Below are 229,806 nucleotides of genomic sequence, written 5' to 3'. Positions count from 1 at the left end.
TCCAAGCGCGAAGAGAGAACAGCATGAGCCAGTCCGATACCATTGTAGCCCTCGCCACGCCGCCGGGACGCGGCGGGGTAGGCATCGTGCGGATTTCCGGCCGCTTGGCCGCCGAGGCGGCGCGCCGGCTGCTGGGCAAACTACCCAAACCCCGCTACGCCGATTATCTGCCGTTTCGCGACGAGGACGGCGCTGTGCTTGATCAAGGCATAGCCCTATGGTTTCCCGGCCCGAATTCCTTTACCGGCGAGGACGTGCTGGAACTGCACGGCCACGGTGGCACGGTGATATTGGATATGTTGATAAAACGCGTCCTGGGGCTGCCAGGCGTGCGTATCGCCCGTCCGGGAGAGTTCTCTGAACGGGCGTTCCTCAACGATAAGCTTGATTTGGCCCAGGCCGAGGCCATCGCCGACCTGATTGACGCCAGTTCGCAGCAGGCCGCCCGTTCGGCGGTGAATTCGCTCCAGGGCGTTTTTTCCCAACGCATACAGCATTTGGTGGAAGCACTCACTAACCTTCGCATCTATGTAGAAGCCGCCATCGACTTCCCTGACGAGGAAATCGACTTTCTCTCCGACGGCAGGATTGAACGCCGGCTCAACGAGGTCATGGACGAGCTTAAAACGGTACGCTCCGAAGCCCGCCAGGGCAGCCTGCTGCGAGAAGGCATGAAGGTCGTGATAGCCGGTCGCCCCAACGCCGGTAAATCCAGCCTGCTCAATGCCTTGGCCGGTCGGGAAGCAGCCATTGTTACCGATATCGCCGGCACCACCCGCGACGTTCTGCGGGAACATATCCTGCTGAACGGCATGCCGCTGCATATTATCGACACCGCCGGCCTGCGGGAAGCGGGTGATGAAGTGGAACGCATCGGCATCCAACGCGCCTGGCAGGAGATAGAACAGGCAGACCATGTGCTGCTGATGGTGGACGGCACCACCACCGCGGTAAACGACCCCAATACCCTGTGGCCGGAGTTTGTCGCCAGGGTTCCCGCCGCGTTGCCCATAACCGTTATCCGTAACAAAGCCGATCTGACCGGTGAAGCCGAAACCGTAAGCGAAGTGAATGGCCACTCACTTATTACCCTTTCCGCCCATTCCGGCGCCGGCATCGACCTGCTGCGGGACCATTTACTGCAAAGCATCGGCTTCAACGGCAACCTGGAGGGGGGCTTCCTTGCCCGGCGGCGTCATCTGCAGGCCCTGGATACGGCGGCGGAACATCTGATAATGGGCAAAGAACAGTTAGTAAGTGCTTACGCTGGTGAGCTACTGGCGGAGGAATTACGGCTGGCGCAGCAGGCATTAAGCGAAATTACCGGTGAATTCACTTCGGATGATTTGCTGGGACGGATATTTTCGAGTTTTTGTATCGGGAAGTGATGTTGGTTAGATAGGACAATTAAAATGGACACCGATTATCCTGGCTTTGATAGGTCCAAACAATAATCATCTTCTCAAGTATTGCCCTTACCCTATCCACACATGAAACTGGTAACAGGTAACACCTTATACTCCATAAGAGGCCAGCTTCATGTCAACATCAAGCACCACACTCAAGATCGACGACAGACTCAAAGAGCGTGTCAAAAAACTGGCGGATTCACGCGATCGCAGCCCACACTATCTGATGATTGCCGCTATCACACAATATATTGAACACGAAGAGGCACGCGAGAGTTTTAAGCAGGAAGCCATCGACTCTTGGCGTGAGTATCAGGAAACCGGCCTGCATCTGACGGGTGATGAAGTCAAAACCTGGCTGCGTGGCTGGGGAACAGAAGCGGAAACGGATATTCCTGAATGCCACAAGTAATCATCACACAACGAACTGCAACCGGGTTAACGCGCTGTCGTGAGTTCCTGACCAGCAAAAATCCGCTGGCAGCCATTAGGGCGGGTCAGGTTCTCGAAGCGCATTTTGAGCAACGGGGAAACAACCCCGAAATGGGCCGCCCTTTTACTGAGCTGCCGGTATTACGCGAACTGATGATTGAATTCGGCGATTCCGGCTATGTGGCGTTGTACCGCTACGAGAAAATAAAAGACCGTGTTTATGTGCTGGCCTTTCGGCATCAGAAAGAAGCAGGGTATTAACCCGCGAGAAATTAAAGTGTTATAAACGACTACCGTTTTGTGTCCAAGATTGTGCCCACCGCACAAAAACACGACAATAAATACAATGGTAAATCAACCGGATATCCACGTTTTCCAGCTTTTGTATCGTATCTGCGTAGGTTCATAGCGGACTAACCAGAAATAGACTCGCATTCGTATAATGTCACAGCAAGCCTAAAAATATTAGAAAGCGAATAACCAGCGGCGGCGTGTATTAATGCTCAGGCGTCACTTCGGCCGTTTTTCCCGAATTCTGATCTTACGATCTATCAACCCCCCCACACCATCATAATAGCGACTCGGCCAAATCTCAGCAGGATGAATACTCAGTGCCTCGGCAATAAGCCATTCACCTTTCGGCCAAGGACGCGTCAGCGCATTTGCCAGTGTCGATGAGCCAAGGCCGGCGGAGCGTGAAAGCCCAGCCAATGTGGTGCCCTGTTTTCGCAAGGCAGCGATTATATCCGCCGGATGCCAGTCGTTTTTCATGTAAACCTTAACTCTTTGCCATTAAGAGAATATAGGCTCCCAATACTACGTTATTCGTAGTATCGATTTCAAGCCATAACTACGATTATCGTAGTTATGAAATCTAAACCAAACTACCATGAAGTTTTTTACCAGCGACTCAAGCAGGCACGGCTTGCTAAGGGTTTATCACAGAAGAAGCTCGGCATTGCCGCCGGGATTGACGAGTTTGTCGCAAGTGCCCGTATCAATCGTTATGAGAAAGGCGTCCATGAGGCCAGCATCAAGACCGCCCAGCAGTTAGCCGATGTGCTGGAGGTGCCGTTAGCTTATTTTTATACCGACGATGATATGTTAGCCGAATTGATGCTGGCATTCCTGACGCTATCGCCGGAAGAGAAAACAGAGATTTTTACATTGATAAAAAGGCGGGCTGAAAGGAAGCATTGATGGTTTGGTTCCCCTACAAGTCAGATTTATACTGAATGCCCCAACAGTGCAATGATGAAAAATTCACCAAAAATATTAGAAAAATTCACAATAATTAAACACTGTTCATTTCATATAATCCCACCTTGGTATTTTATTTGTGGAAATTCATTATTGATAATTAGTATCTGAAAACAGCGAGCGTGTTGCATTAAATTGCAAAGCACCTTGAAAATTTATACCGCACTCACTTCGGTCAAAATAACGTTTATATTCGGTAGATATTCACACCGTTACCGAACAGTGAAATTAAAACCCATGGCAAAGCAGCATTGCTTGAGTATGTGCAAAAACATATCAGAGCAAGGGATATCAACCTACGGCTGCCGGATATTGCTTTTTTAATGGATTTGGCGCAACTCAGCGAAGACCAGGGGAAATCGCTGCTGCGCTACCTCGCCCAGGAGACAAACACTCTTGACTCGAAAACCTTTTTACGTATTCTTGTGGAAAATACGCCACGTTACAGGGATGAAATGATGACTCTAGCAGAACATCTGAAACTGGAAGGAAGGGATGAAGGAAGGAATGAAGGACGTAGTGAGCAAGCCCGGGAAATCGCCCGTAATTTATTGTCTATGGGTCTGGATCACACAACGATAGAGCGGGCCACGGGATTGAGTAATATAGAGCTTGATGCGTTGATGGATTTAGCGGTAAGAATGAAGGGCTAATCATACAGGCTTTCAAGAATCATACTCACCGGTAGAAAGATTTGTGTATGGTTATTTTTCGGCCGATGAGTCCAAACAAATAAAATATGATTTTTCAATTATTAAAATTTAATTTGATAATTTTCAACAGCATTTTCTGTTATGCAAACCCCCTATTATAGATTGAATTTATTAAGGTAATTTGGCCTATGAGCCGGAGTCCTGTGAGTTATTTCGGAAAACGAGCAGCGCCCGAACAACCAGCATAATGCGTTCAACGCGCGCACCGGGCCTGATTCGGCCTGAACGTTCAAGCTCGGCCAGTCCATGCAAGGCCGCCCAAAAAGTCTCGGTCACAAGCTCCTCGTCGTCGCAAAACGGCGTTATGACCGTAGCAATAGCGTCGAAAGCCGCCCGCAGTTCCGGTCTGGTTTCTGCTTCAGCGAACCGCAGATCCGTCGGCAGGATAAACATGGCCTCGTAGAGTGCTGACTGGCCCAATGCGAAGTCGAAATAAGCCATGGCGACATTCTCGAGGGCGTTTCGTGGTCCGGTGGCTTCACGCGCCGCTTCCTGAATTGCGACGGTAAGCTCCTGGAAACCCTCGATGGCGACGGCTGCAACAATCGCATCCCGGTTCTCGAAATGTGAATAGAGAACCGGCTGACTATATTCAATCTCTTCGGCCAGGCGGCGGATCGTTACGGCATTCCATCCTTCTCGCTCCGCGATCGCACGCGCTGCCGCGATGATGCGGAATTCGCGTTCAGCGCGTTGTCTGCCTTTCCGCTCGGCGATACTCATCGTTCGATCTCCCAGACACAGATGTGCGATATGCCTTGTTATTATACGGAGGCTTGATTATCTAGCAATGATAGATTATATTTCATTGCTATATTTAACCATTAAGGATACTACCGCCATGCATTGGCTTGTGATGGGAATGGCGCTGTTACTGGCGCTGGCGATTATCGCGATCGGCACCCAATATGTTTTGAAACCGATGACCGCGACACGCAGTTTCGGCCTGCCGTTGCCTGAAAGCGGCGCCAACATCCCTTGGTGGCTCCGCCTCAAGGGGGTGCGGGACATTGCATCGGGAGTGCTGATACTGGCGTTCATGGCCTGGGGCGCCCCCCAAGGGATCGGCATCATCCTGCTGGTGGAAGCCATCGTCCCTGTCGGCGACATGCTGCTGATTCTGGCTGCGAAAGGCTCCGCCAAAAGCGCCTTCGGCATTCATGCCCCTACGGCCGTGCTTATGATCTTAACGGCTATTCCTTTACTGATGGGGGTACGCTGAGATGGTCCATGCTGTTTCGGTTTGGCTCCTGGCCTCCGGCTTCCTTGGAGCAGGCCTTGTTAACGCCATCGGCACGGCCGCGACGCGACGCGATTTTGCCCGATGGGGTTACCCGCGCTGGTGGGGCCGTTTTACCGGCGGCCTGGAAATATTAAGCGCCTTGCTGATTGCGCTGCCCGCCAGTCGAATGGTTGGTCTGGCGCTTGGGACAGCAATTATTGCGGCCGCGGTGGTGACCGTTTTGCGCCACCGCGACTTAACGCACCTTGTACCACTGAGTGTTTTTATCGTCGTGATCGCGCTCGCAGAGATATCGTCTTGAGTGTGTGGCACGGAAATAATCATACGTCGTTCGAATGTATCCCACAGGGAATCTTGCCACTAAATAGCTTTGCAAAATAGGAGATCTCTTTGATGGAATTCAGTCCGAATTGAGCATCGGATCAATCGGCAGAGAAAAGAGCAAAGTCAGATACTCTTTACCATCAGCGCCAGTTGTAAACTTCTGGTTTACAACCGCCTCCTCAGCCAGCCCCCCCTTAGTGATCACGCTTTTCAAGTGTTTGCCGAAATTTTGTTCACTGGTCTGGTACAACTCGGCCATTTCCAACTGAGTAAGCCAAACCTGACCACTCATTTCACGCAGTACAAACCGGCTCTATCAGTGCAAAGATTAAAAATCCACCAAAAATAGTTAAAAAACACCTTAATAAATAAACTCTTCTCAATTAATATAATCCGAACGTAGTATTTTATTTGTGGAAATTCATTGATAAAAATAAGTAACCGATAAGAAATACAGTATTGCATTAAAGTGCGAAGCACCTAGAAAATTTATACCTTGCTCAATCCGGTCAAAATGCCGTTTATATTGTGTAGATATTCACACCGCTACAGTGAACCGATGAAAACTATCCCTATACCTCATGATTCGTTGTTCAAGAAATTCTTTAGCGATGCCAGCGTCGTCAATGATTTCCTGCAAATACACCTGCCGCCAGCTTTGCGGGAAATATGCGACTTTGGCACGCTGGCCATTACTTCAGGCTCCTTTGTCGAAGATAACTTTAGCACCCAGTACACCGACATGCTCTACAGCATGCACACCTCGGAGGGAGAAGGTTATGTCTATTGCCTGATTGAACACCAGTCCAGCGCGGACGAGATGATGGCGTTTCGGCTGCTGCGCTACAGCATAGCGGCAATGCATCGCCACCTTGAGCAAGGTCATAAAAAACTGCCGCTGGTGATACCGTTGTTGTTTTACCATGGTAGACAAAGTCCCTACCCGTACAGCACCCTTTGGCTGGACTGCTTCCACAACCCAGACGTGGCACAAATGCTGTATTGCCAAGCGTTTCCCCTGGTAGATATAACGGTTATCCCAGACAATGAAATCAAAACCCATCGTAAAGTCGCGCTGCTGGAATTTGTACAAAAGCATATCAGGGCAAGGGATATTAATGTTTGGCTACCGGATATTGTCTTTTTGCTGAAATTTGAAAATCCCAGCAAAGAGCAGGTGAAATCGCTTTTGAGCTATCTTACGCAGGAGGGAAATAATCTTGACTTAGAAACCCTTTTACGTATTCTTATGGAAAATACGCCACGTTACAGGGAGGAAATGATGACTCTTGCAGAAAACCTGAAACTTGAAGGACGGAGCGAGCAAGCCCGAGAAATCGCTCTTAATTTATTATCCATGGGTTTAGATCGCGCCACGATAGAACGTGCCACCGGATTGAGCTCTAATGAACTTGATGCCCTGATGGAGCAAGCAGCGTAAATCAAGGGCCAAACAACGACGCTTCAATGGATCAAGCTTCTCGGTGGGGAAGTTTGTAGTTAAATGCTTTTTCGGTCGCAAAGTGTAAGGAATACAAGATTTGCTCATTATCGAAATTGAGTCAGCATATATTATTTAATCAATTTAATATTGAGCTATTAAATTACTTTATCATCGAAGAGAAACGGACTCCCGAGTTTGATAAAAATATAAGTAAGCACATCGTTGGTCGGGCCCGAAGGAGCGAGGCTCATGGATGAGCCGAGTTTTACCAACGCCCCTGCAACTTAAAATATGAAGAGCTTAATGATTTCCTAACGGCAAATATATTCCCTAAAAAAATGTTCATGACTCGCTTTAGGTCATGACGTAAAAAAACACGGGTTTCCCCTGATGGATGTGATCGTTATACCGAGCGACAAAATCAAAACCCATCGTAAAGTCGCGCTGCTGGAATTTGTACAAAAGCATATCAGGGCAAGGGATATCAATATTTGGCCACCGCATTGAGTTCAAGCAGAACTTGGCGGACTGATGAACGCTGAACTTAAAAATCTGACCCGCTAAGACACATATCGGATTGTGGACAACGGTTTTTTTAGCAACCTGTACGGGCACAAGGTCTACACCGCGACAATAATCCACTTTTCCAGCTCTGGAACACCCATACCATTGATCAACCTTGCAGCAGCCAGCTCATCAATCCCTTCCCTCATAACTTCAGTAATGTAATATTTTATCACAATAATTTAACAAGAGTCATTCTCTTTAAACTTGAGGGAAATCGTGTTGTTGCGACCATAGCCTCTACAAAACATGAGGTTATTCAATCAAATGATTTTTAGCATGCTTGACAGCCGGAACCGCAATACCTAGATTGAAAATGGTTTTTATTAAAATCCGTCACGCATTTTGTTAAATACTCATTAACAATAGCGGTAGCTGGCTGGACCTTCTCTGCGAAAAATCTCGCTTATGTGAATATCAGCTGAACACACCATCGCATTCAATCCAAACTGAGTTTACCCATGAATTCGTCAAATGAAGGAAGTGTAAAACATTCGCGCCTAAGATATTTTGGCATGGTGGTATTTGGGATAGTGCTCATCATCGCCGGCGCTATCCTCGCTGTGCTCGGTTTCAAACTCCTTAGGCTACATGGCAGTCCTTATTACCTTACCATCGGCCTGGTATGGGTGATTGCCGGATTACTGACGCTATTTAGACGCGGCGCCGGTCTTTATCTGTATGCAATCAGTTTCATCGCCACCCTGATCTGGTCGCTTTGGGAATCAGGACTCAACGGCTGGGCCTTGGTGCCCCGTCTTGATTTGCCGCTGCTTTTTTTGATCTTTGCCGTGCTGTTGATGCCGGCACGACGCGCCAACGGGGAGAAGGGCTATCGTCCCTATGGTATCGCCTTACTGGTGGTAACCGTGGTGGGATTGGGCATCGCCGTGCCTATGGCGCAAAAACCCTATCCGGTCGCGGCCGTCACCACCAAGCCGGGCAATTATTTTGACGATGTCACCGCGCCCGCCTCCCAGGATTGGCCTACCTATGGCGGCGGTTATGGCGCACAGCGTTTCTCGGCGCTATCGCAAATAAACCCAAGTAACGTCAGCGGGTTACAGCGCGCATGGGTATACCGGACGGGTGAGCCGCATATGGCGAACTACGGTAATGAACTGACGCCGATTAAAATCGGCGATACGGTGTATGGCTGTACTATCCGCCATAAGGTGTTTGCCGTGGACGCGGCGACGGGGAAACAAAAGTGGATGTTTGATCCCAAAACCCCGCCGGAATCTTCCGCGCCTAACTCGGCCTGCCGCGGCGTGTCGTATTATGCCAATCCGCAAGCGCAACCAGGGCAAGCCTGTTCTACGCGCATTATCGCCGGCACCATGGACGCCAAACTGGTGGCGGTAGATGCTCAAACCGGCCAGGCCTGTGAGGATTTTGGCTCGCACGGCTTCGTTGATTTGATGCAAGGCCTGGGCAAATGGCCGCCAAGCATTGTCTCCGAGACCTCGGCGCCCACCATCGTTCGCGGCGTGGTGGTGGCGGGGCAGCAGGTGATGGATGGCCAACTGAGGTCCGCTCCTTCCGGCGTAGTCCGCGGTTATGACGCCGTTACCGGTCAACTGCGCTTCGCCTGGGATATGGAACAACCGGATATCACCACCCTTCCCGCCGCCGGCAATACCTATTCTTTGGGTACGCCGAATATGTGGTCCACGGCGGTGGGGGATGAAAAACTCGGCCTGGTTTATCTGCCGATGGCAAGTTCCGCGGGCGACTATTACAGCTCCACCCGTAATGATGAAGAGAGAAAATATGACTCAGGGATTACCGCGCTGGACGTCGCCACCGGTAAACCGCGCTGGGTCTATCAATTCGTCAAGAATGATGTTTGGGATTACGATACGCCGGCACAGCCCAGCCTGGTGGACTTTCCCACCGATAAAGGCAATGTTCCGGCATTGATCGTCACCACCAAGCAGGGGGACCTGTGGGTACTGGACAGGCGTACGGGGCAGCCTCTGCACCAGGTAGAGGAACAAAAAGTGCCCCAGGGCGGCGTTGAGCCGGCCGAACGGGCGCCGGTGCAAAAACGTTCGCTTTACAGCCGCACCCAGAAGCCTGACCTGACCGAGAAAATGATGTGGGGCATATCGCCCATTGACCAGTTGGTCTGCCGGATACAATACCGGTCTGCCAGCTATCAGGGCATATTTACCGCGCCCACTGCCGATAAACCCTGGATTGAATACCCGGGAAATAACGGCGGCTCCGACTGGGGCAGCGTTTCGGTGGATGTGCACAATGGTCTGATTATCGAAAATTACAATGACCTTCCCAGTTACTCCAAGCTGGTGCCGCGCGCCGTTGACGATGCCATGAACGTGTTCTGGCTGGGGGATCCGCGCTACAAAAATCCGCCGCCGGGACGTAACCGTCCGCAGGCCGGTTTGCCTTACGGTCAGGACGTGAACACCGGCTGGGTCTCCAATATCGGCGTTATTTGCAAACAGCCGCCGTTCGGCATGATCAAGGGGATAGACCTTGCCACCGGTAAAACCCTCTGGGATCGCCCGCTGGGTACCGCCGAGCGCAATGGCCCGTGGGGTCTGCATTCCATGTTGCCATTCCAGATAGGATTGCCGAACAATGGCGGGGTATTGACCACCACCAGTGGTTTGGCCTTTGTCGGCGCCACCACGGACGACTACCTGCGCGCCATCGATGTGCATACGGGCAAAACGCTGTGGAAGGACCAGCTGCCTGCGGGGGGCCAAGCGACGCCGATGACCTATGAGGTCAACGGGCGGCAATTTGTCATCATCATGGCCGGCGGCCATCACGGGATGATGACCCCGGAAGGGGATTACGTTATCGCCTACGCGTTACCTGAACAGAAATAAGCTGCGCTTACCTGCACGGACGGTACTTTGGCTGCCGTCCGTGCCTTATCTAAAGACAACGCTTCGTTTACCTTTGCCCGCCCTATTGCTCCAGCAAGCTAATATCTTCCGGTGACAGCCGCACGTCGGCCGCCGCCAGGTTTTCTCTCAAATGCGTGAGAGATGACGTACCGGGAATCAGCAAAATATTCGGCGAGCGCTGCAACAGCCAGGCCAGGGCCACTTGCATGGGTGTGGCGTCCAATTTGCGCGCGACATCGTTAAGCACCTCGGATTGAAGAGGTGAAAAACCGCCCAGCGGGAAAAACGGCACAAAGGGGATGCCTTGAGCGGCAAGCTCATCGATTAGTCTATCGTCATCACGTAAAGCCAGATTATAAAGATTCTGCACGCAGGCGATGGGGGTAATTTTTTGGGCGTCAGCTATTTGCGCGGACGTCACATGACTCAGACCGATATGCCGGATCAGACCTCGTTCCTTTAATTCGGCCAAGGCCGTCAGTTGGGCTTCAAGGGGGCCGTCTTCAGGGTGATGCTCACCATACATGCTGCGCAGATTGACGACATCAAGCACATCTAGCCCAAGATGACGCAGGTTGTCTTCCACCGCCTTGATGAGTTCCGCCGGCGAGAAGGCCGGAAGCCAAGCGCCCTTCTCATCCCTGCGTGCGCCCACCTTGGTGACAATGCAAAGATCGTCCGCATAGGGATGCAGCGCTTCTTTGATAAGTTTATTGGTGATGTGCGGTCCGTAGAAGTCGGATGTATCGATATGGTCTACGCCGGCGGCAACCGCTTCCTGGAGAACACGCAGGCACATAGCGGGATCTTTGGGCGGGCCAAATACTCCCGGCCCCGCCAGTTGCATCGCCCCGTAGCCAATACGTTTGACCTGACGATGGCCAAGCTGATAACTACCGGATGTGTTGCGGCTTCCCATAATGTCTCTCCTCTGCAATGTGTGACTTATTGTATGGGGTAAATGCCTGTGCGACTATACCGTTAAGTTGAAACAGGCTGTACGGAAATCTGGACAATGCAAATCGATCTCGGACTGTTGAATGCAGTCATCGCCGTTGCCAAAGCGGGTGGCTTTCGGGAGGCGGCACGGGCCACCAGCAGCAATCCATCGCGCCTTAGCGATGCCGTCCGGCGCGCCGAGCAGCAATTGGGGGTACGATTATTCCATCGAACCACCCGCACCGTTGTCCTGACGGAGGCCGGGGAAATCCTTTTGCAACGGCTGCTGCCCGCCATGAGCGAAGTGGAATCAGCCCTTGATGCGGTTAACGGATTTCGTAAAACCCCCGCCGGCACATTGCGGCTGAACGTGCCCGTCAGCGCGGCGCGCCTGGTGTTGCCAGGCATTGTTCCCGCGTTCTTGGCCAGGTATCCAGACATACAGCTGGAAATCACGGCGGAAAGCAACGTGATCGATATTTTCAGCGCCGGAAGCGACGCGGGGATACGTTACGACGAGAATCTGGAACAGGATATGATTGCCGTGCCCATCGGTCCCCGCAGGCAGCGTTACGCCATTGCCGCATCGCCCAGCTACCTTGACCGCAGGGGCCGGCCGGAGCATCCGCGAGAGCTGCTGCGCCACGCTTGCCTTCGCGGCAAGTTTGCCAGCGGCGTCTTGCCGGAATGGGTATTTGAAAAAAACGGCGAGGTTGTCAAGCTAAAACCGTCAGGGCCGCTTATCGTCAATATTGGCGCGGGGGTCGATTTGGCGGTGGAAACGGCAATGGCGGGAATCGGGATCATCCAGCTGTTTGAAGAGTGGCTCAGACCCCACTTCGCCAGCGGCGCGCTGGAGCCCATACTGGAACCCTGGTGGAAAGATTTTCCCGGCCCTTATCTTTATTACCCCGACAGACGGCTGGTGCCGACGCCGCTGCGCGCCTTTATCGATTTTATTCGCGAATATCAACAGTACTCTCTTAAATAAAAAAAAGGATAATTGCCGACCATAGCGCGGATCACAACGGTTTTTTTCCACGCGGCTTATTCGCCTTATGTTCCAGATACAATTCAAGTACCGCCTCGGCAAGTTTGTCATCAACGGTATAAAAATAGGCTTCGGGTAAATCTAAAACGCGAGCAAATGCGCAGACGATTTCAAAAGAAGGACGGTGAGTGCCATTTTCATAATGTGACATGCGGGAATATGCCGTTGCTTCCTCAATACCCGCCAGAATACCCAACTCCACCTGAGTAAGATTTGCCCTTATCCGTGCTGACTTCAAGCGCTTAGGAACCATCGAGTTTTCGCCAACGTCAATGTAAAAACATCTTTAGCATTCCTTAACATCGATGAAACAGACAAGCAATGCACCAGCAGATCCATACCAGTAATAATTGATAATCTCATAATAAGCATAGGCTGTTTTAAATAATAAATGGCCGGCCCACCATCATATTGGGCCAATAACCCTGGCCGCTGCAGAAAACAGCATCTTTTCACGCCTGCGGATGAGAGATTAAGAAAATCTGTAGCGTCAGGGGTTTTGCCGGCCGGGAGGGAACACCCTCAGTGAGATGCGGTAGCTCTGATGAAAGCCGAAAGATCGCCGTTAAACCGCACCGTTTCTTCGATAAAAGGCGAGTGACCGGAATTTGCATATAATTTGCTTGTAACGGCGGGATTAATGGCTTTCGCCCTGGCGATGGTCGGGTTAGGCTGCACCAGGGCGTCTTTCGCGCCAAAGAGCAGCAATACCGGCACCTTGGTTTTACCTAACCCTTGAACGGCAAAGACGGATACTGAAAATATATTATCTTGCATATCCCAGGAGGCCATGGCGGCACTGGCATACAACAGCTCAAACGTGGACTGAGGAGGCCTGGTATAAAAACACAGGTTCAGGAAATCACGTATGGCATTGAGGTGTGTCAGGAGATCGGGTGAAACCAGGTTCGCGTAGACATCGGGATGAGGTGTAATCAGATCGGCGGTCAGTTCTATCACGCCATCCACATACATCACGCTGGAAATATTACCGTCGCCATACTTCGCCAAGTAGTTGGAGAGGGTAATACCGCCTAGGGACCACCCCACCAATACCGGTTTGCGGGCGTGCGCCCCATTGATGACTGCGGCGAGGTCGTCAGCCCAGCGGTATCCATCGGTATAGGCAATGGCAGCCGTGGGTTTGCCGGACAGACCGTGGCCGCGCAGATCGTAGGTGATCAGGCGATAGCGTGCGAGCTGGGCGCTGTTAACCTGCCCCGCCCAATCCAGATGGCTGCCGAGCAGTCCGTGAATCAATACCACAGGGATACCGTTAGGGTTTCCTGATTCCTGAACAGCGATGACAACGCCGTCAGAAGAAGTGACCGTATAGTTTTTGGGCTGCGCGAAAGCAAAGGGCGTCCCAAAGAACAACGCAACGATAACCGCCATTACTGACAGGATGCGACTGAGATTAAATTTAACCATTTTAGGGTACTCTCTTTAACGAACAAGAGATTACAGTTACCCTTACGCCGAGGTCAGGGTCAATCGTCTAATTTGGCAGCCTTTTACTCAAAAAAAATCACTGGGCCGGTAAGAGCTCAGCGCAAGCGGTTACTCTCAATAGAACGTCAGATAGCCGATCTCGAGCGCCGCCGCGCGCGTTTGCTCAAGACGCTGGCGTAAGGCGTGGTCCCGCCGTTGGACTGATACGCACAACGCGTTATGTCAGCGGCGTTGCGGCCGCTTGCCGTTTTTGCACGAACGCAAACAGCCCGATCCGTGATTTCAGGCCATTAATGATTTGGTCAGCGTAACCAGCGTAAGATCGCCGCGCAGCGGGACGCCTACGCCGGGATCGTCATAGGGAAAGGGCTCAATATGTCCGGTTTTCGCAAAACCGCGCCGCTCATACCATTCAATCAGCTTTTCACGCACATTGATGACCGAGATTTTCAGACTGTGGGCGCCGGCGTCGCGGGCGAATTTCTCCGCCCCCATCATTAGAGAGCGGCCCAGACCGGAGGATTGCACCTGAGGACTCACGGCCAGCATCGAGAGGTACCATTCGCCGCTGTCCATCGGAGTAAGGGCGACACAGCCGGCCAATTTGCCGGAAGCGTTACCACGCGCCACAAGAATGATCGATGCGCCGTTCTCAATCATCTCTTCCAGCGAATGCCTGTTGGTACGTGGCCCTTCGATCAATCCGACTTCGGTCGTCCAATCCGGCGCTGAAATACCTCGATAGGCCTGGTTAACCAGTTCGGCGACTTTATCGAGGTCTTTGACCTCCGCGATGCAAAGCTCCATCTATTATCCTCATTTGATAAAATTTAAATTTTCTGCAATGCAACATTTACTCCTAAGCCGATGAAAATCGCGCCGCCGATCTTTTGCATGGCATTTTGCATGCGATTTGACTTCTTCAGCCGGGATAAAATGACTTCGGCCAAAAGCACGCAAACAATATCAGCAGAAGAAAATGTCAGATTAACGATGCTTCCCAGCGCGATAAATTGCAGCCAAACCGGAAGAGTTCCGGAAACATCAATAAACTGCGGCAAAAATGCCAGATAAAAAATGGCTGTTTTAGGATTCAGAATCTCAACCGTAACACTCTCAAAAAAAGCCTGCTTTGCAGATTTAACCCTTCTCACGTCGGATGTCGCAACCTCGCCAGAGGGTCGGATACGGAACATCTGTATACCCAGCCAGACTAAATAGGCCGCACCCAGCAGCTTTACCGCCAAATAAAGAATGGGAACGACATGAAACAGCAAGGTAAGTCCCGCCGCTGCCGCGATAACATGGGCATAACCACCTAAATGGATACCTAGCGCGGCCATCAATCCCGCGCGCCGACCCTTGGCAATGGTCTGGGCGGCGGTATAAAGCATCGCAGGGCCGGGAATATAGGCGAATATGATAGTGGTAAAAAAGAAAGGGATAAACAAATCGTATGACAGCATCATTTTTCCTGTATAAAATGTCATATAACACTTTGATAAATAATTAAAAATACAAAAAATCACCCCGGCGTTACGGCTATATAAGCAACAATGTTACAGCCACGTTCAGGGTCTTCTTACCATTCATGCATTCTCTATTTTTATTCATGAGTAACCTGGAAATGCGTCATACGGCGCTCATGCTCAATAAGCCACTTCTTTCGCCAGAGACCGCCGCCATAGCCGGTCAACGAGCCGTCAGCGCCAATGACCCGATGGCAAGGGATAACAATGGCGATTTGATTGGCGCCATTCGCTCTCGCAACGGCGCGGGTTGCTTTGCCATTGCCTAGTTGCCTGGCTATGTCCGAATAGCTGCGCACCTGTCCCATGGGGATGGTTCTCAACGCATCCCAGACGGTATTGGTAAAAGGCGTGCCGAATTTCGCCAGCGGCGTGGTGAAGTCGGAAATCTTTCCCGCAAAATATAAACCAAGTTCCTCTTCAATCAAATCGATGGGCTCTTCCCGCCCCATGACTATTTCGGAACCGGTGGCCTTTTTGATAGATACTATTTCGCCGGGCAATGCCTTGCGATCAAGAAATTCCAATAAATAAAGCGCCCGCTTATCCCCAATGGCGATCATTGTGCCGATGGGGGTTTCTATCCAATCTGCTTTAAGATAAGAAAGGTGATTGACGTTCTTGGGCGCAACGCCTATCAATTTGGCGATCGCATTGCGAAAGCCGCTGCCTGAATCATAGTTGGCATTTACCTGCGCCTCAATGACTTTGGCGCCATGAGCTAACGAATCAATGCTCCGTCCGATTCTCCTCAATCGGGCAATCTCTAAAAAGGTGATGCCAAACTGCCGCCGGAAAGCCCGTCTGACGGCGGACGGATCATATCCCATATCGATTATTTCTTTTTCCGACCACTTTTGATTGGGGTCATGCTCCAATGCGTCGAGCAATCGATCGATGGCCGGCTCACGGGTCAGCCCGGCGTTCATGGGTCGGCAACGCTTGCAGGGCCGGAATCCCGCTTCCAGCGCGGCGGCTATAGAGGAATGAAACAGGACGTTTTCCCGTTTCGGTTTGCGCGCCGGGCAGGTTAGCTTACAGAAAACGCCGGTGCTTTTCACACCCACATAAGCGAACCCCTCATAGGACGGATCCCGTTCCATCAACGCTTGGTAAAGAATGTCATCATCCGGCAGATCAAATAACATTACGGTCACCTTCATCCGAGCAAGTCATGACGATGCTAATACAAACAATCATCGCCGGCGACGTAAATCGGGTAAGGATTTTTTCTTGCTTAATATTGAAATTATATGCTTACAAAATCAATTATTAAGAATTAAATATCTATTAATTGTATAAATTAAAGACTTTCCCGCTACCCATCCAAGACTCACTTACCGTTGGCCATGACGGCAATATTATTTGCCCGGTGCGTTTCGTTCTTCATATATCAGGCTTAACACAAATTAACCAAATTTCATCTTGCACCTTATTCTTAAAATATTAGCAAAGTGCTTTAAGAATATTTTATTTTCTTTATACTGGCCAGATATTTTTTATTTTACGAGAGGGCGCTATGAGCTCAAATGATATAAAAGACGATCAGGGAAACACAGCGGAATTATCGTTGATTGCATTGGGACAAAAACTGCAGGCAATGGCGCAAACCGGTCTGACCTTTACCAAAGATCGCTATGATATTGAGCGTTACACGGAGCTGCGTGATATCGCCGCGCAATTTATGGCTCAACAGTTTTCGGCGGACAAGCTGCACTTTGCGGAAGAATTTATCAAACAGCAGGGTTACGCCACACCCAAGGTTGATACCAGGGCCGTGGTGCTAAGGGAGGGTAAGATACTGATGGTAAAGGAAGCTGATGATAAATTATGGAGCTTGCCCGGCGGCTGGGCCGATGTGGGAGACAGTCCCTCCGACGCCGTGTGCCGGGAAGTTGTCGAGGAAACCGGCCTGGTAGTCAGGGTTGAGCGTTTATTAGGAGTATGGGACAGAAATCTGCATGGACATCCCCCTTATCCCTGGCATGTCTATAAGCTGATATTCTTCTGTAAAGAACTGGGGGGCACGTTGCAATTAAGCGAGGATTCTCTTGATATTGATTTTTTCGATCCGCAAAAGCTGCCGCCATTATCCTTAACGCGGATCGTTCCCATTGAAATTGAAAGCAGCCTGGACATTATAAAAAACAATAAAGAGACTTGGTTCGATTAAGCTAAAGCAGGAGGAAATGGCGTGAATAATAATTTTCGTCAACGCGTACAATCTGCGCCAGAGATAATAATCTTTACCAAAAAATATCATCCACGCTAAAGATACAATGTTCTCCATCACAAGCCGGGGAGCAATCGCTCGAATGTCCCCGCCTTCAGCGGTGCACCGAACGGCTCTGGGAATAAGCCTTCCGCCGCTTTCGTAAATAGCCGGGCAGCATAAAGCTGCACACGGCAACAATGCCCAACACCGCCCCCGCCTGCAACAACGCTTTTGGGCCGTAATGCACCATCCACAATCCGCCCGACATCGCGCCGGCGCCAATGCCGATATTGCACGTCATCACATACAGCGCCGATGCCGCCTCGGCCTGACCCGGCGCCAGCTCTATGACCCAGCTCTGCAAGCCGATAAACAGCATGGCGATGCCCGCGCCCCAAACCGCCATCACCAGCCAGGGGATACCGGGCTGCGGGGCGAGATAAAGCATTAGCACTTGGCTGATAACGATACCGCTGGCGGAGAGTACCGCCAAACGCGCGGGGTTTGCCCCGAGCCAGCCGGCCAATAATGTTCCCGCCGCGCCGGACAGGCCGAATACCAGTAACGCCAGCGGCAGGCGGGGGCCCCGCATCCCCAGGGTATCTGTTACCAGCGGGGTGATATAGGTGTAACCATTGAAGTGGGCGGTAATAATCAGCAGCGTCACCGCCACCGCGCCATACAGCGGCCAGTTGCGGCGTGGGAAGCTGCCCCCGGAATCCGGGATCGCGACGGCCACCGACGGTAGCCAAAAATACCCCAGGATAAAAATGATCAGTCCGAACGCGCCGAATATGGCAAATCCCACTTGCCAGTCAAAGGCCTGTCCCAGGGCGGTGGATAAAGGTACGCCGCCGACAATGGAAAGGGAGATGCCGGAATAGGCCCAGGCGGTCGCCCGGCCCGGCGGCATGCGCGGCGCGATTTTAACCGCGTAGGAGGCCAGAATGGACCAGAATACCCCATGCCCCAAGGCGGCAACGATCCTTAACAGCATCAGAAACCAATAGGAATGAGCTACCAGCGCCAGTCCGTTGCATAGGGTGATAATAGCCAGCAGGGCGAGAAACAGGGGGCGGCGGTTTATCCGGTTGGTCAAAAGCGTGATGGGAATGACCGTCAGGGTAATGATCCAGGCATAGCCTGTCACCAGCGCGCCAACGGCGGCCTGGGACACCTGGAGGTCCTCAGCGATACGAGGCAGCAGTCCTATGGGTAAATACTCGGTGGTTTGGGAAACAAAGGCGCCTAACATCAATACCAATAAAGCACGAATCATCGTTATTTATCCGGTTGTCACAATCGCCGTCGTGTAGACCGATGTCTGGCCCCCACAATAATCTTTAAACGATTAAAGAAAAATAAGGTAGCATTCAATTCTCTGATGACAACTATGTCATGAATGGATAGGTCATGAATGATTAAGTCATGAATGGATAGGTCATGAATGGAGCGCGCCTGGATCATTTGTGATGGCCAAAAAGCTGGCGGTATTCAGTTCAAAGGTGGACGCCTCGCCCGATAATCTCGCCAAAGCCGGAACGCCTGAAAACCCGGGTATTTATCGATTATCTGTCCACCTGTTTCGCGGCGTGAAACATCCCGCCCGCCATCAATGATTACCTAACGGGGGGTAGGCGCCCAACTGCTGGAACAGGCCGAACCAGTCCTCCAGATGCCAAGTCCTTTTGATATGCTCTCCTTCGAATTCATGGAACTCATGGATACTGAAGCTGACCTTTTTTCCGGTGGCCGGAATACCGAACAGCGGGCCAAGATGTGTGCCGGTAATTTCCGCACGCACGGCGGCGCGGCCGGCGACCTGGATCAGATCATGGACGATGATATTGACATCGGGCATGGCCTGTAAAAAAAGGCCGATGATCGGCTTTAGTCCTTCCGGGCCGGGTCCCTGGCCGGGCGCCAGCGGAATGTCTTCCCAATCGGCGGTGACGGCGATATCCATCAGATCCGGGTTTTTGTCGTTGAACGCCCGATACAGCGTTTCCACCGCCTGACGTTCAATTTTCAGTCGTTCGGTATCGGCCAGCGTGTTGGTGTCGGTCATATGCCTCTCATCCTCGTTGAATTTTTAAGAACCCATGGCCAATTCTGTATAACCCGTTAAAATTTGTCTAACAAATATCCAATATGAATGATTATTTGAAATATGGATTTTCATGGTATCGATTTAAATTTGCTGGCGGCGTTTGATGCGCTGATGATTGAACGTAACGTGACCCGCGCGGCGGCGCGCGTTGGGGTCAGTCAGCCGGCAATGAGCGCGGCGCTGTCGCGCCTGCGCCAGCTGTTTGACGATCGGCTGTTCCTGCGCAGCGCGGACGGCTTGCTGCCCACCCCCCTCGCCAGGGATATCGCCAACCCTATTTCCCAGGCGCTAAGGCAGATAGAGGCGGCCCTGGTGGAAAAACCGGAGTTTGTACCCGAACGGATGTCGCTTACCTTTACCCTCGGGATGTCCGAATATGCGGCCATTGTGTTGCTACCGGCGCTGGCGCGGGCGCTGGAAAAGCGGGCCCCCGGCGTCACATTAAACGTGCATGCGTTCAACGGCCGGGATAGCGCAGTGGACCTGCTGGATGCGGGGACCATCGATCTGGCGGTAGGGGTACCCCCGCGACGCCCAGAGAGCCGCATATTAACCAAGTCCATTTTCCGGGATGAATTCGTGACCATTGTTCGCCGCGACAGCGCCGCGGCGAAGAGGGAAATGAGTATGGATGCCTTCCTGGCCTTGTCCCATGTGTTGGTGTCGCCGGAAGGGGATCGCTACGGCCTGGTGGACCAGGCGCTGGCGCAGATGGGCAAGCAGCGCACCTTGGCATTGACCCTGCCGCAGATGCTCGCGGTTCCCGCGGTCATTGCTCAAACCGACATGACGGCAACGGTAATGAAGCGGGTCGTGCTCCATTCGTCCGTTCAACGGGATCTGGTCCTGTTTCCGCCGCCGATTGTGCTGCCGTCCATTGATTTTCACCTGATCTGGCACCGGCGCAGCGATCCGCATCCGGCTCAGCAGTGGTTCAGGGGGCTTATCGCGACGCTTGGCGCTTCGTTAGATTGATGGGCATGGAAACCTCCGTTATCCGATTATTATAACGGGTAAAGCGGACTGAATTTACGGGGGATTTTATTAATCATGATTTCCGGTTCAATCCCCAGCAATTTAGACAAATGAACAGACTCAACGATATCCAATCGTCTTTCACCGTTTTCCACTTTTGCAATAAATGATTGCGGGCGACCCAAAGCGTCGGCAAGTTGTCCCTGGGTAATCCCCCTTTGAAATACGGGTAGTTTTGAACAATGTTATAACTAATTGATATTCCTGAGCGTATATCGAGACCATAAAAGAGTATCTGAGTAAAAGATCCCGAATTTGAATGTCCGCATTTTACCTAACGATTCCCAATTGGATAATAACATTCTCGTTGTCAGTAAGTGCCATCCTCTTTTTTAAACAAATTTAGGAAAGCATAGGATCTTCTTTTCAGGCATGATGAAATAAGAAAATGTGATGTGTATCCCGATTATCATTGGAAAGCTATCTATATCCTTCTCAATAATAGAATTTGAAAATTCATCGAAATATCAACAAGTAAAAACAGCATAGATTCCATTGCTATAAATTGGTTAAATTAAGCACAATAATATCGTTGATTATGTTGCCAAGACGTAATCACCACAGATGTGTACCCGATTACTGGTTCTAAATATTTTATAAATCGGTTTACCGCAGCATGAATCCCTATCCCTATCCCGTTTTTTACCGCTTTTTCCCTCTGGCGCCATATTGACAAGAAATCGATTACTCATATTCTGATGGCGTGCAGCAACGTCTTTTCAAGAGAAATTCGCCATCAATGAGAAATCGATTTCTAGACATTGGAAATTCGTTTTTACTTACCAGCAAGTGAGGTAGCGAGTGACTGCAAAACCCCTATCCCAGTATGCGGGAAAACCCGAGCCCTATCTTTCGGGCAAGCCCAGGATTCCAGGCCGAAGCAAACGCCTGCTGATTACCGCGCTGGTTAGCGTTCTCCTGGTGTTGCTCATCGTACGCATTGCCATCAGCGGAGCGATTGACTGGTCGGTCATGGCCAGCTTTTTCTTCCATCGGGCCATCCTTGACGGGCTGGTCATGACGCTGCAACTCACGGTACTCTCCATGCTATCGGGCATTATTCTCGGTACCCTGCTGGCCGTGATGTCCCTCTCCCGCTATCCCATCGTAAACGCCGCCGCAATGCTCTATATCTGGCTGTTTCGCGGCACGCCGTTACTGGTGCAGCTTATTTTCTGGTTCAATATCGCCCTGGTATTTCCGGTTATCGGCACCGGCGACTGGCAGATATCGGTGAATGTGCTGATAACCCCCTTTGTCGCCGCGGTATTGGGGCTGGGGCTGAATGAAGGCGCCTATATGGCGGAGATCGTGCGGGCCGGCCTGAACGCCGTGGACAGCGGGCAGACCGAAGCGGCTCACAGCATCGGCCTGAGCAGAACCAAGGTCATGACCCTTATCGTCTTTCCCCAGGCGTTGAAAATAATCACCCCGCCTACCGCCAATCAAATCATCGGCATGTTGAAAAACACCTCTCTGGTCTCAGTCATCGGGGCGCAGGAGCTGTTAACCAAATCCGAAGATATATATGCGCGGAATTTTCATGTTATCGAGCTGCTGGTGGTGGCCTCCATCTGGTATCTGATTCTCACCACGGTAGCCTCGGGCCTGCAGTACTGGCTCGAGCGCCACCTTGACGGCAAAAACACACGTAATTTGCTCTCCGAGACGGGGGTTTAACCATGATGACCGCCATGCTGCCACAAGATAATCCGATACTGCGGCCCGTGTCCTGGCATCGCCCCATGCTCTGCGCGCGCGATATCTGCAAAAGCTTCGGCGCCAACCAAGTGCTCACCAATGTCTCATTGGATGTGGAGCGCGGCGAAGTGGTATGCATCATCGGTCCGTCCGGGTCGGGCAAAAGCACGTTTTTACGCTGCCTGAATTTTTTGGAGATGCCGGACAGCGGCGGCGTATGGCTGGATGGCGAACGTTTCGGCTGCCGGGAAACAAATGGAGTGCTGTGGGAGCTGCCGGCACCGGACTTCGCGCGTCAACGGGCGGCCATGAGCATGGTCTTTCAGCGATTCAATCTTTTCCCTCACCTTAGCGCGCTGGAAAACGTTGCCCTGGCGCTGCGCCACGTGCTGCATATCCCAAAGGCTCAGGCGCGGGAAAATGCCATGGCGGTGCTGGCATCGGTGGGCATGGACAGCTATGCCCACCGGCGGCCGACGCAGATGTCGGGGGGACAGCAGCAGCGGGTCGCCATTGCCCGCGCGGTGGCGATGAAACCCAAGGTTTTGTTGTTTGACGAGCCGACCTCCGCGCTGGATCCGGAACTGGTGCATGAGGTGCTGTCGGTGATGACCCTGCTTGCCCGGCAGGGAATGACCATGGTGGTGGTAACGCATGAAATGGGGTTTGCGCGCGAGGTGAGCCATCGGGTGGTGTTTATGGATCGCGGATGCATTGTGGAAGAAGGCCCCAGCGCCCAGGTGATCAACACGCCGACGCATACGCGAACGCGGGCGTTCCTGTCAAAAATCAAATAGCGCGGCTTGCGTCATCCTATACGTCACCACAGTTCTTTTTTACAGGAGATTCATCATGTCATCGCAAACAGTCGCGGTCGTCGGCGTCGGCGCCATGGGCAGCATGTCGCTCTGGCAGTTGGCTCAACGCGGGTATCAGGTTACCGGCTTCGATCGCATGGGCGTACCCCATGATACCAGCGCCCACGGCGCTGAATCGCGGATATTCCGCCTCGCCTACAAGGAAGGCGCGGAATATATTCCCTTACTGAAACGCTCCCTGGCGCTGTGGCGCGAGCTTCAGTCCACCTCCGAACGCCAATTCCATTTCCCCATCGGCTGCCTGTACATCGGTGAAAAGGGTGCGGAGTGGCTCACCGGCACCTTGGAAGGGGCGCGGGAACATAATGTGCGCCATGAAGTGCTGGACGAGCAGGCGCTGCGCGCCCGTTTTCCCCAGCACCGTTTAAGCGGCGGCGAATTTGCCCTGCTTGATCTCGACGGCGGCCTGCTGCGGCCTGAGCTGGGAGTAAGAGCCGCGGTAAAGGCCGCGCTGGCGGCCGGGGCGACGCTGCATCAAGGCTGCGAGGTAACCCGTATTCATCCCCATGCCGACGGGGTCGATGTCACCTGTGACGGCAATACCCGGCGCTTTGACCGCGTGGTGGTCACCAGCGGCGCCTGGGGAACGCGCATGATTGACGTTCCTTCTCCTCATTTCATCGCCCGCCGTCTGGTAGGGACCTGGTTTGGTATCGATGATAAGCAGGCTTATCTGCCGTCCCGCTTTCCGGTCTGTATCAGGCGCACGTCAGAAATCGATTACTCAGGTTTTCCGTGCATGGATGGCTGGACCATTAAAATCATGCCGCCGGTGAATTATCTCAGCGATATTGATCCCTCTGCGGTGGACAGAACGGTCTCTTACGCCGACACCGCCATTATGCGGCGCGTTGCAGGCACCCTGCTGGAGGGGGTAGATCATCAACCGGTGCGCAGCGGCGTTTATCTGGACGGTTTTACCGGCGACGATCGCCCGGTAATCGATTACCACCCGGAAACCAAACGCATCGTTATCGCCACAGGTTTCTCTGGGCACGGCTACAAAATGTCACCCGCCGTCGGGGTGGCGGTGGCCGACCTTATCGAACGCGACGGCGACCCCTATATCAATGAGCATTTTTCACTAGGATGCGCAGCCCGCCGGGCCGGCTGAATCCGTTTTCTCAACAACCGGCCGGGGATGGCCGGCTAATCCACCGCGGCATGCGGTCCATAAGAGGTTTACACCATGAGCTTATTCGTCAATACCTGGCGGACAACGCTGGTCGTCGCGACATTCTGGTGCGCTCACGCCGCTTACGCCGCGGAGTTGAGCATCGGTCCCAAAGGAGAGCCGTTAAGCGTCAACGCCTCACCCGATCTGGCCGGCAAAGTGCCCCATGCCGGCGGGACCTTTACCATCGGCACCGATCCCGGCACGCCGCCCTACTCCTATTATCGCGAGGACGGGCTGACCCTGGTGGGCCTGGATATCGATTTAGGCAACGCCATCGCCGCCAAACTGGGACTGCACGCCAAATGGCAGACGCTGAAATTCCCCGGCATCCTGGCGGCGATAAAAGCGGGCAGGATTGATACAGCCCTCAGCGCCATGGGGGATACGCCTGCGCGGGAAAAAGAGGTGGATTTTGTTGATTATTCCACCGACGGCAACGCCATCGTGGTGGCCAAAGGCAATCCCTCCGGCATCAAGAAAATCGGCGATTTGTGCGGTAAACACGTTGCCCTGCTGCAAGGCAGCGTTATGCAGGGATTGGTGGAGGCACAAAATAAAAAGTGCGACGCCAAAATCGACATTCAGGTTTTCCAGGATATCAACCAGGCCTTGCTACAGGTTCGTACCCGCCGGGCGGATGCCACCATGTATCAATACGGCGTGGCCGCTTACGTGATCAAAACCTCCCCTGACGCCGCCGGTCTGGAAGTGCTGGCGTTTGAGCAGTACGGCACCGGCTATAACGCCATGCCGTTCCGCCGCGCCGATACCGCCATGCGCGATGCCGTACAGGCCGCGCTGGGCGAGATGCAAAAAGACGGCAGCTATCAAAAAATCCTCAGCGCGTGGGGCATGCAGCCCAACGGACTGGAAAAATTCACCGTCAATGACGGCCTTCGCTTCAATCAGCCAGGGGGCTGATATTTACCGACGCTTAACGCTAATTCCCTATACAGGAGAGAAAAATGTCCATTCGTGTTTTATATTGCGGCGATACCCAAACGGAAACGTTAATATCCGCCAAAGGCATTGATACTTTTATTCTTAATTACTATCGCGATTCCGCCAAGGTATTGCGCGATGCGCTCTCGCCCCGTCCCGGTATTGCGCTGACCCATATGTCCGCCGACCGTATCCGCGCGGAATTTCCCATGACGGAAGAGGATTTCTCCCAGTGGGACGTCATTATTCTCAGCGATACCGGTTACAATAATTTCGCGCTGCTACCCGGCAACCGCGAGCGTATAGTCCCTATGGGGCCGGACCGCATCGGTAATTTCCGCAAATGGGTGGAAAACGGCGGCGGACTGATCATGGCCGGCGGATATACCACCTATTCCGGTATCGAGGGTAAGGGATTATGGGGAGGCACGCCGATAGAGGCTGTATTGCCGGTCACCTGCGAACGCGGTATCGATGACCGCATCGAAGTGCCCGACGGCGCCAAGCTGGATGTCCTGGTGCCTGAGCATCCCATCTTAAAGGGCGTTACTTTTGATAAAGATCGCATCATTCTCGGTTATAATCGGGTGTTTTTGAAATCCGACTCGACGCTTTTGATGGAAACGCGCGGCGATGTGTTTATGGCCGTCGCGGAACCCGGTAAAGGCCGCTCCGTCACCTATACCACCGATCCTGTCTATCACTGGTGTGGTAATCTTCACGAGTGGGAAAATTACGGATTGATGTGGGAGCGCATGGTGAAATGGGCCGCGCGCGAAATATAACAACGCCGATTTAATGCAGTCTGGCCGGCCCGGCTTTTTATGCCGGGCCCCGCACGCGATGAATAAAACCACTAATGACTATTGATCATCGAGCTGTAACTATCTACGACGTAGCCCGACACGCCCATGTCTCCGTGGCAACGGTTTCGCGGGTGACGAACGGTCAAAAAGTGCGTGAGGATTTGGCTAAACGCGTACTGGCGTCCGTTGCCATTCTTGGCTTTCGGCCGAACCGTACGGCCCAGCGCCTGCGGCTGACCACGTCGCATCTGTGGGCACTGATTGTCCCGGACTTCGAAAACTCCTTTTTTACCCGTTTAGCCCGCGGGCTGGAACAGATTTGCCTGCCGCGCAATACCTGCGTGTTTGTCGGCAGTTCCGATGACGATCCGCAAAAAGAGCGGCATTATCTGGATGTCGCCATCGCCGAACGGGTGGGCGGCGTGGTGATCGCCCCGGCCTCGGACGCCACCGATCTCTCGGGACTCACCGAGGCCGGTATTCCAGTGGTGATTGTCGACCGCTCCCTGCCGGACAATCGCTACGATACGGTGCTGACGGATAACTTCGCCGGCGGGGCGCTGGCGGCCAATTACCTCACCTCCGCCGGCTACCGGAAAACCGTCTGTATCGCCGGTTCGCCGAACCCTACCAGCGAAAAACGCCTGGAAGGGTTCGCCGCCACGGTGAATAAAACCGGCCTGCTGGATATCGCCAAGGTCAAATACGGCAATAATCGAATCGAAGGCGGCTATACGGCGATTCGCCAGCTGCTGGAAGAGGGCATCGTCTTTGACTCCGTTTTTGTCACCAACAACCTGATGACCATCGGCGTTATTAAAGCGTTGGACGACTGGGCCGCCCTGTCCCGGGATAATATCGGTTTTGTGGGCTTTGACCTGAATGAAATTCCGCTGCTGGCGGGTAAACGCATCGCCTCCATCGACCAAAATCCTCATGAAATGGGGCGCCTGGCCGGAGAACGGATTATCTTTCAGCAGCAGCAGTCCGATGCCGCCGCCGAGCTGTTTGAATTCGCCCCCAAGCTGGGCGGTCTGAGCTGGAAGCTGTAGACTCAGAGCTTGGCCGAAAGGAAGCTGGGCTTGTCTGTCAAACGCAATTAAATCAGGTGCCGTACCAGCTGATTAATTGCCCCGCCGCCGATAATCAGCCAGATAAACAGCAGGGTGGCGAGCAGGATAGGTTTTAGTCCCGCCTGCCGAATAGCGCCGGCATGGGTTGTCAGGCCCAGCGCCGCCATGGCCATGGCCAGCATGGCCGTATCCAGGGTAATGAGTTGATTCACCAGCGCCGCCGGCAGCAGGTGAAAGGAATTGAATGCCGCCACGAGAATAAAGACCACCGCGAACCAGGGAATGGTAATGGCCGATTTTCCAGCGGTGTCGGTAATGCCGTGGTGACGGCGGCTGAGGTAGCCGGAAACCAGTACTAAAAAGGGCGCCAGCATCATTACGCGAATCATTTTGGTAATCACGGCGGCATTTTCCGCCTCGGGGCTGATGGAATGGGCGGCGGCGACCACTTGCGCCACTTCATGAATGGTGGAACCGGCGTAAATACCGAAAGAGAGCTCGCTGAACGACAGCCAATGATAGTGTAGGTTGAGGCGGTACAGCCAGGGGTAAACAAAAATGGCCAAGGTACCGAACACCACCACCGTGGCCACGGCGACCGTGACTTTACTGGCTTCGGCCTTTAGTACCGGTTCGGTGGCCATTACCGCCGCCGCGCCGCAGATACTGCTGCCAGCCCCGATAAGCATAACGGTCTGGCTATCCATGCCAAACACCTTTCGGCCCAGCCAGCAGGCCAGCAAAAAGGTACTGCTCAGGGTTAAAAGATCAATGACGACACCGGTGGCGCCCACATCGGCGATTTGCTGAAAGGTTAACCGAAAGCCATACAGAATGATGCCGATACGCAGCAGCCGCTGCTTGGCGAAAAGCACGCCGCTATGGCTTGCCGGCTGTAGCCAGGGATAAATCGTGTTACCGGCGATAATGCCAAAAATAATCGCCAGCGTCAGCGCACCCAGGCCCAAATGCGTGATCAAGGGAATATTGCCGGTCCAGATGGCCGCCGCCGTCAGTACGCCGGCTAAGATCAGCCCCGGTAGCAGACCCAGAGGTTCACGAGGTAAAAGAAAACGTTTGGGTAATGAATGCAATAAGTGAACGGACATGAAACCTCCTGCTCCAGTAGTGACCGGGCCTTAGATTATCAGCGGACCATTCAAAAGATAAATTCATTATATACTTATAACCTACCAGTATAAGTGGTAAAGAGGGGGACATGGGTAAGGAGAATGTCAGCTGGTCACTTCGACCGTTATCCTTCAAACCAGTCAGGATGTTGTGCGGCAATAGGATCAATGGATAGAATCATGTGCCCAAGATGGCGCCGGAGCGCCTGCTCCGCGGCATCGGCATCCCGTTTTTTCAGACCGTCGAAAATGCGATAATGCTCCGCGATAAGGTCCCGGGGCGGCGAGACAACGCTCAGACTCAGATACCGCACCCGGTCCATGGTGGACTTGATGGATTCTATGGTCTTCCAGGCGAGTTGGCATTCGGCGATATCGGCCAGCGCCTGATGGTAACTATCGTCAAGGTCAAAAAATTCCCTGAACTTATCATTGTCCGCCGCCAGCGCCTGACGGCGAAGATTATGTTCCAGCGACAGCACCTGTTCGTCGGTAATACATGCACAGGCGCGCCGCACCACGGCACACTCTATGACCTGCCGTATATAACGCGCTTCGGCGACGCGCTTAGCGGAAATACGCCGCACAAACGTACCGCGCTGAGGAAGGATTTGGACCAGACCGGCTTCAGCCAGTTTGATAAAGGCCTCTCTGATCAGCTGACGCGACACGCCTATATAGAGTGAAATCTCTTTTTCCGATAACACACTGCCGGGAGCAATAGAGCACGAGATTATTTCATTACGTAAAAAACGGTAAACTTGCAGATTAATTAGTTCATGGTTGTTGAAATCAAATGCTTTTGGCATGACGGTCTGGATGGCTTATTTCGATACATGAAGAGTCATCCTACTATGTATATTGACGGTATGACAATTGCCTTATCGGCGCTAACCAGATTGAACGCTCTCCTCAGCAAGATAACGAAACGGTGGGCACGCCATGCGGAGGTTCGCGGCGCACCCGGCCCGTTTGGTTATCTTTGCTATTTTCACGATAATATAAGCAATCTCATTGCGGCGGTATCAGAAATCGTACCATGCACGGATGATATTTGTACCATAATCCTGACCAGTGGCGTTGGTAATGACGTGTTCATAGTCAACACGGAAGCCATATTTCAATTGGAACGAGATACCTACGCCATTATCTCGTTTTTCATAATTGCGATCATCTATATATTCCAGACGGTCACCCATAACATAAGGTTTTATTGTTTTAACCGCGTAGCTATCAATTGGGAAGGTGTAGCCGGCAAAATATTCAATACCATAAGCATTACCGGCAAAGTAATCATTGGTATTTTTGATTTTGGTGGTTAAGAAGTTTTGATATAAGCCACCGGTGGCGGACAGCATCCAATGACCGGGCGTCCAGCTTAAGCCGGTACCGGTAATGCTTTGATTATAATCATTAGACTTGTGGCTGACCGGATCTTTAATTTCCGCGCTGGTGTAGTTGTATGCCAATCCCCAACTCAGTGTGGGCGTTAAATGATAGTTGATGCCTAACGAACCGCCGCCTTTACGTTTGTAGTGGAAATTATCCGGAGTCAAATAGTCTTCATCAGAAAACAAATAGGCGGCATACAGATCGGCGTTGCCGGCGCTGACTTTGTATTTCAACTGCTTGCGAGAACGGTAAGAACCGTCATAGTCGCCGTTGACGCCGTTGCCCGGCGCCTGGGCGAGCATATCATCATCCCATACGTCGGTTTTAGCCCCAACCACATCATAATAAACGCTAAGCTGCTGGCCGAAGGTTAACTGGCCGAAGGTTTTGCTTTTGAAACCGGTATAAAGCTGGCGGCGGATAGTATTATTTGCTCCATCGGCATGATGGTTATCCCAATCCAGGACCGCGGGGATATTCACACCCAATTCGTAATAATTGATCCAGCTGACGTCATCGAACAAATAATAATCAGAAGAAAAACGAAAACGAGTCCCGCCGTCAAAACCATTATCCTTATAGGATCTTTGACCGGTTACCTGGTTCATTTGCGGACGGATGCTTCCCCCCACCTGGAAGGTGAGACGGCTCAATAAGTCATAAGGCTGTGGATCTTGCTTTAGCAAGGTAATTTCTGCATTCGAGATAAAAGAAAAACCACTCAACACCAGGCCAATAGAAATCCCTAATATGGATTTTTTCATTTTTAATAATCGTTCCGTGTGAAAGAAATTTTAAATAGCATTGCTTTATAATGACCTTACCAAGCATGCCAGTGCCTGAATATCCGGGCCAACCCTGTCCAAACCATATAATCGCTTAGGCTTAAAGCACGACTATCTCAACGAAAGTCATCGCTTTTACCTATAAAAATTTTTAGGTTGTAATTATGTTATCGTTAGCTTTTCTTTTTACATTTTCATAAAATTTCCCTCATCTTTTTATGGGAAAGCTGCGAATTTCATGACATTGCCAAAAATGACATAAGTACATCGCTTAATGATGATTAATTAATGATTGATGCTAATGATTAATGAGGCAGCGCAAATATACGCACTTGTCCATCTACCATACAAGACTGATAAGAAGATTTTGTTGGCAAGATCACAGATTAATCTGAGATAAAACCATAGCCGCCAGGGATGGCGGAGTATGCCACCGTTTTATATCGGCCTTAAACACATGCTTTTTGAAGATGATTGACCAATACTGGCATATGCATGTATCTTTTCCCTAACGCCCTTGGCGCGACCCTGGCAACGGCTTTGCTTTCGTGTCATGAGGGCCCTCATCCGGAGGTGGAACATGCCTTATCTTCAACTTGACGTAAACGGTCATTACCCGGTGGCGGACAAAAAACGTCTTGCGGCGAAAATCAGCGAAACCTATGCCCAAATGATGTCGGTGGATATTCGCCGCATCAGCGTTGCCATTCGTGAACTGGGCGAAGGCGGGGTATGGCGGGTACCGGATATCGGGGGCGAGCCGACTCCGGTTTCCGTAATGATGCTGGATATTAGAAAAGGCAGAACTCCTGAACTGCGAATGGAAGTGGCAAAAGCGCTCTGTGCCCATTGCATCGAAATTTTGGGCCTGCGCGCCGACCGCCTCAATGTCGAGTTTACCCAACATTCCGGCGACGAAATGTATCACCCGGCGCTAGGGGGCTATAGCCCCGAGTGGGAACAAGGAGAGGGGTCGCGGTAAATCTGAGATCATATTAAATGGCGAATCTTTTCCCGCCGGGGCGGGATGGGCACAGTCTTAGGGTGCATAGTTGAAATAGATGACCGGCTGAATCAGGACATGCTCTTGTTTAATGAAGCCAATGCGCAATAAACGCATTGGCATCACGCCCTCAGGCCCCGGCGGGTTTAATGCCGATGCGGGCCGAGATGCGGGCCAACAGGGCATCGTCCGACACTCCCTGGAAATCTTCACGCGGCGTGTAAGGGGTTTCCAAGGCGGCGATTTCTTCCTCGGTCAGGACGATGTCCAGCGACGCCACCGCATCGGCAATATGGGAGGGCTTGCCGGCGCCCACCAGCGGAGCCGCCACCACCGGGTTACGCCGCAGCCAGGCCAGGGCAATCTGCGCCCGGCAAACGCCCCGTGCACGGGCAACGGCCGCAACGGCATCGACGATGGCGCCATCGCTTTTTTCCTGGGTATAGAGCATATCGGCAAAGGGGTCGCTGCCTGAACGGCCGGTGGCGGCGCCACTCTCACGGGCAAGGCGACCGCGGGCCAGCGGGCTCCAGACAATGATGCCGATGCCCTCATCTTTGCAAAGAGGCAGCATTTCACGCTCTTCTTCCCGCGCCAGCAGATTGTAATGATCCTGCATGGAGACAAATCGCGCCCAGCCGTGCTGGCGCTGCAGATGTAATATCTTGCTGAATTGCCAGGCATGCATTGACGATGCGCCGAGATAACGCACCTTACCGGATTTCACCACATCGTTTAGCGCTTCAAGGGTTTCCTCCAGCGGCGTCGCGTTGTCCAATCGATGAATCTGGTAAAGATCGATATAGTCGGTCCCCAGCCGGCGAAGGCTATGGTCGATTTCTGTGAAAATCGCCTTACGCGACAGTCCGGCGCCGTTGGGACCAGGGCGCATGGGATGGCGCACTTTGGTGGCGATAACCACGTTATCCCGATCGGCGTAATCCCGCAAAGCCCGGCCGAGGATCTCCTCGCTGGAACCTTGGGAGTACATATTGGCGGTATCGAAGAAATTGATCCCTGCTTCGAGCGCCTGTTTAATCAAAGGGCGGCTGGCGTCTTCATCCAGTGACCATACCGGATGGCCGCGGTTCGGTTCGCCATAGGTCATGCAGCCAAGGGCGATGGGTGAAACATCCAATCCGGTATTGCCGAGTTTTATATATCGCATAGCGGTTTCCTGTTGATGTCATCCAGGAAAACCGGATGCCGCCTACGGCGGTAACAATCATCCGGCTCCCCCGAAAGGGTGTTGCAGTACACGTCAACAGGTTATCCGGCATGGCGGAAACCTTTAATACTTCATCGTCCGGATAACTTACGCGAGCGTTCAAATTTAAAAGTGCCCGCCAGAACGACCGTTAAATTGTTTTCTCGAGCTTCACACTGGTCAGGCAGGTTTGGCTATCGTTTCCTGTGGCGAAAGGAGTCACGGCGGAAAGACCGTTGTAGGTCACGTTTATGGTTCCGGTAATATTTCTCGGCAGCCAGACGCCGATAAAACCGTTTTGATAACTGGTCATGTTATTGCTAGCAATGACCTTACCCTGTTGATCGATGATTTTTACCTTGAACGCGGTATTTTTTAATTCTCCGGTACAGGATGACAGGTTATGGTTATAACAAGGATGGGTGTAGGTAATATAAGGGGCGAATGACAGATAAAACTTATCGCCGAGAGGGTAGGAATGCGCTTCTTTACCATCCGATACGGTAAGTTCGGTACTGGTGACGGCGGCGGAAAAATTCAATGGCCGATCCTGCTGCAGGCGATTGATATATTCCACCATTTGTGGCGTTGTTTTATTTTCCAGACCATTTTTTGCCAGAAAAGATTGATCTTGAGCATAAGAGAACTGGCTGAACGCAGCCAGGGCTGAGCCCAGTATTATTGTGTTTATGGCGTAAGCCGATAAATTTTTCATGTTCAAATATCCTCGCAATGAAAAGAATGCACAGCCGATTCAAGCCGCTTTCTTTGCAAAAGAAAGTGTTAAAAAAGAATTTACACCTTCCCCTAAGGGCAGGGTCAAAAGCTGATTTGAATAGAAGTGTAAATTTCTTTTGATTGACCGACGCTTAAAGACAATATGGGCCGTTCTTTGCATCAGGCCTTGGACACCCTGGCGGAGTGAATCACAGACCCGCGGGAAACGCGCTGGCGGATTCATCGCGCCAGCACTGTGTAAGAAAACCTATGATCAGGATCACACCATAACCAAACGATGAAAACGCCTAAACAAATCGTAGTTTTCTTGGTTTTATTGGCCCCCGTATACGGTTGGGCGGCGGATATCGCTCTGGGTATCGGCGGTTTTCTGACCACCTCACCCTATAAGGTGGACAGAGACGATCATTCGGTTTGGCCGGTAATCAACTATGACGATGATACCTGGTATATCCAAGGGGATGATGCCGGGCGCTATCTTATGAACGATGACGCCAATGAGCTGAAATTAAAAGCGTTTTTCCAGGATCAGGAGTATAAGTCCAGCCGGGGGAGCAATACGGCGATGCGCAGGCTGAACGATCGCCGGTCCACGGTGATGTCCGGTATAAGCTATCAGCGCACCACCCCGATAGGGGCTGTGCATGTCCAGCTGGCGGGGGATATTCTGAATAACAGCCAGGGTGTGCTGGCTAATATCTCCTATCTGAATCAGGTGCGATTGGGCATGCTGACGGTCATACCGGAGTTCGGCGTGGATGGGGCCAACGGCCAGCAAACCCGCTACTATTACGGCGTATCGTCCATGGAGGCCCGCCGCAGCGGCTTGAGCGAATACCGCCCTTCGGCGAATATTACGCCTTATGTTTCCCTGACCGCCGACTATAAGCTCTCCGAGCGGTGGGATACGTATGCCAGCGCAAGGGGCAATTTCCTGCCTTCAACGGTTCGTGACAGTCCGATGGTCGATGGGGATGAAATTTATGCATTCTCTTTGGGGATAAATTACAATTTCTAGCGTTTTTTTTAGAAAAGAGTCATTTAATAAAAATAAAATTATTTAAAATCAACACACTAGTACTATAAAGTAATATTAAGCCTAATATTACTTCTCCAATCACTTCGTTTATAAACTATTTATTATTGTTAAGGTAAAATACCCGGCATCCGCTGAATTCAATGAATGCAAGCTCCTCATTGCTCCCGGGGCTGAGTAGCTCTTTTATCACCGTCTCCCTTTCAGAGCTAATAGCTGTATATATGGCAACAAGATCCATTCAATCAATCCCGCGATTACCGTCATGGACGGTGTTGTGCGACTTCGACGGAACCATCAGTTTCAAAGACGTCACCGATACCTTATTGGATGCGTTTGGCATGCCGGGCTGGCAGGCGCTGGAGCAGCGATGGGAAAACGGCGAGATAGGCTCGCGGGAATGCATGGCAGGGCAAATTGCCCTGTTAAATACCTCCCGCCTTGAGCTGAACGAATGCCTTTCCACCCTGGCCATCGATCCGTGGTTTGCCGAATTCGCCGCTTATGCCCGCCGGCAAAACATACCGTTGCATATCGTCAGCGACGGACTGGACTACGCGATTAATCATATTTTGCAAACCCACGGCATAAGCGGCATACCGGTGATGGCCAACCGTTTGCGGCAGGTGAGCGAACGGCGCTGGGCGCTGGAGTTCCCCTACCATAACGCCAATTGCCTGAAGGCGAGCGGCGTATGTAAATGCGGCATAGCAAAAACCGTGGCGCCGGATAAATTTTTGATGATTGGCGACGGGCGCTCGGATTTCTGTGTCTCGCAAATCGCCGATCATGTCTTCGCCAAAGGCAGCCTGGTAGCCGAATGCCGGCGGATGGGCGTTCCCTTTACCGCCATGAAGGACTTTTCCCAGGCCCCCGCCGAGCTGGAGCGGCTTTTGCAGCAGCGGGAGAGCGCCTATCTGGCGCCCATGGAGCAGTTGATAATCCGGGGGATGTGTGATCAACCATCATGATTTTATGCTGGAAGGCGGCAACATCGGCGTTCTGTTGATCCATGGTCTGACCGGTACGCCCACCGAAATGCGGGGAGTGGGGCGGGAATTCAATCGGGCCGGTTTTACCGTCTACGGCATGCAGCTGGCCGGCCATTGCGGCGATGTGGACGATCTCATCGCCACCAATTGGAAAGACTGGTACCAAAGCGTTATCGACGCCGCGGAGAAACTGCGCTCGCAGGTTGATTATCTGTATGTCGGCGGCCTGTCGATGGGGGCGGTACTTGCGCTGAAATATGCATCCGATTTTCCAGAGCGCACCCGCGGCGTGCTGGTGTACGGCGCGACGTTCCGCTTCGACGGCTGGACGGTTCCGCTCATTACGCGAATACTGGCGCCGGGGTTCCTGATAATGACGGATATACTCCATCTCGGCCGCCGCCGTATCTTCAACGAAGAGCCGCCCTACGGCATACGCAACGAGCAGCTGCGCCGTAAAATTTCCCAAAGCATGTTAAGCGGCGACAGCGGCGCGGCCGGTTTGGCGGGCAACCCCTGGCCTTCCTTGAGCCAGCTGGTTTACCTGACGCGGAACGTGCGCCGCTCGCTGCACCGGATAACCTCGCCCTGCTTGATTATGCATGCGGAAAATGACGATATCGCCCATCGCCGCAACGGCGAGCTGGTACGTGATAATGTTCGCGGGCCGGTGAAGATGGTACTGCTGAAAAACAGCTACCATATGATTACTATTGATAACGACCGGCGGGAGCTGGTATCCCGTTCCATAACCTTCATTCAGCAAAACGTTCCGCAGACGGATCGTAACGGCGGCAGCCAGCTTAGCGTCCCGGGCCTGCAGGCAGGGCTGAATTCGACGATGCAGAGCGCATGACAAAGGGATACAAGACCAGGTCATGAGCAAATTAACCATTCTTCTATGGGTGATGAACGTGCTGGTGGATACGCTGGGCCAGCTGGCTTTCAAAGCCGCCGCATTGTCCGGTACAGCCTATTCCGGCCTGGCCCATTGGCGCCATATGCTGTCCCATAAATGGATTTGGGTCGGTATTTTCAGCTATGTATTCGAATTCCTGTTGTGGCTGGCCTTCTTGTCGCTGGTGCCATTGTCGGTTGGGGTCATGCTGGGCTCAATCAATATTGTAGCCATCATGGTAGTCGGCCGCATTTGGTTCAAGGAAAGCCTGAGCAAATGGCGGCTGATAGGCATTTTGCTTATCGCCTGCGGTGTTTTGGTTGTGGGTATCGAATGATGAAACGCTTTTATGTGTTCGGCTTCCTGGCGCTGATGCTGTTTGATACCCTGGCCCAGGTGAGCTTTAAATACGCCTCGCTGCACGCCGCGCCGCTGATGATGGATGTCCAATGGCTGGTTCGCGTGTTCGGCCATCCGTGGATTTATGGCGCCTTTATCGGTTACATCGGCGCTTTTTTTACCTGGATGACCCTGTTGAAATATGCCCCGGTGGGGCCGGCCTTTGCCGCGTCGCATCTTGAAATTATCAGCGTCACCCTGGTGTCCGTCTGGCTATTTGACGATCAGCTCAATCCGGTAAAGGTCATCGGCGGCCTGCTGATATTATCGGGCATCCTCTGCCTGGCCAAAGGCGAGACCGCCGATTCGTGACGCGCTTCCCTCCCTTGGTGGAAATTCCTCCCACCGCCGGCCTACCCGCGCAATGGAGCGATCTTCTGGCTTTATCCGGCAATCTGGCCGCCGGCCTGGCGCAACAGCTGTCAATTCCCCTCCCCGCACTGACCTGTTCCGGGACTGCCGCCCTGATCGTGGCGCTGCGGGTATTGCAGCAGCGCTTGCCCGGACGGACCGCCTTGATAGTTCCGGCATATACCTGTCCCCTGGTGGCGCTGGCCGTTCATTTCTGTCCGCCTTTGCGCGTTGTTCCCTGCGATCTTGCGCCTGGCGGCATCAGTCTGGACGTCGGGCAGCTGGCGTCGCTGTGCGATGAACAAACGCTGGCGGTGGTGGTAACGCACCTTGCCGGCCGGGTGGCCGATGTGGACAACGTACGGTCCATAACGGCGAAGGCCGGGGCCGCGATTATCGAGGATGCCGCCCAGGCGATGGGGGCCCTGGATGAAGGACGCAGCGTAGGCCTCAAAGGCGACATCGCTTTTTTCAGTATGGCCCTGGGGAAAGGATTGACCACCGCGGAAGGCGGCGTGCTTTTTAGCAGCAATCCCGAGCTGAACCTGGCCTTGCAGCGGCAATGCCGGCAGGATTTGGCGTTCAGCATCGGCTGGGAGCTCAAGCGGATCGCCGAGCTATGGGGATATACGGTGTTTTACCGGCCCCACGGCCTCTATTATGTCTATGGTAAACCGCTGCGACGCGCCCTGGCTAATGGCGATAGGGTGGCGGCGGTGGGGGATGATTTTTCAGCGCAGGCAATCCCATTGCACACCCTCGGGCGTTACCGGCAGCGGGTCGCCGCCGCTGCGCTGGCGCGATTGCCCGCTTTTCTCCGCCAGGGGCGAGAACGCGCCCTGCGTCGGGTCGATTTGTTAAGGCAATTACCGGGTGTCGGCGTCGTGGCGGATTCGCCGGACAAGCAGGGCACCTGGCCGTTTATTCTGTTGCTGATGCCGGATAATAAAACGCGTGATGCGGCAATGGAGAGCCTTTGGACCTCGGGATTGGGCGTGACCCGCTTGTTTATTCACACCCTGGCGGGCTACCCGGCGGTAACGCCTTTTTTACAGCCGAAGCTGTTGTCTCCCAACGCGCAAGCCCTTGCGACCCGCGGCCTGTCCATCACTAACAGCCCATGGCTCTCCGACGACATGTTCGGCCGGGTACTGGCGCAATTGCGGGCTGCGCTGGGTTAATTCCAGCAGCCGTTTATCCGCTCAAGCAGCCGCTGGTTCAGCTGATTTTGCCGTTGCTGCCAGGCCAGCGCCTCGGCAATGGAGGGTTCTTGCTGTCCGTCCGCGGCGCTGAGCCAACGCTTGAAGCGGCTCAGATAACGGTAAACCGACACTTCCCCGGTAATATCAGCACCTATAAGCCGTCCCCGGCAGGCATCAATCAATTCATTCAGATGCCGTTCCTGAAACGATCCCTGATCCCAGTTGGTATTCACCACCTGAGGACTCAGCACATCCTTATCGATGGAGAGGTAAACCGATTGCCGGCTGCCGGAGCGAAAGCGCGATAAAAAATCCGTCATCAATCCATCGGCATCGTTATAACGACGACTGCTGTCCTTTGCTCCCAGCCAATTAAGCCAGCCGGTGTCCACATTGATATTCCAATAGGAGAGTTTTTTTCTCATCAATGGCCGCCAGTGATTCTCCCAGGCATGGCCGAGAGCGATATCCGATGAACCGATACCCAGAACATGAATATGTTCAACCTGCGGCAGCAAGCTGGCCCAATATACCCAAGATCCACAATGGATACCGAAAGGATATCGCATATTATCCGGATGGTTATCACAAATCACGAGCTGGAACGGCGGCTGTTTAACCTGGCGCTGCAATAACAGATGCGTCAGGTGATGGTAATCGCCGCTGCCGGTGAATACACAGCCATAATCAACGGCAAGCTGTGGTTCCAGCGCGGCGACCAGCTGTTGGAACCGCGGCCAGCGGCAGCCGAAACGGATGCTTTCCTGCCAGTCTTGCAAAGGAATGTGCACAGCGCTGTCGATATTTTCCAGCGTCACTGAATCATCAAAATTCAGAATCAACGGCGGTCGAGACTGGGTCATGATTGTCTATCCTGATGCCAGCGCGTATCGCTTTCAAAATAGTGCCGAAACCGGTTTAAAACCCGGCGCAACAGAGGATTACGCACCCACGCCAGATGAACGGTAAAGGTGAATTGGGCGCCGAGATCGGCTTTTACCTGGGGGTCGGTCCAGCCCGCCACATAATAACGCAATCTGTTTTCAAGGGCATATTCCAAATTGGCAAACCAGCTCACAACGTAAAGATTAGACTCTAATGCCAAGGGATAATTTAAACCAATATATTTATCGATCAGCTTATCATCCCATTGATAGCACAGATTATATCCCACTAATTCCTGCCCCATCCAGTAGCAGAATACCCGCCCGCCGCTGTCGGCATCCAGCAGCAGCCCGGCAAAAAAATCCGCGCTGAGCAAATCAAAATGAATATCGCTTTGGTCATAGACCGCCTGATAAAGTGTATAAAGCCGTTGCCGCCAAAGCGCATCGTGAAAGCGATTATCGCCGGTGTGCAATACTTCCAGCCGTAAATCCCGCCTGCTGCGCAGCTTACGGCGTATATTGCGCCGACGGCTATGGGATAAGCGCGACAAATAGTCGTTTACATCCTTAAAATCAATGGGCACATAGGCTAACGACTGCCCCTCCACCTTTATAAATCCACGGCCGGTACATTCAGCTATCAACGCTTGGGAATACTGATTATCCCGGTCTTGCAGCAACGGTGAATTCTGCGGTACATCTTTAATGATGGTGATTTTTTTTTCCCCGGCGCAATGGCGTTGGATCCATCCGGATAATGCCTGCGGCGTAACATCGGCCGGGAAAGGCGAATATTCATTGACGGTGGTGCCGATAAAATTGGTATCGACACTGAGCCACCGGCGCCATAAACCAGATCCGGGCCAGCGAAGCAATTTTATAAGCACGTCTTTATCCATCGTGGTCAGTAAATCAAACCGGGTGGAAAAATACGGCAGTCCACTTTCTGACATCCGGACGTTAAAACCGACCGGTGGATACCGGTGAAAATTCAAGATGAGCGCCTGGGGTTCTATATTGTTTACATAAAGAACCCCCGGGCGACTATGGCCAGTCATAAGTCGCGTCCGAAATCAACATTCAAAAAAAAAGCGCACCGATGTGCGCTTTTTACCACGTACGCTTACAGTTCGCGTTTCGCACGACTAATTAATTGATCCAGCAGTTCCATAGCCTGATCGATTTCGCACCTGCTGATTTCCAACGACGGCGCGAAAGTGATGACATTCTTGTAATAACCGCCCACATCCAATACCAGGCCCATTTTCTGGCCTTTATAATCCAGGGTGCCGGACAGGCCGATGTCCACCATTTTGTCCAACAGCGCTTTGTTCGGCGTAAAACCGTCGGCTTCGCAAAGTTCAGCGTGCAGAGCCAGGCCCAGCCCGTCCACATCGCCAATTTCCGGATGGCGGAGTTGCAGCGCTTTCAGCCCTTCGAGGAAATAGGCGCCGCTGTTCATAACCTGGGTTTCGTAATCTTTTTCCGCCAGCATGTGCATGACTTCAAGACCGACGGCGGTACCCAGCGGGTTAGAAGCAAAAGTGGAATGGGTAGAACCTACCGGGAAGGTCACCGGATTGATCATTTCTTCACGAGCCCAAATACCTGCCAGCGGATTCAAGCCGTTGGTCAGCGCTTTACCGAATACCAGCACGTCCGGGGTAATACCAAAGTGTTCTATGGACCACAATTTACCGGTGCGGTAAAAGCCCATCTGAATTTCATCCACCACCAGCAGAATACCGTGATCGTCCAGTACCTTTTTCAAGCCCTTATAGAAGTTGCGCGGCGGGATAATATAGCCGCCGGTACCCTGGATGGGTTCGATATAAAATGCGGCAAACTCGGCTTGCCGCACTTTCGGATCCCACACGCCGTGATACTCGTTTTCAAACAGACGGGCAAAATCAGCGATCAATTTGTCCGCATACTCTTCCGGCGACAAGCCTTTCTGGCGCCGGAAGGGGTAAGGGAAGGGGATAAACTGCGCTCTTTCGCCGAAGTGGCCGAACCGGCGGCGATAACGGTAGCTGGAAGTAATGGCGGAAGCACCCAGCGTCCGTCCGTGATAGCCGCCTTCAAAGGCGAACATCCGGCTCTTGCCGTTGCAAAAGTTACGCACCAGTTTCAGCGAGTCATCGATGGATTGTGAACCGCCTACATTGTAATGGACACGTCCCGGCAGGCCGAATTTCTTTTCCATGTCCTGGGCAATGATTTTACTGAGTTCAATTTTCGTCGGATGCAGATATTGGCTGGCGATTTGCGGTAGCACATCGATCTGATTTTTTAAGGCATTGTCCAGCCGCGGATTAGCATAGCCAAAGTTGACCGCGGAGTACCACATTTGCAGATCAAGGTAAGGTATGTCTTGTCCATCAAATATATAGCTGCCCTGACATCTTTGGAAAATCTTAGGCGGATTCACATAATGGACTGTGTCTCCAAATGAACAGTACTTTGCTTCATCTTCCAACATCTGTGCTTCAGAAAGCGTCATAACATTACATCTCCGGCCAAGGATTAACTTGGCAATATGGCTAATTATGTTTAGTGGAAGTTATTATATCGAGCAAATAAAACCGGAGTGGCTGAATCCAACATCATGTTGTAGTGCCGTTTATAATTCGCTTCTCTAATGACATTTCAACGATTTCCGGCAGGGTAGCAAAATACGCATAAAACCAATAAATAACAATAAGATACATCACACTCCTTTTATTAACCTTAAGGATTTAAAAAAATTAAAACTGTGAGTATTTATTACATTTTGGCGAGAAATGACAAGCTTTCGCTCCTTCGCCGCCGCTACCGTCTGTCGGTAAAGAAACGGGTTTTCTTCTCAACCCGGCTATTCCATGGCGCAACCAGTTCTGAAACAGGCAACGTGTCGGGCCTCACATGATGTCTCTTTCTTTCCTCATGGCATGGAACGCCTATATGCTATGCGAATTAATTAAAAAAGGGTAAACAGGCTGAGGAAAAAGATAAGTATTTGGTTTGTACTTGTCTCACCCTGCCAAGCATTTGAAGACATATGTTCTGTCCTGTTAATCAAGTTGTGAACAATTATTGAATGTATACTGAATTTATCATTAACTTTTTATTCTTTTACGAAGGAGTAATAAGGTTATTTAGCGTTACTTGTCGTTGTTAACTTTTATTTTTATAGCAGGAGGTCGTATGAAAGCATTGAGCATGGTTGCATTGGTATTATTGATTATTGGCGGGTTGAACTGGCTGCTGGTGGGGTTGTTCAGATTTGATCTGGTGGGCGCCATTTTTGGCGGACAAGAAGCCACCCTGGCGCGCGTGGTCTATACCATCGTCGGCATTTGCGCCTTATATGCGTTAACGTTTATCCCTCGCGTCGGCTTACTTCAGCATCATCACCAGAGCCATTAACGGCGAGCCGGCTAGGCGTGCTCTCAAGCGCCGGCGTATTTTCGTTCCCGCCATTGTTCAATCCTCAGGGGTGTAAAAGCGGTCCGAAATCGTCGGCGGCTTTGTCCAGGGCGATCTGCGCCGGCGCCAGTTTGCTGTACCGCGCTTTTAAATCGCTCAATGGCGCGTAATATCCCAGACTTAAGGCGGCCAGCTGCCGATGGCTGCCGGTTTCCACAGCCTCTATTTCCACCGCGGCGCCGCCCCGTTCCAGAGGCGCGGCAAACATGGCGGTACTCAGCACATTCAACGACGGAGAGACGGTAGAAACATCGGTAATGGCGGCACGCACCTCGGCGGGCCGGCCATCAGGCGACTGGGGTAAAAGCTCAAGCTGATGCTGTAGATCGGTCCGTAACGCAGCCAGCAAGGCGGTGCGTTCCTGCGGCGATAAACCATCGTTTTTAACGCGCCATTCCACCGCCGTAATAGCGGTACGGGCCGGATTCAACGCAACCGGCGTCTTAAGCGAACGTTCTCCTTTCGCGGATACCGGCGACAGGCGCTGGTAATCGGTTAGAAAACCGCTCTGCCTGGTGGTCATGGTAGTCCCGCAGGCGGACAAAAACAGCACGGCAACGCCCAACCACAGTCCGGAGGTGGAAAACGGGGGCCTATCCGTACAAAATCGACTCATCTGCAAGCTCCACGCTTTATCAACACGGTTACCGATTCATTATCGACTATACATGCTCATTAAACACCCTGGAAATATCCTTTAACCGGCGGATAAATCATCATTATTGGCGTTTGTTCATGCCATCAATGCGGGCTGCGTTGAATCACTGAAGAAGCCCAACACTAAGGAGCCGGGCGCTGAGCGATAATGATCGACCATAATATTTCCAGAGCGTGAACGGCCTGTTGGTGCTGTGCACTTTGGTTATCCGTCTTATACCGTTCGCCGAAATTTCCCGCTTGGGACAATAACAGGCTTTCAAAAAACCCTTCCCCAACCCGATTCTTATACAGATACATCAACATTGCCAGACCGGGAAATTTTTGGCCATCGAGAAATTTCGCCTCCCGTTTAGCGCGGCTTACAGAACGTTCATTACGGGAGGAGGTCGCCAGACGGTTCAGAGCTATACCGATACGACAGATGAGTTTTTCAATGCTGCCGGTCATGCCGTTTTTTCTTTCCCACTCCGATGCCAATGGAATCGCGAATTCCTCAATAATCTTTTCGGCAATCTCCCGGTCCCGTTTATCCAAAGCAAACAAGGGCGGCTCCACGGACGGTGCAAGCACTGGCCGGCTTGACGTTTTATCAAAAGCATCCGGGAGATAATTGCCAACGGCGTTCAGGGTATTCAACATTATCGCCGGTACCGAATTTTTAATACGGAGCAAAGTATCCCGGCCCGTTAAGAAAAAGCGGCACGCCAGTGCCGCTAATGTCTGTCCGATCCGGCGTAGTCTGGCGATAAACGAACCCTTCTCCGCGGCCACAGCGTTGTCGGATGAAGTAATATGAAGAGAGGGCTTCGGAAGATTCAGATTAGACGCTTTCATTGATCAATCCTTTGCTGGTTAACGCCCGAAAGGAGAAGGGTAATAAACACCATACTTCTCGGGAAGTAGCTATTTTTTATCGGCTTGTGGCTAAACGCTCGTTAAACAGCAAAACATTAATCTTTCATATACTTATTAAAGGACCGCCAGGCTATCGTATTTTCTCCAGCGGAAATTTAGGACCGAAATAATCCAGAAGCAGATAAAGAGCCCGATCACCCAATAACCGACATTGCCCATATTGTCGTTGAGATAAGCGATGAGATCCCAGAAACCACCATGCAAATCAAACTGGCCGGCAATCAGTCCCAGCGTTTCCAGGCCGCCGATAAACAGCGCGATAATGACCGAGGTGGCGGTAATGGTCATATTGTAATAAAGCTTGCGTACCGGTTTGGTGAAAGCCCAGCCATACGCGCCCACCATCACGAAATTATCCAGCGAGTCGATGAGCGCCATGCCGCTGGCGAACAGTACCGGAAACACCATTATCGACCAGAGGGACATTCCCGACGTCGCGCCGGCAGCGGATATTCCCAGCAGTCCCACTTCAGTGGCGGTATCAAATCCCAATCCGAACAGAAAGCCCACCAGGTACATTTGCCAGCTTTTATTAACGAATCTAAAGGCGAAACGAAATATCCGCGTCATCAGGCCACCGTTTGTTGCCGCCAGCGTATCAATATCCAGACCGCTGACAGCCTCACCTTTTTTGATGCGCTGGAAGGTTTTATAAACGGTACGCAGGATCGCTAAATTTATCAAGGCGACAGTCAGCAGAAAAAAAGCCGAAACCAGGGTGCCGATAATACCGCCATAGTCATGTATCCACCCCATCTGTCCCTGAAATGCCAAGGACGTCGCCGCGATGGCGGCGCAGGCAATGAGCACAATAGTGGAATGGCCTAACGAAAAATAGGCGCCGACGGACACCGGTTGCTGGCCCTGTTGCATCAGCTTGCGTGTAACGTTATCTATAGCGGCAATATGGTCCGCATCCACCGCATGGCGTAAACCATAACTGTATGCCAGCAGCGCTGCGCCTATCAGGGCGGCGTTATGCTTAAAAACCAGCAAGGCCCACGCCCAGGCGATGATATTGGCCGCCAGCAACAGCGCCAGCAGGGAAAGTGCCCTCTTTTTAGCGCCGGTTTGTTTAACGTTAGTCATTATGTAGCCTATTGATAAAGGTCACCCAGCAAAATGGATAACATAAAATACGCTATTCATAATAATTATTTTTTGATCTTACATGGCTAAAGTATAGGAACGAGGCAATTTTACCGAGGCAGCGCGGCGGCGTACCGGTCAGAAAACAGGGTTTGAACAGCTCATCAAGGCCTGTTCTTTTTCGGCTTGGGGGAGATCATTTCCACCTGGGCGGCGGGATCCATGGCCTCAACGGCTTTTTGCAATTCAGCCAGCGCGAATTTGAGTGACGCTATTTCCTGATGCAGTGCCTGTACTTCCAGTGAGGCGCGATTGGCTTTGGGAAAGGCGTCAAGCACGTCGTTTTCTTCAAACATCCGTACCTGACGGTTATCCAGCTGCACCAACTGATATTTCAACCGCCCACTGTTGATAGCGTTATAGATAGTCTTGCGACTGACCATCGCGATTTCAATCACTTGGCTTATTCTTAACATCGCATATCTCTGACGTCGCTATCCGGTCGAGTGAGGTCCCATATGGTCATTCTACCGGGTACTGATGGCTTCAGTGAACAACTTTGCGTTTTCCTGCGGCGAGTTTCGAGCGATTTTGTTAACCTGCTCAATATCCGACAGCAGCGCAAAAAGCGACTGAATGACCGCCACTTTTTCGCAGCTGGGATCGATAGCCATCAATACCACCACCGTTGGCTTCACTACGCTGTCCGGCTCATCGCTGCGGTGAAATTCCACCCCGGCGTGATTGATGGCGACGGCAAAGCCGGTTTTATTAACGTGCTCGAATTCGGTATGCGGAATGGCGATACTGTGGGTTTCCATATCGATTCCGGTAGGGTACTCCGCTTCCCTGTCCAGCACCCCCTGCAAGAAGCTTTCCTTGACGAAACCATCTTCATGCAGGCTTTTCGCCATCTGGGTAAGCAGGTCGGTACGGCTTATCGGCCGGTTAATAGTGAATATACGATTTACGCTGAACATGCCGGTTATTCCCCTATGCTCGCCTGAGTCGACTCGGATTGCATCAGCTCCTGGTCCTCAAGCCTGATTTTTTTACGGTTCCACAGCGCCAACAGCAGGGCGCAGATTATCAGCACGGCGATGCCGATGGTTTTGAAATAGAAACCCTTGATGATCACCCAGGGCAGCATGGCGCCGGCGTAATCGACGCTGCTGATGCTGGTGGCGCCGTGGGGCAACGAGAAACCGGTACTGATGGCTGTACTGGTCACCAACGGCGCCAGGGCGGTACCAATCAGCAGCGCCAGGCTCAAGGTAATCAGCCCGGTAAGCAGGGTACGGAACATATCGCCGCGGCACACGGCGGTAACCAGCACGAAAGCGAACGGCAGCCCGGTAAGGGAGGCGAAGGGCAGAAATTCATTGCCCGGTATAATAGCCGCCAGGATCAGCATGATGGGAATCATCAACATGGAAACCGACAAGGTTACCGGATGGCCTACGCTTACCGCGGAATCAAGACCGATGGAAATCCGGCCGAACGAGCCTGCCCGGGATTGCGCGATTTCCTGAATACGTTCACTGATTGGATAGACTCCCTCCATCAGCATCTTGGCCATGCGGGGGATGATGGTCATTACCGCCGCCATGGTAATGGCGGTTTGCAAAACAGACTTCACATCGACACCGGCGATAATGGCCAGGATAGCGCCGATAATCGCCCCCAGGCAGGCGGGATCGCCCAAAATGGACAGTCGTTTCTGGATAACGTCGGTGTCGATTTTAATATCGCGCACGCCGGGAATTCGATCAACGATGGCGTTCACCAACCAGGCCGCGGGAACAAAAGAGGCTGAAAAACCATGCGGCACCGAAATGCCGGGTAAATTCAGGTACTTTTCCACATCGGCGGTAGTCCGGTCGGCAATCACCATGGTAACGATGCAGTTGAGGCCGGCGGCCAATACCCCCAGCCAGAGATTGCCGGTGATAATCGCCACCAGCGAACCGGTAAAGGCATGATGCCACAAATTCCAGATATCCACGTTCAGGATGCGGGTGGTTTTGGTATAAAGCATTAAAACGTTAATGGCCACGCAGACGGGTATCACCAGCGCGCCCACCCGGGTTCCCATGGCGACGGCCGCGGCGGCGGGCCAGCCCATATCCAATACGGTGAGATGCAGACCGAAGCGCTGGACGATGGCGTTACTCACCGGTGTTAAGGAATCGATCATCAGATTAACGGTAATGCTCAATCCAATAAAACCAATCCCCACCATCAAACCGGCTTTTATGGATTTCGATATGGATAACCGCAATATCAGGCCGAGTATGATAAAAATCAGCGGCATCATTACCGATGCGCCCATGCCGACAATGTAATCAATGATAAACATGGCTTAACCCTCAGCGAGAATCAACGCTTTAACGCTGGTGAAGACTTTATCGGCGCCCATGCCGGTCAGCAGGGGCAAGGCATTTATTACCGGAACGGAGACTTTTACCGGCGAGGTGGAAACGATAAAGTCCAGATCGCTATGGGTAATGGCTTCCGCCACCGTGCCCTGAGAGATGCGCACTTTGTCCAACAGGTTCTCGCTTTTCAGATAGGCTTCCAGTTTTTTTAACGCCACGGTACTGGTTGCCACGCCCGCGCCACAGCAGATCATCATATGTTTCATGTTAATTCCCGGCTTGAAGAGGTGGAATGATTAAAACATGTTAAGTGAATAGTAAATGTGATCAGTGTGTAATTTTACACACATAAAACACATAAAATGGATCATGAGTCATAGATGATTAATTTATATATTGATTTATAAGAATTTATTATTTTAAATGGCTATTATTATCATAATAACAGTGTGTAGAATTACCCTTAAGGCACATCATCGGCTCCGCCAAAGCGGTCCCTTCCGCCCGCTGTTCTTATTGCCGGCCCTGGCCGTGGCGCGCCGGCCGGCCCGCGGTTATTAACGATCCTTTCCGCGGCGCAATGAGGTAAAGTATTATTCAGAGCGATGAATGCTGATAAAAGGCCAGGGGTAATGACGGATATTTCATGCGTATTGTTTGATTGCGACGGCACGCTGGTGGACAGCGAGATTCTCTGCTGCGAAGCCTATGTCATTTTGTTCGCCAGATACGGTATTCACATCACTCTGGAACAGGTCGTCAAAGAATTCAAAGGGATAAAACTCTACGAAATCATCGATCGCGTTAAACAGCGGTACCCGCTGTATCAGCGTGTGGACATACTGGAAACCGAGTATCGTGCCGAAGTGGCGCGTCTGTTTGATGAGCGCCTGGCGCCTATCGAGGGAATCCGAGAACTGTTGCAGCAGATAATCGTACCGCTGGCGGTGGTATCCAACGGACCGGTGAGCAAAATGCAGCACTCCCTTGGGCTGACGGAATTACTACCCTTTTTCAAAAACCGGCTGTACAGCGGCTACGATCTGCAACGGTGGAAACCGGACCCGGCCATTATTTACCATGCCGCCGCCCAATTACAGGTGCCGGTGAATCAATGCCTGTTGGTGGAGGATTCCGCCGCCGGAACCCAGGCCGGTATTGCCGCCGGTATTCCGGTGTTCTATTACTGCGCCGATCCACTTAATCCGCCGATTGACCATCCGCTGGTGACCCGCTTCGATGCCATGGGCCAATTGCCGGCGCTGTGGCATGAGCGGGGCTGGATATTGACGCGGACGCCGTCGGCATTGATATGATCGGGCCGTTTAATTCGCCAGGAAGATGGGGCAATTGAACTCAATACGGGCAGAGCGGCTATCGCTGGTTATCACATTTGATAACCAGCGGATGTAAAACGCTGCCTTTATTCCGTCGGCGGAATGGGATTCTCATCCGGCGCCTGCGCCGCCAGATCGTTGGACACATCCCTACCGGTGCCGGTCAGCAATGTTTCCAACGCATCGCCGCCCACATGGCGAAAATCCTGTCCTTTGACGAAGTAAAAGATATATTCGCAAATATTCTGGCAGCGGTCGCCGATACGCTCAATGGATCGGGCGCAAAAGAGGGCGGTGAGTACGCTCGGTATGGTGCGCGGATCTTCCATCATATAGGTCATCAGCTGACGGACAATGCCCTCGTATTCCTGATCCACCTTTTTATCTTCCCGATAAATCCGGATGGCTTCATCCAAATCCATGCGGGCAAACGCATCCAAAACATCATGCAGCATTTGAATGGTATGACGGCCCAGCGACTCCAGGCTCACCAGCATCTGCAGGTGCTGCTGGGAATATTTTTCCAGGGCGGTACGGCAAATCTTGTCAGCCCCGTCGCCGATACGCTCCAGTTCGGAGATGGTTTTGATGATGGAAATCACCAGCCGCAAATCGCTGGCGGTGGGCTGGCGTTTGGCAATGATGCGCACGCAGGCCTCATCAATGGACACTTCCATCATATTCACTTTAACGTCGCCGGCCACGACCCGTTTGGCCAACTCCTCATCCTGACTGTGCATGGCGCTGATGGCGTCGGTGAGCTGTTGCTCCACCAGGCCGCCCATGGCCATGACCTGAGTGCGGATGTGCTCCAGTTCAGCGTTAAACTGGCCGGAGATATGTTTATTAAGATTCAGATTTTCCATGATATATCCCGTGATTAACCATAGCGGCCAGTAATATAATCTTCGGTTTGTTTATTCTTTGGAGCGGTAAAGATACTGTCAGTATCGCTGTATTCGATTAACTCGCCGAGATACATAAATGCCGTGTGATCCGAGCAACGCGCTGCCTGTTGCATATTATGAGTAACAATCACCACGGTGTAGTCCGTTTTCAATTCTGAAATCAGCTCTTCAATGCGCCCGGTGGAGATAGGATCCAACGCGGAACAGGGCTCATCCAACAACAAAACATCCGGCCGGATGGCAATGCCCCGCGCAATACATAAACGTTGCTGCTGACCGCCGGACAGGCTGTAGCCGCTTTGGTGCAGCTTGTCTTTGGTCTCGTTCCACAGCGCCGCCTTTGTCAGCGACCACTGTACCCGTTCTTCCATTTCCGTTCTGGACAGCTTCTCAAATAAACGCACCCCGAAGGCGATATTGTCATAAATTGACATAGGGAAAGGCGTCGGTTTCTGAAAAACCATACCGACGCGGGCGCGCAATAAAGACACGTCGCGCTTATCGGTAAGAATATTCTCCCCATCCAGCAGAATTTCCCCTTCCGCACGCTGATCGGGATAAAGCTGGTACATTTTATTGAAGGTGCGCAACAGGGTGGATTTGCCACAACCGGATGGACCGATAAATGCTGTCACCTGATTACGGGCAATATCAAGACTGATATTTTTAAGCGCATGGAATTTGCCGTAATAAAAATTCAGATCGCGGACCTGTATTTTGCTGTCGGTGGCGTTGTTTATCCTGCTCATGCACACTCTCTCTTTCAAAGACGCGTCGGCGCCTGACTCTTAGTTGGTTTTTTTGGCAAAAATGATCCGTGCGATGATATTCAATAGCAAAACGCACAGGGTAATCAGCAATACCCCTACCCAAGCCAGCTGTTGCCATTCGGGAAACGGACTCATGGCGAACTTGAATATGGTGACCGGAAGGTTGGCGATGGGCTGCATCAGGTCAGTGCTCCAGAACTGGTTGGAGAGCGACGTAAACAGCAGCGGCGCCGTCTCGCCGGCGATACGCGCCACCGCAAGCAGCACGCCGGTGATAACACCCGAAATAGACGCCTTGAACGTAATGGCGGAGATCATCTTCCATTTCGGCGTGCCGAGGGCATAAGCGGCTTCACGCATGGTATCGGGCACCAGCCGCATCATATTTTCCGTGGTGCGGATAACGATGGGCACCTGTAAAAGCGCCAGGGCAATCACGCCGGCCCAGCCGGAGAAATGCTCCATTTTCGCCACCACCAGGGTGTAAACAAACAGACCGATAACAATGGAAGGTGCGGACAGCAGGATATCGTTGATAAACCGAATCACCTCCGCCAGAAAGGATTTACGTCCGTATTCCGCCAGGTAAATCCCGGCCATTATGCCCAGCGGCGTGCCGCCGATAGTCGCCCAGAGGATCAATAAGCCGCTGCCCGCCAGGGCATTGGCCAGACCGCCGCCGGCGGTATTGGGCGGCGGGGTCATTTCGGTGAACAAAGACCACGACAATCCCTCGAAGCCGCGGCTTACCGTAGTCAATAAAATCCAGCAGAGCCAAAACAGGCCGAACGCCATGGTGATGAGCGATAAAAACAGCGCCAACCGGTTTTTCTGGCGGCGCCAGGCCTGTCTTTTACGCCGGGCTTCCATTTGCGAGGGGGTATGGGTCATCTGATGTTCGACAGTGGCCATTATTTCACGCCCTCATTTTTCGCCAAACGCATGATCATGAACTTGGAGCAGGCCAGGACGATAAAGGTGATAACAAAAAGAATCAGCCCCAGTTCCATCAGCGCCGCGGTATGCAGGCCTGCCGACGCTTCCGCGAATTCATTCGCCAGCGCCGAGGTGATGCTGTTGCCGGGCATAAACAGGGAAATACTGGTTAACTGGTTGGTATTGCCGATGATAAACGTCACCGCCATGGTCTCGCCCAACGCACGCCCCAGGCCCAGCATAACGCCGCCGATAACGCCGTTTTTGGTGAAAGGCAGCACGATGCGCCAGATAACTTCCCAAGTGGTGCAGCCGATCCCGTAGGCCGACTCTTTCATCATTACCGGCGTTTGCTCGAACACATCGCGCATCACGGCGGCAATATAGGGAATGATCATAATGGCCAGAATAATGCCCGCCGCCAGAATACCTATGCCGAACGCCGGTCCCTGAAACAATACTCCGACAAAGGGAATATTGGACAATACGTCGCCCAGGGGTTGTTGGAAATATTGAGCGAAGAGCGGTGCGAAGACAAACAGGCCCCACATGCCGTAAACAATGCTCGGGATGGCAGCCAATAATTCAATGGCCACGCCAAGCGGTCTTTTTAACCAGGCAGGCGCCAATTCTGTCAGAAACAGCGCGATGCCGAAACTCACCGGCACGGCTATCAGCAAAGCAATGAAAGAGGTTACCAGCGTACCGTAAATGGGCACCAGCGCGCCAAACTGCTCGCCGGGTGGATCCCACTCCTTGGTCCAGAGAAATGCAAAACCGAACTTTTCGATGCTCGGCCATGAGGCAACAATCAGCGAGACGATAATGCCGCCCAACATTAACAGCGTAATGAGGGCGGCAAGTCTGACCAACGTACCGAAAATCAGGTCGCCTTTTTTACCGGGGGCATGCTGTACCGGCATATTGTCAGCCATAGGATACTCTTTCAGTGGGTTCGTATTCCCTTCCCATCAAGGAAGGGAAGAAACACATTTGCTTAGTACAGCGCATTACCGTTGGTGTCTTTGATATTCGCTTTCCATGCGGCGCGAATCTGGGCAACTACTTCTGTCGGCAGGGTAGCATAGTCAAGGGCATTGGCCTGCTCACCGCCCTTGTTATAAGCCCAGTCGAAGAATTTGAAGACTTCCTTCGCCTGTTCCGGCTTGGTCTGCGCGGTATGAAGCATTATGAAGGTTGTGGAGGTGATAGGCCAAGCATTATCGCCTTTCTGATTAGTCAGGTCTTGAGCGAACGACTCCTTCCAGTTAGCGCCCTTGGCCGCGTTGCTGAAGTTATCCTGATTCGGCTCGACCGGCTTGCCGTCGGCGGAGATAAGCTTGGTATAAGGTAGGTTGTTTTGCTTGGCGTAAGCATATTCAACATAACCGATGGCGCCGGGTAAACGCTGAACGAACGCGGCTACGCCATCATTGCCTTTACCGCCCAAGCCCACCGGCCAGTTAACCGTGGTGCCCGCGCCAATCTTCTGTTTCCAGGAGTCATTGACTTTGGACAGATAGCTGGTGAAGACATAAGAGGTGCCCGAACCGTCAGCGCGGCGGACCACGGCGATATTCTGATCGGGCAGCTTAACGCCCGGGTTAAGTTTGGTGATGGCCGGGTCGTTCCATTTTTTGATATTACCCAGATAGATTTCACCCAGGGTATGGCCGTCCAGGGTCAGCTGGCCGGTTTTGATGCCGGGGATATTCACCGCCATCACGACCCCGCCGATAACGGTGGGAAACTGGAACAGGCCGTTTGATTTTAGATCAGCATCGCTTAAAGGGGCGTCGGATGCGCCGAAATCAACGGTATTCGCTTCAATTTGTTTAATGCCGCCAGAGGAACCGATACCTTGATAGTTGACTTTGGTGCCGGTTTCTTTTTGGTACGTGTCGGCCCATTTAGCATAAACCGGGGCAGGGAAAGTACCGCCGGCGCCGGTCAGACTGGCAGCAGCAAACGAAGAAAAACTCGCCAAGGCGAATGTAGCTGCAACAAGGCTGGCAACGGCTGTATGCATCTGTTTCATAATCCCTCCTGTGGGATATTAAAATCGGCCAGAGGCCGCTTTCTTTAATTATAGAGCTGCAGGAAGGAAAATAGGACAATTAGGTGACAGTCACATGTCAGTAATGTGACATTTTTATGACTGGATTCATTCTAAAATACGCGATTCAAATATAGTTAGGATTGGCTGCGGTGCCAAGCGAATTATGAATATAGGATGTCATTGCTCATGATGTTTGGAATGCACAACCACCAACATAGAACGGCAATTCTCATTTACTTGTTAAGATGAAAGCACCTTGATTCCTTTAATGTCGGGGCAATGTGGGAAGCCTGGTTCTGATAAACAACGAAAAAAACGGCCCTAAGTATCGGTGGTTACGATAAATCCGTTAGATAACGATTTTAGCCTGAAAAAAACCGGTATGCTTTTTGAAGAGCATACCGGATCTATTCAGCTACAGATTATAAAAGCAGCCCTCAGATAGGCTGCGGATGTTAGATTATCATTCGACAGTAACTGATTTCGCCAAATTACGCGGTTGATCAACATCAGTGCCTTTGATCAAAGCTACGTGATAGGCTAATAGCTGCAAGGGGACACTGTAATAAATCGGCGCAACGATATCCTCAACGTGGGGCAACGGAATTATCGTCATGGCGTCGTCATCGATAAAACCGGCGTCCTGATCGGCAAAGACATAGAGTTGGCCGCCCCGGGCGCGGACTTCCTCAATATTTGATTTCAGTTTTTCCAGTAATTCGTTATTCGGCGCCACCACCACAACCGGCATTTCGCTATCAATAAGCGCCAGCGGACCGTGTTTTAATTCACCCGCGGCATAGGCTTCGGCATGGATATAAGATATTTCCTTCAGCTTCAGCGCTCCTTCCATGGCGATAGGATATAAAGCTCCCCGTCCCAGGAACAGGGCGTGATGTTTATCCATAAATCCTTCCGCCAGCGCTTCGATGGTCTTATCCAGCGCCAGCATTTGCTCAATGCGCGCCGGCAGGGCCTGTAGGGCATGAACAATCTGCCGCTCAACTTCCCCGTCAATGCCCCGCAGTCGGCCGATACGGGCCACCAGCATCAGCAGTACCGTGAGCTGGGTCGTGAAGGCCTTGGTGGACGCCACGCCGATTTCGGTGCCGGCTTTGGTCATCAGCGCTAAATCGGACTCCCGCACCAGTGACGAACCTGGCACGTTACATACCGCAAGCGAACCCAGATAACCGAGGCCTTTGGTCAGACGCAACGCCGCCAGGGTATCGGCGGTTTCGCCCGACTGGGAAAGGGTAATAAGCAGACTGCCGGGCCGCACGGCGGATTTTCGATAACGGAATTCAGAAGCGATTTCCACATCGCAGGGCATGCCGGCCAGCGCTTCAAACCAATAGCGCGCCACCATGGCGGAATGGAAGGAGGTTCCGCAGGCGATAATCTGAACATATTTCACCTGCGATAACAGCTTGTTCCCCTCTTCGCCCAACTCCGGCAGGGTCACTTCGCCGTGAGTGAACCGGCCTTCCAGGGCATTTTTGATGGCCTGCGGCTGTTCAAAAATCTCTTTTTGCATGTAATGGCGATAGAGGCCTTTATCACCGGCATCGTATTTCACCTGGGATTCAATCTCTTCCCGTTCCACCGGATTGCCCTGGATGTCCCACACCCGCACGGTACGGCGAGTGACTTCGGCAACGTCCCCTTCCTCCAAAAAGATAAAGCGCCGGGTGACCGGCAACAGGGCCAACTGATCGGAAGCCAGGAAATTCTCACCCACGCCGCGACCTATCACCAGCGGACTGCCCGAACGTGCGGCCACCAGCACGCTGGGGTCTTTACTGTCCATGATAACCGTGCCGTAAGCGCCGCGTAGTTGCGGGATAACCCGCAATACCACTTCCGCCAGCGTACCGCCGTGCTGCGACTGTTCCCAATGGACCAGATGGGCGATCACTTCGGTATCGGTTTCGGAAGCGAAACGGTATCCCCGTTCTATCAAGCCACTGCGCAGGGATTCAAAATTTTCAATGATACCGTTATGCACCACCACGATATGACCCGAGACATGGGGGTGAGCATTGGATTCCGACGGCTCGCCGTGGGTGGCCCAACGTGTATGGGCTATCCCGGTGCCTCCGGCCAGGGGATGTTCCTCCACCGCCCGGGACAGCGCGCTGACCTTGCCTACCCGGCGCAGACGCTGCAACTGTCCCTGATTATCCACCACCGCCAAACCCGCGGAATCATAGCCGCGATATTCCAGCCGGCGTAACCCCTCCAACAGTATTTCAGCAATATCACGTTGGGCTACTGCACCTACTATTCCACACATCTGTGTTATTCCTAATGAACGGCCCTGACGAGCCGTTTCGATATCGTTGATCCGACCGATTCCGGTTATCCGGTTTCCCCGAGCCTGTAGAGCGGGGTATTGTTATGCCTGTCATACTTCACGTTGCAGGCGCGTTGGCTTTCCTGCAACTCGAACTATTTAGGATGTATGTATTATTGTTTTTTCTTGACCGGCCGCAGCCAGCCGCTGATATGCGTTTGCTTCACCCGGCTAAGCACCAGCTCGTTTTCACCCACATCGCAGGTTATGGTGGTGCCGGCGGCGATGGTCGCCCCCTTGGCTACGGTAACCGGCGCCACCAGTTGAGTATCCGAACCGACAAAAACGTCATCGCCGATGATAGTCTGATGCTTATTAGCGCCGTCATAATTACAAGTGATGGTGCCTGCGCCGATATTCACCGCGGCGCCAATCTCGGCATCACCGAGATAACTCAAATGTCCGGCTTTCGAGCCTTTGCCGAGCCGGGCTTTTTTCATTTCGACAAAGTTGCCCACATGGGCGCCTTCTCCCAGTTCCGAACCGGGACGCAGCCGGGCAAACGGTCCGACGGAGGCATTGGCGCTTAATATGGCGCCATCTATTACCGAATAGGGGCTGATGACCACGTTATCGCCGATATCGCAATCCTTCAGGACACAGCCTGTGCCGATGACCACGTTATTGCCCAGCGCCACGCGGCCTTCGATAATCACATTGGTATCAATGGTCACATCGCGTCCGTGCCTGAGTTCACCGCGCAGATCAAAGCGGGCCGGGTCGCAAATCATGACGCCGGCCAGCAACAGCTCCTCCGCCAGTTGCTGCTGATAGGCCCGCTCCAGCACCGCCAGCTGGCGGCGGTTATTCACACCGTCCACTTCCCACAGCCGCCCTGGCTGCACGGTATTGATTTGCCGTCCTTCATGCCAGGCCATGGCGATGATGTCGGTGAGGTAATACTCGCCCTGCACATTATTATTGTTCAGCGAACCTAACCAGCGCTTCAGATCCACGCCCGCCGCCACCATGATGCCGGTATTGATTTCGTTAATCCGGCGCTGCTCTTCCGAGGCATCCTTTTGCTCCACGATGCCGATAACCTGCCCGTTTTCACGCATGATGCGCCCATAGCCGGAAGGATCGTCCAGCGTCACGGTCAACAGGCCGATACCGCCGTCCGGTTTGGCCGCCAGCAAACGCTTGAGGGTCTCGGGAGCGATAAGCGGAACATCGGCATACAGGATCAGCACATCTTCATCATCAAGCAAATAGGGCAGCGCCTGCTGTACCGCGTGTCCCGTGCCACGCTGCTCGGATTGCAGCACCCAGTTCAATCGGGAACCGTCGTCCGCCAGCCTTTCCCGTAATAATTCGCCGCCATGACCGTAAACCAGATGGATATGTTCGGTGTTTAGCGTACTAACGGCATCGATAACATGGCTAATCAGCGGTTTTCCCGCCAAGGGGTGCAACACCTTAGGCAGATCAGAATACATGCGGGTGCCTTTACCCGCGGCAAGTATCACCACGCTCATTGCTCGATTCGACATAACTATCCTGATGAATCAAATTCAATAGACGAAAGTAAACCCGTTCATAACAGGGATTACTACATATTTTGGTCAGAAAAATGCAATATGGCCGCAGAATACCCGTACCAGCTAAAATATTAACCTTAACCGGGCCTGCTGGACAATCCGTGGGCAAAAGAAGGGAAATTAAAGGCTATTTTGACAGCAATGGCGGCCCCATAGGGAGATTCGGAGGCCGTACTTATTTTGCGGCTGAAATTAAGAACCTTACCTGACGGCAAAGGTGACTGAGATTCGCTATCCAGGACATTTTCTGGCTCCTTAATAAAAAAGGCCGGTCATGTTGACCGGCCTTTTATGGATGATGACTTGATCACATGGACCGTTTGGTTAATTCAATAACCCGCAATTTAGCCATAGCCCGCGACAATTCAGCCGAGGCTTGAGCATAATCCACGTCGCCGTGGGAATTATTGATATGCTCTTCCGCCATGCGCTTGGATTCCATCGCTCTCGCTTCATCCAGATCTTTGCCTCGAATAGCGGTATCGGCAAGCACGGTAACGATGCTGGGTTGCACCTCGAGCACACCACCGGACAGGTAAATGTACTCTTCTTCGCTGTGCTCTTTAACGATACGCACCATACCGGGCTTAATGGCAGTGAGCAGCGGGGCATGACCGGGATAAATACCCAGCTCGCCTTCGCTCCCCGTCACCTGGATTTTTTCCACCAGCCCGGAGAACATTTTCTGTTCCGCGCTGACGACATCCAGATGGTAAGTATTTGCAGCCATATCACCCTCCTCTCACAGCGTTACAGTTTCTTGCCTTTTTCCACTGCTTCATCAATGGAACCCACCATATAGAACGCCTGCTCAGGCAGGTGATCATATTCCCCGTCCATGATGCCTTTAAAGCCACGAATCGTGTCTTTCAGGGAAACATATTTACCCGGCGAACCGGTAAATACTTCGGCAACGAAGAACGGTTGAGACAGGAAGCGCTGGATCTTACGAGCGCGGGATACCACCAGCTTGTCGTCTTCCGACAGCTCGTCCATACCCAGGATGGCAATGATATCTTTCAGCTCCTGATAACGCTGAAGAGTGGATTGCACGCCGCGAGCAACGTCGTAATGTTCCTGTCCCACCACCAGCGGGTCCAACTGACGGCTGGTGGAGTCGAGGGGGTCAACCGCCGGGTAGATACCCAGGGAAGCGATTTGACGGCTCAATACCACGGTGGCGTCAAGGTGGGCGAAGGTCGTTGCCGGAGACGGGTCGGTCAAGTCATCCGCCGGGACGTAAACGGCCTGCACGGAGGTAATAGAACCGGTTTTGGTGGAGGTGATGCGTTCTTGCAGCACGCCCATTTCTTCCGCCAGCGTCGGCTGATAACCTACCGCCGACGGCATACGGCCCAGCAGTGCGGACACTTCCGTCCCGGCCAGGGTATAACGATAGATATTATCGATAAACAGCAGGACGTCGCGGCCTTCATCACGGAATTTTTCCGCCATGGTCAGCCCGGTCAACGCCACGCGCAGGCGGTTTCCCGGCGGCTCGTTCATCTGGCCGTAGACCAACGATACTTTGTCGATAACGTTGGATTCGGTCATTTCGTGGTAGAAGTCGTTCCCTTCACGGGTACGTTCGCCCACGCCGGCAAACACTGAATAACCCGAATGCTCGATGGCGATATTACGGATGAGTTCCATCATGTTAACGGTTTTACCGACACCGGCGCCGCCGAACAGACCCACTTTACCGCCCTTCGCAAACGGGCACATCAGGTCGATTACCTTGATGCCGGTTTCCAGCAATTCCTGGGAACTCGACAAATCTTCATAGCTCGGCGCCGGACGATGGATTGACCAACGTTCTTCCTCGCCGATATCGCCTTTCATATCAACAGGCTGACCCAGCACATTCATGATGCGTCCCAGTGTGGCTTTACCCACGGGGACTTCAATCGAACGTTCCAGGTTGGTCACTTTAAGGCCCCGGCGCAAACCGTCGGATGTGCCCATGGCGATGCAACGTACGACGCCGCCGCCTAATTGCTGTTCAACTTCCAGCACCAGTTTGGTGGCACCGTTTTCCACTTCAAGCGCGTTGTACACCTTAGGTACGGCATCTTGCGGGAACTCGACGTCAACCACGGCGCCGATAACCTGGATAACATTTCCAGTAGCCATCTTGAATCCTCTACGTAATTCGTAACCCTAACCTAAACTGCGGCGGCTCCCGAAACGATCTCGGTGATTTCCTGAGTGATGCTGAATTGACGAGCCTTATTGTAAACCAGCTGCAGTTCTTTAATGAGACTGCTGCCGTTGTCCGTTGCAGCTTTCATCGCCACCATGCGCGCGGCCTGTTCACTGGCCAGATTTTCAACGACGCCCTGATAAACCTGAGATTCCACATAACGACGCAGCAGCGTATCCAAAAGGGACTTGGGATCAGGTTCATACAGATAATCCCAGGTTTTTTTCTTCAGATTTTCATCGTCTTCCGCGGGCGGCAGGGGTAAAACCTGCAAAAGCTGCGGAACCTGGGACATGGTGTTAATGAATTTATTGCTGACAATATAGAGCTTATCAAGACGGCCTTCGTCATAGGCCTGCAGCATGACTTTTACCGGACCGATCAGTTCCGACAAGGTGGGGTTATCCCCCATACCGGTGACCTGGGCGACAACTTTACTGCCGATGGCATTGAAGAAAGAGACGCCTTTGGATCCGATAACAGCCAGTTCGGATTCAACGCCTTTCTCGCTCCAGCCCTTCATATCCGTCAGCACTTTTTTGAACAGGTTAATGTTCAGACCGCCGGCCAGACCACGGTCGGTGGAAACCACCAGATACCCGACGCGCTTAACCTTGCGTTCTTCCAGGTAGGGGTGTTTATATTCCAGATTTCCCAAAGCAAGGTGACCAATCACATTACGCATCGTTTCTGCATAAGGACGGCTGGCCGCCATGCGATCTTGAGATTTTCGCATTTTAGAAGCGGAAACCATCTCCATCGCTTTGGTGATCTTCTGCGTGTTCTGTACGCTGGCGATCTTGGTACGTATTTCTTTTGCGTTGGCCATCTCTGCTCCTCCTCATAGCTTGGCGGCCCGCCGAAGCAGACCGCGGCGCATTACCAGGACTGGGTTGCCTTGAAGCTATCGAGGATGCCTTTCAGCTTGCCTTCGATATCATCGTTATAAGCGCCGGTCTGGTTGATTTGTTGCATCAAATCGCCTTGTTCGCGGTCAACATAGGCTACAAGCGCGGCTTCGAAATCACCGACTTTCGCCAGCTCAACGTCTTCCAAATAACCGCGTTCCGCCGCGAACAGCACCAGAGACTGCTGAGCCACCGACATGGGCGCATACTGTTTCTGTTTAAGCAATTCAGTCACTTTCTGACCGTGATTCAACTGTTTGCGGGTAGCTTCATCCAGATCGGATGCGAACTGGGAGAAGGCCGCCAATTCACGGTACTGCGCCAGAGCTGTACGGATACCGCCGGACAGTTTTTTCATGATCTTCGTTTGAGCGGCACCGCCCACTCGAGATACAGAAATACCGGGGTTTACCGCAGGACGAATACCGGCGTTGAACAGGCTGGATTCCAGGAAGATCTGGCCGTCGGTGATGGAAATCACGTTGGTCGGAACAAACGCTGAAACGTCACCCGCCTGGGTTTCGATGATCGGTAATGCGGTCAGCGAACCGGTTTTGCCCTTCACTTCACCCTTGGTATACGCTTCAACATACTCGGCATTTACGCGGGATGCCCGTTCCAGCAAACGGGAATGGAGATAGAATACGTCCCCAGGATAAGCTTCACGTCCTGGCGGACGACGGAGCAACAGGGAAATTTGACGGTATGCCACGGCCTGTTTGGACAAATCATCATAGATGATCAGGGCATCTTCGCCGCGGTCGCGGAAATATTCGCCCATGGCGCAGCCGGAATACGGCGCCAGATATTGCAAAGCGGCGGATTCGGACGCGGTGGCCACCACAACGATGGTATTGGCCAGGGCGCCGTGTTCTTCCAGTTTTCGCACCACGTTAGCCACGGTGGAGGCTTTCTGGCCGATGGCGACATAAACGCATTTAATGCCGGAATCGCGCTGGTTGATAATCGCATCGATAGCCAGGGCGGATTTACCGGTCTGACGGTCGCCGATAATCAGTTCGCGCTGTCCGCGACCGATAGGAATCATGGCGTCGACGGATTTATAACCGGTCTGCACCGGCTCATCGACGGATTGACGTTCGATAACGCCCGGGGCAATCGCCTCGACCGCGGAGAAACCGTCATGTTCAACCGGACCTTTCCCGTCAATGGGAGCGCCCAGGGTATTCACCACGCGGCCCAACAGGCCGCGACCCACCGGCACTTCCAAAATACGGCCGGTGCATTTGACCTTCAGGCCTTCGGCCAGGTCTTCATAAGGCCCCATCACCACGGCGCCGACAGAGTCGCGTTCCAGGTTAAGGGCAATGGCGAAGCGATTGCCGGGCAGTGCTATCATTTCGCCCTGCATCACTTCAGCCAGACCATGAATACGGATAATACCGTCACTCACGGAAACGATCGTACCTTCATTGTGAGCTTCGCTCACCACATTGAACTGAGCAATGCGCTGCTTGATCAGTTCGCTGATTTCGGTGGAATTCAGTTGCATGCTCCAGTCCCCTTAAGACTGCAATACGTCTGTCAGGCGTTCGAGACGACCGCGAACGCTGCCATCTATCACCATATCGCCTGCACGAATAATTACGCCGGCAATGACAGACTTATCAATTTTGCAATTCAGCTTAACTTTGCGTGCCAGACGTTTTTCCATCGCAGCAGTAATCTTCGCCAGTTGCTCATCTTTTAGCTGGCTTGCGGAAATGACTTCCACTTCCACAGTCGATTCCTGCGCCGCGCGCAGATGAATAAACTGTTCCAGCACATCCGGCAAGACCGCCAAGCGTCCATTTTCGGCCATGACCTTGATCAGGTTTTGGCCCGCCGGGTCGAGTTGGTCACCACAGACAGCGATAAACGTATCCGACAGCGTCTCCGGAGCGACAGCGCCGGATAACAGTTCCGCCATCTGATCGTTGCGGCTTACCTCAGCGGTAAACGACAACATATCCTGCCAATGTTCAACGCTTTGGTGCTCGACGGCAAAGTCAAAAGCTGCTTTGGCGTAGGGGCGAGCTACAGTTACTAATTCAGACATCAGCCCCTCCCTCCCTACAGTTCAGCGACCAGTTTATCAACGATGTCGCTGTTGGCAGCTTCATCCACGGAACGTTCGATAATTTTCTCGGCACCCGCTAAAGCCAGCAGTGCGACTTGCTTGCGCAACTCTTCGCGAGCGCGTTTGGTTTCGGCTTCGATTTCAGCCTGGGCCTGCGCCACGATTTTATTGCGTTCGTCTTCTGCTTCCGCTTTCGCTTCGTCCACAATCTGAGCTTTCCGTTTATTGGCTTGCTCAATGATTGCCTGGGCTTCGGCTCGCGCTTTCTTCAGTTGATCGGTCGCATTGGCTTGCGCTATGTCCACCTCTTTTTTGGCAAGATCCGCAGAAGCGAGACCGTCAGCAATTTCTTTTTGACGCTTCTCGATGGCTGCCATCAGCGGCGGCCATATGTATTTCATGCAGAACAGGACAAACAGGACAAACGCGATGGCCTGGCCGAGGATTGTTGCGTTAAGATTCACAGCACAATGCCTCTTATAAAGTTAACGGATTGATGTTGTATTAAAATCACGCAATGATACACACTACGCTACAGCAAACATCACGTACAGTCCCAGACCTACAGCGATCATGGGGATGGCGTCAACCAGACCCATAACGATAAAGAACTGTGTACGCAGCAGGGGAATCAAATCCGGCTGACGCGCAGCACCTTCCAAAAATTTACCACCCAGGATGCCGATACCGATCGCAGCACCGATTGCCGCCAGACCCATCATCACAGCGGCAGCCATGTACAGCAGATCGAGATTCAGGTTTTCCATGACAGTCTCCAGTTTGTTTCAGATTAAACGCAACATTATTGTAAAAAGTATCAGTGTTCTTCAGACGCCATCGCAAGATAGACAATCGTCAGCACCATAAAGATAAAGGCTTGTAACGTAATGATCAGTATATGGAAAATGGCCCAGGGCACATTGAGAATCCATTGAGACCACCACGGTAACAGACCGGCAATCAGGATGAAAATCAACTCACCCGCGTACATATTGCCAAACAACCGAAGGCCCAATGAAACCGGTTTGGACAGCAAGCTAACGCCTTCGAGAATAAAGTTGATGGGGATAAAGGCCCAATGGTTGAACGGCTGCATGGTAAGTTCTTTGATAAAACCGCCGATGCCTTTCATCTTCACGCTGTAGAACAGAATGAGGATGAATACGCCCAAGGCCATAGAAATCGTGATATTCACGTCGGCGGAAGGAACAACGCGCAACGCCGGTAACCCGAGAACATGTTCGCCGATATAAGGCAGCAAATCGATTGGCAGCAAATCCATCAGGTTCATCAGAAAAACCCAGACGAAAATGGTTAACGCCAACGGAGCGATAAGCTTGCTTTTGCCGTGAAACATATCCCGTACGCTGCCATCAACAAACCCGATAATCAGTTCAACGGCGGTTTGCAGTTTACCGGGAACGCCGCTGGTGGCGCCTTTGGCGACACGACCGAAGATCCAGATAAAGATCATGCCCAGCAGCAAGGAAAAGAACATGGAGTCAATGTTCAGCGTCCAGAATGTTGCCGGGCCGTTGTGGGGATTAACCAGTTCGAAAGTACGCAGGTTCAGCTGAAGGTTATTCAGGTGATGCCCTATGTATTCCTGTGGAGTAGAGATTTCTCCTGATGCAGACATGATGCCTCTTACCCTTTGTTGTTAATTACGGCCGGTGCCAATATCTGCACAATCAGCACCGATAAATAGGTCAGGCCCAATGGAACAAACGCAGCCCTGAACACCCCAAGCGCCACGATAAGCAAGACTATCGTAACGACGACCTTGAGCGCCTCTCCGATGGCAAACGACCAGGCAACACGTCCCGAGGCCGGAACATTTACCTGATGGCGCCAGGCAAACAGCACAAACAATACGTTCGGCAGCCAAGCCGCCAGCCCACCGCTCAGGGCGGAAGCGCTCCAATGCGAATTGAACAGCGCAAACAGTGCGCTTACCAGAACAAAAGTCATTAGCTGGATAAATAACAACTTTCCGGCGACTTTCCCGCTGTAGAGGGATAAGGACATGACTTAACTTCTCTCCGCACCCGTTCTGGTCAGACTGAAGGAGTATAAAACTGCCTTTAGCGTCATGAGTCAAGCAGCTAAAAACGTGCAAATTATACGGGTCGATACTATGAATTCAATCCATAAGTAGCGAAAAGGTGAACAATAATTTAAATCCGTTCGTTTTGCCCGTTTTTCGCTATAAAGCGCAGGAATCATACCATGCATAACTTCATACTGCTTGAGCAATTATTACATATCAAACTGTGCGCATGATCACATTTATAAGAAGGAAGTCTCTCTGTCAGCTCAATACACCTTGTCGACTTCAGCAAATCATTTCCAATAAAAATAATAAATATCATTAAGTTATATATTTTTTATTATAAAATAGGCTTTATAGGCCGCCAATCCGGTCAAAGGGAAAATACCGGGAGTTTTTTTTCCCATCCTATAAGGGAATATCATTGACATTTTTCGACACATATATTTTCTATAGTGACTATTAGAGTTAAAACTAAATTTATGCCCACAAGGATGATCTTTAAATGTTAAATAATAGTGAACAATATTTGAAATATTATTACTTCACTACCTGTTCATTGACTGAATTATCCCTACGGTGCTATTCGACTTTTTATTGATAAAAAACAATTTTAGCGCCGCCCCAGAATCACCAAATGACGCTCTTCCGCCAACGTTGGAACATCGAGTCTTATCACTGATTCCATCTCGAACCCCGCGGGCAGTTCCGCCAGTTCGGTTGCCGGGATCGTTCCTTTAAGGGCATAAAACCGGCCTTGGCCGGGCGAGGCCAAATGTTTACACCAGGACAGCATATCGTTAACGGAAGCGAACGCGCGGCTAATGATACCGTCATAAGGCGCCGGCGGAATATAATCCTCAACACGGCTTTGCACCGTTTCAATATTCTCCAATTGCAGCTCATGCTGCACCTGGCGTAAAAACCGGATACGCTTGCCCAGGCTGTCCAGCAGGGTGAAACGGGACGCGGGTCGGACAATGGCCAAGGGAACGCCCGGCAAGCCGGCCCCGGTGCCCACATCGATAAAGCGCTGTCCCTGTAAATGGGCATTCACCACGATGCTGTCCATGATATGGCGTATCAACATCTGTTCGGGATCGCGCACCGACGTCAGGTTATAAGCCTTGTTCCATTTGTCGAGCAGCTGAACGTAAAGCAGCAATTGCTGTTTTTGCCGATCGGACAGCATAATTCCCCCCTGAGACAGCAGGGCATCCAGTTTAGCTAACATGCATACATCCTTTAACGGTGCCTCATCTCCTGACCTAACAGCATGTCAGGCGCTGCGGCGCAACAAACCCTGCTTTTTAAGCCAGACCAGCAAAATCGAGATTGCGGCGGGCGTCACCCCGGAGATGCGGGACGCCTGGCCGATAGAACCCGGTTTATGATCGTTGAGTTTGGCAATCACCTCGTTGGACAAGCCCGCCACGTGCAGATAATCCAAATCAACCGGCAGCAGGGTGTTTTCATGACGCAGCTGCCTGTCGATTTCATCCTGCTGTCGTGAAATATAGCCTTGGTATTTGACCTGGATTTCCACCTGTTCCGCTGACTGCGCATCGGCTAACGCCGGCGAAAACATCGGTAATGACGTGAGAATGTCATAGGTCATTTCGGGGCGGCGCAGCAGCTCTTCGCCGCTGGCCTCGCGAGTCAACGGGCTTTTCAGCAGAGAGTTGATCTTTTCCACTTCATCGGTGCGAGGGTGTACCCACAGGTCGCGCAGGCGCTGGCGTTCCCGTTCGATACCTTCCTGTTTTTCGCTAAAGCGCGCCCAGCGCTCGTCATCCACCAGCCCCAACTCCCTGCCGGTTTCGGTAAGCCGCAAATCAGCGTTATCTTCACGCAGCAGCAAACGGTATTCGGCACGAGAAGTGAACATACGATAAGGCTCTTTCGTCCCCAGGGTGCATAAATCGTCCACCAGAACTCCCAGGTAGGCTTGATCCCGCCTTGGGAACCATCCCTCCAGATCCTTGGCGGCGCGCCCTGCGTTGATACCAGCCAGCATGCCCTGGGCAGCGGCTTCTTCATAACCGGTAGTGCCGTTGATCTGTCCGGCAAAGAACAGGCCGGCGATATATTTACTTTCCAGCGTCGGTTTCAAGTCGCGGGGATCAAAAAAGTCATACTCGATGGCATAGCCAGGGCGGACGATCAGGGCGTTTTCCAGGCCTTTCATGGAATGCACGATTTTCATCTGCACATCGAAGGGCAAACTGGTGGAGATGCCGTTAGGATAGACCTCGTTGCTGGTAAGCCCTTCCGGTTCAAGGAAAATCTGGTGGGAATCGCGATCGGCGAAGCGCATGACCTTATCTTCGATGGAAGGACAATATCGCGGACCCACGCCCTCGATGATGCCGGCATACATCGGGCTGCGATCGAGATTTTGACGGATGACCTCATGGGTCCGTTCATTGGTATAGGTAATATAACAAGGCACCTGGCGGGGATGGTCCGTCACTGACCCCATAAACGAAAAGACCGGCAGCGGGTTATCGCCTTGTTGCGTGGCCAGGACGCTAAAATCGATGGTGCGGGCATCGATGCGGGGCGGGGTGCCCGTTTTCAGCCGCTTGACCCGGAACGGCAATTCACGCAGGCGTTTTGACAGGGCGATGGACGGCGGATCGCCGGCCCTGCCGCCGCTGTAATGATCCATGCCGATATGGATCTTGCCGTCCAGGAAGGTGCCGACGGTTAACACCACCGAACGTCCGCGGAATTTGAGCCCCATCTGCGTCACCGCGCCCACCACCCGATCGTTTTCAACGATCAGATCCTCCACCGCCTGCTGGAAGATCATGAGGTTGGGCTGGTTCTCCAGAGCGGTCCGGATCGCCAATCGGTAAAGCAGCCGATCCGCCTGAGCCCTGGTAGCTCGAACCGCAGGTCCTTTACTGGCGTTTAGTATCCTGAACTGAATGCCGGCACGGTCGATGGCTTTTCCCATAAGACCGCCCATAGCATCAATTTCCTTCACCAGATGGCCCTTCCCTATGCCGCCGATGGCCGGATTACAGGACATTTGCCCGAGGGTATCGATATTATGCGTCAATAACAGGGTCTTACATCCCATACGAGCCGACGCCATGGCCGCTTCAGTTCCGGCATGGCCGCCACCAATGATTATGACGTCAAACTGATCGGGATAAAACATGTTGCATAAACCTCGTTTCTGGGAGCAAAGGATCGTCTGGATCTTCCGGGAATGTGGATTCTACTCAACTTTGGAAGTGATACAAGCCCCGTGGATCCACGGGTAATTAAAGAAAGATCTTTTTATTTAAAGATCTCTTTATTACCTCTACTACTAGGATCGCGATCTTCTGTGGATAAGCCGTTTTTCATGATGGAAAACAACTTATTGAGATCGATCGATTGCTGTGAATGAGTGGTGATCCCGAGCGGTATAAGCTGGGATCAAGATCGCTACTTATGCACAGCTCAATAAGCGAGCAAAGGTTATACAGTGGATAACTACCGGTTATAAGCCGGTTTTAAGCTATGTTATACACATAAAAAAGAAGATATTTTTTACGATTTAATCAAACCGATCCACTTTTTGGCCCACTCTTCAGCCGGATCCTCGGGAATTTCATGCTGAGTGATATCGATCTTCAATATCTCACCGATCCGTTCCGCGCCTAATGCGATCATTTGACGATCAACCTCTTCGATGGCGCCGCAAAAGGTATCGTATTCACTGCTGCCGATCCCTATACCGCCATACTTCACACCAGAAAGCGAGGGGCGATCGGCGGCCATTTGTTCAAATAAAGGCTGCAGATTGTCGGGCAACTCTCCGGCGCCATGGGTGGAGGTGATAATCAGCCAAAGCCCCTGCGGACTCAGCTCTTCCCATTCGGGACCGTGCAAAATCTCGGTGGTGAATCCCTGCTGCTCCAACAGACCGGCGATATGCTCGGCCACGTATTCGGCGCTACCCAGGGTACTGCCGGAGATTAACGTTACATCGGCCATATTATTCCCGCCTGATAAATGAGCCGATATTGTACGCTGTGTACGGCCTGGGATCTACCTGTGGATAATAGGGGTATAAGAAATAACCTTTAAGGCACAATGGTACGGCTGATGGGGTTCTGCAGCGAGATCAACGTCTCTGTTGACTGAATTTCATCAATGGTCTGGATCTTGTTGATAAGTACCTGTTGCAGGGCATCGATGGAGCGGCACATGACTTTGATAAAGATACTGTAGTGGCCGGTGGTGTAATAGGCTTCCACCACTTCCTCCAGATCCTCGAGTTTCTTGAGCGCCGAAGGATAGTCCTTGGCGCTTTTTAAAATAATGCCGATAAAGCAGCAAACGTCGTAGCCCAGATGCCTGGCGCTGACATCCACCCGGGCGCCGGTGATAATGCCCGCCTGCTTCATCTTTTCCACCCGCACATGGATAGTACCGGCACTGACCGCAAGCTGCTTGGCCAGTTCGGCATAAGCGGTACGGGCATTGGCCATTAATGCCTTTAAAATAGCGCGGTCAAGGTCATCTATCTGGTATAGGTCCGACATGGTTTCCTCTGTATAGCCGATGAACGGTCCGCGTCATCGCGGCATATCGCCAGGCATTGCTTAGTTTCTGCGGCGCAAGAAACGCATCAACCGGCTTCTTAAACCGGTATCGAACCGCCAGATATGATCAAATATCTTCAGAATACCCGGTTTTCCCATCGCTGACAGGGCGACAGCATGAAAACGCTGCGTTTGCCGCTGCTGCTGATGCCTGATGCGGGTAATCAGCTCATCCGGCAACCGCTGCGCAATAAAGTCGGAAATCACTACCGCATCCGCGTCCCGCCAGGGTGGAGTATCCAATTTATCCGCCAGCGCGCTCAGGCAGGCGACGAGATCGGTCCCTCCCCGGAAGCTTTGTCCGAGAAAACGAATTGCCTGTTCCAGTCCCGACGGCGCCGTGAGCTCATAGCTCACCATTCCGGTCGAAAAAAGAGTGACATAACAACGGCGGTCATCCGTCAGGGCAATGCGCATCAATGCCAGGCAAAATGCCTTTGCATATTCCTCGTTAATGCCGCCCATGGAACCGGATGTATCTATGCAAACGATGAAGGGTCCCCGGGGCTGCGATTCCATACGCTCGCTCCGTGCCGGCCGCTGACTGATACGCTCCCGCCAGGTATCCCCTTGTAATCGATAGGTCAAAAGGCGTTTTTCCAGCAGACGGCGATAAAACTCAAACTCAAGATCGCTTATCCCAAGGGTAACCAGCTCGGAAGGCAGCAATCGCAGCAGATCGTCGCTTTGATGAATACCATTGACTTCCTCCGGAAGTATCGCCGGTTCGCGGATCATCAATCGAACCCATTGTTGGGTGGCTTCCGCTACTGCATGGGTTTTCGCATGGCGGCTGCGGCCCAACTGATCGGCCAGGGCCTGAAGCTCGGGTTGTTGCCGCAAGAATTCGCCATAATGCACCAGCTGACGATAATCCAGCTGCTGCCACTGTCCGGCGGTCATATCCCACAACTTTCCCGCCGAATTGTCGTTTTCCGCCAGTAACGGCACCAAAGCGGCGCTGGCCGCCAGGTGCTGCTGTAGTTCCTCGAGCAATATATCCTGTTCCTGTTCAAGCAACTGCTGATGCAGCGTGGTGGCCTGAAAGGTCAGACTTAGCCGCCAGCGCTGGAGAAAAAGTACCTGGAAGCTGCTTTCGGGCCGCGTGTTGTTCAGGGTTGCGTTTCTGGTCAACGTCCGGGCCTGAGAGGAAAAAGGCGAACCCAGCCGTTCCAGCCGGGCCAATATTTGCGGCAATGCCGCATTAAAGGCGTTCTGCGCCATTAACTGACACTCTTGAAACGCCTGGAACTCAGCAGCCAGTTCCGGCGGCACCCTGGTCTCTTTTACCGTTTGTTCCAATCGCTGCTTTATCAGCGGGGTTCGATGTAGAAGGGCTTTCTTAAGCGAAGGGTATTTTTCCATGAAAACCGCTAATTGCGGACTGGCAAGCAGCGTCAGGATAAAGTTATCCAGCATTTCACTGTCGTTAATCGACAAAAACATGTCCAGCGTGGTTAAAGCCAGCATGATAGGTTAGCCTTGTCTGGCCAGTTGAAGCTGTTGTGAGACTTCCAATAAGCTGGCTTCGATTTTAGCCACCCAGTCTTTAGTGATAAACAGACAGGATTGGTGTTCGCTGAAACGACTGCGTTGCTGGTTAAATTGCCGTTCCACACCGACCAGGGCTTCATTGAGCTCCGAAGGCAACTCCTCAGTGGAAAGCCTGCTCTCACGCGCCAGCAACGAGGCCCGCCGGCTGATATCCAGCACTTCCAATTGCTGCTGCTCGTTTATCCGCGCCTCCAGCGGTTGGGCAAAACCGATGTTATTCAGTCGCGCTTTCAACGCCCCGCCTTTCACCAGCCATTGCTGTAAAGTATCCCGCTCCACGGCGATATGGGTGACCTGTATATCCTGTAAAACCAATGGAGTTTGTAATACCAGCACCAGCGTTTTGTCATTGAGCGCCTCCGGCAGAGAGTAGACAGGCCGACGGGCCATCAATCCCTTTTTCGCATCCACCGTTATAGATTCACTGGCGCTGTGCCTATGCCGATGCTCTATTTTTTGCCGGATAATTTCCTGGATTTTCAACAGCATGGCCTGCTGTTGGTAACCGTGTTCCAGAATCACCCCTTCCACCTGCTGCTCTATGAGGCTTAGGCTATCGGGGTCATGCCATAAACATTCGGTGAGCAGAATGATATCCACCGGTGCGATGGCTTGCCGGTCGCTGAAAAAAGCGCAGGCTTGCAATAAACGCAGCGCTTTTTTCCAGCGCCGATCGGAAACGTAGGGCGCATCCGTCAGCGCGTCCAGGCGCTGGCGTAATTGATAAATCAATTCGAAGCATTCCGACGATAAGCTGACCTGATCGATTTGCGACTGCCAGGACCGATACTCCTCATCGCTGATTTTCACCGACTCAGGGATGGTTTGCCCACCCGGCTCCGCCGGATGGGTCAGCAGGGCGTGGAAATTGGATTTATCTTTTACCTTATGCAGCCACAGACGAATCAGCATGCGATCATAAAGGGCCTCCAAGCCGCTTTCAGCATCCGGTAATTCATTGGAGGCGGTAATCAGCAACCTCATCGGAAGTGCTTGCTCTTTATCACCGTTACGAAACCGCCGTTCATTAATGGCAGTTAATAATGTGTTCAGAATAGCCGGACCTGCTTTCCAGATTTCATCGAGAAAAACGATTTCCGCTTCCGGCAAATATCCCTTGGTCAGCCGTTCATAACGACCATCTTCTTTTAGCGCCTGCAGTGACAGGGGACCGAATACCTCTTCCGGCGTGGAGAAGCGGGTCATGAGATAATCAAAGGCCCTGGCGTGGCTGAACGCCAGTTTAATCCGCCGGGCAATAAGGCTTTTGGCGATACCGGGCGGCCCGAGTAAAAAGACGCTTTCACCGCACAATGCCGCCAGCAGACAGAGACGGATAGTATGTTGCCGCTCATAAAGTCCGCTTTCCAAAGCATTGCTCAGACGATAAATTCTCTCAACCAGAAGTGATGAATGAGCCATAATGAATGCGTTAACCCAAAAAGAGTGATTCCAGAACAATAAACCACTCATTTTTAGAATGATAGGTGAGAAAAGATATGTCCATCGGCGGGTCGATGGACTGGCCGACCGTTTTTTATACTCATAAAGATGATATTAAATTAGGTATTCTTCAAGTTTCATGCATACTGTGCGCTTTTTGATGAGCTCAGGACGAAGCCCACCAAACGCTTACGGATACACTACAGCGCGAAGAGGTTATGAGCAGAGAGATAAAGCAATCCTTGCCGGCGGTCACCTTAGCCGCAATTGGCGTGGTTTATGGAGATATCGGTACCAGTCCTCTATATACCCTCAGAGAATGCCTGGCCGGTCATTATGGCTTCGGCGTTGAGCGGGGAGCGGTATTCGGCTTCCTCTCATTGATATTTTGGCTGCTGATACTCATCGTTTCGTTTAAATACCTGACCTTCGTAATGAAAGCGGATAATTCCGGCGAAGGGGGGATATTGACGCTGATGTCGCTGGCCGGCAGGAACACTTCTGCCCGTTTAACCTGGGTTCTGGTTATCATGGGCCTCATCGGCGGCAGCTTCTTCTATGGCGAGGTAGTAATAACGCCGGCTATTTCAGTGCTTTCGGCCATTGAAGGGCTGCAAATTGCCGCTCCCTCCCTGGATACCTATATCGTTCCATTGTCGGTTTTGGTTCTGACCTTATTGTTCGCCATACAGAAAAAAGGAACCGGCGGAATCGGTAAATTATTCGCCCCGGTCATGGTGTTGTGGTTTTTTACCTTAGCTGTTCTCGGCATCAGGGGAATCTGGATCAATCCTGAAGTGCTCTATGCATTAAATCCCAAGTGGGCGGTGGATTTTTTTATCCAATATAAAGCAGTATCCTTTTTTGCACTTGGCGCAGTGGTGCTGGCCATTACCGGGGTAGAAGCGCTGTATGCCGATATGGGACATTTCGGCAAGCTGCCTATTCGCCTCGCCTGGTTCAGTGCGGTATTACCTTCGCTGGTATTGAATTATTTCGGCCAAGGGGCGTTATTGCTGAAGCACCCCGCTGCGATAAAAAATCCGTTCTTTTTGCTGGCACCTGACTGGGCGTTGATTCCGCTATTGATTCTGGCTACCCTCGCCACGGTTATTGCTTCCCAGGCGGTGATATCCGGCGTTTTCTCCTTAACGCGCCAGGCGGTTCGTTTGGGATATTTGCCCCCTATGCGTATCGTCCATACCTCCGAAATGGAATCCGGCCAGATATATATTCCTTTTATCAATTGGCTGCTTTATACGGCGGTGGTGCTGGTGATCCTGAGTTTCGAGCACTCAAGCAATCTGGCGGCGGCATACGGCATTGCCGTGACCGGCACCATGGTTATCACCAGCATTCTGTCCTGTACCGTCGCCGTGAAAAACTGGCATTGGAATCGTTTTTTGGTGATTATTTTGCTGGTGGTGCTGTTGGGGATGGATGTCCCGATGTTTTCCGCCAATGTCCTCAAGATATTTTCCGGCGGCTGGCTGCCGTTGCTGCTGGGCTTCCTGATGTTTATCGTCATGACAACCTGGAAAAGCGAACGTTTTCGGCTATTGCGCCGCTTGCATGAGCATGGCAATTCCCTTGAGGCCATGATTGCGTCATTGGAAAAATCACCGCCGGTAAGAGTGTCCGGTACGGCGGTGTTCATGTCCCGCGCCATGAATGTCATTCCGTTTGCGTTACTGCATAACCTCAAACATAACAAGGTACTGCATGAACGGGTGGTACTGTTGACACTCAGAACGGAAGATGCGCCGTTTGTACATAACGTCCGGCGCGTCACCATTGAACAGCTTTCGCCGACTTTCTGGCGGGTTGTGGCCAATTACGGCTTCAAAGAGACCCCTGATATGGAAGAAATTTTCCACAGGTGCGGTCTGGAAGGCTTATCCTGCCGGATGATGGAAACATCATTTTTTATGTCCCATGAATCGCTGATTCTGGGTAAACGGCCGTGGTATCTGCTTATCCGCGGCAAGTTGTTTATTGCGCTGAGCCGAAATGCGCTAAGGGCTCCTGATCAATACCTGATTCCACCTAACCGGGTAATTGAACTGGGCACCCAGGTGGAAATCTGATGTCCCCAGTCCGGTGTCACTTATAGGCTAGTGCCATATCATACCGGTTCGCTATTTCACCGCTGCTGCTGTCTGGGCCTTATCAGTCATTTTCCGCCAGCAACCGCTGGCAGGCTGCTAAGGCTGCAGGAGAATCGGATGCCAATATGGCGTCTACGATCGCCTGGTGGGAACCTAACTTAACGACTTCATCGCTGACGATGGCGCGGAAATAGTTCTGGTAAATGGAACTGAACAGATTGGCAAACGAGGAAAGAAACGGATTTCCGCTTATTTCGTAAATATGCCGGTGGAATTGGGCGTCGACGCTTATCCAACGCTCCCGGTCAAAACGCTTGTGCAGCGCGCTCATCTCTTCCATAAGCAGCACCAGTTTATACTTCTCGTCTTCCGCCGCATTGATGGCGGCCAATGCGCAGGCCTGCGGTTCAAGGCTGGTGCGCATAATCAGAAAGTGCGCCATGACATCGTCGAAGTTTTCCCGGGTCACCCACCAACTCAGCAATTCCTGGTCGAGATAATTCCACTGATGGCGCGGCAATACCCGGGTACCGATACGCGGCCTGGGTAAAAGCATCCCTTTGGCGGCCAATATTTTCACCGCTTCCCGCACCGCAGTTCGGCTGACGCCAAAAAGATCGCCCAGCTCTATTTCTCCGGGCAATATATCCCCAGCTACATACTCACCGGCCAAAATACGCTGCCCCAGCTTCTCGGCCAGAAGATAGGAAAGGTTTCGCTGTGCGGCTTGCTGTTGCGCTGTTAAGTGCATCGTGGCCTGTCCTGTACTGATTTAATTCACTTCATAGTAAACTTTCGCGCGTCTCGATGGCGGGACAAATGTTGTAAATGCAGCGGCGATCCCTGATTTTTTACATTGATTGTCGAAAAATAAACCGATCAGTATTTTTTTGCCGATAAAGCCTTGTCAGACGTTAATAAGTCCCTATAATGCGCCTCCACTGACCGGGATTAACCGCTGCGACGGACCGGGTCGGGAAGGGAAAAGCGCTTTGTTAAAGCAAATAAAAGCTTGACTCTTCAGCGGGAAAACGTAATATACGCAACCCGCGCCAGGTGAGATTTAGACCTCCCCGGCCATGCTCTTTAACAATTTATCAGACAATCTGTGTGGGCACTCACAAGACCGTATCGAAACACAACAATACAAGTCTTGAAGAGTGACAAACAGTTAATTCAAAAGATTAACCAGATGAAATCTTTGAGCATCAAGCTTTTAATTGAAGAGTTTGATCATGGCTCAGATTGAACGCTGGCGGCAGGCCTAACACATGCAAGTCGAGCGGCAGCGGAAAGTAGCTTGCTACTTTGCCGGCGAGCGGCGGACGGGTGAGTAATGTCTGGGGATCTGCCCGATGGAGGGGGATAACTACTGGAAACGGTAGCTAATACCGCATAACGTCGCAAGACCAAAGTGGGGGACCTTAGGGCCTCACACCATCGGATGAACCCAGATGGGATTAGCTAGTAGGTGGGGTAACGGCTCACCTAGGCGACGATCCCTAGCTGGTCTGAGAGGATGACCAGCCACACTGGAACTGAGACACGGTCCAGACTCCTACGGGAGGCAGCAGTGGGGAATATTGCACAATGGGCGCAAGCCTGATGCAGCCATGCCGCGTGTGTGAAGAAGGCCTTCGGGTTGTAAAGCACTTTCAGCGGGGAGGAAGGGGTTGGATTGAATAGATTCAATCATTGACGTTACCCGCAGAAGAAGCACCGGCTAACTCCGTGCCAGCAGCCGCGGTAATACGGAGGGTGCGAGCGTTAATCGGAATTACTGGGCGTAAAGCGTACGCAGGCGGTTTGTTAAGTCAGATGTGAAATCCCCGAGCTTAACTCGGGAACTGCATTTGAAACTGGCAGGCTAGAGTCTCGTAGAGGGGGGTAGAATTCCAGGTGTAGCGGTGAAATGCGTAGAGATCTGGAGGAATACCGGTGGCGAAGGCGGCCCCCTGGACGAAGACTGACGCTCAGGTACGAAAGCGTGGGGAGCAAACAGGATTAGATACCCTGGTAGTCCACGCTGTAAACGATGTCGATTTGAAGGTTGTGGCCTTGAGCCGTGGCTTTCGGAGCTAACGCGTTAAATCGACCGCCTGGGGAGTACGGCCGCAAGGTTAAAACTCAAATGAATTGACGGGGGCCCGCACAAGCGGTGGAGCATGTGGTTTAATTCGATGCAACGCGAAGAACCTTACCTACTCTTGACATCCAGAGAAGACTTCAGAGATGAGGTTGTGCCTTCGGGAACTCTGAGACAGGTGCTGCATGGCTGTCGTCAGCTCGTGTTGTGAAATGTTGGGTTAAGTCCCGCAACGAGCGCAACCCTTATCCTTTGTTGCCAGCACGTCATGGTGGGAACTCAAAGGAGACTGCCGGTGACAAACCGGAGGAAGGTGGGGATGACGTCAAGTCATCATGGCCCTTACGAGTAGGGCTACACACGTGCTACAATGGCGCATACAAAGAGAAGCGAACTCGCGAGGGTAAGCGGACCTCACAAAGTGCGTCGTAGTCCGGATTGGAGTCTGCAACTCGACTCCATGAAGTCGGAATCGCTAGTAATCGTGGATCAGAATGCCACGGTGAATACGTTCCCGGGCCTTGTACACACCGCCCGTCACACCATGGGAGTGGGTTGCAAAAGAAGTAGGTAGCTTAACCTTCGGGAGGGCGCTTACCACTTTGTGATTCATGACTGGGGTGAAGTCGTAACAAGGTAACCGTAGGGGAACCTGCGGTTGGATCACCTCCTTACCGAAAGATACGCGTCAAGTGACGTGTCCACACAGATTGTCTGATAGAAGTGATGAGCAAACAGCTCGTATGGTTTACACGTGAAGCCCGGCTTCGCACGTGCAAGGCATCGTCCGATGATAGGAGAGCAACGCGATGCGTTGTTCGACTAGAAAGAGGTCGCTTACTTTCATTAATGAAAGTTTCGCCTTACACGGAAAAGCAACGCGGTGCGTTGCAAGCATTTTCCGTGTCCCCTTCGTCTAGTGGCCTAGGACACTGCCCTTTCACGGCGGTAACAGGGGTTCGAACCCCCTAGGGGACGCCAAACAGCCTACGTGTCTGATAAATTTCAGAGCGCATTTGAAAGAGTGCGCTGCGAAATACTGCTCTTTAACAATCCGGAACAAGCTGAAAATTTGAAAAAAACATGCTGAGCAAAATCAGTATGCGAGTCTCTCAAAGCAAGCAAACCTGAGACATCTTAGGGTTGTGAGGTTAAGTGACTAAGCGTACACGGTGGATGCCTAGGCAGTCAGAGGCGATGAAGGACGTGCTAATCTGCGAAAAGCGTCGGTAAGCTGATATGAAGCGTTATTAGCCGGCGATGTCCGAATGGGGAAACCCAGTGCAATTCGTTGCACTATCATTGCGTGAATCCATAGCGCAATGAGGCGAACCGGGGGAACTGAAACATCTCAGTACCCCGAGGAAAAGAAATCAACCGAGATTCCCCCAGTAGCGGCGAGCGAACGGGGAACAGCCCAGAACCACCATCAGCTTTTGCATCAGGAGAACGGTCTGGAAAGTCCGGCGACAGAGGGTGATAGCCCCGTATCCGAAGGTGCAGAGGTTGTGGGTTCGATGAGTAGGGCGGGACACGTGATATCCTGTCTGAAGATGGGGGGACCATCCTCCAAGGCTAAATACTCCTGACTGACCGATAGTGAACCAGTACCGTGAGGGAAAGGCGAAAAGAACCCCGGCGAGGGGAGTGAAACAGAACCTGAAACCGTGTACGTACAAGCAGTGGGAGCCTTGAGAAATCGGGGTGACTGCGTACCTTTTGTATAATGGGTCAGCGACTTATATTCTGTAGCAAGGTTAACCGAATAGGGGAGCCGTAGGGAAACCGAGTCTTAACTGGGCGTGTAGTTGCAGGGTATAGACCCGAAACCCGGTGATCTAGCCATGGGCAGGTTGAAGGTTGGGTAACACTAACTGGAGGACCGAACCGACTAATGTTGAAAAATTAGCGGATGACTTGTGGCTGGGGGTGAAAGGCCAATCAAACCGGGAGATAGCTGGTTCTCCCCGAAAGCTATTTAGGTAGCGCCTCGTGAATTCATCTTCGGGGGTAGAGCACTGTTTCGGCTAGGGGTCCACCCCGGATTACCAACCCGATGCAAACTGCGAATACCGAAGAATGTTATCACGGGAGACACACGGCGGGTGCTAACGTCCGTCGTGAAGAGGGAAACAACCCAGACCGCCGGCTAAGGTCCCAAAGTCATGGTTAAGTGGGAAACGATGTGGGAAGGCATAGACAGCCAGGATGTTGGCTTAGAAGCAGCCATCATTTAAAGAAAGCGTAATAGCTCACTGGTCGAGTCGGCCTGCGCGGAAGATGTAACGGGGCTAAACCATGCACCGAAGCCGCGGCAGCGATACCTTCGGGTATTGTTGGGTAGGGGAGCGTTCTGTAAGCCTGAGAAGGTGGCCTGTGAGGGTTGCTGGAGGTATCAGAAGTGCGAATGCTGACATAAGTAACGATAAAGCGGGTGAAAAGCCCGCTCGCCGGAAGACCAAGGGTTCCTGTTCAACGTTAATCGGAGCAGGGTGAGTCGACCCCTAAGGCGAGGCCGAAAGGCGTAGTCGATGGGAAACAGGTTAATATTCCTGTACTGGGTGTGACTGCGAAGGGGGGACGGAGAAAGCTAGACCGGCCGGGCGACGGTTGTCCCGGTTCAAGCGTGCAGGTGGAGAGGACAGGAAAATCCGTTCTCTTATAACACTGAGGCGTGATGACGAGCCACTACGGTGGTGAAGGGGTTGATGCTACGCTTCCAGGAAAAGCCTCTAAGCACCAGGTCACATCGAATCGTACCCCAAACCGACACAGGTGGTCAGGTAGAGAATACCGAGGCGCTTGAGAGAACTCGGGTGAAGGAACTAGGCAAAATGGTGCCGTAACTTCGGGAGAAGGCACGCTGGCATTAGGTGGAGGAACTTGCTTCCCGAGCCGAAGCCAGTCGCAGATACCAGCTGGCTGCAACTGTTTATTAAAAACACAGCACTGTGCAAACACGAAAGTGGACGTATACGGTGTGACGCCTGCCCGGTGCCGGAAGGTTAATTGATGGGGTTATCCGCAAGGAGAAGCTCTTGATCGAAGCCCCGGTAAACGGCGGCCGTAACTATAACGGTCCTAAGGTAGCGAAATTCCTTGTCGGGTAAGTTCCGACCTGCACGAATGGCGTAATGATGGCCAGGCTGTCTCCACCCGAGACTCAGTGAAATTGAACTCGCTGTGAAGATGCAGTGTACCCGCGGCAAGACGGAAAGACCCCGTGAACCTTTACTATAGCTTGACACTGAACATTGAGCCTTGATGTGTAGGATAGGTGGGAGGCTTAGAAGTAGGGACGCCAGTCCTTATGGAGCCAACCTTGAAATACCACCCTTTAATGTTTGATGTTCTAACTCCGGCCCGTAATCCGGGTCGAGGACAGTGTCTGGTGGGTAGTTTGACTGGGGCGGTCTCCTCCTAAAGAGTAACGGAGGAGCACGAAGGTTAGCTAATCACGGTCGGACATCGTGAGGTTAGTGCAAAGGCATAAGCTAGCTTGACTGCGAGAGTGACGGCTCGAGCAGGTGCGAAAGCAGGTCTTAGTGATCCGGTGGTTCTGAATGGAAGGGCCATCGCTCAACGGATAAAAGGTACTCCGGGGATAACAGGCTGATACCGCCCAAGAGTTCATATCGACGGCGGTGTTTGGCACCTCGATGTCGGCTCATCACATCCTGGGGCTGAAGTAGGTCCCAAGGGTATGGCTGTTCGCCATTTAAAGTGGTACGCGAGCTGGGTTTAGAACGTCGTGAGACAGTTCGGTCCCTATCTGCCGTGGGCGTTGGAAGATTGAGAGGGGCTGCTCCTAGTACGAGAGGACCGGAGTGGACGCACCACTGGTGTTCGGGTTGTCATGCCAATGGCATTGCCCGGTAGCTACGTGCGGAAGAGATAACCGCTGAAAGCATCTAAGCGGGAAACTTGCCTCGAGATGAGTCTTCCCTGTGGCTTTAAGCCACCTGAAGGGACGTTAAAGACGATGACGTTGATAGGTCGGGTGTGTAAGCGCAGCGATGCGTTGAGCTAACCGATACTAATGACCCGTGAGACTTAACCTTACAACACCTAAGGTGTTTGAGCTGTGAGAGCGTTGTCCGCAAGGGCGATGAGAGAATTTTCAGCGATTGTTCCGGATAAAGGCCAATGGTCATCAGTAAAAGATGACGGTTGGATAGCGAATTTGCCTGGCGGCACTAGCGCGGTGGTCCCACCTGATCCCATGCCGAACTCAGTAGTGAAACGCCGTAGCGCCGATGGTAGTGTGGGGTCTCCCCATGCGAGAGTAGGGAACTGCCAGGCATCCAATTGAACGAAGCCCTCTGTGAAAACAGAGGGCTTTTTTCTGCCTGCTAAACCAGGCGGTTCGTTACTCCATCAGTTCATGTAATAGCCTAAAGTGGGTCAACCGGCAGAGCCGGTTCAATGGAGCCGTCTGCGCCAGCCGTAACAGACCTGCGCAAGCGGACATAAACTGCGAGAATGCCACTCCATCAAAAATTTCTTCGTGGCCTTTTTTGTCCTTGAATCCATTGGGTGTCTAAGCCGCATCTTAGGGAGACAATGATTACAAAAAAGGCACGAATTAATGGAGACTTAATATAAGGATTTATTCATCATTTCATAATTCGTCAGAGTTGTCATCAAAACTGACCTTAGAAAATATGGCCAACCTCTTTTTCCCCTATGCTTCTTGATTTCTTACTCCATTGTAAGGCCTTTGGTTTCCGAAATATCATTATGAATGACCGTTGATTTCTTTTATTGCTCGTAAGTTACCTGTGGAGGTAGTCCATTACTAAAATCGGTTTGAGATTTTTAATTGTTTTCTAAGACCTCTCTGAGTTTATCAGCTAAGTTATTTTTTTCTTCTTCAGAGATATTTTTTAAAATGTCGTTTAGTTTATTTTTATCCTCTTCGGTAAAGGACGAAGATAATAGAGGTTTGGAACCGATATTCTCATTTTCACTATCAGTCCAGCCGGAATCATAATCGGTATCAGTAGTGGATTCTTCTGTGTAAGGATTATCATCATCAATATCAGAAAGTGAAATATTGTTAAGACTCTCATTTGAATCCGAATCTGTTTCATACGCAGTGTCATATAGATGATCTTCATCTTCCTCATCCGGGGAGGGGTAATAATTATCGTATTTATCAGACTTCAAATCATTATCATCATCCTCTTCTTCATTAAGGTTATCGATAGGATCCACTAATTGTTCCTCTTTTGTAATATTTTCTTGTACCGCTAGTGATTGAGGAATATTAGTTTCGAGTTGAGTGGGAGTATAGCGCTCAGTATAGATTGTCATTTGGCTAGGAGTTGAGGAGTTGCCTTTCTTATCATAAGCGGTGGCCTGGATGACAAATTGGTTTATGCCCTGGTTAGCAAATTGTGGCAACTGTATCTGGTAATCTAAAGGGGAATTAGTGGTAATTGACCCGCCACGAGATATAAAATCTTCGGCAAACCATTTGACATGATCTATCTCGTATTTTGACGTAATGGATAAATAGACCTGTTTTCTTTCGCCTTCAATACCCTTGAATTCAGCAGGAAGCGTGAGTTTTATCGCATCGCCAATGTTTTTGTCCTTATGCTCAAGGACAATATTATGGTTTCTATCGACCAAATCCAAACGTTGTGCCGATAATGTCCTGAACTGTGGCATCATTCTAGAATCAAGTTGCTTTGATAGCGGAACGTTGATTTTATAGTTGAGGGATAAATTCAGTTTATTGTCGTTCTTACCATTATTCCAACGAGAATGGTCTAATCCAAGGGATACTAACGGGAAAGGTGTATAAGACATGCCTGCAGTAAATGCCGATGGATTATCGTACCGTTCATGGCTATTGGTCGTTGCTACCTGACTGCCAAAGTACTGTTCATATTTGAGATTACCTGATATTTGGGGATAGCTTGATAAAGCCGCCTCCAAGCGCAGATCAAAGCCCTTGGCTACGCGTTCAACACTTCGGTCAAGGTAGGCTGAAGGCTTCCAACCTGATATTCGGTGGTAACTATTGGATGAAAATTTCAAGTAATCTTTCCATAACTCCAATCCAACGCTTAATCGCTGATGCTGGTTTCCTGAAATCTGCCTATCGTAAAAAGTATTATAACCCAGCATCCAACTGTCGAAGAAGTGCCGCTGTCCTACGCCAAAATTGACAATATTTCTTCCATCGTAGCGGCGTGCTCCGATTTGGCTGAAGATTAAATTATCGTCATCGTTATTCAATGGCAAAAGGAAATCAAAGGAGGCAGATTTTAGCGACTTGGCTAACAATGGAAGATGAATGACTGCCGACCCCTGTTTTTCCTCCGATTCACGAGTAGAAACATCTTCTGAAGAATAGCCATTCTGCTTCTGGTGAAGGCTTGTGCCAACTACCTCTATTTCGTTATCTTCCGCTATTTCCTTGTGATTTTTTCTTCTGGCATGGGCATTCGATGCGTTTTGATGAGTATTTGATGGATTTCTATCCTGTGTTAAACCCATTGGGATTGAGTTTTTATCAATTTTTTTTTTCTTTTCCGTAGATAAACAGCCCACCAGCAAGGCGGCCATACTTATGACAGTGACATACCATTTGAAAGCGATCATAGTTGTTCAGTATTTTCTTTGTTTTGATTTGAGAAAGTTTTTGTACTACGTGTTGGTGTAAAACGATAAATAGCAATATAACTCTAACAAAAGAGAATCATAGGAATACCTTCACACGATAAAGGAAAATTAATTCAATTATAAAATAATTGAGCACATTAAAAGATTAAGTATTTTCGTGGTTTCTAGCCGATATATACTCCATATAAATCATTCCAAGTGATTATATTTAAATATAAAATTATATCATTGAGTGCGCTCATATTTTTTAAAGCGGGCAATAAATAGCATAAAAAGGCATGATGGGTAAAGAACCTATTCATAAAAATAATAATAGTAATGTCTGGATCACATTAATTTTTCAAGTCTAGATGGTATTTTAAACAGAAAAATTTTGTATATTGGTAATGTTGAAAGACTATCAAATAATAAAAATATATTTCTGCTTATTTGCGTAACGTAAACGCTTAATTGAAGTGAAGGATCTTTCAAAAGGACAAGTCAAGGTCTAACGAAGCATGACCTTCGTAACCTTTAAGGTTATATAGTTAAATGGCATCAGATCCTATCGGTTATCAACCAACCATTCGCTGATAAATGCGGCTATGCTTTCCGGCTGGTTGATATCCAACACCGGCAATGTCATATCCACTTTTACATCCCCGGCCACCGCAATGACGTATTCATCAATCAACGGGCGCCAGTCCTTGCCGGTATCCGAGCGGAATAGGGCAATTTTGGGCACCGGCTCATTTTTAAAGCCTTCCACCAGGATAAGGTCCACTAACCTCGGGTCCATTTGTGCCGCCAGCCATGAAAGGGCGGGCATTTCATTATCCTGATTTTCGGTCATTAGTGCCCAACGAGCGTCACTGGCCACCATGGTTTGCCGAGCACCCGCTTTGCGCAATTCATAGCTGTCTTTTCCCGGGGTATCCACGTCGACCTTGTGATGGGTGTGTTTGATGAGCCCGACTCGAACGCCCACCTGATTGAGCAAGGGTATGAGCTGTTTCAATAATGTTGTTTTGCCTGTCCCGCTAAATGCGGTAATCGCCAATAGCGGCGGATGCGATTTTTCCATGATGTTTATCCTCAATGGGCGGTTACTGACGCCAGTCTGCTATATCCCGCGGCGTATTCAGGTTTGAAAAGGCGGGATGCCGCGCCGTAAAAACAACCCTTGCGGCGTGAACCTGCATGAAAAACAACATCACCCTACGTTCTCCTCGGGATAGAAAATCTTCCAATGCCGGGATCAGCGAGCGGTTAAGGAGCGCGAAAGCCGGATGATCGCGCTCACCGGAATGGGCGAAAGCGGCATCGGCATTCCCTTTTCCTTCCCATAAACGCGCAACTAAATCAGCCGGGAAAACCGGTACATCGCAGGGGACGAACACTATCCATGAGGTGCCGGCGGCTTTCAGGCCTGCGAGCATGCCGGCCAGCGGACCTTGGAAATCGGGCAGCGTGTCGGTAATTACCTGCAGGCCGCTTTGCCGGTATTGGTCGAGATGGCGATTGGCATTGATAATGACTGTAGACACCTGCCCGGCCAGATGGTCGAGGACATGCCGGTAAAGAGGCCGCTGGTTGAGCAATATCAGCCCTTTATCTTCACCGCCCATGCGGCTCGAACGTCCTCCCGCCAGGATGACACCGGTTATTGATATGCTGATGATGGTTGTCTCCCGGAGATTTCTTATTGTTTGGCCGTTACTGCTAAAGATACCAGCTTTTGGAAAAGTTGCGTTTACCTGTAAGCGGTTTACGTCTTTAACACAGCCAGATTCGAGATCAGCGCTGCATTGCCGCGTCGACTCTTTAGGAAGGAGTCGCTGTTTGCCAAATGCTGTATGCTGGTCGCCCACATATTAAGATACAATGTTTCCGGGGTTACTTAACATTGATGTTTATCCCCCCCGGCGGATCTTGCTACATTATGACCGATACCATCAGAAGGATTGGATTATGAAATATCATCGCGTTGACGAACTTATCGAGCTTCTTCATCCCGCTTGGAGAAAAGAATCCGATCTCAATCTGCTGCAATTTTTGCAAAAACTGGCTGATGAAGCCGGTTATCAGGGCGGCCTGGCGGAAATCACCGACGATACGCTGATTTACCACCTGAAAATGCGGGACGCGGATAAGGCCGAGATGATTCCCGGCTTGCAGAAGGATTACGAAGAAGACTTCAAAACCGCCATCCTTCGGGCCCGCGGCATTATCAAAGAGTAGATGTTGCTTGCTAAAAAGAGTCTCCCGGTTGTTCCTGCCGGCAACCTGTCTGGTCTATTACTGGCTTAAAATAGATAAAACGTTTTATGAACATAACAGCATTTAATTTCAAGACGTTGATGCCGGAATTGATTATGGATGCCCTGGAAAGTGTCGGCTTGCGTATTGATTCCGGCCTAACCGCGCTCAATAGCTATGAAAACCGCGTTTATCAGTTTCTGGATGAAGACAGAAAACGTTACGTGGTGAAATTCTATCGTCCTGAACGCTGGTCTGACGAGCAAATCCTGGAGGAGCACGAACTGTCGCTCGGACTGGAGGAAGCGGAGATTCCTGTGGTCCCGCCGATGCGCATCAACGGCTCGACGCTGTTGAACCATGAAGGCTTTCGTTTTGCCGTTTTCCCAAGCGTCGGCGGCCGGCAATTCGAGCAGGATAACGACGAGCAGCTGGAGTGGGTGGGCCGTTTCATCGGCCGGATTCATCGCCATAACGGTGAAAAACGTTTCTCCTTCCGCCCCACTATTTCATTGGAAGAGTATCTGTACGAACCCAGGCGCGAGCTGGAGCAGAGCACCCTCATCGCCGGCAAGCAAAAGGAAGCATTTTTACGCGCGGTGGATCTTTTGATTGCCGAAGTGAAGATATATTGGCGTGATGACTGGCTCCCGCTGCGTTTGCACGGCGATTTGCATGCCAGCAATATTCTGTGGCGCGACGGACCGATGTTTGTCGATTTGGATGATGCACGCAACGGCCCGGCAGTTCAGGATCTCTGGATGCTGCTCAATGGCGATCGCATGGAACAGCAGTACCAATTGTCACTTTTACTTGACGCCTACCAGGAGTTCATGGATTTTAATCCGCGTGAATTGGCCTTGATGGAGCCGTTGCGCGCAATGCGCATGATCTATTACCTTGCCTGGATCAGCAGGCGATGGGGCGATCCTGCGTTCCCCCATAGTTTCCCATGGATGGTGGAAGCTGGATTTTGGGAGCAGCAAACCGTGATCTTTACGGAACAGGTAAAGGTATTACGGGAGCCGCCGTTACAGCTTATGCCTTCGTATTAAACTTTAGAGAGAACATTTATATGAAAAAAATTTGGTTTGCGTTAATGGGTATTCTAATGGCTGTTGCATTCAGTGTATCCGCTGCGCAATTTACGGAAGGGCAGCAATATGTCCAGCTTGACAAGCCAGTAACCGGCGAACCGCAAGTATTGGAATTTTTCTCTTTTTATTGCCCCCATTGCTATGAATTCGAGCAAACCTATCATATTTCCGCCAGCGTCAGGCAAGCGCTGCCGGCCGGCACCAAAATGACCAAGTACCACGTTGATTTTCTTGGACCTTTGGGTAAGGAATTAACCCAGGCCTGGGCAGTGGCCATGGCGCTGGGCGTTGAGGATAAAGTCAGCCCCCTGATGTTTGAAGCCGTGCAGAAAACCCAGACCGTTCAGTCACCGGCCGATATTCGCGATGTCTTTATCAAAGCGGGCGTAAGCGGCGAGGAATATGATTCTGCTTTAAATAGTTTTGTAGTCAAATCATTAGTGGTGCAAGAGGAAAAAGCGGCAGCCGATCTGCAATTGCGCGGGGTTCCCGCCATATTTGTTAATGGAAAATACATGGTCAAAAATGACGGCCTGGATACCTCTTCCATGGATATCTATGTTAAACAGTTCGCTGATGTGGTGAAGTTTTTGCTGACGCAACAATAACATTCTCTCCTGCGTTTTAGTGCCGGTCATGTGAACCGCACCTCGGATGAGGGACAATAGATGTCTTTCAGTTGGTGGTGCGGTTTACAATTGCCGCCATTGGCATCAGTAAGTTATTTCCGGAATCGGCCTGTCGAAAATTGATTTTTATGTATATTCTTTTCAGGCTTAAGTTTAACGGTCAATAAACGGCATGGGAAAGGTTAAGTTAATATCCACAAACCGGGAATACCTATGTAATATAAGCAATTAGCAAATGCAATGTGCTAATTGGATGATATATATGATTTTTTTATTTAAGCATTGCTCTTCAAAGAATATATAAATCTTTAAAAATCTTTTTACTCACAAAGTTATCCACAGCATGATCCTGTGGATCCGGGTCTAACTTCAGTATTTTTATCGGCCTTATGATACGCTAACGTTCGTCACTGGCGGCCAGCTATGGCATGCTATACCCTATGTCTTTCGACCAAAAAGAACGAATTACGCTATGGCCCATATCGCAGACAACCCCTTGATCTTGGTGGATGGCTCCTCTTATCTTTACCGCGCTTATCATGCCTTTCCGCCGCTGACCAATAGCGCGGGCGAACCCACCGGCGCCATGTACGGCGTTTTAAACATGCTGCGCAGTCTTCTGACACAATATCGTCCCAGCCATGTGGCGGTGGTATTTGATGCCAAAGGCAAGACTTTCCGCGATGAGCTGTTCGAACATTATAAGTCCCATAGACCGCCGATGCCGGACGACCTGCGCAGCCAAATCGAACCCCTGCACAATATGGTTAAAGCCATGGGGCTGCCGTTATTGGCGATATCCGGCGTCGAGGCGGACGATGTTATAGGCACCTTGGCCCTGGAAGCCGAGCGCGCCGGACGTGAAGTCCTGATCAGTACCGGTGACAAGGATATGGCGCAGTTGGTGACGCCGATGATTACGCTTATCAATACCATGTCCAACACCATTCTCGGGCCGGAGGAAGTGAAGGTGAAATTCGGCGTTCCGCCGGAACGGATTATCGATTATCTGGCCCTGATGGGGGACAGTTCGGATAATATCCCCGGCGTTCCCGGCGTGGGTGAAAAAACCGCCCAGGCGCTGCTGCAGGGGATGGGCAGTCTGGACAATATCTATGGCGATTTGAACGGCGTCGCGGAGTTGGCGTTCCGGGGGGCGAAAACCATGGCGCCCAAGCTGGAACAAAATAAAGAGCTGGCCTATCTCTCCTATCAATTGGCCACCATCAAGACCGATGTGCCGCTGGATTTGCCTTTCGATCGGCTGACGGTCAGCGAGCCCGATGCGGATGAGTTGCGGCAGCTGTTCAAAAAATACGAATTTAAACGCTGGCTGGCGGATGTGGAAGACGGCAAGTGGTTACAGGGCCGTAAAACGCCGGCGGCGGCTTTGCGTACCCCCTTCAACGCGCCCGCGGCACCTGACGCGGATGTGCCCGCGGAACAGTTATCCCAGGCGGGTTATCAAATCATTGAGACCATGGCGAGCCTGGAGCAATGGCTGGATAAAATCAAACAGGCCGGCTTGTTTGCCTTCGACACTGAAACCGACAGTCTCGATACGCTGACGGCCAATCTGGTGGGGCTCTCTTTCGCTACCGCTCCGGGGGATGCGGCCTATTTGCCGGTGGGGCATGATTATCTGGATGCGCCCGACCAACTGAATCTTGACGAAGTACTTGCCCGGCTTAAGCCGCTGCTTGAGGACCCCCGGCTGCGTAAAGTCGGCCAAAACCTGAAATTCGATCGCGGCGTGTTAAAACGTTACGACATCGAACTGGCGGGCATCGCATTCGATACCATGCTGGAATCCTATGTTCTCAACAGCGTATCCGGCCGTCACGATATGGACAGCCTGGCGGATCGTTACCTGCAGCATACGACGGTGGGGTTTGAGGATATTGCCGGTAAGGGCAAAAACCAGCTGACCTTTAATCAAATCGCGATGGAACAGGCGGCGCCCTATGCGGCGGAGGATGCGGATGTCACCTGGCGGCTGCATGAAAAGCTCTGGCCGCAGATCGAGCAGGACAAAGGCCTGAAAAAAGTTTTTGAAGAAATCGAGATGCCGCTGGTGCCGGTGCTGTCACGTGTCGAACGCACCGGCGTGCTGATTGATGAAAACATCCTGGCGGCCCATTCGGTGGAATTGACCAAGCGGCTGGGGGAGCTGGAGAACGAGGCCCATATTCTGGCGGGAGAACCCTTTAATCTCTCTTCCACCAAACAGCTGCAGGCGATCCTTTACGACAAGCAGAAGCTGCCCATCCTGAAAAAGACCCCCGGCGGCGCCCCGTCCACCGGTGAAGAGGTATTGGCGGAGCTGGCGCTGGATTATCCGCTGCCGAAGCTGATTCTTGAACACCGTGGTTTGGCGAAATTGAAATCCACCTATACCGATAAGCTGCCGCTGATGATCAACCCGCTGACGAAACGGGTGCATACCTCATATCACCAGGCGATTACCGCTACCGGCCGGCTTTCTTCCAGCGATCCCAACCTGCAGAATATCCCGGTGCGCAACGACGAAGGCCGGCGTATCCGGCAGGCGTTTATCGCGCCCGAAGGGTCGGTCATCGTGGCGGCGGATTACTCGCAAATCGAGTTGCGCATTATGGCCCATCTGTCCCGGGATGCGGGGCTGCTCAAGGCGTTCGCCGAAGGCAAGGATATCCATCGGGCCACCGCCGCCGAAGTGTTCGGCCAGTCTCTTGAGAAGGTGACGCAAGAACAGCGGCGCAGCGCCAAGGCTATCAACTTCGGCCTGATTTACGGCATGAGCGCTTTCGGACTGGCGCGCCAGCTTTCGGTGCCCCGTTCGGAAGCGCAAAAATACATGAATCTCTACTTCGAGCGCTATCCAGGCGTCCTGGCCTATATGGAGCGTACCCGCAAGCAGGCTAACGAGCAGGGGTATGTTTCCACCCTGGACGGACGCCGTCTTTATTTGCCGGACATTCACTCCCGCAACGGCGCACGCAAAAAAGGCGCCGAACGGGCGGCGATAAACGCACCGATGCAAGGCACCGCCGCCGATATTATCAAACGGGCGATGATTTCCATTGATGCATGGCTGCAAAAAGAGCAGCCGCCGGTGCGTATGATTATGCAGGTGCACGATGAGCTGGTTTTTGAAATACAGCGGGACGCGGCTGAATCGGCATCGGCGCATATCAAATCGTTAATGGAAGGGTGCTACGCGCTGGATGTGCCGCTGCAGGTTGATGTGGGTTTGGGTGAGAATTGGGATCAAGCTCACTAAGTGGCGAATCAATAAGCTTTTTTTGTAATTAAGCTACACAAATATGTGATGTGGACAGTTATAATCGCACTTGCAATAGCAATAAATGAAATTTAACAACAAAAAATTCTTTTGCCCCGACAAAAATTGATGTAAAGTTAGAGTCGTAGGGTACAGAGGTAAGATGTTCTATCTTTCAGACCTTTTACTTCACGTAATCGGATTTGGCTAAATATTAGCCGCCCCAGTCATTATTGGCTGGGGCGTTTTTTATTGGGCGCAATAAAGCCTCGCGGCCAGAGGCGGAGCGCCTTGGCGCCCCCCCTGTTTGCGAAGCCGCCCTTACCCGTTTCAATTTCCTCAGAGCGCGTCGGGCGTTATGTCCTCTGCCTGCGTGGTTTCGCCAAACCAGCTGTCCAATTTTTCCGTCAGCTTATCCACGCCGGTTTTTTTCAGCGACGAAAACGCTTCCACCTGAATATCGCCGGTAAATGCCAGGACGTCTTTGCGCACCTGGTTAAGCTGCGCTTTGCGTGCTCCGGAAGCCAGTTTATCGGCCTTGGTGAGTAAAATCAGCACCGGGATGGCGACGCTCACCGCCCACTTGATCATCTGCTGATCAAGATCCTTTAGCGGATGGCGGATATCCATCATCACCACCAAACCCTTCAGGCTGTTTCTTTTTTGCAGATACTCTCCCAGGGCGCGTTGCCAATGGAGCTTTACTTCCTCGGGGACTTCAGCGTAACCGTAACCCGGTAAATCCACCAGGCGCCGCTCGGGCTCGATTTCAAACAGGTTGATAAGCTGGGTACGTCCCGGCGTCTTGCTGGTCCTGGCCAGACCTTTTTGGTTGGTCAGTGTGTTCAGGGCGCTGGATTTACCGGCATTGGAGCGTCCGGCAAAGGCGACTTCGATACCGGCATCGGTGGGCAGATGGCGGATATCCGGCGCGCTCATGACAAAATGGGTCATGTGGTAATTAAATAGTGTGGCCAAAATTTCCTCTCTCTCAGGATGACTTAGCACCGTCTTAATGTCGATTATACGGGTAATGGCGTCAGATGCGGTTTTTATCTTGCGGCTATCTTGCAGCAATCAATGTGTTTGATGGGCGTCTGCGGCTTCTTTTAAACCTTTCGGTACTAAGATGAGGTTTTTAGGATATTTATGGTGTAGGAAATTTGCTCGTTGTCCGTAACGTAATCTCGTTTTTATAAAAATTAATATATTATAAATCATAGTGTTAATTAATTAACTCTCATTTTAGCGCCCTATTTGCTCCTGCCGGTCGTCTTGCGGGTTATTTTTACGCGGTTACATTAGATGACAAGGCAAGGAGCGCCTCAAAAAATCATCTAGACGATAAAGTTGCACATAGGCTGGGCAAACTGGTAGCCCTATGCCGATTCAATACTCTTTTCAGGGAAGTAAAGCGGCCCAGGATGGGCGTGTAAAGGAATACACTCTAACCAATCTGCTTCGTATAGCGTAGAATACATCTTCATCGCAGCGACGACCTTCAAACACAGGATGTGGACCGTCAGGTTCATCGCCGGAGGATGGTTTTTCTCGCGAAGCACCTTCATGTTATGGTGGCAGAATAATTGCCACCTTTTTTATTTGTTGGGTTTCTGATAGATTCCGCCGCAATTCTATACCCAATAGATTTCGAATTGCAGCAAGGCGGCAACTCGAAAGGTGAAGGGTATATACTTAATTAACGCTAGCCAAGAGCAGACATCATGAAACCAACAACCAAAAGCGGACGGGGTAGACCTGCCGCGGCCAGGAACAAACGCAAGACACGAGAAGAGCTGAATATTGAAGGCCGCACCCGCCAGCGTCAGAAAAAACGTCGCGGCCTGGCCGCCGGTTCACGGTCCCAGGAAGGCAACAAGAGCGGCGGACGCTCCTCCACGTCGGCAAATGCCGATCCCCGTATCGGCAGTAAAAAACCGGTGCCGTTGATCGCCGCCGGCGCCGTGGCCAAACCGGCGGCGCCCAAGGTTATCATCCCCGCCGAGGTTCTTTCTCCGCAGGCGGAACTGGATAGCCTGGAAAACGATACCCGCCTGGATGCGCTGCTGATAAGGCTGGAACAGGACGAAATCCTGTCCGCCGAAGAACAGGCCTATGTGGATGAGAAACTGGATCGCATCGATCAGCTCATGACTGAGCTGGGTATAGAATTGGACGATGAAGACGAAGAAGAAGAGACCAAAAACGAGGATATGCTGCAATTGCTGAAACGGGGTTTTGAGAAGGACTCCTTTTAGGCTGCTGCATGTTGCTTCTGCTGATTGCCGTGCCGCTGACATGTTATTTGGTGTGGTTATTGAGTAAACTATGGCGGCTCTCGCGGCGTAAAGACCGGTTACGCTCGGCCCGTGCCGCCGCACGGCGGCCGGCTATGCCCGCCAGGCGGAGTCGGCGGAAAATTCGGAAGGAGTAAGCAGCCATGTCAGTGTCAACGATAGAATGGGATTCGGCCCTGATTCAAAAATATAACCAATCGGGCCCGCGTTATACTTCCTACCCTACCGCCTTGGAATTTAGCGAGCGCTACGACGAACCGGCGTTTAAACGCGCGCTGGAGCGTTATCCGGATCGTCCGCTATCGTTATATCTCCATATCCCCTTCTGCCATAAGCTGTGTTATTTCTGCGCCTGCAATAAAATGGTGACCCGCCAGCCGGAAAGGGTCGAGCGTTATCTGGATACCCTGGCACAGGAGATCCGTCAGCGCGCGCCGCTGTTCCGTCACCGCCACGTTACGCAGATGCATTGGGGCGGCGGCACGCCGACGTTCCTTACGCCGGCGCAAATATCCCGGTTGATGGCCCTGCTGCGCGAGCAGTTTGATTTTGCCCAAGGGGCCGAACTCTCTATTGAAATCGATCCGCGGGAAATCGCCCTGGATATGATCGATCACCTGCACGGTGAGGGTTTTAACCGTATCAGCATGGGCGTGCAGGATTTTGATAAGGAGGTCCAGCGGCTGGTGAACCGGGAGCAGGATGAGGGGCTGATCTTCGCCCTGCTGGAGCGGGCAAAGGAGCTCGGCTTTCTTTCCACCAATATCGATTTGATTTATGGTCTGCCGAGCCAGACCCTGTCAAGCTTTCTGCATACCCTGGGCCGGATAATCGAATTGAACCCGCAGCGTTTGAGCGTATTCAACTACGCGCATATGCCGGCGCTGTTTGCCGCCCAGAGAAAAATCAAACAGCAGGATTTGCCGGGCGCCGCGCAGAAGATGGATATTCTGCAGCATACGATAGCCACCCTGTGCGACGCGGGTTATCAGTTTATCGGTATGGATCACTTTGCCCGCCCGGACGACGAACTGGCTGTTGCGCAGCGGGCCGGCCGGCTGCATCGTAATTTTCAGGGGTATACCACCCGCGGCGACTGCGAATTGCTGGGTATGGGCGTATCGGCCATCAGCATGATTGGCGACAGTTATGTGCAAAACCAGAAAGAGATGAAGAGCTATGCCGAGAGCGTCTCCCGTCAGGGCAACGGGTTATGGCGGGGCGTGGCTCTTACCACCGATGATTGCGTGCGCCGGGATGTCATAAAAGCGCTAATTTGTCAGTTTTCCATCAATTTCGACGCGTTGGAAAACCGTTACGGCATCCGTTTCGTCGACTATTTCGCCGAGGATCTGGCACAGCTTCGTCCCCTTGAGCGGGACGGCTTGCTGGACATAACGGACCGGGATATCAATGTGACCCCGAAGGGGCGTTTGCTGATACGCAATATCTGTATGTGTTTTGACGTTTATTTGCGTGACAAGCTGCGCCAGCGCCAGTTTTCTCAGGTGATTTGAACGGGGAGGGGGGCGAGCGGTGCCGGTGTAATGGGGCATGACGACACGAAGCTTGAAATCCACCTGACGGTGGATTTCAAGAATGGATTCGCAATTTGGCCGGTAAGACTAAGACGGCCGGTTAGCTAAAAAAATTGATCAGGGCAGCGCAGAGTATCGCAGCCAGCGCCGTCTGAGGTGCATGGCCGGCGGCGGCCGTCATATCCGCGCCGTGTGTCACCAAAGCGATCAACGAATTCAACATGGTCTTCCTCCCGGGTCAGCGACAAGATCATACTGTGTCAGCCCGGGATGTAAAGAGTAAAATAACCGCATTTTTGCTGGCGCCGTCGCTTTTTTAATCATCAACAAGCCTGATCAACAGCGCCGGCGGCCGGGGTTATTCCATGCCCAGTTCTTTCAGTTTACGCGTCAGGGTATTTCTTCCCCAGCCCAGCAATCGCGCCGCTTCCTGTTTATGTCCCTGGGTATGTCGCAACGCCGTGGTCAACAGCGTCCTTTCCATCTCAGGCTGCGCTTCCGACAGCAGGTTTTGATGACCGGAACGCAGCGCGCGGTCAGCCCATTGCGCCAGCAGCGTGGCCCAGCTGTCGGGCAGGGATTGTACCGAAGCGTCCGGCGTGGTGCTTTCAAACAGCTCCGGAGGCAAATCCTGGATCAAGACTTCCTGGCCGGCGGCCATTACCGTGAGCCAGCGACAGGTGTTTTCCAATTGACGAACATTGCCCTGCCAGGACAGACGGGTCAGCGCGGTTTCGGTTTCCGGGTGCAGGATTTTAGGTTCCACGCCCAGCTCTTTCGCCGCCACCTGCAGGAAATAGCGCGCCAGTTTCGGGATATCCTCCCGGCGCTCGCGCAGCGGCGGCAGGTGCACCCTGATTACGTTGAGCCGGTGGAACAGGTCCTCGCGGAACTTGCCTTCCTGGACGCGTAATTCAAGATTCTGATGGGTGGCGGCTATGATCCTGACATCCACCTTGACCGGCGCGTAGCCCCCCACCCGATAGAATTGACCGTCCGCCAGCACCCGCAGCAAGCGGGTTTGCACATCCAGCGGCATATCGCCGATTTCATCCAGAAACAGGGTGCCGCCGTCCGCCTGTTCAAACCGACCCTGGCGGACCTGATTGGCGCCGGTAAACGCGCCTTTCTCATGGCCGAACAGTTCCGATTCAATCAAATCCTTGGGAATGGCCGCCATATTCAACGCGATAAACGAGGATTTGGCGCGCGGACTGTGGCGATGCAGGGCATGGGCCACCAGCTCTTTACCGGTACCGGACTCGCCGTTGATCAGCACGCTGATGGAGGAGCGGGACAGGCGGCCGATAATGCGGAAAACGTCCTGCATGGCCGGCGCTTCACCGATAATATCGGTGGTGGGGCCGTTGGCGGGCTGGACGCGCGCCGGCTGCTGCTGTTCGAGATAATGGCTGACCGCGCGCTCCACCAGCGCGACGGCTTCGTCGATATCAAAAGGCTTAGGCAGGTAATCGAACGCGCCCTGCTGGTAAGCGCTGACTGCGGCATCCAGATCGGAATGGGCGGTCATGATAATGACCGGCAGCATGGGATGACGCTGCTTGATCTGTTTCAGTAACGCCAGACCGTCCATACCGGGCATCCTGATATCCGATAACAACACGTCCGGGGTTTGGGTTGATAGCGCATCCAGCACTTCGCTACCGCCTTCAAAGGTGGCGCAGGTTAACCCGGCTCCAGTGAGGGCGCGTTCGAGCACCCAGCGGATGGAGCTATCGTCGTCGACGATCCAGACTATCCCTCGTTGCATAGTGACCTCACTGGCGAATAGGCAGGTAAACCGAAAATTCGGTATGGCCCGGCCAACTGTTAAATTCAATTTTCCCCGAATTCTGATCGACAAGACTGCGGGCGATGGATAACCCCAGGCCTGTTCCTCCTTCGCGGCCGCTGACCATCGGGTAGAAAAGCGTATCCTGCAATTGCGCGGGAACGCCGGGGCCGTCATCTTCAATATCGATACGGGCTACCAATCGATAGCGCACGCCGTGCAGCGTAAGCTGGAAAGCCGTTCGGGTCCGGATGGTTATCGTTCCCCCGTCTTCGCCCAAAGCCTGGAGCGAATTACGGGTGATATTCAGCAATACCTGCTCCATTTGGTCGGGATCGTGGGCTAATTCGGGCAGACTGGGATCGTAATCCCGCAACAAGGTCACATTGTCCGGTTTTTCCAGCGAGACCAGTTGAAACACCCGTTCCGCCACCTGATGGATGCTTTGCGTCACGTGCATGCCGGGCTGCTGCGGTCCCAGCAGTCGATCCACCAGGTTGCGCAGGCGATCCGCCTGCTCGATGATGACCTTGGTATATTCCAGCAAGGAGGGATCGGGGAGCGCCTTTGCCAGCAGCTGCGCCGCGCCGCGTAATCCGCCGAGGGGGTTTTTGATTTCATGGGCCAGCCCGCGCACCAGATCCCGCGCCGCCACCTGCTGGGCATGCTGGATTTGTTCCTGGCTCAGACGCCGCTGATTGTCCATCGGCGCCAGTTCCATCAGGAAATAATCTTCCGGCAGGCGTTGCACGGTAAGGGAAAGGATATGCGCCCGTCCGTCCACCACCAGGGTAACTTCATTATCGGTAAACCCTTGTCCGGCATTAAGGCTTTCGCGCATCAATTCGACGTTGAGGGAAAAATACCCCATTAATTCAGGCAACGGCGTACCGAAAAGCTTACGGGAACTTTGCGCCAGCAGCTGTTGCGCCGCCGGGTTGGCGTAATGAACGGCAAGATCGTTATCTAGCAGCAATATGCTGTTTATTAACGAATTTAGGATCTGCCCAGCATCGGGCAATGAGCCTGTAGCCATAAAGCAGTCTCCCGCACTATTCTAGTGCATTTTAGTCCATTAGATAATATTGCGCATGGCTACGCGCAAGGTTTGCTGGAGAAAAAAGCCCATCCGAAGATGGGCTGAAAGTTTCCACGGCAACAAAAAACACAATGTAATTAAACGCTGTAATACAACTCGAATTCCACCGGATGCGGCGTCATACGGATGCGGTCAACTTCTTCAGTACGCAGCTCGATGTAAGCATCAATGGTATCGTCAGTGAAGACGCCGCCGCGGGTCAAAAACTCGCGATCCGCGCTGAGGGATGCCAGGGCTTCATCCAGCGATCCGCATACCTGAGGAATTTCCTTCGCTTCTTCCGGAGGCAGATCGTACAGATTCTTGTCCATGGCATCGCCGGGATGAATCTTGTTGATGATGCCGTCGAGTCCGGCCATCAGCAGCGCGGCGAAGGCCAGATACGGATTGGCGGCCGGATCCGGGAAGCGCACTTCGATACGGCGTCCTTTCGGGCTCGGCGATACCGGAATACGGATTGAGGCGGAACGGTTGCGGGCGGAGTAGGCCAGCATCACCGGCGCTTCATACCCCGGGACCAGACGTTTGTATGAGTTGGTGGTGGGGTTGGTCAGCGCATTGATGGCTTTAGCGTGTTTGATTACGCCGCCGATGTAGAACAGCGCCGTTTCGGACAGGCCGCCGTACTTGTCGCCGGAGAACAGGTTGTTGCCGTCTTTGCTTAAAGACATATGGCAATGCATGCCTGAGCCGTTATCGCCGAAAATCGGTTTGGGCATAAAGGTCGCGGTTTTGCCGAAGGCGTGGGCGACGTTATGCACGACATACTTGTAAATTTGAATTTCGTCGGCTTTTTTCACCAGGGTGTTAAAGCGGGTGGCGATTTCGTTCTGGCCCGCGGTAGCCACTTCATGGTGATGGGCTTCCACCACCAGACCCATTTCTTCCAGGGTCAAACACATGGCGGAACGCAAATCCTGTGATGAATCCACCGGCGGTACGGGGAAATAGCCGCCTTTGATGCCCGGACGGTGGCCTTTGTTGCCGCCTTCAATAACCTTGTCGGAATTCCAGGCCGCTTCGACGTCGTCGATGGCAACGTGGGAACCGGAAATGGAGGAACCGAAGCGGATATCGTCGAACAGGAAGAATTCAGGTTCAGGTCCGAAAAAAACGGTATCGGCGATGCCGGATGATTTCAGAAAATCTTCAGCGCGCTTGGCGATGGAACGCGGATCGCGATCGTAACCCTGCATGGTGGCCGGTTCAAGGATATCGCAGCGGATGATCAGTGTGGTTTCTTCATAGAACGGGTCAAGCATGGCGGTGCTTGCATCGGGCATCAGCACCATGTCTGATTCGTTGATGCCTTTCCAGCCGCCGATTGAAGAACCGTCAAACATTTTGCCGTCTTCAAAGAAATCGGCATCCACCTGATGGGCCGGTATTGTGACGTGCTGTTCTTTCCCTTTCGTATCAGTGAAACGCAAGTCGACGAATTTGACTTCGTGTTCATTTAGCATCGTCAAAACGTGTTCAGCGGACATACTTATATTCTCCCGGATGTGCCATTGTCGTCGTGGAACGAAATCGTATGGTATGGATTTTTTAAACTTACCTAGGCTAAGCTTAACTAAGCTAAAACTGTGCCAACATTGCTAAATGAACGCGAGGCGCCGAATTGCGGCCTTTTAACGGTTGCCAAGCTGCACCAGATTGGGGGGGTAGTGCTATTTTAGTGCATTTGTGCGCTGAGTGGGCACTATTTTGGTGCAATGCGTGCGAATAATTGAAACATTGCACTGATAAAGGGATGATGGGGCGCTGAAAATGACGCAAATGCAGAGAACAGCGCGATCTTGTTTAGTCCTTCGCCTATAACGTGTACAATAACGCGCTATTTCTAATGCCTGAGGCAAAGTTGTGATCGAAAATTTGCGTAACATCGCCATCATCGCGCACGTCGACCATGGGAAAACCACCCTGGTCGATAAGCTGTTGCAACAATCCGGAACATTGGGTGACCGCAATGACGCCACCGAACGCGTGATGGACTCCAACGATTTGGAGAAAGAACGGGGAATTACCATCCTCGCGAAAAATACCGCTATCAATTGGAACGGATACCGTATCAATATCGTTGATACCCCCGGACATGCCGATTTCGGCGGTGAGGTTGAGCGCGTCATGTCCATGGTGGACTCGGTGCTGCTGCTGGTGGACGCCATGGACGGACCCATGCCGCAAACCCGTTTCGTGACCCAGAAAGCCTTTGCTTACGGTCTCAAGCCTATTGTGGTCATCAACAAAGTAGACCGGCCCGGAGCACGCCCCGATTGGGTGGTGGATCAGGTGTTCGATTTATTCGTCAACCTCGGCGCAACCGATGAGCAACTGGATTTTCCGATCATATATGCCTCCGCGTTGAACGGGGTCGCCGGCTATGAACATGAAAACATGGCCGAGGATATGACGCCGCTGTTCGAGTCGATCGTGAAGAATGTCGAAGCGCCCAACGTTGATAGCGACGGTGCGTTCCAGATGCAAATCTCCCAGCTTGACTACAACAGCTATGTTGGCGTTATCGGTATCGGCCGCATCAAACGCGGTTCGGTCAGACCGAACCAGGCAGTGACCATCATTGACCACGAAGGCAAGCGCCGCAATGGCAAAGTGGGTCAGGTGCTCGGGCATATGGGCCTGCAGCGTATCGAGTCCAAACTGGCTGAAGCCGGTGACATTATTGCCCTGACCGGTCTGGGTGAACTGAATATCTCCGATACCATCTGCGATCCGGCCCAGGTTGAAGCGCTGCCGCCGCTGACCGTGGACGAGCCTACCGTCTCTATGTCCTTTGGGGTTAACACCTCGCCGTTCTGCGGCAAAGAAGGCAAATACGTGACGTCCCGCCAGATCCTGGAGCGCCTGAACAAAGAGCTGGTGCATAATGTGGCGCTGCGGGTGGAAGAAACCGAAGACCCGGATACCTTCCTGGTGTCGGGCCGCGGCGAGCTGCATTTGTCGGTGCTTATCGAGAATATGCGCCGTGAAGGTTTTGAAATCGGCGTTTCCCGTCCGAAGGTTATCTACCGTACCGTTGACGGTAAAAAACAGGAGCCGTTCGAACAGGTTACGCTTGATATCGAAGAGCAGAACCAGGGTCCGGTGATGGAAGCGATGGGCATGCGCAAAGGCGAGATGCGCGATATGCTGCCGGACGGCAAAGGCCGTATCCGTCTTGATTATATTATCCCCAGCCGTGGCCTGATTGGTTTTCGTACCGAGTTCCTGACCATGACTTCCGGCACCGGCCTGCTGTATTCGTCGTTCAGTCATTATGACGATGTGCGTTCGGGTGAAATCGGCCAGCGGCAGAACGGCGTGATGATTTCCAACGGCCAGGGTAAAGCGGTTGCTTACGCCCTGTACAGCCTGCAGGATCGCGGCCGCTTGTTCCTGGGCCACGGCGCGGAAGTGTATGAAGGCCAGATTATCGGTATTCATACCCGTTCTAATGATTTGACCGTCAACTGCCTGACCGGCAAGAAATTAACCAACATGCGCGCTTCAGGTACCGATGAAGCCACTACGCTGGTGACGGCGATTAAGCTGTCGTTGGAACAAGCGCTGGAATTTATTGATGATGATGAGCTGGTGGAAGTGACTCCCCATTCCATCCGGTTGCGTAAACGTTATCTGACTGAAAACGATCGTAAGCGCGCCAATCGTTCCAGCAAAGAAGTCTGATCTTAGGCACGAGAAGACAAGATGCCGGTCCATGCAGATGGACCGGTATTTTTTTGCCGAAAATCGGCGCGGTCTCCCTTAACACGCTCGGTTCAGCTTCGGAGTTGGCGGGTTCGTCAGTCTGGCTGATAGATCAAGGCGATATTATGCTGCTGGCAGTAGTCGTGGAATTTGCGCGGGGGGGACTGATCGGTGATAAGGGTGTCGAAGAGGGTTAGGGTGCCGATGCAGGCGGGTTTGATATTGTCGAACTTGCTGTGATCGGCCACCAGAATTCCTTGCTGCGACAGGGATAAAGCGCGGTGCTTCATGGTGAGCTCATCAAAATTGAAGCAGGTCGCACCGTAGTGAATATCTATCCCGGCGGCGGAAATAAACGCCTTGTCGGGACAGATGTTATCCAGAATGGAATATTGGGTCAGTGGAGTGAATATGCAGTTGGCCGGATGGAATTCACCGCCGCACAGTATGACTTTGCAGTTGGGCAGATCCTGCAATGCCAGGAACGTATTCAGCGAGTAGCAAATGCCGGTGAATGCCAGGTCTTGGTTGATGGCGTCGATAATGAACGGCGTGGTGGTTCCGCAATCAAAAAAAACCGTGTCGTCTTTTTCAATCATTTGGGCCGCCATACGGCCGGTAATGCTTTTTTCTTTAACGTGCTTGGCTTTTTGATCCGACACAAAGTAGTGGGTGACTGAGCTGTTTTTCGGATCGTTGACGACATATCCCCCCAGCAGAACCACCTGCGCCGGCTCGGCGCTGAGATCGCGGCGGATGGTCATTTCTGATACGCCCAGCAGGACGGCGGCATCCTTCAGATGGATTTTGTCTTCCCGCTTTAAAGCCTGTATCAGCCTGTTAATCCTTTCTTCGCGCCGCGTTTCCATAGTGTACCCTGCGTCAATTGTTCCGATGTTCGCCGTTGTGAACAGTCAATATTTGCCGGTGGCTGCTGCGCCCGTCACAATACTTACCCCGGAACTGGTGCCGATACGGGTGGCGCCGGCCAGTATCATGGTTTGCGCGGTCTGACGATCGCGAACGGCGCCGGATGCCTTGACGCCTACGTCCGCCCCAACGGTCTGCCGCATCAGCCTGACGTCCTGTTCCCGGGCGCCGCCGGTGCTAAAACCCGTGGACGTTTTCACAAAGGCCACCTTAAGTTCGCGGCAAATCTGGCAAACTTGCACGATCTGCTCTTCGCTCAACAGGCAGGTTTCCAATATAACCTTCAATGGTGTGGCGGCGCAAACCTGGTGCACTGCCTGTATATCGGCGGTTACCGCGTCGATTTTCCCGCTTTTCAGCCAGCCGACGTTAATCACCATATCGATCTCCCCGGCCCCGGCTTCGATGGCCGCTTTTGCTTCAAAAGCCTTGGCGGCGGTCAGGCCGGCTCCCAGAGGGAAACCCACCACCGAGCACACTTTAACGTCGGTTCCCTGCAGCGCACGGGCGGCGAACGGCACATAACCGGAATTTACGCAGACGGCATAAAAGCCATACTGCTTTGCTTCTTCGCATAAAGCGGCTATTTGCGCCTCGGTGGCGTCCATCGCCAGCAGGGTGTGATCGATATATCGGGGAAAGTCGATTTCTGTTTTGTTCATGAGTGCGTCCTCGTGAGGGATGATGTTAATGTGAAAATAATAACATTATCTAACACCGTTATATAGCCATTTGTCCGTTAATTTTTCTCATGAGATGTGATAGGTGTCATATTATTAACATTTATGGGTTGATAATGTTAGCGTAGTAACATTGAATGCTATGAAAACATTAGAGAGGCAAATGATTATGGATATAGCGGTTATTGGTTCCAACATGGTGGATCTGATTACCTATATCACCGAGATGCCGAAAACCGGGGAAACGCTTGAAGCCCCGGATTTTGAGATCGGTTGCGGCGGTAAAGGCGCTAATCAGGCGGTGGCGGCAGCCAAACTGGGCGCCGGCGTGATGATGATGAGTAAGGTCGGCGACGATCTGTTCGCCGACAATACGGTAAATAACCTGCGCCGGTACGGCGTCGATACCCGCTATGTTGAGAAGGTGCCGGGGGTTTCCAGCGGAGTGGCGCCGATTTTTGTTGATCGGGATTCACATAATCGCATCTTGATCATTAAAGGGGCCAATAACCATTTGACGCCGGCGGATGTTGACCGTGCGGCGGAGCAGCTCAAGGACTGCAAGGTGATTATCCTGCAGTTGGAGATTCCGCTGGCGACGGTGTATCACGCCATCGACGTTGCCCGGCGGCTTCATGTGCCGGTGATTCTTAATCCGGCGCCGGCCAGCCGGGAGCTGGATATCGCTTATGCCTGCCAGTGCGATTTTTTCATGCCTAATGAAACGGAGCTGGAAATCCTGACCGGTATGGCGGTGGACAGCGAAGAGCATATCCTTGCCGCCGGCCGCTCTCTGCTCTCACGGGGGCTGAAAAACCTGATTATCACCATGGGACACCGCGGCTCGGTGTGGTTGACCGGCGACAGCGTCCACCGGGTGGATGCGGTGCCGGTACAGGCCGTGGATACCAGCGGCGCGGGCGATGCCTATATAGGGTGTTTTGCCCATTACTATGTCGGCAGCCAAGACGTGAAGCAGGCTATGACATATGCCTCGGCCTATGCCGCCTTCAGCGTACGGGGCAAAGGCACCCAGCGTTCCTATGCCGACGCCGCCCAGTTCCATGATTTCCTCGCCACCTTACATCAGGAATAACATCATGCACCACAATACGGTACAAATGCCTGACGGCTATCTGAATAAAACACCGCTGTTTCAGTTTATCCTGCTGTCTTGCCTGTTTCCTTTATGGGGCTGTGCGGCCAGTTTGAACGATATCTTGATTACCCAATTCAAAACGGTGTTCGCCTTAAGCGATTTCGCCAGCGCGCTGGTGCAAAGCGCGTTTTACGGCGGCTACTTTCTGATTGCCATTCCGGCCTCGATGGTCATTCGCAAAACCAGCTACAAAGTGGCCATTATGACGGGCCTGTCGCTGTATATCATCGGCTGCGTGCTGTTTTATCCTGCGTCTCATATGGCCACCTACACCATGTTCCTGGCGGCGATTTTCGCCATCGCCATCGGCTTGAGCTTTCTGGAAACTGCGGCCAATACCTACAGTTCGATGATCGGTCATCGCGACTATGCGACGCTGCGGCTTAATATCAGCCAGACCTTTTATCCCGTCGGCGCGCTGATGGGCATTGTGCTGGGCAAATATCTGGTTTTCCAGCAAGGGGACAGCCTGAGCAGCCAATTGGCCTCCATGACGCCGGAGCAGGGGCATCAATTCCGCCTGAATATGCTGGAACTCACCCTCGAACCTTATAAGTATCTGATCATGGTGCTGGTAGTGGTGCTGGTCTTGTTTGCCATTACCCGCTATCCCCGTTGCAAGCCTGTGGTAGATCGACAAAAAACCGCCGCGCCGGGTATGGGAGAAACCCTGCGTTATCTGGCCGGTAACGCCCGCTTCAAAAAGGGTATAGTCGCCCAGTTCCTTTATGTGGGGATGCAGGTGGCGGTATGGTCGTTTACCATTCGTTTGGCGCTGAACCTGGGTGCGGCCAATGAACGGGACGCCTCCAACTTCATGATTTACAGCTTTATGTGTTTCTTCGCCGGTAAATTTATCGCCAATTTCCTGATGACGCGTTTTATGCCGCAAAAAGTCCTGATCGCCTATTCCATACTGGGGGTCGCGACTCTGGCCTATGTGGTGATGGTGCCGAATTTTACCGCCGTATATGCCGCGGTGTTTGTCAGCGTCTTGTTCGGACCCTGCTGGGCCACCATTTACGCCGGCACGCTGGATACCGTGGACAACAAATATACCGAAGTCGCCGGGGCGATTATCGTCATGGCCATTGTCGGCGCCGCCGTGGTGCCGGCAATCCAGGGCTTTGTTTCCGATCATTTGGGTTCGATGAAAGAGGCATTCAGCGTCTCGCTGCTGTGCTTTGCCTACGTGGGATTCTATTTCTGGGGTGAATTGCGCAACCATCAGCATCAGTTGCTGGCAGACCCCGCCCGTTCGGTCATGGATAGCAAACTTTAACCGCAGGAGAAGCGATTATGTCAGCCGTCATTCATCTTCAGCGCAACCAATTCAGCGAACAGCCGGTTTGTCTGCTGGAAAGCGCCGAGCTCAGCGTTACGTTGTTCAAATACCGTTCCGGCATTGAAGCGGTGACCCTGCGCAACAGCCGCGGTTTTATTACCCTGTTGCCTTTTTACGGCCAAATGATTTGGGACGCGCAGTTTGAGGGTCATGATTTGAAAATGACCAATCCGTTTACCGAGCCGAAACGGGGCGAGTCGGTGGTGGATACCTATGGCTGCTTTGCGTTCCATTCCGGCCTGCTGAGCAACGGTTGCCCGTCCCCGGAGGATGTTCATCCCCTGCATGGCGAAATGCCCTGCGCCCCCCTGGACCGCGCCTATCTGCTGCTGGACGGGAATAGCGTCGCCCTGGGGGGGGATTATGAATACGTCAAGGGTTTCGGCCATCATTACCTGGCGTCGCCGTCAGTGAGGCTGGCGGCCGGCGAGACCCTGATGACCATTACCATGCGGGTGACCAATCTTGCCAGCGTGGCGATGCCGCTGCAGTATATGTGCCATATGAACTACGCCTATCTGCCGGGGGGTTCCTTTAGCCAGAATATCCCCGACGGGGCGTTTTCACTGCGCACCTCCATTCCCGGACATGTGCATCCCACGCCGCAATGGCTGGATTATACCGCTACCCTGACGGACACTCCCTCGGCCTTCGGCGCGTTGGATCAACCACAATTCTACGATCCGGAAATTGTGTTTTTTGCCGATAACCTGGCGCAATACACGCCGCAACCGGAGTTTTTTATGCAGGCGCCGGATAAAGGGCCGCGCTTCGTTACCCGGTTTTCCAGCGAACAGTTCAACTACGCGACCCGCTGGATTTTGTATAATGGCGACCAAAAGGTGGCGGCGTTTATCCTGCCCGGCACCTGCCGTCCCGAGGGACATATCGCGGCGCGCCAGGCCGGGACGCTCATCGAGCTGCCCGCGGGGGCAACGCGGGAATTTACCGTGGTCACCGGCCTTGACGGATAACCAGACACTATCCACCCCCTGCATTGCCGTACCGGGCGCATCCAATGATGCGCCCGGCGCCGTTTCCGCCGTCGACATGACCGCGTAATCTCTGTTGATTACTGTTCAGTTGGATTATTTCCCGCTACAGTGAGAACACCATGCAAAGAAGGGAGGGAGCCATGCTTTATATCTTTGATTTAGGCAATGTCGTTATCAATATCGATTTCGGCCGGGTTTTGGGCGTCTGGAGCAAATTGAGCGGCGTCCCGCTGGCCATCCTGAAAAAGAAGTTCGTCATGGGCGAGGCCTTTGAGCAGCATGAGCGGGGCGATATTACCGATGAAGCCTTTGCCGCCAGGATTTGCGGGGAGTTGGGCATTGCGCTGAGCTTTGAACAGTTCACCACCGGCTGGCAGGCGATTTTCGCCGGTGTGCGCACCGAGGTTATCGATATCATCCAGGCTTTGCGGCGGCAGGGACATCGGGTGGTGGTTCTGTCCAATACCAACCGCCTGCATTGTAATTATTGGCCGAGCCAGTATCCCGAAATACAGCAAAGCGTGGATAAACTCTATCTATCGCAGGATTTGGGCATGCGTAAGCCGGACCCGGCCATTTACCGCTATGTGCTGGAGCTGGAAGGGGTAGCCGCTGCAAAGGCCATCTTTTTCGACGATAACGCTGATAATATCGCCGGCGCGAAAACGGTCGGTCTGCAAACGGTGCATGTTACCGATCCTGACGTCATTCCCGCTTATTTTGCCTGACAGAACCTGGACCCCGCGCAAGGCGGTGCTCAAAAGCATCGGCCCGTTCATTGAGGAAAATTGCGATGAGACGTCCTAACCTGAAGGAATTCGGCCGTTGTTATTCCTTCATCAAGCTATTAGTCATACGTATTGATCAGGACCGGCTGACGGTGCTGGCCGGGCATCTGGCTTATGTCTCGCTGCTCTCCCTGGTGCCGTTGGTGACCGTGGTGTTTGCGCTGATTGCCGCTTTTCCGGTCTTTTCGGATGTGAGCGTAGAACTCAAAAATTTTATCTTTAACAATTTTATGCCCGCCACCGGCAATGTAATTCAGCGTTACCTCGAGCAGTTTATGCTTAACACCAGCAAAATGACGGTGGTGGGCACCTGCGGTCTGATTGTCACCTCGCTGCTGCTGATTTATTCCGTGGATACCGTGCTTAACACTATTTGGCGCAGCAAAAAGAAGCGCCCTCTCATATTTTCGTTTGCGGTCTACTGGATGGTGTTGACCCTGGGTCCGTTATTAACCGGCGCCAGCATGGCGCTCAGCTCTTATCTCTTATCCATCACCTGGCTGCAATCCACCGGTTCCAGCCTGTTTGCCACCGTCGCCCTGCGGGTCTTTCCGCTATTGCTCTCCTGCGCCTCGTTCTGGCTGTTGTACAGCGTGGTGCCCACGGTACGGGTGCCGAGCAGGGATGCGCTGGCGGGCGCGCTGGTGGCCGGTCTGCTTTTTGAACTGGGGAAAAAGGTTTTTGGTTTATATGTCACTATGTTTCCCTCCTACCAATTGATTTATGGCGTGTTGGCGGTGATTCCAATCTTATTTCTCTGGGTATACTGGAGCTGGTGTATTGTATTGCTGGGGGCGGAGATTACCGTCTCGCTGGCCGAACACCGGCAGTCGGCGTTAGAGGAGACGGTCTCCCGATGATTGCGTTGATTCAGCGTGTTTTGCGTGCACGGGTTACCGTGGACGAAACCGCGGTGGGGGAAATCGGCCCGGGGCTGTTGATTCTGCTGGGAGTAGAGAAGCAGGATAATGAACAGATCGCGGCAAAACTTTGCCAGCGGGTGCTGGCTTATCGTATTTTCGGTGACTCACAAGGCAAAATGAACCTGGATGTCCGCCAGTCCGGCGGCAGCGTGCTTATTGTGTCACAGTTTACATTGGCGGCGGATACCGACAAAGGGCTGCGGCCCGGCTTCTCCCGCGGCGCATTGCCGGCGGAAGCACAGCGGCTTTACCACCATTTTACCGAGTGCTGCCGCCGGGCGGATATCCGGACGCAAACCGGCCGCTTTGGGGCGGATATGCAGGTGGAGCTGGTGAATGACGGGCCGGCGACGTTCTGGTTGCAAGTCTGAGTCGGTAGAAGCACTCAAAGAGAGAGTCTGTCATGTATCACTTGCGCGTTCCGCAAACCGAGGAAGAGTTAAAGGAATACTATCAGTTCCGTTGGGAAATGTTACGTAAGCCCTTGCATCAGCCGCCGGGCTCCGAGCGTGATGCCTATGATGCCATGGCGCATCACCAGATGGTGGTGGATGAAGAGGGGAAGCCCGTGGCGGTGGGCCGGCTGTATATCAATGCCGACAACGAGGCGGCCATCCGTTTTCTGGCGGTGGACCCGCAGGTGCAGGATAAGGGCCTGGGCACGCTGGTGGCCATGACGCTGGAATCCGTCGCCCGCCAGGAAGGGGTAAAGCGGGTGGTCTGTAGCGCCCGCGAGGATGCGGTGGATTTTTTCGCCAAGCTGGGTTTTATCAACCAGGGTGAAATTCTGGCGCCGTCCTCCACGCCCATACGGCACTTTTTAATGATTAAACCCATTGCCACGCTGGATGATATTTTGCACCGGCCGGATTGGTGCGGCCAGTTGCAGCAGGCCTGGTACGAGCATATTCCCCTGAGTGAAAAAATGGGGGTGCGCATAAGCCAGTACACCGGCCAGAAATTCATGACCACTATGCCGGAAGCCGGTAATCAGAATCCCCATCATACGCTATTCGCCGGCAGCCTGTTTTCACTGGCCACCCTCACCGGCTGGGGATTGATCTGGCTATTGCTGCGCGAGCGCCAACTGGGGGGCACCATAATCCTGGCGGACGCCCATATCCGCTATACGACGCCGGTTACCGGCCGGCCCTGCGCCATTGCGGATCTCGGTTCACTGAGCGGCGACCTGGACCGGCTGGCCCGCGGACGCAAGGCGCGGGTTCAGCTGGAAGTGGAATTGTTCGGCAACGATAAACTGGGCGCGGTGTTCAAAGGCATCTATCTGGTGCTGCCGCCGGCGCATGATAGGCCGCTGGAGCGCGGCGGCTCCCATGCGGATTGATTTGTAGCGCTTCGGCTCCCATGCGGATTATCTCTGGCGCTCCGCGCCTTCTGCGGATCGCCATTTTGCCATGCAACGCCCCTTGCCCCAAGGGAATTGCACTTTAGCCCCCGGTGTTTCGGGGACGGTTTCCCAAAGGCTCAATGGGCCGTATCCTCCGCCACCTGGCCATTGCTCATGGTCTGGTTAAGCGATTGTCCTTTTGCGTCGACGGCCTGCAGCCTGCCGTTCAGTGTCGGCCTCAGGGGCGCCTGTGCGGCGAGCTGGCCGGTGAGGGTTAGCTGAACGTTGCCGTTGCCCGATAACGGCATGGCAGGCCATCCCCAGCGCTCCAGCACGTTTATCGGAACCGCTTTGCCGTTCAGGTTGAGCGAAAAGTTACGTGAAGGCTGCTGGTTAATCAGGGCGGTGGCCTCCAGCAATCCGTCACCGGCGAATGCGCTCAGATCGGTGACGGTGATTTTGTCCGGATCGGCGGTTAACGCCAGCGACGGACGCCGTACGTCGATTTTATTGAAGGTGGCGTCGCTGCCGTTCAGATTCAGGCTGCCGGACCAGATGCCCCATTGATGGTTGCGCGCCAGCTCCAGCTGCTTGCCGTATCCGTCCAGCGCGGTGATTTGGAACGGGAATGAAGGATTGATATCAATCAACAGGTTCCGATTGGCGGTGAATTTATCCACGGTGACCTGCGCCAGCCAGGAAGGCAGCGGCTGCTGCCAGCTGTCACGCCAGTTTGCCGGCAGGGTATATTCCAGCCCCGCCACCATGAACTCGTCCAGTTCCAACTGCTGTCCGTCGCGCAGCCACCGGCCCGAGGTGCGCATCAATCCGCCTTGCCAGCGTCCGCTGAACTGGCGGATTTCTATTCCCTGGGGCGATAGGGCCAGATTGGCGATGGGATCGTTCAGATGCACCGTCCCGTTGATAAGGTCGGTGGCGTTGAAGGACAGTGAACCGTCATCGGTGGTCCAGTCGCCGTCCTGGAAGGTGATATTCCGCAAGGTCAGGTCCAGGTCGCTGAAGGCCCAATCCTTCCCCTCCATGCGCGCGTCGATCAAATCGAAGCGATGGATGGTGATTTTCGGCACCTGGGAGATCTGCTGCAAAAAATCATTCAGGCTTTTTTCGGTTTGCATCCGTACATTGCTCAGACGCAGATTATCCACCAGCCAGCTGCCGTCCTCGTCCCGCTTCGCATTGCCGGTTAATTCGCCCTGGGACAGATCGGCCCCGAGATTATCCAGCTTCAATTGATGGTCATCGATTTCCCCTTGCACCAATACGTTTTCCGCCGGCACGTCGTTTAGGGTCAAAGAGCGCGCGCTCAGCTGAAAGCGGGCGTTACGCCCGAGGGGAAATTCCTTTTCCGGTTTCCAGGGCGTGATGCCGGCGTTGACATTTTGCCCATTAAGCCGCCAGCCCCCCTGGGGAGACCGCACCGCCATACCGTTCAGTTGCAGGACGTCCGCCTGTAGCGAGGAGAGGGGCGGCGAGGTATCCATATCCAGGGTGCCGTCCTGCATCTGGATCCGGTAAAAATGGAAGGGGTCGGTGAGTTGGCGTGCGCCTAAACCAGCCACCAACTGCTTGGCGACCAGGGTGGGCGGATGTCCTTTTTGACCGAAGGTGATATTTACAAAAGAAATTTCAGTGGGATCGGACCAGGAATGATCAATTTTTTCCAATGACAGTTGGAAATCGCTGTGCTGGGTAACCCATTTGCTGACCCAGCCCGCGCCCCAAGGAGTTTGCAGCAAGACGTAGATCAGGACGATTATCAATAGCAATATCAAAAGTATTGATAATATGAGTTTCCCAATAAATTTCATCGCTCAATCCATCGCTGTCATAAAGGTTACAGTGTTTATGCCGTAATTAGCGGCGCTTCTCAATAGGCAATGTGTTTTCCGAAAAAAAAAGCCGCTGTATTGAGACAGCGGCTTGATAAAAGGAGGAATGTTAATTAATTGTGTTCCGGCGGGAACAGTAAATTCAGGATAATGGCGGTAATGCCGCCGGCGGCGATACCGGATGACAACAGCGTTTTTAACCATTGCGGCGCGAATTGCAGAATCAGGGGCTGCTGCGATACCCCCAGGCCCACCGCCAGAGAAAGGGCGATGATCATAATGGCGCGACGGTTTAGCCGTTCCCGCGAGACGATGCGGACGCCCGAAGCGGCGATAGTGCCGAACATCACAATGGTAGCGCCCCCCAGCACCGGTTCCGGAATATGCTGGACGAATCCGCTGACCACCGGAAACAGCCCGAGGGCTATAAGCATCAAAGCCACGACAAAACCCACATAGCGGCTGGCGACGCCGGTGAGCTGGATGACGCCGTTGTTCTGGCCGAAACAGGAGTTGGGAAAGGTATTAAACACCGCGGAAAGAAAAGAATTCAGCCCGTTGGCCAGCACGCCGCCTTTCAGACGGCGCATATAGACCGGCCCGCGTACCGGTTGTTCAGAGACATCCGAGGTGGCGGTGATATCGCCGATGGTTTCTATGGAAGTCACCATAAACACCAATATCAGCGGCACCAGCAGATTCCAATCGAACCCCAACCCGTAATAAAGCGGGGTCGGCACCATGATAAGCTTATGGGGAGCCACAGGTCCGGACGGCGGCAACATGCCCAGCAACCAGGCCGCCGCATAGCCCACCGCCATGGCGATCACCAGCGAAGCCACCCGCAAATACGGGTTGCGCTGGCGGTTAAGTAAAATGATGACCACCAGCACAATCCCCGCCAGCAGAAGATTTTTCGGCGCGCCGAAGGTGTGGTCGCCCATGGCGGCAAACCCGCCGCCGATAGAGGTCAGTCCCACCTGGATAAGGGAAATACCGATAATCATCACCACGATGCCGGACACCAGCGGCGTGATAATGCGGCGCGCCAGATGCAGCACGCGGGAGAGCAAAATCTCGGTACAGGACGCCACCATCAGGGTACCGAACAGGGCCGCCATCATGGTGGGCACATCGGCGCCGCCGTTTTTCAGGGCCAGCCCGCCCATGATAAGCGGCGTGACAAAGTTGAAGCTGGTACCCTGAATGGATAACAACCCCGATCCCACCGGTCCCCAGGTTTTGATTTGCAGTATGGAAGCCAGTCCGGAAGCAAACAACGACATGCTGATAATATGCTGCGTATCCTGCGCCGGCAGCCCCAGCGCCTGGCAGATCAGCAGCCCGGGGGTGATAACGGCGATAAACATCGCCAGCAAATGCTGACAGGCGGCAAACAGGGTTTCCGCCAGCGGCGGACGATCGTCAAGATGGTAAATCAGCTCGCTTTTGACAACGGGAATCGGCGCGTCATCGATTTCATAGGAAGGCATTGTCATGTTGAATGGCTTTCATGGGCGGCAAAGGAGGCATTTTAATCAACTTGTTTCTAAAAGCAATCGATTGCTTACAACCCGCATCCCAACCGATTGATATAAGTCAACTCAAGGGCGAATTCACGCCGCCCGCTAACGCCGGGGCTCAACGCGAGCGTGTTAAAGGGAGAGCGTGCCTACGCATTGGTGTAACGCGCCCGCTCCGGCATCCAGCGCTCAATCAGCAGCCGGGCGGAGTCGGGATGATGCTCATGAATATGGCGCGCCAGCCGCTGGACCTCCGGGATCATCGCCTGGTCGCGCAGCAAATCCGCCACTTTGAACTCCGCATTGCCGGTTTGGCGCGTGCCCAGCAGTTCCCCGGGGCCGCGGATTTCCAAATCCTGCTGGGCGATGGCAAAACCATCATTGGTATCCCGTAATACCTGTAACCGCCTCTGGGCGGTTTTACTCAGGGGAGACTTATATAACAGCACGCAATGGGAGGCTACCGCGCCGCGGCCGACCCGGCCGCGCAGCTGGTGCAATTGCGCCAGGCCCAGACGTTCGGGATTCTCGATAATCATCAGGCTGGCATTAGGCACATCCACCCCCACTTCTATCACGGTGGTGGCCACCAGCAAATGGATCTCCCCGGCCTTGAACGCCCGCATAATCTCCTGCTTTTCCTTGGACTTAAGCCGGCCGTGCACCAGACCGATACGCAGCTCCGGCAAGGCGGCCTGCAGGTCTTCCCAAGTGGCCTGCGCCGCCTGGGCCTCCAGCAAATCGGATTCATCAATCAGGGTACAGACCCAATAAGCCTGGCGCTGCTCTTGCAAACAAGCCTGCCGCACCCGCTGTATAACCTCGGTCCGCCGGCTATCCGGAATGGCCACGGTGGTCACCGGCGTACGCCCCGGGGGCAATTCATCGATAACCGAGGTATCCAGATCGGCATAAGCGGTCATGGCCAGGGTCCGGGGAATGGGAGTGGCGGTCATGATCAACTGATGTGGATGGTAGCCCTGCGCCAGCCCCTTTTCCCACAGAGCCAAACGCTGATGGACGCCAAACCGGTGCTGCTCATCAATGATAACCAGCGCCAGCCCTGAAAATTGCACCTGCTCCTGGAATATCGCATGGGTACCCACCACCATGCCCACGCTCCCCTGCGCGATAGCGTCCTGCTGGGCCTGGCGCGCCTTGCCCTTTTGTTTGCCAGCCAGCCAGCCTACCTCGATGCCCAGCGGTTCGAACCAGGCGCGGAAGGTCATGGCATGCTGCTCCGCCAGCAGCTCGGTGGGGGCCATCAGCGCCACCTGCTTACCCTCGCCGATGGCCCGCAATGCCGCCAGCGCCGCCACCAGGGTTTTTCCCGAACCCACATCCCCCTGCACCAGCCGCATCATCGGCACCGGCTGCGCCAGGTCCTGTTCTATTTCATCCACCACCCGCCGCTGCGCGCCGGTGGGCGTAAAGGGAAGCAAAGAGAGAAACCGCTGTTTCAACTGCGGTCCCGGGGTTAACGCCAGGGCCAGATCTTTGCGCACCCCGGCCCGTACCGCCAGCATGCTGAGATTATGGGCCAGCAATTCTTCCAGGATCAGACGCCGCTGGGCCGGATGTTTGCCCTGCTCTAGATCCGCCAGCGAGATATCCGGCGGCGGGCGATGCAACGTGCGCAGCGCCTCGGGCAAGCCGATAAGTCCCCGGCTCAGCTCCGGCGGCAGCAGTTCGGCAATGGGATAGGTATCGAGCAAAAGCAGCGCCTGATCCGTCAGATTGCGCAGTGAGGCCTGGCGGACGCCTTCGGTGGTGGGATACACCGGCGTCAGGGCCGGGGCCAGTTCGACCTCGCTGTGATCGCCGAGGATATGGTATTCCGGATGGATAATTTCGGCCCCCAGCTGTCCGCGCCGGATTTCGCCATAGGCGGTAATCCGGCGACCGGCGGCCAGGCTGTTTTTCATCGAGGCGTTGAAGTTGAAAAAGCGCAGGGTGATAAGGCCGCTATCGTCGCGGACCCGGCAGGTCAGCATGCGCCGCCGGCCGAAGCTGATGTCGGACCCGAGCACTTCCCCCTGCACCGTTACAAACATGCCGGGCAGGACGTCGCCGATGGCGTATAACCGGGTGCGGTCTTCGTAGCGCAAAGGCAGATGCAGCAATAAATCCTGGAGATTTTCCAGCCCGAGCCGGGCGAGCTTGGCCGCCTGTGCGGGACCGACCCCTGAAAGCGTATTCAACGGTATGGCGTTCAGCAGACGGCCTTCCATCATTTCAGCTCTCCGTGGCAGATTAACCCCAAAGGGGGTTAATTCCGGTTGCGCGTCACCTTGATCACATCCGGCATTACGCGTATTTTGCGCATGATGTTGGCCAGATGGACACGGTCGCGGGTGGTAAGACGGATAAACGCGCTATAGACCCGGCCGTCTTTTTCTTCGGTGTTCAGGCTCTGGATATTGGAATCGGCGGCGTTAATGGCCGCGGTCAGATTGGCCAGTACTCCCTGATGATTAAACATGTCCACTTTGATTTCGGCAATAAATTCCTGCTCGGTATCCAGCTGCCATTCCACCGCCATGAATTTTTCCGCGTCTTTCTGGATACCGCGGATATTGCGGCAGGATTCATGGTGTACCACCAGGCCTTTGCCGGGGCTGACGTGGGCGATAATCGGATCACCGGGGATGGGGCGGCAGCATTTGGCGAAGGTGATCAATACGCCGTCGGCGCCTTTGATGGGCAGCGTCTTCGGACCGGGCTGCGCCATATTGGACTGATCGCCCTGCAGATTGCGGGCAATAACCACGCTCATGGCGTTGCCCAGGCCGATTTCCGCCAGCAGGTCATCAAGGGACGCCAGTTTCATCCGGTCCAGCTCGCGCTGAAGGTTTTCCGGCGCCACCTCGGCCAGTTTCCGGCTGCCCCCCAGGGCGTGATTCAATAATCTGCGGCCCAGGCTGACGGAATCGTCGCGCTTAAGGTTCTTCAGCATCTGGCGTATCTTGGCCCGGGCCTTGGAACTGACCACAAAGTTCAGCCACGCCGCATTGGGACGGGCGCCGGGAGCGGTGATGATTTCCACCGCCTGTCCGCTGGTCAAGGCCTGCGACAGGGGATATGGCTGCCGATCCACTCGGGCGCCGACGCAGGCATGGCCGATATCGGTATGCACCGCATAAGCGAAATCCACCGGGGTGGCGCCCGCCGGCAGCTCGACGATGCGGCCTTCCGGCGTGAACACATAGATTTCATCCGGGAACAAATCAGATTTGACGCTTTCGATAAATTCAAACGAGCTGCCGGCGCTCTGCTGCAGCTCCAGCAGGCTTTGCATCCAGCGCTGGGCGCGGATTTGGGCCGTGGTGCCGGTTTCGCCCTGTTCTTTATAAGCCCAGTGCGCCGCCACCCCCATTTCCGCCATTTGATCCATGTCTTCGGTGCGGATTTGCACCTCGACCGGAACGCCATGGGGACCGATCATGGAGGTGTGCAGGGACTGGTAGCCGTTGGCCTTGGGAATGGCGATATAATCCTTCACCCGCCCGGGGCGCGGTTTATACAGGCTGTGCATCTGTCCCAATACGCGATAACAGGTGTCCACTTCGCCGACGATCACCCGAAAGGCATAGATATCCATAATGGAATGGAAACGCTGCTCTTTAAGGTGCATTTTGCAATAAATGGAATAAAGATGCTTTTCCCGTCCGCTGACCCGGCAGGGGATGCCGGCTTCGGTCAGTCGCCCTTCGATTTCGGCGAGTATCTTCTGGATCATCTCTTTGCGGTTGCCGCGCGCGGCCTTGACCACTTCTTTGATGACCCGGTAGCGGTTCGGATACAGCGCTTCGAAGCCCAGCTCCTCAAGTTCCGTCTTGAGATGGTGGATGCCGAGGCGATGGGCCAGGGGGCTGTATATTTCCAGCGTTTCACGGGCGATGCGCCGGCGTTTGTCGGGGCGCAGCGCACCCAGGGTGCGCATGTTATGCGTTCTGTCCGCCAGCTTGATCAGCACCACCCGGATATCCTGCACCATCGCCATGATCATCTTGCGAAAGTTTTCCGCCTGGGCTTCTTTCTTGTCGCGGAACTTCAGCTTGTCGAGCTTGGATACCCCTTCCACCAGCTCCGCCACGCTTTTACCGAACAGTTGTTCCATGTCCTGGTAGGTGGCGGGGGTATCCTCGATGACATCATGCAGCAACGCCGCCATCAGCGTTTCATAATCGAGGCGCATTTCCGCCAGGATGCATGCCACGGCCACAGGGTGGGTAATGTAGGGCTCACCGCTGGAGCGTGTCTGCCCCTCGTGAGCATCACGGGCGACAAGATACGCCTGCCGGAGGAGTTTGATTTGATCCTCTGGCAGGTAACGTTGAATCAATAGATTCAGACTTTCAAACAGATACAATTGCGAACCGTTGTTTGAGGTTAGCGACGGCCTTCAGCAATCGCGGTTACCGCCTGGATTTCCGCGGCTTCCTGCTCCTGCTGTTCCTGACGATCCCGCAGGTCGAGGATCTGATTGGTAATCAGGCCCTCTTCGATTTCACGCAGGGCGATAACGGTGAACTTATCGTTTTCTTCAGCAACCAGAGGGTCTTTGCCGCCGACCTGAAGTTGCCGAGCTCGACGAGCAGCGACCAGCACCAGGTCAAAACGGTTACCAATTTTTTCGACGGCGTCTTGTACAGTTACGCGTGCCATATGCGAGCTACTCCACAGATGAAGAAATGACTGGGCATCATACTGAAAGTTGTCTCAGTCCGCCAACAGTTTGGTGATTAAAGCGTCATGCCGCAGTTTTTGGCGGTTCAGACGCAGACGTTCGGCACGGATGATGGTTTTCAAATCCATCAGTGCCGTATTAAATTCATCATTTACGATCAGGTAATCATATTCGGCATAATGGGACATCTCGGCCACCGCCTGCGCCATGCGCCCGGCGATGATTTCGTCGCTGTCCTGTCCGCGGCCCCGCAGACGGCGATCCAGTTCCTCTTTGGAGGGCGGCAGCACGAAGATACTGCGCGTCTGGGGCATTTTGTTACGGATTTGCTGCGCCCCTTGCCAATCGATATCCAAAAAGACGTCCACGCCGGTGGATAACACCTGTTCGATCATTTCGCGGGAAGTGCCGTAATAATTACCGAAGACGTTCGCATACTCCAAAAAGGCGTCTTCATTGATCATGCGTTCGAATTCCGCCTTGGAAACAAAATAATAATGTTCACCCTGTTTTTCACCCGGACGAACGGGGCGCGTGGTGTGGGAAACCGAAACCTGAGTGTCGTAAAGCGGTTGTGTTTTAAGCAACGCCTGAATCAGGCTGGATTTTCCCGCGCCGCTGGGTGCGGAAACAATGTAAAGCGTTCCTTGAACCATACTGGGATTTTCGACTGTGGTTAATGAATCGACGCATCTATACCCGATGGCGTTCAAGCGTCAGCTGCCGCTTGAAAGATGGTGGGTATAATTGATCACAGCGGTTATTATACACGGCATTGGCGCCGGATGCAGCCTCACTTGCTGCGGCGAGAGGAATTTATGCCATCCGAGCCTTACGTCCGGGCCAGCGATGGCCTGGCGACGGCGAAGCGGCGCTGAAGCGGGAAGCGGCCTTGCGCCGCACCGGCATAAGGTGGCGATGTGCCGGCGGGGAATAAATTTCCAGTAAAAAGATTAAAAAGCAGATTATCGGCAATGCTGCGCAGAAAATGCGTAGTCCCTCGAGCATAATATTAAGAAAAATTTAAGTATCAAAAGAAGAGTTTTTGTTGATGAAGACAATGAATCAAATTAATAAAGGATGCCGGCCATACCGGCAACCCTGAATTTCTGCGGATATGCCCCATTCCTAAATGCACGATCGCTCATCTGACCCGATCCGCCAGGGTAAAACTATCCACATGCATATATCAAACATCACTTATATGTCTGGACGCCGAGAAAGTTTTCCTCATCAATCCGGACGTGAAAATTGATGAAGAATGTTCAGAGTATATTAAGTGTAAGGGGTTAAATTAACCATTATCACTTAACGTTTGTATTCGCAAATAAAGTCCAAAATTACTATTGACTCAGTTCTAGCATATTGCAGATTTCGCCAAGTTTTTCCAATTGCGTTTCGGATAAGGGGGCAAGCAAACGCTCCAGAATGGTCCGGTGCGTGTGTTGGGCGATATGCAGTTTATCCAGCCCTTTCTCCGTAATATAAACGTGCTTGACCCGCCGGTCAGTAGGGCTTTGCTGGCGTTGCAGCATAAGATCCTTTTCCAGGGCGTCCAGCACGGTGACCACGGTGCGGGATGAAAAGCCCATATAGTTTTTGATATCCGTCGCGCTGGTTTTGCCATGGGTTATCAATTGAAGAATTTTCATTTTGGATAATGACAGTCCTTCGTTAACCAATTGTCCGTTCACTTCTTTACGTAAGCGATGATAGATACGTGATAAAGATTCCACGGTGTCGGCAATATCTTTAACTTTTTCCATTTTATAATCTCTAGGTGAAATTAAGGCGATTCACTCGCCGTGATTGCAGGTTAAAAATTTGTTATAAATGGAGGGTGGGGTATTTAATAATCCCGCCATTTTCATAATTTAAAAACATATTTTTAACAAATTTTTCAATGACACATCTCAATCCAAGGCGATAAAATTCCCTCCTATTTCCCGGTGTCTCATTAGGGGAATCGATAATTATCTCTGAATTGAAGAACGGGCCATGCAATATACTTAACGAATTGCCAGCGCAGTTTATAGGAATATTTTCTATTTTTAAACACGACTAATTGAAAAATACGGATGCTATACAGAAATATTACGTCGTTGATATGTTATTTTACTTTATTACTTTTATGATAACTAAGTAGCCTGCTAATTTTCAATTAACATAAAGATGATATAGATAAAATCTTGTTGATTTATTGGAAGTTTTTTATTATGTCTACAAGGTGTAAATATGACGTACAAGCATAGTGTAATAGTGCATTTTATAAAATAATAAAAAAATAAATTTAATAAATACCTTGCCGTGATCGTAAAACAATTCGCGGGAACCCGTGAGGTTTAACGTAACGCGTTGATTTTTATGTTGTGATGTTTTTATAAAAACGCTGCCGGCACAGCAGCGGAAGAAATTATTGCTTAGACATCAATGAAGTAAAATCTAAAAAAGTCATAAGAGATGGCGCGGCGCTTTTAACGCGGCGGCGTAGGAAAAGGACGCTGGTGAATGATCCGGCGGTCAGAACGCTATTTTGGCCGGACAGGACCGAATAGGACCGGACATGCATACGTAGTTCTTATATGTCGCATTGTTAATAAATCATGTCGTGAATGTGGCCTTTGTTTGGTTAAAACACTGGCAAGCTTGCTTACGTTTACCGCCGCAATCCGCCGAAGCCGGCGAAATAACCGGTCGTGCCGGCGACGATTTTCCGGTTATCTCCCACCCGAATTGAGTAAAACGTGACGGAAGATCTCTCCGGCGCCGGATGGTGGGCTGTCGTTTCATTGACAAAATTAATTTAACAGGCTGCGCTTATGTTCTTTTACCTGCTTCGCCGGTTAGTTCTGGCGGCGTCAGTGATGCTGGTGGCAATCACGATATTATTCTGTCTGGTGTTTTTAGTGCCCGGGGATCCGGCTTCGGTAGCGTTGGGACCGAGGGCCAGCGAGGCGCAAAAGCAGGCATTGCGTGAACACATGGGGCTTGATCAGCCGGCTATCGTGCAAATCGGACGATTTATCGTCCATGTGGCCGCAGGAGATCTCGGCGAAGATGTCCTGACTCATCGGCCGGTGAATCAGCTTATTGCCCGCGCCTTACCCAATACCCTCATTCTGGCCCTGTCGGCCATTGCCTGGGCCATTATTATCGGCATCCCGCTGGGGTGCTGGGCGGCCTTGCGGCCCAATACCTGGCTCGACCGGCTGATAGGACTGCTGTCCACCAGCGTGATCGCCCTGCCGGCTTTTGTGGTGGCGATTTACGCACTGCTGGTGTTCTCAGTGACATTGAAGTGGTTTCCGGCCATCGGCGCGGGGCAGCAGGGGGATTTGGGCTCGCAGCTACAGGCGCTGGTACTGCCCTCCCTGACGGTGGCATTAAGCTGGATCGGTTATTTGGCCCGGCTGGTGCGGGCCTCGATGCTGGAAGTGCTGAAGGAAAACCATATCCGCACCTTCCGCGCCTTCGGCATCGGCGATCGGTTGATTGCGCTGCGCTATGCCCTGCCCATCGCGGTGGTGCCGGTGGTGTCGGTATTAGGGGTCGGCATTGGTTCGCTGCTCTCCGGCGCGGTGTTGACCGAGATCGTGTTCGCGCGGCCCGGCCTGGGCAAGCTGGCGTACGACTCGGTGATTTCCCGCAATTTTCCGGTGGTGATGGGGACGGTGGTGGTGACCTCCGGATGTTATGTACTGGCCAATCTCATCGCCGACCTGATCAACACTTTTCTGGATCCGCGCGTGCGGCAGGAGCTTTGACCATGGCGCTCATCACCACCACCCCGGCATTGAGTCCCGGCGACATTGCCGCCGCGGGCCGGCCGGACCCGTTTCGCGTGCTGCGGCACGTTTGGTCAGGCCCCATGGGGCGTTTTGCCCTGATTTGCGTGGCGGCAATGCTGTTGTGCGCCATCTTCGCCCCCTGGCTGGCTCCGCACGATCCCATTGCCATCAAAGCGGCCCTGCGTCTTAAAGGGCCGAGCATGGACTACTGGCTGGGCAACGATCAGCTCGGCCGCGATGTGCTGTCGCGCCTGATTTACGGCAGCCGGATCGCTATGACGGTGGCATTCCTGGGCACCGGCGGCGCGCTGCTTATCGGCGCCATGCTGGGACTGCTGGCGGGTTACGGTCCGCGGCAGATAGATACCTTGCTAATGCTGTTCTGCGATTCGCTGATGTCGATACCGATGATTCTGTTCGCCTTGGCGGTAGTGACGCTGGTAGGGTCGAGCGTGAGCACCATCATCATGATTATCATCACTTTTATGGTGCCTGGCTACTTTCGGGTAGTGCGCAGCCAGACCCGCGTTCTCAAACGCATGGAGTATATTGTCGCCGCCCGCGCCATGGGCGCCTCACCCGTCAGCGTGGTTTTTCGCCACTTGGTCCCCAATATGACCGGCACGCTGCTGGTGCTGGTGGCGATGGATATTCCGGCGGTTATCGCCATTGAGTCGGGCCTGAGCTTCCTGGGGCAGGGGGTACAGCCGCCGGACGCCAGCTGGGGTACGGTACTCAACGATGGCTACTCCTTTATCCGCCAGGCGCCCCATATCGTTATCGCCGCCGGCATTCCCATTATCATCGCCACCCTTGGCTTTACCTTTCTCGGCGAGGCGTTACGGGATGCGCTTGATCCCCGCACCGCCAGACAATCCCGGGGGGATAACTGATGGCACTGTTGGAAATGCACAACCTGTCGGTCACCTATGCGTCCGACAAGGGTCCGCTAAAGGCCGTTCGCCAGATTTCCCTGCAGGTGGAAAAAGGCGAAGTGCTGGGGCTGGTGGGGGAGAGCGGCTCGGGTAAATCAACCTTGGTGGGAGCCATGCTCACGCTGTTGCCCCCAAATGCCCAGGCTTCCGGGCAGCTGCTTTACCACGGACAAGACCTCCTTGCGCTGCCTGAATCCGCCAAGCGCCGCCTGCGGGGCAACGGTATCGCCACCGTGTCCCAAGACCCCTTTACCGCTCTCAATCCGGTGATCACCATCGGCAAGCAGCTGGTGGCGTTCCAGCACCATAAGCCGGGTTCGAAGGCAGATAAGCTGAATCATGCGGTGAAAATGCTCGAACGTGTAGGGATTTCAGACCCTCAGGGGAGGCTGAAGCAATATCCCCATGAACTCAGCGGCGGTATTCGCCAGCGTATCGCCATCGCGGCGGCGCTGTTAACCGAACCGGAGCTGCTGATTGCCGACGAACCCACTACCGCATTGGACGCCACCACCGAGATGCAGGTGGTGGAAGTGCTTAAGGCCAGCCGCCAGTTGGTGGACGGCGCCATTATCTTTGTGACTCACGATTTGCATTTGGTGAGCGCTCTTTGCGACAAAGTGGCGGTGATGTACGCCGGAGAGATCGTCGAAGCCGGTCCCATCGGCGAGATTTTCGGCTCTCCCGCCCATCCTTATACCCGTGCGTTATTGGCCTGCGATCCGGAGCGAATTGAAGTGGCCACCCGCGAACTGCCGTTTATCGCCGGTTCGGTGCCGATGCCGAGCGTCCACCGCGTCGGTTGTCCGTTCCAGCCCCGCTGCAGCCTGGCGTTCGCGCCGTGCGGCAGCGAGACGCCGCCGGAAACCCTGCTGGGGGAAAAGGGCCGGACAGTGCGCTGCCATAAGGTGAATGCCGATGCTTGAAATTCAGGATTTAGTGGTTCGCTACAAGACCGGCAATCTGTTGAGCCGTCTGATGCCCGGCGCCGTCGGGCATGTGGATGTGCTGGCCGGCGTCAGTCTGCATGTGCCGCCGGGCAAGACCGTCGGTCTTATCGGCGAGAGCGGCAGCGGCAAAACCACGCTGGGGCGAGCCGTGATTGGCCTGACCCCGGTAACCAAGGGCAGTATCCAGGTTAACGGCCGGGAACCGCTGGATGCCAGTGATTTGTCCTGGCGGACTATCCGCCGGGAAACCGGGCTGATATTCCAGGACCCGATGGCCGCCCTCGATCCGCGCATGACGGTGGAATATCTGGTCACCGAACCTTTTGCGGTTAACGGCCGCGAATATAAACGCCGCGGCGCGGCGGCGGCACTGCTCGAACTGGTGGGCCTGCCATCGCTGTTTCTGGACCGCTATCCCCATCAACTTTCGGGCGGCCAGGCGCGGCGGGTGGCGGTAGCCAGGGCTCTTGCCCTGCGGCCCAAGCTTATCATCGCCGATGAGCCCACGGCGGGCCTGGATCTTTCGGTTCAGGGCGAGTTGCTTAACCTGCTGACCTCGCTACAGCGGGAACTGGGCATGAGTTATCTGATTATTACCCATAATCTGGCCATTACCCGCCATGTCACGGACCGGATTGCCATTATGTATCTGGGACGAATTGTGGAAACCGGGCCTACCGAGGCTATTTTCCGCGCGCCGGCGCATCCCTATACCCGGGCGCTGCTCAACGCTAAAAGCAAGCATAACCCCCCGGGCGCCGGCGTGTTGCAGGGGGATGTGCCCACCTTATCCCGCCGGCCCGCCGGCTGCGAGTTTCACACCCGTTGTCCCCTGGCGACGGAACGTTGCCGAAGCGAAGCGCCGGCGCCGCGGCAGCTTACCGCGGAGCATCAGGTGACTTGTCATACCCCGTTAATCCCAGACCAACCCCAAATGGCCCGGCCAAGCCGCATCATTTAAAAGGAAATGTATCCATGAAAGGCCCCTCGATGAACAGACGTGAGCTTATTAAAACCATGGCGATCCTTGCCGCCGGGGTATCCGGTTCGCTGGCGCTTGGCGGACGGACGGTGGCATTTGCCGCCGATAACAAAAATAAAATCCTGCGCGTGCAAAACGATCAGGATATCACCAACCTCGATCCGGCCAATCGCAGCGGCTGGTACGATGAAATGGTCATGTTTGCCGTCTATTCCGGCTTATGCCAGTACAAGGCCGGCACAGAATGGGGATGGCAGCTGGACGCGGCCGAGGTATTGGAACAGGTGGACCCGCTGACGGTGCATTTCAAGCTGAAACCGGGCATCAAGTGGACCGGTGATTTTGGCGAAATGACCGCGGACGACGTGAAGTACTCCTTTGAACGGTTCCTCGATCCCAAACTGGCGGCGATTTATGCCACCGACTGGGAGGCCCTCGATCATGTGGAGATCAAGGGCACCTACGAGGGACTCATTCATTTGAAACATCCCTTCGCGCCGCTGTTCACCAGTACCTTGCCCCATGCCTCCGGCCTGATTATCTGTAAAAAGGCCGTGGAAGCGGCGAAGGATAAAAAAATCGCCACCGATCCCTTGGCGTCATCCGGGCCTTATCGCATCGGCGAGTGGCAACCCAGGGAGCGGCTGACCCTGGTGCGTAACGAGAACTGGAGTGGACCGCACTGTTTTTACGACCAGATTCAACTGGTGCCCATCGGCGATCTGAATACCGCCGAAATCGCCTTTGAAGCGGGGGATCTGGATATGACAAAAATCAATATCAGCGCCATACCCAAATACCAGCAGGGAGTGGCCGGCACCACCCTGACGGTGCGACCGGCGCTGGCCTATACCTGGCTCGGCATGAACGTTGATCATCCGCTGCTTAAGGATATCCGGGTCCGTCGCGCGATCCAGCAAGCCATTGACGTTCCTTCCATTCTGGACGCAGCTTTCGGCGGGGCGGTAAAACCGGCTTTCGGTCTGGTGCCGCCGCCGCTGCCCGGCGCCCGGAGTAAAAATATCTATCCCTACTCAACGGACGCCGCCAAACGCCTGCTTAAGGAAGCCGGCGTATCCAAGCTGCAGCTGCGGCTGGACTTGACCACCTCCACCGACGGCGGCACCGTCGCCCAGGTCATTCAGGCGCAATTGGCGGAAGTGGGTATTCAATTGCAAATCAATCAAATGGACAGCGCGGCCTTTGTGGCGGCCGGGCAGGAATCCGAAGGCACCGCCTGGAAGGACTCGCAGCTGCGGATGACCACCTTTACCACCGCGCCGGATGCCAGCTGGGTTACCGCCTGGTTCACCTGCAAGCAGGTGGGTATCTGGAATACCCAAAGAACCTGCGACAAGGACTGGGACAAACTGAGCGACGATGCCGCCAATGAACTGGACCAGGGCAAACGGGCCGCCATGTATGTCAAGCTGCAGGATCAACTGGAGGAAACCGGCGCCTATGTCTTTCTCTACCACGGCAGTAACGCCTGGGTGACGCCCAACACCATCAAAGGCGCCTGGACTCCTGACGGCCAGTGGCCCTTGTTCCGGGAAATAAAAGCAGTGTGATAAAAGCAGAGAAATACGAAGCGCGAGATGAAAATGCGTGCGGGAAAAAGTTCATGACTGAACGGCTTGCATAAAACGTTCGGACGTGAAATTTCCCGCGCGTTCGAACGCGACAGAGTTTTCACCCTCACGGCCCGGAGACGGTGCGGGCCTTCAACAAAAAAAGATCAATAAGCCGGTGGCGCTGTTTTCGCCCGGTCTTAACGTGGGAGCTTCCTTGAGTACTGCCCGTCTTCCCCTTGCGCCTAAAAAGAGCCTACGGTCCGCCGGCAGCGCTTTACGGCACCCTAATTACCGTCGGTTTTTCGGCGGTCAGCTGTTATCGGTAATCGGTAACTGGATTCACACCATTGCCCTGGGCTGGCTTATCTGGCGTCTCGGGGTCGCGTCGCCGGTAATGCTGGGCCTGTTGGCCTTTTGCAGCCAGGGTCCCATTTTAATATTCGGGTTATTCACCGGCGTCATCGTCGATCGCTGCGATCGGCGCAAATTGGTGTTGGCCACGCAAATCGGCCTGACGGTGCTGGTCTCAATGCTGGCGATACTCACCTTGAATCATTGGATAACCGCCAGGATAGCCATTTTCATCGCCCTCGGACTGGGTCTTATCAGCGCCTTCGATTTGCCGGGCCGGCAATCACTGGTGGTGGATCTGGTGGAATATAACGATTTAGGCAACGCCCTGGCGCTTAACTCGGTGATATTCAACGGCGCCCGGCTTATCGGCCCCGCCCTGGGCGGCCTGCTGGTGGATAAGCTGGGGGAGGGCTGGTGTTTCGCCTTTATTGCCCTCTCTTATGTGCCGCTGATTCTCTTTCTGGCAGGGATGCGTATTCCCCAGCGTCCCCCCACCGTTCGGACCGGCGGTCTGCTGGCGGAAATGGCCGAAGGACTGCGCTTTCTGCGCCATGACGCCGATGCCCTGCGCATTTTGCTGCTGGTGGGATTGTGCAGCCTCACCAGCGTGCCCTATTTCTCGTTCCTGCCGATGCTGGCCGATCGGGTATTAAAAGGCGGCCCGGCCGGATCGGGCATTCTGATGAGCATTACCGGCATCGGCGCGCTGGTGGCCGCGCTGCGCCTGGCTTACAGCAGCAGTATTGAACCCATGCGCCCCTGGCCGCTATGGGCCGCACTGATGCTGGGGATTGCGCAAATATGCCTTGGCCTGTCCCACCTGTTTTGGCTGAGCGCGCTGATTGCCGCGCCTATCGGTTACGCCATCCTGACCCAGAACCTCACCTCGAACTCGCTGCTGCAACACCAGGTTCCCGACGGCCTGCGGGGCAGGCTGATGTCGTTTTATTCCATGATGTTAATCGGCACGGTCCCCATCGGCGCCATTATCTGCGGCGGCGTGGCGGAGATCATGGGACTGCCGCTGACCATGATTGTCGGCGGCCTGCTGTGCCTGGCGGGCGCTGCCGCCATTGCCGCCTGGGAACGCTACGGAACCCGGCGCCGGTTATCGCCGCCTCATTCTTAACTATTTATCGCCAGGAGGACCGACCATGTCGGACACCATAGACAATACTCTCACTGTACCGGCTTTTCGTCAGATAACCGTCCCCCTTTCGGATGGTACCCAACTCACGGCCAGGCTGTGGCTGCCTAATGGGCCGGGGCGGGTGCCGTTGGTGCTGGAATGGATTCCTTATCGCCAGTCGGATAATACCGCGGTGGGGGATTCGATGATCCACGGTTATTTCGCCGCCCACGGCATTGCCGCCATGCGCATCGATTTACGCGGCAGCGGTAATTCGGGGGGCCTGCTGCGGGACGAATACCTGTCACAGGAGCAAGACGACGCGGTGGAAGTGATTGCCTGGATTGCCGGGCAAAGCTGGAGCAACGGCAACGTCGGCATGATCGGCATCTCCTGGGGCGGGTTCGCGGCCCTGCAAATCGCCGCCCGGCGCCCGCCGGCCCTGAAGGCGATTATCACCTGCTGTTCCACCGACGATCGCTACACGGACGACGTGCATTTTATGGGTGGGGCGCTGCTCACCGACGGTCTGCAATGGGGCAGCGGTTTATTTACCCAGCTGGGACGCCCCCTTGATCCGGCCTATGTAGGCGACGGCTGGCGCGAGCAATGGCTGGCGCGTCTGGAGGGCATGGAACCGCCGCTGGCCCACTGGCTGGCGCATATGGAACGTGACGACTACTGGCGGCACGGGTCGATAAATGAAAATTATCGCGACATTCAGTGCGCCGTGTACGCGGTGGGGGGCTGGACAGACGGTTATTCCGACGCCATATTACGGTTGATGGAGCACCTTGACGTGCCGCGCAAGGGTCTTATCGGTCCCTGGACCCATATCTACCCCAATTGGGGCACTCCCGGTCCGGCAATTGATTTTCTCGGAGAATGCCTGCGATTTTGGCGGCATTGGCTGCTTGGCGAACAAACCGGCATCATGGATGAACCGATGCTGCATCTATGGCAGGGGGAACAGCTGCGTCCCGACCCGTCATCGCTGACGCTGGACGGCCACTGGATCACCGCGTCCCAATGGCCGGCCACCACAAATCATCATGACTTTTATCTTGGGGACGGCCTGTTGACTGATGCACCCGCCGCCGCGGCGCCGTTGCTCATTGATACCCCGGCGCACTGCGGCGCCATGGGCGGCGAGTGGTGTCCCCTTGATGGCGGCGGCAATGCGCCTGAATTCCAAGGGGATCAGCGCGCCGATGATGGTTTGTCGGTGTGTTTCGATGCGCCGGTACTGGAAGCCCCGCTTATTTTGTGCGGCAAGGCGGAGTTGACGGTGGATATCGCCTTTGAAACGCCGTCGGCCATGCTGGTTCTGCGGCTGAACGAGGTGGATGTGCACGGCCGTTCGGCACGGGTGACCTTTGGCATACACCGGCTGAGCCGGCCGGACGTCCCCGCCGGCCAGACTTTTCCTGTGGTATTGCCTCTTAAAGGCGTTGTCTACCGGTTTTCCGCCGGCAGCCGGATCCGGCTGGCGCTCTCCACGGCATATTGGCCCATGGCCTGGGCCGAACCAGGGCAGGGGCCGGTTCAGATACTCCCCGCCACCGGCCGGTTCCGGCTGCCGCTGCGAACCGAAAGCCTGCCGGATAAGCCTGATGCTTTTGGCCCCCCCCGCTCGGCGCCGGCGCTGGATCATGAGGTCATGGCTCCGGAAGTCACCGCCCGCCGGCTCAGTTGGGATGCCGGCAGCAATACCCACCGGCTGACAATGGATGCCCGGCGGCAGAAAACCCGCATCGGCGAATTGAGTTTTGATAGCGAAGGCCATGAGGCATATGAGATCGGCGCCACCGCGGAAACCGCCCGCTGGCAGGCCGAACGCCGACAGCGCTACCAGCGCCCCGGCTGGCATATCGAACTGCGCAGCGAAAGCCGCCTGGCATGGCAAAACGGCGGCCTGGTATTGAACTCAAGCTATAGCGCCTGGGAAAACGATCGGGAGATTTTCCAGCGGCAATGGGAACATCGCTTTCCGGCGAGAATCAAGACAATTGGCGGTTAACCTAAGCAATGCCCAATAGCTTTCACGCTGCGGCTTGAAAGATGACGGCTATAGGGTATTGTTTACCGGTGATATTATAGATTGAAGTGATTTGAACCTATGCCTCTTGTCGAACCCCTCGTGTTCACTTTTTTACTTGGCCATGACTTTTCCATGATGAGTCTGGCCTCGGCCATTGAGCCGTTGCGTTCCTATAATCGGCTGTATGAAAAACAGGCCTTCAATTGGCACTTGGCCAGCTTGAACGGAGAGCCGGTGGTGGCCGCCAACGGCATTCCTTTCCCCACCCGGTCCATCGATGACGTCATGCCCGGCTCTCATTATCTTTTTATCTGCGGCGGCGAGCGGGTAGTGGCGCCCAAGTATGAACGCGGCTACCAAAAGGCCATGCGGCAGGCCGCCCGTGCCGGGATCATTATCGGTTCGCTTTCCACCGGAACCTTTTTGCTGGCCAAATGCGGGCTGCTTAAAGGGTATCGCTGCACCATCCATTGGGAAAGCCGTTCGGCGTTTAAGGAAGTCTATCCGGATATCCAATGTACCCATAAAATTTTTGAAATCGATCGCGGAAGACTCACCTGCTCCGGCGGGACGGCGGCCATGGATATGATGCTTAATCTCATTGCCGAACGCTACGGCGATGAACATGCCGCCTCCATCGCCAATCAGTTTCATCATGAACGGATTCGCAGCGCTGAAGACGATCAGCGGGGCGGGCGTCCCGCCGGCGCGGCGATGCCCGCCCCTCTTGGCGCCGCTATCGCCGTTATGCAGGCGCATATAGAAGATCCCATCTCGTTGCCGGAGGTTGCCAAGCGGGCCGGCGTCGGTAAGCGCCAGCTCGAGCGGCTGTTCGCACACTATTTCGATAAAACGCCGCAGCGCTTTTATCTGGAGCTGCGCCTTGAGCAGGCGCGGGAGATGCTGATTTATTCCGACCAGTCGATTATCGAAATCGCGGTTTCGGCAGGGTTCGGCTCCACATCGCACTTCGCCGGCTGGTTTCGCCGCACCTTCGGTGTTTTGCCATCGGCCATGCGCCGCGTCAGACAGAAAAAAAATCTCTCATAATCAATACAGATCCGTGCGGCGCTCCGCCAGGTAGGCATGGCCCAGGCGCCACTGCTCAAGGGCCGTCAGGCTGATTTCTCCCATAAGCAGCGCCGCTCCGCTGCCCGGCAGCGACGCGACGATACCGCCGTCGGGTCCTACAATCCGGCTTTGTCCGATGCAGCCGCTGTCGCCGCGGTTGGCGAACGCGACAAAACAGCCGTTTTCATAGGCGCGGGTCGGCACCACATGGCGTGGCACCACATCATAACCGGGAGTGGTGGCGCTAAGGCACAACAGGCAATCCATTCCCTTAAGGGCCAATGCCCGGACCGACTCGGGGAAATCAAGGTCATAGCAAATCAGCAGGCCGAAGCGCAGTCCCCCCAGGGCAAAGCTGGCAAAGCTTTCACCGGTCTGGAACAGCGCCGTCTCATAACCGGACCAGAGATGGATTTTGCGGTAATCGGCCCGCACCCGGCCCTGGCCGTCAATCACCTGTAAAGAGTTATACAGTCCGGCGGGGTCGCGTTCCGCGTAGCCGAATACCAGCGCCTGCTCTTTTTCCGCGGCCAATTGCGCCAGCTTCCCCAGCACCGGCCCCTCTCTTTCCAGCGCCAGACTGCGGACCCGATGGGGATCGTCATAACCGCACAACGCCAACTCCGGCAGCATAATCATGTCGGCGTCCGGCAACGCGTCCATGGATTCGCGAACCCAATCCACTATTTCACTCTCCCTTGCGGGAGTGCCCGTTATTTGGGCAATGCCGATATTCATGTTGCGTCTCCCTTGGGAGCGATGTCGCTGAAAAAAGGATAATAATCGTCCCAGCGACGATGAAAGATACGGCTGTCGCCGTCAAAGGCTTCCAGGCTGGATACCAGGCGCCATCCGCCGTCATCGGCGGTCAGCAGGCTGCTGACCTCCAGCCTGGCGTGCCACTCGCCGCGGTGAAAACCGGCGCTGCGCACCGCCCTGGAGCTGGCGGCGCAGGGGTCCAGGGCGTTGACTTTATAGGTTTCACGGCCCAGGGCGTCCAGCCGCAGCCCGGTTTCTTCCAGGTATATCGCTCCCAGATTGCGCACAACCTCCAGGGTGGTATCGCCGTCGTTCATATCCCGGATCAGGCGCAGCCGTCCCCGTTGCGGCGGCACGATGATACGGGAAGGCAGGGCGGGGGGAACCGGCGGCCTGCCGAGACAAGGGGGCGGGGTTGAGGCAATCCCGCTGTCGCGAACCGGCAGTTCAAGGGTGCCGCTATGCAATGTCAAGGTCGTGCGGACCGGCAGCGGCGCCGCCAGCGGCCAGTAAGCGGTGGATACCGCCACCCGCAGACGATAGCCGGCGGGCAGAATAAACGCCGCGGCATTAAGCGTTAACGCCACATCATAGCGCTCCCCCGCCGTCAGCGGTTCGCGCCGATCATGGCCGTTACGCTGGGTGAGATTGAGCAGGCCATAAGTGATACGCAGCGAGGTGCCGTCCGGCGCCACGGCGTTCAGCCGCACTGCAATCATTCCCTGGCTGCTGTCGGACGACAGGCCGAGTCTTATCACCGGACGGCCGGTAATTTGCAACGGCGCCGTGAATACCGGGCTGTCAAAACAGGCGGAGCCGGCATCATCCTCCCGCTGATCCCCCGGCATATCCGGCCCGTTGCCATAAGGACACCATTCCCCGGAAACGATGCCGGTGGCGGCAGGGGAACAAATGGACTGGGTAAAGGGAACCATTCCCTCGTGGCGGGGCTCTCCCCGGCGGGCAATCGCGGCGCCGCCATCCTCGGCGCCGTCATCCAGCCAAGACGTCTCCAGCCGTCCGTCCGGAGACAGCGCCCACCGCTGGGGCACAATGGCCGGTGCGGGCCAATGCTGTTCGGCGGCCCAGCGACCGCGGCGTTCGGTATAACTGACCCGCGGCGGTTCCGCCTCCTGCAGCCAGTAGGTCAGCATCGGCTCATCCATAATGCCGGTGGGCTCATTCTTCAGCCAGTGATCAAACCAGCGCGTCACGTAGCGGATGAAATCAATGCGCGGGCCCGGCGTGGCGACATGAGGAAAGGCATGGCCCCAAGGACCGATAAGCCCTTTGCGCGGTCCCGGCAGGTTTTCCAGCAGACGCAGCACGGTATTGGTATAACCGTCGGCCCAGCCGCCCACCGCCAGCACCGGCACCTCGATACGGGAGTAGTCTTCGCATACCGAGCCGCTGCGCCAGTAATCATCACGGGTGGGATGCGCCATCCAGCGGCTCGCCGGGGGCAGCTCCATGGCGTTCAGCCGTTGGAGCCACATTGATTTCCACTTGTCGCCGACGATGTCCGGATCCGGCGGGGTCGGCGTCCAGGTAAACAGCGTGGAGCCATATTGCAGATTATCGTTAAGCAGCACCCCGCCCATGTAATGCATATCGTCGGCATAACGATCGTCGGTAGAGCAGGCGGTGACGATGGCTTTCAAGGCCGGGGGACGCAACGCGGCGATTTGCAGAGAGTTGAATCCGCTCCAGGAGATGCCAATCATGCCCACCGCCCCCGAACACCAGGGCTGTTGGGCAATCCAGGCGATGACTTCGCACGCGTCGGCCCACTCACGGGGAGTGTATTCGTCGTTCATCAGGCCGTCGGAATCCCCCGCGCCGCGCATATCCACCCGCACGGCCGCATAACCGCTTTCCGCCAGGCCGGGATGGAGAATGGCATCATCGCCGCGATGCCTGTCCCGCCGGCGATAGGGCAGGTATTCCAGTATCGCCGGCACCGGCCGGGGACCGTCCGGCAGCCAGATCCGCGCCGCGAGCTTGCAGCCGTCCTGCAAGGTAATCCAGACTGTTTCAAGTATCTGCATCAAGGTATCCGCATAATAGGTGTTCTAACAGTGAAAAATGCCCGCTGCATCATCTTTGCATAGCGCCGTTCCGGGGCCATCAACATTGCGACCGATTTGGCGTCAAATACGACATCAGGCAGCGGACCGACATCGATTTTCGCCTGAATACGTTAAAAAACGGTCGGGCGAATCAGGCCGGACTGTGGGCTGACGCCCGTATTCCCCTGCTCATCAGGTAATAGACCGGACAGACAACCATCAGACCGACGATCCATGAGATATCCGCGCCTCCCATGGCGCGGGCGATGCAGCCGGTGTAGACATCGGTGGCGATAAAGGGGATTTGCACCAGGATGCCCAGCAGGTAGCAAGCTATGGCCCTGTAATTGAAATAGCCGTAGATACCGCCGTCTTGCCGAAAAAAAGAGGGGACATGGTAGCTGCCGTGGGCGATGAGGTAATAATCCACCAGGTTGATGGCGGTCCACGGGATCAACACATACAGCAACAACAGAATGAAATGGATGTAATTCACCAGAAAATTTCCCTGGCCCGCCACCGCCAGCAGCAGTGACAAGGTAAACATCCCCAGGGCCAGGATAATGCGCGCGCCGGAGCGGGGAGACCATGCCGGCGCCAGTGTCTGGCCGACGGTTAACGCGCACAGCGTTCCGCAATACAGATTCATCGCGTTGGTGGCGGCGATGCCCACGGAGAAAATCGCCACTATCAGGGCGCTGGCTCCGCCGGTGAGGGTCACCAGGCCGGTAACGACATCATCGTCTTTCCAGCACAGGGCGATCACCACGCCCAGGATCATCGGAAGAATGGACCCCAGGGAGCAGCCCCAATAGCTGGCCCAGAATACTTTACCCTGATGGCTGTTTTCCGGCATGTAACGGGAGTAGTCGGACACATAGGGGGCATAGGCCAACTGCCACAGAGCGGCAATAGACAGGGCGCCGAAAAAACCGGCAAACGTCGGCGGACGGTGGCTAAAGAACGCCTCCGGCAAACCGGTTACCAGCAGAATCCAGCCAAAACACAGTAACAGGGCAGTACCGGACAGCCAGGACATGATTCGGGTGTAGGCGTGTATAAGTTTATAGCCGAAAGCCGTGGCGGTAACGCTCAAGACGCCGACGATGGCAATGCCGCCGTTGATACTGAGCGGGGGACAGATGGCGTGCAGCCCCTGGCCGCCCAATATCAGATTGGAGGCAAAAAAGCCCAGGTACATCACCACCACTAAGACCACAACCAGCAAGGCGCCGAAGGATCCGAACTGACCGCGGGTCTGGATCATTTGCGGCACGCCCAGCTGTGAGCCTTGGGCTGAGTGCAGGGCCATAAAAACGGCCCCCGCCAGATTACCTATAATCACCGCCGCCGCCGCGGCGAAAAAAGATAAATTGAATACACACACCGCCAGCGAACCGGTGATCACCGTCAGCATCATGATATTGGAACCAAACCAGATAGTGAATAAATCGCTGATCTTGCCTTGCCGTTCCGTACTGCTGATGGGTTGAATGGTTTTTAATTCAACCGGAGAGATAACACTTGCGAATTGTCTTTTCATGATGACTCTCTTTGAATGAAAATAATAATCTAACAGATTAAAAAATCGGCCCATCTATTGTTGAATAGAAATTGGAGGCATTATTTATTGAGGGACAAATATCAATCTGTTATATATGCCAATGGTATCCAACACATAATTATCATCGTGAAGATGGTTATTAAAAAAATGATTTTAGATTAAGTTAACGCAATAAATACGCTTGCAAAAAAATATGCCATTCAGACTATTGTAATCATGACGTTTTAAATATTTATCGATAATTTAATCGCTCTGTTTATGGGCTATTATAACCTGTGGAAACTTAAATATTCAGTCTCATTGAAGGGGGAAGTAGCGTTCCGATGCTTATAACAGTCATTGTTAATTTCAATCCAATAATTATATTTGCATTTTACAGTAATGGTGGATATAAAGGTGGCGAATTGATAATTTTCAGCCGATTTCTAAGGAAGCTCAATGAATGTAACGTGGTACGACTGGCATCACCATGAGCTGACGGTACAACGTCTATATGACATTCTCGCGTTGCGTAATGCGGTGTTTATCGTAGAGCAGACCTGCCCCTACCAGGATATCGACGGCCAGGATCTTCTGGATGACAACCGCCATGTCGCGGGCTATATGGCGGGTGAACTGGTTGCGTATGCCCGGATTCTTACCGGTGAAGATACCTTGTCCATAGGCCGGGTTATCGTCTCGCCCCGGGCTCGCGGGATGAATCTGGGTAATCGGCTGATGGAACAGGCGCTGGAGGCCTGTGCGTCGCGGTGGCCGGGCCGGAAGATTCATCTCTCCGCCCAGGCGCATTTACAGAAATTTTATGGTCGTTTCGGATTTCATGCGGTCACCGAGCTGTATGAAGAAGACGGCATACCGCATATCGGCATGGAGAACGTTCCGTCTTCAGCGCGGTAAAGGACTACCGGGCAGCCGATTCGGGCGGCCTGGACGCCCGCCCTATGGGCCTGAGAGATATTCTACGCCGTGAGCCGCGAAATTTCGGCGGATCGCCATTGTGAAAGGTTCATTTCCGCGATAATTCCCGGGCCAAAACCGGCAATGATCCCCCTCTGGTCGGATTTGAAAATGCTGTCTTCGTGCATGCGCCGATAGGCTTCAAATACCACTGAACTGGCGATATTACCGCAATTCACCAGCGTGTCTCGGCTATAGGAGAATTTCTCCCTTTGCACGCCGAGGTATTTGCATAAATCGTCTAAGATCCTCGGGCCGCCGGCATGGATAATATAATAATCGAGACTGTCAATCTGCCAATGATGCGTCGAAGCCAGTTCTGCCATGACCGGGGCCAAAGGCGCCATGGTGCCCGGTACCCGTTTATCCAGCCGGAAATGAAAGCCGGTATCTTTTACCGCATAGCGTATCCATTCATCGGTATCCGGAATGAGATAACTGCTGTTTCTTTGTAATTCCAGACCGTTGCCGGCGCGGCTGGTCACCACTGCCGCCGTTATCGCATCGCCAAATAATCCGTCGGACAGCAGGCTGCCGATATCACCATCCGTGGGCTGATAGCTTAGTGAGCAGAATTCGCAGCTGACAATAAGCACATTGCTGCCGGGATGCGCCAGTATAAAATCATGGGCGCGATTAATGGCCGAACCACCGGCGGCGCAGCCGAGCTGCGCGATAGGGATTTGCACCGTCTGCAAAGGGAATCCCATTTTATTCACCAGCCAGGCGGTCAGCGACGGCATTAGAAAACCTGAACATGACACATAAATGATTGCGGAAACATCCTTGGCGGTGATATCGGCATGGCTCAACGCTTCCTCTATCACGTTAGGTACCAGTCGCTTGGATTGATATTCAAATACGGCATTCCGATAGCCAAAACCCGGATGCAATGTCGCCAGCTCGATTGGTTGTATGATGTGCCTTTTTTTCACGCCTGTATTGGTTATCAGCTCGATGGATTTTTCCAAATTGGGATTGTCTTTGAAATTCTTTTTCGCAAGATCAAGCGTTTCCTCGAGGGTGATAATATGCTCCGGCAGATATATCGCTGGCTTGTGAAGTGTAGGCATTTTTTATGGCTCCATAATATATTTATAATAAATTGATTCAATAAAATATTGATAATAATAACTAACGCTCATTTAGAGTGATAGTACCGTATCAATTTGTCAAACCGCCACCTAAAGGCATATGAAAATAAAGTTGAAATTTTAAAACTTATGTTATTCAAAACGTTAATAATCATACATATGCTTTTAATACGCCATTAACGTAACTATACGGGGGAAATAAATATCAAATTAACTGTTTCGACAAGTAGGTATTTTGCTTTTTAGAGAAAGCTGTTTATTAGGATGGGCGGCTATTATTTTGCCGTTAAAAGAGCCGTAATCGTTAGATTTGCCTATTTTTTGCCACATATCCAGTCTTTTATTGCGCAGCGTTGAGATGGGCAGAAGGCCTGGTTAATGACCACTTATTATAGGTAAAACTTATTCGCATGCCAAAAGTAGAAATAAATTATATAATTTTTATTAAAACAATATCAATAAAAACAATTTCCGAAATAAATATTATCTTAATTTCTAATGGACTCGAAGGGGGCAACGATGCCAAGCTACATTGTCAAGCATTATGCTTATTTTTAGCATAACGTCAGTTTGTTGCTTTACATTTTTGAACAAAAAAACGGCTTGTCAGCACTGCCTTGCTTACTGTGTCTGCTAGTATAGTTTTTTTCTCTATCAACGGGCCGGGCAAGCTTCCATGACCACGACGCAATGGGTGGATATCGTAAAGGATAAGGATTCGCAGGTAGAAACCATCCGGGCGCATTTCGAGGGACACGCTTATGACGCGCACTGGCACGACAGCTATCTGGTGGGCGTCACCGAAGCGGGGGTGCAGCAGTTCCATTCCGGCCGGGTGAGATACCGCAGCACCCCCGGCAAGGTTTTTACCCTGGCGCCGGGGGAGGTGCACGATGGCGATGCGGTGGACCGGGACGGGTTCACCTATCGTATGCTGTATATTCCGCCGGAACTGCTGCGCCGCGAATTGCCGGAGATTTTCGAGAACGCGCCGGATCGGGCGGAGTTCTCCTTCCCGGTTACCCTGTTCCAGGATGATCTATTGGCCGCCGCTACGCTATCGGCTTTCGATGCCCTGCACCGCCAGGATTTCAAAATCGTCAAAGATCATGGGATGCAACATTTGATTTCAGCCTTAACCCGCCGCTATCCCTGGCGTAAAAAAAGGGTCACGGCGGATAATAAAAATCCGGCTCTTCAGCGGGTGCGGGATTATCTGCATGACAGTATAAGTGAAGAAATCGGTTTAACGGAACTGGCCGCGTTGGCGGGTATGGACAGGTTCCGGTTAACCCGTCAATTTCAGCATCGTTACGGTCTGCCGCCCCACGCCTATCTGGTGCAGCTGAGGCTGGTTAAAGCGCGGGCATTATTGGCTAAGGGGATTTTGCCGGCGGACGCGGCCGCCCAGACGGGTTTCGCCGATCAAAGCCATCTGGGGCGCTGGTTTAAACGCGCTTATTATCTTACCCCCGCTGCCTACCGGCGGATCTGCACAATCGTTCCAGACCGGTAAAAACATCTGATCTATGCTCGGAATTCGATTCAGCAGGAGAAAGATCATGAGTTCGATTCCGATAAACGAAACGACGTCCCTTCAACCTGAGCGCTGCGTCATCATTCTTGATGAGGGTTTACCCGCCGGCAAAGCGGTGAATGCCGCAGCGGTCATCGCCTTGACGGTGGGACAACGCCATCCCGCTCTGGTGGGACAACCCCTGATCGACGGCGATCGCTGCGAATATCCAGGACTGATCCCCATCGGAATACCGGTGCTGGCCGCGTCGGCCGACCAGCTGAAAATACTGCTGGAAAGCTGCCGGGCCCAGGATGTGGATAAGGTCATCTTTCCCGTTGAGGGGCAGGAGACTACCCGCTATGATGACTTTACCGCAATGGTGCTGGGGCAGAAAACCGAACAGCTGCAACTGCTGGGGATGGCGATTATCGGTGGTAAAAAAAACGTACGTAAGCTGACCGCGCAGTTCAAACTCTTCGGCTAGTCATGGGCGTGAGGACTGTCCCACTACCTCTTTTAGCAGCTTGAAAATGTCTCGGGGTATATCTTGCGGCAGCGCGCAGCCGGGGGCGAAGATAAACTTATTTCCGCCTGATTCTTGCATTGCGCGCTGATATTGCAGCTGGAGCCGCGCCCTAATGACATCCCGGTTATTCTCCTCCTGGGAAAAATCATGGTGCTGATCGATACCGCCTATGATGATTTTATCGGTCAAGCCGCGTATGGCTTTTATACTGCTCCGCTGCGTGTCCGGTACGCCATAGGGTGCGTCTTCCCAATTAAATGCCTGCACATCGTAATCAAGGCACTCATCGAACAGCAACCGCTTGTTGCCGTGTACATGCAGAATATTGAACCAGGTCCTGCCTTTGATATAGTCCAGAATCCTCTGGTCATAGGGGCGACAGAATTCATGATATTCTTCCCGGCCGATGACCTCGCCGCTGATAAACTGCGAGGCCAGAAAAATACCGTCGATACCCGCCGCCAGCAACCCGTCAAGAAAATTCAACTGAGTTGAGAGCAGGGCTTCAAGGCCCCTGTGCAATGCTTTTTTATGCCGTTGCATAAACTCCCTGGTCAAGCGTGGATCGGTGGAGCTGCTCATTTCCTGAATCCAGGTAAGGGGAGTGAACAGCGTCGCCACAATGGGTACTTTTCCCTGATAATGTTGTACCAGGGCAGCGGTTACCGAAATTTCCCGCGCCAGTGCGCTATTGGTTTTATCCAGTACCGGTAGCGTCAAGAGGTCGCGAGGGCTTTTCACCGGATATGAACGGAAAGTACCCGACCATTGCGTTGGGTCGGTGGAAAACAGGATATCGGCCCCATAGGCCTCGGCCATGTAATGTCCGTTGGACATGACCTTGACGAAATCCCACTCATTCTCATCGGTGAACTGAACGGTCGCCCCGACGAATTCCGGGATAACCCTGTCCACCAACGGCATATGCAACCAACCGGCAATAGGGGTTCTATCAACGGGTTTACCCTGCAAGATACTCTTCAGACGCTCTGCGCTAGTCATTGTTTTACCCGACATTGGCCTTTTATATGCACACAATTAATATGGTTATTATCAAAAGATAATTTATACTTCGTTTAACGGAAAAAATCTGCAAGAATATTCCCTTGATAAAAATTGTTATATTGTTAGCTGGATTTTAGATAATCGACATGCTCTTAAACATGGGTAAATAATAATTAAAATCGTTTACAAATAAACATTACCTAAATATCCCTGCCGAAGGCTTGCTCCGTATCTTATCAATTGAGTATTATTTTCTATTAGGGAGTCAGCCCTATAAACCATAAGGAAGCATAAATGTTTCTATCTAATCACTTTAAAGTAAATATTTTATGCTACTAAAGGTATGGGGTAACATTGAATATAGAATGGATCAAATAATTCAAAAAATAAAGGTTGCCGGAAGTAAAATTGTCAAGACATACCCCGCTTCAACTGACTATTTTCGTTTACAGGATAATTTTTACGACGGGAACGGCGTTTTTTTTAATAAAGATCCTAAAAGAGAGTCCCGTTACGCTATTCCCGATCGAAGCAAGGGCACATTTTATGTCACGGCCGTGCCGGTAACGGCCTGCGCTGAAATGTACAAAGGGGAACGTTTTATCGATCTGGAAGATTTTACTAAAAATTGCATGGCAATCGTCACGGCGGTACGGGATCTGTCGATTATCGATTTAACGGCGCTGGCCCCCTTGCTGCATGTTCCGCTAGGGGAATTGATGGGGGGTAATTACCGTAATACACAAATGCTGGCGGCAATACTGTCAAAGCACGTGGATGGATTGGAATACCTGTCATGCATGACCGGACAATGCTGCACGGTATTCTGGTGCGAGGACTCGTCAGGGGCAGGCCTCATTACCACTAAATCCGTCAAGCGGCTGTCCGACTTTCAGCATGAAGGCGTCAGCGCCAGGGATATGCTGAGAGACCACCTGGACATTCGCATTACCGGATAATGCCGCTGTGGACTATGGCGAGTTCCGCCCGTCGGTATTAGGACTGTATCTGTATAAAATCGGTAGTGGCCCTTGTTCGCCGCTACGCCGCGTCGGGGGTGCCGAAGATGCCCGCCAGCCTGACCAACTGGCGTATTTCCTCTTCCGTGGCGCCTTTGCGCAATGTTTCCAGGGCAGTCGTGGGCTTATCCAGCGCTTTGTCCAGCGTATCAATTTCGCGGGTGAAAAAATTACACTTTCTTACGTTGCTGACGTTTCGCAAGCTGGCTAATATCTCCGGCAACCCTTTCAGCAGGCCTCTCTCGCCGTTATTTTCATCAGTGGAAAATTGAAAAACCGGGTAGAGATTTTCGCTTCCCCAGTTCAGGACGATGATCTTGCTTTGCTCGCCGTATTTATTGACGGTAGGACGGGAGATGCCCAGGATTTCAGCTACCATGCTGGATTTATAGACCCCGCCGTATTTTCCCAGATGAGCAAGAAAAGCATTTCGATTATCAATATATTCTTGATGCTCTATTTTCTCGGGAGTACTCATTTCCACAATTTCGATATGGTTAGCGCGCCCTTTGATTTCGGACCAGAATTGGTCGTCCGGTAGTGTTAATAAAGCATGGATATTGTCCGCGTCTTTATTTCTGAGCACATCGATAAAGTGTTCCGCAAGGTTGGCTAGACGCGCCCTGACCAGTTCGGAGTGGTCAAGGCTAACGGACTGACGGCCAATTTGATGGTTAGTGGTTTTTTTAGCGACTATTCCCATGGGCACCCCAAAACTTTACGATTTATCAAGATTAGTTTACATGAAATCGTAAACTTAGCAAATCCCGTTGCAGCTTAATCCCCCTTTGAAGATGATTTATATAAGATATACCGCTTTGGTATTTTGAAAGCGCTGGTTGGTTTACTAAGTTGTGGTCATAGGCTTCTCTTATGGAAAGATCAGGGTAAAAAATGTCCGCATTTCTAAGACTATCGACACTGGCCGCCGCCATTTTCCTTTTTGGGGCGCAACCCGCCAGCGCGGGTTCAACCCTTGACCGGGTAAATCAATCAAAAGTGCTGCATGATGTGTTGGTTAATGATTACCCTCCCTTTGGTTTTATTGATGAAAATAACCAATTGGCCGGATTTGATGTGGATGTGGCGAAAGCGGTGGCGCAAAAGCTGGGCGTTACGCTGGAACTGACCGCGCCCGGATGGGAAACCATCGTCGGCGGCAAATGGAACGGGCGCTGGGATGTCTGCATCTGTTCAATGACGCCTAATTCCGAGCGGGCCAAAGTCCTCGATTTTCCGGCGCCCTATTACAGCTCCCCGGCGGTACTGGTGGTGAACAGAGATGAAAAGAACATTAAAAGCGCCGCGGATTTGAGTAATAAAAAAGTGGGGGTCGGCATTGGTTCCAGCTATGAGAATTACCTGAATAAAACCTTAGTCATTCCGGGAGCCAAGCCTATTGATTTTCCGTTTAATCATGTCCAAATCATTCCCACGGATGAAACCGTGGCCTTTCAGAACCTGGCGTTAGGCGCCGGCACGCGCCTGGATGCGGTGGTCTCCGATTTGGCAACGGCCAAGGCGCGCATCGCCAAAACCAGTTCTTTCCGTATTGCCGCCGAACTCTATGCCGAACCGAACTGGGTCGCCACCGATAAAGGCGATGCAGAGTGGAATAAAAAGGTCGCCGATACAATCAATGCCTTGCGCGCCGACGGGACCTTGGCAAAAATCTCGCAGCACTGGTTTGGCGAAGATATCACCAGGGCATCGCTGTAATGGCTTTGCCATTCTCTTTGCATCCGAACAAAAACGACGGCGAGGATGAGACGGCGCCCTCACGGCAAACTCCCCCGGCGTCGGTGGCCAAAGGCGGCCTTGGATTCCGGTTGCGTACCGGTCTTACCTGGCTGCTGCTATTGACGCTGCTGCTCTGCCTGTTTTCCCGCATGGGTCTTGATACCGGCCTGATCCGGCAAAAATTGCCGTTTATGCTCGGATTGCACCTTTCGCCGGACGGTTTCATCCAGGGAGCGGCGTTAACCCTGGCGATCACCCTGATTTCCATGCTGTTTTGCATCCTGCTGGGCATTATAGCCTCCGCCGGACGGTTATCCGCCAGCGCCATCGCTTTCGGCTGCGCTACTTTTTACGTCTCGTTATTCCGCGGCACGCCGCTGTTGGTGCAGGTATTGATAATCTATCTGGCGCTGCCCCAGGCGGGCATTGTCCTGGGGGCGTTCAGTTCAGGGATAGTTGCCCTGTCGCTGAATTACGGCGCCTATCTGGCGGAAACCATTCGCAGCGGAGTGATAGGGGTGCCTAACGGACAAAAAGAGGCGGCAATGGCGCTCGGCCTCTCCCGTGGCGTGATTCTGACCCATGTGGTGGCGCCGCAGGCGCTGCGCATCATTTTGCCGCCGGTGGGATCGCTCTTTATTTCGATGCTTAAAGATTCGTCGCTGGTGTCGCTGATGGGATTGTGGGAACTCAATTTCCTGGCCCAATCCTATGGCCGAAGTACCTATCATTATATGGAAATGCTGGCCACCGCGGCGGCCGTCTATTGGCTGATGTCGATTGTCCTGGAGCTTTTTCAGCAGCGGCTGGAACGCCATTTCGGGCAGGGTTATGAACAACAGCATTCGCAACGTTGAGAGGAACGGTATCTGATGAACGCTAGCGCCACAAATCCCACAAATCAAAGCCATGCCCCGAAGCGGGCCGTCACCATTCTTGATGGCGGCATGGGACGATTGCTGGAAAGACTGGGGGCGCCGTTCCGTCTTCCCGAATGGTCGGCGCTGGCGCTTATTGAAGCGCCGGAATATGTCAGCCGCGCCTATCAGGCGTTCGCCGACAGCGGAGCGGATATTATTACCACCAATACCTTCGGACTGGTGCCCCATATGCTGGGGGAGGCTCGGTTTCACGCCCAGGCCCAAACGCTGGCCGACCGGGCGGGACGCCTGGCCCGCGCCGTGGCGGACGGAGCCGCTGACCGACGTTCGGCATCCCCGGTCCGTGTGGCGGGGTCCTTGCCGCCGCTGTTTGAAAGCTATCGGCCGGATAAATTTATCGCCGCCCGCGCCCCCGAGATTCTTGCCCCGCTGGTGCAGGGGTTGGCGCCGCATATTGACTTTTGGCTGATTGAGACACAAAGCTCCACCGCCGAAGCGTTAACCGACCTGGCTTTTATCCGGCAAACCAATTCATTGCCTGTTTATATCTCTTATACCCTGAAGGATGAGGCGGGGCGTATCGGCCCGCCGGAGCTCCGCTCGGGTGAAGGCGTAGGAGAAGCGGTGGCGGCTTCGCTTGCGGCGGGAGCCGATGCCGTTTTGTTTAACTGCAGCCAGCCGGAGGTCATGAGCGAGGCGATCATGGCCGCACGACGGGTGATAGATGCTTCACCGACACCGGCGGCAGGGCTGGGCGTTTATGCCAATGCCTTTTTGCCCGAACCGCCGAGCGATGAGCCTTATGCGGGTATTTCCGGCATACGGCCCGATCTCGATCCGGAAAACTATCTGAAATGGGTCCGCCGCTGGGTTAATCAGGGCGCGACCATAGTGGGCGGTTGTTGCGGTATCGGGCCGGAGCATATTGCCGCCATCCGCAAGGCGCGACTGACGTTCTGACCTTCACGGCAGGGGGGGAGGAGGCTGAGCCGCTGTCACTTCTGCCCGGCCGCCTGGCGCCGCATACATAACCGGCATCAGCGGTTAACGCTGGAATAGCGGGTCTCAACAACGCATAGCCTGGGTTCCATAGAAAGGATAGGCCTGGGTGTCACTTATGCCCTGCCTGCTGAATAATTTGACCAATGAAAAGGCGCTAATATCATTGGAGCCGGATAACGGTGATCAAATTTTTTTCGTATAAATAATAATTATCTCTGTAGAAAAACTAATTACATTGGATGATGGTTTCCACGGGCTTAATTGATATTCGGATAATTACTCAATTCTGGTCGGCAATAGAAACAAATGCTTTTTAATGATATGGTTATCGTTATAATCACCGCTTAAAGCGGCTTTCAATCTCCAATTTGACAATTATCTAATGCAAATAATATTTAATTTTTTAACATTTTTGAATGATATATTATATACCATCCGTGTCATCCTAAATGATAATAAATAAAGAGAACAGGTTATGCTTAAAAATAAAAGCGTCAGTGATGAAGTTTATGATATTCTCAAAAAGGAGATCATATACAATCAATTGCAACCGGGAGAGCATCTTATCGTCAGCGCCCTAAGTGTAAAATTCGGTATCAGCGGCATTCCTATCAGGGAGGCCTTAGTAAGGCTGACCGCTGAAAAATTATTGATATTAGAGCATAATAAAGGCTTCAGAGTGGCCGCAAAGCCCTGTAATAATGATATTTATCAGTGGCATGAGGCTCGCGTGCTCATTGAATCCTCTATTGCGGATGCGGTAATCGAAAAAATAACGCGAGATGAATTGGGTGAATTAAAACGCTTGAATCATGATATTCGTACCCATGGTCATGACGGGGTTTATGATAATTACAGCGATCTTATTTCCATGAATGCTGAGTTTCATAAAGTCATCGTCAACGCGGCGGGAAATAGCTTGATAAACGATATGTATACAGTACTCGATTTTGGTCCGCAGCTTTTTTTATTTCACGAAGGACAGGGAGTGCCGGACCTCGATATTCTGTGCGATGAGCATGACGAAATAATTTCAGCTATCGAGGAGAAAAATCCGGTTCTTTATAGCGAAAAAACCAGATTGCATATTATTCGCGGCTTCAAAAGACAGATCGCCAGCCGTAAAGATGAATAAATAGCCGTATCAAGTCTGGTTGATCATAATTCTAATAATATAAAAATTCGACCGTTCAGGGAGCACCTGACGCAGTGTTGTGGTTAATAGATTAATCCAACGGCGTTAGTGACAGGGAGCTAATATGTATTTGTTTTAATCCTATTATTGCCTTGCAGTGGGATCATACCGCTGAAATCCTACTTACTACAACCCCTTAGGCAAGAAGGGCGTAGGAGCCGCCTTTACGTGTAATTATGCAAAGATATGTTTCCCGAGGGTGGGTATTAAAATTATCCCTTTAGGCTATATTGAAGCGACTTTGGTCGTTATCAGCCATTAGGCATTGGTTATTAATCGCTATCTATAAAATTAATATGTCTAATTGGTTGCATGATTATCATTACATTATACGCCAATCTGCCCTGCCATTGATTTTTGCCAATATGCTTTGGGTCGCGCAAGTTGTCATTCTTCCTCTTGCCGAGATCCTATACGGGAGTTCAAAGGAAAATACACATGAAACGGAAAGGCATCATTCTCGCTGGCGGAGCGGGTACCCGTTTGCATCCCGCAACATTGGCCATTTCAAAGCAACTGCTGCCCGTATTTGATAAGCCGATGATATATTACCCGTTAAGCACACTTATGCTTGCGGGTATTAAAGATATTCTCATCATTTCCACCGAGCTGGATACGCCGCGTTTCAAACAATTGCTGGGCAGCGGAGAACAATGGGGCATAAGGCTGAGTTATCAGGTACAGCCGACCCCCAATGGGGTGGCGCAGGCGTTTATCCTGGGAGAGAAATTTCTCAATGGCGATCCCTGTGCTCTTATTCTTGGGGACAATATCTTTCATGGCAACGACCTGCCTCATTTATTGAAAAATGCGACCTATTGTGAGAGCGGCGCCAGCATCTTTGTTTATCATGTCCAGGATCCTGAGCGTTATGGCGTCGCGAAGCTGAGCGCGGATGGTAGGGTTATCAGCCTTGAGGAAAAGCCCGCCGATCCCAAGTCAAACAGCGCCGTCACAGGACTTTATTTTTACGATAAAGATGTGTGTGAATTGACCAGGACATTGAAACTCTCTTCACGGGGCGAACTTGAGATAACCGATTTAAACCGGCTTTATCTAGAAAAAAATGCCCTTAGGGTACAGGTCATGGGGCGAGGATATACCTGGCTGGATGCCGGTACCCATAAATCCTTATTGGATGCCAGTCAATTCATTGCCACTTTGGAAAGCCGGCAGGGTCTGAAAGTATCATGCCCGGAAGAAATTGCTTATAAACAACAATGGATCGACGATCAACAACTCGCGAAGCTGGCCCGGCCATTGATGAAAAACGGCTACGGGCAATATCTGCATTTTTTGCTCAAAGAGAATACCCAATGAAACCCTCAAAGCTACCCATTCCTGATGTATTACTTTTTGAACCTCAAGTCTTTAAAGATGAACGAGGTTATTTCTATGAAAGCTTTCAGCTTAAAGCCTTTCAACAGGCGGTCAATCGCGAAATACATTTCGTTCAGAGTAACGAATCATTTTCTAAAAGAAACGTGATACGTGGTTTGCATTATCAGGTGAGTAAACCGCAGGGGAAATTAGTACGGGTGGTTAAAGGGACCGTATTTGATGTTGCCGTTGATCTACGAAAAAATTCGCCTACCTTCGGCCAGTGGGCAGGGGCGCTATTATCTGACGAAAATTTTCATCAGCTCTGGATACCGGAGGGTTTCGCCCATGGTTTCCTGGTGATATCCGATAGTGCAAAATTACAATATATGGTGACCGATTATTGGTATCCGCAATACGATCGCTGTATACGCTTTGACGATCCGGATATTGATATCAAATGGCAGGATATGGCTCACACTGATATTGACCCCATCATCTCTTTTAAAGATCAGGCCGGGGATTCCTTGGCCGGTGCGGAGGTTTTTTAACAATGTCTGATAAAATATTCATTACCGGCGGCACCGGCATGCTCGGTGTCTATGTTGCCAATGCGTTGAGTGATACCCATTGCGAAATAGTGGTTGCTGACCGCCACCGCTTTGATCTGTCGAATCCCAAGTGTATTTATTCCTTTATCAGGGAAGCGAGGCCGAATGTCATTTTGCATTTTGCCGCTGAAACCGATGTGGATTTATGTGAAAGAGAACCGGCACGGGCCGGTATATGCAATCATCTGGCAACGGAACAAATTGCCAAGGCGGCTGAAGCCTGCGGCGCATGGTTACTGTATATTTCTTCTTCAAACGTTTTCGGCGCGGAAGGCAAAATCAGCTATAACGAACTGGATATTCCCATTCCCACAAATTATTACGGCCGCTCAAAGTTAAACGGCGAAGAAGCGGTGAAAGCCAATTGCCCCGAGCGGCACCTGATTCTTCGTGCCGGCTGGATGATAGGCGGCGGGCCGGGGAAAGATCATAAATTTGTCGGCAAGATCATTCAGCAAATAAAAAATGGAGCGGCAGAGTTGAAAGCGGTGAGCGATCGGTTGGGGAGTATTACCTACGCCGTTCAGTTAAGCGAATTTATCCTGTGGGCAATTAATCAGCGCCAAACCGGCACCTTTCATTTCGCCAGCAATGGAACCATCAGCCGCTTCGATATCGCGCGCGCCATTGGCGATCTTTTGAACTATCGGGGGGATATTGTTCCCGTTCAGTCTTCCATGTTCCCACTGTCGGCCCCTCGGCCTTTTTCTGAAGGTATTAAATCCCTTTATTTATCCACATTGGACGAGTCGATTAATCCCGGTTACTGGAAAGATGATCTCGCAAGATATATTGCTACTTTCCAAGGCTAATAACATAATCATGAATGATAAAATCAAACTTTTTATGCAATACGCCAAGGAATTTGGCTGGGGTAACGCCGTTATTTTCGCCTTATTCAAGCAGTTTCCCCGTTTTTTTGTGTTATTACACCAAAAGGTCAATGCCGGCCATCACTGCGTCTGGCCCGGTATGACAAACCTGGATCCGGAAATGACTTATGGCACGGTGCTTGATTATAAGCCCTGGACTGAATACGGCGGTACCGTGGTTCCGGTTGCCAATAAAGACCCGCGGCCGACATTCATCTGGTTTGTGCCGGATTGGACGAATGTTTGGGGCGGAGGTCATTATACCTTATTTCGTTTTGCCAATCATTTCGCCAGGTTTGACACTCGGAATATTATTTTTATCCATGATAATCGCCGGCATCACTCGGTAAAACATTTGCAAGAGGAGCTTATGTCGGCGCTGCCGGATTGCCAGTTAGAGGTTATGATCGATCCGGCTTTATTGCCTTCCTGCACCGCCGCCATCGCCACCACCTGGCAGTCCGCCTATGACGTAAGGGCCTTCGAGTTTACCAATAAAAAATTTTATTTTATGCAGGATTACGAGAGCCTTTTTTACGCTTACGGCACGACATCCATGCAGGCAAACGCCACCTACGGTTTTGGTTTTATCGGTATTACCGGCGGCGGTTGGCTGAAACAGTGCTATGAATCCCATGGCGGCCGGGCGCGGAACTTTCTTTTTGCCGCGGATCGCCAAATTTTCCACCCTCCGCGCGTGAAGGACTACCGCGTACGCGAGAAGGTGTCGCGGCTGTTTTTTTACGGCCGGCCCTCTACGGAGCGCCGCTGCTTTGATTTGGGAATGGCCGCGCTGAAAAAAATCGCTGAACGGTTTCCTGACGTTGAAATTGTGATCGCGGGGCTGGATTTACAGGCCCGACCCCCCTTTCCGGCGACGCTGATGGGCAATTTGACGCTTAAGGAGACCGGCGATCTTTACCGTACCTGTGATATCGGCATGGCCTTTTCCGGGACCAATCTTTCCTATTTGCCCGTTGAGTTAATGGCTTCCGGGGTGCCGGTCATTTGCAACAACGGCCCGCATGTGGAGTGGCACTGCCGGCACGGGATAAATGCCTGCCTGGCGGATCCCGTACCACAGGCGATGCTGGAGGCGTTCAGCGCGCTTTATCATGACCGTTCGCTGCGACAGCGACTGGCCGACGGCGGCCTCGCCACCATGGCGCCGTTATCATGGGAGCAGCAAATGGACGGCATCTACCGGTACGTAATGGAAAATCTGGATTCAGCGGTAATGACCCCAAGGGAGGAGCCGGTATCCTGACCGGTTGAACGGATCGGTGCCGGGGGATGTTGACATAAAGGCCCGGCCTGTCCGGGCCTGGCGCTTTGTCAGCAAGCGGCCCTGCCGTGCGGATCATGTTCTTCTGTCAGGGGTAAAGATGCCCTGCACGCCTTTAACGCCGTGGGCCAAACCGAGGAGCATCATTTTCAGACGCAATAACCTCGGCTTGCCGGCGATGAGGCAAAAGGTAAAGAACATCGCCAGGCGGTAGCAATGGGCGAGACGCCAGGAGGCGCTCATGGGGGTATGGTAAATCATCCTGATGGTATTTCTGAACGTATAATAATTTCTCAGCGGGTTATGCTGCGGGACCTCGCGCCAGCGGGCAAACCATATTTTGATGACGGTCTCGCCGAGGCAATGGCTTAACAGCGCTTTCTTCGAACCAAAAAGACGATAGCCCTTATGGGTCGCCCGAAAGCACCATTCCGTATCGACATGATCGATAAAATAGCCGTCGTTCAACAGGCCGGTATCTTTGAAAACGGCGGTGCGGATCAGGGTTCCGGATGAAATGAGAAAATCGGTCTCGATATGCTCTTCCCGCGGAGGGGGAGTGCAGCGGTGAATCAGCATCCCCCGTTTGCGCACGAACCCGGCCCGGGTGGAAGTCCGCCGGTCGACCGCCGTGGCGCCAACGGCTCCCACCTTGATGCCGCGCGCCAGCAGACCGGACTCCACCATCAATAATTGCCGAACCATATCGGCGGCGGGGATGCTGTCTTGATCTAGCAGCAGCGTATGGGTACATCCCCACGCACGGGACAGGGTGATACCGCGATTTTGGCCGGCGGCGATGCCTTGGTTATCTTCATGCAGGAGAAGATGCCGATGCGCTGAAACCCGGACGATTTCACCCAGCGCGGCGCGGCAACATGCCGCAGACCCGTTATCGACGATGATGACTTCCTGCACCTGTCCGCTTATGGCGGCTATTACGTCGGCAAATAGCGGTAAATCAGGCTCATAGGTGACGATAACCGCACAAATACGGTACGATGCCGCGGTCATGGCAAAGCCTCTTTTCCCTGATACTGTTTTTCAACCCAGCGCAGATAGCTACCGCTGGTGACATTCTCCACCCAGGACCGGTGCTCCAGATACCAGCGCACCGTTTTATCCATTCCCGTCTCGAAGGTTTCCACCGGTTTCCAGCCCAATCGGTTTTCAAGCTTGGAGGCATTCAGCGCATACCGGCGATCGTGCCCCGGTCTATCCTGTATATGGGCGATTTGCCCGGCATAGGATTTCCCCCTGGCCGGAGGGCATAACCGATCCAGGATCAGGCACAAAGTCTGCACGACCTCGATATTGGTTTTTTCATTCCAACCGCCGATATTATAGGTTTGCCCCACTTCGCCGGCCGCCAGTACGCAGCGAAGGGCGGCGCAGTGATCCTTCACATATAACCAGTCTCTTACCTGCCGGCCGTCGCCATACAGGGGCAGGGTTTTGCCCGTTAATGCGTTATGGATAATCAGCGGAATCAATTTTTCCGGGAATTGGTACGGACCATAATTGTTGGAACAGTGGGTGGTTATCACCGGCAGGCCGTAGGTATGGAAATAGCTGCGCACCAGATGATCGCTTGCGGCCTTGCTGGCGGAATAGGGGCTGTTGGGCTCGTATCTGTCCGTTTCGCGAAAAGCCGGCGCTACGTTGTCCAGGGAGCCATAGACTTCATCCGTTGAGACATGTAAAAAGCGAAAGCCGGCTTTCAAGGCGTCGCCGCCGGACATCCAGTATTTCCGCACCGCCTCCAGCAAATGAAAAGTGCCTACCACATTGGTTTGAATAAAATCGCCGGGATTTAAAATAGATCGATCGACATGGCTTTCCGCCGCGAAATGGATTACGCAGCGCGGCCGGAATTTTTCCAGCAGGCTGGCCAATAGCAATGCGTCACCGATATCCCCTTGAACCAAGGTATGGCGGGGATCGTGAATCAGCGTCGCCAGATTTCCCCTGTTTCCAGCATAGGTCAGCTTATCCAGGTTAATCACCGGCTCATTCGATAACGCTAACCAATCCAGTACAAAATTACTGCCGATAAACCCGGCGCCGCCGGTTACCATTATGCTCATATCTTCAAACCTTTTTAAAAATAGCGGCAAATATCAAACCCAGATTTCCAAGCCACGTTTGCCGGTAAATACCTGTCTGCTTGAGGACCACCAGCCTCGGCAATAGCCAAATGCCGCGGGCCACCATAAATTGGTGTAATAGTCGGGCATTTTCCCGATTCAAATGTTTGCTGATATGCTGTAAGGCTAATATATTACAATCAATCCATTTTCTGAATTCACCCCGCCATAGCCGGCGAATCCGCGTCATGTTATTGCGCCAGCCTGTATTGGTACCCACTAAATTATTCGAATGCTGACGGTAACGCACCGATGGATATTCATCATAAATAGCGCAGCCGCCGCAGCCGGTGACAACCATATAGGTCCACCAATCATGGGAAATAACGGTCACTCGCCCGGCCTCAAGCAGAAGCTCCCGGGCCGACTGATTAAATATCATGGTATTTCCGCCGCCAAGACTTTGCGTTAAGGCATTGGCAAAGCTCGGCTGCTTGGTAAATAAGGGAGATAAGCCCAGCTCACGGTCGAACTCGTCGATTAATCTTGTCCTCGAACAATACATGGCGGGTAACCCTTGCCCATTTTTGCGCAAAATATCAAGGGCGCGGCTGAGCTTATCCGCCTCCCATATATCGTCCTGATCGGCATAGGCATAATAATCCGCTTTGATGGCCGGATTGCATACCAGGGACATAAAGTTTTCGGCAAATCCTCTTTGCGGACCCGCCAACAGCACCAGCCGTTTCGCCCCCCATTTTTGCCGGAAGGCAGAGATGATGGACAAACTCTCATCGCGGGAACCATCATCGGAGATCCAGATCGACCACTCCTGCCAGCTTTGCGCCGCGATGGAATCCAATTGCCTTGCCAAAAATCGTTGGGCATTATAAGTACCCATCAAAATGGCAACCTTAAGTGTTAATCGATCTTGCTGGTACACCATATCCATCAATGCTCCTGTTTGATATTTCTTTGAGTATGTTTGAGTCATTGATCCATAAAGTTATAATCGAAGGTGGAATAATGATGAAACAAAGCGCTTAGATGGAAATATCGTCATGTACGATGAAGGGAATATATCAGTTGGTTATGTTAGTTCAAGAAGTCAGGGTTGCGAGGGCATTAATACGTTATTTCTACTTTATGTGTTAAATATGTTATTAACAGTAATTTAGTTATTTTGTATCTTCCAGAAGTGAAGCAGATGTCTAAGAGGCTTTTCCAGGTTAATAGGCAAAAAGTAAATAACATCCTGCCCAAAGTAAACCCTGGTGTTTTTTATTAAACTGGCGTTACACTCTCTCCGGAAGGGAACCGTTTTGAATTTATTTTCTTTCCGCCATGGAAAAGCAATGCATTTCATGATTCATGCCAGACTATAACTATGACTGGAAATAGATATCTCATGTAGGATTAGCTGCGGCAATGTATTTTGCAATAAATGATTTAATAAAAAGCGTTCGCCATCTGCCGCTCGTTTCTCATTTGGCCTATAGCGATACCAAAGCGCGGTACAAGAGAAGCATGCTCGGGCCGCTCTGGCTGACGCTGGGAGCGGCGATTGGCGTCGTGGGCCTGGGCCTGGTCTGGAGCCAGCTGCTGCATCAGGATCGCAGCCAGTTTATTCCTTCGTTAACCGTGGGATTGCTGCTGTGGCAATTTATCTCCGGGACCGTCACCGAGAGTACCGGCGTTTTTGTTCGTCAGTCGCAGATTATCCGCAACTTGCAGTTGCCTTTTTTTATCCACCCCATTCAGCTGATTGCCCGTCAATGTATTTCTCTTGGCCATAATCTACTGGTGCTGGTAGGTGTTTTGATGGTTTATCCTCAATCATTGAGCTGGGTAAATTTATTGAGCGTCATCGGTTTCGGCCTGGTGGTGCTTAATCTGTTATGGATCTCGGTATTGCTTGGCCTTATCGGTGCCCGCTTTCGTGATGTGGAGCAGATAGTGCAATCCCTGATGCCCATTGTGTTCTTCCTGACCCCCGTCATTTACAAGGCCGGTCATGGGGGTGTCAGCCAGGCCATTATCTGGCTGAATCCCTTTACCTATTTTGTCACGTTGGTGCGCGATCCGATATTTGGCACTGTCCCCGCCGGTTTTGTTTACCAAACGGTAATTATCATGGCCATAGGGGGCTGGACGGCGACGCTGCTGTTTTTCAACCGCCATGCTCCCCGTCTGGCATTTTGGATATAACCATGGCGGCCCTTATTTTTGATGATGTCACGGTGACCTATCCCATTTATAACGCCCATTCGCAATCGTTGCGCAATCAATTGGTCAGGATCGGCTCAGGAGGATGCATTGGCAGCAGCGGCAACGCCATCGTGACCGTCACTGCCCTGGATCATGTCAGTTTTGCTTTAGGCAACGGGGACGCCGTCGGACTGATCGGGCATAACGGCGCCGGCAAAAGTACCTTATTGCGTACCATGGCCGGGATATACGGCGCCACCTCGGGAAGCATCATCCGGACAGGGTCGGTCTCCACGGTTTTTGAACTGGGCGCCGGTATGGACCCTGAACTCTCGGGTTACGAAAATATCATGCGCATGCTGTTGCTGATGGGGCATTCCGTTTCGGCGGCCAAGGCAAAAATACCCGATATCGAAGATTTCAGCGAGTTAGGCGATTTCCTGGTCCTGCCGGTGCGGACCTATTCTTCAGGCATGACAATGCGGCTAATGTTCTCGGTAGCGACATCCGTCAGGCCGGAAATCCTGCTGATTGACGAAATGTTCGCTACCGGCGACGCTTCCTTCCAGAAAAAGGCGGAGACGCGGATGCACGATTGGATTGCCGGGACGGATATATTTGTATTTGCGTCCCACGATCATAATTTAATCAGACGGTTATGCAACCGCGTTTTCCGACTGGATCATGGCACTATCGAGGAAGACGATATCAGGCATATCGGAGCCGGTTGAAAAGTGCTTCGGCAGGGATGGCTTAAGCAAGAGGGGCGTGACGTACAGTCTCTCGTTGATCTACACTCTGGCGACATTCCACCGTACTGACCGCGTAATGTCGCTTTGGATAGAACCATGGTCCAATCTCCACCCGCCATGCTGGATATCGCCACGTTCATCGTGGTGGCGCAGAACGCCAGCTTTACCCGCGCGGCCGAACAGCTGGGCACCAGTAAATCAAACGTCGGCAAGGCGGTGCAGCGTCTGGAGCGCCGGCTCGGCACCAGTCTGTTCCAGCGCACTACCCGGGTAGTCCGTCTGACGGAAGATGGGGAAATCTATCTGCAAGCGGCGCGGACCGCGCTGGAAGGGTTAAGCGAGGCGGAAGTATTGCTGGCGGCGCGCCATGAAGATCCCGCCGGGCGGGTGCGTCTGAATGTTCCGGTGGGTCTGGGCAGGCTGTTATTACCCACCTTTACCGTCATCCAAAAACGCTACCCGAAAATTACCCTGGAGTTCACCCTGGACGATCGCCATGTGGACGCCGTGGGGGAAGGATGGGATATCGTGGTTCGCATCGGGCATCTTCCCGCCGAGGGCGAGATGACCGTGCGCAAGCTTTGCGATCTCCGTCTCGGATTGTATGCGTCAGCCGCTTATTTGGCAGAGCGCGACCCCATCATGTCAGTGAAGCAGTTGTGCAACCAGCAAGCTATCATGTTTCGCACCATCTCTGGCCGCCTGCGCCCATGGACCCTATGGGACGGTGGTCAAACAATGGACCTTTCCCCTGATCCCGCGATGATTCTGTCCGATGGCGGGGCGATGGTTGATGCCGCCATCAACGGCCTGGGCATTGCCCAGCTGTTCAACAGGGTTGCCCAACCCTATGTTCTCTCCGGGGCACTGCATCACGTTCTGCCTGCAGCCGACGTCGAGGGTGCGCCGGTGCATGCCCTGATTCCCGTTGGCCACCGTATGCCGCCCAAAACGCGGGTCATCCTCGATCATCTTGCCGACGTTCTCCGCTTGCCCTTAGCCCGATAAACCGTTGGCGTTGCTCTGCTTTACTCCCTTCCCGGCAATGGCTGATATATCCGCGTGGTCGTAAAACCAGCGAAAAAGATTCCTGCATCACATTGTCGATAGTAAAACGGCGGCTGTTCTTGACGCTGACTTCAATATCTCTTATATCTCGCAGTGATGTCTGTAGTAAATAAATATTTTCTGCTATGTGGAAATTATTGACTACTTTTCAGGTTAAGCCGTCGATGTCGAAATAGTAGCCGGGGTAGCGGTAGTGAAAATAACCTACTCAACAAGAAGGTAAGCGACGATGAAAGGTCCGGATATTTTAGGATGTCTCTGCATAACCGCCGTTTTTTATGGAGCAACGCTCACCAGCACGTCAGCGCAAGAACCCGCGAAAGCCATCCATTCAGCGCCTATCGAAGGGGGGCCGATTTCCATTGCCAGCCAGGGTAATTTTTTTGTCGTCGGTAAATATACGCCGACAAGCAAGGGGCAGCGCATGTCGGGGCAAATGTATGTGCAATACCAGATTCCCGCTAAACAAACGCACCCCTATCCGTTGTTAATGATTCACGGCGGCGGGCAAACGGGTGAAGGCTATTATGAAACGCCCGACGGCCGCGAGGGCTGGGCAACCTATTTCTTGAGCCGCGGTTATGCGGTATACGTGGTGGATCAAGTGGGGCGCGGACGTTCCGGCTATTTCCCCGATGCTTACGGACCGACCCGCAAGCCCGATACCAGCTACTCCATCCAATGGTTTTCCCGCCAGCAGGATACGGCCCTTTATCCCCAAGCCAAGGAACATACCCAGTGGCCGGGAGAGGGCAAGCCGGGTGATGCGACCTTCGATCAATTCTACGCTTCGCAGATGGAGGACATGACCAATCTTCAGCAAAACGAGACGCTCAACCGGGCCGCCGCCGATGCGCTGATTGATAAGATAGGACCGGTCATCCTGCTGACCCACTCACAATCCGGCCCCATCGGCTGGGGTATCGCGAACGATCGCCCGAAGAGCGTCAAAGGGGTGATCGCCATCGAGTCCAGCGGACCGCCTTTTTACAATATCAAGGATACCGGTGCGCCCGGGTGGTTCAAATACGGCAACAAAATAGCCCGGCCTTATGGCCTGACGCAGACTCAGTTAACCTATGATCCGCCTCTTGTCGATACCTCAGACCTTAAGCCCGTGGAGCAGACAAAATCAGATAAGCCGGATATTGCCCCCTGCTGGCTGCAGGCAGAGCCGGTTCGTAAACTGGCCGCTCTGGCTCAGGTCCCTATCCTGATGGTGGGCAGCGCGGCGTCATACCATGTCCCCTTTGACCTGTGCACTTCAAAATACCTGGCGCAAGCGGGGGTCAAAAACGATTTTATTCGCCTGCCGAGCGTAGGAATAAACGGCAACGGCCATTTCATCATGCTGGAGAAAAATAACCTGCAAGCCGCCAAGTTCGTAGATACCTGGATGAGCAAAAACATTCATTGAAAAGCCGTTCAAGAATGCTGTTCTTCGAGGATATCTTCGGCCATTGTGAATAATAATTAGATTTTTTGATGATAGTAGAGTAGCCAAGGGGACCGGGAAGGTCCCCTTGAGCTTATCCGCCGCCCAGGCGGGCGTGATGCACAAGCAGGGCCTGTTGGATAATGTCCCGTAACCGCTCTGCGGCGGGGCTCAGCGCAATGTCCGATTGCAGCAGCGCTACTCCTAACGAACCGGCATCCGGCAGCAACGGATGGGGAAGGGCGTTAAGTTCAGCGGGTTTGCCCATCAAGGTACGTAACGTCAGGCCCAGCCCGGCCGTTACCGCCGCCCAGATGCCTCCGAGGCTGCGGCTTTCGAATACCACCCGCCAGGGAATGGCTGCGCGATCCAACGCTTCTATCGCCCGTTTGCGGAACAGGCAGGGCGTCTCAAACATCACCAGCGGTAATGGCCGCCCGCCGGCAATCAGGGCCGCGGCGTCCAAACGGGGATGAGATAACCAGCGCACCGGCAGTTCGGTCAACAGTTCACCCGGCATTGGCGGGGCTTCATCCTGCCAAATCAGCGCCAGATCCAATCGCTGCTCCTTAATGCCTTGTTTCAACTCCTGATTGCGTCCAATGCGTGCGGCAATCTGTACATCCCCATGAGCACGTGAAAAATCTCCCAATACCGCGGGCAACAGCGTTTCGCCAAAGTCTTCCTGCATGCCGAACCTCACTTCTCCCTGCAAGGTCATGCCGCACAGCGCTTGATAGGCTTCATCATTGAGCGTCAGCAGGCGGCGGGCAAAACCCAGCAGGACTTCGCCGCTGGGGGTCAGCGTCAGATGCCGGCCGGTTCTAACCACTAATGCAGTGCCGCATTGCTGTTCGAGTTTTTTCAGATGTGCGCTGACGGCGGAAGTGGAACGGTTTAAGCGCTGCGCGGCGATGGCGAAGCTTCCTGCCTCGATGCCTGACACAAACGAACGCAGGGCTTCACCATCCAGTGTGACCGGTCGTTTCATTAAATGTCCTGTTTTATGGGATCGTCAATGCTGATAGTTTTGATTTTATAAATCAAGCCCTGCTTTCACAATAGCTACATCAACAATTGATGGAGTTAACCATGGCAGAAAACGCGGCATTGCAACAGATGATCAGTGTGGCCCCCAGACTGGCGGAGCTCAGCGAACAGATACTGTTTGGCGATATCTGGCAACGTTCGCCGCTGTCGCCGCGGGATCGCAGCCTGGCAACGCTGGCGGCGCTGATTGCCTTGGGACGCGAGCGGCAATTAGCGTGGCATTTCCGCTATGGGTTAGCGAATGGCCTGACGCGACAGGAACTGGTGGAGATGATAACCCATCTGGCTTTTTACGCCGGTTGGCCGGCCGCCGCCACTGCGCTGGCCTGTTTGCCCGAGGAGGAATCCTGATGCCTTTTACCCGTATTATCTTGGCCGAAGGCCGCAGCGAGACATGGCTGGCACAGCTATCGAATCAGCTACACCGCACGCTGGTGGACGCTTTTGACGTGCCGGACGGCGATCGTTTCCAGGTCATAGAATGCCTGCCTGAATCGCGTCTTATCAGCGATCCGCATTATCTCACCGGCATCCGTTCACCACTGCAGGTGCAATTCCACATCACCGCCGGACGCCCGCGAAGCCGCGTTCAGAAGGCGAATTTCTACCGGCTGTTGACGCAGCGACTGGAAGAAAGCCCCGGCATCCGGCCGGAAGATGTGATGATCGTGGTGCGTTTTAACTCGCCGGAAGACTGGTGTTTCGGCAATGGCCAACTTTACTCCCCGGAGCGCGTATGATTGCCATGCAATATCGTTTCACCCTGCCGGCTGACTATGATATGTCCATCATCGAACAGCGCATCCATGATAATGGCGCCCGGCTGGATAATTATCCCGGTCTGGTATTCAAGACCTACCTGTATGCCCGTCGCGGTGGAGTGTCCCCTGACGGCAAAGAGAATCGCTACGCGCCGCTCTATGTATGGCGGGACGGCACGGCAATGACCGGCTTTTTGCAAAGCGACGCTTTTGAAAAGCTGATTCACGACTTTGGCTGGCCGGTCATTGAGTGTTGGACGGTAATATCCTCGCCCGATCTGACCGCCATTGACGGTTGCCTCTTCGCAACGATCTCCACCCACATCATTACACCCTACACTACTCTGACGGAGGCGTTGCAACCGGGCGGCGGGAATGAGCTCACGGCCTGGGACTGCAGCCGTTGGCGTGTGCTTCGCGCTCGTTTCTCAAGCCGGCCGGAGGAACCCGGCTTCCCGGATCGCTATCGTATCGGCTATATCGCCGGACCACGCGCTGTGTGATGCAGGATATAAATTAAACAAGGGCGAGGCTAAACAGGTAAAGTTTGTTCAATAGGTGCCGATAAGATTCCATCGCTTTATTTTTCCCACCTCTTATTGCAGGGTTTTTAGCATGCGTAGCAATCTGCCTGTGACCCAGAACGAATATATTTTACCAGACGACGCCACCCTGATGTCTGTGACGGATACGCAGAGCCATATTACCTACGCCAATGCTGCCTTTATTCAGGCGAGCGGCTATCAACCCAATGAACTTCTGGGGCAGCCTCATAATATCGTGCGCCATCCCGACATGCCCTCCCAAGCCTTTGCCGATTTATGGAAAACGATACAGGCCGGCCGCTCATGGACCGCGCTGGTGAAAAACCGTCGCAAGAATGGCGATTATTATTGGGTGCGGGCGAATGTGACTCCTATAATTCGCAACGGCCAGTTGACCGGTTATATGTCGGTTCGCACCAAACCAACGCGTAAAGAGGTGGAGGAGACGGACCGGTTTTATCGGAATTTTACGGCGGGTAAAACCGGCGGCGTCAAGTTCCACGAGGGGCTGGCCCTTCGCGGCGGGCTGTTTGGCTGGATGTCCTGTCTGCAAACCATGTCGGTGCGATGGCGCATTCGCTGCGGGGCATTGGCGATTGTGCCCCTGAGCCTGATAAGCGCCTATCTATTGGCGCTTCCTGCGCAAGAAATAGGGCTGACCGTGGCAGTGGCCGCTTGTATGTCCCTGTTGCTTTCACTCTGGATGGAAATTTTGGTATCACGACCGCTTGAACGCGTGCTGAAACAGGCGCTTAGCGTCGCCGCCGGCCAATTTGACAGTAATATGTCTCTAAATCGCGTTGATGAAGTAGGCATGATTTTGCGTGCCATCAATCAGGCGGGATTGAATCTGCGGTCATTTACCGATGATGTCAATGAGCAAATATCCGGCTTGCGGCATGCGGGGGACGGCATAGCCAGGGGCAATGGCGAACTGAGTTCCCGCAGCGAAGATGCGGCCTCCAGCCTTGAACAAACCGCCGCCTCCATGGAACAGATGACGGCAACGGTGAAAAATAATGCCGATACCGCCCATAACGCCAGTAAACAGGCCAAATCCGCCAGTGAAGCCGCGAGTAAAGGCGGCGCGGTGGTGGGACAGGTGGTGGAAACCATGGCCACCATTACCAGCTCGAGCAAAAAAATCAGCGAGATCATTTCGGTCATCGACGGCATTGCCTTCCAAACCAATATCTTGGCGCTGAATGCCGCCGTTGAAGCGGCGCGTGCCGGTGAAACAGGACGGGGGTTCGCGGTAGTCGCCGGCGAAGTGCGGTCATTGGCGCAGCGCAGCGCCAATGCCGCCAAAGAAATCAAAGACTTGATTAATGACAGTGTGGAAAAAATCGCCACCGGCAGCCAACTGGCGAATAACGCTGGTGAAGTCATGCATGATATTGTGAACCAGGTAACCCGCGTATCGTCAATGATCAGTGAAATCAGCCTGGCCACCACCGAACAATCGGAAGGCATCGGTCAGGTGAATATTGCCGTTGCCCAGCTCGATGAGGCCATGCAGCAAAATGCTCTATTGGTGGGAGAAACCACCTCCGTGACCGATGGTCTGCGGGATCGCACCATAAAACTCCTTCAGGCTGTTACCGTGTTCAGGCAGCATTTGATCGATGCGCCCAAAGCCCCGGTAGCGGAGACCTCCGGCTATTGATAGAGAGTAGCCATGCCGTTAAGGCATGGCGGATCCGGGACAAGCTTTTGGCGGGTAAATCCCGCCCTATCGTAATTATTGATGAACCCGTGCGGATTTCATCTGCGGGGGAAGCTTTTCCAGACGTTGCAGCGGCCGGTCCGGCCGGATCCAGAATGAAAGCACCACGCCGCATAACAACAGCGCAATGGACATAATGAACGGCAGCCGGTAGCTGCCGGTAACATCGCTAATATAACCAAACGCCAGCGGAGAGACAACGCCCGCTATCCCCGCCGAGGTGCTGACAAAGCCGCTGGCCACCCCGGCATAGGCGGGGGCCACATCCAGCGGCACCGCCCAGATAGGCCCCTCCGCCAGCTCCAGGAAAAACAGCGATGCGGCCAGACACAGCGCAATCACATTCTGCTGATGAATGAACAGGACGCAGGACATAAACGCCAAGGATCCCAAAAAGGCGAAAATAATGATATTACGTCGCGCCGCATTGATATTCTTGGTCCGCTGAAACCACGCATCGGTTAACAGCCCGCCGGCGGTATTGCCCAGAACGCCGGCGATAAACACGCCCGAGGTAAATAGCGCGGATGTTTTCAAATTGATGCCGTACTCGCCGACAAAAAAGCTCGGCAGCCAGCTGAGATAAAGCCACAGTGTCCAGGCATGGCAGAAAAACACCAGCGTTACCGGCAGGATACGCCGGGTCAGCGCCAGCCAGGGAACCGGTGTGCGATGAGCCGGTCCTGAATAGGGGGGTAACAGGGCAATCTCATCCTCCGTGACCTTCGGATGTTTACGTGGATCGTTACGGAAATAGAAGCACCACAGCGCCACCCATATCAGGCTGGCACATCCCAGCACCACAAAGGCGCCGCGCCAGCCAATCAACGGAATCAACGCCACCATGATAGGCGGCGTTATCGCCGCCGCTGCGCGTGCCGACGAATGGGTAAAGCCTTGCGCAAATCCGCGGCGCGCCACCGGCACCCAGTTCCCCATAGCCCGCGTGGCGTTGGGAATGGTTCCCGCTTCACCCAACCCTACCAGCATGCGGCTGAAGAACAGCGCAATAAGGCCGCCGGACAGCCCGGTGGCCAGCGTTCCCGCCGCCCAAAAAAGGCCTGACAGAGCCAACATGCGACGCGGACCGATTTTATCGCCCATGTAGCCGTTGATGATCTGGAAAATAGCGTAACAGTAACCAAAAGCGGAAAGGACAAGCCCCAACTGCGTGTTGGACAGATGCATCTCGGTTTTGAGCAGCGGCGCAGCGATAGAGATATTCACCCGATCGATATATTCAATAAAATACATCAGGCAAATCAACATAAAGACTCTGCCCGTCGCTCCCCGGAACATTATCAATTTCATTGTCATACTCTCCGTCAAACGGGTAGCAGCCTGGCGGCAACCGTCCGCCGACAAGCTTTGCAGGTGATCATTGCCGGTAAGAGGCTGTTCAATCCCCCATCGGCTCGCATGTAAAGGCCTCCGTGTCGGTGTTCGCCCCGACCACGATGCCTGATAAGGGGCGCCCCGAGCGTCTATTCCCATGGTGGGATAACCGCCGGAGAAGCCGCCGCAACATGCCATTCACCGTCCCGGTTCCTTACGAGTACAGCCGGAAAATGACAAAAAAACGCATTGCTTAAGTCTCTACACCGCTCGGGCGTTTCTCTGCGAGAGCTCAGTTCCTGTGCCGCTGGTGAACTCTCCCTTAAGCAGTGCGATTGAATATTGAATATTGTCGACAATATTTCATGATAAAAACACATTGTTAACATCATTATTCTTTTTATGTTACATGGATCGCATATTTCTCTGCGACCGCCCGTTAAGAGCGATTTTTGCAAGAAACACCCCCGCTACCCATGCTAAAAGTCGCTGTCTCACCACGCTTTTATCAATAAACTCAACGTGTTGTATCGCGTTCTGAATTTACGGACAAGCAGCGTTGGCGTAGTGGCTGCAAATCGCTCCAAAGCGATCAATGCTGCCATAGGGAATGGAATCCTGAAATATAACAAGGGATCACGGATGAAAATGGTTTTGCCCACGGATGGGTATTCATCGGCAAGCGAATTTATGTCGGCCCTGCAGGGCACCCAGGGCGATGCCTTTTGGCTGCTCAAATCGCAGGGCCATTGGCACGGCGGCCTCCATCTTTTCGACAGCTTCGTCCCCGGGGCAATTTACCGTCCCGACGGCCCGGCCGGTCACGGCCTGAAAAGCATGACCGACGGCCATATCGTGGCCTACCGGCTCAACGACGATTACCGCGCCGCCGCCCACAACAAACGCGCCCTGAAATTCAGCACGACGTTTATTCTGGTGAAATCCACCTGCGTGCCCGATAAGGCCAGACCGGCGCACGGGCTGGATTTTTATACCCTGTGGATGCAGCTGGCGCCGCTGTCGGTGTACGGCGCGAGCGACACCGTCATCGGCGAGGTGGTCGCCACGGCGCTTAAGGTCCGCCGGGACAATCCCGCGCCGGGCTGGGTGCGGCAGGGACTGCCCGGCGGCGACGGGGCGCAGGCGCGGACCTGTTACGATGTGCAAAACCGTTACCCGGCCCCGCGGGATACCTACACGCAGTTGCCTCGGCTCAGCACGGTGGAAATCCTGGAGGAGGCGACCTTTCTGCTGGACCGCCGGGCCGTGCCGTTTGTGTACGTGCGGGTCATGTCCGTGCCCGAGGGGGTATCCGCCGGGCTGGCGGTGGGAGAGAGCGGCTGGATATCGGGGCAGGAGAAGTATCTTAAACGCCGGGGCGGCGCCGGCGCGCTTCCCCGCTGGATGAAAGCGGCCCGTCAAAAAGGCGTATTCAACGAGGTGGTCGCCCTGGCCGGCGACAACGTGCTGCCGGTCAGCGCCGGCGAGATTATCGGCCACCTCGGCTATCTGGAATCGCCCCACAGCGCCCCGCATCATTTCTGCCATCTTGAGGTGTTCAGCCAGGACAGCCGGCTGCCGGATTTTGTGGCCAACCGGGCCGGGGTTACCGCCGGGGAGCCCTTTATTCATTCCCCCCGTGGCAAGCCGCGCTATTTCCACCGGGAGCGGGATAATACCTTTGTGGCGTCCGTCATCGGCGACGACCCGGTACTCACCGGCGAAGACCGCTTCACTCCACGAAGCAAAACCCGCTGGCAAAAGTCCGGGGATAGCGCGTGGTATGAGATACCGGCGGAGCAGTCCTGGCTGGCCGAGAGCGACGTGACCGTAGTCAATCAGTTTGACCTGGCAAAGCGCGGATTTATCCTGCTGGAGCAGGATGAGCCGCCGCGGACCGTGCGACAAACGCCCCGAGAGGGCTGGCTGCGGCAGGGATTTCAGCGGCTCGCCGAGCTGGCGCAACAGAACACCCGCGATATGTATTCGTTAACCTACATCGAGGGCTACCAGCGGCTGCTCAAGGAGATGGAGTTCGAAAGCGATGGGGAAAAATTCAGTAAAAGACTGTGGCAGTTTCTGCACAACCGGCAATCACATATTCTCAAGCAAGTTCAGCGTCTTATTGTAAAGCACCACAGCGAATGGCTGCATGACGGAATGTCGGCGCTGTGGCGGGCGGCGCTGGATGAGCAGGGCAAACATCAGCCGGCCCTGGCGCTTTACAACCGGCAGTTTATAGATGCGCTGGTATGGATGAAGGACGTGCCGGAGATACGCAGCAGCGAGGCGCTGTGGCATTTGCATCCGGTGACGTTTTTGGAGGCGATATCTAAGAGTGATGCCAATACTTGTGCCTGTAACAGGGATATCACTCTTGAAGAGCTGTGTGCAATGGCACCTAATATAAAAGTAACTTTATTAGAAATTAATTTGCAAGCATTTAATGAAGCATTTTCATTATTTGGAATTAATACGTGTATAGGTAAGACTCATTTGTTAGCACAAATTTTCCATGAAAGTGGCGGACTAATCTATACAAAAGAGATTGCCGGGGAATCAGCGAGTTATAGCCCATGGTATGGTCGGGGACTGATCCAAATAACGCTTGAAACAAATTATAAAGCATATGCAAAATATATCAATGAGGATGTTTTTTCAACAAGCACCAATCGAGATAAGCTCATGTCTCTACCGCATAGCGTAACGTCTGCAGCCTGGTTTAGTAAAATTCATACAAAAGCAGCAGTGTTTGCTGACTTAGACGATTTTAATAAGATCACCCTGACTGTCAATGGAGGATTTAACGGTTATAATGACCGTTTGTCTTTTTTTAAAAAAGGTCTCGAGTCTCTCAAAGCTTCACATTTAATAAAATTGTATAAGAACGAGCATTATACTTTTGAGGAGAGTGATATTTATAACGGTAAGTTAGGATCCCTGGCCTGGGGAATTTGGCATGACCCTCAATCCAGAAGGACTGGAACTTCAAAAAATAATAATGAAGCATTGAAAGGATATCTTAGAGCTAAGTATTTAATAGAAACAAATCCGTTGACACAAAAAGAAAAAGAAAGAAAATGGTACGGAATTATTGGCGAAAATTTATCCAGCTTTCTTGATGAAAAGATAAATAAATTAAATGAGATTAATTGATGTTAAGAGCATTCTTATTATTTTTGTTATTAGTTTCGTGGACGTGCTTTTCATCTGAAATCTCAAAGGATGTTCGTTGTTTTACCTCGACAGATGGACGAGTAAACTTAAAACTTGCACTGTTAACGGATAACAAATGGATGGGCGGTTATATTATATATAAAAATTCGTCTTCAGCCATAACGATAGTACCTATCAAAAGTGAATGTGAGACATTGGATGTTGATCGTCCATCAGAAACTACAACTACATGGCTAGCAGTAATTAATGGTGGTGTCGCGGGTAAATTTAAGGCGGTGCATCAAGGTGCAATTTTTTCTTATTTGAATTATTCCAATGCTAAAAATGAAAATGTGATGAATTTCATACAAAATGATGATGCGTTCGATGGCAATGATTGTATTTGGAAATAAGGTAGTCTTTTTATAAGTATCGACTCGATCTCTTTAGGCCGCTAAAAATTCATTGTTGTAGGTAACAGATCATTAGCAAAAAAGCACCGGGCTTCTTCGGGTAAATACTTAATAAAGCTATATACCACATATGATAATTTAAATGCTTAGCCAGCTGTCTAGCTCATTTCCCAGTGATAGCGATCGTTACCGATCGATATGGCATTCCTTTATCATTATCGCGTATCTGACCGATAAGCGGCGATGATGGCAGAACCAGGATCCTCATCACAAAACGCGTATTCACTCTAGAGATTGCTTTTCTTTAACTGGTATAAAAGGTATCAAGGTATATAGTTATTCCAATCAAAGAACTCTCCGGAGGAATGATGAAAACTGCATTAACCGGCGTTATTACCGCATTGCTGACCCCCTACGATGAACAATTCCGCATTGATGAGGCAAGCCTGCGCAGCCTGGTGCGCCATAACATACAACAAGGCGTTGATGGGCTTTATGTGGGCGGTTCCACCGCAGAGGCGCTGCTGCAAAACAGCGCCGAGCGGCGGGAGGTACTGCGCATCGTGGCAGAAGAAGCAAAAGGCAAGCTGGCGCTGGTGGCCCATATAGGCGGCATCAGCACCGCCGAAAGCTGCGCCCTGGCGGAAGCGGCGGCGGAGTATGGTTATGACGCGGTGTCAGCGGTGACACCGTTTTATTATCCATTCACTTTTCCCGAACTACGTGCTCATTACAGTGACATTATCGCCGCCGCCCAGGGCAAGCCGATGATTATCTACAATATCCCGGCAATGAGCGGCGTGAAGCTCGGGATGGAAGAGCTCGGCGAACTGTTGTCGCTGCCGAACGTGGCCGCACTCAAACATACTTCCGGCGACTTTTATCAGCTTGAACAGATCCATCGGGCCTATCCCGATAAAATTCTTTACAACGGATATGACGAAATTTTCCTGTCCGGCCAGATGGCGGGCGCCCAGGGCGGCATTGGCAGTACCTATAACGTCATGGGCTGGCGCTACCAAGGCATCCTGCGTGCTTTGGCAAACAGGGATATCGACCTGGCGCGTCGGATACAGTCCTCATGCAACCAGGTGATCGACGTTCTGGTAAAAACGGGCGTGTTCGGCGGCCTGAAAACCATCCTCCAGGAATGGGGTGTTATTCGCTTCGCCGCGTGCCGCAAGCCTTTTTCACCGGTGCAAGAAAATCATCTGCCTGAATTGAAACGTATCGCAAGGGAGTTGCAGGCGGAATTTCAACAACATAAAAACTAGAAAAAACTGCCGGCCCGCGCGAGCGGGACCGGTTTATTTTACCTTATGTGCCGACTCCCGGTTCCGTTGCGGCCGGGCCTGATAAACATGCACTGCAAAGTGTAGGAGATTATCATGCGTCAACCCTCTGTGACCCTACCCTGGTATCGTCAGCTATCGCTACCGCAATGGAAAGCCTTCGCCGCGGCCTGGATCGGCTATGCCCTGGATGGTTTTGATTTTGTCCTGATGGCCCTGGTACTCACCGAAGTCAAACAGGATTTCGGTTTAACTACGGTGCAGGCCGCTACCCTTATCAGCGCCGCGTTTATTTCTCGCTGGTTCGGCGGGCTGATACTGGGGGCGCTGGGGGATAAATACGGCCGTCGTATGGCCATGGTCACCAGCATCCTGCTGTTTTCACTGGGGACGCTGGCGTGCGGACTGGCGCCCGGCTATACCTTTCTCTTCGTCGCACGGGTGATCATCGGCATGGGCATGGCGGGGGAATATGGCGCCAGCTCGACCTATGTCATCGAAATTTGGCCGCAGCACTTGCGTAATAAGGCCAGCGGCTTTCTCATCTCCGGCTTTGCCATCGGCGCGGTGGCTGCGGCGCAGATTTACAGCGTGATCATACCCATCTGGGGCTGGCGGATGCTGTTCTTCATCGGTATCGTCCCGATTATTTTCGCCCTCTGGCTACGCCGCAGCATTCCGGAAACGTTGGAATGGCAAGCGCAGAAAACCCAGCATGGGCATAAACAGACGATGATTGATATCCTTTACCGCGGCAGGCATCGGGTTTGGAATGCCATCGCCACGGCGGCGGTTATCGCCATGCTGTATCTTTGTTTCTCCGGTCATGCCGGCCCGGCGGCGGTGGCGGCGTTTCTTGGCATCGCCTGCGCCGCCGTCTTCATCAGTTTTATGGTGCAAAGCAGCGGCGATCGCTGGCCTACCGGGGTGATGCTGATGCTGGTGGTGTTCAGCGCCTTTCTTTACTCCTGGCCTATTCAGGCGCTGCTGCCCACCTATCTTAAAACCGAGCTGGGCCTCAATCCCACCCTGGTGGCCCATATTCTGTTTTTCAGCGGCTTCGGCGCCGCGGTGGGGTGCTGCCTGGCCGGCTTTATCGGCGACTGGCTCGGCACGCGCAAAGCGTATGTGTATAGCCTGTTTTTGTCGCAACTGCTTATCATCCCGGTATTCGCCATGACCTCATCCAATCTGGTGGCTCTGGGTGCGCTGCTATTTTTCCAGCAAATGCTGGGGCAGGGGATCTCCGGCCTGCTGCCCAAACTGGTGGGCGGCTACTTCGATACTCATCAGCGGGCTGCGGGGCTAGGATTCACCTACAACGTGGGCGCGCTGGGCGGCGCCCTGGCGCCGGTGCTCGGAGCGGCTATTTCCCAGCGGCTGGATCTGGGTACGGCGCTGGCTTCGTTGTCATTCGGCCTGACCTTCGTGACGCTGCTGCTTATCGGCTTTGATATGCCGTCCCGGTTGCAGCGCTGGCTGCGTCCACAGGCGCTGCTTAAATTCGACACGGTGGACGGATTGCCGTTCAGCGGCGCCATGCCCCGGGACGAATGGCGCAGGCATGAAAAAGAACAACGCCGGCGGCACAGGGCGAACAGCGCGGCTTTGCAGCAAAATGCACAGCTGCTGGCGGGCGCGTCGGAAAAACGATCCTGAGGCAGGAATCCGAGCGCAACGCATTTGAATAAATGCGGCCGGTCCCTGGTGGTAGCGCGATGGTATAATAGGTTATCCTTGACCCTGGTATCCGTTCAATGGAAAGGCCCATGACAAGTCTGAATAAGCAATCCACCGCTGACAACCAGGTTCCCTTTATGCAAAGCCGTCCGGTAAAGCGCAAGAAGCTTTCGGATATGGTTGAGGAAGAACTGGAGTTCATGATTCGTCGCGGCGAATTTGTCGAAGGCGATCAATTGCCCTCCGAACGGGAACTGATGGATTTTTTCCATGTGGGCCGGCCATCTGTGCGCGAAGCGCTGGCGGCCCTTAAGCGCAAGGGCCTGGTGCAGATTAGCAATGGCGAGCGGGCTAGGGTGAGCCGTCCGTCCGCCGATACCGTGATAAGCGAACTCTCCGGTATGGCCAAGGACTTCCTTACCCAGCCGGGCGGTATCAAGCATTTCGAGCAGTTGCGTATGTTTTTCGAGTCCAGCCTGGTACGCCATGCCGCGGTTCACGCCACCGACGCGCAGATAAGCAAACTAAAGCAGGCGCTGGAGGCCAACAGCCGGGCGCTGGCGGATAATATGCTGTTTGTGCGCACCGATGTGGCGTTTCACCGCGTGCTGGCCTCCATTCCCGGCAATCCGCTTTTTTTGACCATCCATCACGCGCTGCTGGACTGGCTTATCGCCATGCGGGTGGGACTGACCGAGCCGGAAGAGATTATTCGGCATAATAGCCGCAGCTATGAGCAGCACGTAACGCTTTACGAAGCCATCCGTCGCCACGATGCGGACGGCGCGGAAAAAGCGCTGCAAGATCATTTAAGCAGCGTATTGGCCGCCTATTACGCTAGAACCTGAGAGCATAACCTTGCGGTTTACGGTGACCGCGTCAAATCGGCATTTAATTTCCAAAGTTATAATTCATGAGTGAAACTAAAATAAGACATCATCTTATTTTAAGTTAAGGACCAAGTTAAAATAACGAATGCTATTATTTTAAGTTAAGGCTTAAGTTAAAATAAGGGAGACTCTAATTTTAACTTCGTCCAGGAGACCCTATGCAACGCGGACTAACCGGCCGTTATGTTCCCAGCATAGCGGGCAGCATCAGCTGTCAAGCATTTATTCCCCATGCGCTGCCGCCCTCGCCGGCGTTGCAAATCGATAGCAAATTGCAAAAAAGGATCAATGATGCCAATCGCGCACTGGGCCGCCTGGACGCTATCGGCATGTTGTTGCCTGATACCAAGCTTTTTCTCTATAGTTATGTGCGTAAAGAAGCCGTTATGTCCTCGCAAATTGAAGGGACTCAATCTTCCTTAAACGACCTGATGCTGTTTGAGATGAAAGGCTCTCCAGGCGTACCCATGGATGATGTGCAGGAGGTATCTTGTTATGTGAATGCACTTTATCTGGGCGTCCAGCGTATCAATGAGGGCTATCCGATTACATTTCGTTTGCTCGTAGAGATGCATCGGGCCCTCATGACCTCCGGACGAGGCATCAGCCGCGGCCCAGGCGAATTCAGGCAAAATCAAGTTTGGATTGGCGGCCATAGGGCCGATGAGGCCGCTTTTGTTCCTCCGCCGGGCCATGCTTTGGGCGAATGTTGGAGCGAGTTGGAAAAATTTATCAATGATCAGCCCGAGGCAACCGATCCTTTGGTCAAAGCCGCTTTGGTCCATGCTCAATTTGAAACCATACATCCCTTTATGGATGGTAATGGCCGTTTGGGCCGTTTGCTGATACCGTTAATTCTGGTGGAAGCTAAGGTCTTGCAGCAGCCGTTGCTCTATTTATCTGTGTTTTTCAAAAAGCACCGCCATAACTATTATGATCGTTTGCAGCAGACAAGAATAACCGGTGATTGGGAGGCATGGTTATTGTTTTTTGTCGATGCTGTTGCCGCTACAGCGACTCAGGCTGTTGAAATGACCAAAGAGCTTAATCTACTGCATATTGAGCATAAGGCTTTATTATCCGGACTCGGCCGTTTGTCGGGGTCAGCTAAACTGATTTTGGATGCGTTCTTCGAGTACCCTATCGCCAGCATCAGCAAGCTGGTTGAGCGAACAGGGTTGACCGCCGCCACAACAGGTAAGGTATTAACCGTTTTGGAAAAGGAACAGCATTTAATCGCCGAGATTACGGGTCATAAACGGCATCGTGTCTATGCCTATTTGAAATATCTGGAGATTCTCAATAAAGATTGATTACTGTCCCCTGGCCGTGATGGATGGGCCTTTGGATCTCCTTCGTGAGGTGAAGTCAGATTGGAGGCTTGCTTATTAATTTACCAGTCCGAACACCAGGTTGGCAGCGTGTAGCCGGTTATAGCCAGTCTCAGCACCTCGCAGCGTTGTAAAAGGCGACGGCGCTCCCTAAAAGCCTCCACCTATATGATAAATATTTTTATTGGTACAATAAATCTGTAAAAGCTGTCACACCATTAGTCATATGTTTGAACTATCATGGGCGCTGTCGCGCCGGCCTGCAGAAGCGGTGTTCGGAATAATTTTTTAATTCATTATTTATCAATAAAATATCATTTAGCATGTGAGGGAAATCAGATGTCTGATATCGTAAATTGGGGTGTGCTAGGCTATGCCCGTATAGCAAGACTTTCCGTTATCCCGGCCATAGGCAGGGCGTCTAATGCCCGTCTGCTCGGGGTAGCCTCGCGCAACGCCGGGGAATTGCCCGCCAAAGAATGGGAACGGACTTATGACAGTTATGAGGCTCTCTTGGCCGATGATGACATCCAGGCAGTGTATATTCCGTTGCCGAATTCTTTGCATAAAGACTGGGTGATTAAGGCGCTGAAGGCAGGCAAGCATGTGCTGTGTGAAAAACCCCTGGGGCTCACCGCCGCCGAAGCGCAAGAGATGCACCAGGCGGCCCAAGCGCAACAGCGTATTTTGATGGAAGCGTTTATGTACCGCTATACCGATCGCATGCAGGTGGTGAAGGAGATACTGGACAGCGGAGCCTTGGGCGACCTGCGCCATATCAATGCCTCGTTCCGCTTCCTGCTGGACCGGCCGAATACCATCAAAGCCAAGCCGGAACTCGGCGGCGGCGCGCTTTATGATGTCGGTTGTTACCCGGTCAATTTTGTCGGCATGGTGACCGGACGACTGCCGCTGCGCTGTAAGGCCCTGGTGGAAACGGAGCAGGGCGTGGATACCAATCTATCGGCCTTGTTGCAGTATGATGATGGCTTGATTGCCAATATACATTGCGGATTTAACGCTTTTTCCCGGATCTATGCGGAAATTATCGGCACCAAGGGAATGCTGCGGATCGATAATACCTTTCTGGATGACGCGGGCGAGGTCTATCTGCATCAGGCCGAGGGCGTGCGAGCCATTCCGGTAGCGGAATCGGACCGTTACAAGGCGGAAATCACCCACTTTTCCGATGCCGTGCTTGACCCTTCCGCGCCGCTGTTATCCTTGGACGAAAGTATCATGAATTTGAAAGTCATGGATATGATCAGAAAAGATATGCAAGGCTGATAAAGAGTGAGTCATGTGTGCATGCGGTTGCCATGACTCTGTAAACAACAAGTGAAATATATATCCCCGCCATCACCTTTTATTTTAATTTCATTTTATTGCTCTAAAAATCAATCCTGAATAATGAGACATTGATCTCAATTTAATATTGGCAATCCTGAGGATTGCCTTTTTGATATTTATTTACAGAAATGTAAACAATGCTGAAATTTATTTACTTCTTTACTTTAAAGGCAACATCAGAGTAACGTCAAAATAATCTTGAGGGTAATGAAAAAGGGATGGGTTATGAAACTCGGTTTTATTGGTTTGGGCAAAATGGGCGGGGCCATGGTGCGGCGTTTGAACAACGCCGGTCATGAGGTGGTGGCGGTGGATAAGGATCCTGTGGCGCTGGAAGAAGCGAAAAACCATAACATTACCGTCTGTCCCAGTATTGAAGAAGCCATCGGTCTGTTGCCGCTTCCCCGTACTTTATGGGTAATGACGCCGCCGGGCAACGCCACCGAGCAGGTTATCTCCACACTGAAGCCGCTTCTCGGCGAAGGGGATATTGTCGTTGACGGCGGTAATTCCGATTTTAGGGATACCCTTCGCCGCGGCCGCAGCCTGGGCGAAAAAGGCATTATTTTTGTTGATGCCGGCGTCAGCGGCGGGACGCAGGGCGCAAGGGAAGGCTGCGGTTTACTGGTGGGGGCCAACGAACAGGTATTCGCCTATCTTTCGCCGCTGTTTGAGGCGCTGGCCGCAAAAGGCGCTTGGGCCCGGGTCGGCAACAGCGCCGCGGGCCATTTCACCAAAGCGGTCCATAACGGCGTCGAGTATGCCTTGATGCAGGCTTACGGTGAAGGGTATGAGCTTTTGGCGGCCTCGGACATTGAGGTCGATGTCTTGGCCACCATGGAGGCGTGGCAAAACGGCTGCTCAATACGTTCCCATCTTTTGGAAAAACTCATCGAGGCATTAACGCCTGATGTTTCCCTTAAGGGGGTGAAAGGGTACGCCGCCGATTCCGGCATGGGGCGCTGGACGGTTGAAGAAGCCATCCGGCTGCGGGTTCCTACGCCCACCATCAGCGCCGCGCTGCAGGCAAGGTTTCGTTCGCAGCAGGATGATTCCCCGACTATCAAAAGCATTGCCGCCCTGCGCGGGGTTATTGGCGGTCATGCGGTTAAAAAGAGTGAGGAAAAATAATGGCCGCCTATGATGCGAAGGAAAGAATTTTGACCGTTATTTCAGAACTCGACCAAATCAGAAATGCTCTGGATGGCGAACGGCTGAATCGGCTGGCGGATAGTATTCATCAAACACCCAGAGTTTTTTTTAGCGGGCAGGGGCGCTCGGGCCTGATGGTAAAAGCCATCGCCATACGCCTGATGCATATCGGCATTCAGGTATATGTCGCCGGAGAGAGCAACACGCCCGCCATCGAAAAAAATGAATTATTAGTGGCGGTCTCCTCATCGGCGAAAACCACCGTAACGCTTTCCCATATAGCGGCGGCCCGCAAGGCTGGGGCGAAAGTGGTGTTAATCAGTTCAGCCCCGGCGCCAGAGGTGGATGCGGATATTCATATTCAAATACCGTCCCGTACCGAGGTGGCAACCGAACAACATGCAGGTTCTTTATTCGAGCAATCTCTATTGATAGCCGGTGACGCCATTGCATGGCGTATTCAACATTTGCGCGGCCAGCAGGATGCTGACCTCGATAAACGGCATGCCAATTTGCAATAAATAATAATTGAATGTTTTACCAACCCTATCCCTGAATGTAATTCAGGGAGCTGTCTGCAAAAAAACAATATCAGGAGGATATCTTGAGCCAGATCATATCCCAAAAAAATAACCTGCAAGCTATGACGCAGATCGAAGAATCCACTCTGAAAAAAATGCGCTGGAGGCTTATCCCTTTTTTACTTATATTGTATGCCATCGCCTATTTGGATCGCACCAATATCAGCTATGCCGCGCTGCAAATGAATGGCGAGCTTAAAATAACCGGCAGCCAGTTCGGTATGGTGGCCAGTATTTTTTTTATTGGCTATTTTATATTTGAAGTGCCGAGTAATGTTGCTCTACATAAATTCGGTGCAAGAAAGTGGATAGCCCGTATATTAATCTCCTGGGGCCTCGTGGCGTTTTTAACCGCTTTCGCCACGGGAATATATCATTTATATATATTGCGTTTCCTGCTGGGTGCGGCGGAAGCCGGTTTTTTCCCCGGCATCGCCTTTTATCTGACCTATTGGTTCCCGCGCCGTCACCGCGCCGGCGCCATGGCCACATTTTTCCTGGCGCAAATCGTTTGTAATTGCCTGGGCGCGCCGTTAAGCGGGATCATTATGGATAATATCCATTGGCTGGGTTTCTCCGGCTGGCGCTGGATGATTTTACTGGAAGCTGTTCCCGCCATACTGCTCGGCATCGCTACATTTTTTGTACTTAATGACTCCCCGCAAGACGTTAAATGGCTTTCCTCCGAGGAAAAGTCCTGGGTTAAAGATGAACTGGAAATCGAAGCCGCGAATTCTACGCCACCGCAGGTGCATTGGTGGAAAATTCTGGGCGATAAACATATTCTTTATTTAGCCATTACCTATGTATGGATTGTCATGGCAATTTATGGCATCACGTTCTGGATGCCGACCCTTATCAAGGGCTTTCAGGCGCACTTTTCCAACACCGTTATTGGTTTCCTGGTGGTGATCCCAACCGTCGTGGGGGGGATAGCCATGCTTATCAACGGTTGGCATTCGGATAAGACCATGGAGCGGAAATGGCATGTGGTTACGGTAATTCTTAGCGGGGCCGTGGGTATGTTTCTTTTGTCCATAACCACCAACACCTGGCTGTCCATGCTCTGGCTGTGCCTGATATCCGTGGCCGCCTATGGCTATATCGCGGTGTGGTGGACCATCCCGACGGCCTTTTTATCAGGTCTGTCCGCCGCCGTCGGCCTTGCCGCCATCAACTCGGTGGGCAATTTGGGCGGTTTCTTCGGCCCATGGATAGTCGGTATGCTGGTGGACTGGACCGGGACGCCGCGGGCCGGTTTGCTGTTTCTGTGCGCTTCCTTCGTGATTGGCGCGGTGATGCTGGCCTCTTTCCGGCCGCCGGTAAAGCAGTAAGAGGTTAGCATGACGCATTCCACTTATGTATTGGCTATCGACATAGGTTCGTCCTCGCTCCGTGCAGCCCTGTTTGACGGTTATGGCCGCCAGAGCGGGGAATGTATCCGCCGCGGGTACAGTCTGGACACCGACGCCATGGGCAAGGCGACCCTGGATGCCGATACCCTGTTTAACGATCTGTTCGGCGCGTTGGATGAGCTGATGTCCATTACGCCGGACCGGCTGAATATTACCGGAGTGGGTATCAGTACGTTCTGGCATAGCCTGACGGGAATAAACGATCGGCAAGCCGCTACCTTTCCCATTATCACCTGGGCGGACGGCCGATCGGCCCATGAAGCCGCCGCGTTGAAATACTCCGGCATCGGCCGTCGTCTCCATGCCTTGACGGGATGTCCGGTGCATTCCAGCTATTGGCCGGCGCGTCTGCGCTGGCTGGCGGCACAGCATGCAACGGCGTTCGCCCAGACCCGTTATTGGTTATCCGCCGCCGACCTGCTGTTTCTTCGCCTCTTCGGCCGCATCGGCACGTCTGTTTCCATGGCCTCAGGCAGCGGGCTGTGCGATCTCAATCAAAAACAGTGGTCACGTGAGGCTATCGGTATCGCCCGCATCAAGCCGGAGCAGTTGCCGCCCATCTCCGATGAACCGCTGCGGGGATTGGTTGCCCCATGGGGCGAGCGCTGGCCCAGGCTGGCTGCCATCCCTTGGTATCCGGCATGGGGTGACGGCGCCTGTTCCAATATCGGCGCAGGGGCAAACAGCCTTGATTCACTGGTATTGATGCTGGGCACCAGCGGATCCATGCGTATGGTATGGCAAGCCGACAGTGTGTCTGTGCCTGATGCGGGACTGTGGTGTTATCGCGTTGATGACAAACGCTTCGCCGGCGGTATGGCCTTGTCGGAAGGGGGAAACGCCGCTGCCTGGGCGCGACAGCTGCTTGATAAGGAATCCGCAGCCGATATTGATGATCGGGTGGCGGCTTTGGCGCCGGATGCCCATGGCTTGTGCGTGCTGCCCTATTTTTTGGGTTCCCGCAGCCCGCAGTGGTCGGAAGGGCGCACCGCAGCCATTAGCGGTATCACGGCGGCCACCACGGCGGTGGAGATTTATCGCGCGATGCTGGAAAGCGTCGGTTTACGTTTTGCCTTCCTGAAAAACCGGCTGGATCGGGCATGGCCAGGAAAACGGCGGATTATCGCCACCGGCGCCGGCTTTTTGCGTTCCTCTGTCTGGCCGCAGATTGTCGCCGATTGCCTTGGGGAATCCCTTGACGTCTCAGACATTGAAGAGGGATCGCTGCGCGGGGCGGCGCTGCTGGTGTTGGAAAAACAGGGCCAGGGCGGAGAGATTGAATTTCCGGTTAACCGGACGGTTTATCCCAATTCAGGGGCCCATGAGAGATATAAAATCGCCCTTGAACGGCAGGCGGATTTTGATAATCATATGATAGAGATGTTAAAACAACGGCTGGAGGAGTTGCGCTAAGGCTTTCATTATCCATAAACCTAGTGCGGATTATAGTGAAATACCCTTGCCTCTGCCAAAAAACGTCTAATGCCGGTACTGCTGCGAAGGCGATTGTACCCTTAATAAACCGATCGCATTAATTTCACTTATCCTTTTCTATACTGACTTCTACAAGGTTGCGCGAGTCTTCCTAACCCTGTCTCAATAACATGAGCACAACACGAGCGGTCCTTTATGAGTGACATTCTGGTGCCTTTGGAAAAAGTTCGTCTTCGTTTGGAAACTGTCCGTTCCTCATTGACGCCCACCGAGAGAAAACTGGCGGATTACATCCTCTCCCACGCCGACAGCGCCATTCATTGCACTATTTCGGAATTGGCCGCGGCGGCTGAGGTCAGCGTCGCTACGGTGACCCGGCTGGCGCAAAACAGCGGTTACAGCGGCTTTTCACAGCTACGCGTGTGGCTTGCCAAGGACCTGGTGTTGATTCCGCCGCCGGCGTCGGGGGAGGCGTTAAACGTCAGCGACGAGGTCGGGGTGATACGGGATAAGCTGGTGGCGGCCACCACTCAGTCCATGACCGATACCCAAAAAATGTTGAATATCGACGCGTTGCTGGCGGCGGCGCAGTCTATTGCCCAGGCCGGCAGGATTGATATTTACGGTATCGGAGGAAGCGCCACGGTCTGCATCGATATACGCCATAAATTCCTCAAGCTGGGGTTGCCGGTGGCATGTTATTCCGATAACGATCTGATGATGATTTCATCGGCGGGGTTAAAGAGCGGCGATCTCGCCATGGGTATCAGCCATACCGGCAGAAGCGAACCGGTGGTGGCGGCCATCAGCAGCGCCGCACAGGCCGGAGCCAGGACGATGGCCATGACCCACGATCCCTTTTCACCCCTGGCAAGAATTGCCGACCTGACATTGACCTACTCGGCGAAAACCACGGTTTTTTCCAGTGATTCCATGACCGGCCGACTCTCCCAACTGATGATTACCGATATCCTTTATACCATTATCGGCTATTCGCACTTTGAACGTGTATCGCCCCTGGTGCATAAGGCGGACAGCCAAGCGATAAAGCGCAGGATTAGCTGATTGCGCATCAAGAAGGCGGGTTTGTTAGATAACATCCAAGCGCATATCTTATCATTAATAATTTTTGTATTCATCACGTTATGCATCGGCAAAAAAAGCAAGATGTGATAGCGCACACTATAAATAAGTTGAAGGCCAGTATATTGAAAATAAGACGTCTGCGTTTTAATGATCCTGGGCTGCATCATAAATTTTTGATAAAAGCATGGAATAAATTTATTTCATCAGCGAGTTCATGATAATTGCCCACAAAATGTAATTCATTATCAATAAATTGGCTGGCTGATAAAGATTTTTTTAAAACAAAATAGAGTGTTTGAGTAACGAGAATCCATTGCGCCGAGTAGATTTTTTTATACTCGCGTTCAGCGTCACGAGTTAAATAACACCTATCCCAATCAATTATATAATGAGCGCGGCCACGTCAGAGGTGAAAGATGAATACCATTTATCTCAAAAAGCTGTTTTTCATGTTAACCATATTAATTGCATTCTATAGCGCTGCCTCCTTCAGTATTGACCTTACGCCCAATACCAACGGCGGTAGCGGGCAGCTCCCCTCGGGATACAGCCATATCAATTTTACGACGGCCAATGGCAATTGGGTTAGGAATATCGCTTTGCCGTTACAGCCGAATGCCAATAGCTCGGTTACTCTTATTTCTCGCGCCTCGTATAATTCTTTTCTCGATGCCCGGCCTGTCGGTCTCGGACCGGAAATGGAAATAATCGATGGCGATACTTTTACGTTCACTTTTGATGCCGGCCAGCAGCGTTGGATTCCTTCCGGTGCCCAGGTAACATCGATGTCACCGAATTCGGTGGGACCAAATATTCCTAATCTCACTGCGCGTATTACTATTTATGAGATCTATGATGGCAACTGGGCGGCGGAAATAAGATTGCCATCGCAGGCCACGCCGCAGAATTTATTGTTAATAAGCTCAAGGGCAACCAACAGTTCCCGGCTTTTACCTGACTATTTGCTCTTTGCCAGCACGACCAATATCCGTGCGTCGGATAACTACGGTCTGCAATACCGAACGGATTTGCAACGCTGGGTAATAACCCAGCCGCCGGTGCAAAGACTGGATATCAATGCCGACATTGCTCAAATGCCGCCGCCTATTGTGCCTTTGACTGAAGTGAACTTTAGTAATCAGCATTTTATTTCTTCTATCCAGTTACCGCAAACCGCCAATAACCGCGATGAAATTATTATTCGATCAACCGCCACCTCTGCGGCAACGATCAGTAATGCCAATACTCATTATTCCGGTCCCATGGAATTAGCCAATGGTAATGAGTATCATTTTTTTTATATTACGGAAAATCCGGCCGGTAGGCGCTGGCAGCTGATTTCCAGCCCCATTCGCGTTTATACGGCATTAAATTTGCCAAGCGGAGTGGTCCCTACCTTACGGACACCGCGCACCCGCATAGAATTGAGTCCCGGCAATTTTCGTCCACAGATAACCCTGCGCGAAGGCCAATTGCCGGGCGCCCGGGTCATCATCAATAACAACGCGGCTCAAGCGACCTCTGTTCTCTTTTCCGGCCTCGCCTATTCGGCACTGCCGGGAGAAGTCGTCTCGTTTAGGGTTGGGGAAAACGGCCTATGGCAAAAGGAAACCATCACTGTTGATTTGTTGATGATCTATAGCGATTTAGCCAGGAGCAGTCTCGGACAGGCGGCCATTGAGGCCAGGAATATTGAGGCATTTGGCCTCATTAATGATGGGCTGGAAAACTCTGGCGCCAATTTCCGCGTACGGCTGGTGGGGTTAAACGAGTTGGCCCAGCCGGAGGGCTGGACCTCGCTTAGCAGTATTTTACCGCAATTGGTAGTAAACCCTGAAGTTCAGGGATTGCGTAATGCGGTAAGCGCCGACGCGGTGAACTATATCACTATCGGTCTCCCGCTGGATTGCGGGTTAGCCTATGTGAATACCGTACCCAACGCCTCAACCATGGTAGCCGCAGAGACGGTCGATTGCGCGACGACCGGTACGCGCCATGAATTCGGCCATAATATGGGCATTCACCACGGTGATGAGCGGCCGACGCCTCTATGGGCGCGGGGCGATCAGATTACGCGCACCATTATGGCCGGTAATGCCATTCCTTTCTACTCTACTCCCCAACGCTATACCGTGCAAATGGGTATTCCCATGGGAGCAATCGATTCAGTGGATGCCGTGAGAATGATGAATACCAATTCTCCCATCGTGGCCGCATTTCGCTAACCGTAAGGTGAACATCATGAAAAGACTCTTTAGCATGTCTTATTTGTTGCTGATTACCGCGTCGATGGCGATGGGTTACGAGGCGACCCACGCAGCCCTGTTAACCCCCGCCGCTATCCAAGACAGTCAGGGCGCCGCGGTGGCGGTAAAAACCGAGTCGTTTATATTCCGCTATTTACGGGTTCTGCCGCAGCATCCCAACGAATACCCCATGACAATAAATGATAACGTACTGGGCCAACTTCATTCCGGCAGTAAATTTATTCTCCAGGCTTATCCTTTTGGCCCGCCGTTGTCGGTCCTGGTAACAAGCACCTCGGTATTTAACGGAATACACCGCTTTACCGGCGATATCTCCAGTGCCGAATTGCAGCATATCGGCTCTTTCAGTATTACCGTCTCCGGCGACCGTCGCGATACTATTGGCAATATCAACATCAATACCAATGATTTCCAGTTCAGCACGCATAACGGGCGAGGGACTATGGCGGTAATCAATCCTGACCGTCAGCCGGTAGAACACTGTTATCCTGATCACGGTGGGCGTTTACTATGTCGTTAGCCAATAGCTGAGAAATATAGCTTTGAAGCAGCGGAAGTCTTAACCCGCTCTTCTGTGCCGGTTGTCGATGTCTGCAAGTATCCCCCGTGCGCCGGTTGATGCACGGGTTAAAGGCTGAATCTATTTATTGGGCTTCTTTTCGGTCTCCACCAAACGCGCCGGTGTTTCCGGCGTCAGTCCGCCACGCCTCCGTTGCCAGGTATTCTCGCCGTTTTTCGACCACTCTCCCGCGACGGCATTGCGGGCGAAATCTTGCCAGATATCATTCCAGTCTCCCATGGAATACCCATACCAGGGTGAACGCGGGGTGAGGGCGGGCAGACCGAGTTCCCGCCACAGCGTCTGCGCCCGTTCCATATATTCCCGCCCCGGCAGCGCGAGGGGCGCCATGGGATATTTAAGCGTCGCATCGATAAGCAGGGTGGAATCGGCATGGGCCGGTCCCGATTTGGGCGAATGCCCGCCGGAACGGTAGGGCTCGATATGCACGTCTTCAATGGGATTACAGCGATAGGCCAGAGACCACATTACCGCGTCCGTATGTTCCGGTTCGATATCCTCGCTCACCGCGATAACCATTTTGCCGCTGTCGGCCTGCCGGGCGGCTGTGCCCTGCAGGCCCCGCCAGATTTCGCTTTTTGGCGTGTTATTGGCAAATTGGACAAAGATGATCGGCCGCAGATTGCTCAGCGGCTCATGCATCACCACCCGCAAAGCGCTTTTCAGGGACAGATGCTCGCGCAGGTGGTTCAGGAACAGAGGTTCCAGGGCCAGCTTTTTGATAACGCTGGATTCGCTGGGGGACACCTGGCTTATCATAGAGGCAAAAACGGGCGCCCGCCGGTGCGTGATGGCGGTCACTTCCATGGACATATTGAAATCCTCCAGGGCGACATAGCCGTTGCTCTCGCCAAACGGCCCTTCCGGCTCAAGCAGGTCGGTATCGATTAGCCCTTCAATGACAATCTCAGCGTCGGCGGGGACTTCAAGGTCCACCGTCACACCCCGTGCGGTCCTTATTGCCGTACCGGCCAGGGCGCCGGCCACCGACAGTTCATCCTGATCAATAGCCAGCTTTTCCGGGCCGGTATACATCACCACCGGAGCGGCGCCGATAACAATGGCGCAGGGCATCCGTTCTCCCCGATCGCGGTATTTGCACCAGTGTAGATAGCCGCCGGCGCCGCCGATGCGTGACGACATCCGCACCCCCAACCGATTGGTGCTTTTCAAAGCGGCCCGATAGGTGCCGATATTGCGCACCCCGCTATCAGGATCGGCGGTAATGCACAGGGTTGCGGTGAGATACGGCGCGGCGTCGAAGCCCGGCGTTGAAACCGGTACCGGCAGCGCTGCCAGCCCGCCGCCGGGACGCTTGAGCTCGTCACCCGTGATGATGATTTCCTGGCAAGGCGGCGCAGTGACCGTAACCGGCGTGATGGGATTTTTGATGGCATTTAGCCAGTCGGCGCCGATATCTTCCAGAGTCCGGCCAATGCCCAGTCCATAAATACGCGGCGACGCGGCAAAGGCGCCTACCGCCACAGGCATATCGTAGCGGCGGCCGGCGGAATCGACGACATTGGTAAAAAGAAAAGCCCGGCGATCGTCCTCGGCGATCCCGCCGATAAACTGGCAACGGACCAAAGGATGCAGTTCGGTATCTTTATTGATGGGACGATCGATGCGAACAAGCAGGCCCTGTGCCTCAAGCTCCGCAAGGTGACTCTGGAAATCAAGGCTCACCGTCTTGCTTACTGATTCTGCGCCATTCATATCGAAATGCTCTTTTAGGGGAAAGGGCACGGCTCTAAGACCCGGTGGCAATAGCGTCGCCAGCGTAATGCCGAGTCTGCATGCTGCAATGGAATTTTCCTGAACGCAATATACCGTTCCCGCTGATTTGTAAGCTGATGTCTTTAGCCCGATGAAGCGCGGCAATGGCCTTGATTGGCGAATTTTTCAGCATACTTTACCTAAGTTCAGGCCTTTGCCAAACCCGTTTCCCCACGGGTTAGCAAATGAACCATTACTCATTTCCTATATTGACGAAGTCATTGACGGCAAACTCGCCCAGAAAATGTCAGGCACGGAAACATGTGACGTTAATCGAGAAAATAAATCCGTCAATGCTGCATAGTGTTAAATAGATCGCAAAATAAATTTGTATAAGCTCACTCTATGACTAAACTTATTTAAGTAAGTGCGAATAAAATGCATAGTGTTGATTATATGCTAAAAGCATTTTAATTTATACCTTACCCTAACTTTTACGTATTATATTGGAGTTAAAATGACTATATATCAAGAAGGTAAGAGAACGTTTGCTCCAACAAAGGAAAAGGCGCCTGCAAAAGAGAAGCCGGCGGAAAAAGCAAAAGCATCCGGTAAGGACAAAAGTGATGATAAAAAGGGCGATAAGTCAAAAGGAAAAGGCAGCACCAAGAAATAATGACTTATAGACCACGCCTGGTACGGCATTCCAGCGGCTGATTAGATTTATCTTAATCAGCCCGTTTTTTTGGCCGGCCGTTTTACCCCTTATACGCTTAGCCTTTTCCTGTATTAGTATCCCGGTGTTACATACCCGCCATCAGTCTTAAACCTAATTCCAAGCCTACCTTTTAATATGGGCGGGTAAAGGTATGGGGATCATGCCATTATACAATCTCATTCACAGTCACTTACCGCGAGCCAAAAGCGTCCTTAATCGCCTCTATTACCACACGGACGCGCCCCGCGGACCAGACATCAGGATTGACCACCAGCCAGATATCGGCGGAGTCGCTGCGGGACGGCATCACGTTGACCAGTTCGGGGCAGCATCTTTCCACTATTTCTTGCGCCATCATACTGATCCCCATTCCTTGCCTGACCGCTTCAATCATCAGCAATTGCGAGGCGGTTTCCATAACGATATTGCCGTTGGTCAAGGGTTCGCCACACAATTCCTGCCAATACTGGGGCAGCACGTCACGGGGAAACATGACCAGCTCATGTCCCGCAAAGGCGCTGCCGGCTACCGGCAGGCCGTGCCTGGAAACATACTCCGCCGAGGCGTACAACCCCATCCGCACGGTGGCCAGCCGACGGATAATCAAGCTGCCGTCCGTCGGACGCGCGCTGCGCACCGCCAGGTCGGCTTCGCCGCGTTTAATATCCAACAGCGCGGGTGCGGTGGAGAGCGTTACGGTAATACCGGGAAACGACTGGCGCAATTCCCGCAGTGCCGGCAGTAAAAAACAGCGCGCCAGCGTTTCCGTTGAGGCAATATGCACCGTGCCGGCCAAGGTTGTGTCCAAACCGATGGTTTTGCGCCCCATTGCCGCAGCGGCGGCTTCCATCTTTTCCGCTTCCGGCACCAATAACCTACCGGCGGCCGTCAGGCTATAACCCTCGGGATGGCGGGTAAACAGGCCGATGTTTAATTCCTGCTCCAGCGTGCGCAGGCGACGGGCAACGGTGGCCTGATCGACGCCGAGGCTGGCCGCCGCCGCCCGCAGGCTGCCTGTGCGGGCGATAGCCAATAAATAACGCGTATTATCCCAGTTCATTTCTCCTCCGCTGCATTTTTGCCGCACCTGACCTTATTCTTGCTGCATTTTAAGCCCGCTGATTCCTCTTTACACTCATGGCAGACAAGGAAACAGAAGGAATAAACCATGACCGAAGCGAGAGTTATAGCTAACGGCGGCGAAACTCCCGCCCAAAGGAGGCAATTTGCCGTTTTGCTGGTGCTCTGCGCCGGCATGTTTATGGCGATTCTGGATGTTAATGTGATTAATATCGCTATCGCCAGCATACAGTCTGAGCTGCGAACGACGGTAGCGGGCATTACCTGGGCAGTGGACGCTTACAACCTGACGCTGACCGGCCTGATGCTGTCCGCCGGTGCGCTGGCCGATCGCCACGGCGCCCGTCGTATATGGATGCTTGGCCTGCTGCTGTTTATCGGCGCGTCATTGGGGTGTGGTCTGGCCCATTCAATCGGCCAATTGATTATGCTGAGGCTGATCCAGGGCATGGGCGCGGCGTTATTTATTCCCGCATCCTTTGCGCTTATGCCTCTTATCTGGCCAGACAATGCGCTCCGGCAACGGAATATTGGCCTGTTTGGCGCCGTCGTTTCCCTTGCCGCCGCGGCGGGACCAATATTGGGGGGTTTTCTGGTCAATTTTTTCGGCTGGCGCAGCGTTTTTTTGATCAATATTCCCATCGGTCTGTGCGGCCTGCTGGCGGCGTTTCGTCTGTTGCCCCGAGTTCACGGCGGCCGCGAGCGGGATTTTGATATGGCGGGACAAGTACTCGGTATAACGACGCTGACCGCGTTGAGTTATTCGCTGATAGAACTGCCTGCGCTGGGATGGGCCAGCAGCTTGATCCAACTTGCCGCAGGGATTTCCCTGGCGGGCGCGGCAGGCTTTATCATGGTGGAACGACGCGCCGTTTCGCCGCTGGTCCCGCAGTCCCTGTTTCAGGATGCCGGGTTTACCATCGCCAATCTCACCGGCATGATGATTAACGTATGTTACTTCGGCGGCATCTATGCCATGAGCCTGGAATTGCAGCACCATTTGCACCTTTCTCCTTTGCGTACGGGTATGGCGCTGCTGCCGTTGGCGCTTTGCCTGATGGCCGGCAATATACTCTCCGGTCGGTTGATGGCGCATTGGGGGGTCAAAAAACAAATGATCACCGGATTAGCGCTAAGCGCCTGCGGCTATCTTGGCATGCTGTTTTTAGCAGATCACATCACCCTCTTGGTGATTATCGCTATGGCACTCTTGGCCGGAGGCGCCGCCTTTGTCGTGCCGCCGATGACATCCACCGTCTTGCACCGAGCGCCTTTAGCGATGGTGGCTTCCGCCTCTGCGGTACACACCACGCTGCGTCAGCTGGGGTCGCTGATGGGTATCGCCCTGACCGGCCTGGTATTTTCGCTTCTCGTCTCGCCTTTGGCGATGCTGATGCTGGTTTCAGCGCTGGTTCATCTCCTGCTGGCGCTGGTGGTCTGGCGATGGCTACCTGAAAAATGAAAAATCCGTACATGAACGAACAAGATGGCGGTTGGGAAAGAACAGCTTTTTGTCCATCCGAGATTGTTACAGCTAATGGAACATAACGAACATCACTATGTTTCGTATTTGGTATTGACGGCCATTAACTGATATCCCTTGAAATGCTGGCTATGCAGTCGGTTTATGGCGTTATCTACACGCGCAACTTCTGCTCGTCACTCGAAAGGGCATGACATCGCAAACAGACCCGGCGGGTTGAAAAAAAGGTCGGACCTGACAGCCCGACCGATCTCACTTGCCCATCCATGGCACACAGCAAAAGAATGAGGCTGTAGAGTGCCATCCTGAGACTAAATGGTTCCTTAACTGTTTCTAATATTGCCAAAACAGACTTGCTCGCAACATAGAGGATGGACAGCCGCTGCCGGCAAAATGGTCAGGTTCGACAGTCCTAGCCAGGACGCCATCAGGCGAAGTTCTCCCATAAGTCGTTCCACCGTACACTGCGGCGCACCGGGCTCGAGATGTGCCCGCAGGACAAGCAGTGTGCCGGTTTTGCGTTCCGCCTTCAGGTCCACGCGGGCGACGAGCGCGCCATCCAGCAGGAAAGGCAGTACGTAATAACCGTGCTCGCGCTTATGGGCGGGCGTGTAGATTTCAAGACGATAGCGGAATCCGAATACCCTCTCGGTGCGCGGACGGTGCCATATAAGCGGGTCGAAGGGCGACAGAAGTGCCGCGCCCTCAAGCTTGCGACCGGCGCGGGCCTCTTTGTGTAAATAGGCCTGCTGCTGCCAGCCACGCACCCGCACCGGGATGAGGGTTCCCTCTTCCACCAACTGTTCGATGGGCAACCTTGCGTCCGGCGCGGGGATGCGATAGTAGTCACGCAGGTCATCCACCGTCGCGATGCCCAAGGCGCGCCCGGAGCGTTCGATAAGCGCCCGCCGGGCATCAACGCCGCTTGGCGTGGGGAGTTGCAGGATAGCCCGTGGCAACACCCGCTCGGGCAGATCGTAGACCCGCTCAAAGCTGCCCCTGCGGTGGGTTGAGGCAACCAGCCCGGCCCAGAACAGCCATTCCAGCGCATGCTTGGCGGCGCTCCATACCCACATGCCCTTTGCGGCTCGGCTGCCCGCTATATCGGATGCGGCCAGCGGACCCTCTGCCTCAATGCGGGCAAGCAGGGCATCGGCCTCGCCCCGCTTCTCCCCGGCAAAGGGCTCGAGTTGCCGCCACACGCCCTGGCCGCGAAGCGCGCGGTTCATACGCCAGCGCAGCAGTGGTTGACAGTCAATGGGCAGCATGGACGCCTCATGTCCCCAATATTCGAAGAAGCGCTTGGGTCTGGCTGCCGACAGCGCGTCGAGGAGCGCCGGTTCGTAAGAGCCCAGGCGTGAGTAGAGCGGCATATAGTGCGCGCGCACTAGAATATTCACGCTGTCGATCTGAAGCAGACCGAGCTTTTCAACGCCCTTGCGCAGCTGAGCCGCGCCGACAGCCTCCAGGCGATGCAGTCCGTTAAAGCCCTGGGCCGTAAGCGCGACGCGACGTGCTTCCGCAACGGAGATTTCCGCCTTCAGAATGGCTCTCCCGTAACAATGGAGATAAGTGCGCGCAAGTTGGCGGATCGGTTATCACATAGGTAGATTGGATAAGCTAAAGCCATTTTTTTCTCCGAAAAGCGCTGTCTTGGTATCAATGCGGGATCGTCGTTTGTAAAACGCTTCAACATTGAGCGGAGCGGCGGTTGCGGCAAAGGCACCGTAGCGTTTCATATTTAATACATTAGCTTGCATCATGTACAAGAGGAATTTTTATCAAGGCGTGGGTCGTTTGGAACCGGCAAGCACCGGCAGTCGATTGTTTTGATAGCAGCAGTACGATGGGGCAAATTTACTGACTGTCGAAGGTACTGAAAGTGAATGAACGGAAGCATCTGCTAAAATTATGCCGTGCCCGGTCGTAGATGAAACATTACTGAACTGCAGGCGCATCTGGCCTAGAAAATTTAAGCCAGATTTATCCAGACAGACACCTGTAAAAACGTATAACGTTAAGATCAGGTTTAATCAGATACACATGCTTACGATTTAAAATATTAAATACGAGGCTTTAATACTTTATTTTTTGAAGACTTCGGCACTAACGGTTTTATGATCCGACTCGTGACCTGATCTATCGACAATAAGATAGAAGCAATCACGTGCTTTTACGTTGCCCGATGCCCAACATTTTTTATTTGCTTCTTTTGCCAGTTTTTTATGACCGATGGAAGGGGTGCCCGTCTGCGTAAGAGACACATCGCCTATTTTGGTGTAATTAGCGGACTCTTCACGGGTAATCTGCTTTGCCGCAAAAGTAGAGGCAGAAAACAGAACGGTTACAGCCAGTATGGAGATAATGTATTTCATTGCCTGACCTTATTTTTTATAGAAAATTTGCGGGGGGGTTAAAATTATTTTACTCACCTCTTAAGGAATAGCTTAAATCCGTGAAAAGTCAATATGAGCACGGTATTGCCGGTTTTTACAAGTCCGGGTCCAACCATTGCCAAATCGGCGTGGCTCATGGCATGGCATTGGCCTCACCCCCGCCACGTATCTTCCCGGCAAAAAATCGAGTTGCCGCCACACGCCTTGGTTGCGACGCGACGAGCGTCCGTTGCTTGGTAGATTCTATGGCGGGGACAAATTGCGGGATGGTAATCGGGATTGCTATCGGGGTAGATCATCCCGAGTTAAACCAATGTCACGCAATTGTCGATCATTCATTCTGAGCAGTTCGATACGTGCTTTGCGACGCAGTTTCTTTTTGTATAAGAAAATACAAAATTTCGAATATAAAACAAATATTAGCCTGGGCCTAGAAGTAGAAATATTTAATCTAGAAAAAATAAAGTTTTTATTCTGACGTCTTTTTTTATTATGCATTTTACATATTCTTTTGATATTAAACCAGGCGATACTTGTGTATCGCCATTGGTCCACAATATAAGAATGGCACTATAATTTGACGTTTCAGCCAGATTATTTTTCAATTTCCACCAATTGGCGGGATACGTCAGCAGTCAAATCAAGGCCATAGATTTTCTTTAGCTCGCCTATACGAACAAGGCTTTGGTCACCGAATGCGCACTTACCTTCAAAGGCATGTAGTACGATACCTTCGACAAGATTTTCCAAGCTTATATCGTGATATTCGGCCAGACCCTTAAGTACTTTTAGAAGACGTTTTTCAATACGAAAACCGGATTGCACTCGATCTACAGTATAAGGTTTTGAAACGTTTTCTTGGTTAACAGCCATTTATCGATCCTCTCTATGGTGGTTCACCTTGTCATGTCGTTGGCACTTCGGGCCGGAAGCCCAGGCTTCGCGCCAGGGTTCCGTTCAACACCCCCGACCAGGGATGGGAAAGAGGCGTGGCTATCGGTTCCATCGAGGCGCATAGTTCGGTAGCGAACTATGTCAATTGTCTCGTCTCTTTTTCCTATTTGCTTGCTCATTCAAAAGGCAAGGAAGCCAAATGTAAAAGATTTTTTTGGGCTTTTTTATAAAGGTTCGTTTGTTCATTGAATTAACACGTTCATGACTCATGAACAAAAAGAAGGTGTGAACAGATGAGAAAGTACAGCTGCTGTATGAGCTGTAGAGAACCTGCCGACGGGATTCCAGTTACTTCAGTATGAATTCAGTACTAGATATCGGCCCTAACAATAATAAAAATTATTTATAAGATTCATAATGTGTTAATTCAACGAGTAATTTGTTTATACAATAAATATTTGTTCAACAAAACCATTTTTATACTGAGAACGCTTCTCTTATTATTCGTAATTTAATATGATTCTCTTGCTGCCGAAGAGCCGGCAGCCGGGATTTGCAGCCCGATGAGCTCCATGGCGAACGCGCGCCAGCGCAATCTTAATGTTACTCCATGGAGATTGTATTATGAATACCGCCATTCTCACCACCGAACTTCGTATTGCCCTGTATCGTCGCGTTGCCGCACTGGCTTACCAAAATTTCTGCTTATCCAAAGGGATGGGCCAGCCATTGGCGTTGGATGCGCTTGAAATCAAGATCGCTTGGCAAGTTGAAGCCGATCATATAATTGAATATGGTTTGGAACATGGCCCGGAATACGCCTGTGAATTTTTACGTGATTTGGTTGACCCTGATTTCCTTACCGAACCGCCACAGCTGACGGAATGGGGCATCGAAGCCATGGAATTGATTGTGAATAGCAGGATTGATGATATTCCTGAAAGCAAGGTGCTGCATTAAGCCTACTTTGCTGCAATAAGCTGATTGGATATTTTCAAGTCCATGTCTCTCTGCTTGGGAAAACGTAAAAGAGCTCAATGGTAAATTTTGTATAGAGCTCTTTTCAGTTAATTTTGTTTTTGAATAATTCATTATTAATTAGCGGATTATCCCGTTTCCAGCTAGCCACATTGCTGATATGGCTACCTTACTTGTTTTCAATATGTCAGAAAATAATGTATACTTCTGACATATGGAGGCAACGCTTATGAACACATTACCCGAATCTATCATGCTGCACGCAAAAGGCCTCCAGGAAGGCGGGGTACTGTCGCCTAAGGAATTCCTCCACCTAGGTAGCCGGGCGGCCGTAGACCAAGCATTCTCCAGGCTGGTCAAAGCCGGTAAGCTTTTACGTGTAGCGCGAGGCATCTATGCGGTTCCTATTTCCGGCCGGTTCGGTACTCGCGCGCCTTCGCCGGAGAAAGTCATCAAGGCGATGGCAGAGCAAAGCGGTGAGATAGTCGTTGCCCATGGCGCCAGTGCCGCCAACGCGCTGGGGTTGACGCAGCAGGTGCCGATCCGGGAGGTTTATCTCACTTCCGGGCGAACCCGTAAGTTGATGTTAGGCCGTTCGGAAATACTCGTGAAACATGCCCCGCGCTGGATGTTAGCCTTGGGCTCAGGGCCGGCGGGTGCGGCGGTACGTGCTCTGGCCTGGATGGGGCCGACCCATGTCGGCGAGTCTCTGATGTCGCTGCATAGTACTCTTCCAAGCATAGAGTGGCGTGCCCTGGCGGCTTCACGAGGGGCGCTACCGTCCTGGATGGCCCAGGCAATTGGTAAGGAAGCCTCGCGTGACTGATTATTTTTTTGACCTTTCTGAAGATGACAGGCGTGAAGCAATGGAATATGTTCGCTCGCGAACAGGGCGTCCAGTCCATTTGCTCGAAAAGGATGTGTGGGTAGTATGGGCTTTAAACGCATTGTTTGAGTCACCCTTATCCTCTGATTTAACCTTCAAAGGCGGCACATCATTGTCGAAAGTCTACAAAGTTATTGACCGTTTCTCTGAAGATATCGACCTTACTTATAATATTCGCAAGCTGCTCGCGGATTTGGTCGATGATGGCGGTAATTTACCCGCCAGCCGTAACCAGGCCAGCAAATGGACAAAAGCTGTGCGGCATCGTCTGCCTGTGTGGATCAAGCAGAGTGTACAGCCGGTTATCGAGGCATCGTTGGTACGAGACGGGCTGGATGCGAAGGTCGAAATCAGTGGAAAGGATAACGATAAGTTACTACTACATTATCCCGCTCTCGCCAAAGGCACCGGCTATATTCCTCCCGTTATCACGCTGGAGTTTGGTGGGCGTGCCACTGGCGAACCTCACCAAGTAATGCCAGTTTTCTGTGACATGGAAGGGCATTTATCGGGAGTGACATTTCCAGCGGCTTCACCATTGGTCATGAGCGTAGCTCGCACATTCTGGGAAAAAGCCACTGCGGCACATGTCTATTGTGCACAAGGTCGCATTCACGGGGAACGATATGCGCGGCATTGGCACGATCTTGCCGCTATCGCGCGCAGCCAACATTTCACCGGTGCCGTTACCGATCGCAATGTCGCTAGATCTGTCGCTCAGCACAAATCTTTTTTCTTCATAGAGAAGGATGCCGATGGTGCAGTTATCGATTATGCTGGCGCAACGCAGGGTTATCTCAACATAGTCCCTGACGGGAAAGCTCGCGATGCCCTTGCGGAAGATTACGCAGCGATGTTGGATGATGATGTGATGGTTGGCGACGCAATGCCTTTCGACCAACTTATGAAAATGTGCCGTGACGTTGAAGCCAGGGTTAATGAAGCCGCTATTATATAGATATCATTTTTCAAAAATACTAACCGGTTTACCGTTGACAGCGGCATCCAGCACTACGGAAATATTGGCTCTGGCTTGAGTCGAGGTATAGGTCAGCATATCGTTTCTCCTAAGTTGTACATATCAAATGTACACATCGTTTGTTCTCTTTTCATTCATCGGCATGAAAAACATCGCTGAGCTATCAACTAAGCCAGGATTATCATGCTGCCATTTCGTTTAAAGGAAGCCAGACTGAAAGCGAAGTTGTCGCAGCAACGGCTTGGCGTTCTTGCCGGTATCGATGAAGCCACGGCCAGTGCGCGGATGAATCAGTATGAGCGTGGTGTTCATACCCCTGATTTTGACCTTGCCTGCCGGCTGGCGGCGGTGCTCGATATACCCGCGTCGTATTTCTATACGGTAGAAGACGATCTCGCCGAAATGATCCTTAACTACCATACCGATAAGAAAAAGTCGTCTAATCGGCCTCAATAGCGTTAATGCCGATCGCTTGGGAATGGATTCTTGTGGACGGGATAAAACGTAGCAAAAGAGGGGAGCGACAAAAATGCCCTGTAAACAGGGCATTATGGTGGCCAGTATCAAGAGTGAACATCACTCGATATTCTGTATCTGCTCTCGCATCTGCTCAATCAGCACCTTCAGCTCAATGGCCGAGGTCGTTACGCTGGCATTGATGGACTTCGACCCCAGCGTGTTCGATTCCCGGTTGAACTCCTGCATCATGAAATCCAGGCGGCGGCCGACGGCTTCTTTCTTATTGAGGATGTTGTAGGTTTCTTTTACGTGGGCCTCCAAGCGATCCAGCTCCTCGGCGACATCGATGCGCTGGGCCAGCAGCACCAGTTCCTGCTCAAGGCGGTTGTTCTCCAGCTGAACCTTGGCGTCTTCCATTTTTGCCAGCAGGCGTTCCCGCTGCCACACCAGGATATCCGGCATTTGCTGGCGCACCTTGGCGACTTCGGCGCTGACGTTCGCCAGGCGCTGCTCGATCATCAGCTTCATTGCCGCGCCTTCGGTTTCCCGTACCAGGATAAAATCATCCAGGGTCTGGTCCAGGGCCGCCAGCAGTTCCGCGCTGATGGCGTCCAGATCCTGCTCTTCCGCCGCCATCACGCCGGGCCAGCGCAAGATTTCCACCGGGTCGATTTCACCCTCGTCGCTTTGCATCTTGACCCATTGAGCGGCTTCCACCAGCTGTTTCGCCAATGCCTCGTTTAAGATCAACGCGCTTTGCATATGGGGATTGGCCTCAAAGCGCAAATTGCATTCAATCTTGCCGCGGGTCAGGCGATTGCGGGTGCGTTCACGAATGGCCGGCTCCAGCCCGCGAAATTGCTCCGGCAACCGGATATAGGTTTCCAGATAGCGTTGATTGACAGAGCGTAGCTCCCAGGTGGCATTGCCCCAGTTACCCTTGATCTCACGTCGGGCGAAAGCGGTCATACTGCGGATCATAAACATACCCGTCCATTAAAAAAGATGGGGGGATTATAGCGTCGCATGGACGAGCATGATAGGCATAAGGCGACGAAGACCGTATAATGCGCAGCCAATACATGATTAACCCGTCCGGAGAGACACAATGCGTCCAGCAGGCAGAGAAGTACAGCAAGTGCGCCCCGTCACCATTACCCGCCATTTCACCAAACATGCCGAGGGTTCGGTGCTGATAGAATTCGGTGATACCCGGGTGCTTTGCACTGCAACGGTGGAAGAAGGCGTACCGCGTTTTCTCAAGGGGCAGGGACAAGGCTGGATTACCGCGGAGTACGGCATGTTGCCCCGGGCAACCCATACCCGCAATGCACGGGAAGCCTCTCGCGGCAAGCAGGGGGGCCGGACTATGGAAATCCAGCGTCTGATTGCCCGTTCCCTGCGGGCGGCGGTGGATTTGACCAAGCTCGGCGAATATACCATTACCCTTGATTGCGATGTGCTGCAGGCCGATGGCGGCACCCGCACCGCGTCCATCACCGGCGCCTGCGTGGCGCTGGTGGATGCCCTTAACGGCATGGTGAAGGAAGGCCAGCTCAAGGTGAGCCCCTTCAAGGGTTTTGTGGCGGCTATATCGGTAGGTATAGTGGCGGGCCGCGGGGTATGCGATTTGGAATATGTGGAAGACTCCACCGCGGAAACCGATATGAACGTGGTGATGCTGGAAGACGGCCGGATGATAGAAGTCCAGGGCACCGCCGAAGGAGAGCCGTTCAGCCAGCAGGAACTGCTCGGCTTGCTTGAACTGGCGCGCGGGGGCATCGAAACCCTGATTCAGGCGCAGAAAGCGGCGCTGTCGGTTTAATGTTGCCGGGCGGCGCCGATGCGCCGCCTGCGGGTTGGAAGGAGTGTATATGAAAGACTACCAGCGTGAATTTATAGAGTTCGCATTAAATAAACAGGTGCTTAAATTTGGCGAATTTACGCTGAAGTCAGGGCGCAAGAGCCCTTACTTTTTCAATGCCGGTTTGTTTAATACCGGCCGCGATCTGGCGCTGCTGGGCCGATTCTACGCCGCCGCGCTGATGGATTCCGGTATTGATTTCGATGTGGTGTTCGGGCCGGCCTATAAGGGCATCCCCATCGCCACCACCACGGTAGTAGCCCTGGCGGAGCACTATGAGCGGGATGTGCCCTACTGTTTCAATCGCAAGGAAGCCAAGGAACATGGGGAGGGGGGCAGCCTGGTGGGCAGTCCTTTGCAGGGGAAAGTCATGCTGGTGGATGATGTTATCACCGCCGGCACCGCCATTCGCGAGTCCATGGAAATCATCACCGCCCATCAGGCCACCCTTGCCGGGGTGTTGATTTCTCTCGACCGCCGGGAAAAAGGCCGGGGGGATATTTCAGCGATCCAGGAAGTGGAGCGGGATTATCACTGCCGGGTGCTGGCTATCATTACCTTGGACGATCTTATCGATTATCTGGAAGAAAAAAACGAGATGGCCGATCACCTGGCGGCGGTGCATGCCTACCAGCGGCAGTACGGTGTCTGAAGCATTGCCGCCCCGGGCGGCGGCATTTACTTCAACTGAGCCAGCAGCAGCGGCCAGCGCGCTTCAAAGTCCCGGGTCGGCAAATATTTGAATTCGGTGCGGACAAAACGCGCCAGCAGTCCTTCGCAATAGGCCAGCAGCTGGCTGGCCAGCAGGGTTTCATCGCTTTCGAATCCTTGGCCTTCGCGCAGCTTGCGCTCCCGCAACACTTGGCGCAGCTGGGCTTCTATGCGTTCATAAAGCTGATTGATGCGGCCCTGCAGACGGTCCTGTTCGAACATCAGGGCATGGCCGGTCATGATGCGCGTCAGGCCGGGGTTGCGTTCGGCAAAGCCCAGGATCAGCAGTAAAATCAGACGAAGACGATTAAAGGTTTCCTTTTCATCCTGCAGAATGAGATTGATGCGGCTGCTCAAGCTGTCTTCGATAAATTCTATCAGGCTGTCGAACATGCGGGTTTTGCTGGGGAAGTGGCGGTAAAGCGCGGCTTCCGATACCCCCACCGCCGCGGCCAGTTTAGCGGTGGTGATCCGTTGACTGCCGTCGCTGGATTCAAGCATTTGCGCCAATGCCTGAAGAATTTCCTCGCGTCGATTACGCTTCTTGTTTTTTTGTTCTGTCATACCTAACGGGTCCCTGGGTAATAAAATCAAATCGAATCAACATCAGGCATCGGCCGTAACATCACCCTGTGTTACGGCGTTAAAAAAATGAATTATCAATGCCGGGGAAGGTTTGCCCGTTAACGTCTACATTAACGCTTCCATTAAGGACTAGTGGCGTCCGGAATGACCAAAGCCGCCTTCGCCACGTTCGCTGGCGGTAAAATCGTCCACCACGTTAAAATCCACCTGCACTACGGGTACGAAGACCATCTGCGCGAGGCGTTCGCCCGGTTCAATAGTAAAGACCTGCTGACCGCGGTTCCACACCGAGACCATCAGCGGCCCCTGGTAGTCCGAATCGATGAGTCCCACCAGGTTGCCCAGTACAATGCCGTGCTTATGTCCCAGCCCGGATCGGGGCAATATCACCGCCGCCAGCGCCGGATCGGCAATATGAACGGCCAGGCCGGTGGGAACCAGGGTGGTTTCTCCCGGCGCCAGGACAACGGCGCTATCGAGACAGGCACGCAAATCCAGGCCGGCGGAGCCTTCAGTGGCGTAGGCCGGCAGGGGAAATTGCTCGCCGATGCGGCGATCAAGGATCTTAACGTCGATTTTTTTCTTCATAACGGCTGATAATCTCGTCGATTAATTGTTGACCAAGCAAGGTCTTATCGCTTAGCGGCAAAAGGCGATCCCCATCCTGCCAAAATAAATGCAAGGCGTTGGTCTCGCTGTTAAATCCCTGGTCTTGCCGGGACACGTCATTGGCGCAAATCAAATCGAGATTTTTCTTTATGCGCTTTTGCCGGGCGTATTCTTCCATATTCTGTGTTTCGGCGGCAAATCCGACCACATACGGGCGATTTTTGGTCATGGCCCCCACCTCGGCCACAATATCAGGGTTTTTTATCATTTTTATGGTGATTTCGTCACCCTGGGTTTTTATTTTTTCGCTGGCGGTTTGAATGGCGCGATAATCCGCCACCGCGGCGCAGCCGATAAAAATCTGCTGCAGTTCGATATCATTCATTACCGCGTCATGCATCTCCAGCGCGCTGGTAACGTTGACGCGCCAGACGTTGGCCGGGGTGGGCAAATCCACCGGGCCGGCCACCAGCGTGACATGGGCGCCCCGGTCCGCCGCCGCCTTGGCGATGGCGAATCCCATCCGGCCGGAGCTTTGATTGCTGATATAACGCACCGGATCAAGGGACTCCCGGGTGGGGCCGGCGGTGACCATGATGTTGAGATGTTCCAGGCTGCGGTCGATGGTAAAATGACGGCGCGCCCTCTCCACCAGCTCCAGGGGATTGAGCATCCGGCCCGGGCCGATGTCGCCGCAGGCCTGGCTGCCGTCATCCGGACCCCATAATAGTACGCCGCGCGCGGCCAGGGTCTGCAGGTTGGCCTGGGTAGCGCTCGCCCGGTACATCTGCTGGTTCATGGCCGGGGCCACGGCAATGCGCGCGGCGGTGGCGAGGCATATCGTGGTCACCAGGTCATTGGCCATGCCCGCCGCCATACGGGCCAGCACATCGGCGCTGGCAGGGGCCAGCAGGACCAGATCGGCCCATTTGCCCAGTTCGATATGCCCCATTGCGGCTTCGGCGGCGGGATCCAGCAAATCGTCGGCTACCGGATGTCCGGAAACCGCCTGGAGCGTCAGCGGGGTGATAAACGCTTTTGCCGCGGGGGTCATGACAACCCGTACCTCAGCGCCCCTGTCACGTAAACGGCGCACCAGTTCAGGGCTCTTGTAGGCGGCGATGCCGCCGCTTATGCCAAGTACAATATGTTTGCCGGCAAGTTCCGTCATCTCGAATGTCCACTTGAAAGCTTGAGTAGGTAACATTTTATCATAACCCTACGGTTAACCATCATTTGTCTCTTTGAGGCAATCCATCGCAAATTGCAATGCCTGCCGTAATTTCGTCATCTGACCGTCGAGCAAATTTGCGCCGGATGGCATGATAGGCGGCGAATGGGGGATGATAAGGATATGGCGAAGCGAAACAAAAAGGAGTGGCCCTATGGACTGGCGCCCAGGGAAAAATTAACCTTGTTAGGCCCGTCGGCATTGTCGGATACGGAGCTGTTGGCCCTGTTTTTGCGAACCGGTCTGCCGGGTTCACATGTCATTCATCTTGCCGAGCAGTTAATGGCCCGGTTCGGCTCTTTGGATAAATTGATGTCGGCCGATTGTAAAACCCTGTGCGCCACAAAAGGCCTGGGACCGTCAAAATATACCCAGCTGCAGGCCATCAGGGAGATGGCGCAGCGGTATTACGGTTCGCACCTGATGCGCGAAGACGCCATGACCAGCCCGAATATTGCGCAGAATTACCTGCAGATCATGTTGGCGCACCGGGAGCGGGAAGTGTTCGTGGTATTGTTTTTAAATAATCAGCACCATCTTATAAAACACATGGAATTATTTCACGGCTCGGTGAACAGCGTCGAGGTGCATCCCCGCGAAATCCTTCGCGAGGCGCTTAAAGTCAATGCGGCGGCGATTATTTTGGCGCACAATCACCCTTCGGGTAGGGCCGAACCCAGCCGCGCCGATCGCGAAGTCACCGAACAGGTGGTGAAAGCAGGTCTTTTTCTGGATATCAGGGTGCTGGATCACCTGGTCATCGGGGCAGAAGAGTGCGTCTCTTTTGCCGAAAGAGGGTGGTTGTGAGCTTTATTCTTGCGATCCACCAGGATCTTTGCTTGCGCGGGACTTGAGCACTTGCGCTTCAAAGCGTATACTACGCCACCTTTGAGAATCTTGGGTGTAGCGTTGAGAGCCTATCTCAGCAGGTTCAAACCTGTTGTAAGTCTCTCCTCAGTGAATGTGCTGAGATGGGCTCTAAAGCCTGACGAGGCGGCTGACACCTTTTTTTGAGCTCGAGCTGATTGATTTTTGGAGAATAGACATGTCCCGAGTCTGCCAAGTTACTGGCAAGCGCCCGGTGAGCGGCAACAACCGCTCCCACGCAATGAATGCGACCAAACGCCGTTTTCTGCCTAACCTGCACTCTCACCGTTTTTGGGTTGAGAGCGAAAAACGCTTTGTTACGCTGCGTGTATCTGCTAAAGGTATGCGTGTAATCGACAAGAAGGGCATCGAAACGGTTCTGACCGATTTGCGTGCCCGCGGTGAAAAGTATTAAGGAAATGAATCATGGCTAAAGGTGTTCGCGAGAAGATCAAGCTGGTTTCTTCTGCTGGTACTGGTCACTACTATACCACCACGAAGAACAAGCGCACCAAACCGGAAAAATTGGAATTGAAAAAATTCGATCCGGTGGTACGCCAGCATGTGATTTACAAAGAAGCTAAAATCAAGTAATTTTAGTGAGTTGCATAAAAACCCGCCACGGCGGGTTTTTTTATTTGCTGGCGTTAACTGCTACACGGAGGCGAACATGCCTGAGTTGCCCGAGGTTGAAACCAGCCGCCGGGGCATTGAGCCCTGGGTAGCCGGCCATAGGATAGTCCGGGCGGAGGTGCGTAATGCGCGTCTGCGCTGGCCGGTTTCCAGCGAGATCATCGCTCTGCGCGACGCCCTGGTGGTAAGCGTCCGGCGGCGGGCGAAATACCTGCTGTTGGAGCTGGATCCGGGCTGGATCATCATCCATATGGGTATGTCGGGCAGCCTGCGCGTCCTGCAGCAGCCGCAGCCGCCGGAAAAGCACGATCATGTGGATCTCATCATGAGCAACGGCTGTATCATCCGCTATACCGACCCCAGGCGCTTCGGCGCGTGGTTATGGAGCGATGACCTTAAAACCAGCCGGGTGCTTTCCCAACTGGGTCCGGAACCCCTGAGCGACGAGTTCGACGGTCAATGGCTGTTCGATAAATCGCGCAATAAGCGTACGCAGGTTAAACCCTGGCTGATGGATAACAAACTGGTGGTGGGGGTGGGGAATATTTATGCCAGCGAGTCGCTGTTTGTATCGGGCATCCTGCCGGTGCGGCAGGCCGGTTCGTTAACTCTGGCCGAGGCGGAACTGCTGGCGCGTACCATCAAGGCGGTATTGCTGCGGTCCATCGAACAGGGCGGCACCACCTTGCGTGATTTTCTGCAATCGGACGGTAAGCCCGGCTATTTTGCACAGGAACTGCAAGTCTATGGCCGTGAAGGCGAGAGCTGCCGGGTATGCGGTACGCCTATCCAGACCGTCAGGCTCGGGCAGCGGAGCAGTTTTTTTTGCCCTCATTGCCAGCATTAAATCAGGGATGAAGCCGTAGTTTCACTTCTTTCGCGATGGCGGGGGGCAAGAAATGATCCACATCCCCGCCGTGCAGCGCCACTTCCTTGACCAGAGATGAAGAAATATACGACCATTCCTGGTCCGGCATCAGGAAAACGCTTTCCAGCTCCGGCATTAAATGCTGGTTCATTTTCGCCAGCTGCATTTCATATTCGAAATCCGAAATCGCCCGCAGCCCCCGCACCAGGATATTGGCGTGCTGCTGCCGGGCGAAATTGGCCATCAAATCGCTAAAACCCACCACCTCAACGTTGGTTAAATGCCGGGTAACGTCTTTTGCCAGCGCTACTCTTTCTTCCAGGGTAAACAGCGGCTTTTTACTGGGACTGAAGGCGATGGCCAATATGACTTCGTCGAACATTTTCGCGGCACGGGTCACCAAATCCAAATGCCCGTTGGTGAAGGGATCGAAGGTTCCGGGATAAATGGCCTTGGTTGTCATAATACGTCTCTCTCGGCACGGCGCAGCGCCCATAAAGCGGTATATTTGTTGAAAGTATACTGTGCGTTCACCACTGCCAGCAACCAACCCTGTTTTCCGTCCAGAAAGCCGGCCCGCAGCAGCCAGGTCTTGATAAAAGCCCCAAGGGTATGACCGATAATGGAAAGAAAACCGCAGGTTTTATGCTGACGGTGACGTTCCATTGCCCAGGCTTCAGCGTACTGCAGCTGCTTGCGCTGGAACGCTATCAGGTCGCGGCAGGTCAAATGCTGCAGATGCCCGTGCAGGGTAACGACCTTGGCCTGGCGGCTATCGAGGGATTCATGTACCGGACTGTCGTTATAACGGTAGGCTTCCCGGGCATACAGCCGCACCACCTTGTCCGGATACCAGCCGCTGTGCCGCATATAGCGTCCCAGGAACAGGTTCGAGCGGGCGCAGCTGTAAACCGTATCCGGAGACGGGCGGCGCAAGACCTCTTCAATGGACCGGCGCAGCTCGGGAGTGACCCGCTCATCGGCGTCGAGCATCAGGATATAATCCCCTACGGCGTGTTCCTGCGCCCGCTGGCGCTGTTTGCCGAATCCCGGCCAATCCGGTGCCGAAAAGACTTGCGCGCCGTACCGCTCGGCGATTTGACGGGTGAGATCGGTACTCGCGCTGTCCAGCACCACGATTTCATCCGCCCACCGCACCGATTCGAGGCACTCGGGCAGCAGCTCGGCTTCGTTGCGGGTGATGAGGACCACGGAAAGACGTTTTACCGTCGGCATCTACTGGCTCCGCTGTGGCAAATAAGGCTCCAGCAATTGTAGCAGCCGCTGCAGCGCGCCCTGGTTCTGGTGCAAAACCTCCACCGCGTGACGACCGTAATATAACCGGTAATCCTCATCGGTGAGCAAAGTTGAAATCTCTTTCACCAACGAAGGGACATCGGTCACGGTAATCAGACCGCCCGCTTCGGCCAGTTTGCTGCATATATCCCGGAAATTGAAGATATGGGGGCCCATGAGAACAGGGACAGCGTGGGCCGCGGCCTCCAGGGGATTATGACCGCCCCGTTCCACCAGGCTGCCGCCGACAAAGGCGATATCGGCAATGCCGTATAGCAGCATCAGTTCGCCCATGGTATCGCCGATCACCACCTGCGTACCCGGCGAAGGCACTTCACCGGAGCTGCGGGTGGTAAGGCTGAAACCGGCCCTTTGCGTCATCTCTTTCGCCACGGGGAACCGCTCGGGATGCCGTGGCACCAAGATCAGCAGTAGATTGGGAAAGTTTGCCAATAATTGACGATGAGCCTGCAACAGCAGGCTCTCTTCCCCTTCATGAGTGCTGGTGGCTATCCACACCGGACGATGGGGCGCCCATTGACGGCGCAGCGTCAATGCTCTGGCCGCCAGTTCGGGAGTGACCGAAATATCGAATTTCAAGCTGCCGGTTAGCGCCAATTGGTTACGCTTTAACCCTAAGGACAAAAAGCGCTCGCCGTCTTCCTCGTTTTGTGCGGCGATAAGCGTGATTTTACCCATAATGCCCGCGGTAAAACTGCCGAATTTTTTATAGCCGGCGGCGGAACGGGCGGATAAGCGCGCATTTGCCACCACCAAGGGAATTTTACGCTGATAAAGGGCTTTGATCAGGTTAGGCCATAACTCGGTTTCCATGACGATCACCAGTTTGGGATTGACCTGGTTGAGAAACCGGTTCATCGCCCCCGGCAGGTCATACGGCAGGTAAACGTGATCGACATCTTTGCCGAACGCGGACTGAACGCGTTCGGAGCCGGTGGGGGTCATGGTGGTGACGGTAATGGGTAAAAAAGGATAACGGTGGCGCAGGGCTCGCACCAGGGGAATTGCCGCTAATGTTTCACCCACCGAAACCGAATGCAGCATGATGCCGCCCGGTTTGACTTTGCCCTGACAAAACCCGTAGCGCTCCCCCCAACGCCGGCGATAGGCCGGCGCTTTTCGACTACGCCATAATAACCGGATCCATATAAAGGGCTGAAGAAAATAGATGATTACGTTATAGATCATTATAGTTAGCTATTGTAAGGCACGGCGACCGATGTGCTGAGTTAATTTTTAACCAAATAATTAGAATCGCATGGTAAGCGCATTCATGCTAACAGATAAGTGGCTATCCCTCATTGATATCCGGTGCTTTTAATCCTCAAGCAGTTGCCGGTAGAGCTCCGTCAGCTCACTGGACAACCGGGCGGGGGTGCACTCTTTAACCCGTTCGCGGGCGGCGAGACCCATGTCGGGACGCCGGTGCCGTAACGGTATGGCCGCCGCCAATTCTGTAAGCGTTTTCAGATCCAGGGCATCACAAACATACCCTTGGATGCCCGGTTCGATAAATTCGGCGCCGCCGCAAGTCTGGCTGGTAATCACCGGCAAGCCGCAAGCCATGGCCTCCAATATCACGTTGGGGAACGGATCATACAGTGTCGGCAGGATCAAACCGTCCGCCGCGTGATAAAAAGGTAACACGTCCTTTTGTATGCCGACGAAACGGATGCGTTGCCGGCATCCCAGGCTGTTGGCATAAGCGAGATATTTGGGCTGGTGTTTGTCCTGACCTACCACAACCAGATAACGATCGGTGGCGGCGATGGCGGCGATGGCCTGCCGCAATCCTTTGCGCTCAAAGCCGGACCCCACATAAATCAGCGCGCAGGCTTCATCAGGCAGGGAAAGCCTCTCACGGGCCAGTTGGCGCTGCTCCGAACTTGCAGGATAAAAGCTCGACGAATCAATGGCGTTATAGATCAGGGCGAATTTATCCGCCGGCACCTGATAACAGCGGATAATGTCGTTCATCACCATCGCGGAATTACAGATGATTTTTTTCAATGAAGAAGAATGAAACATCGCTTCTTCCGCTGCGAGCACATAACGATGATATCCGCTTATTGAGGTCAGCCATCGTTGCCATGGCGTATCGATGCGCGCCCGCTGCTCCAGCCATACCCGGTGAACGCCGTCGCCTGCGCGGAACACGTCGCAACCGGCGATACGTTCGTGGCTTTGTACCAAATCGAAATGTTCACGCTGCCAGCAGCGTTTCGCCGCTTCGGCAAAACCGCGTTCCCGCGAGACGCGTCCCCATTTGGCCGGATTGCAAATATGAACATGCCAGTTCGGGCGCGGCTCTCCCGACCATTGCCGGGTCAGGATATTCAATTCCAGCTCGTCGCTGTCCAGGGCTTCCAACGCCCGGGAAATAAAACGTTCGGCGCCGCCGTCGGGGCGATATTTTTGCCGGACTATAGCCAGCCGGATTTTTTTCATGACAAATATCCCCGTGCGGCCTGGAGGACGGCATCCACCGGGATGGCGCTTAAATAACGCTGTTGGGTTTTGGTGTCGATGTCATCCGGCGGCGGGAGTTCAGTAAAATCGCCGGCCCAGATAACGGTGCTGTTCTCACTCCAGGGCCGCCAGAACGTCAACTTGGTGGGACCGAACAGAGCGACGCAGGGCGTATTCAACGCCGCCGCCATGTGCATCGGCGCCGAATCGACCCCGATAAACAGCCTGGCGCCGTCGATAACCGACGCCAGCTGCGTTAAGGTTAGTTCTCCCGCCAGGGAGACGACCCGGGGATTATGGCAAAGGGACAGAATATGCCCGATCATGTCGAGCTCGTTTTTATCCGGCGCGGCGGTCAGTACGATGGGCAAATCCTGTTCCTGCAGCGCGTCTATCAGTTCCGCCACCTTTTCATCGTCCCAGCATTTATAGCTCCAGCGGGAAGTGGGCTGAATCACCAGGTAATCTCCGGTAATGCCCTTTGACGCCAGCAAGGTGTTGCGATGGGCCTCATCGGCGGGGGAATAATGCATCGAGGTGCGCCGGTCGGTCAAGGCGATGTCCAATGGCGCCAGAATGGTGAGATTTTGTTCAACGGTGTGAAGCCGGCCGTGATTAACGGTGGAAACCAGCCGGTTATGGGCCAGGCGCCATAAAAAAGATTGTCGCTTGGGATAATCGAAGCCGATACGCACCGCCGCGCCGCTGAGGTAGGTGATTATCGCGCTGCGCCACTGGTCGGCCAGGTTTACCACGATATCATAATGCCGCGATCGCAGGATTTTTATCAGCCCGGTCTCTTGCTGAATCTGATGCCTGACCCCCTGTTTTTTCCATGATCGATCAATGACATGGATATGGGTTAGCGCAGGATGATAACGGAGGATGGCCTCGGTTTCCTTGTATAACAATATGTCGATCTCAGCGGCGGGATACTGCCGATGCAGAGTGTTGATAACCGGTGTGGTCAGCAGCATATCGCCGTGATGGCGTAGCTTGATCAGGAGAATCCTTTTGACGGGAGTCGGTGATACGTCATGAGATATAGGCATGTTGTCTGACCAAAGAAAATCCAGCGTTGATTTTAGGTCAAGACAGGGCGGGAGAGAAGCGGATTATCTTGGCTTGCGCCAGGCATATATTCTTCTCAGCCACAGTAATAGCTGATACCACTGCTTTATGCCGCGTGCATTGCGAATCATGCGTTTATGTGTGCCGCTGGCGAAAATATCATTAAGTATAAGCTGCCTGGCCACAGGATCCGGTTCGCGACGCACCGCATGGCAAACGGATAATGCCTCATGAGTCACCTGCAAAGGAAATTCACGATACATTTTCACTTTGCCACGATACCGGTGGTTGATATCCTCCAGCAATTCGGCAATGCGGATGTAATGGCGCTGGTATTCGACATTTTTCATGCCGGTTCTTTTCTGATTACTGATGGATTGGTCGTGAATATAATAACGATAAAACACTTCCTGCGTGTACCTTACCCGACCGGCGTTAAGCATTAATTCCGTGGTCCAGGGAATATCCTGGTGATGCAAGCCCGGCACAAACTGCAGGTTAAGCTGTTTTATCAATGACAGCCGATAAATACCCAGCCAGACCACATGCAAATAGCGTCTGGTGCCTAAGGCCTTATGCAGCCAGGTCGGCCCGTCGAGTACGTCGGTGGAGGTTAGCCGGTCGAGAGGAATCAGGGTTTTTATTTCTTTCGAACCCATAAAATACCGCTCGCCATTGCATTGGGCTACATCAAGGTCGTCCCGCTGCGCCATATCCACCAGCGTTCGGTACATATCGGGATAAAGCCGGTCGTCCGCATCGGGAAACGTCACATATTCGCCGCTGGCAATGGCCATACCGGCGTTACGCGCCCTAGAAACACCGCCATTGGGCTGATCGATAACAATAATGTTTTCGTAACGCTCGGCATATAACCTTGCAAGAGCGTCGGACCCATCGGTCGAACCATCATTAACGATGATTATTTCTAAATCTTTAAGCGTTTGGGCCACCAATGACCGCATAAAGTCTTCAAACATCGAACCGGCATTATACAACGGAACGATAACGCTGAGTTTACGTAGCGGCTTATGGTTATCTAACATTTTGCAATCAACGCCAGCTGTCCAATTAGGAAACTGTTAAATTCATACTGAATAATAACATAAGCTGATGTGTTGAGATCGCTGAAACCCGCCGCGCTCTGCTGTTGCTAGCTCAATTAACCTATTAACTCCTGGCTAATGCAGCATATTTTCGGCAAATAGCGGCGATACCGTAGGGTTCCAGCTGGTGGAGATTTATAAGGGGAGGATTATTATAAATTGTAAGAATTTTTTCGGCCAGAGAGTCATCGTTCAATTCCGCCAGGCCGCGGGCCAAATCGCCAGTTAATATTTCGGCGGGCCCGCCGGGACAGCGGGTACTGACCACCGGCGTCTGGCAAATCAGCGCTTCCACCAAGACATTACCGAACCCTTCGCTGTCGGAACAGAGAATGAGCATGCGGGCATGCTTGATATAAGGATAGGGATTCGCGGTAAAACCTTTGAATATGACGCGATCGGCAATATTCAGTTCATTGGCCAAGGTTTTCAGCGCGCTGAGCTCCCGGTCACTGCCCTGGCCCATAATGACCAGCGGCGCTTGGATACCGGTAAGGGCATAGCTCCTGAGCAACCGGTCATGGCGTTTGTGGGGATGTAATCGGCCCACATGAATAAGATAATCCTGTCCCGCCATATCGCAGGGTTCGGATGCCAGCCGGCGGATGTCGTCTATATCGAACGGATTATAGATGACCGCCGATTCAGCGGGAGTCACGGCAAATGTGCCGGTCATATCTTCCAGCACCGCGCGGGAGACGGCGGTAATATTGCGATGCCGGTACACCCGGCCGATTTTGTAGCGTTTCAAGGCGCGCGATAGCCCTTTGCGATGGCCAAGATAGGAAGGGGAAAACATGCCGTGGAGGCAAAACCAGACTTTTTTCGGATCAAGGGCGCGGCTGCGGGCGACGATGCGGTCGGTTTTATGCAGATGGGATATCACCAAATCGAATTTACCCTCCCGCCGCTCGGCCTCGATAATAGCCGAATCCAGTTTTTTCGCCCGACGGGAAAGTTCGGTAAGCTTGCGCCAGGGAGTTCGGCAATCATCGACAATAACCCGGTAATCGATCTCCTCAGGCAGCGTATAGTCGCAAACGGAGCGTAATGAAAACAGCGAAACGCGGTGACCGGCGGCCATTAATCCTTGCGACAGGGTCAATAGTACTTTCTCCGCGCCGCCGCCCGGCAATCCGTCGATGATCATCAATACCCGCATGCGCTGTTATCCTTTGCCCTGCCTGAGTCATTAAGGTGCGATCCTACCCTAAGATAACGATAAAATCCTGCGGACATTGACCGTCTATTGCCTTTTGCGATAGACATCTTGCCAATGCGTTTGTTCTAATGTCCAATCGGAGCATTATCTACGGCGTTTGCCCTCAGGGGCTCGGCAGCGTAACATACCGGACTCTGATTTCCAGGGATTTTTCACATGAATCAACCCGCATTTATTATTACAATTGATACGGAAGGCGATAATCTTTGGCGTAATCATGGGCAGATTCTGACGGAAAATGCGCTTTTTTTGCCCCGGTTCCAGTCGCTGTGCGAAAAATTCGGTTTCAAGCCTGTTTATCTCACCAACTATGAAATGGCGGTGGATAGCGCATATGTCGAGTTTGCGAAAGATGTCATCGCCCGGGCCCAAGGCGAAGTGGGCATGCATCTGCATGCCTGGAACAGCCCGCCGCTGTTTGATTTAACCGGCGACGACGGTAGGCACAAGCCGTATCTGATCGATTATCCCGATGAAATCATTGCCGCTAAGGTGAAGTTCCAGACGCAATTGCTGGAAGAGACCTTCCAGACCAAAATGCTCAGCCATCGCGCCGGGCGTTGGGCGTTGAACGAGCTTTATGTAAAAATATTGATTGAACACGGCTATCGCGTCGACTGTTCCGTCACGCCTCGGGTGGACTGGCGCCGTTCTCCCGGCGCGCCTCAAGGCCAGGGCGGTACCAACTATATCGGCTTCCCCGATCAAGCCTATTTCATCAACCCGGAAAATATTGCCGCCGCAGGTGATTCCCCGTTGCTGGAAGTCCCCATGAGCACCCGCTACAAGCACCCGGCATGGGTCAACTCCGTCAAGAGCCTCTATGACAGTCTCAGGGGTAAAAGCCGGACGCCGTCGGTGCACTGGCTGCGCCCTCATGGCGGCAATGTGGCGAATATGCAATGGGTGGTTGATACCATGCTGGCCCGGGGAAGCGACTATGTTGAATTCATGCTCCATTCATCGGAACTGATGCCCGGCGGCAGCCCCACCTTTGCCGATGAGGCCGCCATTGAGCGGTTATATGCGGATCTTGAGCAGTTGTTTGAGTGGTTAAGCGGACGTGTCGTCGGCATGACACTGGCAGAATATTATCAAAAAAAGACATGAGCCGTGAGAAATGAAGAAAAAGAAAATTTTCCTGATTTATATTTTTCTCAAAATTTATAATAAAATTTTCGGGCATTTAAAAAATACCGCAACGTTAAGCGCAGCTTCTGAATTCGACAGCATTGTTATCATGTCCACGACGGCATTAGGGGACCTTCTATTTAATACGCCGGCCATTCATGCGTTACGCAAACGCTATCCTGCAGCCCATGTGACGTTGGTTTCGAGCAACAAGAACAGCGCTATGGTGGAGGGCAGCACTTATTTCAATAAAATCATCTATTGGGATAATAAAATAAAGCACGCATATGGAGTCATAAAAAAATTACGGCAATCCAAGCCACAGCTTACGGTAATACTCCATTCGCATATGCCCTATGATGTTCTTATCGCCGTGATGGCAGGCAGCCATTACATCATGCGTGATAATTATGCGACGGATTCGCAATTGCTTAATCCCTTATTGGCGGCCTCGTCGGGACGATTCAATGGCCATATCATCCTACGTAAATTAAAGCTGCTGAATGTCCTGGGATGCGATACCGACGATATCAGGATGCATATACCGGTGGCTTTTGAGCATATTGAAAAGGTTCCCCATCAAATCAATATAGGTTTCCAGATGGGGGCTTCGGAAACCATCCGGCAATGGCCGGTTTACCGCTTTGCTGAACTGACCCGGGCAATTCTGGCCCTGAATTCGGCGGCAGTTCAATACCGGATCATACTGATAGGCAGCGCCAGGGAAAATCATCTGGCGGATGCCTACCTAGAGTCGCTGAATGCCGAAGAGCGTGAATATATCGTCTCGCTGGTAGGAAAAACCAATCTGAAGCAGCTGCTGTCAAACATTGCCAATCTGGATGTATTGGTAACAGGCGATACCGGGCCATTGCATATCGCGGTTGCGCTGAACGTTAAAACCATCAGCCTGTTTGCAACGGCGAATCCCCATCATACCGGGCCATTGCAGTCGCTGGATTTGCACAAGATTATTTATGTAAAAGACCGTTTGGATGCAGGTGCGTCGTCGCCAAAGGATTTCCCGTTGGCTATTATTTCCGCCGATGAGGTTTTCGGCGAAATCAAAAAAATGGGCCTACACCCTGAACCGCTTATGTCACCGAAAGCGTAAGCGGGTATCAGACACTCAGCGTGGTTTGTTTGCCGGGCGGGCTTAATATCACCGCCAGGGGGAACCAGAACAAATACCATGTTACCCCGGGATTGCTGATGATAAACATGCCTTGCGTGGCAAAGAAAAAAATCATGAATAAAAAAAGCGCCGCTTCAAAACCCTGCCGATCAGCCAGATGTTTTTTGGCCATGTACAGGCCATAGGACAGAACTCCCCCCAGCAAAAAAAGTCCGGCGATACCACCCTTCAGCAGTGTTGAGAGGTAAAGGCTGTGTGTAGTCTTGACCGGCGCATTGAGACTATTTACAAAATGCAATTCTTTGTTAAAGCCCCAACCGAAAAAGGGATGTATTTGTACCATATCCAGGGTATGCGCCCAAATGCCGACGCGAATGAAGCTTTGCTGATACGCGGTCTCAAAACGGTTGAATAAAATATATTCAAAATTCATCATTACTATAAATGATGCGAGCATAATGATGAAAATTAGAAAAATGACTATATGCTGCTTTCTAATGGCCGGTTTCATTAACAGCAGTGGTAACAGTGAAACCACAAACGAAAGCAGTGGTCCTCGGCTTTGTGTCAAAATTACGCCGATAAATAAAAAGGGAATAGGCAGATAAAACCACTTATTGTTAGTATCTCTGATAATTATCAGGCATAAAAAAATCCCAATACAAAAATATCCCGCCAGGTCAATAACGTTTGATGGCGCGGCAAAAAAAGAAACCATCAATCTATTGGTAAGAATGGATTTCTTATCGACACAATAAAAAGTCAAGATCAGCAGAATCATTATCCCTGCCAGCGCGAAAAGCAATATTCCTGTTTTTTTTCCATTGAGGCAGGCTTGCCGGTAAATGAATAAAAAACCCAGCAGATAGAGAGAATGAGTTATGGCTGAAATAAAATCACGAGGATTATCAGACCAAAAGGTACTCAGGCAGAAGTACATCAGGAAAACGGCCGTAATGGTGAGGCCCCTTCTGAAAGCAGTATCTTCAAGAAAGAGTCTAATTAATTTTTTATTGTCAGTGAAAAGAGTTATCCCCAGCAAGATAAGAGACAAATGATATATATTGTTAACTTTGGTATAGCCGCAAAATATAGCGCTAAGCAATAAAAAAAGTTGGTAGAAAAAAATATAATTCTTTTCAGAAAATTGTTTAATTCTAATGGACGTCATAAAAATCGACCTTTTCAAATATATCATTACCCAATGCACTATGTTTGGAAAGATTTTTGACGGTAACGCCTTTTTTCTTCAACACAATGCTGGCATGCCTAAAGGCAGGTTCAATCAAACTTGCAAATTTTTCATCAAGAAAACAGGGCAATTTATTCGTTTCATTTTCATAAAAACGCGGCTGAGTAAAATTATTCATGTCCAGGCCGGCAATGTAAACCGTCTGAAAACCCATGAATGCCGCGATTTGCAATGCCCAATAAACAACGGTACCGGCATCGAAAATTCCGCTGCGGATGTCATTACTAAAAGCGATATGCTTATGCCCAGGGCAAATAGACACGTCTTTGGCATTGCGATAAGTGTCTAAAATCTGCACCGGTATCACTTTGCGTTCATAAATTTTGTAGCAAGCATCTTCAATGATGACCACTTTGCATTGTATTTTTAACGTGGTAAACGCGTTAATGATTTTAACGACGCCGTGCAAGGTGGTAAACAGTGTGATAGCCGGATCGGATATCACTCCTTGTACCATCTCGATTTTTTTATCGATAAAAGTCATATCAACGATGACATAAAATTGAAAATTTATCTTATCCCGCAGAGCATAAGCGCCGTTGACACCCATTACCGGCATTGCGGGGAAACGGGAAAAATCCATATCGTTGATGGAAGGTCCGGTGGCGGTGATAAGAATGTTCCCGGTATGCCTTTGCTGCAATGATGAGATTTTCTGTATCTTCACCGATTCACCACGATAGCGCAATGACGTTATCTCTCCGCTGGGCGCACGGGCAATTTTCACGTAAGGCCATAGATTCTCGTTGTGCCTATAGGCCCGTGGCCGGGTGTATCGATAGATTTGCTTAAAAAATGTACTCATTGTTCACTCAATATTGTCAAGCACTTCTGCAATATTAGCGGGTTTAATGTCTTTCATATAATGGCTTCCGGCGGGCGCTGTCACAAAAATCTGGTTTTTACCGTAACTGCCAATCAATTTGGGATCGGTAGGGCCATATAATACGATATTCGGCCGATCGAGCGCAGCGGCCAAATGACTCAAGCCGGTGTCTACCGACACTACCGCTTTAGCGCCGGCCAGTACCTGCGCGACGTCACTGAGTGTAAGTCTTGGAAGCACCTCAACAAAAGGGAAATCATCTGAAAGTCGAAGCGCTCGCTTATATTCCGGCTCCGAACCCCAAGGCAATTTGATGGTAAGGCCGCGAGCCGCCATTAATCCTATCAATTCGCGCCAGTGCGATTCCGGCCAATGTTTTTCCGCCCGTGTCGTGGCATGTAAAAATACCAGATACGGTTCGACGGCCGACTTGCTTGTCAGAGAGCTGAAATGCCCCGCGATGGCATAATCGCCTTTACCCGCCGGAACGTCATAACCCAGGCTGAGGGCGAAGAGCTGGCGGATGCGTTCCACTGCGTGCTGGCTGCGTGCAACGGCATGGCGTTGGTTATAGAACCAGCTGGCAAAAGGTTCGCGCGCGCTCTTACAGTCCAGGCCGTGCTTTTCTCCCCGGGCGACGCGGGTGACCAGGGCCGCGCTCTTGATAAGTCCCTGGGCGTCAATCACCCGGTCATACTGCTGGCGTCGCAAGTGTTTTTTGAAGTCGCAGCGCTCCTGGCGGGCAACGCTGCCGAACCAGTTTTTACGCCAGCGCCTGATGGCCACCGGGATCACCTGTTCCACCGCCGGATGCCATGAAGGGATTTGCGCAAAACCTTCTTCCACCACCCAGTCGAAACGAATGCCGGGTATGGCATGCATAGCGTCGGTCAAGGCGGGCAGGGTATGCAGGATATCTCCCATGGAAGAGGTTTTGACGATAAGCACCCGCATCAGTTTTCCTTACCGGCTGCAGCAAGGGTATCCAGTTCGGCCATAACCTGTTCAGGCTGGATATCGATAAGACTCTGATGATAACCCTGATCGCCGTCGCCTTTACGCACTCGCTGATAGCCGGTAATCAGCCGTATTACCCTGGCCTGGTGGGATAGCGGCGGGGTAAAATCGGGACTGCTGGGGCCATAAAGCGCCACCAGCGGCCGCCCCAGCGCGGCGGCTACATGCATCAGCCCTGAATCATTGCTCACCACGGCCCGGCAGGCGGCTATCAGGATGACGGCCTGCTCCAGGGCAGTGGCGCCGGCCAGATTACGGCAATAAGGCCGTTCGTTTGCCGGCAGCAGGGCGATTATTTCGTCCCCCGCCTGGCGGTCTTTCGCCGAACCGAAAAGAACGATTTGATCACCGCCGTCTATCAGCGATTTCGCCAAGGTTGCATAATGGTAATGGGGCCAGCGTTTGGCGGGCCCGAACTCCGCTCCGGGACAAAAACCCACCAGGGCACGGCCGTTATCGAGCCCGAATTCACTGACGGCGGTGGTTGATTCATTCTCATCGACCCGCAGGCGCGGCCAAGGCAAAGGGTTCGGCAACGCTTTCGCCGAACGGACGGTAGGGGGATAAGCCAAGGCGACATAGCGCTGAACCATCAGGGGGAACGCGGTTTTATCCAATACCCGCAGATCGTTGAGCAGTCCGTAGCGCATTTCGCCGCGCCACCCGGTACGTATCGGGATGCCGGCAAAAAAAGGCACCAGGGCGGACTTGAACGAGTTGGGCAGAATCAGCGCCCGATCGTAGCGTTCATCCCTCAACTCCCGGCCGAGCCGGCGGCGTTCACCCAGCTGCAGCGTCCCATGGCCAAGGGGCATGGGCAGCGCCCGGCGCACCTCCGGCATCCGGTTTAACAGCGGACGGCACCAGGCCGGCGCCATCACGTCTATTTCCGCAGCGGGATGAAGATCCTTTATGCTGCGATACAAACTTTGCGACATCATCATGTCGCCCACCCAGGATGGCCCGATAACCAGTATTTTCATGCCGCCGCTATCTTCCCTTGCGCTGATTTCAACGGGTGCGATTCAGCCAGGCCAAATAGGCACAAACGCCTTCGGCTACTGTTTTGAATGGCTTATCGTAACCCGCGGCGCGCAGTTGGGTTAAATCGGCTTGGGTGTAGGCCTGATAACGACCTTTGAGTTTCTCGGGGAAATCAATATATTCGATCTGGCCCTTTTTATGGAAATCCAGCACCGCATCGGCCACCGCCTGGAATGATTCCGCCCGGCCGGTACCGCAGTTGAAAATGCCGGAAACGCCGTTTTGCCAGAACCACAAATTCACCTCGGCCACGTCGCCGACGTAGATGAAATCGCGTTTGAACCCTTCGCTGCCGGAAAATAATTTGGGATTTTCACCGGCGAGGATCTGGTTGTTAAGGTGGAAAGCCACGCTGGCCATACTGCCTTTGTGGCCTTCACGGGGTCCGTACACATTGAAATAGCGGAATCCGCAGATCTGAGAGTCCGTCTGCGGCAGCAGGGTGCGCACATACTGGTCGAACAGGAATTTGGAATAGCCGTAAACGTTCAGCGGCTGTTCATACTGACGCTGTTCGATAAAGTTTTCCGTCCTGCCGCCATAGGTAGCGGCGGAAGACGCATAAAGAAAGGGAATGGTCCGTTCAAGGCAGTAATGCAGCAATTCCTTGGAGTATTGATAGTTATTGTCCATCATATACTTCCCGTCCCACTCGGTGGTGGACGAACAGGCGCCTTCGTGGAATACCGCTTCAATATCGCCGAAATCATCGCCGGCGATGATACTGGCGATAAAATCCTCTTTATCCATATAATCGGTAATATCCAGATCCGCCAGATTGACGAATTTGGTGCCATCCTTAAGGTTATCCACCACCAGGATATCGTTATATCCGACATTATTCAGAGACTTAACAATATTGCTGCCGATAAAACCGGCCCCACCAGTGACGACTATCATGGATTAACCCTTGTGTAATCTTGGCGGAGCAGGCACTGCGTCTGCCCCTTTATGGTTCTTAGCATAACATTTTCGGTGAAAGCTTAATATCCGTCCGGCGCTGAAGCGAACCAATGTTTAATCTGCGTCACCCAAGACGTCTGATTCAAGCTGGAAAATATCACGCTGAACATCGCATCAGCATAAACCGGCGGCGGTGCCTGCTTGACAATACATTGCGGAACGCCCTGGAACCGATGGCGCGGACGGCCTGGGGCCGGTAACGGCGTCGGCGCGGGGGAGGGTGAAGCCGCCTCGTTCACCAGCGCGCTGGGGGGCACCAGCACGATATCCGACGGCAACGCCGACAATACCTGCTGCAGCACCTTGATGGTGTCCGGATGAGGGTGCCCGATAGCGATGGCCGAGCCGTTACGGCGGGCCAGGGCTACGGCACGGTTGAACTGCTGCCGGATGTCGTCCTGGTTGGACGTGTCGTCCAGAAATACATTGCGTTTGATTACCTTGACGCCGGTGCCGGCCGCCGCCTGGCGCGACTGGCTGTTGCCGATGGTCATGCTGTCGAGAAAATAAAAGGGATAGCGGCTCAGTACCTGCATGACATTTTGCATGCCCGCCAGGCTGGAGGTCATGGCGCTGCCCATATGGTTGTTCACCCCGACGGCATACGGAACTTTGCCCACCGCATCGCGCACGATGCGGGCGATCTCATCCCGGCTCATGCTAGGGAACAGCGTGTCCCGTTCCAGTGGCTGCTTGCTCAACGGCGCCATCGGCAGGTGAATCAGAACTTCCCGTCCCTGCGCATGGGCTTTGCGCGCCATCTCGGCGGCAAAGGGAGCATTGGGCAAGACGGAGATGGATACGGCGGTGGGCATCGACAGCACTTGATATTCAGTATGCGGACGATAGCCGAAGTCGTCGATGACGATGGCCAGCCTGCCGGCAAAAGCGGTTTTAGCCATACCGAGCAGGAGCAACAGTACCAGGGCACCGGTTTTTTTATTCAACACGCTATCTTCCTAACCATGGCAAGGGGTTGATCGCTTGGCCGCGACGACGAATTTCGAAATAGAGGGCTGAGGTATCCTGCCCGCCGCTGGTGCCCACCAGCGCGATGGGCTGGCCGGATTTAACCTGATCCCCCACCTTCACCAGGGCGCTTTGATTGTAGCCGTAGAGACTCATATCTCCTTGACCGTGTTCAAGCACCACCACCAGGCCATAGCCCTGGAGCCAGTCGGCCATCAGCACGCGGCCGTCGGCAATGGCTTTGACTTCGGTGCCTTCGGGGGCGGCGATCACCATGCCCTTCCAGCGCAGCTCGCCTTGCAGCGCTTCTCCGAACTGATGCAGGGTGCGGCCCCTGACCGGCCACATGGCTTGCCCGGCGGGCTGGCCCAGTCCGCCGGTACGGGACATTAGCTCGCGTTCGCTGGTGGAAGGTTTATAGGTCGCTCCCTGGCGTTTAGCCTGTTCCTGCCGTTCCCGCACCTGCTGCGCCTCGCGTTCTTCCCGCTCGGCACGGGCTTTGGCTTCCCGTTCTGCGCGGGCGATATCGTTTTGCAGGCGGGCTTCGTTTTGCCGCAGTTCGTTCAGGCTGAGCTGATTTTGATGGATGGAGGTATCGAGGGCGGAGAGCGTTTTCTTTCGCGCCAGCCGGGCATTTTCCAGCGTTTTCTGCTCGGACTGCTGCTGTCGCAGCATTGTCGCCTGCTGAAGCTGTTTTTGCTGCAGATCGGTTTTCTGACCCGCCAGTTGCTGCCGTGTCTGTTTGAGATCCTGAATGGATTTTTCCCGCGCCTGATTGAGATAGCTGAAATACGCCAGGATCCTTTCGCTGCGCTGGCCTTCTTCCCCGCTTAAAATCAATTGCAGACCGGAGTTGCGGCCCTGGCGAAACGCGGCGTCCAACTGCTGCGCCAGCAGCTTCTGCTGAGCGGCCTGGCGCGCTTGCAACTGCTTGATGGATTGGTTCAGCCTGTCTATATCCTGAGTCAGCGACGCCAGCGTGCCTTGCGTCTCGCGCAGGGCACGGCTGGATTTGGAAATGGACTCTTCCTGTTTTTTCAGCTGGCTCAGCAATGTGCCGCGCTGCTGTTGCTGTTGCTGTACGCTTTTTTCTTTCTCGGCGATATTTTGCTGCAGGGTTTTAAGCTGTTGCTTGTTGTCATCGGCGTGGCCGGCTATAGGCAATAACATTACGCCAGCATAAAACAGGCTGGCGTAAACATGATGCTTTAACGTTGGAAAAGGGCCTCGGCTGCCGTTTTCCCCGGTATTCACTCTTTTCAACGATGCCTTTCCCCTCATTGACAAGATTATTCCACGTTGAACAGCGGCTTACCAGTTATCTATGGCGTAAATCCCTTCGCCCGCATGTCTGCATGCCTGGGTAAGAGATAAAATTAGGCGATAAAGGCCACAATTTTTAGCGACATGGGGCGCAATGTGGTTAGTTTCTTCTTTCCGGCCATGTATATTGGCTGAATTTGCCGTAATGCGAGGGTATACTCGAAGCCTTTACTGCGTGGCCACAACTCACGGGAGCTTTTACACCCCATGCAAGAAATTATGCCGTTCGTTAGCGATCACCCCATGCTTTGTCTGGCCTGGGTCGCTTTATTGATCGCCGTCATCGTAACCACTGTAAAAACACGTTTTTCCAAGGTGAATGAAATTACCCGCGGCGAAGCCATCCGTCTGATCAATAAGGAAGACGCTGTCATAGTTGATTTGCGCAGCCGGGATGACTACCGTAAAGGACACATTGCCAACGCGTTGAATCTCACCTCGTCCGAGGTGAAAAGCGGCAATTTCGGCGAGTTGGATAAAGCCAAAACGAAACCGGTTATCGTGGTATGCGCAACCGGCACTACGTCGCGCGAGCCGGCGGAAAACCTGAACAAAGCGGGCTTTGAACGGGTTTATGTCCTTAAGGAGGGCATATCCGGCTGGAGCGGAGAGAACTTACCCCTTGTCCGGGGCAAGTAAGACAAACCTGAAAGGGGGAACCATGGCCAATATTGAAATCTATACCAAAGCGACTTGTCCATATTGCCATCGCGCCAAGGCTTTACTCACCCGCAAGCACGCCGTATTCCAGGAAATACCCATTGACGGGGATGCGGATAAACGGGAAGAAATGATTAAACGCAGCGGCCGCAACACGGTTCCACAAATTTTCATCGACGGACAGCATGTGGGTGGCTGTGATGATTTACACGCACTTGATGCGCGCGGTGGATTGGATCCCCTGCTTAAATAAGCCGGGAACCAGACGCGCGCCCGGGTGCATGAAGCGAAATTAACCAAAGGGTTTTTTAATGTCCGAGCAAAATAATACCGAGATGACGTTCCAGATCCAGCGCGTTTACACCAAGGACGTCTCTTTTGAAGCACCTAACGCACCAAAGGTTTTTCAGCAGGAATGGCAGCCGGAAATCAAGCTGGATCTCGATACCGCCTCCACTCAGCTGGCGGAAGGCATCTATGAAGTGGTATTACGCGTGACGGTAACGGCGCTGCTGGGGGAAGAGACCGCTTTCCTGTGTGAAGTGCAGCAGGCCGGCATCTTTACCATTTCAGGCATTGACGGGACGCAGTTGGCTCATTGCCTGGGCGCGTATTGCCCGAATATTCTTTTCCCCTATGCCCGCGAGTGCATAACCAGCCAGGTATCCCGCGGTACGTTCCCGCAGCTTAACCTGGCGCCGGTGAACTTTGACGCACTGTTCATGAACTATCTGCAACAGCAGACCGATGGTGAAGGAAACCAACCGACCCAGGAAGCCTGATGATGCCTAAAAGTGCCTCCATGATTGTTATCGGTGCCGGCTCCTACGGCACGGCCCTTGCTATTACCATGGCGCGAAACGGTCATGAGGTACTGTTATGGGGGCATGATCCCGATCATATCCATACCCTGGAGGCGGCGCGGTGCAACCAGGTCTTTCTACCCGATGTGCCGTTCCCGCCTTCGCTGCGTCTTGAGACGGATTTGTCCCGTGCCATGCTGTTCAGCCGCGACGTGCTGATTGTGGTGCCGAGCCATGTGTTCGGCAGCGTATTGACGCAAATCCGGCCGCATTTGCGGCCCGATGCACGCGTGGTCTGGGCAACCAAAGGGTTGGAGGCGGACACCGGCCGCTTATTGGCGGATGTGGCCCGTGAAGTATTGGGTGATACGATCCCCCTTGCGGTGATTTCGGGACCGACTTTCGCCAAGGAGCTGGCGGCGGGTTTGCCCACCGCCATTGCCCTGGCATCCACCGACGCCGATTTTTCGGCTGATTTACAGTATCTGCTGCATTGCGGCAAAAGCTTTCGCGTCTACGGCAACGCTGATTTTATCGGCGTCCAGCTGGGCGGCGCGGTTAAGAATGTGATAGCCATCGGCGCCGGCATGTCGGATGGCATCGGCTTCGGCGCCAATGCCCGTACGGCGCTTATCACCCGCGGACTCGCGGAGATGTCGCGTCTTGGCGCCGCCCTGGGGGCGGACCCGGGGACGTTTATGGGCATGGCGGGACTCGGCGACCTGGTCTTGACCTGCACCGATAACCAATCCCGTAACCGTCGGTTCGGCATGCTGCTCGGTCAGGGTGTCGACGTTCAGACCGCTCAGGACCGCATCGGCCAGGTAGTGGAAGGTTATCGCAATACGAAAGAGGTGCTGGCGCTGGCAGGGCGTTACGGGGTCGAGATGCCGATCACCGAACAAATCTACCAGGTGCTCTACCGTAACAAAAATGCCCATGAAGCGGCGCTTAGCCTGCTCGGACGAGCCCAAAAAGACGAGAAAACAGGTGGTTGACGGCTGTCGGCCGTCCGGCAAGAGTGATTACATCAGCAAAAGGGTCGTGAGTATGTCCACTGAAGAATTGGAAGCGGTATGGAACAACATCAAAGCTGAAGCGCGTTTGCTGGCGGAGTGTGAACCCATGCTGGCCAGTTTTTTTCATGCCACTCTGCTGAAACATGAAAATTTAGGCAGTGCCCTGAGCTATATGCTGGCGAATAAATTGGCCAATACCATTATGCCGGCTATCGCCATTCGTGAAATAGTGGAAGAGGCCTACAAGAACGACGAGCAAATGATCCATTCGGCGGCCCGCGATATCACCGCCGTGCGGCTGCGCGACCCGGCGGTGGACAAATACTCCACGCCGTTGCTCTATCTCAAAGGGTTCCATGCCCTGCAGGCCTACCGTATCGGCCACTGGCTATGGGGCCAGGATCGGCAGGCCCTGGCCATCTATCTTCAAAACCAGATCTCGGTTTCTTTCGGGGTCGATATCCATCCGGCCGCCAAAATCGGCTGCGGCATCATGCTTGACCACGCCACCGGAATTGTTATCGGCGAGACGGCCATTGTTGAAAATGACGTCTCCATTCTGCAGTCGGTGACGCTGGGCGGTACCGGGAAGACCAGCGGCGATCGCCATCCCAAGATTCGCGAAGGGGTCATGATCGGCGCCAATGCCACCATTCTGGGCAATATCGAAGTGGGACGCGGCGCTAAAATCGGCGCGGGCTCGGTGGTATTACAATCAGTACCGCCCCACACCACTGCGGCGGGGGTTCCCGCCAGGATTGTCGGCAAGCCGGACAGCGATAAACCCTCCATGGATATGGATCAGTTTTTCGGCAGCCATGGCTTTGAGTACGGCGACGGCATCTGATTCGTTTCCAGCGTTGGTTGAAATCCATACGCCACGTGGCGTAGTCGAACGCTACCTGCCCGCGCCTGCATACCCCAATTGTCGCCATGCCTCATATACCACCACCGAAACGGCATTGGATAAATTCATGCTGCGGCTGCCCGGCTGCATGGGAATGCGAATTTTTTGGCCCACGGGCAGGTTATCCAGAATAAACGGCGGCAATCCGCGGGTCTCAGGCCCAAACAGCAAATAGTCCCCCGCCCGGTACTCCGCCTCGCTGTGTGCCGGCGTGCCTTTCGTGGTCAACGCAAACAGCCGCGCCGGCTGTTCTTGCGCCAGGAACGCCGCGTAATCGTGGTGGCGTTTTATATGGGCGAATTCATGGTAATCCAGGCCTGCGCGGCGTAAACGCTTATCGTCCCAGGTAAATCCCAAAGGCTCGATAAGATGCAACGCAAAGCCGGTATTGGCGCACAAACGAATGATATTGCCGGTATTAGGCGGGATTTCCGGTTCGTATAAAACGATATTTAACATACTGCCCCCTTGAAGAGGGCGAAGAATAACAAAAAAAAGCCCAACGCGCCGCAACTCCCCGCCGCTTTGGGCTACAACTGGCTAACGATGCCGCAAGGCAACCACTTCCTCAGGTTCATCAAGGCTCCAATGGCAACCGCATCACCAGGTCAACGGTGCTGCAATGGCAACCACATCACCAGGCGCAGCCCGCCCAGCGGGCTATCCTCAGCCTTGACCCAGCCATGGTGCTGCTCAACCGCTTTTTCAACAATGGCCAGGCCAAGGCCCGAGCCGCCGGACTCGCGATCGCGGGCTTCATCGGTGCGATAGAAAGGACGGAAAATCTGTTCGCGATCCTCTTCGCTCACGCCGGGACCATCGTCATCCACGGTGATAGTGACGCCCTGCGCGTCGGCGCTGAAGGCCACCGCGATACGCTGATGAGAATAACGCAAGGCGTTGCGCACAACGTTTTCCAGGGCGCTGTCCAACGCCGCCGGATTACCCACCAATACGCAACTGCCGGGAGGCGCGGTAATTTCAAGGGTTTTTCCCATTTGTTCGGCTTCAAACTTTGCGTCGTCCAGCACATCGTTCCATAACTCGCTGGCTTTGATAAACTCCCGCGTCAACTCGTTTTTATGCTGATTACGCGACAATACCAGCAGGTCGTTTATCATGGAATCCAGCCGCTGGGCCTCGGTTTCAATCCGCGCCAGTTCGTTGCCTTCGCCATGCTTGCGCCGCATAAGAGCTGTGGCCAGCTGCAGGCGGGTTAGGGGGGTACGCAGTTCATGGGAAATGTCCGACAGCAGCCGTTGCTGTGCGCTGACCATTCTTTCAAGCGCGCTGACCATCTGGTTAAAGCTGACGCCGGTGGCTAAAAATTCCTGTGGACCGGCTTCCAGTTCCGGATGCTGGCGTAAATTGCCCCTGGCGACTTCATCCGCGGCGTATTTGAGTTTACGCGCCGGTTTCGCCAGGCTCCAGGCAAGCCAAAGCAGCAACGGAATGCTGATGAGCATGGTAACGATAAGCAGCAGAAACGGCCTGTCAAACATCAAGTTGATAAAATCCGATTGCGAATTGCCCGCCGGCCGTATTTGATAGAGCTGATAATTATCGTCTCCATCCCGCACCGCGAAGGGCCCCACCAATTCCATGCGGCCATATTTTTTCTTTTGCGGCTGATCCGAGTTATCGGACTGGCCGATGAAATTGCGGATAACCTGCATTTCATTACGCTGACCGCCGATAACGCGCCCCTCGCTGGTGACCAGAATCAAACGCTGGCCCGGCGGCGCCCATTTGTCGATGGCGCGAAACAGGCGGCGCCACCACATCAGATCGTTGGCCGGATCGGCGGCCAGTTCGGCCTCGACATGCTGTTGCAGCATCACGCCCTGTCGCTGTTCACTGTCCAGCAACGGGGTCAGCTGGCGGGTATCCAGTTTGGGAACCATTAACACCAGCATCAAAACCAGCGCCAGGGTTAGCCAGAAGATGGCGAATATCCTCGCGGTCAAACTGTTTATCATGCGGCCGATACCATTAAGTAACCCCGGCCCCGCAGGGTTTTGAACCAGGGGTGCCCGTCTTTGCGCTCCGGCAATTTACGCCGCAGATTGGAGATGTGCATATCGATTGCCCGATCAAACGGCGTCAGGCGCTTACCCAGGACTTCCTGGCTGAGGTGCTCCCGTGAAACCACCTGGCCGAGATGCTGCGCCAGTAAGTAGAGCAGGGTGAATTCCGTCCCGGTCAGTTCCAGGGGAACGCCGTCAAAGGTCGCCTCCTGCCGGCCGGGATTGAGGCGCAGAAAATCAACTTCCAGCGATGGCGTGCCGTTATCGCCGTTTTGCAACTGTTCCGTCCACTGGGAACGACGCAAAATGGCTCTGATTCGCGCCACCAGTTCCCGATCGTTGAACGGCTTGGGCAGATAATCATCCGCGCCCAGTTCGAGTCCCAGCACGCGATCCAGCTCGCTGCCGCGCGCCGTGAGCATAATAACCGGCGTTTGGTGTTGCTGGCGTAATTCCTTAAGCGTATCGATACCGTTTTTCCTCGGCATCATTACGTCAAGCAATAAGAGATCAACCGAGCTATCCAGCATATTCAACGCCTGTTCGCCGTCATAAGCCACCAGGACGTTAAAGCCTTCCATCTCAAGCAATTCTTTTAACAATGCCGTTAATTCACGATCGTCGTCGACCAAAAGGATTTTATTCATTTTCTCACCTCCAAACGCAAAATACGTCATCAATCACTACCAATCCATGACTTTACGTAGCTTTACATCCCCTGACGCTAGTTTGCAGCGGCGACAGTAGAATGAATTCATCGTTAAGCAACTTAGTAATGGGTGTAGGGGTTAGGGATGCACAAACTTAACGCCATGTTCATCGCCGCCACTCTTTTTTCCGGAAGCACTGTGGCCGGTGAGAACAATGCAACGGGAAGTTGGCATCAGGATGACATCGCAAACCGATGCGGCGATAGTCATTACAGCATGTTTGAAGGCGTAAGGCTGACGGAACACCAGCGGCAGCAAATGCGCGATTTGATGAGTCAGGCTCGCCTTGATATTCCCCGTATCAATGTGAGTGAAATGGAACAGTTGCATGTACTGGTAACAGCAGAAAATTTTGATGAGCCGGCTGTTAGGGCCCAAATGGAAAAAATGTCCCGGCAAAATGTCGCTCGCCAGGTTGAAATGGCTAAAGTGCGGAATCAAATGTACAACCTGCTGACGCCGGAGCAAAGACAAATTTTGAATCAGAATCATCAGCAACGCCTGGCAGAAATGGCGTCGCATATATCGGAAATGATGCCATCTTCTGCCCAGAAGCCGGTACAGAGTGTGACCCTTAAATAAGACATCTTCATTTTTCCTTGCCATAGACACCATCCCTGTCTTCCCCCACCGAAAGGTGGGGTTTTTTTTAATGACTGACACCTACAATCATCGACAAGCAGCAAGCCAATGCCGGCAATGACAAGTCATTGGAATGTGGCGACATAAGGCTCAAGCAAAGTGCCCGCAGTTCCGCTGCGGTAATGCTACGATATTCCCGTGCCGCATCCTAAAATGTCTTGCAAAAGTGTGACATAAACCAAAGGAAGCCGGCCTCACGGGCAGGCCGGCACCGGTCTCGCTTTCATATCTCTGCAATCTGGCGAAAATAACCTAACACGCGGTTTGCAACATCTTTTATCAACTGTGGTGCTGCATGTGCCGATGATTGGCATTATGGTAATTGCGGCGCCAAGCCAGACCCATCCTTTTTCCCATTGGTTTACAAATTGTCCGGTGTACCGAGTGGTGAAAAGCTAAGACACTGGTAAATGTAATGCATTATCATAGGGTATAAACGTGAGGATAGTGGGAAATTGCCTGACCTGAATCAATTCAGCAAAAGGGATTTGATATACTATTTCCACCATAAGCCATAGGTCGGATTTAATCCGTTCCTCAAAGTTAACCGGCATAGTGTATTCTACAAATAATAGCTAAAGCTCAGAGGTAGTCATGATTAAGAAAATCGGTGTACTGACAAGCGGTGGTGATTCACCGGGCATGAATGCAGCGATCCGGGGCGTTGTGCGCGCCGGACTTTCCGAAGGATTGGAGGTTTATGGCGTCTATGACGGTTTCCTCGGACTGTTTCAGGATCGAATGAGCAAGCTCGACCGCTATAGCGTATCGGATATGATTAACCGTGGCGGTACCTTTTTGGGCTCGGCCCGTTTCCCTGAGTTCCGTGAAGAGGGAACCCGCGTTATTTCCATTGAGAACATGAAAAAACGTCAACTCGACGCGCTGGTGGTTATCGGGGGCGACGGTTCTTATATGGGTGCCAAGCGTCTCACTGAAATGGGCTTTCCCTGCATCGGTTTGCCCGGCACCATTGATAACGATGTGGCCGGCACTGACTACACCATCGGTTATTTCACTGCCTTGGAAACGGTGGTCGAGGCTATTGACCGGCTGCGCGATACGTCTTCTTCACACCAGCGTATTTCCATCGTTGAAGTCATGGGCCGCTACTGCGGTGATTTGACCATGTCGGCGGCCATTGCCGGCGGATGCGAATTTATCGTACTGCCGGAAGTGGAGTTTAAACCGGAAGATCTGGTTTATGAAATTAAAGCCGGTATCGCCAAGGGTAAAAAGCACGCCATCGTTGCCATCACCGAACATATCTGCAATATCAGCGAATTGGCGCAATATATTGAAAAAGAAACCGGCCGTGAAACCCGCGCCACTGTATTGGGTCATATCCAGCGTGGCGGCAGCCCGGTAGCTTATGACCGCATCCTTGCCTCGCGCATGGGGGCATTTTCCATCGAACTGCTGCTGCAGGGCTACGGCGGGCGCTGCGTCGGGGTGCAAAATGATAAATTGGTCCATCACGACATTATCGACGCCATAGAAAACATGAAACGGCCGTTCAAAAGTGATTTGCTGGAATGTGCTAAAAAACTCTACTGATCGCTTCAACTTCCTGCTATTTCACGCCCCCCTTCATCGGGGGTTTTTTTTACCCTCTGTGGTTTAGCTCTTTTGCTTATATAAATTACGTTTTTATTCTTTAAAATGTTACAGGATTTCTGACACTCTCTGCTTAATCGATATTCAGGTGATAAAAAGACTCTTCGGGAGAGCAACGATGTCAAAGTGGCAAGCAGGGTTGTTGTTGATTTTATTGTCGGGAAGCGCGCTGGCAAAAGATATCCAATTATTGAACGTGTCCTATGACCCGACACGGGAGCTTTATCAGGACTACAATGCTGCCTTCAGCAAATACTGGCAGGCTAAGACCGGCGACAAGGTCACCATTCGGCAATCCCACGGCGGGTCAGGTAAGCAGGCTACCTCGGTTATCAATGGTATTGATGCGGATGTGGTGACATTGGCGCTGGAATCTGATGTGGACGCCATCGCAGCGCGCGGCCGGATTGATAAAAACTGGATTACCCGGCTGCCTGATAACTCGGCGCCTTATACCTCCACTATTGTTTTTCTGGTGCGTAAGGGCAATCCCAAGCAAATTCATGACTGGCCTGATTTAATCAAGCCTGGCATCTCCATCATCACGCCGAACCCGAAGACCTCCGGCGGCGCGCGTTGGAACTATCTGGCCGCCTGGGGTTATGCGCTGCATCATAATAATAACGATCAGGCGAAAGCCCAGGATTTCGTCAAGGCGGTTTATAAAAATGTGAGCGTACTGGATTCCGGCGCCCGCGATTCCACGAATACCTTTGTGGAACGCGGCATCGGCGACGTTTTAATCGCCTGGGAAAACGAGGCTTTGCTGGCGGTGAATAAGGTGGGTAAAGGCCAATTCGACATCGTTGTTCCCAGCGAGTCAATTGTGGCGGAGCCTACGGTATCGGTAGTAGATAAAGTGGTGGACAAACGGGGAACCCGCGACGTGGCTACCGCTTATCTGACCTATCTTTATTCGCCGGAAGGCCAGCGTATCGCGGCCAGAAACTATTATCGTCCCCGTGATCCGGCAGTGGCGAAGGAATTTGCCGATAAATTCCCACAGCTCAAGCTGTACAGCTTGAAGGATGTGTTCGGGAGCTGGCAGCAGGTGCAAAAAGTTCATTTCTCCGACGGCGGCAGTTTCGATCAAATCAACCAACGTTAACCGTTAACCCAAGCATAACGCCGATGGCTATAAGCCATCGGTGAGCTTGTTGACAAAGTGTTCGGTCGGGGCAGGCTACCAGATCGTAAACACGCCGTGAATACATCCCTGAAGGCTCGATCCGCGCCATCCATGGCGCGGACGGTTTACTCTTCTGGCAACCTGCCCCGCCTTATTGACTTCGAGTGCATTTGTCAGCAGTCTGGCCGATGGCTATAAGCCATCGGTTTTTATCCTCACATCTTCTTCCCGCTGCCCTGACGGACCACGTTTTTCCGGCGACCGCATCCTCTTCTCGCTTCATTCTCAAATTCAATTGCTTGTGTGAATAATCATTTTTATTAATAGCGAAACGTTTCGATGGCGATCACATTTTTGATGGATTGCGCTTGTACACCTCTGCTTTTTTAACTAATTTCATCCTCAGCGAAACGTTTCGCTGGTGGAGGCAGGAAAATGAAGAAAGGTGTTTTACTGAACGCTGACGTCTCTGCGCTCATCTCCCGTCTGGGCCATACGGATCAGGTCACGATTGCCGATGCGGGATTGCCCATTCCCTCTTCAAGCCAAAGGATTGATCTGGCGTTGACCCGGGGTGTGCCGACCTTTTTACAGGTGGTGAGCGCGGTTGTCGGCGAAATGCAGGTAGAAAAGGCCATTTTGGCCAAGGAAATGGCGGAAATTAATCCTCAGCTGCATGAGGCGCTGCTGGATCAGTTGACGGCCCTTGAGCAGCAACAGGGCAATACCATTGCCATCGAGTATATCAGCCACCAGGTATTCAAAGCCCAGACCGCATATAGCCGCGCGGTCATCCGCAGTGGGGAATGCACTCCTTTCGCCAATGTCATCCTGTGCTCCGGCGTCACCTTCTGAGGCATCTATGCAACCGTTACTGCAATTGACAGGGATAGACAAATCCTTCCCGGGGGTTAAGGCGCTTACCGGTGCGGCGCTGACGGTTTATCCCGGCCGCGTTATGGCGCTGGTGGGAGAGAATGGCGCCGGCAAGTCTACCATGATGAAAGTGTTGACCGGCATCTACAGCAAAGATGCCGGCACCCTGTCATACCTGGGAAATGAGGTGGCGTTCAGCGGGCCGAAGGCATCCCAGGAAGCCGGTATCGGCATTATCCATCAAGAATTGAATCTTATTCCTCAGTTGACCATTGCGGAAAATATCTTCCTCGGCCGCGAATTCCTCAATCGGTTCGGCGGTATCGATTGGAAACGGATGTACAGCGAAGCTGACCAGCTGTTGGCCCGGCTCAATCTGCGGTATAGCAGCCACCGTCTGGTGGGGGAGCTGTCCATCGGCGATCAGCAGATGGTGGAAATAGCCAAGGTCATCAGCTTCAAGTCCCGGATCATTATCATGGATGAGCCTACCGATGCGCTCACCGATACCGAAACGGCGTCGCTGTTCAGCGTAATAAACGAACTCAGGCAGCAGGGCTGCGGCATCGTTTATATTTCCCATCGGTTAAAAGAGATTTTTCAAATCTGCGACGATGTCACGGTGCTTCGGGACGGGCAGTTTATCGCCGAACGCCGGGTAACCGAGTTACAGGAAGACGCCCTGATCGAAATGATGGTGGGACGTCGCCTGGAAGAGCAATACCCGCGCATTGAAGTCCCTCTAGGCGAGGAACGTCTAGCGGTCAATCATCTTAGCGGCCCCGGCGTCGACGATGTCAGCTTTACGCTGCGCCGCAGTGAAATCCTCGGCGTCGCGGGCTTGATGGGCGCGGGACGCACGGAACTGATGAAAACCCTCTATGGCGCGGCGAAACGCACCGGCGGCACGGTAGTGCTGGACGGGCGAGCCATTATGACCCGCACCCCTCAGGACGGGTTGGCTAACGGTATCGTCTATATTTCCGAAGATCGTAAGCGGGACGGGCTGGTGCTGGGGATGTCGGTGAAGGAGAACATGACCCTCACCGCCCTGCGCTATTTCAGCCGTCAGGGCGGCGGATTGAAACACGCGGAAGAACAGCAGGCGGTAGGGGATTTTATTCGTTTATTCAATATTAAAACGCCCTCGATGGAGCAGCCGATAGGCCTGCTGTCCGGCGGCAATCAACAAAAAGTCGCCATTGCCCGCGGCTTGATGACCCGGCCCAAGGTATTGATTCTGGATGAACCGACCCGCGGCGTCGATGTCGGCGCTAAAAAAGAGATTTATCAATTAATCAATCAGTTCAAAGAAGAAGGGCTCAGTATCATTTTGGTCTCTTCGGAGATGCCCGAAGTGCTGGGAATGAGCGATCGCGTGATGGTGATGCATGAGGGCCGCTTAAGCGGCATTTTCCCCATAGGGCAGGCCACTCAAGAGGTCCTGATGGCCGCGGCCGTCGGTAAGCAATACAGTACCCAGCAGGAGAATCAATGATGAGTACCCGGATTATTCCCGTTAAACGCGGTTTCAGCAAAACCTGGCTATTAGAACAGAAATCATTGATTGCGCTGCTGGTGCTTATCGCCGTGGTGTCTTCCATGAGTTCGAACTTCTTCAGCCTCAATAATTTGTTCAATATTCTTCAACAGACCTCCGTGAACGCCATTATGGCGGTGGGCATGACGCTGGTGATCTTGACCGCCGGTATCGATCTTTCCGTGGGTTCGCTGCTGGCCCTGACCGGTGCGGTGGCCGCGTCGGTGGTGGGGCTTGAAATCAACGTGTTCGTCGCGGTGGGAGCCTCCCTATTGCTGGGCGCGGCAATCGGCGCCGTGACGGGGGTCATTGTGGCGAAAGGAAAGGTACAGGCCTTTATCGCGACCCTGGTGATGATGCTGCTGCTGCGGGGCGTCACCATGGTATATACCGACGGCAGCCCGGTGAATACCGGCTTCAGCGATGCGGCCGATGCCTTCGGCTGGTTTGGTATAGGCCGTCCGCTGGGCGTGCCTACGCCGGTGTGGATTATGGCGGTGGTGTTTCTCGCCGCCTGGTACATGCTGCACCACACCCGTTTGGGCCGCTATATCTACGCATTGGGCGGCAATGAAGCCGCGACGCGGTTGTCGGGCATCAGCGTTGATAAGGTCAAGGTCATCGTCTATTCGCTGTGCGGGCTGACGGCGGCGCTGGCCGGCGTGATTGAAGTGGCCCGGCTCTCTTCGGCGCAGCCCACCGCCGGTACCGGGTATGAACTGGATGCCATTGCCGCCGTGGTGCTGGGGGGAACCAGCCTGTCCGGCGGTAAAGGCCGCATCATGGGAACCCTTATTGGCGCGCTGATCCTCGGATTTTTGAATAACGGACTGAATTTATTAAGCGTTTCTTCCTACTATCAGATGATTGTAAAGGCTGTCGTCATTTTGTTGGCGGTATTGGTAGATAACAAAAGCAGTAAATAACCTCCCCTGCAGGAAACATAAAGATGAAAATGCAAAAATTAGCTGTTTTGATGTCCGCCGTTGCGTTAAGCGCCGCTTTCAGCGCCAACGCCCTGGCAAAAGATACTATTGCGCTGGTGGTTTCCACTCTTAA

The 229,806-nt window shown here is 53.0% G+C and carries 216 protein-coding genes, 1 tRNA gene, 3 rRNA genes and 3 pseudogenes (1 of these 223 cut by a window edge); 116 read left to right on the top strand and 107 right to left on the bottom strand.

Annotated elements, in window-relative coordinates; translation table 11 throughout:
- Positions 1-23 precede the first annotated feature (23 nt).
- From mnmE to ACL2XJ_RS08105, 3 genes are all read left to right on the top strand, one after another.
- Positions 24-1,388, top strand: a complete 1,365-nt coding sequence (mnmE, locus tag ACL2XJ_RS08115) for a tRNA uridine-5-carboxymethylaminomethyl(34) synthesis GTPase MnmE (RefSeq protein ID WP_413726183.1) — start codon at positions 24-26, stop codon at positions 1,386-1,388.
- A 151-nt stretch (positions 1,389-1,539) separates the two neighbouring features.
- On the top strand, positions 1,540-1,821 hold the full coding sequence (locus ACL2XJ_RS08110; RefSeq protein WP_331122750.1) for a CopG family ribbon-helix-helix protein: 282 nt from the start codon (positions 1,540-1,542) through the stop codon (positions 1,819-1,821).
- Positions 1,809-2,102 (top strand): type II toxin-antitoxin system RelE/ParE family toxin, encoded by a 294-nt coding sequence (locus ACL2XJ_RS08105; RefSeq protein WP_413726182.1) that lies wholly within the window; start codon positions 1,809-1,811, stop codon positions 2,100-2,102. Before ACL2XJ_RS08110 ends, ACL2XJ_RS08105 begins: the two co-directional genes overlap by 13 nt.
- A 249-nt stretch (positions 2,103-2,351) precedes the next feature.
- Here the strand turns inward: ACL2XJ_RS08105 and ACL2XJ_RS08100 are convergent, their stop codons facing one another.
- Positions 2,352-2,612 (bottom strand): helix-turn-helix domain-containing protein, encoded by a 261-nt coding sequence (locus ACL2XJ_RS08100; protein ID WP_413726181.1) that lies wholly within the window; start codon positions 2,610-2,612, stop codon positions 2,352-2,354.
- A gap of 96 nt (positions 2,613-2,708) precedes the next feature.
- Between ACL2XJ_RS08100 and ACL2XJ_RS08095 the strand changes: the two genes are divergently transcribed.
- Both ACL2XJ_RS08095 and ACL2XJ_RS08090 read left to right on the top strand, forming a co-directional pair.
- Positions 2,709-3,041: a helix-turn-helix domain-containing protein gene (locus ACL2XJ_RS08095; RefSeq protein WP_203524265.1), complete on the top strand. Its 333-nt coding sequence runs from the start codon at positions 2,709-2,711 to the stop codon at positions 3,039-3,041.
- 323 nt (positions 3,042-3,364) lie between these two features.
- Positions 3,365-3,754, top strand: a complete 390-nt coding sequence (locus tag ACL2XJ_RS08090) for a hypothetical protein (RefSeq protein ID WP_413726180.1) — start codon at positions 3,365-3,367, stop codon at positions 3,752-3,754.
- A gap of 186 nt (positions 3,755-3,940) precedes the next feature.
- Here the strand turns inward: ACL2XJ_RS08090 and ACL2XJ_RS08085 are convergent, their stop codons facing one another.
- Positions 3,941-4,537, bottom strand: coding sequence for a TetR/AcrR family transcriptional regulator (locus ACL2XJ_RS08085; RefSeq protein WP_413726179.1), 597 nt, complete (start codon positions 4,535-4,537; stop codon positions 3,941-3,943).
- 118 nt (positions 4,538-4,655) lie between these two features.
- On the opposite strand from ACL2XJ_RS08085, the gene ACL2XJ_RS08080 reads away from it, so the two are divergent.
- Positions 4,656-5,036, top strand: coding sequence for a DUF4267 domain-containing protein (locus ACL2XJ_RS08080; RefSeq protein WP_132924074.1), 381 nt, complete (start codon positions 4,656-4,658; stop codon positions 5,034-5,036).
- Between the two features lies 1 nt (position 5,037).
- Entirely contained in the window at positions 5,038-5,358 is a 321-nt protein-coding gene (locus ACL2XJ_RS08075; protein WP_413726178.1) for a DoxX family protein, read from the top strand.
- Positions 5,359-5,457: 99 nt separating this feature from the next.
- On the opposite strand, the gene ACL2XJ_RS08070 is transcribed toward ACL2XJ_RS08075, so the two are convergent.
- Entirely contained in the window at positions 5,458-5,673 is a 216-nt protein-coding gene (locus ACL2XJ_RS08070; protein WP_413726177.1) for a hypothetical protein, read from the bottom strand.
- A gap of 267 nt (positions 5,674-5,940) precedes the next feature.
- Between ACL2XJ_RS08070 and ACL2XJ_RS08065 the strand changes: the two genes are divergently transcribed.
- The 3 genes and pseudogenes from ACL2XJ_RS08065 to ACL2XJ_RS08055 all read left to right on the top strand — a co-directional run bounded on the left by ACL2XJ_RS08065 (position 5,941) and on the right by ACL2XJ_RS08055 (position 10,250).
- Positions 5,941-6,822: an Rpn family recombination-promoting nuclease/putative transposase gene (locus ACL2XJ_RS08065; RefSeq protein ID WP_413726176.1), complete on the top strand. Its 882-nt coding sequence runs from the start codon at positions 5,941-5,943 to the stop codon at positions 6,820-6,822.
- A 375-nt stretch (positions 6,823-7,197) separates the two neighbouring features.
- Positions 7,198-7,311 (top strand): annotated as a pseudogene (locus tag ACL2XJ_RS08060) (Rpn family recombination-promoting nuclease/putative transposase); the annotation flags it as partial.
- 593 nt (positions 7,312-7,904) lie between these two features.
- Positions 7,905-10,250 (top strand): membrane-bound PQQ-dependent dehydrogenase, glucose/quinate/shikimate family, encoded by a 2,346-nt coding sequence (locus tag ACL2XJ_RS08055; RefSeq protein ID WP_413726175.1) that lies wholly within the window; start codon positions 7,905-7,907, stop codon positions 10,248-10,250.
- An 82-nt stretch (positions 10,251-10,332) separates the two neighbouring features.
- Here the strand turns inward: ACL2XJ_RS08055 and ACL2XJ_RS08050 are convergent, their stop codons facing one another.
- On the bottom strand, positions 10,333-11,190 hold the full coding sequence (locus ACL2XJ_RS08050) for an aldo/keto reductase family oxidoreductase (protein ID WP_413726174.1): 858 nt from the start codon (positions 11,188-11,190) through the stop codon (positions 10,333-10,335).
- Positions 11,191-11,286: 96 nt separating this feature from the next.
- Between ACL2XJ_RS08050 and ACL2XJ_RS08045 the strand changes: the two genes are divergently transcribed.
- Positions 11,287-12,201 carry a LysR family transcriptional regulator gene (locus ACL2XJ_RS08045; protein WP_132924079.1) on the top strand — a complete coding sequence of 305 codons (915 nt, stop codon included), beginning with the start codon at positions 11,287-11,289 and terminating at the stop codon, positions 12,199-12,201.
- Positions 12,202-12,232: 31 nt separating this feature from the next.
- On the opposite strand, the gene ACL2XJ_RS08040 is transcribed toward ACL2XJ_RS08045, so the two are convergent.
- The 5 genes from ACL2XJ_RS08040 to ACL2XJ_RS08020 all read right to left on the bottom strand — a co-directional run bounded on the left by ACL2XJ_RS08040 (position 12,233) and on the right by ACL2XJ_RS08020 (position 16,390).
- Positions 12,233-12,514 (bottom strand): helix-turn-helix domain-containing protein, encoded by a 282-nt coding sequence (locus ACL2XJ_RS08040; RefSeq protein WP_132924080.1) that lies wholly within the window; start codon positions 12,512-12,514, stop codon positions 12,233-12,235.
- A gap of 269 nt (positions 12,515-12,783) precedes the next feature.
- A complete protein-coding gene (locus ACL2XJ_RS08035; RefSeq protein ID WP_413726173.1) occupies positions 12,784-13,692 on the bottom strand; it encodes an alpha/beta fold hydrolase in 909 nt (302 codons plus the stop codon).
- A 303-nt stretch (positions 13,693-13,995) separates the two neighbouring features.
- Positions 13,996-14,520, bottom strand: coding sequence for a GNAT family N-acetyltransferase (locus ACL2XJ_RS08030; protein ID WP_413726172.1), 525 nt, complete (start codon positions 14,518-14,520; stop codon positions 13,996-13,998).
- A 23-nt stretch (positions 14,521-14,543) separates the two neighbouring features.
- The gene (locus ACL2XJ_RS08025) at positions 14,544-15,203 is read right to left on the bottom strand and encodes a LysE family translocator (RefSeq protein ID WP_207917873.1); all 660 of its coding nucleotides are present in this window, start codon (positions 15,201-15,203) and stop codon (positions 14,544-14,546) included.
- A 116-nt stretch (positions 15,204-15,319) separates the two neighbouring features.
- The gene (locus ACL2XJ_RS08020; RefSeq protein WP_413726171.1) at positions 15,320-16,390 is read right to left on the bottom strand and encodes a bifunctional transcriptional activator/DNA repair enzyme AdaA; all 1,071 of its coding nucleotides are present in this window, start codon (positions 16,388-16,390) and stop codon (positions 15,320-15,322) included.
- Between the two features lie 371 nt (positions 16,391-16,761).
- Here ACL2XJ_RS08020 and ACL2XJ_RS08015 point away from each other — a divergent pair, with 371 nt between their 5' ends.
- The gene (locus ACL2XJ_RS08015; protein ID WP_413726170.1) at positions 16,762-17,415 is read left to right on the top strand and encodes an NUDIX hydrolase; all 654 of its coding nucleotides are present in this window, start codon (positions 16,762-16,764) and stop codon (positions 17,413-17,415) included.
- Positions 17,416-17,569: 154 nt separating this feature from the next.
- Here ACL2XJ_RS08015 and ACL2XJ_RS08010 read toward each other — a convergent pair whose 3' ends face one another.
- On the bottom strand, positions 17,570-18,736 hold the full coding sequence (locus ACL2XJ_RS08010; protein WP_413726169.1) for an MFS transporter: 1,167 nt from the start codon (positions 18,734-18,736) through the stop codon (positions 17,570-17,572).
- A 190-nt stretch (positions 18,737-18,926) separates the two neighbouring features.
- On the opposite strand from ACL2XJ_RS08010, the gene ACL2XJ_RS08005 reads away from it, so the two are divergent.
- The gene (locus tag ACL2XJ_RS08005) at positions 18,927-19,076 is read left to right on the top strand and encodes a hypothetical protein (RefSeq protein WP_413726168.1); all 150 of its coding nucleotides are present in this window, start codon (positions 18,927-18,929) and stop codon (positions 19,074-19,076) included.
- On the opposite strand, the gene ACL2XJ_RS08000 is transcribed toward ACL2XJ_RS08005, so the two are convergent.
- A complete protein-coding gene (locus ACL2XJ_RS08000) occupies positions 19,070-19,525 on the bottom strand; it encodes an ester cyclase (protein ID WP_132924087.1) in 456 nt (151 codons plus the stop codon). The genes ACL2XJ_RS08005 and ACL2XJ_RS08000 overlap by 7 nt on opposite strands.
- A 102-nt stretch (positions 19,526-19,627) precedes the next feature.
- On the opposite strand from ACL2XJ_RS08000, the gene ACL2XJ_RS07995 reads away from it, so the two are divergent.
- On the top strand, positions 19,628-20,542 hold the full coding sequence (locus tag ACL2XJ_RS07995; RefSeq protein ID WP_413726167.1) for a LysR family transcriptional regulator: 915 nt from the start codon (positions 19,628-19,630) through the stop codon (positions 20,540-20,542).
- 29 nt (positions 20,543-20,571) lie between these two features.
- Here the strand turns inward: ACL2XJ_RS07995 and ACL2XJ_RS07990 are convergent.
- Positions 20,572-20,827 (bottom strand): annotated as a pseudogene (locus ACL2XJ_RS07990) (helix-turn-helix domain-containing protein).
- Between the two features lie 576 nt (positions 20,828-21,403).
- Here ACL2XJ_RS07990 and ACL2XJ_RS07985 point away from each other — a divergent pair.
- The 6 genes from ACL2XJ_RS07985 to ACL2XJ_RS07960 all read left to right on the top strand — a co-directional run bounded on the left by ACL2XJ_RS07985 (position 21,404) and on the right by ACL2XJ_RS07960 (position 27,158).
- A complete protein-coding gene (locus ACL2XJ_RS07985) occupies positions 21,404-22,282 on the top strand; it encodes an amino acid ABC transporter permease (protein WP_203524246.1) in 879 nt (292 codons plus the stop codon).
- 5 nt (positions 22,283-22,287) lie between these two features.
- Positions 22,288-23,100: an amino acid ABC transporter ATP-binding protein gene (locus ACL2XJ_RS07980; RefSeq protein WP_413726866.1), complete on the top strand. Its 813-nt coding sequence runs from the start codon at positions 22,288-22,290 to the stop codon at positions 23,098-23,100.
- Positions 23,101-23,155: 55 nt separating this feature from the next.
- Positions 23,156-24,295 (top strand): N-methyl-L-tryptophan oxidase, encoded by a 1,140-nt coding sequence (gene solA / locus ACL2XJ_RS07975; protein ID WP_165934191.1) that lies wholly within the window; start codon positions 23,156-23,158, stop codon positions 24,293-24,295.
- A 75-nt stretch (positions 24,296-24,370) separates the two neighbouring features.
- On the top strand, positions 24,371-25,279 hold the full coding sequence (locus ACL2XJ_RS07970) for an ABC transporter substrate-binding protein (protein WP_413726166.1): 909 nt from the start codon (positions 24,371-24,373) through the stop codon (positions 25,277-25,279).
- 44 nt (positions 25,280-25,323) lie between these two features.
- Positions 25,324-26,085 (top strand): glutamine amidotransferase, encoded by a 762-nt coding sequence (locus ACL2XJ_RS07965; protein ID WP_132924092.1) that lies wholly within the window; start codon positions 25,324-25,326, stop codon positions 26,083-26,085.
- A gap of 74 nt (positions 26,086-26,159) precedes the next feature.
- Positions 26,160-27,158, top strand: a complete 999-nt coding sequence (locus tag ACL2XJ_RS07960; protein WP_132924093.1) for a LacI family DNA-binding transcriptional regulator — start codon at positions 26,160-26,162, stop codon at positions 27,156-27,158.
- Positions 27,159-27,205: 47 nt separating this feature from the next.
- Here ACL2XJ_RS07960 and ACL2XJ_RS07955 read toward each other — a convergent pair whose 3' ends face one another.
- From ACL2XJ_RS07955 to ACL2XJ_RS07945, 3 genes are all read right to left on the bottom strand, one after another.
- Positions 27,206-28,288: a YeiH family putative sulfate export transporter gene (locus ACL2XJ_RS07955; RefSeq protein WP_413726165.1), complete on the bottom strand. Its 1,083-nt coding sequence runs from the start codon at positions 28,286-28,288 to the stop codon at positions 27,206-27,208.
- A 146-nt stretch (positions 28,289-28,434) separates the two neighbouring features.
- The gene (locus tag ACL2XJ_RS07950; RefSeq protein WP_413726164.1) at positions 28,435-29,118 is read right to left on the bottom strand and encodes a GntR family transcriptional regulator; all 684 of its coding nucleotides are present in this window, start codon (positions 29,116-29,118) and stop codon (positions 28,435-28,437) included.
- A 216-nt stretch (positions 29,119-29,334) separates the two neighbouring features.
- Positions 29,335-30,465, bottom strand: a complete 1,131-nt coding sequence (locus ACL2XJ_RS07945) for a porin (RefSeq protein WP_413726163.1) — start codon at positions 30,463-30,465, stop codon at positions 29,335-29,337.
- A 601-nt stretch (positions 30,466-31,066) separates the two neighbouring features.
- On the opposite strand from ACL2XJ_RS07945, the gene ACL2XJ_RS07940 reads away from it, so the two are divergent.
- On the top strand, positions 31,067-31,468 hold the full coding sequence (locus tag ACL2XJ_RS07940) for a tautomerase family protein (protein WP_132924097.1): 402 nt from the start codon (positions 31,067-31,069) through the stop codon (positions 31,466-31,468).
- Positions 31,469-31,619: 151 nt separating this feature from the next.
- On the opposite strand, the gene ACL2XJ_RS07935 is transcribed toward ACL2XJ_RS07940, so the two are convergent.
- Positions 31,620-32,657, bottom strand: a complete 1,038-nt coding sequence (locus tag ACL2XJ_RS07935) for an aldo/keto reductase (RefSeq protein WP_413726162.1) — start codon at positions 32,655-32,657, stop codon at positions 31,620-31,622.
- 190 nt (positions 32,658-32,847) lie between these two features.
- On the bottom strand, positions 32,848-33,411 hold the full coding sequence (gene cueP / locus ACL2XJ_RS07930) for a copper-binding periplasmic metallochaperone CueP (RefSeq protein WP_413726161.1): 564 nt from the start codon (positions 33,409-33,411) through the stop codon (positions 32,848-32,850).
- A 300-nt stretch (positions 33,412-33,711) separates the two neighbouring features.
- Between cueP and ACL2XJ_RS07925 the strand changes: the two genes are divergently transcribed.
- The 6 genes from ACL2XJ_RS07925 to ACL2XJ_RS07900 all read left to right on the top strand — a co-directional run bounded on the left by ACL2XJ_RS07925 (position 33,712) and on the right by ACL2XJ_RS07900 (position 38,291).
- The gene (locus ACL2XJ_RS07925; RefSeq protein ID WP_413726160.1) at positions 33,712-34,452 is read left to right on the top strand and encodes a MipA/OmpV family protein; all 741 of its coding nucleotides are present in this window, start codon (positions 33,712-33,714) and stop codon (positions 34,450-34,452) included.
- A 242-nt stretch (positions 34,453-34,694) separates the two neighbouring features.
- Positions 34,695-35,441, top strand: coding sequence for an MtnX-like HAD-IB family phosphatase (locus ACL2XJ_RS07920; protein WP_413726159.1), 747 nt, complete (start codon positions 34,695-34,697; stop codon positions 35,439-35,441).
- The gene (locus tag ACL2XJ_RS07915; RefSeq protein WP_132924105.1) at positions 35,425-36,318 is read left to right on the top strand and encodes an alpha/beta hydrolase; all 894 of its coding nucleotides are present in this window, start codon (positions 35,425-35,427) and stop codon (positions 36,316-36,318) included. The genes ACL2XJ_RS07920 and ACL2XJ_RS07915 overlap by 17 nt, the downstream gene beginning before the upstream one ends.
- Before the next feature lie 22 nt (positions 36,319-36,340).
- Positions 36,341-36,697, top strand: a complete 357-nt coding sequence (locus ACL2XJ_RS07910) for an EamA family transporter (protein WP_203524233.1) — start codon at positions 36,341-36,343, stop codon at positions 36,695-36,697.
- Positions 36,694-37,071, top strand: coding sequence for a DMT family transporter (locus ACL2XJ_RS07905; protein WP_413726158.1), 378 nt, complete (start codon positions 36,694-36,696; stop codon positions 37,069-37,071). The genes ACL2XJ_RS07910 and ACL2XJ_RS07905 overlap by 4 nt, the downstream gene beginning before the upstream one ends.
- Entirely contained in the window at positions 37,068-38,291 is a 1,224-nt protein-coding gene (locus tag ACL2XJ_RS07900) for a DegT/DnrJ/EryC1/StrS family aminotransferase (protein ID WP_413726157.1), read from the top strand. Before ACL2XJ_RS07905 ends, ACL2XJ_RS07900 begins: the two co-directional genes overlap by 4 nt.
- Here the strand turns inward: ACL2XJ_RS07900 and ACL2XJ_RS07895 are convergent.
- The 3 genes from ACL2XJ_RS07895 to ACL2XJ_RS07885 all read right to left on the bottom strand — a co-directional run bounded on the left by ACL2XJ_RS07895 (position 38,288) and on the right by ACL2XJ_RS07885 (position 41,681).
- On the bottom strand, positions 38,288-39,175 hold the full coding sequence (locus tag ACL2XJ_RS07895; RefSeq protein WP_413726156.1) for a hypothetical protein: 888 nt from the start codon (positions 39,173-39,175) through the stop codon (positions 38,288-38,290). The two genes, ACL2XJ_RS07900 and ACL2XJ_RS07895, sit on opposite strands and share 4 nt — an antisense overlap.
- On the bottom strand, positions 39,172-40,152 hold the full coding sequence (locus ACL2XJ_RS07890) for a GNAT family N-acetyltransferase (RefSeq protein ID WP_413726155.1): 981 nt from the start codon (positions 40,150-40,152) through the stop codon (positions 39,172-39,174). Before ACL2XJ_RS07890 ends, ACL2XJ_RS07895 begins: the two co-directional genes overlap by 4 nt.
- Positions 40,153-40,322: 170 nt before the next feature.
- On the bottom strand, positions 40,323-41,681 hold the full coding sequence (locus ACL2XJ_RS07885; protein ID WP_243701601.1) for an aspartate aminotransferase family protein: 1,359 nt from the start codon (positions 41,679-41,681) through the stop codon (positions 40,323-40,325).
- Positions 41,682-42,385: 704 nt separating this feature from the next.
- Here ACL2XJ_RS07885 and ACL2XJ_RS07880 point away from each other — a divergent pair.
- Complete coding sequence (locus ACL2XJ_RS07880; protein WP_132924110.1) at positions 42,386-42,607, top strand: DUF378 domain-containing protein; 222 nt, start codon at positions 42,386-42,388, stop codon at positions 42,605-42,607.
- Positions 42,608-42,671: 64 nt separating this feature from the next.
- Here the strand turns inward: ACL2XJ_RS07880 and ACL2XJ_RS07875 are convergent, their stop codons facing one another.
- The 7 genes from ACL2XJ_RS07875 to ACL2XJ_RS07845 all read right to left on the bottom strand — a co-directional run bounded on the left by ACL2XJ_RS07875 (position 42,672) and on the right by ACL2XJ_RS07845 (position 47,975).
- Positions 42,672-43,283 (bottom strand): DUF3313 family protein, encoded by a 612-nt coding sequence (locus ACL2XJ_RS07875; protein WP_413726154.1) that lies wholly within the window; start codon positions 43,281-43,283, stop codon positions 42,672-42,674.
- Between the two features lie 164 nt (positions 43,284-43,447).
- Complete coding sequence (locus tag ACL2XJ_RS07870; RefSeq protein WP_413726153.1) at positions 43,448-44,161, bottom strand: hypothetical protein; 714 nt, start codon at positions 44,159-44,161, stop codon at positions 43,448-43,450.
- A 135-nt stretch (positions 44,162-44,296) separates the two neighbouring features.
- Positions 44,297-45,331: a HoxN/HupN/NixA family nickel/cobalt transporter gene (locus tag ACL2XJ_RS07865; RefSeq protein WP_413726152.1), complete on the bottom strand. Its 1,035-nt coding sequence runs from the start codon at positions 45,329-45,331 to the stop codon at positions 44,297-44,299.
- A gap of 164 nt (positions 45,332-45,495) precedes the next feature.
- Positions 45,496-45,789, bottom strand: a complete 294-nt coding sequence (locus ACL2XJ_RS07860) for a DNA-binding protein (protein WP_253073456.1) — start codon at positions 45,787-45,789, stop codon at positions 45,496-45,498.
- Between the two features lie 69 nt (positions 45,790-45,858).
- Positions 45,859-46,311 carry a PTS sugar transporter subunit IIA gene (locus ACL2XJ_RS07855; protein WP_132924115.1) on the bottom strand — a complete coding sequence of 151 codons (453 nt, stop codon included), beginning with the start codon at positions 46,309-46,311 and terminating at the stop codon, positions 45,859-45,861.
- Positions 46,312-46,316: 5 nt separating this feature from the next.
- Complete coding sequence (locus ACL2XJ_RS07850) at positions 46,317-47,690, bottom strand: PTS galactitol transporter subunit IIC (protein ID WP_132924116.1); 1,374 nt, start codon at positions 47,688-47,690, stop codon at positions 46,317-46,319.
- Between the two features lie 3 nt (positions 47,691-47,693).
- Entirely contained in the window at positions 47,694-47,975 is a 282-nt protein-coding gene (locus tag ACL2XJ_RS07845) for a PTS sugar transporter subunit IIB (protein WP_132924117.1), read from the bottom strand.
- 366 nt (positions 47,976-48,341) lie between these two features.
- Between ACL2XJ_RS07845 and yieH the strand changes: the two genes are divergently transcribed.
- Positions 48,342-49,025: a 6-phosphogluconate phosphatase gene (gene yieH, locus ACL2XJ_RS07840; protein WP_413726151.1), complete on the top strand. Its 684-nt coding sequence runs from the start codon at positions 48,342-48,344 to the stop codon at positions 49,023-49,025.
- 107 nt (positions 49,026-49,132) lie between these two features.
- On the opposite strand, the gene phoU is transcribed toward yieH, so the two are convergent.
- From phoU to ravA, 22 genes are all read right to left on the bottom strand, one after another.
- The gene (gene phoU / locus ACL2XJ_RS07835) at positions 49,133-49,912 is read right to left on the bottom strand and encodes a phosphate signaling complex protein PhoU (RefSeq protein WP_132924119.1); all 780 of its coding nucleotides are present in this window, start codon (positions 49,910-49,912) and stop codon (positions 49,133-49,135) included.
- Between the two features lie 14 nt (positions 49,913-49,926).
- Positions 49,927-50,703: a phosphate ABC transporter ATP-binding protein PstB gene (gene pstB, locus ACL2XJ_RS07830; RefSeq protein ID WP_132924120.1), complete on the bottom strand. Its 777-nt coding sequence runs from the start codon at positions 50,701-50,703 to the stop codon at positions 49,927-49,929.
- A 39-nt stretch (positions 50,704-50,742) separates the two neighbouring features.
- Positions 50,743-51,615 carry a phosphate ABC transporter permease PstA gene (pstA, locus tag ACL2XJ_RS07825; RefSeq protein WP_413726865.1) on the bottom strand — a complete coding sequence of 291 codons (873 nt, stop codon included), beginning with the start codon at positions 51,613-51,615 and terminating at the stop codon, positions 50,743-50,745.
- Between the two features lie 20 nt (positions 51,616-51,635).
- Positions 51,636-52,595, bottom strand: a complete 960-nt coding sequence (pstC, locus tag ACL2XJ_RS07820) for a phosphate ABC transporter permease PstC (RefSeq protein ID WP_132924122.1) — start codon at positions 52,593-52,595, stop codon at positions 51,636-51,638.
- A 62-nt stretch (positions 52,596-52,657) separates the two neighbouring features.
- Positions 52,658-53,698: a phosphate ABC transporter substrate-binding protein PstS gene (pstS, locus tag ACL2XJ_RS07815; protein WP_413726150.1), complete on the bottom strand. Its 1,041-nt coding sequence runs from the start codon at positions 53,696-53,698 to the stop codon at positions 52,658-52,660.
- 484 nt (positions 53,699-54,182) lie between these two features.
- Positions 54,183-56,015, bottom strand: a complete 1,833-nt coding sequence (gene glmS / locus ACL2XJ_RS07810; RefSeq protein WP_413726149.1) for a glutamine--fructose-6-phosphate transaminase (isomerizing) — start codon at positions 56,013-56,015, stop codon at positions 54,183-54,185.
- Between the two features lie 173 nt (positions 56,016-56,188).
- The gene (gene glmU / locus ACL2XJ_RS07805) at positions 56,189-57,568 is read right to left on the bottom strand and encodes a bifunctional UDP-N-acetylglucosamine diphosphorylase/glucosamine-1-phosphate N-acetyltransferase GlmU (RefSeq protein ID WP_413726148.1); all 1,380 of its coding nucleotides are present in this window, start codon (positions 57,566-57,568) and stop codon (positions 56,189-56,191) included.
- Positions 57,569-57,923: 355 nt separating this feature from the next.
- Entirely contained in the window at positions 57,924-58,346 is a 423-nt protein-coding gene (locus ACL2XJ_RS07800; protein ID WP_132924127.1) for a F0F1 ATP synthase subunit epsilon, read from the bottom strand.
- A gap of 20 nt (positions 58,347-58,366) precedes the next feature.
- Complete coding sequence (atpD, locus tag ACL2XJ_RS07795) at positions 58,367-59,749, bottom strand: F0F1 ATP synthase subunit beta (protein ID WP_132924128.1); 1,383 nt, start codon at positions 59,747-59,749, stop codon at positions 58,367-58,369.
- A gap of 32 nt (positions 59,750-59,781) precedes the next feature.
- Positions 59,782-60,648 (bottom strand): F0F1 ATP synthase subunit gamma, encoded by an 867-nt coding sequence (gene atpG, locus ACL2XJ_RS07790; RefSeq protein WP_132924129.1) that lies wholly within the window; start codon positions 60,646-60,648, stop codon positions 59,782-59,784.
- A gap of 50 nt (positions 60,649-60,698) precedes the next feature.
- Positions 60,699-62,240 (bottom strand): F0F1 ATP synthase subunit alpha, encoded by a 1,542-nt coding sequence (gene atpA / locus ACL2XJ_RS07785; protein WP_413726147.1) that lies wholly within the window; start codon positions 62,238-62,240, stop codon positions 60,699-60,701.
- Positions 62,241-62,252: 12 nt separating this feature from the next.
- Positions 62,253-62,786, bottom strand: coding sequence for a F0F1 ATP synthase subunit delta (atpH, locus tag ACL2XJ_RS07780; protein WP_132924131.1), 534 nt, complete (start codon positions 62,784-62,786; stop codon positions 62,253-62,255).
- Between the two features lie 14 nt (positions 62,787-62,800).
- On the bottom strand, positions 62,801-63,271 hold the full coding sequence (atpF, locus tag ACL2XJ_RS07775) for a F0F1 ATP synthase subunit B (protein ID WP_132924132.1): 471 nt from the start codon (positions 63,269-63,271) through the stop codon (positions 62,801-62,803).
- Between the two features lie 63 nt (positions 63,272-63,334).
- The gene (gene atpE / locus ACL2XJ_RS07770) at positions 63,335-63,574 is read right to left on the bottom strand and encodes a F0F1 ATP synthase subunit C (protein WP_132924133.1); all 240 of its coding nucleotides are present in this window, start codon (positions 63,572-63,574) and stop codon (positions 63,335-63,337) included.
- Positions 63,575-63,624: 50 nt separating this feature from the next.
- The gene (gene atpB, locus ACL2XJ_RS07765; RefSeq protein WP_413726146.1) at positions 63,625-64,446 is read right to left on the bottom strand and encodes a F0F1 ATP synthase subunit A; all 822 of its coding nucleotides are present in this window, start codon (positions 64,444-64,446) and stop codon (positions 63,625-63,627) included.
- A gap of 8 nt (positions 64,447-64,454) precedes the next feature.
- Positions 64,455-64,835, bottom strand: coding sequence for a F0F1 ATP synthase subunit I (atpI, locus tag ACL2XJ_RS07760; RefSeq protein WP_132924135.1), 381 nt, complete (start codon positions 64,833-64,835; stop codon positions 64,455-64,457).
- 635 nt (positions 64,836-65,470) lie between these two features.
- Positions 65,471-66,091, bottom strand: a complete 621-nt coding sequence (gene rsmG / locus ACL2XJ_RS07755; RefSeq protein WP_413726145.1) for a 16S rRNA (guanine(527)-N(7))-methyltransferase RsmG — start codon at positions 66,089-66,091, stop codon at positions 65,471-65,473.
- Positions 66,092-66,136: 45 nt separating this feature from the next.
- Positions 66,137-68,026 carry a tRNA uridine-5-carboxymethylaminomethyl(34) synthesis enzyme MnmG gene (mnmG, locus tag ACL2XJ_RS07750; RefSeq protein ID WP_132924137.1) on the bottom strand — a complete coding sequence of 630 codons (1,890 nt, stop codon included), beginning with the start codon at positions 68,024-68,026 and terminating at the stop codon, positions 66,137-66,139.
- A 377-nt stretch (positions 68,027-68,403) separates the two neighbouring features.
- Positions 68,404-68,850, bottom strand: a complete 447-nt coding sequence (gene mioC, locus ACL2XJ_RS07745; protein ID WP_132924138.1) for an FMN-binding protein MioC — start codon at positions 68,848-68,850, stop codon at positions 68,404-68,406.
- Positions 68,851-68,939: 89 nt separating this feature from the next.
- Positions 68,940-69,401, bottom strand: coding sequence for a transcriptional regulator AsnC (gene asnC, locus ACL2XJ_RS07740; protein WP_132924139.1), 462 nt, complete (start codon positions 69,399-69,401; stop codon positions 68,940-68,942).
- 60 nt (positions 69,402-69,461) lie between these two features.
- Positions 69,462-70,931 (bottom strand): ATPase RavA stimulator ViaA, encoded by a 1,470-nt coding sequence (gene viaA, locus ACL2XJ_RS07735; protein WP_413726144.1) that lies wholly within the window; start codon positions 70,929-70,931, stop codon positions 69,462-69,464.
- 6 nt (positions 70,932-70,937) lie between these two features.
- A complete protein-coding gene (gene ravA, locus ACL2XJ_RS07730; protein ID WP_132924141.1) occupies positions 70,938-72,437 on the bottom strand; it encodes an ATPase RavA in 1,500 nt (499 codons plus the stop codon).
- 239 nt (positions 72,438-72,676) lie between these two features.
- Here ravA and kup point away from each other — a divergent pair, with 239 nt between their 5' ends.
- Positions 72,677-74,545 carry a low affinity potassium transporter Kup gene (kup, locus tag ACL2XJ_RS07725; protein ID WP_132924142.1) on the top strand — a complete coding sequence of 623 codons (1,869 nt, stop codon included), beginning with the start codon at positions 72,677-72,679 and terminating at the stop codon, positions 74,543-74,545.
- Between the two features lie 82 nt (positions 74,546-74,627).
- Here the strand turns inward: kup and ACL2XJ_RS07720 are convergent, their stop codons facing one another.
- Complete coding sequence (locus ACL2XJ_RS07720; protein ID WP_132924143.1) at positions 74,628-75,317, bottom strand: FadR/GntR family transcriptional regulator; 690 nt, start codon at positions 75,315-75,317, stop codon at positions 74,628-74,630.
- 466 nt (positions 75,318-75,783) lie between these two features.
- Here ACL2XJ_RS07720 and ACL2XJ_RS07715 point away from each other — a divergent pair.
- The 4 genes from ACL2XJ_RS07715 to rrf all read left to right on the top strand — a co-directional run bounded on the left by ACL2XJ_RS07715 (position 75,784) and on the right by rrf (position 80,954).
- A 16S ribosomal RNA gene (locus tag ACL2XJ_RS07715) occupies positions 75,784-77,326 on the top strand.
- 231 nt (positions 77,327-77,557) lie between these two features.
- Positions 77,558-77,633: transfer RNA gene (locus ACL2XJ_RS07710), tRNA-Glu, on the top strand.
- 168 nt (positions 77,634-77,801) lie between these two features.
- A 23S ribosomal RNA gene (locus tag ACL2XJ_RS07705) occupies positions 77,802-80,713 on the top strand.
- A gap of 125 nt (positions 80,714-80,838) precedes the next feature.
- Positions 80,839-80,954, top strand: a 5S ribosomal RNA gene (gene rrf / locus ACL2XJ_RS07700).
- Together the 16S, 23S and 5S rRNA genes with 1 tRNA gene alongside form the textbook arrangement of a ribosomal RNA operon.
- A gap of 516 nt (positions 80,955-81,470) precedes the next feature.
- Here the strand turns inward: rrf and ACL2XJ_RS07695 are convergent.
- From ACL2XJ_RS07695 to mobA, 3 genes are all read right to left on the bottom strand, one after another.
- The gene (locus tag ACL2XJ_RS07695) at positions 81,471-83,267 is read right to left on the bottom strand and encodes an inverse autotransporter beta domain-containing protein (protein WP_413726143.1); all 1,797 of its coding nucleotides are present in this window, start codon (positions 83,265-83,267) and stop codon (positions 81,471-81,473) included.
- A gap of 565 nt (positions 83,268-83,832) precedes the next feature.
- Positions 83,833-84,351: a molybdopterin-guanine dinucleotide biosynthesis protein MobB gene (gene mobB, locus ACL2XJ_RS07690; RefSeq protein ID WP_132924145.1), complete on the bottom strand. Its 519-nt coding sequence runs from the start codon at positions 84,349-84,351 to the stop codon at positions 83,833-83,835.
- A gap of 22 nt (positions 84,352-84,373) precedes the next feature.
- The gene (mobA, locus tag ACL2XJ_RS07685) at positions 84,374-85,138 is read right to left on the bottom strand and encodes a molybdenum cofactor guanylyltransferase MobA (RefSeq protein WP_413726142.1); all 765 of its coding nucleotides are present in this window, start codon (positions 85,136-85,138) and stop codon (positions 84,374-84,376) included.
- 100 nt (positions 85,139-85,238) lie between these two features.
- On the opposite strand from mobA, the gene ACL2XJ_RS07680 reads away from it, so the two are divergent.
- The 4 genes from ACL2XJ_RS07680 (at position 85,239) to polA (ending at position 90,514) form a co-directional block, all read left to right on the top strand.
- Positions 85,239-85,508, top strand: coding sequence for a YihD family protein (locus tag ACL2XJ_RS07680; RefSeq protein WP_132924155.1), 270 nt, complete (start codon positions 85,239-85,241; stop codon positions 85,506-85,508).
- 86 nt (positions 85,509-85,594) lie between these two features.
- A complete protein-coding gene (locus ACL2XJ_RS07675) occupies positions 85,595-86,581 on the top strand; it encodes a serine/threonine protein kinase (RefSeq protein WP_132924156.1) in 987 nt (328 codons plus the stop codon).
- A gap of 20 nt (positions 86,582-86,601) precedes the next feature.
- Positions 86,602-87,231 carry a thiol:disulfide interchange protein DsbA gene (gene dsbA, locus ACL2XJ_RS07670; protein ID WP_132924157.1) on the top strand — a complete coding sequence of 210 codons (630 nt, stop codon included), beginning with the start codon at positions 86,602-86,604 and terminating at the stop codon, positions 87,229-87,231.
- Positions 87,232-87,724: 493 nt separating this feature from the next.
- Entirely contained in the window at positions 87,725-90,514 is a 2,790-nt protein-coding gene (polA, locus tag ACL2XJ_RS07665; protein ID WP_132924158.1) for a DNA polymerase I, read from the top strand.
- Between the two features lie 339 nt (positions 90,515-90,853).
- On the opposite strand, the gene yihA is transcribed toward polA, so the two are convergent.
- The gene (yihA, locus tag ACL2XJ_RS07660; RefSeq protein WP_243701602.1) at positions 90,854-91,468 is read right to left on the bottom strand and encodes a ribosome biogenesis GTP-binding protein YihA/YsxC; all 615 of its coding nucleotides are present in this window, start codon (positions 91,466-91,468) and stop codon (positions 90,854-90,856) included.
- Between the two features lie 770 nt (positions 91,469-92,238).
- Here yihA and yihI point away from each other — a divergent pair.
- Positions 92,239-92,772, top strand: a complete 534-nt coding sequence (yihI, locus tag ACL2XJ_RS07655) for a Der GTPase-activating protein YihI (RefSeq protein ID WP_413726141.1) — start codon at positions 92,239-92,241, stop codon at positions 92,770-92,772.
- Between the two features lie 182 nt (positions 92,773-92,954).
- The gene (hemN, locus tag ACL2XJ_RS07650) at positions 92,955-94,328 is read left to right on the top strand and encodes an oxygen-independent coproporphyrinogen III oxidase (protein WP_132924161.1); all 1,374 of its coding nucleotides are present in this window, start codon (positions 92,955-92,957) and stop codon (positions 94,326-94,328) included.
- Between the two features lie 121 nt (positions 94,329-94,449).
- Here the strand turns inward: hemN and ACL2XJ_RS07645 are convergent, their stop codons facing one another.
- The 4 genes from ACL2XJ_RS07645 to glnA form a co-directional block, all read right to left on the bottom strand.
- The gene (locus tag ACL2XJ_RS07645; protein WP_165934192.1) at positions 94,450-94,572 is read right to left on the bottom strand and encodes a YshB family small membrane protein; all 123 of its coding nucleotides are present in this window, start codon (positions 94,570-94,572) and stop codon (positions 94,450-94,452) included.
- Between the two features lie 135 nt (positions 94,573-94,707).
- Positions 94,708-96,120 (bottom strand): nitrogen regulation protein NR(I), encoded by a 1,413-nt coding sequence (gene glnG / locus ACL2XJ_RS07640; RefSeq protein ID WP_132924162.1) that lies wholly within the window; start codon positions 96,118-96,120, stop codon positions 94,708-94,710.
- 7 nt (positions 96,121-96,127) lie between these two features.
- Entirely contained in the window at positions 96,128-97,177 is a 1,050-nt protein-coding gene (gene glnL, locus ACL2XJ_RS07635; RefSeq protein ID WP_132924163.1) for a nitrogen regulation protein NR(II), read from the bottom strand.
- 140 nt (positions 97,178-97,317) lie between these two features.
- Entirely contained in the window at positions 97,318-98,727 is a 1,410-nt protein-coding gene (gene glnA / locus ACL2XJ_RS07630) for a glutamate--ammonia ligase (RefSeq protein ID WP_132924164.1), read from the bottom strand.
- A gap of 376 nt (positions 98,728-99,103) precedes the next feature.
- On the opposite strand from glnA, the gene typA reads away from it, so the two are divergent.
- Complete coding sequence (gene typA, locus ACL2XJ_RS07625) at positions 99,104-100,927, top strand: translational GTPase TypA (RefSeq protein ID WP_413726140.1); 1,824 nt, start codon at positions 99,104-99,106, stop codon at positions 100,925-100,927.
- Between the two features lie 116 nt (positions 100,928-101,043).
- Here typA and deoR read toward each other — a convergent pair whose 3' ends face one another.
- Positions 101,044-101,817, bottom strand: a complete 774-nt coding sequence (gene deoR, locus ACL2XJ_RS07620) for a DNA-binding transcriptional repressor DeoR (RefSeq protein WP_132924166.1) — start codon at positions 101,815-101,817, stop codon at positions 101,044-101,046.
- Positions 101,818-101,862: 45 nt separating this feature from the next.
- Complete coding sequence (gene deoC, locus ACL2XJ_RS07615) at positions 101,863-102,540, bottom strand: deoxyribose-phosphate aldolase (RefSeq protein WP_132924167.1); 678 nt, start codon at positions 102,538-102,540, stop codon at positions 101,863-101,865.
- A 187-nt stretch (positions 102,541-102,727) separates the two neighbouring features.
- Here deoC and rbsK point away from each other — a divergent pair, with 187 nt between their 5' ends.
- The 7 genes from rbsK (at position 102,728) to fabY (ending at position 109,113) form a co-directional block, all read left to right on the top strand.
- Positions 102,728-103,654, top strand: a complete 927-nt coding sequence (gene rbsK / locus ACL2XJ_RS07610; RefSeq protein WP_413726139.1) for a ribokinase — start codon at positions 102,728-102,730, stop codon at positions 103,652-103,654.
- Positions 103,655-103,658: 4 nt separating this feature from the next.
- The gene (gene fucP / locus ACL2XJ_RS07605; protein WP_413726138.1) at positions 103,659-104,999 is read left to right on the top strand and encodes an L-fucose:H+ symporter permease; all 1,341 of its coding nucleotides are present in this window, start codon (positions 103,659-103,661) and stop codon (positions 104,997-104,999) included.
- Between the two features lie 17 nt (positions 105,000-105,016).
- On the top strand, positions 105,017-106,036 hold the full coding sequence (locus ACL2XJ_RS07600; RefSeq protein WP_413726137.1) for an aldose 1-epimerase family protein: 1,020 nt from the start codon (positions 105,017-105,019) through the stop codon (positions 106,034-106,036).
- 161 nt (positions 106,037-106,197) lie between these two features.
- On the top strand, positions 106,198-106,785 hold the full coding sequence (gene yihX, locus ACL2XJ_RS07595; protein ID WP_413726136.1) for a glucose-1-phosphatase: 588 nt from the start codon (positions 106,198-106,200) through the stop codon (positions 106,783-106,785).
- 65 nt (positions 106,786-106,850) lie between these two features.
- Entirely contained in the window at positions 106,851-107,705 is an 855-nt protein-coding gene (locus ACL2XJ_RS07590) for a virulence factor BrkB family protein (RefSeq protein ID WP_413726135.1), read from the top strand.
- A complete protein-coding gene (gene dtd / locus ACL2XJ_RS07585) occupies positions 107,702-108,139 on the top strand; it encodes a D-aminoacyl-tRNA deacylase (protein ID WP_203524201.1) in 438 nt (145 codons plus the stop codon). Before ACL2XJ_RS07590 ends, dtd begins: the two co-directional genes overlap by 4 nt.
- Before the next feature lie 32 nt (positions 108,140-108,171).
- The gene (gene fabY / locus ACL2XJ_RS07580) at positions 108,172-109,113 is read left to right on the top strand and encodes a fatty acid biosynthesis protein FabY (RefSeq protein ID WP_132924174.1); all 942 of its coding nucleotides are present in this window, start codon (positions 108,172-108,174) and stop codon (positions 109,111-109,113) included.
- A 140-nt stretch (positions 109,114-109,253) separates the two neighbouring features.
- Here the strand turns inward: fabY and ACL2XJ_RS07575 are convergent, their stop codons facing one another.
- The 7 genes from ACL2XJ_RS07575 to ACL2XJ_RS07545 all read right to left on the bottom strand — a co-directional run bounded on the left by ACL2XJ_RS07575 (position 109,254) and on the right by ACL2XJ_RS07545 (position 118,945).
- Positions 109,254-110,945, bottom strand: a complete 1,692-nt coding sequence (locus tag ACL2XJ_RS07575) for an AsmA family protein (RefSeq protein ID WP_413726134.1) — start codon at positions 110,943-110,945, stop codon at positions 109,254-109,256.
- 134 nt (positions 110,946-111,079) lie between these two features.
- Positions 111,080-112,465 carry a uracil-xanthine permease family protein gene (locus tag ACL2XJ_RS07570; RefSeq protein WP_203524199.1) on the bottom strand — a complete coding sequence of 462 codons (1,386 nt, stop codon included), beginning with the start codon at positions 112,463-112,465 and terminating at the stop codon, positions 111,080-111,082.
- A 173-nt stretch (positions 112,466-112,638) separates the two neighbouring features.
- A complete protein-coding gene (gene recG / locus ACL2XJ_RS07565) occupies positions 112,639-114,720 on the bottom strand; it encodes an ATP-dependent DNA helicase RecG (RefSeq protein WP_413726864.1) in 2,082 nt (693 codons plus the stop codon).
- A gap of 38 nt (positions 114,721-114,758) precedes the next feature.
- Positions 114,759-116,861 carry a bifunctional GTP diphosphokinase/guanosine-3',5'-bis pyrophosphate 3'-pyrophosphohydrolase gene (gene spoT, locus ACL2XJ_RS07560; RefSeq protein ID WP_132924176.1) on the bottom strand — a complete coding sequence of 701 codons (2,103 nt, stop codon included), beginning with the start codon at positions 116,859-116,861 and terminating at the stop codon, positions 114,759-114,761.
- A gap of 20 nt (positions 116,862-116,881) precedes the next feature.
- On the bottom strand, positions 116,882-117,157 hold the full coding sequence (gene rpoZ, locus ACL2XJ_RS07555) for a DNA-directed RNA polymerase subunit omega (protein ID WP_132924177.1): 276 nt from the start codon (positions 117,155-117,157) through the stop codon (positions 116,882-116,884).
- Between the two features lie 54 nt (positions 117,158-117,211).
- Entirely contained in the window at positions 117,212-117,835 is a 624-nt protein-coding gene (gene gmk, locus ACL2XJ_RS07550) for a guanylate kinase (protein WP_132924178.1), read from the bottom strand.
- Positions 117,836-118,522: 687 nt separating this feature from the next.
- Entirely contained in the window at positions 118,523-118,945 is a 423-nt protein-coding gene (locus ACL2XJ_RS07545; protein ID WP_132924179.1) for a MarR family winged helix-turn-helix transcriptional regulator, read from the bottom strand.
- 1,053 nt (positions 118,946-119,998) lie between these two features.
- On the opposite strand from ACL2XJ_RS07545, the gene ACL2XJ_RS07540 reads away from it, so the two are divergent.
- From ACL2XJ_RS07540 to ACL2XJ_RS07505, 8 genes are all read left to right on the top strand, one after another.
- Entirely contained in the window at positions 119,999-120,943 is a 945-nt protein-coding gene (locus ACL2XJ_RS07540) for an ABC transporter permease (protein WP_132924180.1), read from the top strand.
- A 2-nt stretch (positions 120,944-120,945) separates the two neighbouring features.
- Positions 120,946-121,860 carry an ABC transporter permease gene (locus ACL2XJ_RS07535; RefSeq protein WP_413726133.1) on the top strand — a complete coding sequence of 305 codons (915 nt, stop codon included), beginning with the start codon at positions 120,946-120,948 and terminating at the stop codon, positions 121,858-121,860.
- Complete coding sequence (locus tag ACL2XJ_RS07530) at positions 121,860-122,828, top strand: ABC transporter ATP-binding protein (RefSeq protein WP_132924182.1); 969 nt, start codon at positions 121,860-121,862, stop codon at positions 122,826-122,828. The genes ACL2XJ_RS07535 and ACL2XJ_RS07530 overlap by 1 nt, the downstream gene beginning before the upstream one ends.
- On the top strand, positions 122,821-123,813 hold the full coding sequence (locus tag ACL2XJ_RS07525) for an ABC transporter ATP-binding protein (protein WP_165934193.1): 993 nt from the start codon (positions 122,821-122,823) through the stop codon (positions 123,811-123,813). Before ACL2XJ_RS07530 ends, ACL2XJ_RS07525 begins: the two co-directional genes overlap by 8 nt.
- Before the next feature lie 29 nt (positions 123,814-123,842).
- Positions 123,843-125,405 carry an ABC transporter substrate-binding protein gene (locus tag ACL2XJ_RS07520; protein WP_413726132.1) on the top strand — a complete coding sequence of 521 codons (1,563 nt, stop codon included), beginning with the start codon at positions 123,843-123,845 and terminating at the stop codon, positions 125,403-125,405.
- 217 nt (positions 125,406-125,622) lie between these two features.
- A complete protein-coding gene (locus ACL2XJ_RS07515) occupies positions 125,623-126,891 on the top strand; it encodes an MFS transporter (RefSeq protein WP_413726131.1) in 1,269 nt (422 codons plus the stop codon).
- 25 nt (positions 126,892-126,916) lie between these two features.
- Complete coding sequence (locus ACL2XJ_RS07510; RefSeq protein WP_413726130.1) at positions 126,917-128,911, top strand: CocE/NonD family hydrolase; 1,995 nt, start codon at positions 126,917-126,919, stop codon at positions 128,909-128,911.
- A gap of 153 nt (positions 128,912-129,064) precedes the next feature.
- Positions 129,065-129,982, top strand: coding sequence for a GlxA family transcriptional regulator (locus ACL2XJ_RS07505; protein ID WP_203524189.1), 918 nt, complete (start codon positions 129,065-129,067; stop codon positions 129,980-129,982).
- On the opposite strand, the gene ACL2XJ_RS07500 is transcribed toward ACL2XJ_RS07505, so the two are convergent.
- From ACL2XJ_RS07500 to ACL2XJ_RS07490, 3 genes are all read right to left on the bottom strand, one after another.
- Complete coding sequence (locus tag ACL2XJ_RS07500) at positions 129,983-130,741, bottom strand: nitrilase-related carbon-nitrogen hydrolase (RefSeq protein WP_413726129.1); 759 nt, start codon at positions 130,739-130,741, stop codon at positions 129,983-129,985. It lies immediately after the preceding gene.
- On the bottom strand, positions 130,738-132,810 hold the full coding sequence (locus ACL2XJ_RS07495) for a CocE/NonD family hydrolase (RefSeq protein WP_413726128.1): 2,073 nt from the start codon (positions 132,808-132,810) through the stop codon (positions 130,738-130,740). The genes ACL2XJ_RS07500 and ACL2XJ_RS07495 overlap by 4 nt, the downstream gene beginning before the upstream one ends.
- A gap of 172 nt (positions 132,811-132,982) precedes the next feature.
- Positions 132,983-134,374 carry a purine-cytosine permease family protein gene (locus tag ACL2XJ_RS07490; protein ID WP_413726127.1) on the bottom strand — a complete coding sequence of 464 codons (1,392 nt, stop codon included), beginning with the start codon at positions 134,372-134,374 and terminating at the stop codon, positions 132,983-132,985.
- Between the two features lie 459 nt (positions 134,375-134,833).
- Between ACL2XJ_RS07490 and ACL2XJ_RS07485 the strand changes: the two genes are divergently transcribed.
- Positions 134,834-135,292 carry a GNAT family N-acetyltransferase gene (locus ACL2XJ_RS07485; RefSeq protein ID WP_413726126.1) on the top strand — a complete coding sequence of 153 codons (459 nt, stop codon included), beginning with the start codon at positions 134,834-134,836 and terminating at the stop codon, positions 135,290-135,292.
- A gap of 62 nt (positions 135,293-135,354) precedes the next feature.
- Here ACL2XJ_RS07485 and ACL2XJ_RS07480 read toward each other — a convergent pair whose 3' ends face one another.
- On the bottom strand, positions 135,355-136,425 hold the full coding sequence (locus ACL2XJ_RS07480; protein ID WP_413726125.1) for a type III polyketide synthase: 1,071 nt from the start codon (positions 136,423-136,425) through the stop codon (positions 135,355-135,357).
- Positions 136,426-137,122: 697 nt separating this feature from the next.
- On the opposite strand from ACL2XJ_RS07480, the gene ACL2XJ_RS07475 reads away from it, so the two are divergent.
- Both ACL2XJ_RS07475 and ACL2XJ_RS07470 read left to right on the top strand, forming a co-directional pair.
- Positions 137,123-137,962, top strand: coding sequence for an AraC family ligand binding domain-containing protein (locus ACL2XJ_RS07475; RefSeq protein ID WP_413726124.1), 840 nt, complete (start codon positions 137,123-137,125; stop codon positions 137,960-137,962).
- A gap of 46 nt (positions 137,963-138,008) precedes the next feature.
- Complete coding sequence (locus ACL2XJ_RS07470; RefSeq protein ID WP_413726123.1) at positions 138,009-138,449, top strand: DUF2000 domain-containing protein; 441 nt, start codon at positions 138,009-138,011, stop codon at positions 138,447-138,449.
- Here the strand turns inward: ACL2XJ_RS07470 and ACL2XJ_RS07465 are convergent, their stop codons facing one another.
- The gene (locus ACL2XJ_RS07465; RefSeq protein WP_413726122.1) at positions 138,450-139,493 is read right to left on the bottom strand and encodes a uroporphyrinogen decarboxylase family protein; all 1,044 of its coding nucleotides are present in this window, start codon (positions 139,491-139,493) and stop codon (positions 138,450-138,452) included. It abuts the gene before it with no gap.
- A 368-nt stretch (positions 139,494-139,861) separates the two neighbouring features.
- On the opposite strand from ACL2XJ_RS07465, the gene ACL2XJ_RS07460 reads away from it, so the two are divergent.
- Entirely contained in the window at positions 139,862-140,455 is a 594-nt protein-coding gene (locus tag ACL2XJ_RS07460; RefSeq protein ID WP_165934197.1) for an RES domain-containing protein, read from the top strand.
- Between the two features lie 82 nt (positions 140,456-140,537).
- Here ACL2XJ_RS07460 and ACL2XJ_RS07455 read toward each other — a convergent pair whose 3' ends face one another.
- Complete coding sequence (locus tag ACL2XJ_RS07455; protein WP_413726121.1) at positions 140,538-141,218, bottom strand: hypothetical protein; 681 nt, start codon at positions 141,216-141,218, stop codon at positions 140,538-140,540.
- Between the two features lie 191 nt (positions 141,219-141,409).
- On the opposite strand from ACL2XJ_RS07455, the gene ACL2XJ_RS07450 reads away from it, so the two are divergent.
- The 8 genes from ACL2XJ_RS07450 to ACL2XJ_RS07415 all read left to right on the top strand — a co-directional run bounded on the left by ACL2XJ_RS07450 (position 141,410) and on the right by ACL2XJ_RS07415 (position 149,403).
- Entirely contained in the window at positions 141,410-142,234 is an 825-nt protein-coding gene (locus tag ACL2XJ_RS07450; protein ID WP_413726120.1) for a transporter substrate-binding domain-containing protein, read from the top strand.
- Complete coding sequence (locus ACL2XJ_RS07445) at positions 142,234-143,112, top strand: amino acid ABC transporter permease (RefSeq protein WP_413726119.1); 879 nt, start codon at positions 142,234-142,236, stop codon at positions 143,110-143,112. The genes ACL2XJ_RS07450 and ACL2XJ_RS07445 overlap by 1 nt, the downstream gene beginning before the upstream one ends.
- A 15-nt stretch (positions 143,113-143,127) precedes the next feature.
- Positions 143,128-144,096, top strand: a complete 969-nt coding sequence (locus ACL2XJ_RS07440) for a homocysteine S-methyltransferase family protein (RefSeq protein ID WP_413726118.1) — start codon at positions 143,128-143,130, stop codon at positions 144,094-144,096.
- 517 nt (positions 144,097-144,613) lie between these two features.
- On the top strand, positions 144,614-145,273 hold the full coding sequence (locus ACL2XJ_RS07435; RefSeq protein ID WP_413726117.1) for a GntR family transcriptional regulator: 660 nt from the start codon (positions 144,614-144,616) through the stop codon (positions 145,271-145,273).
- Between the two features lie 498 nt (positions 145,274-145,771).
- Entirely contained in the window at positions 145,772-146,653 is an 882-nt protein-coding gene (rfbA, locus tag ACL2XJ_RS07430) for a glucose-1-phosphate thymidylyltransferase RfbA (protein ID WP_413726116.1), read from the top strand.
- Positions 146,650-147,204 (top strand): dTDP-4-dehydrorhamnose 3,5-epimerase, encoded by a 555-nt coding sequence (rfbC, locus tag ACL2XJ_RS07425; protein WP_132924202.1) that lies wholly within the window; start codon positions 146,650-146,652, stop codon positions 147,202-147,204. Before rfbA ends, rfbC begins: the two co-directional genes overlap by 4 nt.
- A gap of 2 nt (positions 147,205-147,206) precedes the next feature.
- On the top strand, positions 147,207-148,076 hold the full coding sequence (locus tag ACL2XJ_RS07420; RefSeq protein WP_413726115.1) for an SDR family oxidoreductase: 870 nt from the start codon (positions 147,207-147,209) through the stop codon (positions 148,074-148,076).
- A 10-nt stretch (positions 148,077-148,086) separates the two neighbouring features.
- Positions 148,087-149,403 carry a glycosyltransferase family 4 protein gene (locus ACL2XJ_RS07415; RefSeq protein WP_413726114.1) on the top strand — a complete coding sequence of 439 codons (1,317 nt, stop codon included), beginning with the start codon at positions 148,087-148,089 and terminating at the stop codon, positions 149,401-149,403.
- Positions 149,404-149,496: 93 nt separating this feature from the next.
- Here the strand turns inward: ACL2XJ_RS07415 and ACL2XJ_RS07410 are convergent, their stop codons facing one another.
- Genes ACL2XJ_RS07410 through ACL2XJ_RS07400 form a run of 3 tightly spaced genes read right to left on the bottom strand, consistent with a single transcriptional unit; the run spans position 149,497 to position 152,409 of the window.
- Positions 149,497-150,435 carry a rhamnosyltransferase gene (locus tag ACL2XJ_RS07410; protein ID WP_413726113.1) on the bottom strand — a complete coding sequence of 313 codons (939 nt, stop codon included), beginning with the start codon at positions 150,433-150,435 and terminating at the stop codon, positions 149,497-149,499.
- Entirely contained in the window at positions 150,432-151,508 is a 1,077-nt protein-coding gene (rfbB, locus tag ACL2XJ_RS07405) for a dTDP-glucose 4,6-dehydratase (protein ID WP_413726112.1), read from the bottom strand. Before rfbB ends, ACL2XJ_RS07410 begins: the two co-directional genes overlap by 4 nt.
- A gap of 4 nt (positions 151,509-151,512) precedes the next feature.
- A complete protein-coding gene (locus ACL2XJ_RS07400; RefSeq protein WP_413726111.1) occupies positions 151,513-152,409 on the bottom strand; it encodes a glycosyltransferase family 2 protein in 897 nt (298 codons plus the stop codon).
- A 527-nt stretch (positions 152,410-152,936) separates the two neighbouring features.
- On the opposite strand from ACL2XJ_RS07400, the gene ACL2XJ_RS07395 reads away from it, so the two are divergent.
- The 4 genes from ACL2XJ_RS07395 to ACL2XJ_RS07380 all read left to right on the top strand — a co-directional run bounded on the left by ACL2XJ_RS07395 (position 152,937) and on the right by ACL2XJ_RS07380 (position 156,953).
- Positions 152,937-153,716: an ABC transporter permease gene (locus tag ACL2XJ_RS07395; RefSeq protein ID WP_413726110.1), complete on the top strand. Its 780-nt coding sequence runs from the start codon at positions 152,937-152,939 to the stop codon at positions 153,714-153,716.
- Positions 153,717-153,718: 2 nt separating this feature from the next.
- Positions 153,719-154,447, top strand: a complete 729-nt coding sequence (locus tag ACL2XJ_RS07390; RefSeq protein WP_413726109.1) for an ABC transporter ATP-binding protein — start codon at positions 153,719-153,721, stop codon at positions 154,445-154,447.
- Positions 154,448-154,564: 117 nt separating this feature from the next.
- Positions 154,565-155,476: a LysR family transcriptional regulator gene (locus ACL2XJ_RS07385; protein ID WP_132924210.1), complete on the top strand. Its 912-nt coding sequence runs from the start codon at positions 154,565-154,567 to the stop codon at positions 155,474-155,476.
- 289 nt (positions 155,477-155,765) lie between these two features.
- Entirely contained in the window at positions 155,766-156,953 is a 1,188-nt protein-coding gene (locus tag ACL2XJ_RS07380) for an alpha/beta hydrolase (protein ID WP_413726108.1), read from the top strand.
- 112 nt (positions 156,954-157,065) lie between these two features.
- Here ACL2XJ_RS07380 and ACL2XJ_RS07375 read toward each other — a convergent pair whose 3' ends face one another.
- The gene (locus ACL2XJ_RS07375; RefSeq protein ID WP_413726107.1) at positions 157,066-157,962 is read right to left on the bottom strand and encodes a LysR substrate-binding domain-containing protein; all 897 of its coding nucleotides are present in this window, start codon (positions 157,960-157,962) and stop codon (positions 157,066-157,068) included.
- Positions 157,963-158,063: 101 nt separating this feature from the next.
- On the opposite strand from ACL2XJ_RS07375, the gene ACL2XJ_RS07370 reads away from it, so the two are divergent.
- From ACL2XJ_RS07370 to ACL2XJ_RS07355, 4 genes are all read left to right on the top strand, one after another.
- On the top strand, positions 158,064-158,372 hold the full coding sequence (locus tag ACL2XJ_RS07370) for a carboxymuconolactone decarboxylase family protein (protein ID WP_413726106.1): 309 nt from the start codon (positions 158,064-158,066) through the stop codon (positions 158,370-158,372).
- On the top strand, positions 158,372-158,761 hold the full coding sequence (locus tag ACL2XJ_RS07365) for a tautomerase family protein (protein WP_413726105.1): 390 nt from the start codon (positions 158,372-158,374) through the stop codon (positions 158,759-158,761). Before ACL2XJ_RS07370 ends, ACL2XJ_RS07365 begins: the two co-directional genes overlap by 1 nt.
- Positions 158,758-159,285, top strand: a complete 528-nt coding sequence (locus tag ACL2XJ_RS07360; RefSeq protein WP_413726104.1) for a DUF4865 family protein — start codon at positions 158,758-158,760, stop codon at positions 159,283-159,285. Before ACL2XJ_RS07365 ends, ACL2XJ_RS07360 begins: the two co-directional genes overlap by 4 nt.
- Before the next feature lie 112 nt (positions 159,286-159,397).
- The gene (locus tag ACL2XJ_RS07355) at positions 159,398-160,993 is read left to right on the top strand and encodes a methyl-accepting chemotaxis protein (RefSeq protein WP_413726103.1); all 1,596 of its coding nucleotides are present in this window, start codon (positions 159,398-159,400) and stop codon (positions 160,991-160,993) included.
- A 75-nt stretch (positions 160,994-161,068) separates the two neighbouring features.
- Here ACL2XJ_RS07355 and ACL2XJ_RS07350 read toward each other — a convergent pair whose 3' ends face one another.
- A complete protein-coding gene (locus ACL2XJ_RS07350; RefSeq protein ID WP_413726102.1) occupies positions 161,069-162,364 on the bottom strand; it encodes an MFS transporter in 1,296 nt (431 codons plus the stop codon).
- A 666-nt stretch (positions 162,365-163,030) separates the two neighbouring features.
- Here ACL2XJ_RS07350 and ACL2XJ_RS07345 point away from each other — a divergent pair.
- The 14 genes from ACL2XJ_RS07345 to ACL2XJ_RS07280 all read left to right on the top strand — a co-directional run bounded on the left by ACL2XJ_RS07345 (position 163,031) and on the right by ACL2XJ_RS07280 (position 180,955).
- On the top strand, positions 163,031-165,544 hold the full coding sequence (locus ACL2XJ_RS07345; protein ID WP_413726101.1) for a glycoside hydrolase family 19 protein: 2,514 nt from the start codon (positions 163,031-163,033) through the stop codon (positions 165,542-165,544).
- A complete protein-coding gene (locus tag ACL2XJ_RS07340) occupies positions 165,544-165,957 on the top strand; it encodes a hypothetical protein (protein WP_413726100.1) in 414 nt (137 codons plus the stop codon). The genes ACL2XJ_RS07345 and ACL2XJ_RS07340 overlap by 1 nt, the downstream gene beginning before the upstream one ends.
- 368 nt (positions 165,958-166,325) lie before the next feature.
- Entirely contained in the window at positions 166,326-167,231 is a 906-nt protein-coding gene (nanA, locus tag ACL2XJ_RS07335; protein WP_413726863.1) for an N-acetylneuraminate lyase, read from the top strand.
- 114 nt (positions 167,232-167,345) lie between these two features.
- Positions 167,346-168,908 (top strand): MFS transporter, encoded by a 1,563-nt coding sequence (locus tag ACL2XJ_RS07330; RefSeq protein ID WP_413726099.1) that lies wholly within the window; start codon positions 167,346-167,348, stop codon positions 168,906-168,908.
- Positions 168,909-169,018: 110 nt separating this feature from the next.
- Positions 169,019-169,777, top strand: coding sequence for a transcriptional regulator NanR (locus ACL2XJ_RS07325; protein WP_165934198.1), 759 nt, complete (start codon positions 169,019-169,021; stop codon positions 169,775-169,777).
- Between the two features lie 200 nt (positions 169,778-169,977).
- Positions 169,978-171,132: a Fic family protein gene (locus tag ACL2XJ_RS07320; RefSeq protein WP_413726098.1), complete on the top strand. Its 1,155-nt coding sequence runs from the start codon at positions 169,978-169,980 to the stop codon at positions 171,130-171,132.
- A 357-nt stretch (positions 171,133-171,489) separates the two neighbouring features.
- Positions 171,490-172,437: a Gfo/Idh/MocA family protein gene (locus ACL2XJ_RS07315; protein ID WP_413726097.1), complete on the top strand. Its 948-nt coding sequence runs from the start codon at positions 171,490-171,492 to the stop codon at positions 172,435-172,437.
- Between the two features lie 288 nt (positions 172,438-172,725).
- Positions 172,726-173,631 carry a phosphogluconate dehydrogenase (NAD(+)-dependent, decarboxylating) gene (gnd, locus tag ACL2XJ_RS07310; RefSeq protein WP_413726096.1) on the top strand — a complete coding sequence of 302 codons (906 nt, stop codon included), beginning with the start codon at positions 172,726-172,728 and terminating at the stop codon, positions 173,629-173,631.
- Complete coding sequence (locus ACL2XJ_RS07305; RefSeq protein ID WP_413726095.1) at positions 173,631-174,173, top strand: SIS domain-containing protein; 543 nt, start codon at positions 173,631-173,633, stop codon at positions 174,171-174,173. Before gnd ends, ACL2XJ_RS07305 begins: the two co-directional genes overlap by 1 nt.
- 83 nt (positions 174,174-174,256) lie before the next feature.
- Positions 174,257-175,567, top strand: a complete 1,311-nt coding sequence (locus ACL2XJ_RS07300; protein WP_413726094.1) for an MFS transporter — start codon at positions 174,257-174,259, stop codon at positions 175,565-175,567.
- A gap of 9 nt (positions 175,568-175,576) precedes the next feature.
- A complete protein-coding gene (locus ACL2XJ_RS07295; RefSeq protein WP_413726093.1) occupies positions 175,577-177,061 on the top strand; it encodes a gluconokinase in 1,485 nt (494 codons plus the stop codon).
- A 216-nt stretch (positions 177,062-177,277) separates the two neighbouring features.
- Positions 177,278-178,147, top strand: coding sequence for a MurR/RpiR family transcriptional regulator (locus ACL2XJ_RS07290; RefSeq protein WP_413726092.1), 870 nt, complete (start codon positions 177,278-177,280; stop codon positions 178,145-178,147).
- A gap of 437 nt (positions 178,148-178,584) precedes the next feature.
- A complete protein-coding gene (locus tag ACL2XJ_RS07285; protein WP_413726091.1) occupies positions 178,585-180,393 on the top strand; it encodes a hypothetical protein in 1,809 nt (602 codons plus the stop codon).
- Positions 180,394-180,409: 16 nt separating this feature from the next.
- Positions 180,410-180,955, top strand: a complete 546-nt coding sequence (locus tag ACL2XJ_RS07280; protein WP_413726090.1) for a hypothetical protein — start codon at positions 180,410-180,412, stop codon at positions 180,953-180,955.
- Positions 180,956-181,075: 120 nt separating this feature from the next.
- Here ACL2XJ_RS07280 and ACL2XJ_RS07275 read toward each other — a convergent pair whose 3' ends face one another.
- Complete coding sequence (locus tag ACL2XJ_RS07275; protein WP_413726089.1) at positions 181,076-182,731, bottom strand: UbiD family decarboxylase; 1,656 nt, start codon at positions 182,729-182,731, stop codon at positions 181,076-181,078.
- A gap of 517 nt (positions 182,732-183,248) precedes the next feature.
- On the opposite strand from ACL2XJ_RS07275, the gene ACL2XJ_RS07270 reads away from it, so the two are divergent.
- A complete protein-coding gene (locus ACL2XJ_RS07270) occupies positions 183,249-183,407 on the top strand; it encodes a hypothetical protein (RefSeq protein ID WP_165934199.1) in 159 nt (52 codons plus the stop codon).
- A gap of 232 nt (positions 183,408-183,639) precedes the next feature.
- Here the strand turns inward: ACL2XJ_RS07270 and ACL2XJ_RS07265 are convergent, their stop codons facing one another.
- Complete coding sequence (locus ACL2XJ_RS07265) at positions 183,640-184,509, bottom strand: LysR family transcriptional regulator (protein ID WP_413726088.1); 870 nt, start codon at positions 184,507-184,509, stop codon at positions 183,640-183,642.
- A gap of 108 nt (positions 184,510-184,617) precedes the next feature.
- On the opposite strand from ACL2XJ_RS07265, the gene ACL2XJ_RS07260 reads away from it, so the two are divergent.
- Complete coding sequence (locus ACL2XJ_RS07260) at positions 184,618-185,991, top strand: MFS transporter (protein WP_413726087.1); 1,374 nt, start codon at positions 184,618-184,620, stop codon at positions 185,989-185,991.
- A 344-nt stretch (positions 185,992-186,335) separates the two neighbouring features.
- Here ACL2XJ_RS07260 and ACL2XJ_RS07255 read toward each other — a convergent pair whose 3' ends face one another.
- The 5 genes from ACL2XJ_RS07255 to ACL2XJ_RS07235 form a co-directional block, all read right to left on the bottom strand.
- Positions 186,336-187,457, bottom strand: a complete 1,122-nt coding sequence (locus ACL2XJ_RS07255; protein ID WP_413726862.1) for a winged helix-turn-helix domain-containing protein — start codon at positions 187,455-187,457, stop codon at positions 186,336-186,338.
- Positions 187,458-187,610: 153 nt separating this feature from the next.
- A complete protein-coding gene (locus tag ACL2XJ_RS07250) occupies positions 187,611-187,751 on the bottom strand; it encodes a hypothetical protein (RefSeq protein ID WP_413726086.1) in 141 nt (46 codons plus the stop codon).
- Between the two features lie 345 nt (positions 187,752-188,096).
- Positions 188,097-188,387, bottom strand: a complete 291-nt coding sequence (locus ACL2XJ_RS07245) for a hypothetical protein (RefSeq protein ID WP_413726085.1) — start codon at positions 188,385-188,387, stop codon at positions 188,097-188,099.
- Positions 188,388-188,690: 303 nt separating this feature from the next.
- A complete protein-coding gene (locus ACL2XJ_RS07240) occupies positions 188,691-188,906 on the bottom strand; it encodes a DUF1127 domain-containing protein (RefSeq protein ID WP_413726084.1) in 216 nt (71 codons plus the stop codon).
- A 96-nt stretch (positions 188,907-189,002) separates the two neighbouring features.
- Complete coding sequence (locus ACL2XJ_RS07235) at positions 189,003-189,281, bottom strand: hypothetical protein (protein ID WP_413726083.1); 279 nt, start codon at positions 189,279-189,281, stop codon at positions 189,003-189,005.
- 645 nt (positions 189,282-189,926) lie between these two features.
- Between ACL2XJ_RS07235 and ACL2XJ_RS07230 the strand changes: the two genes are divergently transcribed.
- The 3 genes from ACL2XJ_RS07230 (at position 189,927) to ACL2XJ_RS07220 (ending at position 192,124) form a co-directional block, all read left to right on the top strand.
- The gene (locus ACL2XJ_RS07230) at positions 189,927-190,262 is read left to right on the top strand and encodes a DUF5375 family protein (protein WP_413726082.1); all 336 of its coding nucleotides are present in this window, start codon (positions 189,927-189,929) and stop codon (positions 190,260-190,262) included.
- A 247-nt stretch (positions 190,263-190,509) separates the two neighbouring features.
- Positions 190,510-191,106: a DUF6088 family protein gene (locus tag ACL2XJ_RS07225; RefSeq protein ID WP_413726081.1), complete on the top strand. Its 597-nt coding sequence runs from the start codon at positions 190,510-190,512 to the stop codon at positions 191,104-191,106.
- Positions 191,099-192,124: a nucleotidyl transferase AbiEii/AbiGii toxin family protein gene (locus tag ACL2XJ_RS07220; RefSeq protein WP_413726080.1), complete on the top strand. Its 1,026-nt coding sequence runs from the start codon at positions 191,099-191,101 to the stop codon at positions 192,122-192,124. The genes ACL2XJ_RS07225 and ACL2XJ_RS07220 overlap by 8 nt, the downstream gene beginning before the upstream one ends.
- A gap of 15 nt (positions 192,125-192,139) precedes the next feature.
- On the opposite strand, the pseudogene ACL2XJ_RS07215 reads toward ACL2XJ_RS07220, so the two are convergent.
- Positions 192,140-192,223 (bottom strand): annotated as a pseudogene (locus tag ACL2XJ_RS07215) (type II toxin-antitoxin system prevent-host-death family antitoxin); the annotation flags it as partial.
- 105 nt (positions 192,224-192,328) lie between these two features.
- On the opposite strand from ACL2XJ_RS07215, the gene ACL2XJ_RS07210 reads away from it, so the two are divergent.
- Entirely contained in the window at positions 192,329-192,601 is a 273-nt protein-coding gene (locus ACL2XJ_RS07210; RefSeq protein ID WP_413726079.1) for a helix-turn-helix domain-containing protein, read from the top strand.
- Between the two features lie 120 nt (positions 192,602-192,721).
- Here ACL2XJ_RS07210 and ACL2XJ_RS07205 read toward each other — a convergent pair whose 3' ends face one another.
- Positions 192,722-193,585: a YicC/YloC family endoribonuclease gene (locus ACL2XJ_RS07205; protein WP_132924243.1), complete on the bottom strand. Its 864-nt coding sequence runs from the start codon at positions 193,583-193,585 to the stop codon at positions 192,722-192,724.
- Positions 193,586-193,712: 127 nt separating this feature from the next.
- On the opposite strand from ACL2XJ_RS07205, the gene rph reads away from it, so the two are divergent.
- Both rph and pyrE read left to right on the top strand, forming a co-directional pair.
- Positions 193,713-194,429 (top strand): ribonuclease PH, encoded by a 717-nt coding sequence (gene rph / locus ACL2XJ_RS07200; protein ID WP_132924245.1) that lies wholly within the window; start codon positions 193,713-193,715, stop codon positions 194,427-194,429.
- Positions 194,430-194,478: 49 nt separating this feature from the next.
- On the top strand, positions 194,479-195,120 hold the full coding sequence (gene pyrE, locus ACL2XJ_RS07195) for an orotate phosphoribosyltransferase (RefSeq protein WP_132924247.1): 642 nt from the start codon (positions 194,479-194,481) through the stop codon (positions 195,118-195,120).
- Between the two features lie 26 nt (positions 195,121-195,146).
- On the opposite strand, the gene slmA is transcribed toward pyrE, so the two are convergent.
- From slmA to coaBC, 3 genes are all read right to left on the bottom strand, one after another.
- Entirely contained in the window at positions 195,147-195,743 is a 597-nt protein-coding gene (gene slmA / locus ACL2XJ_RS07190; protein ID WP_132924249.1) for a nucleoid occlusion factor SlmA, read from the bottom strand.
- A gap of 150 nt (positions 195,744-195,893) precedes the next feature.
- A complete protein-coding gene (dut, locus tag ACL2XJ_RS07185; RefSeq protein WP_132924251.1) occupies positions 195,894-196,352 on the bottom strand; it encodes a dUTP diphosphatase in 459 nt (152 codons plus the stop codon).
- Complete coding sequence (gene coaBC / locus ACL2XJ_RS07180) at positions 196,330-197,544, bottom strand: bifunctional phosphopantothenoylcysteine decarboxylase/phosphopantothenate--cysteine ligase CoaBC (protein WP_413726078.1); 1,215 nt, start codon at positions 197,542-197,544, stop codon at positions 196,330-196,332. Before coaBC ends, dut begins: the two co-directional genes overlap by 23 nt.
- Before the next feature lie 183 nt (positions 197,545-197,727).
- Between coaBC and radC the strand changes: the two genes are divergently transcribed.
- The 4 genes from radC to mutM all read left to right on the top strand — a co-directional run bounded on the left by radC (position 197,728) and on the right by mutM (position 199,951).
- Entirely contained in the window at positions 197,728-198,411 is a 684-nt protein-coding gene (gene radC / locus ACL2XJ_RS07175) for a RadC family protein (RefSeq protein WP_413726077.1), read from the top strand.
- 238 nt (positions 198,412-198,649) lie between these two features.
- Complete coding sequence (rpmB, locus tag ACL2XJ_RS07170; RefSeq protein WP_132924257.1) at positions 198,650-198,886, top strand: 50S ribosomal protein L28; 237 nt, start codon at positions 198,650-198,652, stop codon at positions 198,884-198,886.
- An 11-nt stretch (positions 198,887-198,897) separates the two neighbouring features.
- Entirely contained in the window at positions 198,898-199,065 is a 168-nt protein-coding gene (gene rpmG, locus ACL2XJ_RS07165; RefSeq protein WP_026738454.1) for a 50S ribosomal protein L33, read from the top strand.
- Positions 199,066-199,141: 76 nt separating this feature from the next.
- Positions 199,142-199,951, top strand: a complete 810-nt coding sequence (mutM, locus tag ACL2XJ_RS07160; protein WP_413726076.1) for a bifunctional DNA-formamidopyrimidine glycosylase/DNA-(apurinic or apyrimidinic site) lyase — start codon at positions 199,142-199,144, stop codon at positions 199,949-199,951.
- Position 199,952: 1 nt separating this feature from the next.
- On the opposite strand, the gene coaD is transcribed toward mutM, so the two are convergent.
- The 7 genes from coaD to ACL2XJ_RS07125 form a co-directional block, all read right to left on the bottom strand.
- Entirely contained in the window at positions 199,953-200,435 is a 483-nt protein-coding gene (coaD, locus tag ACL2XJ_RS07155; protein WP_132924260.1) for a pantetheine-phosphate adenylyltransferase, read from the bottom strand.
- Positions 200,432-201,208 (bottom strand): glycosyltransferase family 2 protein, encoded by a 777-nt coding sequence (locus ACL2XJ_RS07150; protein WP_132924262.1) that lies wholly within the window; start codon positions 201,206-201,208, stop codon positions 200,432-200,434. Before ACL2XJ_RS07150 ends, coaD begins: the two co-directional genes overlap by 4 nt.
- Positions 201,209-202,477 carry a lipid IV(A) 3-deoxy-D-manno-octulosonic acid transferase gene (gene waaA, locus ACL2XJ_RS07145; protein WP_132924264.1) on the bottom strand — a complete coding sequence of 423 codons (1,269 nt, stop codon included), beginning with the start codon at positions 202,475-202,477 and terminating at the stop codon, positions 201,209-201,211.
- A 129-nt stretch (positions 202,478-202,606) separates the two neighbouring features.
- Positions 202,607-203,737, bottom strand: a complete 1,131-nt coding sequence (locus ACL2XJ_RS07140) for a glycosyltransferase family 4 protein (protein ID WP_413726075.1) — start codon at positions 203,735-203,737, stop codon at positions 202,607-202,609.
- Complete coding sequence (rfaQ, locus tag ACL2XJ_RS07135) at positions 203,734-204,810, bottom strand: putative lipopolysaccharide heptosyltransferase III (protein WP_132924268.1); 1,077 nt, start codon at positions 204,808-204,810, stop codon at positions 203,734-203,736. The genes ACL2XJ_RS07140 and rfaQ overlap by 4 nt, the downstream gene beginning before the upstream one ends.
- A 63-nt stretch (positions 204,811-204,873) precedes the next feature.
- Positions 204,874-205,875, bottom strand: coding sequence for a glycosyltransferase (locus tag ACL2XJ_RS07130; protein ID WP_132924270.1), 1,002 nt, complete (start codon positions 205,873-205,875; stop codon positions 204,874-204,876).
- Between the two features lie 124 nt (positions 205,876-205,999).
- A complete protein-coding gene (locus ACL2XJ_RS07125) occupies positions 206,000-207,097 on the bottom strand; it encodes a glycosyltransferase (RefSeq protein WP_413726074.1) in 1,098 nt (365 codons plus the stop codon).
- 216 nt (positions 207,098-207,313) lie between these two features.
- On the opposite strand from ACL2XJ_RS07125, the gene ACL2XJ_RS07120 reads away from it, so the two are divergent.
- Positions 207,314-208,267, top strand: coding sequence for a polysaccharide deacetylase family protein (locus ACL2XJ_RS07120; protein ID WP_413726073.1), 954 nt, complete (start codon positions 207,314-207,316; stop codon positions 208,265-208,267).
- A 418-nt stretch (positions 208,268-208,685) separates the two neighbouring features.
- Complete coding sequence (locus tag ACL2XJ_RS07115) at positions 208,686-209,402, top strand: glycosyltransferase family 9 protein (RefSeq protein WP_413726072.1); 717 nt, start codon at positions 208,686-208,688, stop codon at positions 209,400-209,402.
- A 7-nt stretch (positions 209,403-209,409) separates the two neighbouring features.
- On the opposite strand, the gene ACL2XJ_RS07110 is transcribed toward ACL2XJ_RS07115, so the two are convergent.
- From ACL2XJ_RS07110 to envC, 7 genes are all read right to left on the bottom strand, one after another.
- Positions 209,410-210,594: an O-antigen ligase family protein gene (locus ACL2XJ_RS07110; RefSeq protein ID WP_413726071.1), complete on the bottom strand. Its 1,185-nt coding sequence runs from the start codon at positions 210,592-210,594 to the stop codon at positions 209,410-209,412.
- Complete coding sequence (locus ACL2XJ_RS07105) at positions 210,581-211,480, bottom strand: sugar glycosyltransferase (RefSeq protein WP_413726070.1); 900 nt, start codon at positions 211,478-211,480, stop codon at positions 210,581-210,583. Before ACL2XJ_RS07105 ends, ACL2XJ_RS07110 begins: the two co-directional genes overlap by 14 nt.
- A 3-nt stretch (positions 211,481-211,483) precedes the next feature.
- Positions 211,484-212,455 (bottom strand): lipopolysaccharide heptosyltransferase RfaC, encoded by a 972-nt coding sequence (gene rfaC, locus ACL2XJ_RS07100; RefSeq protein WP_203524117.1) that lies wholly within the window; start codon positions 212,453-212,455, stop codon positions 211,484-211,486.
- The gene (gene rfaF / locus ACL2XJ_RS07095; RefSeq protein WP_413726069.1) at positions 212,455-213,501 is read right to left on the bottom strand and encodes an ADP-heptose--LPS heptosyltransferase RfaF; all 1,047 of its coding nucleotides are present in this window, start codon (positions 213,499-213,501) and stop codon (positions 212,455-212,457) included. The genes rfaC and rfaF overlap by 1 nt, the downstream gene beginning before the upstream one ends.
- 28 nt (positions 213,502-213,529) lie before the next feature.
- A complete protein-coding gene (gene rfaD / locus ACL2XJ_RS07090) occupies positions 213,530-214,462 on the bottom strand; it encodes an ADP-glyceromanno-heptose 6-epimerase (RefSeq protein WP_132924285.1) in 933 nt (310 codons plus the stop codon).
- 83 nt (positions 214,463-214,545) lie between these two features.
- Positions 214,546-215,427, bottom strand: coding sequence for a divergent polysaccharide deacetylase family protein (locus ACL2XJ_RS07085; protein WP_413726861.1), 882 nt, complete (start codon positions 215,425-215,427; stop codon positions 214,546-214,548).
- Positions 215,428-215,476: 49 nt separating this feature from the next.
- Positions 215,477-216,775, bottom strand: coding sequence for a murein hydrolase activator EnvC (gene envC / locus ACL2XJ_RS07080; protein ID WP_413726860.1), 1,299 nt, complete (start codon positions 216,773-216,775; stop codon positions 215,477-215,479).
- Positions 216,776-217,024: 249 nt separating this feature from the next.
- On the opposite strand from envC, the gene ACL2XJ_RS07075 reads away from it, so the two are divergent.
- From ACL2XJ_RS07075 to cysE, 5 genes are read left to right on the top strand one after another with little or no spacing between them, the layout of a single operon-like run.
- Positions 217,025-217,456, top strand: coding sequence for a rhodanese-like domain-containing protein (locus ACL2XJ_RS07075; RefSeq protein WP_413726068.1), 432 nt, complete (start codon positions 217,025-217,027; stop codon positions 217,454-217,456).
- A gap of 22 nt (positions 217,457-217,478) precedes the next feature.
- Positions 217,479-217,730, top strand: coding sequence for a glutaredoxin 3 (grxC, locus tag ACL2XJ_RS07070; RefSeq protein WP_132924290.1), 252 nt, complete (start codon positions 217,479-217,481; stop codon positions 217,728-217,730).
- Positions 217,731-217,788: 58 nt separating this feature from the next.
- On the top strand, positions 217,789-218,259 hold the full coding sequence (gene secB, locus ACL2XJ_RS07065; protein ID WP_132924292.1) for a protein-export chaperone SecB: 471 nt from the start codon (positions 217,789-217,791) through the stop codon (positions 218,257-218,259).
- The gene (gpsA, locus tag ACL2XJ_RS07060) at positions 218,259-219,278 is read left to right on the top strand and encodes an NAD(P)H-dependent glycerol-3-phosphate dehydrogenase (RefSeq protein WP_413726067.1); all 1,020 of its coding nucleotides are present in this window, start codon (positions 218,259-218,261) and stop codon (positions 219,276-219,278) included. The genes secB and gpsA overlap by 1 nt, the downstream gene beginning before the upstream one ends.
- A gap of 52 nt (positions 219,279-219,330) precedes the next feature.
- The gene (gene cysE / locus ACL2XJ_RS07055) at positions 219,331-220,146 is read left to right on the top strand and encodes a serine O-acetyltransferase (protein ID WP_132924296.1); all 816 of its coding nucleotides are present in this window, start codon (positions 219,331-219,333) and stop codon (positions 220,144-220,146) included.
- A gap of 51 nt (positions 220,147-220,197) precedes the next feature.
- On the opposite strand, the gene trmL is transcribed toward cysE, so the two are convergent.
- The 3 genes from trmL to cpxR form a co-directional block, all read right to left on the bottom strand.
- Positions 220,198-220,665, bottom strand: a complete 468-nt coding sequence (gene trmL / locus ACL2XJ_RS07050; RefSeq protein WP_132924298.1) for a tRNA (uridine(34)/cytosine(34)/5-carboxymethylaminomethyluridine(34)-2'-O)-methyltransferase TrmL — start codon at positions 220,663-220,665, stop codon at positions 220,198-220,200.
- 149 nt (positions 220,666-220,814) lie between these two features.
- Positions 220,815-222,185, bottom strand: a complete 1,371-nt coding sequence (cpxA, locus tag ACL2XJ_RS07045) for an envelope stress sensor histidine kinase CpxA (protein ID WP_413726066.1) — start codon at positions 222,183-222,185, stop codon at positions 220,815-220,817.
- Positions 222,182-222,880: an envelope stress response regulator transcription factor CpxR gene (gene cpxR / locus ACL2XJ_RS07040; RefSeq protein ID WP_132924301.1), complete on the bottom strand. Its 699-nt coding sequence runs from the start codon at positions 222,878-222,880 to the stop codon at positions 222,182-222,184. The genes cpxA and cpxR overlap by 4 nt, the downstream gene beginning before the upstream one ends.
- Positions 222,881-223,027: 147 nt before the next feature.
- On the opposite strand from cpxR, the gene cpxP reads away from it, so the two are divergent.
- The 7 genes from cpxP to rbsB all read left to right on the top strand — a co-directional run.
- Positions 223,028-223,525, top strand: a complete 498-nt coding sequence (gene cpxP / locus ACL2XJ_RS07035; RefSeq protein WP_413726065.1) for a cell-envelope stress modulator CpxP — start codon at positions 223,028-223,030, stop codon at positions 223,523-223,525.
- A gap of 654 nt (positions 223,526-224,179) precedes the next feature.
- Positions 224,180-225,142 (top strand): 6-phosphofructokinase, encoded by a 963-nt coding sequence (pfkA, locus tag ACL2XJ_RS07030; protein ID WP_132924304.1) that lies wholly within the window; start codon positions 224,180-224,182, stop codon positions 225,140-225,142.
- A gap of 178 nt (positions 225,143-225,320) precedes the next feature.
- Positions 225,321-226,310, top strand: a complete 990-nt coding sequence (locus ACL2XJ_RS07025; RefSeq protein WP_132924306.1) for a sulfate ABC transporter substrate-binding protein — start codon at positions 225,321-225,323, stop codon at positions 226,308-226,310.
- A 456-nt stretch (positions 226,311-226,766) separates the two neighbouring features.
- Entirely contained in the window at positions 226,767-227,186 is a 420-nt protein-coding gene (gene rbsD / locus ACL2XJ_RS07020; RefSeq protein WP_413726064.1) for a D-ribose pyranase, read from the top strand.
- Positions 227,187-227,193: 7 nt separating this feature from the next.
- Positions 227,194-228,705, top strand: coding sequence for a ribose ABC transporter ATP-binding protein RbsA (rbsA, locus tag ACL2XJ_RS07015; protein ID WP_413726063.1), 1,512 nt, complete (start codon positions 227,194-227,196; stop codon positions 228,703-228,705).
- The gene (gene rbsC / locus ACL2XJ_RS07010) at positions 228,705-229,673 is read left to right on the top strand and encodes a ribose ABC transporter permease (protein WP_132927943.1); all 969 of its coding nucleotides are present in this window, start codon (positions 228,705-228,707) and stop codon (positions 229,671-229,673) included. Before rbsA ends, rbsC begins: the two co-directional genes overlap by 1 nt.
- Positions 229,674-229,696: 23 nt before the next feature.
- Positions 229,697-229,806, top strand: the 5' portion of a protein-coding gene (rbsB, locus tag ACL2XJ_RS07005; RefSeq protein ID WP_413726062.1) for a ribose ABC transporter substrate-binding protein RbsB. Its footprint extends 778 nt past the window's final position; 110 of the gene's 888 nt are visible here — the first part of the coding sequence; the start codon lies at positions 229,697-229,699; its stop codon lies beyond the right edge, outside the window.

Origin of the sequence: Sodalis sp. RH16 (assembly GCF_047324245.1) — a bacterium.
Classification (GTDB): Bacteria; Pseudomonadota; Gammaproteobacteria; order Enterobacterales; family Enterobacteriaceae; genus Acerihabitans; species Acerihabitans ligni.
This window is presented reverse-complemented; position numbering and strand designations above follow the sequence as displayed.

Excerpts from the sequence above, each read along its gene's own strand:
- ACL2XJ_RS07375 (WP_413726107.1), bottom strand. The coding sequence starts at position 157,962 with ATGAAACGACCGGTCACACTGGATGGTGAAGCCCTGCGTTCGTTTGTG.
- ACL2XJ_RS08025 (WP_207917873.1), bottom strand. The coding sequence starts at position 15,203 with ATGACATTTTATACAGGAAAAATGATGCTGTCATACGATTTGTTTATC.
- ACL2XJ_RS07320 (WP_413726098.1), top strand. The coding sequence starts at position 169,978 with ATGCAACGCGGACTAACCGGCCGTTATGTTCCCAGCATAGCGGGCAGC.
- recG (WP_413726864.1), bottom strand. The coding sequence starts at position 114,720 with ATGGAAGGCCGTCTGCTGAACGCCATACCGTTGAATACGCTTTCAGGG.
- ACL2XJ_RS07530 (WP_132924182.1), top strand. The coding sequence starts at position 121,860 with ATGGCACTGTTGGAAATGCACAACCTGTCGGTCACCTATGCGTCCGAC.
- coaD (WP_132924260.1), bottom strand. The coding sequence starts at position 200,435 with ATGACAACCAAGGCCATTTATCCCGGAACCTTCGATCCCTTCACCAAC.
- ACL2XJ_RS08110 (WP_331122750.1), top strand. The coding sequence starts at position 1,540 with ATGTCAACATCAAGCACCACACTCAAGATCGACGACAGACTCAAAGAG.
- ACL2XJ_RS07590 (WP_413726135.1), top strand. The coding sequence starts at position 106,851 with ATGAGACGTCCTAACCTGAAGGAATTCGGCCGTTGTTATTCCTTCATC.
- ACL2XJ_RS08020 (WP_413726171.1), bottom strand. The coding sequence starts at position 16,390 with ATGTTATTTGATCTGCCGGATGATGACATTCTTTACCAAGCGTTGATG.
- ACL2XJ_RS07235 (WP_413726083.1), bottom strand. The coding sequence starts at position 189,281 with ATGGCTGTTAACCAAGAAAACGTTTCAAAACCTTATACTGTAGATCGA.
- ACL2XJ_RS07280 (WP_413726090.1), top strand. The coding sequence starts at position 180,410 with ATGAAAAGACTCTTTAGCATGTCTTATTTGTTGCTGATTACCGCGTCG.
- ACL2XJ_RS07520 (WP_413726132.1), top strand. The coding sequence starts at position 123,843 with ATGAACAGACGTGAGCTTATTAAAACCATGGCGATCCTTGCCGCCGGG.
- ACL2XJ_RS07800 (WP_132924127.1), bottom strand. The coding sequence starts at position 58,346 with ATGGCTGCAAATACTTACCATCTGGATGTCGTCAGCGCGGAACAGAAA.
- ACL2XJ_RS07340 (WP_413726100.1), top strand. The coding sequence starts at position 165,544 with ATGTTAAGAGCATTCTTATTATTTTTGTTATTAGTTTCGTGGACGTGC.
- ACL2XJ_RS07345 (WP_413726101.1), top strand. The coding sequence starts at position 163,031 with ATGAAAATGGTTTTGCCCACGGATGGGTATTCATCGGCAAGCGAATTT.
- mobB (WP_132924145.1), bottom strand. The coding sequence starts at position 84,351 with ATGGAAAAATCGCATCCGCCGCTATTGGCGATTACCGCATTTAGCGGG.
- ACL2XJ_RS07435 (WP_413726117.1), top strand. The coding sequence starts at position 144,614 with ATGCTTAAAAATAAAAGCGTCAGTGATGAAGTTTATGATATTCTCAAA.
- ACL2XJ_RS07505 (WP_203524189.1), top strand. The coding sequence starts at position 129,065 with ATGATGAGTCTGGCCTCGGCCATTGAGCCGTTGCGTTCCTATAATCGG.
- ACL2XJ_RS07645 (WP_165934192.1), bottom strand. The coding sequence starts at position 94,572 with ATGTTGAATTCGTTGATCGCTTTGGTGACACACGGCGCGGATATGACG.
- ACL2XJ_RS07240 (WP_413726084.1), bottom strand. The coding sequence starts at position 188,906 with ATGCATAATAAAAAAAGACGTCAGAATAAAAACTTTATTTTTTCTAGA.
- ACL2XJ_RS08055 (WP_413726175.1), top strand. The coding sequence starts at position 7,905 with ATGGTGGTATTTGGGATAGTGCTCATCATCGCCGGCGCTATCCTCGCT.
- yihX (WP_413726136.1), top strand. The coding sequence starts at position 106,198 with ATGCTTTATATCTTTGATTTAGGCAATGTCGTTATCAATATCGATTTC.
- rbsD (WP_413726064.1), top strand. The coding sequence starts at position 226,767 with ATGAAGAAAGGTGTTTTACTGAACGCTGACGTCTCTGCGCTCATCTCC.
- ACL2XJ_RS07575 (WP_413726134.1), bottom strand. The coding sequence starts at position 110,945 with ATGAAATTTATTGGGAAACTCATATTATCAATACTTTTGATATTGCTA.
- radC (WP_413726077.1), top strand. The coding sequence starts at position 197,728 with ATGGCGAAGCGAAACAAAAAGGAGTGGCCCTATGGACTGGCGCCCAGG.
- ACL2XJ_RS07480 (WP_413726125.1), bottom strand. The coding sequence starts at position 136,425 with ATGCCTACACTTCACAAGCCAGCGATATATCTGCCGGAGCATATTATC.
- glnA (WP_132924164.1), bottom strand. The coding sequence starts at position 98,727 with ATGTCCGCTGAACACGTTTTGACGATGCTAAATGAACACGAAGTCAAA.
- atpA (WP_413726147.1), bottom strand. The coding sequence starts at position 62,240 with ATGCAACTGAATTCCACCGAAATCAGCGAACTGATCAAGCAGCGCATT.
- ACL2XJ_RS07905 (WP_413726158.1), top strand. The coding sequence starts at position 36,694 with ATGATGAAACGCTTTTATGTGTTCGGCTTCCTGGCGCTGATGCTGTTT.
- ACL2XJ_RS07085 (WP_413726861.1), bottom strand. The coding sequence starts at position 215,427 with ATGGCTAAAACCGCTTTTGCCGGCAGGCTGGCCATCGTCATCGACGAC.
- ACL2XJ_RS08065 (WP_413726176.1), top strand. The coding sequence starts at position 5,941 with ATGAAAACTATCCCTATACCTCATGATTCGTTGTTCAAGAAATTCTTT.
- ACL2XJ_RS07680 (WP_132924155.1), top strand. The coding sequence starts at position 85,239 with ATGAAATATCATCGCGTTGACGAACTTATCGAGCTTCTTCATCCCGCT.
- ACL2XJ_RS07130 (WP_132924270.1), bottom strand. The coding sequence starts at position 205,875 with ATGTTAGATAACCATAAGCCGCTACGTAAACTCAGCGTTATCGTTCCG.
- ACL2XJ_RS07395 (WP_413726110.1), top strand. The coding sequence starts at position 152,937 with ATGTATTTTGCAATAAATGATTTAATAAAAAGCGTTCGCCATCTGCCG.
- viaA (WP_413726144.1), bottom strand. The coding sequence starts at position 70,931 with ATGCTGGCTTTAACCACGCTGGACATGTTTTTGTCGATTAACGACAGT.
- ACL2XJ_RS08095 (WP_203524265.1), top strand. The coding sequence starts at position 2,709 with ATGAAATCTAAACCAAACTACCATGAAGTTTTTTACCAGCGACTCAAG.
- polA (WP_132924158.1), top strand. The coding sequence starts at position 87,725 with ATGGCCCATATCGCAGACAACCCCTTGATCTTGGTGGATGGCTCCTCT.
- dsbA (WP_132924157.1), top strand. The coding sequence starts at position 86,602 with ATGAAAAAAATTTGGTTTGCGTTAATGGGTATTCTAATGGCTGTTGCA.
- ACL2XJ_RS07490 (WP_413726127.1), bottom strand. The coding sequence starts at position 134,374 with ATGAAAAGACAATTCGCAAGTGTTATCTCTCCGGTTGAATTAAAAACC.
- ACL2XJ_RS08045 (WP_132924079.1), top strand. The coding sequence starts at position 11,287 with ATGCAAATCGATCTCGGACTGTTGAATGCAGTCATCGCCGTTGCCAAA.
- ACL2XJ_RS07495 (WP_413726128.1), bottom strand. The coding sequence starts at position 132,810 with ATGCAGATACTTGAAACAGTCTGGATTACCTTGCAGGACGGCTGCAAG.
- ACL2XJ_RS08080 (WP_132924074.1), top strand. The coding sequence starts at position 4,656 with ATGCATTGGCTTGTGATGGGAATGGCGCTGTTACTGGCGCTGGCGATT.
- ACL2XJ_RS07355 (WP_413726103.1), top strand. The coding sequence starts at position 159,398 with ATGCGTAGCAATCTGCCTGTGACCCAGAACGAATATATTTTACCAGAC.
- ACL2XJ_RS07460 (WP_165934197.1), top strand. The coding sequence starts at position 139,862 with ATGGATCAAATAATTCAAAAAATAAAGGTTGCCGGAAGTAAAATTGTC.
- atpH (WP_132924131.1), bottom strand. The coding sequence starts at position 62,786 with ATGTCTGAATTAGTAACTGTAGCTCGCCCCTACGCCAAAGCAGCTTTT.
- ACL2XJ_RS08010 (WP_413726169.1), bottom strand. The coding sequence starts at position 18,736 with ATGATTCGTGCTTTATTGGTATTGATGTTAGGCGCCTTTGTTTCCCAA.
- cpxP (WP_413726065.1), top strand. The coding sequence starts at position 223,028 with ATGCACAAACTTAACGCCATGTTCATCGCCGCCACTCTTTTTTCCGGA.
- rfaQ (WP_132924268.1), bottom strand. The coding sequence starts at position 204,810 with ATGCCTATATCTCATGACGTATCACCGACTCCCGTCAAAAGGATTCTC.
- ACL2XJ_RS07245 (WP_413726085.1), bottom strand. The coding sequence starts at position 188,387 with ATGAAATACATTATCTCCATACTGGCTGTAACCGTTCTGTTTTCTGCC.
- ACL2XJ_RS07250 (WP_413726086.1), bottom strand. The coding sequence starts at position 187,751 with ATGAAACGCTACGGTGCCTTTGCCGCAACCGCCGCTCCGCTCAATGTT.
- ACL2XJ_RS07455 (WP_413726121.1), bottom strand. The coding sequence starts at position 141,218 with ATGGGAATAGTCGCTAAAAAAACCACTAACCATCAAATTGGCCGTCAG.
- ACL2XJ_RS07535 (WP_413726133.1), top strand. The coding sequence starts at position 120,946 with ATGGCGCTCATCACCACCACCCCGGCATTGAGTCCCGGCGACATTGCC.
- yihI (WP_413726141.1), top strand. The coding sequence starts at position 92,239 with ATGAAACCAACAACCAAAAGCGGACGGGGTAGACCTGCCGCGGCCAGG.
- waaA (WP_132924264.1), bottom strand. The coding sequence starts at position 202,477 with ATGATCTATAACGTAATCATCTATTTTCTTCAGCCCTTTATATGGATC.
- atpD (WP_132924128.1), bottom strand. The coding sequence starts at position 59,749 with ATGGCTACTGGAAATGTTATCCAGGTTATCGGCGCCGTGGTTGACGTC.
- slmA (WP_132924249.1), bottom strand. The coding sequence starts at position 195,743 with ATGACAGAACAAAAAAACAAGAAGCGTAATCGACGCGAGGAAATTCTT.
- mutM (WP_413726076.1), top strand. The coding sequence starts at position 199,142 with ATGCCTGAGTTGCCCGAGGTTGAAACCAGCCGCCGGGGCATTGAGCCC.
- ACL2XJ_RS07675 (WP_132924156.1), top strand. The coding sequence starts at position 85,595 with ATGAACATAACAGCATTTAATTTCAAGACGTTGATGCCGGAATTGATT.
- ACL2XJ_RS07875 (WP_413726154.1), bottom strand. The coding sequence starts at position 43,283 with ATGAGTCGATTTTGTACGGATAGGCCCCCGTTTTCCACCTCCGGACTG.
- ACL2XJ_RS07600 (WP_413726137.1), top strand. The coding sequence starts at position 105,017 with ATGTCAGCCGTCATTCATCTTCAGCGCAACCAATTCAGCGAACAGCCG.
- deoR (WP_132924166.1), bottom strand. The coding sequence starts at position 101,817 with ATGGAAACGCGGCGCGAAGAAAGGATTAACAGGCTGATACAGGCTTTA.
- ACL2XJ_RS08050 (WP_413726174.1), bottom strand. The coding sequence starts at position 11,190 with ATGGGAAGCCGCAACACATCCGGTAGTTATCAGCTTGGCCATCGTCAG.
- ACL2XJ_RS07325 (WP_165934198.1), top strand. The coding sequence starts at position 169,019 with ATGACAAGTCTGAATAAGCAATCCACCGCTGACAACCAGGTTCCCTTT.
- asnC (WP_132924139.1), bottom strand. The coding sequence starts at position 69,401 with ATGTCGGACCTATACCAGATAGATGACCTTGACCGCGCTATTTTAAAG.
- envC (WP_413726860.1), bottom strand. The coding sequence starts at position 216,775 with ATGAGGGGAAAGGCATCGTTGAAAAGAGTGAATACCGGGGAAAACGGC.
- ACL2XJ_RS07970 (WP_413726166.1), top strand. The coding sequence starts at position 24,371 with ATGAGCTTATTCGTCAATACCTGGCGGACAACGCTGGTCGTCGCGACA.
- coaBC (WP_413726078.1), bottom strand. The coding sequence starts at position 197,544 with ATGACGGAACTTGCCGGCAAACATATTGTACTTGGCATAAGCGGCGGC.
- ACL2XJ_RS07910 (WP_203524233.1), top strand. The coding sequence starts at position 36,341 with ATGAGCAAATTAACCATTCTTCTATGGGTGATGAACGTGCTGGTGGAT.
- grxC (WP_132924290.1), top strand. The coding sequence starts at position 217,479 with ATGGCCAATATTGAAATCTATACCAAAGCGACTTGTCCATATTGCCAT.
- ACL2XJ_RS07885 (WP_243701601.1), bottom strand. The coding sequence starts at position 41,681 with ATGTTGGAAGATGAAGCAAAGTACTGTTCATTTGGAGACACAGTCCAT.
- ACL2XJ_RS07955 (WP_413726165.1), bottom strand. The coding sequence starts at position 28,288 with ATGTCCGTTCACTTATTGCATTCATTACCCAAACGTTTTCTTTTACCT.
- ACL2XJ_RS07865 (WP_413726152.1), bottom strand. The coding sequence starts at position 45,331 with ATGACTAACGTTAAACAAACCGGCGCTAAAAAGAGGGCACTTTCCCTG.
- pfkA (WP_132924304.1), top strand. The coding sequence starts at position 224,180 with ATGATTAAGAAAATCGGTGTACTGACAAGCGGTGGTGATTCACCGGGC.
- atpI (WP_132924135.1), bottom strand. The coding sequence starts at position 64,835 with ATGTCCTTATCCCTCTACAGCGGGAAAGTCGCCGGAAAGTTGTTATTT.
- ACL2XJ_RS07995 (WP_413726167.1), top strand. The coding sequence starts at position 19,628 with ATGGATTTTCATGGTATCGATTTAAATTTGCTGGCGGCGTTTGATGCG.
- ACL2XJ_RS07925 (WP_413726160.1), top strand. The coding sequence starts at position 33,712 with ATGAAAACGCCTAAACAAATCGTAGTTTTCTTGGTTTTATTGGCCCCC.
- pstB (WP_132924120.1), bottom strand. The coding sequence starts at position 50,703 with ATGAGCAGGATAAACAACGCCACCGACAGCAAAATACAGGTCCGCGAT.
- dtd (WP_203524201.1), top strand. The coding sequence starts at position 107,702 with ATGATTGCGTTGATTCAGCGTGTTTTGCGTGCACGGGTTACCGTGGAC.
- ACL2XJ_RS07440 (WP_413726118.1), top strand. The coding sequence starts at position 143,128 with ATGAACGCTAGCGCCACAAATCCCACAAATCAAAGCCATGCCCCGAAG.
- gpsA (WP_413726067.1), top strand. The coding sequence starts at position 218,259 with ATGATGCCTAAAAGTGCCTCCATGATTGTTATCGGTGCCGGCTCCTAC.
- ACL2XJ_RS07330 (WP_413726099.1), top strand. The coding sequence starts at position 167,346 with ATGCGTCAACCCTCTGTGACCCTACCCTGGTATCGTCAGCTATCGCTA.
- rph (WP_132924245.1), top strand. The coding sequence starts at position 193,713 with ATGCGTCCAGCAGGCAGAGAAGTACAGCAAGTGCGCCCCGTCACCATT.
- ACL2XJ_RS07935 (WP_413726162.1), bottom strand. The coding sequence starts at position 32,657 with ATGCGATATATAAAACTCGGCAATACCGGATTGGATGTTTCACCCATC.
- ACL2XJ_RS07270 (WP_165934199.1), top strand. The coding sequence starts at position 183,249 with ATGACTATATATCAAGAAGGTAAGAGAACGTTTGCTCCAACAAAGGAA.
- rsmG (WP_413726145.1), bottom strand. The coding sequence starts at position 66,091 with ATGTTAGCTAAACTGGATGCCCTGCTGTCTCAGGGGGGAATTATGCTG.
- ACL2XJ_RS07695 (WP_413726143.1), bottom strand. The coding sequence starts at position 83,267 with ATGATCGCTTTCAAATGGTATGTCACTGTCATAAGTATGGCCGCCTTG.
- ACL2XJ_RS07445 (WP_413726119.1), top strand. The coding sequence starts at position 142,234 with ATGGCTTTGCCATTCTCTTTGCATCCGAACAAAAACGACGGCGAGGAT.
- ACL2XJ_RS07370 (WP_413726106.1), top strand. The coding sequence starts at position 158,064 with ATGGCAGAAAACGCGGCATTGCAACAGATGATCAGTGTGGCCCCCAGA.
- ACL2XJ_RS07260 (WP_413726087.1), top strand. The coding sequence starts at position 184,618 with ATGACCGAAGCGAGAGTTATAGCTAACGGCGGCGAAACTCCCGCCCAA.
- fucP (WP_413726138.1), top strand. The coding sequence starts at position 103,659 with ATGCACCACAATACGGTACAAATGCCTGACGGCTATCTGAATAAAACA.
- rpmB (WP_132924257.1), top strand. The coding sequence starts at position 198,650 with ATGTCCCGAGTCTGCCAAGTTACTGGCAAGCGCCCGGTGAGCGGCAAC.
- rbsA (WP_413726063.1), top strand. The coding sequence starts at position 227,194 with ATGCAACCGTTACTGCAATTGACAGGGATAGACAAATCCTTCCCGGGG.
- ACL2XJ_RS07400 (WP_413726111.1), bottom strand. The coding sequence starts at position 152,409 with ATGGGTACTTATAATGCCCAACGATTTTTGGCAAGGCAATTGGATTCC.
- nanA (WP_413726863.1), top strand. The coding sequence starts at position 166,326 with ATGAAAACTGCATTAACCGGCGTTATTACCGCATTGCTGACCCCCTAC.
- ravA (WP_132924141.1), bottom strand. The coding sequence starts at position 72,437 with ATGGCTCATTCATCACTTCTGGTTGAGAGAATTTATCGTCTGAGCAAT.
- ACL2XJ_RS07205 (WP_132924243.1), bottom strand. The coding sequence starts at position 193,585 with ATGATCCGCAGTATGACCGCTTTCGCCCGACGTGAGATCAAGGGTAAC.
- ACL2XJ_RS07570 (WP_203524199.1), bottom strand. The coding sequence starts at position 112,465 with ATGACAATGCCTTCCTATGAAATCGATGACGCGCCGATTCCCGTTGTC.
- ACL2XJ_RS07210 (WP_413726079.1), top strand. The coding sequence starts at position 192,329 with ATGCTGCCATTTCGTTTAAAGGAAGCCAGACTGAAAGCGAAGTTGTCG.
- ACL2XJ_RS07960 (WP_132924093.1), top strand. The coding sequence starts at position 26,160 with ATGACTATTGATCATCGAGCTGTAACTATCTACGACGTAGCCCGACAC.
- phoU (WP_132924119.1), bottom strand. The coding sequence starts at position 49,912 with ATGGAAAATCTGAATCTTAATAAACATATCTCCGGCCAGTTTAACGCT.
- ACL2XJ_RS07290 (WP_413726092.1), top strand. The coding sequence starts at position 177,278 with ATGAGTGACATTCTGGTGCCTTTGGAAAAAGTTCGTCTTCGTTTGGAA.
- ACL2XJ_RS08075 (WP_413726178.1), top strand. The coding sequence starts at position 5,038 with ATGGTCCATGCTGTTTCGGTTTGGCTCCTGGCCTCCGGCTTCCTTGGA.
- pstA (WP_413726865.1), bottom strand. The coding sequence starts at position 51,615 with ATGACCCATACCCCCTCGCAAATGGAAGCCCGGCGTAAAAGACAGGCC.
- secB (WP_132924292.1), top strand. The coding sequence starts at position 217,789 with ATGTCCGAGCAAAATAATACCGAGATGACGTTCCAGATCCAGCGCGTT.
- ACL2XJ_RS07500 (WP_413726129.1), bottom strand. The coding sequence starts at position 130,741 with ATGAATATCGGCATTGCCCAAATAACGGGCACTCCCGCAAGGGAGAGT.
- ACL2XJ_RS07390 (WP_413726109.1), top strand. The coding sequence starts at position 153,719 with ATGGCGGCCCTTATTTTTGATGATGTCACGGTGACCTATCCCATTTAT.
- mnmG (WP_132924137.1), bottom strand. The coding sequence starts at position 68,026 with ATGTTTTATCCCGATCAGTTTGACGTCATAATCATTGGTGGCGGCCAT.
- kup (WP_132924142.1), top strand. The coding sequence starts at position 72,677 with ATGAGCAGAGAGATAAAGCAATCCTTGCCGGCGGTCACCTTAGCCGCA.
- cpxR (WP_132924301.1), bottom strand. The coding sequence starts at position 222,880 with ATGAATAAAATCCTTTTGGTCGACGACGATCGTGAATTAACGGCATTG.
- ACL2XJ_RS08015 (WP_413726170.1), top strand. The coding sequence starts at position 16,762 with ATGAGCTCAAATGATATAAAAGACGATCAGGGAAACACAGCGGAATTA.
- ACL2XJ_RS07120 (WP_413726073.1), top strand. The coding sequence starts at position 207,314 with ATGAATCAACCCGCATTTATTATTACAATTGATACGGAAGGCGATAAT.
- ACL2XJ_RS07230 (WP_413726082.1), top strand. The coding sequence starts at position 189,927 with ATGAATACCGCCATTCTCACCACCGAACTTCGTATTGCCCTGTATCGT.
- yieH (WP_413726151.1), top strand. The coding sequence starts at position 48,342 with ATGACGGATATTTCATGCGTATTGTTTGATTGCGACGGCACGCTGGTG.
- rpoZ (WP_132924177.1), bottom strand. The coding sequence starts at position 117,157 with ATGGCACGCGTAACTGTACAAGACGCCGTCGAAAAAATTGGTAACCGT.
- ACL2XJ_RS07475 (WP_413726124.1), top strand. The coding sequence starts at position 137,123 with ATGACCACGACGCAATGGGTGGATATCGTAAAGGATAAGGATTCGCAG.
- glnL (WP_132924163.1), bottom strand. The coding sequence starts at position 97,177 with ATGGCTACAGGCTCATTGCCCGATGCTGGGCAGATCCTAAATTCGTTA.
- ACL2XJ_RS07980 (WP_413726866.1), top strand. The coding sequence starts at position 22,288 with ATGACCGCCATGCTGCCACAAGATAATCCGATACTGCGGCCCGTGTCC.
- trmL (WP_132924298.1), bottom strand. The coding sequence starts at position 220,665 with ATGTTAAATATCGTTTTATACGAACCGGAAATCCCGCCTAATACCGGC.
- glmS (WP_413726149.1), bottom strand. The coding sequence starts at position 56,015 with ATGTGTGGAATAGTAGGTGCAGTAGCCCAACGTGATATTGCTGAAATA.
- ACL2XJ_RS07420 (WP_413726115.1), top strand. The coding sequence starts at position 147,207 with ATGTCTGATAAAATATTCATTACCGGCGGCACCGGCATGCTCGGTGTC.
- ACL2XJ_RS07895 (WP_413726156.1), bottom strand. The coding sequence starts at position 39,175 with ATGACCCAGTCTCGACCGCCGTTGATTCTGAATTTTGATGATTCAGTG.
- ACL2XJ_RS07940 (WP_132924097.1), top strand. The coding sequence starts at position 31,067 with ATGCCTTATCTTCAACTTGACGTAAACGGTCATTACCCGGTGGCGGAC.
- cueP (WP_413726161.1), bottom strand. The coding sequence starts at position 33,411 with ATGAAAAATTTATCGGCTTACGCCATAAACACAATAATACTGGGCTCA.
- fabY (WP_132924174.1), top strand. The coding sequence starts at position 108,172 with ATGTATCACTTGCGCGTTCCGCAAACCGAGGAAGAGTTAAAGGAATAC.
- rfaF (WP_413726069.1), bottom strand. The coding sequence starts at position 213,501 with ATGAAAATACTGGTTATCGGGCCATCCTGGGTGGGCGACATGATGATG.
- ACL2XJ_RS07920 (WP_413726159.1), top strand. The coding sequence starts at position 34,695 with ATGGCAACAAGATCCATTCAATCAATCCCGCGATTACCGTCATGGACG.
- pstS (WP_413726150.1), bottom strand. The coding sequence starts at position 53,698 with ATGAAACAGATGCATACAGCCGTTGCCAGCCTTGTTGCAGCTACATTC.
- ACL2XJ_RS07315 (WP_413726097.1), top strand. The coding sequence starts at position 171,490 with ATGTCTGATATCGTAAATTGGGGTGTGCTAGGCTATGCCCGTATAGCA.
- ACL2XJ_RS07540 (WP_132924180.1), top strand. The coding sequence starts at position 119,999 with ATGTTCTTTTACCTGCTTCGCCGGTTAGTTCTGGCGGCGTCAGTGATG.
- ACL2XJ_RS07295 (WP_413726093.1), top strand. The coding sequence starts at position 175,577 with ATGACGCATTCCACTTATGTATTGGCTATCGACATAGGTTCGTCCTCG.
- hemN (WP_132924161.1), top strand. The coding sequence starts at position 92,955 with ATGTCAGTGTCAACGATAGAATGGGATTCGGCCCTGATTCAAAAATAT.
- ACL2XJ_RS08070 (WP_413726177.1), bottom strand. The coding sequence starts at position 5,673 with ATGAGTGGTCAGGTTTGGCTTACTCAGTTGGAAATGGCCGAGTTGTAC.
- mnmE (WP_413726183.1), top strand. The coding sequence starts at position 24 with ATGAGCCAGTCCGATACCATTGTAGCCCTCGCCACGCCGCCGGGACGC.
- ACL2XJ_RS07365 (WP_413726105.1), top strand. The coding sequence starts at position 158,372 with ATGCCTTTTACCCGTATTATCTTGGCCGAAGGCCGCAGCGAGACATGG.
- ACL2XJ_RS08085 (WP_413726179.1), bottom strand. The coding sequence starts at position 4,537 with ATGAGTATCGCCGAGCGGAAAGGCAGACAACGCGCTGAACGCGAATTC.
- ACL2XJ_RS07510 (WP_413726130.1), top strand. The coding sequence starts at position 126,917 with ATGTCGGACACCATAGACAATACTCTCACTGTACCGGCTTTTCGTCAG.
- ACL2XJ_RS08040 (WP_132924080.1), bottom strand. The coding sequence starts at position 12,514 with ATGGTTCCTAAGCGCTTGAAGTCAGCACGGATAAGGGCAAATCTTACT.
- rbsK (WP_413726139.1), top strand. The coding sequence starts at position 102,728 with ATGGATATAGCGGTTATTGGTTCCAACATGGTGGATCTGATTACCTAT.
- ACL2XJ_RS07545 (WP_132924179.1), bottom strand. The coding sequence starts at position 118,945 with ATGGAAAAAGTTAAAGATATTGCCGACACCGTGGAATCTTTATCACGT.
- ACL2XJ_RS07870 (WP_413726153.1), bottom strand. The coding sequence starts at position 44,161 with ATGAAAGCGTCTAATCTGAATCTTCCGAAGCCCTCTCTTCATATTACT.
- ACL2XJ_RS07415 (WP_413726114.1), top strand. The coding sequence starts at position 148,087 with ATGAATGATAAAATCAAACTTTTTATGCAATACGCCAAGGAATTTGGC.
- ACL2XJ_RS07025 (WP_132924306.1), top strand. The coding sequence starts at position 225,321 with ATGTCAAAGTGGCAAGCAGGGTTGTTGTTGATTTTATTGTCGGGAAGC.
- ACL2XJ_RS07525 (WP_165934193.1), top strand. The coding sequence starts at position 122,821 with ATGCTTGAAATTCAGGATTTAGTGGTTCGCTACAAGACCGGCAATCTG.
- ACL2XJ_RS07890 (WP_413726155.1), bottom strand. The coding sequence starts at position 40,152 with ATGTCAGAAAGTGGACTGCCGTATTTTTCCACCCGGTTTGATTTACTG.
- rfaC (WP_203524117.1), bottom strand. The coding sequence starts at position 212,455 with ATGCGGGTGCTTATCGTCAAAACCTCTTCCATGGGAGATATCCTGCAT.
- ACL2XJ_RS07380 (WP_413726108.1), top strand. The coding sequence starts at position 155,766 with ATGAAAGGTCCGGATATTTTAGGATGTCTCTGCATAACCGCCGTTTTT.
- mioC (WP_132924138.1), bottom strand. The coding sequence starts at position 68,850 with ATGGCCGATGTAACGTTAATCTCCGGCAGTACCCTGGGTAGCGCCGAA.
- gnd (WP_413726096.1), top strand. The coding sequence starts at position 172,726 with ATGAAACTCGGTTTTATTGGTTTGGGCAAAATGGGCGGGGCCATGGTG.
- ACL2XJ_RS07470 (WP_413726123.1), top strand. The coding sequence starts at position 138,009 with ATGAGTTCGATTCCGATAAACGAAACGACGTCCCTTCAACCTGAGCGC.
- ACL2XJ_RS07450 (WP_413726120.1), top strand. The coding sequence starts at position 141,410 with ATGTCCGCATTTCTAAGACTATCGACACTGGCCGCCGCCATTTTCCTT.
- ACL2XJ_RS08100 (WP_413726181.1), bottom strand. The coding sequence starts at position 2,612 with ATGAAAAACGACTGGCATCCGGCGGATATAATCGCTGCCTTGCGAAAA.
- ACL2XJ_RS07880 (WP_132924110.1), top strand. The coding sequence starts at position 42,386 with ATGAAAGCATTGAGCATGGTTGCATTGGTATTATTGATTATTGGCGGG.
- cysE (WP_132924296.1), top strand. The coding sequence starts at position 219,331 with ATGTCCACTGAAGAATTGGAAGCGGTATGGAACAACATCAAAGCTGAA.
- rpmG (WP_026738454.1), top strand. The coding sequence starts at position 198,898 with ATGGCTAAAGGTGTTCGCGAGAAGATCAAGCTGGTTTCTTCTGCTGGT.
- ACL2XJ_RS08030 (WP_413726172.1), bottom strand. The coding sequence starts at position 14,520 with ATGGAGCTTTGCATCGCGGAGGTCAAAGACCTCGATAAAGTCGCCGAA.
- rfbB (WP_413726112.1), bottom strand. The coding sequence starts at position 151,508 with ATGAGCATAATGGTAACCGGCGGCGCCGGGTTTATCGGCAGTAATTTT.
- solA (WP_165934191.1), top strand. The coding sequence starts at position 23,156 with ATGTCATCGCAAACAGTCGCGGTCGTCGGCGTCGGCGCCATGGGCAGC.
- atpE (WP_132924133.1), bottom strand. The coding sequence starts at position 63,574 with ATGGAAAACCTGAATCTCGATCTGCTGTACATGGCTGCCGCTGTGATG.
- dut (WP_132924251.1), bottom strand. The coding sequence starts at position 196,352 with ATGAAGAAAAAAATCGACGTTAAGATCCTTGATCGCCGCATCGGCGAG.
- pyrE (WP_132924247.1), top strand. The coding sequence starts at position 194,479 with ATGAAAGACTACCAGCGTGAATTTATAGAGTTCGCATTAAATAAACAG.
- ACL2XJ_RS07305 (WP_413726095.1), top strand. The coding sequence starts at position 173,631 with ATGGCCGCCTATGATGCGAAGGAAAGAATTTTGACCGTTATTTCAGAA.
- ACL2XJ_RS07150 (WP_132924262.1), bottom strand. The coding sequence starts at position 201,208 with ATGCCGACGGTAAAACGTCTTTCCGTGGTCCTCATCACCCGCAACGAA.
- ACL2XJ_RS07850 (WP_132924116.1), bottom strand. The coding sequence starts at position 47,690 with ATGTTTATCATTGATTACATTGTCGGCATGGGCGCATCGGTAATGATG.
- atpB (WP_413726146.1), bottom strand. The coding sequence starts at position 64,446 with ATGTCTGCATCAGGAGAAATCTCTACTCCACAGGAATACATAGGGCAT.
- ACL2XJ_RS07285 (WP_413726091.1), top strand. The coding sequence starts at position 178,585 with ATGAATACCATTTATCTCAAAAAGCTGTTTTTCATGTTAACCATATTA.
- ACL2XJ_RS07110 (WP_413726071.1), bottom strand. The coding sequence starts at position 210,594 with ATGACGTCCATTAGAATTAAACAATTTTCTGAAAAGAATTATATTTTT.
- rfbC (WP_132924202.1), top strand. The coding sequence starts at position 146,650 with ATGAAACCCTCAAAGCTACCCATTCCTGATGTATTACTTTTTGAACCT.
- rfaD (WP_132924285.1), bottom strand. The coding sequence starts at position 214,462 with ATGATAGTCGTCACTGGTGGGGCCGGTTTTATCGGCAGCAATATTGTT.
- ACL2XJ_RS07465 (WP_413726122.1), bottom strand. The coding sequence starts at position 139,493 with ATGACTAGCGCAGAGCGTCTGAAGAGTATCTTGCAGGGTAAACCCGTT.
- ACL2XJ_RS07410 (WP_413726113.1), bottom strand. The coding sequence starts at position 150,435 with ATGACCGCGGCATCGTACCGTATTTGTGCGGTTATCGTCACCTATGAG.
- cpxA (WP_413726066.1), bottom strand. The coding sequence starts at position 222,185 with ATGATAAACAGTTTGACCGCGAGGATATTCGCCATCTTCTGGCTAACC.
- ACL2XJ_RS07965 (WP_132924092.1), top strand. The coding sequence starts at position 25,324 with ATGTCCATTCGTGTTTTATATTGCGGCGATACCCAAACGGAAACGTTA.
- ACL2XJ_RS07360 (WP_413726104.1), top strand. The coding sequence starts at position 158,758 with ATGATTGCCATGCAATATCGTTTCACCCTGCCGGCTGACTATGATATG.
- ACL2XJ_RS08000 (WP_132924087.1), bottom strand. The coding sequence starts at position 19,525 with ATGACCGACACCAACACGCTGGCCGATACCGAACGACTGAAAATTGAA.
- glmU (WP_413726148.1), bottom strand. The coding sequence starts at position 57,568 with ATGTCGAATCGAGCAATGAGCGTGGTGATACTTGCCGCGGGTAAAGGC.
- rbsC (WP_132927943.1), top strand. The coding sequence starts at position 228,705 with ATGAGTACCCGGATTATTCCCGTTAAACGCGGTTTCAGCAAAACCTGG.
- gmk (WP_132924178.1), bottom strand. The coding sequence starts at position 117,835 with ATGGTTCAAGGAACGCTTTACATTGTTTCCGCACCCAGCGGCGCGGGA.
- ACL2XJ_RS07275 (WP_413726089.1), bottom strand. The coding sequence starts at position 182,731 with ATGAATGGCGCAGAATCAGTAAGCAAGACGGTGAGCCTTGATTTCCAG.
- ACL2XJ_RS08035 (WP_413726173.1), bottom strand. The coding sequence starts at position 13,692 with ATGGTTAAATTTAATCTCAGTCGCATCCTGTCAGTAATGGCGGTTATC.
- ACL2XJ_RS07485 (WP_413726126.1), top strand. The coding sequence starts at position 134,834 with ATGAATGTAACGTGGTACGACTGGCATCACCATGAGCTGACGGTACAA.
- ACL2XJ_RS07075 (WP_413726068.1), top strand. The coding sequence starts at position 217,025 with ATGCAAGAAATTATGCCGTTCGTTAGCGATCACCCCATGCTTTGTCTG.
- yihA (WP_243701602.1), bottom strand. The coding sequence starts at position 91,468 with ATGACCCATTTTGTCATGAGCGCGCCGGATATCCGCCATCTGCCCACC.
- ACL2XJ_RS07265 (WP_413726088.1), bottom strand. The coding sequence starts at position 184,509 with ATGAACTGGGATAATACGCGTTATTTATTGGCTATCGCCCGCACAGGC.
- glnG (WP_132924162.1), bottom strand. The coding sequence starts at position 96,120 with ATGCAACGAGGGATAGTCTGGATCGTCGACGACGATAGCTCCATCCGC.
- pstC (WP_132924122.1), bottom strand. The coding sequence starts at position 52,595 with ATGGCTGACAATATGCCGGTACAGCATGCCCCCGGTAAAAAAGGCGAC.
- deoC (WP_132924167.1), bottom strand. The coding sequence starts at position 102,540 with ATGAACAAAACAGAAATCGACTTTCCCCGATATATCGATCACACCCTG.
- ACL2XJ_RS07125 (WP_413726074.1), bottom strand. The coding sequence starts at position 207,097 with ATGCGGGTATTGATGATCATCGACGGATTGCCGGGCGGCGGCGCGGAG.
- ACL2XJ_RS07140 (WP_413726075.1), bottom strand. The coding sequence starts at position 203,737 with ATGAAAAAAATCCGGCTGGCTATAGTCCGGCAAAAATATCGCCCCGAC.
- ACL2XJ_RS08105 (WP_413726182.1), top strand. The coding sequence starts at position 1,809 with ATGCCACAAGTAATCATCACACAACGAACTGCAACCGGGTTAACGCGC.
- ACL2XJ_RS07350 (WP_413726102.1), bottom strand. The coding sequence starts at position 162,364 with ATGAAATTGATAATGTTCCGGGGAGCGACGGGCAGAGTCTTTATGTTG.
- atpG (WP_132924129.1), bottom strand. The coding sequence starts at position 60,648 with ATGGCCAACGCAAAAGAAATACGTACCAAGATCGCCAGCGTACAGAAC.
- ACL2XJ_RS07385 (WP_132924210.1), top strand. The coding sequence starts at position 154,565 with ATGGTCCAATCTCCACCCGCCATGCTGGATATCGCCACGTTCATCGTG.
- ACL2XJ_RS07720 (WP_132924143.1), bottom strand. The coding sequence starts at position 75,317 with ATGCACTTAACAGCGCAACAGCAAGCCGCACAGCGAAACCTTTCCTAT.
- rfbA (WP_413726116.1), top strand. The coding sequence starts at position 145,772 with ATGAAACGGAAAGGCATCATTCTCGCTGGCGGAGCGGGTACCCGTTTG.
- ACL2XJ_RS07845 (WP_132924117.1), bottom strand. The coding sequence starts at position 47,975 with ATGAAACATATGATGATCTGCTGTGGCGCGGGCGTGGCAACCAGTACC.
- ACL2XJ_RS07945 (WP_413726163.1), bottom strand. The coding sequence starts at position 30,465 with ATGAAAAAATCCATATTAGGGATTTCTATTGGCCTGGTGTTGAGTGGT.
- ACL2XJ_RS07105 (WP_413726070.1), bottom strand. The coding sequence starts at position 211,480 with ATGAGTACATTTTTTAAGCAAATCTATCGATACACCCGGCCACGGGCC.
- ACL2XJ_RS07225 (WP_413726081.1), top strand. The coding sequence starts at position 190,510 with ATGAACACATTACCCGAATCTATCATGCTGCACGCAAAAGGCCTCCAG.
- ACL2XJ_RS07115 (WP_413726072.1), top strand. The coding sequence starts at position 208,686 with ATGCGTGATAATTATGCGACGGATTCGCAATTGCTTAATCCCTTATTG.
- ACL2XJ_RS07855 (WP_132924115.1), bottom strand. The coding sequence starts at position 46,311 with ATGTTCAGCGTAAATCGTATATTCACTATTAACCGGCCGATAAGCCGT.
- ACL2XJ_RS07950 (WP_413726164.1), bottom strand. The coding sequence starts at position 29,118 with ATGCCAAAAGCATTTGATTTCAACAACCATGAACTAATTAATCTGCAA.